Annotated in this window: 218 protein-coding genes and 2 tRNA genes (2 of these 220 cut by a window edge); 120 read left to right on the top strand and 100 right to left on the bottom strand. The window is 51.9% G+C overall.

Translation table 11 applies throughout. The features are described from left to right. The 17 genes from TALK_RS01865 to TALK_RS01785 form a co-directional block, all read right to left on the bottom strand. Positions 1–1254, bottom strand: partial view of an HlyD family type I secretion periplasmic adaptor subunit gene (locus TALK_RS01865; protein ID WP_139833691.1) — the 5' portion only. Its footprint begins 93 nt before the window's first position; 1254 of the gene's 1347 nt are visible here — the first part of the coding sequence; its start codon is at positions 1252–1254; its stop codon lies beyond the left edge, outside the window. Beyond that, positions 1251–2999, bottom strand: a complete 1749-nt coding sequence (locus tag TALK_RS01860; protein ID WP_245829630.1) for a type I secretion system permease/ATPase — start codon at positions 2997–2999, stop codon at positions 1251–1253. Before TALK_RS01860 ends, TALK_RS01865 begins: the two co-directional genes overlap by 4 nt. Before the next feature lie 116 nt (positions 3000–3115). Further along, complete coding sequence (locus TALK_RS01855) at positions 3116–3859, bottom strand: calcium-binding protein (RefSeq protein WP_085615243.1); 744 nt, start codon at positions 3857–3859, stop codon at positions 3116–3118. Positions 3860–4040: 181 nt separating this feature from the next. After that, positions 4041–6662: a TonB-dependent receptor gene (locus TALK_RS01850; RefSeq protein WP_169714914.1), complete on the bottom strand. Its 2622-nt coding sequence runs from the start codon at positions 6660–6662 to the stop codon at positions 4041–4043. 308 nt (positions 6663–6970) lie between these two features. Further along, positions 6971–7897, bottom strand: coding sequence for a FecR family protein (locus TALK_RS01845; protein ID WP_085615239.1), 927 nt, complete (start codon positions 7895–7897; stop codon positions 6971–6973). Positions 7898–8028: 131 nt separating this feature from the next. Next, complete coding sequence (locus TALK_RS01840; protein WP_281251272.1) at positions 8029–8538, bottom strand: RNA polymerase sigma factor; 510 nt, start codon at positions 8536–8538, stop codon at positions 8029–8031. A 237-nt stretch (positions 8539–8775) separates the two neighbouring features. Beyond that, the gene (gene trmB, locus TALK_RS01835; RefSeq protein WP_085615237.1) at positions 8776–9492 is read right to left on the bottom strand and encodes a tRNA (guanosine(46)-N7)-methyltransferase TrmB; all 717 of its coding nucleotides are present in this window, start codon (positions 9490–9492) and stop codon (positions 8776–8778) included. A 151-nt stretch (positions 9493–9643) separates the two neighbouring features. Beyond that, on the bottom strand, positions 9644–10816 hold the full coding sequence (gene metK, locus TALK_RS01830; RefSeq protein WP_085615235.1) for a methionine adenosyltransferase: 1173 nt from the start codon (positions 10814–10816) through the stop codon (positions 9644–9646). A gap of 311 nt (positions 10817–11127) precedes the next feature. Further along, complete coding sequence (locus tag TALK_RS01825) at positions 11128–11598, bottom strand: helix-turn-helix domain-containing protein (protein ID WP_085615723.1); 471 nt, start codon at positions 11596–11598, stop codon at positions 11128–11130. Positions 11599–11697: 99 nt separating this feature from the next. Further along, on the bottom strand, positions 11698–13278 hold the full coding sequence (gene lnt, locus TALK_RS01820; protein ID WP_085615234.1) for an apolipoprotein N-acyltransferase: 1581 nt from the start codon (positions 13276–13278) through the stop codon (positions 11698–11700). Continuing rightward, positions 13271–14209: a hemolysin family protein gene (locus TALK_RS01815; protein WP_085615721.1), complete on the bottom strand. Its 939-nt coding sequence runs from the start codon at positions 14207–14209 to the stop codon at positions 13271–13273. The genes lnt and TALK_RS01815 overlap by 8 nt, the downstream gene beginning before the upstream one ends. A 35-nt stretch (positions 14210–14244) precedes the next feature. Beyond that, entirely contained in the window at positions 14245–14847 is a 603-nt protein-coding gene (gene ybeY / locus TALK_RS01810; protein WP_245829629.1) for an rRNA maturation RNase YbeY, read from the bottom strand. Further along, positions 14831–15943: a PhoH family protein gene (locus TALK_RS01805; protein ID WP_085615232.1), complete on the bottom strand. Its 1113-nt coding sequence runs from the start codon at positions 15941–15943 to the stop codon at positions 14831–14833. The genes ybeY and TALK_RS01805 overlap by 17 nt, the downstream gene beginning before the upstream one ends. Continuing rightward, complete coding sequence (gene miaB, locus TALK_RS01800) at positions 15940–17331, bottom strand: tRNA (N6-isopentenyl adenosine(37)-C2)-methylthiotransferase MiaB (protein WP_085615230.1); 1392 nt, start codon at positions 17329–17331, stop codon at positions 15940–15942. The genes TALK_RS01805 and miaB overlap by 4 nt, the downstream gene beginning before the upstream one ends. A 137-nt stretch (positions 17332–17468) precedes the next feature. Next, complete coding sequence (locus TALK_RS01795) at positions 17469–18371, bottom strand: lysophospholipid acyltransferase family protein (RefSeq protein ID WP_085615229.1); 903 nt, start codon at positions 18369–18371, stop codon at positions 17469–17471. Beyond that, positions 18368–19159: a GNAT family N-acetyltransferase gene (locus tag TALK_RS01790; RefSeq protein WP_085615227.1), complete on the bottom strand. Its 792-nt coding sequence runs from the start codon at positions 19157–19159 to the stop codon at positions 18368–18370. The genes TALK_RS01795 and TALK_RS01790 overlap by 4 nt, the downstream gene beginning before the upstream one ends. A 164-nt stretch (positions 19160–19323) precedes the next feature. After that, positions 19324–19746, bottom strand: a complete 423-nt coding sequence (locus TALK_RS01785) for a Fur family transcriptional regulator (protein ID WP_085615225.1) — start codon at positions 19744–19746, stop codon at positions 19324–19326. 196 nt (positions 19747–19942) lie between these two features. On the opposite strand from TALK_RS01785, the gene TALK_RS01780 reads away from it, so the two are divergent. Further along, entirely contained in the window at positions 19943–20188 is a 246-nt protein-coding gene (locus TALK_RS01780) for a sulfurtransferase TusA family protein (RefSeq protein WP_085615223.1), read from the top strand. A gap of 102 nt (positions 20189–20290) precedes the next feature. Here TALK_RS01780 and TALK_RS01775 read toward each other — a convergent pair whose 3' ends face one another. Further along, complete coding sequence (locus tag TALK_RS01775) at positions 20291–20824, bottom strand: GNAT family N-acetyltransferase (protein ID WP_085615221.1); 534 nt, start codon at positions 20822–20824, stop codon at positions 20291–20293. Beyond that, positions 20821–21672 carry a tRNA (adenosine(37)-N6)-threonylcarbamoyltransferase complex dimerization subunit type 1 TsaB gene (gene tsaB / locus TALK_RS01770; RefSeq protein ID WP_085615219.1) on the bottom strand — a complete coding sequence of 284 codons (852 nt, stop codon included), beginning with the start codon at positions 21670–21672 and terminating at the stop codon, positions 20821–20823. The genes TALK_RS01775 and tsaB overlap by 4 nt, the downstream gene beginning before the upstream one ends. A 19-nt stretch (positions 21673–21691) precedes the next feature. Between tsaB and ddpX the strand changes: the two genes are divergently transcribed. Continuing rightward, a complete protein-coding gene (gene ddpX / locus TALK_RS01765; RefSeq protein ID WP_085615217.1) occupies positions 21692–22249 on the top strand; it encodes a D-alanyl-D-alanine dipeptidase in 558 nt (185 codons plus the stop codon). Between the two features lie 102 nt (positions 22250–22351). Here ddpX and TALK_RS01760 read toward each other — a convergent pair whose 3' ends face one another. From TALK_RS01760 to TALK_RS01745, 4 genes are all read right to left on the bottom strand, one after another. Continuing rightward, a complete protein-coding gene (locus TALK_RS01760; RefSeq protein WP_085615215.1) occupies positions 22352–23425 on the bottom strand; it encodes an ABC transporter ATP-binding protein in 1074 nt (357 codons plus the stop codon). A 6-nt stretch (positions 23426–23431) separates the two neighbouring features. After that, positions 23432–24286, bottom strand: a complete 855-nt coding sequence (locus tag TALK_RS01755) for a carbohydrate ABC transporter permease (protein ID WP_085615213.1) — start codon at positions 24284–24286, stop codon at positions 23432–23434. 2 nt (positions 24287–24288) lie between these two features. After that, the gene (locus TALK_RS01750) at positions 24289–25218 is read right to left on the bottom strand and encodes a carbohydrate ABC transporter permease (RefSeq protein WP_085615211.1); all 930 of its coding nucleotides are present in this window, start codon (positions 25216–25218) and stop codon (positions 24289–24291) included. A gap of 78 nt (positions 25219–25296) precedes the next feature. Next, a complete protein-coding gene (locus tag TALK_RS01745) occupies positions 25297–26541 on the bottom strand; it encodes an ABC transporter substrate-binding protein (RefSeq protein WP_085615209.1) in 1245 nt (414 codons plus the stop codon). Positions 26542–26770: 229 nt separating this feature from the next. On the opposite strand from TALK_RS01745, the gene TALK_RS01740 reads away from it, so the two are divergent. Further along, positions 26771–28102 carry a GH1 family beta-glucosidase gene (locus TALK_RS01740; RefSeq protein ID WP_085615208.1) on the top strand — a complete coding sequence of 444 codons (1332 nt, stop codon included), beginning with the start codon at positions 26771–26773 and terminating at the stop codon, positions 28100–28102. A gap of 84 nt (positions 28103–28186) precedes the next feature. Continuing rightward, on the top strand, positions 28187–29227 hold the full coding sequence (locus TALK_RS01735) for a LacI family DNA-binding transcriptional regulator (RefSeq protein WP_085615206.1): 1041 nt from the start codon (positions 28187–28189) through the stop codon (positions 29225–29227). Between the two features lie 39 nt (positions 29228–29266). Here the strand turns inward: TALK_RS01735 and TALK_RS01730 are convergent, their stop codons facing one another. Then, positions 29267–29806 carry an MgtC/SapB family protein gene (locus tag TALK_RS01730; protein ID WP_085615204.1) on the bottom strand — a complete coding sequence of 180 codons (540 nt, stop codon included), beginning with the start codon at positions 29804–29806 and terminating at the stop codon, positions 29267–29269. 117 nt (positions 29807–29923) lie between these two features. Next, the gene (locus TALK_RS01725) at positions 29924–30841 is read right to left on the bottom strand and encodes a LysR substrate-binding domain-containing protein (RefSeq protein WP_085615718.1); all 918 of its coding nucleotides are present in this window, start codon (positions 30839–30841) and stop codon (positions 29924–29926) included. Positions 30842–30922: 81 nt separating this feature from the next. Between TALK_RS01725 and TALK_RS01720 the strand changes: the two genes are divergently transcribed. Continuing rightward, a complete protein-coding gene (locus TALK_RS01720) occupies positions 30923–31690 on the top strand; it encodes a LysE family translocator (protein WP_085615202.1) in 768 nt (255 codons plus the stop codon). 169 nt (positions 31691–31859) lie between these two features. Here TALK_RS01720 and TALK_RS01715 read toward each other — a convergent pair whose 3' ends face one another. From TALK_RS01715 to TALK_RS01685, 7 genes are all read right to left on the bottom strand, one after another. Next, positions 31860–32303 carry a DsrE family protein gene (locus TALK_RS01715; protein WP_085615200.1) on the bottom strand — a complete coding sequence of 148 codons (444 nt, stop codon included), beginning with the start codon at positions 32301–32303 and terminating at the stop codon, positions 31860–31862. Further along, the gene (locus TALK_RS01710) at positions 32293–33096 is read right to left on the bottom strand and encodes a HesA/MoeB/ThiF family protein (RefSeq protein WP_085615198.1); all 804 of its coding nucleotides are present in this window, start codon (positions 33094–33096) and stop codon (positions 32293–32295) included. Before TALK_RS01710 ends, TALK_RS01715 begins: the two co-directional genes overlap by 11 nt. A 123-nt stretch (positions 33097–33219) precedes the next feature. After that, a complete protein-coding gene (cysK, locus tag TALK_RS01705; RefSeq protein ID WP_085615196.1) occupies positions 33220–34170 on the bottom strand; it encodes a cysteine synthase A in 951 nt (316 codons plus the stop codon). Positions 34171–34372: 202 nt separating this feature from the next. Next, on the bottom strand, positions 34373–34828 hold the full coding sequence (locus TALK_RS01700) for an RrF2 family transcriptional regulator (protein ID WP_007088455.1): 456 nt from the start codon (positions 34826–34828) through the stop codon (positions 34373–34375). 117 nt (positions 34829–34945) lie between these two features. Continuing rightward, positions 34946–35419, bottom strand: coding sequence for a dUTP diphosphatase (gene dut / locus TALK_RS01695; protein ID WP_085615195.1), 474 nt, complete (start codon positions 35417–35419; stop codon positions 34946–34948). A gap of 79 nt (positions 35420–35498) precedes the next feature. Next, positions 35499–36716 carry a bifunctional phosphopantothenoylcysteine decarboxylase/phosphopantothenate--cysteine ligase CoaBC gene (gene coaBC / locus TALK_RS01690; protein WP_085615716.1) on the bottom strand — a complete coding sequence of 406 codons (1218 nt, stop codon included), beginning with the start codon at positions 36714–36716 and terminating at the stop codon, positions 35499–35501. A gap of 146 nt (positions 36717–36862) precedes the next feature. Further along, entirely contained in the window at positions 36863–38092 is a 1230-nt protein-coding gene (locus TALK_RS01685; RefSeq protein ID WP_245829628.1) for a polysaccharide deacetylase family protein, read from the bottom strand. Between the two features lie 225 nt (positions 38093–38317). Here TALK_RS01685 and TALK_RS01680 point away from each other — a divergent pair, with 225 nt between their 5' ends. Further along, positions 38318–38899 (top strand): malonic semialdehyde reductase, encoded by a 582-nt coding sequence (locus TALK_RS01680; protein WP_085615193.1) that lies wholly within the window; start codon positions 38318–38320, stop codon positions 38897–38899. Positions 38900–39144: 245 nt separating this feature from the next. Further along, positions 39145–40554 carry an ATP-binding protein gene (locus tag TALK_RS01675; protein WP_085615191.1) on the top strand — a complete coding sequence of 470 codons (1410 nt, stop codon included), beginning with the start codon at positions 39145–39147 and terminating at the stop codon, positions 40552–40554. 76 nt (positions 40555–40630) lie between these two features. Here the strand turns inward: TALK_RS01675 and hslU are convergent, their stop codons facing one another. Next, the gene (hslU, locus tag TALK_RS01670; protein ID WP_085615189.1) at positions 40631–41941 is read right to left on the bottom strand and encodes an ATP-dependent protease ATPase subunit HslU; all 1311 of its coding nucleotides are present in this window, start codon (positions 41939–41941) and stop codon (positions 40631–40633) included. A 59-nt stretch (positions 41942–42000) separates the two neighbouring features. Beyond that, the gene (gene hslV / locus TALK_RS01665) at positions 42001–42561 is read right to left on the bottom strand and encodes an ATP-dependent protease subunit HslV (protein ID WP_085615187.1); all 561 of its coding nucleotides are present in this window, start codon (positions 42559–42561) and stop codon (positions 42001–42003) included. Between the two features lie 252 nt (positions 42562–42813). Here hslV and ade point away from each other — a divergent pair, with 252 nt between their 5' ends. The 10 genes from ade (at position 42814) to TALK_RS01615 (ending at position 49942) form a co-directional block, all read left to right on the top strand. After that, positions 42814–44544 carry an adenine deaminase gene (gene ade / locus TALK_RS01660; RefSeq protein WP_085615185.1) on the top strand — a complete coding sequence of 577 codons (1731 nt, stop codon included), beginning with the start codon at positions 42814–42816 and terminating at the stop codon, positions 44542–44544. 145 nt (positions 44545–44689) lie between these two features. Then, positions 44690–45289, top strand: a complete 600-nt coding sequence (hisB, locus tag TALK_RS01655) for an imidazoleglycerol-phosphate dehydratase HisB (protein ID WP_085615183.1) — start codon at positions 44690–44692, stop codon at positions 45287–45289. An 84-nt stretch (positions 45290–45373) separates the two neighbouring features. Beyond that, positions 45374–45826, top strand: a complete 453-nt coding sequence (locus TALK_RS01650; RefSeq protein WP_085615181.1) for a DUF2628 domain-containing protein — start codon at positions 45374–45376, stop codon at positions 45824–45826. Continuing rightward, complete coding sequence (gene hisH, locus TALK_RS01645; protein ID WP_085615178.1) at positions 45823–46473, top strand: imidazole glycerol phosphate synthase subunit HisH; 651 nt, start codon at positions 45823–45825, stop codon at positions 46471–46473. The genes TALK_RS01650 and hisH overlap by 4 nt, the downstream gene beginning before the upstream one ends. Then, positions 46470–47024 (top strand): GNAT family N-acetyltransferase, encoded by a 555-nt coding sequence (locus TALK_RS01640; protein WP_085615176.1) that lies wholly within the window; start codon positions 46470–46472, stop codon positions 47022–47024. Before hisH ends, TALK_RS01640 begins: the two co-directional genes overlap by 4 nt. Further along, the gene (hisA, locus tag TALK_RS01635; RefSeq protein WP_085615174.1) at positions 47021–47749 is read left to right on the top strand and encodes a 1-(5-phosphoribosyl)-5-[(5-phosphoribosylamino)methylideneamino]imidazole-4-carboxamide isomerase; all 729 of its coding nucleotides are present in this window, start codon (positions 47021–47023) and stop codon (positions 47747–47749) included. Before TALK_RS01640 ends, hisA begins: the two co-directional genes overlap by 4 nt. A 24-nt stretch (positions 47750–47773) precedes the next feature. Further along, positions 47774–48535 (top strand): imidazole glycerol phosphate synthase subunit HisF, encoded by a 762-nt coding sequence (gene hisF / locus TALK_RS01630; RefSeq protein ID WP_085615172.1) that lies wholly within the window; start codon positions 47774–47776, stop codon positions 48533–48535. Positions 48536–48545: 10 nt separating this feature from the next. Beyond that, positions 48546–48881 (top strand): phosphoribosyl-ATP diphosphatase, encoded by a 336-nt coding sequence (locus TALK_RS01625; protein WP_085615170.1) that lies wholly within the window; start codon positions 48546–48548, stop codon positions 48879–48881. Positions 48882–49023: 142 nt separating this feature from the next. Next, positions 49024–49395 carry a histidine triad nucleotide-binding protein gene (locus TALK_RS01620; protein ID WP_085615168.1) on the top strand — a complete coding sequence of 124 codons (372 nt, stop codon included), beginning with the start codon at positions 49024–49026 and terminating at the stop codon, positions 49393–49395. A gap of 73 nt (positions 49396–49468) precedes the next feature. Further along, positions 49469–49942: a DUF6314 family protein gene (locus TALK_RS01615; protein ID WP_245829627.1), complete on the top strand. Its 474-nt coding sequence runs from the start codon at positions 49469–49471 to the stop codon at positions 49940–49942. 150 nt (positions 49943–50092) lie between these two features. Here TALK_RS01615 and TALK_RS01610 read toward each other — a convergent pair whose 3' ends face one another. After that, the gene (locus tag TALK_RS01610; RefSeq protein WP_085615166.1) at positions 50093–51016 is read right to left on the bottom strand and encodes a LysR substrate-binding domain-containing protein; all 924 of its coding nucleotides are present in this window, start codon (positions 51014–51016) and stop codon (positions 50093–50095) included. Between the two features lie 133 nt (positions 51017–51149). Between TALK_RS01610 and TALK_RS01605 the strand changes: the two genes are divergently transcribed. Together TALK_RS01605 and TALK_RS01600 are read left to right on the top strand one after the other, a co-directional pair. Further along, positions 51150–51569 (top strand): VOC family protein, encoded by a 420-nt coding sequence (locus tag TALK_RS01605; protein ID WP_085615164.1) that lies wholly within the window; start codon positions 51150–51152, stop codon positions 51567–51569. Between the two features lie 199 nt (positions 51570–51768). After that, the gene (locus TALK_RS01600; RefSeq protein ID WP_139833690.1) at positions 51769–52731 is read left to right on the top strand and encodes a 2-hydroxyacid dehydrogenase; all 963 of its coding nucleotides are present in this window, start codon (positions 51769–51771) and stop codon (positions 52729–52731) included. A gap of 164 nt (positions 52732–52895) precedes the next feature. Here TALK_RS01600 and TALK_RS01595 read toward each other — a convergent pair whose 3' ends face one another. After that, a complete protein-coding gene (locus tag TALK_RS01595) occupies positions 52896–53813 on the bottom strand; it encodes a LysR family transcriptional regulator (RefSeq protein ID WP_085615160.1) in 918 nt (305 codons plus the stop codon). A 125-nt stretch (positions 53814–53938) separates the two neighbouring features. Between TALK_RS01595 and TALK_RS01590 the strand changes: the two genes are divergently transcribed. From TALK_RS01590 to TALK_RS01570, 5 genes are all read left to right on the top strand, one after another. After that, a complete protein-coding gene (locus TALK_RS01590) occupies positions 53939–54682 on the top strand; it encodes an SDR family oxidoreductase (protein ID WP_085615158.1) in 744 nt (247 codons plus the stop codon). Between the two features lie 241 nt (positions 54683–54923). After that, positions 54924–55415, top strand: coding sequence for a GNAT family N-acetyltransferase (locus TALK_RS01585; RefSeq protein ID WP_211274751.1), 492 nt, complete (start codon positions 54924–54926; stop codon positions 55413–55415). Between the two features lie 128 nt (positions 55416–55543). Then, positions 55544–55837, top strand: coding sequence for a phosphoribosylpyrophosphate synthetase (locus tag TALK_RS01580; RefSeq protein WP_085615157.1), 294 nt, complete (start codon positions 55544–55546; stop codon positions 55835–55837). 89 nt (positions 55838–55926) lie between these two features. After that, positions 55927–56220, top strand: a complete 294-nt coding sequence (locus TALK_RS01575) for a phosphoribosylpyrophosphate synthetase (RefSeq protein WP_085615155.1) — start codon at positions 55927–55929, stop codon at positions 56218–56220. A 131-nt stretch (positions 56221–56351) separates the two neighbouring features. Next, positions 56352–56915, top strand: a complete 564-nt coding sequence (locus tag TALK_RS01570) for a class I SAM-dependent methyltransferase (RefSeq protein ID WP_085615153.1) — start codon at positions 56352–56354, stop codon at positions 56913–56915. A gap of 28 nt (positions 56916–56943) precedes the next feature. Here TALK_RS01570 and TALK_RS01565 read toward each other — a convergent pair whose 3' ends face one another. Further along, positions 56944–58455, bottom strand: coding sequence for a YifB family Mg chelatase-like AAA ATPase (locus TALK_RS01565; RefSeq protein ID WP_085615151.1), 1512 nt, complete (start codon positions 58453–58455; stop codon positions 56944–56946). A gap of 276 nt (positions 58456–58731) precedes the next feature. Further along, a complete protein-coding gene (locus TALK_RS01560; RefSeq protein ID WP_245829626.1) occupies positions 58732–59022 on the bottom strand; it encodes a hypothetical protein in 291 nt (96 codons plus the stop codon). A gap of 285 nt (positions 59023–59307) precedes the next feature. Here TALK_RS01560 and TALK_RS01555 point away from each other — a divergent pair, with 285 nt between their 5' ends. After that, complete coding sequence (locus TALK_RS01555) at positions 59308–59604, top strand: cupin domain-containing protein (protein WP_085615149.1); 297 nt, start codon at positions 59308–59310, stop codon at positions 59602–59604. A gap of 80 nt (positions 59605–59684) precedes the next feature. Here the strand turns inward: TALK_RS01555 and gshB are convergent, their stop codons facing one another. Continuing rightward, the gene (gene gshB / locus TALK_RS01550; RefSeq protein WP_085615147.1) at positions 59685–60629 is read right to left on the bottom strand and encodes a glutathione synthase; all 945 of its coding nucleotides are present in this window, start codon (positions 60627–60629) and stop codon (positions 59685–59687) included. Positions 60630–60869: 240 nt separating this feature from the next. Between gshB and TALK_RS01545 the strand changes: the two genes are divergently transcribed. The 6 genes from TALK_RS01545 (at position 60870) to rlmN (ending at position 66464) form a co-directional block, all read left to right on the top strand. Next, positions 60870–61580 carry a LolA family protein gene (locus TALK_RS01545; RefSeq protein WP_085615145.1) on the top strand — a complete coding sequence of 237 codons (711 nt, stop codon included), beginning with the start codon at positions 60870–60872 and terminating at the stop codon, positions 61578–61580. A gap of 502 nt (positions 61581–62082) precedes the next feature. Next, positions 62083–62763 (top strand): EI24 domain-containing protein, encoded by a 681-nt coding sequence (locus TALK_RS01535; RefSeq protein ID WP_085615141.1) that lies wholly within the window; start codon positions 62083–62085, stop codon positions 62761–62763. A gap of 299 nt (positions 62764–63062) precedes the next feature. Continuing rightward, the gene (locus tag TALK_RS01530) at positions 63063–63560 is read left to right on the top strand and encodes a bactofilin family protein (protein ID WP_245829625.1); all 498 of its coding nucleotides are present in this window, start codon (positions 63063–63065) and stop codon (positions 63558–63560) included. Positions 63561–63563: 3 nt separating this feature from the next. Beyond that, positions 63564–64163 (top strand): hypothetical protein, encoded by a 600-nt coding sequence (locus TALK_RS01525; RefSeq protein ID WP_139833689.1) that lies wholly within the window; start codon positions 63564–63566, stop codon positions 64161–64163. Between the two features lie 216 nt (positions 64164–64379). Further along, positions 64380–64928, top strand: coding sequence for an invasion associated locus B family protein (locus TALK_RS01520; RefSeq protein WP_085615135.1), 549 nt, complete (start codon positions 64380–64382; stop codon positions 64926–64928). Positions 64929–65219: 291 nt separating this feature from the next. Then, complete coding sequence (gene rlmN / locus TALK_RS01515; RefSeq protein ID WP_085615133.1) at positions 65220–66464, top strand: dual-specificity RNA methyltransferase RlmN; 1245 nt, start codon at positions 65220–65222, stop codon at positions 66462–66464. Between the two features lie 171 nt (positions 66465–66635). Here rlmN and TALK_RS01510 read toward each other — a convergent pair whose 3' ends face one another. The 3 genes from TALK_RS01510 to TALK_RS01500 form a co-directional block, all read right to left on the bottom strand. Next, a complete protein-coding gene (locus tag TALK_RS01510) occupies positions 66636–67001 on the bottom strand; it encodes a Dabb family protein (RefSeq protein WP_085615131.1) in 366 nt (121 codons plus the stop codon). Continuing rightward, positions 67001–68254 (bottom strand): murein transglycosylase A, encoded by a 1254-nt coding sequence (gene mltA / locus TALK_RS01505; protein ID WP_245829624.1) that lies wholly within the window; start codon positions 68252–68254, stop codon positions 67001–67003. Before mltA ends, TALK_RS01510 begins: the two co-directional genes overlap by 1 nt. A 298-nt stretch (positions 68255–68552) precedes the next feature. Beyond that, positions 68553–69287, bottom strand: coding sequence for a Tim44/TimA family putative adaptor protein (locus TALK_RS01500; RefSeq protein ID WP_139833688.1), 735 nt, complete (start codon positions 69285–69287; stop codon positions 68553–68555). A gap of 383 nt (positions 69288–69670) precedes the next feature. On the opposite strand from TALK_RS01500, the gene TALK_RS01495 reads away from it, so the two are divergent. Both TALK_RS01495 and secB read left to right on the top strand, forming a co-directional pair. Next, positions 69671–70276 carry an FxsA family protein gene (locus TALK_RS01495; protein WP_085615127.1) on the top strand — a complete coding sequence of 202 codons (606 nt, stop codon included), beginning with the start codon at positions 69671–69673 and terminating at the stop codon, positions 70274–70276. 457 nt (positions 70277–70733) lie between these two features. Next, the gene (gene secB, locus TALK_RS01490) at positions 70734–71228 is read left to right on the top strand and encodes a protein-export chaperone SecB (protein WP_085615125.1); all 495 of its coding nucleotides are present in this window, start codon (positions 70734–70736) and stop codon (positions 71226–71228) included. Between the two features lie 100 nt (positions 71229–71328). Here the strand turns inward: secB and hemJ are convergent, their stop codons facing one another. The 3 genes from hemJ to hemE form a co-directional block, all read right to left on the bottom strand. Beyond that, positions 71329–71757 (bottom strand): protoporphyrinogen oxidase HemJ, encoded by a 429-nt coding sequence (gene hemJ, locus TALK_RS01485; RefSeq protein WP_085615123.1) that lies wholly within the window; start codon positions 71755–71757, stop codon positions 71329–71331. Positions 71758–71875: 118 nt separating this feature from the next. Next, positions 71876–72988, bottom strand: coding sequence for a ferrochelatase (gene hemH, locus TALK_RS01480; RefSeq protein ID WP_245829623.1), 1113 nt, complete (start codon positions 72986–72988; stop codon positions 71876–71878). A 175-nt stretch (positions 72989–73163) separates the two neighbouring features. Then, positions 73164–74201 carry a uroporphyrinogen decarboxylase gene (gene hemE / locus TALK_RS01475; protein WP_085615118.1) on the bottom strand — a complete coding sequence of 346 codons (1038 nt, stop codon included), beginning with the start codon at positions 74199–74201 and terminating at the stop codon, positions 73164–73166. A 612-nt stretch (positions 74202–74813) separates the two neighbouring features. Between hemE and TALK_RS01470 the strand changes: the two genes are divergently transcribed. The 13 genes from TALK_RS01470 to rho all read left to right on the top strand — a co-directional run bounded on the left by TALK_RS01470 (position 74814) and on the right by rho (position 87750). After that, the gene (locus tag TALK_RS01470) at positions 74814–75638 is read left to right on the top strand and encodes a pyruvate, water dikinase regulatory protein (protein WP_085615116.1); all 825 of its coding nucleotides are present in this window, start codon (positions 74814–74816) and stop codon (positions 75636–75638) included. Positions 75639–75706: 68 nt separating this feature from the next. Next, positions 75707–76303 carry a Maf family protein gene (locus TALK_RS01465; RefSeq protein ID WP_085615114.1) on the top strand — a complete coding sequence of 199 codons (597 nt, stop codon included), beginning with the start codon at positions 75707–75709 and terminating at the stop codon, positions 76301–76303. A gap of 31 nt (positions 76304–76334) precedes the next feature. Then, positions 76335–77201 carry a shikimate dehydrogenase gene (locus tag TALK_RS01460; RefSeq protein ID WP_085615112.1) on the top strand — a complete coding sequence of 289 codons (867 nt, stop codon included), beginning with the start codon at positions 76335–76337 and terminating at the stop codon, positions 77199–77201. A 31-nt stretch (positions 77202–77232) separates the two neighbouring features. Further along, positions 77233–77826 (top strand): dephospho-CoA kinase, encoded by a 594-nt coding sequence (coaE, locus tag TALK_RS01455; RefSeq protein WP_085615110.1) that lies wholly within the window; start codon positions 77233–77235, stop codon positions 77824–77826. 1 nt (position 77827) lies between these two features. Then, positions 77828–78526 (top strand): DNA polymerase III subunit epsilon, encoded by a 699-nt coding sequence (dnaQ, locus tag TALK_RS01450; RefSeq protein ID WP_085615706.1) that lies wholly within the window; start codon positions 77828–77830, stop codon positions 78524–78526. A gap of 118 nt (positions 78527–78644) precedes the next feature. Further along, a complete protein-coding gene (locus tag TALK_RS01445) occupies positions 78645–79517 on the top strand; it encodes a substrate-binding periplasmic protein (RefSeq protein ID WP_139833687.1) in 873 nt (290 codons plus the stop codon). Between the two features lie 224 nt (positions 79518–79741). Continuing rightward, positions 79742–80554, top strand: a complete 813-nt coding sequence (locus TALK_RS01440) for a (Fe-S)-binding protein (RefSeq protein WP_085615106.1) — start codon at positions 79742–79744, stop codon at positions 80552–80554. Then, complete coding sequence (locus tag TALK_RS01435) at positions 80551–81999, top strand: LutB/LldF family L-lactate oxidation iron-sulfur protein (protein ID WP_085615104.1); 1449 nt, start codon at positions 80551–80553, stop codon at positions 81997–81999. The genes TALK_RS01440 and TALK_RS01435 overlap by 4 nt, the downstream gene beginning before the upstream one ends. Continuing rightward, complete coding sequence (locus TALK_RS01430; RefSeq protein ID WP_085615102.1) at positions 81996–82697, top strand: LutC/YkgG family protein; 702 nt, start codon at positions 81996–81998, stop codon at positions 82695–82697. The genes TALK_RS01435 and TALK_RS01430 overlap by 4 nt, the downstream gene beginning before the upstream one ends. 194 nt (positions 82698–82891) lie before the next feature. Then, positions 82892–83542, top strand: coding sequence for a Smr/MutS family protein (locus tag TALK_RS01425; protein WP_085615101.1), 651 nt, complete (start codon positions 82892–82894; stop codon positions 83540–83542). Then, complete coding sequence (locus TALK_RS01420) at positions 83539–83898, top strand: helix-turn-helix domain-containing protein (protein WP_085615099.1); 360 nt, start codon at positions 83539–83541, stop codon at positions 83896–83898. Before TALK_RS01425 ends, TALK_RS01420 begins: the two co-directional genes overlap by 4 nt. 219 nt (positions 83899–84117) lie before the next feature. Beyond that, positions 84118–86175: a methyl-accepting chemotaxis protein gene (locus TALK_RS01415; protein ID WP_085615097.1), complete on the top strand. Its 2058-nt coding sequence runs from the start codon at positions 84118–84120 to the stop codon at positions 86173–86175. 312 nt (positions 86176–86487) lie between these two features. Beyond that, entirely contained in the window at positions 86488–87750 is a 1263-nt protein-coding gene (gene rho / locus TALK_RS01410; RefSeq protein WP_085615095.1) for a transcription termination factor Rho, read from the top strand. A gap of 81 nt (positions 87751–87831) precedes the next feature. On the opposite strand, the gene TALK_RS01405 is transcribed toward rho, so the two are convergent. Then, positions 87832–88347: a lactoylglutathione lyase family protein gene (locus tag TALK_RS01405; protein WP_085615093.1), complete on the bottom strand. Its 516-nt coding sequence runs from the start codon at positions 88345–88347 to the stop codon at positions 87832–87834. A gap of 94 nt (positions 88348–88441) precedes the next feature. On the opposite strand from TALK_RS01405, the gene TALK_RS01400 reads away from it, so the two are divergent. Together TALK_RS01400 and TALK_RS01395 are read left to right on the top strand one after the other, a co-directional pair. Continuing rightward, positions 88442–89326: a LysR family transcriptional regulator gene (locus tag TALK_RS01400; protein ID WP_211274750.1), complete on the top strand. Its 885-nt coding sequence runs from the start codon at positions 88442–88444 to the stop codon at positions 89324–89326. A gap of 104 nt (positions 89327–89430) precedes the next feature. Further along, positions 89431–90012, top strand: a complete 582-nt coding sequence (locus TALK_RS01395; protein ID WP_245829622.1) for an HD domain-containing protein — start codon at positions 89431–89433, stop codon at positions 90010–90012. Between the two features lie 44 nt (positions 90013–90056). Here the strand turns inward: TALK_RS01395 and TALK_RS01390 are convergent, their stop codons facing one another. From TALK_RS01390 to TALK_RS01380, 3 genes are all read right to left on the bottom strand, one after another. Then, positions 90057–91031, bottom strand: a complete 975-nt coding sequence (locus tag TALK_RS01390; RefSeq protein WP_085615091.1) for a quinone oxidoreductase family protein — start codon at positions 91029–91031, stop codon at positions 90057–90059. A 160-nt stretch (positions 91032–91191) separates the two neighbouring features. Then, a complete protein-coding gene (locus tag TALK_RS01385; RefSeq protein WP_085615089.1) occupies positions 91192–91677 on the bottom strand; it encodes a methylated-DNA--[protein]-cysteine S-methyltransferase in 486 nt (161 codons plus the stop codon). Between the two features lie 220 nt (positions 91678–91897). After that, positions 91898–93949 carry a thioredoxin domain-containing protein gene (locus TALK_RS01380; RefSeq protein ID WP_085615087.1) on the bottom strand — a complete coding sequence of 684 codons (2052 nt, stop codon included), beginning with the start codon at positions 93947–93949 and terminating at the stop codon, positions 91898–91900. Positions 93950–94231: 282 nt separating this feature from the next. Here TALK_RS01380 and TALK_RS01375 point away from each other — a divergent pair, with 282 nt between their 5' ends. From TALK_RS01375 to TALK_RS01345, 7 genes are all read left to right on the top strand, one after another. Further along, on the top strand, positions 94232–94486 hold the full coding sequence (locus TALK_RS01375) for a DUF6489 family protein (RefSeq protein ID WP_085615085.1): 255 nt from the start codon (positions 94232–94234) through the stop codon (positions 94484–94486). Positions 94487–94491: 5 nt separating this feature from the next. After that, positions 94492–94821 (top strand): (2Fe-2S) ferredoxin domain-containing protein, encoded by a 330-nt coding sequence (locus tag TALK_RS01370; RefSeq protein ID WP_085615083.1) that lies wholly within the window; start codon positions 94492–94494, stop codon positions 94819–94821. A gap of 451 nt (positions 94822–95272) precedes the next feature. Then, entirely contained in the window at positions 95273–96691 is a 1419-nt protein-coding gene (gene mnmE / locus TALK_RS01365; protein ID WP_085615081.1) for a tRNA uridine-5-carboxymethylaminomethyl(34) synthesis GTPase MnmE, read from the top strand. A 132-nt stretch (positions 96692–96823) separates the two neighbouring features. Beyond that, positions 96824–98719: a tRNA uridine-5-carboxymethylaminomethyl(34) synthesis enzyme MnmG gene (gene mnmG / locus TALK_RS01360; RefSeq protein ID WP_139833686.1), complete on the top strand. Its 1896-nt coding sequence runs from the start codon at positions 96824–96826 to the stop codon at positions 98717–98719. Between the two features lie 522 nt (positions 98720–99241). Beyond that, complete coding sequence (gene rsmG, locus TALK_RS01355) at positions 99242–99877, top strand: 16S rRNA (guanine(527)-N(7))-methyltransferase RsmG (protein ID WP_085615078.1); 636 nt, start codon at positions 99242–99244, stop codon at positions 99875–99877. Continuing rightward, a complete protein-coding gene (locus TALK_RS01350; RefSeq protein ID WP_085615076.1) occupies positions 99874–100698 on the top strand; it encodes a ParA family protein in 825 nt (274 codons plus the stop codon). Before rsmG ends, TALK_RS01350 begins: the two co-directional genes overlap by 4 nt. Then, entirely contained in the window at positions 100695–101951 is a 1257-nt protein-coding gene (locus TALK_RS01345; RefSeq protein ID WP_085615074.1) for a ParB/RepB/Spo0J family partition protein, read from the top strand. The genes TALK_RS01350 and TALK_RS01345 overlap by 4 nt, the downstream gene beginning before the upstream one ends. A 417-nt stretch (positions 101952–102368) precedes the next feature. Here the strand turns inward: TALK_RS01345 and holA are convergent, their stop codons facing one another. The 3 genes from holA to TALK_RS01325 form a co-directional block, all read right to left on the bottom strand. Continuing rightward, positions 102369–103400, bottom strand: coding sequence for a DNA polymerase III subunit delta (gene holA / locus TALK_RS01340; RefSeq protein WP_085615072.1), 1032 nt, complete (start codon positions 103398–103400; stop codon positions 102369–102371). Between the two features lie 12 nt (positions 103401–103412). Next, positions 103413–103922: an LPS assembly lipoprotein LptE gene (gene lptE / locus TALK_RS01335; protein ID WP_085615071.1), complete on the bottom strand. Its 510-nt coding sequence runs from the start codon at positions 103920–103922 to the stop codon at positions 103413–103415. 687 nt (positions 103923–104609) lie between these two features. After that, entirely contained in the window at positions 104610–105137 is a 528-nt protein-coding gene (locus TALK_RS01325) for a DUF3576 domain-containing protein (protein WP_245829621.1), read from the bottom strand. A gap of 293 nt (positions 105138–105430) precedes the next feature. Here TALK_RS01325 and TALK_RS01320 point away from each other — a divergent pair, with 293 nt between their 5' ends. From TALK_RS01320 to TALK_RS01310, 3 genes are all read left to right on the top strand, one after another. Then, complete coding sequence (locus TALK_RS01320; RefSeq protein WP_085615067.1) at positions 105431–106411, top strand: porin; 981 nt, start codon at positions 105431–105433, stop codon at positions 106409–106411. Between the two features lie 382 nt (positions 106412–106793). Further along, positions 106794–107804, top strand: coding sequence for a porin (locus tag TALK_RS01315; RefSeq protein ID WP_085615065.1), 1011 nt, complete (start codon positions 106794–106796; stop codon positions 107802–107804). A 549-nt stretch (positions 107805–108353) separates the two neighbouring features. Next, entirely contained in the window at positions 108354–109394 is a 1041-nt protein-coding gene (locus TALK_RS01310; RefSeq protein WP_085615063.1) for a porin, read from the top strand. A gap of 73 nt (positions 109395–109467) precedes the next feature. On the opposite strand, the gene TALK_RS01305 is transcribed toward TALK_RS01310, so the two are convergent. Both TALK_RS01305 and TALK_RS01300 read right to left on the bottom strand, forming a co-directional pair. Beyond that, positions 109468–110688, bottom strand: a complete 1221-nt coding sequence (locus TALK_RS01305; RefSeq protein ID WP_085615061.1) for a glycosyltransferase family 9 protein — start codon at positions 110686–110688, stop codon at positions 109468–109470. A 34-nt stretch (positions 110689–110722) separates the two neighbouring features. Beyond that, entirely contained in the window at positions 110723–111361 is a 639-nt protein-coding gene (locus TALK_RS01300) for a thiamine phosphate synthase (RefSeq protein WP_085615059.1), read from the bottom strand. 250 nt (positions 111362–111611) lie between these two features. Here TALK_RS01300 and TALK_RS01295 point away from each other — a divergent pair, with 250 nt between their 5' ends. Further along, complete coding sequence (locus TALK_RS01295; RefSeq protein WP_245829620.1) at positions 111612–112319, top strand: YggS family pyridoxal phosphate-dependent enzyme; 708 nt, start codon at positions 111612–111614, stop codon at positions 112317–112319. 313 nt (positions 112320–112632) lie between these two features. On the opposite strand, the gene TALK_RS01290 is transcribed toward TALK_RS01295, so the two are convergent. Further along, on the bottom strand, positions 112633–113322 hold the full coding sequence (locus tag TALK_RS01290; RefSeq protein WP_085615057.1) for a response regulator transcription factor: 690 nt from the start codon (positions 113320–113322) through the stop codon (positions 112633–112635). Positions 113323–113794: 472 nt separating this feature from the next. Here TALK_RS01290 and ribA point away from each other — a divergent pair, with 472 nt between their 5' ends. Further along, on the top strand, positions 113795–114955 hold the full coding sequence (gene ribA, locus TALK_RS01285; protein WP_085615056.1) for a GTP cyclohydrolase II: 1161 nt from the start codon (positions 113795–113797) through the stop codon (positions 114953–114955). A 155-nt stretch (positions 114956–115110) separates the two neighbouring features. Continuing rightward, the gene (locus TALK_RS01280; RefSeq protein ID WP_085615054.1) at positions 115111–116613 is read left to right on the top strand and encodes a hypothetical protein; all 1503 of its coding nucleotides are present in this window, start codon (positions 115111–115113) and stop codon (positions 116611–116613) included. Between the two features lie 88 nt (positions 116614–116701). Here TALK_RS01280 and trpS read toward each other — a convergent pair whose 3' ends face one another. The 4 genes from trpS to mutS all read right to left on the bottom strand — a co-directional run bounded on the left by trpS (position 116702) and on the right by mutS (position 125838). Further along, positions 116702–117700: a tryptophan--tRNA ligase gene (trpS, locus tag TALK_RS01275; RefSeq protein ID WP_085615696.1), complete on the bottom strand. Its 999-nt coding sequence runs from the start codon at positions 117698–117700 to the stop codon at positions 116702–116704. Between the two features lie 183 nt (positions 117701–117883). Continuing rightward, on the bottom strand, positions 117884–119434 hold the full coding sequence (gene murJ / locus TALK_RS01270; protein WP_085615053.1) for a murein biosynthesis integral membrane protein MurJ: 1551 nt from the start codon (positions 119432–119434) through the stop codon (positions 117884–117886). 686 nt (positions 119435–120120) lie between these two features. Next, on the bottom strand, positions 120121–122871 hold the full coding sequence (locus TALK_RS01265; protein WP_085615051.1) for a [protein-PII] uridylyltransferase: 2751 nt from the start codon (positions 122869–122871) through the stop codon (positions 120121–120123). 243 nt (positions 122872–123114) lie between these two features. After that, positions 123115–125838 (bottom strand): DNA mismatch repair protein MutS, encoded by a 2724-nt coding sequence (gene mutS, locus TALK_RS01260; RefSeq protein WP_085615050.1) that lies wholly within the window; start codon positions 125836–125838, stop codon positions 123115–123117. 184 nt (positions 125839–126022) lie between these two features. Here mutS and TALK_RS01255 point away from each other — a divergent pair, with 184 nt between their 5' ends. The 4 genes from TALK_RS01255 (at position 126023) to TALK_RS01240 (ending at position 130305) form a co-directional block, all read left to right on the top strand. Beyond that, entirely contained in the window at positions 126023–126520 is a 498-nt protein-coding gene (locus TALK_RS01255) for a hypothetical protein (RefSeq protein WP_085615048.1), read from the top strand. 384 nt (positions 126521–126904) lie between these two features. Then, on the top strand, positions 126905–129172 hold the full coding sequence (locus tag TALK_RS01250; protein WP_085615046.1) for an NADP-dependent malic enzyme: 2268 nt from the start codon (positions 126905–126907) through the stop codon (positions 129170–129172). Positions 129173–129280: 108 nt separating this feature from the next. Next, positions 129281–129733 carry a hypothetical protein gene (locus TALK_RS01245; RefSeq protein ID WP_085615044.1) on the top strand — a complete coding sequence of 151 codons (453 nt, stop codon included), beginning with the start codon at positions 129281–129283 and terminating at the stop codon, positions 129731–129733. Positions 129734–129843: 110 nt separating this feature from the next. Next, positions 129844–130305, top strand: a complete 462-nt coding sequence (locus TALK_RS01240; protein WP_085615043.1) for a hypothetical protein — start codon at positions 129844–129846, stop codon at positions 130303–130305. 137 nt (positions 130306–130442) lie between these two features. Here the strand turns inward: TALK_RS01240 and TALK_RS01235 are convergent, their stop codons facing one another. The 8 genes from TALK_RS01235 to TALK_RS01200 all read right to left on the bottom strand — a co-directional run bounded on the left by TALK_RS01235 (position 130443) and on the right by TALK_RS01200 (position 137251). Beyond that, positions 130443–131432, bottom strand: coding sequence for a glucosaminidase domain-containing protein (locus tag TALK_RS01235; protein WP_085615041.1), 990 nt, complete (start codon positions 131430–131432; stop codon positions 130443–130445). Between the two features lie 196 nt (positions 131433–131628). Next, positions 131629–132198 carry a NifU family protein gene (locus TALK_RS01230; protein WP_085615039.1) on the bottom strand — a complete coding sequence of 190 codons (570 nt, stop codon included), beginning with the start codon at positions 132196–132198 and terminating at the stop codon, positions 131629–131631. Positions 132199–132363: 165 nt separating this feature from the next. Then, the gene (locus TALK_RS01225) at positions 132364–133338 is read right to left on the bottom strand and encodes a DUF2333 family protein (RefSeq protein ID WP_085615038.1); all 975 of its coding nucleotides are present in this window, start codon (positions 133336–133338) and stop codon (positions 132364–132366) included. Positions 133339–133407: 69 nt separating this feature from the next. After that, on the bottom strand, positions 133408–133950 hold the full coding sequence (locus tag TALK_RS01220; protein WP_085615036.1) for a L,D-transpeptidase family protein: 543 nt from the start codon (positions 133948–133950) through the stop codon (positions 133408–133410). Positions 133951–133972: 22 nt separating this feature from the next. Then, a complete protein-coding gene (locus tag TALK_RS01215) occupies positions 133973–134539 on the bottom strand; it encodes an O-acetyl-ADP-ribose deacetylase (protein ID WP_425444015.1) in 567 nt (188 codons plus the stop codon). A gap of 125 nt (positions 134540–134664) precedes the next feature. Continuing rightward, positions 134665–135189: an inorganic diphosphatase gene (gene ppa / locus TALK_RS01210; RefSeq protein WP_085615034.1), complete on the bottom strand. Its 525-nt coding sequence runs from the start codon at positions 135187–135189 to the stop codon at positions 134665–134667. 162 nt (positions 135190–135351) lie between these two features. Further along, complete coding sequence (locus TALK_RS01205; RefSeq protein WP_085615032.1) at positions 135352–136212, bottom strand: glycosyltransferase; 861 nt, start codon at positions 136210–136212, stop codon at positions 135352–135354. A 100-nt stretch (positions 136213–136312) separates the two neighbouring features. Then, the gene (locus tag TALK_RS01200) at positions 136313–137251 is read right to left on the bottom strand and encodes a LysR family transcriptional regulator (RefSeq protein WP_085615030.1); all 939 of its coding nucleotides are present in this window, start codon (positions 137249–137251) and stop codon (positions 136313–136315) included. Positions 137252–137510: 259 nt separating this feature from the next. Between TALK_RS01200 and TALK_RS01195 the strand changes: the two genes are divergently transcribed. Beyond that, entirely contained in the window at positions 137511–138479 is a 969-nt protein-coding gene (locus TALK_RS01195; RefSeq protein WP_085615028.1) for a DMT family transporter, read from the top strand. A gap of 88 nt (positions 138480–138567) precedes the next feature. Here TALK_RS01195 and TALK_RS01190 read toward each other — a convergent pair whose 3' ends face one another. Beyond that, positions 138568–138951, bottom strand: a complete 384-nt coding sequence (locus TALK_RS01190; RefSeq protein WP_085615026.1) for an antibiotic biosynthesis monooxygenase family protein — start codon at positions 138949–138951, stop codon at positions 138568–138570. After that, positions 138948–139277, bottom strand: a complete 330-nt coding sequence (locus TALK_RS01185) for an NIPSNAP family protein (protein WP_085615024.1) — start codon at positions 139275–139277, stop codon at positions 138948–138950. The genes TALK_RS01190 and TALK_RS01185 overlap by 4 nt, the downstream gene beginning before the upstream one ends. A 95-nt stretch (positions 139278–139372) precedes the next feature. On the opposite strand from TALK_RS01185, the gene TALK_RS01180 reads away from it, so the two are divergent. Continuing rightward, positions 139373–140077: a metalloregulator ArsR/SmtB family transcription factor gene (locus TALK_RS01180; protein ID WP_085615022.1), complete on the top strand. Its 705-nt coding sequence runs from the start codon at positions 139373–139375 to the stop codon at positions 140075–140077. Here the strand turns inward: TALK_RS01180 and galE are convergent. From galE to hrcA, 4 genes are all read right to left on the bottom strand, one after another. Continuing rightward, positions 140061–141044 (bottom strand): UDP-glucose 4-epimerase GalE, encoded by a 984-nt coding sequence (gene galE / locus TALK_RS01175; RefSeq protein WP_085615020.1) that lies wholly within the window; start codon positions 141042–141044, stop codon positions 140061–140063. The two genes, TALK_RS01180 and galE, sit on opposite strands and share 17 nt — an antisense overlap. Before the next feature lie 95 nt (positions 141045–141139). Further along, positions 141140–141886: an NAD-dependent deacylase gene (locus tag TALK_RS01170; RefSeq protein WP_085615018.1), complete on the bottom strand. Its 747-nt coding sequence runs from the start codon at positions 141884–141886 to the stop codon at positions 141140–141142. Positions 141887–142027: 141 nt separating this feature from the next. Then, a complete protein-coding gene (gene grpE / locus TALK_RS01165; RefSeq protein WP_085615016.1) occupies positions 142028–142675 on the bottom strand; it encodes a nucleotide exchange factor GrpE in 648 nt (215 codons plus the stop codon). A gap of 49 nt (positions 142676–142724) precedes the next feature. After that, the gene (hrcA, locus tag TALK_RS01160) at positions 142725–143783 is read right to left on the bottom strand and encodes a heat-inducible transcriptional repressor HrcA (RefSeq protein WP_085615014.1); all 1059 of its coding nucleotides are present in this window, start codon (positions 143781–143783) and stop codon (positions 142725–142727) included. Positions 143784–144121: 338 nt separating this feature from the next. Here hrcA and rph point away from each other — a divergent pair, with 338 nt between their 5' ends. The 14 genes from rph (at position 144122) to ptsN (ending at position 156710) form a co-directional block, all read left to right on the top strand. Beyond that, positions 144122–144838, top strand: a complete 717-nt coding sequence (rph, locus tag TALK_RS01155; protein WP_085615012.1) for a ribonuclease PH — start codon at positions 144122–144124, stop codon at positions 144836–144838. 99 nt (positions 144839–144937) lie between these two features. Then, positions 144938–145540: an RdgB/HAM1 family non-canonical purine NTP pyrophosphatase gene (rdgB, locus tag TALK_RS01150; RefSeq protein ID WP_085615010.1), complete on the top strand. Its 603-nt coding sequence runs from the start codon at positions 144938–144940 to the stop codon at positions 145538–145540. A gap of 109 nt (positions 145541–145649) precedes the next feature. After that, positions 145650–146843, top strand: coding sequence for a radical SAM family heme chaperone HemW (gene hemW / locus TALK_RS01145; protein ID WP_085615008.1), 1194 nt, complete (start codon positions 145650–145652; stop codon positions 146841–146843). A 181-nt stretch (positions 146844–147024) separates the two neighbouring features. Then, a tRNA-Leu gene (locus tag TALK_RS01140) sits at positions 147025–147111 on the top strand. 115 nt (positions 147112–147226) lie between these two features. Further along, positions 147227–148177 carry a glycosyltransferase family 2 protein gene (locus TALK_RS01135; RefSeq protein ID WP_085615006.1) on the top strand — a complete coding sequence of 317 codons (951 nt, stop codon included), beginning with the start codon at positions 147227–147229 and terminating at the stop codon, positions 148175–148177. After that, on the top strand, positions 148174–149445 hold the full coding sequence (locus TALK_RS01130; protein WP_085615004.1) for an O-antigen ligase family protein: 1272 nt from the start codon (positions 148174–148176) through the stop codon (positions 149443–149445). Before TALK_RS01135 ends, TALK_RS01130 begins: the two co-directional genes overlap by 4 nt. A gap of 126 nt (positions 149446–149571) precedes the next feature. Continuing rightward, a complete protein-coding gene (locus tag TALK_RS01125) occupies positions 149572–150183 on the top strand; it encodes a ribonuclease D (protein ID WP_085615002.1) in 612 nt (203 codons plus the stop codon). A gap of 201 nt (positions 150184–150384) precedes the next feature. Then, a complete protein-coding gene (locus TALK_RS01120; protein ID WP_085615692.1) occupies positions 150385–151383 on the top strand; it encodes a KpsF/GutQ family sugar-phosphate isomerase in 999 nt (332 codons plus the stop codon). A 3-nt stretch (positions 151384–151386) separates the two neighbouring features. Further along, positions 151387–152094 (top strand): LPS export ABC transporter periplasmic protein LptC, encoded by a 708-nt coding sequence (gene lptC, locus TALK_RS01115; RefSeq protein WP_085615000.1) that lies wholly within the window; start codon positions 151387–151389, stop codon positions 152092–152094. Further along, positions 152091–152969, top strand: coding sequence for an LptA/OstA family protein (locus TALK_RS01110; RefSeq protein WP_085614998.1), 879 nt, complete (start codon positions 152091–152093; stop codon positions 152967–152969). Before lptC ends, TALK_RS01110 begins: the two co-directional genes overlap by 4 nt. Before the next feature lie 15 nt (positions 152970–152984). Continuing rightward, entirely contained in the window at positions 152985–153818 is an 834-nt protein-coding gene (gene lptB / locus TALK_RS01105) for an LPS export ABC transporter ATP-binding protein (RefSeq protein WP_085614996.1), read from the top strand. Positions 153819–153867: 49 nt separating this feature from the next. Continuing rightward, positions 153868–155445, top strand: a complete 1578-nt coding sequence (gene rpoN, locus TALK_RS01100) for an RNA polymerase factor sigma-54 (RefSeq protein ID WP_085614994.1) — start codon at positions 153868–153870, stop codon at positions 155443–155445. Between the two features lie 162 nt (positions 155446–155607). Further along, positions 155608–156204, top strand: a complete 597-nt coding sequence (gene hpf, locus TALK_RS01095) for a ribosome hibernation-promoting factor, HPF/YfiA family (RefSeq protein ID WP_085614992.1) — start codon at positions 155608–155610, stop codon at positions 156202–156204. A 41-nt stretch (positions 156205–156245) separates the two neighbouring features. After that, positions 156246–156710: a PTS IIA-like nitrogen regulatory protein PtsN gene (gene ptsN, locus TALK_RS01090; protein ID WP_085614990.1), complete on the top strand. Its 465-nt coding sequence runs from the start codon at positions 156246–156248 to the stop codon at positions 156708–156710. A 272-nt stretch (positions 156711–156982) separates the two neighbouring features. Here the strand turns inward: ptsN and TALK_RS01085 are convergent, their stop codons facing one another. The 6 genes from TALK_RS01085 to TALK_RS01060 all read right to left on the bottom strand — a co-directional run bounded on the left by TALK_RS01085 (position 156983) and on the right by TALK_RS01060 (position 165237). Further along, a complete protein-coding gene (locus TALK_RS01085) occupies positions 156983–158551 on the bottom strand; it encodes an AmpG family muropeptide MFS transporter (RefSeq protein ID WP_085614988.1) in 1569 nt (522 codons plus the stop codon). A gap of 179 nt (positions 158552–158730) precedes the next feature. After that, entirely contained in the window at positions 158731–160542 is a 1812-nt protein-coding gene (gene typA / locus TALK_RS01080) for a translational GTPase TypA (protein ID WP_085615690.1), read from the bottom strand. A gap of 426 nt (positions 160543–160968) precedes the next feature. Further along, a complete protein-coding gene (locus TALK_RS01075; RefSeq protein WP_085614986.1) occupies positions 160969–161958 on the bottom strand; it encodes an adenosine kinase in 990 nt (329 codons plus the stop codon). 613 nt (positions 161959–162571) lie between these two features. After that, complete coding sequence (locus TALK_RS01070; RefSeq protein ID WP_245829619.1) at positions 162572–163453, bottom strand: SirB1 family protein; 882 nt, start codon at positions 163451–163453, stop codon at positions 162572–162574. A 158-nt stretch (positions 163454–163611) separates the two neighbouring features. Further along, entirely contained in the window at positions 163612–164277 is a 666-nt protein-coding gene (locus TALK_RS01065; protein ID WP_085614982.1) for a BON domain-containing protein, read from the bottom strand. 96 nt (positions 164278–164373) lie between these two features. Then, positions 164374–165237, bottom strand: coding sequence for an AraC family transcriptional regulator (locus TALK_RS01060; protein WP_085614980.1), 864 nt, complete (start codon positions 165235–165237; stop codon positions 164374–164376). Positions 165238–165285: 48 nt separating this feature from the next. On the opposite strand from TALK_RS01060, the gene TALK_RS01055 reads away from it, so the two are divergent. Beyond that, the gene (locus tag TALK_RS01055; RefSeq protein ID WP_085614978.1) at positions 165286–165693 is read left to right on the top strand and encodes a DUF2000 family protein; all 408 of its coding nucleotides are present in this window, start codon (positions 165286–165288) and stop codon (positions 165691–165693) included. Between the two features lie 17 nt (positions 165694–165710). Here TALK_RS01055 and TALK_RS01050 read toward each other — a convergent pair whose 3' ends face one another. Both TALK_RS01050 and rsmI read right to left on the bottom strand, forming a co-directional pair. Beyond that, positions 165711–166109 (bottom strand): YraN family protein, encoded by a 399-nt coding sequence (locus tag TALK_RS01050; protein ID WP_085614976.1) that lies wholly within the window; start codon positions 166107–166109, stop codon positions 165711–165713. 5 nt (positions 166110–166114) lie between these two features. After that, positions 166115–167119, bottom strand: coding sequence for a 16S rRNA (cytidine(1402)-2'-O)-methyltransferase (rsmI, locus tag TALK_RS01045; protein ID WP_425444014.1), 1005 nt, complete (start codon positions 167117–167119; stop codon positions 166115–166117). Here rsmI and TALK_RS01040 point away from each other — a divergent pair. Beyond that, complete coding sequence (locus TALK_RS01040) at positions 167041–168486, top strand: penicillin-binding protein activator (protein ID WP_085614972.1); 1446 nt, start codon at positions 167041–167043, stop codon at positions 168484–168486. The genes rsmI and TALK_RS01040 overlap by 79 nt on opposite strands. A 44-nt stretch (positions 168487–168530) precedes the next feature. Here the strand turns inward: TALK_RS01040 and nth are convergent, their stop codons facing one another. Next, positions 168531–169172 carry an endonuclease III gene (gene nth, locus TALK_RS01035; RefSeq protein WP_085615689.1) on the bottom strand — a complete coding sequence of 214 codons (642 nt, stop codon included), beginning with the start codon at positions 169170–169172 and terminating at the stop codon, positions 168531–168533. A 226-nt stretch (positions 169173–169398) separates the two neighbouring features. On the opposite strand from nth, the gene TALK_RS01030 reads away from it, so the two are divergent. From TALK_RS01030 to dnaJ, 3 genes are all read left to right on the top strand, one after another. Continuing rightward, entirely contained in the window at positions 169399–169899 is a 501-nt protein-coding gene (locus TALK_RS01030) for a DUF2244 domain-containing protein (RefSeq protein WP_085614970.1), read from the top strand. A gap of 374 nt (positions 169900–170273) precedes the next feature. Continuing rightward, complete coding sequence (gene dnaK / locus TALK_RS01025) at positions 170274–172187, top strand: molecular chaperone DnaK (RefSeq protein WP_085614968.1); 1914 nt, start codon at positions 170274–170276, stop codon at positions 172185–172187. Between the two features lie 106 nt (positions 172188–172293). Further along, the gene (dnaJ, locus tag TALK_RS01020) at positions 172294–173433 is read left to right on the top strand and encodes a molecular chaperone DnaJ (protein ID WP_085614966.1); all 1140 of its coding nucleotides are present in this window, start codon (positions 172294–172296) and stop codon (positions 173431–173433) included. A gap of 55 nt (positions 173434–173488) precedes the next feature. On the opposite strand, the gene TALK_RS01015 is transcribed toward dnaJ, so the two are convergent. Continuing rightward, the gene (locus tag TALK_RS01015) at positions 173489–174427 is read right to left on the bottom strand and encodes a LysR family transcriptional regulator (RefSeq protein WP_085614964.1); all 939 of its coding nucleotides are present in this window, start codon (positions 174425–174427) and stop codon (positions 173489–173491) included. 109 nt (positions 174428–174536) lie between these two features. Here TALK_RS01015 and TALK_RS01010 point away from each other — a divergent pair, with 109 nt between their 5' ends. Together TALK_RS01010 and dapB are read left to right on the top strand one after the other, a co-directional pair. Continuing rightward, the gene (locus TALK_RS01010) at positions 174537–175415 is read left to right on the top strand and encodes an aldo/keto reductase family oxidoreductase (protein WP_085614962.1); all 879 of its coding nucleotides are present in this window, start codon (positions 174537–174539) and stop codon (positions 175413–175415) included. A 230-nt stretch (positions 175416–175645) separates the two neighbouring features. Further along, complete coding sequence (gene dapB / locus TALK_RS01005; RefSeq protein WP_085614960.1) at positions 175646–176446, top strand: 4-hydroxy-tetrahydrodipicolinate reductase; 801 nt, start codon at positions 175646–175648, stop codon at positions 176444–176446. 111 nt (positions 176447–176557) lie between these two features. Here dapB and polA read toward each other — a convergent pair whose 3' ends face one another. Continuing rightward, positions 176558–179392, bottom strand: a complete 2835-nt coding sequence (gene polA / locus TALK_RS01000) for a DNA polymerase I (RefSeq protein ID WP_085614958.1) — start codon at positions 179390–179392, stop codon at positions 176558–176560. 307 nt (positions 179393–179699) lie between these two features. Here polA and TALK_RS00995 point away from each other — a divergent pair, with 307 nt between their 5' ends. After that, on the top strand, positions 179700–180488 hold the full coding sequence (locus TALK_RS00995; protein ID WP_211274749.1) for a hypothetical protein: 789 nt from the start codon (positions 179700–179702) through the stop codon (positions 180486–180488). 126 nt (positions 180489–180614) lie between these two features. On the opposite strand, the gene TALK_RS00990 is transcribed toward TALK_RS00995, so the two are convergent. From TALK_RS00990 to TALK_RS00970, 5 genes are all read right to left on the bottom strand, one after another. Continuing rightward, positions 180615–181919 (bottom strand): bifunctional folylpolyglutamate synthase/dihydrofolate synthase, encoded by a 1305-nt coding sequence (locus tag TALK_RS00990; protein WP_085614956.1) that lies wholly within the window; start codon positions 181917–181919, stop codon positions 180615–180617. Next, positions 181900–182847, bottom strand: coding sequence for an acetyl-CoA carboxylase, carboxyltransferase subunit beta (gene accD, locus TALK_RS00985; protein WP_085614954.1), 948 nt, complete (start codon positions 182845–182847; stop codon positions 181900–181902). The genes TALK_RS00990 and accD overlap by 20 nt, the downstream gene beginning before the upstream one ends. 56 nt (positions 182848–182903) lie before the next feature. Beyond that, positions 182904–183752 carry a tryptophan synthase subunit alpha gene (trpA, locus tag TALK_RS00980; RefSeq protein ID WP_085614952.1) on the bottom strand — a complete coding sequence of 283 codons (849 nt, stop codon included), beginning with the start codon at positions 183750–183752 and terminating at the stop codon, positions 182904–182906. Next, on the bottom strand, positions 183749–184972 hold the full coding sequence (gene trpB / locus TALK_RS00975; RefSeq protein ID WP_085614950.1) for a tryptophan synthase subunit beta: 1224 nt from the start codon (positions 184970–184972) through the stop codon (positions 183749–183751). The genes trpA and trpB overlap by 4 nt, the downstream gene beginning before the upstream one ends. 142 nt (positions 184973–185114) lie before the next feature. Then, positions 185115–185294: a zinc-finger domain-containing protein gene (locus TALK_RS00970; RefSeq protein WP_085615685.1), complete on the bottom strand. Its 180-nt coding sequence runs from the start codon at positions 185292–185294 to the stop codon at positions 185115–185117. 206 nt (positions 185295–185500) lie between these two features. Between TALK_RS00970 and TALK_RS00965 the strand changes: the two genes are divergently transcribed. The 23 genes from TALK_RS00965 to TALK_RS00850 all read left to right on the top strand — a co-directional run bounded on the left by TALK_RS00965 (position 185501) and on the right by TALK_RS00850 (position 208275). Continuing rightward, complete coding sequence (locus tag TALK_RS00965; protein WP_139833685.1) at positions 185501–186463, top strand: ABC transporter ATP-binding protein; 963 nt, start codon at positions 185501–185503, stop codon at positions 186461–186463. 349 nt (positions 186464–186812) lie between these two features. Further along, positions 186813–188549 carry an adenylate/guanylate cyclase domain-containing protein gene (locus tag TALK_RS00955; protein WP_085614946.1) on the top strand — a complete coding sequence of 579 codons (1737 nt, stop codon included), beginning with the start codon at positions 186813–186815 and terminating at the stop codon, positions 188547–188549. Positions 188550–188693: 144 nt separating this feature from the next. Beyond that, positions 188694–188770, top strand: a tRNA-Arg gene (locus TALK_RS00950). A gap of 103 nt (positions 188771–188873) precedes the next feature. Continuing rightward, complete coding sequence (locus TALK_RS00945; protein ID WP_085614944.1) at positions 188874–189521, top strand: 5'-methylthioadenosine/S-adenosylhomocysteine nucleosidase; 648 nt, start codon at positions 188874–188876, stop codon at positions 189519–189521. Positions 189522–189824: 303 nt separating this feature from the next. Then, complete coding sequence (locus tag TALK_RS00940; protein WP_085614942.1) at positions 189825–191048, top strand: methyltransferase domain-containing protein; 1224 nt, start codon at positions 189825–189827, stop codon at positions 191046–191048. Then, positions 191038–191565, top strand: coding sequence for a WbuC family cupin fold metalloprotein (locus tag TALK_RS00935; RefSeq protein ID WP_169714912.1), 528 nt, complete (start codon positions 191038–191040; stop codon positions 191563–191565). The genes TALK_RS00940 and TALK_RS00935 overlap by 11 nt, the downstream gene beginning before the upstream one ends. A gap of 9 nt (positions 191566–191574) precedes the next feature. Beyond that, positions 191575–192450: a sugar nucleotide-binding protein gene (locus TALK_RS00930; RefSeq protein WP_085614938.1), complete on the top strand. Its 876-nt coding sequence runs from the start codon at positions 191575–191577 to the stop codon at positions 192448–192450. A gap of 10 nt (positions 192451–192460) precedes the next feature. Continuing rightward, on the top strand, positions 192461–193726 hold the full coding sequence (locus tag TALK_RS00925; protein ID WP_085614936.1) for a class I SAM-dependent methyltransferase: 1266 nt from the start codon (positions 192461–192463) through the stop codon (positions 193724–193726). Positions 193727–193749: 23 nt separating this feature from the next. After that, a complete protein-coding gene (locus tag TALK_RS00920) occupies positions 193750–194424 on the top strand; it encodes a class I SAM-dependent methyltransferase (RefSeq protein ID WP_085614934.1) in 675 nt (224 codons plus the stop codon). Between the two features lie 14 nt (positions 194425–194438). Continuing rightward, on the top strand, positions 194439–196289 hold the full coding sequence (locus TALK_RS00915) for a hypothetical protein (protein ID WP_085614932.1): 1851 nt from the start codon (positions 194439–194441) through the stop codon (positions 196287–196289). A 78-nt stretch (positions 196290–196367) separates the two neighbouring features. Continuing rightward, positions 196368–197216 carry an ABC transporter permease gene (locus TALK_RS00910; protein WP_085614930.1) on the top strand — a complete coding sequence of 283 codons (849 nt, stop codon included), beginning with the start codon at positions 196368–196370 and terminating at the stop codon, positions 197214–197216. A gap of 6 nt (positions 197217–197222) precedes the next feature. Then, complete coding sequence (locus TALK_RS00905) at positions 197223–197975, top strand: ABC transporter ATP-binding protein (RefSeq protein ID WP_085614928.1); 753 nt, start codon at positions 197223–197225, stop codon at positions 197973–197975. A gap of 286 nt (positions 197976–198261) precedes the next feature. Further along, positions 198262–199200 carry an NAD-dependent epimerase/dehydratase family protein gene (locus TALK_RS00900; RefSeq protein WP_085614926.1) on the top strand — a complete coding sequence of 313 codons (939 nt, stop codon included), beginning with the start codon at positions 198262–198264 and terminating at the stop codon, positions 199198–199200. Further along, on the top strand, positions 199200–199817 hold the full coding sequence (locus tag TALK_RS00895) for an SIS domain-containing protein (RefSeq protein ID WP_139833684.1): 618 nt from the start codon (positions 199200–199202) through the stop codon (positions 199815–199817). The genes TALK_RS00900 and TALK_RS00895 overlap by 1 nt, the downstream gene beginning before the upstream one ends. Before the next feature lie 23 nt (positions 199818–199840). Then, complete coding sequence (locus TALK_RS00890) at positions 199841–200839, top strand: GDP-mannose 4,6-dehydratase (RefSeq protein WP_085614922.1); 999 nt, start codon at positions 199841–199843, stop codon at positions 200837–200839. A gap of 29 nt (positions 200840–200868) precedes the next feature. Next, the gene (locus tag TALK_RS00885; protein WP_085614920.1) at positions 200869–201690 is read left to right on the top strand and encodes a transketolase; all 822 of its coding nucleotides are present in this window, start codon (positions 200869–200871) and stop codon (positions 201688–201690) included. Next, positions 201687–202625 (top strand): transketolase family protein, encoded by a 939-nt coding sequence (locus TALK_RS00880; protein ID WP_085614918.1) that lies wholly within the window; start codon positions 201687–201689, stop codon positions 202623–202625. The genes TALK_RS00885 and TALK_RS00880 overlap by 4 nt, the downstream gene beginning before the upstream one ends. Before the next feature lie 11 nt (positions 202626–202636). Continuing rightward, positions 202637–203239, top strand: a complete 603-nt coding sequence (locus TALK_RS00875) for an HAD family hydrolase (protein ID WP_085614917.1) — start codon at positions 202637–202639, stop codon at positions 203237–203239. Further along, entirely contained in the window at positions 203239–204297 is a 1059-nt protein-coding gene (locus TALK_RS00870) for a phosphotransferase (RefSeq protein WP_085614915.1), read from the top strand. Before TALK_RS00875 ends, TALK_RS00870 begins: the two co-directional genes overlap by 1 nt. Before the next feature lie 16 nt (positions 204298–204313). Further along, positions 204314–204982, top strand: coding sequence for a methyltransferase domain-containing protein (locus TALK_RS00865; RefSeq protein ID WP_085614913.1), 669 nt, complete (start codon positions 204314–204316; stop codon positions 204980–204982). An 11-nt stretch (positions 204983–204993) separates the two neighbouring features. Further along, on the top strand, positions 204994–206043 hold the full coding sequence (locus TALK_RS00860; RefSeq protein ID WP_085614911.1) for a zinc-binding dehydrogenase: 1050 nt from the start codon (positions 204994–204996) through the stop codon (positions 206041–206043). A 19-nt stretch (positions 206044–206062) separates the two neighbouring features. Beyond that, positions 206063–207541 (top strand): PfkB family carbohydrate kinase, encoded by a 1479-nt coding sequence (locus TALK_RS00855; protein ID WP_085614910.1) that lies wholly within the window; start codon positions 206063–206065, stop codon positions 207539–207541. After that, complete coding sequence (locus TALK_RS00850) at positions 207538–208275, top strand: nucleotidyltransferase family protein (protein ID WP_085614908.1); 738 nt, start codon at positions 207538–207540, stop codon at positions 208273–208275. The genes TALK_RS00855 and TALK_RS00850 overlap by 4 nt, the downstream gene beginning before the upstream one ends. A gap of 760 nt (positions 208276–209035) precedes the next feature. Here TALK_RS00850 and TALK_RS00845 read toward each other — a convergent pair. The 5 genes from TALK_RS00845 to TALK_RS00825 form a co-directional block, all read right to left on the bottom strand. Further along, positions 209036–210049 (bottom strand): hypothetical protein, encoded by a 1014-nt coding sequence (locus TALK_RS00845; RefSeq protein WP_139833683.1) that lies wholly within the window; start codon positions 210047–210049, stop codon positions 209036–209038. 334 nt (positions 210050–210383) lie between these two features. After that, positions 210384–212051: a thiamine pyrophosphate-binding protein gene (locus tag TALK_RS00840; protein ID WP_085614904.1), complete on the bottom strand. Its 1668-nt coding sequence runs from the start codon at positions 212049–212051 to the stop codon at positions 210384–210386. A gap of 226 nt (positions 212052–212277) precedes the next feature. Next, entirely contained in the window at positions 212278–212829 is a 552-nt protein-coding gene (locus TALK_RS00835; RefSeq protein WP_245829618.1) for a polysaccharide biosynthesis/export family protein, read from the bottom strand. Positions 212830–212833: 4 nt separating this feature from the next. Continuing rightward, the gene (locus tag TALK_RS00830; RefSeq protein WP_169714911.1) at positions 212834–214072 is read right to left on the bottom strand and encodes an outer membrane beta-barrel protein; all 1239 of its coding nucleotides are present in this window, start codon (positions 214070–214072) and stop codon (positions 212834–212836) included. A gap of 23 nt (positions 214073–214095) precedes the next feature. Continuing rightward, positions 214096–214791, bottom strand: a complete 696-nt coding sequence (locus TALK_RS00825) for a sugar transferase (RefSeq protein WP_169714910.1) — start codon at positions 214789–214791, stop codon at positions 214096–214098. 389 nt (positions 214792–215180) lie between these two features. Between TALK_RS00825 and TALK_RS00820 the strand changes: the two genes are divergently transcribed. The 7 genes from TALK_RS00820 (at position 215181) to TALK_RS00790 (ending at position 223324) form a co-directional block, all read left to right on the top strand. Next, a complete protein-coding gene (locus tag TALK_RS00820) occupies positions 215181–216374 on the top strand; it encodes a transporter substrate-binding domain-containing protein (protein ID WP_169714909.1) in 1194 nt (397 codons plus the stop codon). Next, positions 216371–217006 (top strand): ANTAR domain-containing response regulator, encoded by a 636-nt coding sequence (locus TALK_RS00815; protein ID WP_085614897.1) that lies wholly within the window; start codon positions 216371–216373, stop codon positions 217004–217006. Before TALK_RS00820 ends, TALK_RS00815 begins: the two co-directional genes overlap by 4 nt. Positions 217007–217020: 14 nt before the next feature. Further along, positions 217021–217869 carry an ABC transporter permease gene (locus tag TALK_RS00810; RefSeq protein WP_085614895.1) on the top strand — a complete coding sequence of 283 codons (849 nt, stop codon included), beginning with the start codon at positions 217021–217023 and terminating at the stop codon, positions 217867–217869. Beyond that, a complete protein-coding gene (locus TALK_RS00805) occupies positions 217869–218789 on the top strand; it encodes an ABC transporter permease (RefSeq protein WP_085614893.1) in 921 nt (306 codons plus the stop codon). Before TALK_RS00810 ends, TALK_RS00805 begins: the two co-directional genes overlap by 1 nt. 72 nt (positions 218790–218861) lie before the next feature. Beyond that, positions 218862–220490 carry an ABC transporter substrate-binding protein gene (locus tag TALK_RS00800; RefSeq protein ID WP_085614891.1) on the top strand — a complete coding sequence of 543 codons (1629 nt, stop codon included), beginning with the start codon at positions 218862–218864 and terminating at the stop codon, positions 220488–220490. A gap of 2 nt (positions 220491–220492) precedes the next feature. Beyond that, entirely contained in the window at positions 220493–221437 is a 945-nt protein-coding gene (locus tag TALK_RS00795) for an acetamidase/formamidase family protein (protein WP_085614889.1), read from the top strand. Between the two features lie 81 nt (positions 221438–221518). Next, positions 221519–223324, top strand: coding sequence for an ABC transporter ATP-binding protein (locus TALK_RS00790; protein ID WP_139833681.1), 1806 nt, complete (start codon positions 221519–221521; stop codon positions 223322–223324). Positions 223325–223374: 50 nt separating this feature from the next. Here the strand turns inward: TALK_RS00790 and TALK_RS00785 are convergent, their stop codons facing one another. From TALK_RS00785 to TALK_RS00760, 6 genes are all read right to left on the bottom strand, one after another. Further along, the gene (locus TALK_RS00785; protein ID WP_085614887.1) at positions 223375–224496 is read right to left on the bottom strand and encodes an AbrB family transcriptional regulator; all 1122 of its coding nucleotides are present in this window, start codon (positions 224494–224496) and stop codon (positions 223375–223377) included. Continuing rightward, positions 224496–226178 (bottom strand): methyl-accepting chemotaxis protein, encoded by a 1683-nt coding sequence (locus tag TALK_RS00780; RefSeq protein WP_085614885.1) that lies wholly within the window; start codon positions 226176–226178, stop codon positions 224496–224498. Before TALK_RS00780 ends, TALK_RS00785 begins: the two co-directional genes overlap by 1 nt. A gap of 36 nt (positions 226179–226214) precedes the next feature. Beyond that, positions 226215–227750, bottom strand: a complete 1536-nt coding sequence (locus TALK_RS00775) for a tripartite tricarboxylate transporter permease (protein WP_085614883.1) — start codon at positions 227748–227750, stop codon at positions 226215–226217. 10 nt (positions 227751–227760) lie between these two features. After that, the gene (locus TALK_RS00770; protein ID WP_085614881.1) at positions 227761–228234 is read right to left on the bottom strand and encodes a tripartite tricarboxylate transporter TctB family protein; all 474 of its coding nucleotides are present in this window, start codon (positions 228232–228234) and stop codon (positions 227761–227763) included. A 46-nt stretch (positions 228235–228280) separates the two neighbouring features. Next, entirely contained in the window at positions 228281–229279 is a 999-nt protein-coding gene (locus TALK_RS00765) for a tripartite tricarboxylate transporter substrate binding protein (RefSeq protein WP_085614879.1), read from the bottom strand. 327 nt (positions 229280–229606) lie between these two features. Further along, positions 229607–230287: an IclR family transcriptional regulator gene (locus TALK_RS00760; RefSeq protein WP_085614877.1), complete on the bottom strand. Its 681-nt coding sequence runs from the start codon at positions 230285–230287 to the stop codon at positions 229607–229609. A 119-nt stretch (positions 230288–230406) separates the two neighbouring features. Here TALK_RS00760 and TALK_RS00755 point away from each other — a divergent pair, with 119 nt between their 5' ends. Next, positions 230407–230686 carry the start of a CaiB/BaiF CoA transferase family protein gene (locus TALK_RS00755; protein WP_085614875.1) on the top strand. 938 nt of this gene lie beyond the right edge of the window, so only the first 280 of its 1218 coding nucleotides appear in the window; its start codon is at positions 230407–230409; the stop codon falls past the right edge of the window.

The following is a 230686-nucleotide window of genomic DNA, read 5'->3' as shown; positions in this document are numbered from 1 at the left end:
GACTGGCATGCCCGGAACCAGCCCCTGATCGCCAAGCTTCGCGACCTCGCCGGCTGTGATCCTGATCCGCACATTATAATATGTATCACCCGTTAGCTCATCACGTGACAGATCGGCCGCAACCAAAATGACATTGCCCGTAAGTTCGGGGGTGGTGCGCTGATTAAACGCGGTAAAGCGCAGCATGGCTATTTGGCCGGGATAAATTTGATCAATATCCTGCGGATTGATGCGGGCTTCGATCACCAATTCATCCTGATCAGGCACAATTCCCATAACCCGGTCCCCGGCAGCAACAACACCGCCAACCGTATGCACCGCCATCTGATAAACCGTCCCGTCATAGGGGGCGCGAATATCGATACGCCGCATCTGATCACGCAGGGCAATCTGTTTTTGCGACAACTCGGCCAATTGCTGATCAATGTCGCCCAATTCTGTCAGGACCTCGGTCTGGCGATCCCGATCAAGTTGCAGAATTGCCATTTCTGTTTCCGAGATTTGCATGCCAATTGCCGCGACTTCGGACAATAATTCCCCGTGCTTGCCCCCCAGACTGGCGCGTTCGCGCCGCAAGGCCGCAACCCGCGTAATCGCCACAAGTTGCTTTTCATAAAGCATCTCAAGCCCGTCCAGTTCGTCCTGAATATGAAGACTTTCTTCTTCATTGGCCGCTTTTTGCGCTTCAAGCCCGACAATCGTTTCAGCAAGCTGCATCAATTTCTGACGTAACTGGGCTTTTTCGCCTTCCAGACTTTGACGCCGTGCTTCAAACAGCTTTGTCTCGGCCGCAACCAAATCGGCAATCGCGCGATCGCCAAGACGCTGTGTCAACATATCAGGAATGACAAGCCTGTCGGCCTCATCACGTTCCGCGACCAAGCGCATTCGGCGCGCCCGATAGGCATCAATCTGACTATCCACAATACCCAGACTTGCCCGTGCCATCGTATCGTCCAGACGGATCAAAAGATCCCCAGCCCGCACACGATCCCCGTCACGGACATGAATTTCGCCAACAATGCCACCATCGGGATGCTGAACATCCTTTACATTGCTTTCGACCACCAATTTACCACTGGCAACCACCGCACCGGAAAGCTTTGCCAGCGCCATCCAGCTACCAAGACTGGCAAACAGCACCAAAACCGCTGTGACCCCAAAAAGAGTATGACGTCGCAGACTTTGCAATGCCGGGCTGGGGCTAGGATTGGGATTGGGATTAGTCATACGGGACAGATTTTTACCGGTCATGCGCTTTCTCCGACCTGACGCATGGTTTTGCGCAAGATGTCATCGCGCGCCCCCAATGCCACCTGTTGACCATCCTGAATGACCATTGCCAAGTTCACCGTCGCCAGCGCACCGGGACGATGTGCAATCATCACAACAATTGCGCCGCGCTGCCGGGCGGCCCGTACAGCTTCGATCAAGGCCTGCTCACCCGCACTATCAAGACTGGAATTCGGTTCATCCAGAACAATCAAAAACGGGTCGCCAAACAAGGCGCGCGCTAACCCGATTCGCTGGCGCTGCCCGCCGGAAAGAACAATGCCCCCCGCACCGACCCGGGTGTCATAACCATCGGGTAATGTCAGGATCATGTCATGCGCACCGGCAAATTGCGCGGCCCGAACAACATCCGTCGGATCGGGATTACGGCGCAGTCTTGCGATATTTTTAGCAACCGTATCGTCAAACAGTTCAACATCCTGCGGCAAATAGCCAACATGCATACCAAGCCTGTCGGGATCCCACTGATCAAGTTCGGCCCCATCAAGGCGAATGGCGCCATTCTGAATGGCCCCAATACCAACCAATGCCCGCCCAAATGTCGATTTTCCCGATCCGCTTGGCCCGATAATGCCAAGACCGTCGCCGGCCTTTAATGTGACATCACTCACCCGAAGCAACACCCGGCCAGGGGCCGCGGGTTTGCCGCCGCTCCGAAGGGCCGGGGCCCGAACCATAAGATTGGAAACCTGCAAGCTTTGACACGGTGCCGGAAGTTCAAGCCGATCCGTTGTTTTCTGTGCGTCGGCAAGACAACGGTCAAGACGATGGCGCGACTGACGTGCGGCCACAAAACCGCGCCAGTTGCCAATTGCCTGTTCAACCGGGGACAAGGCGCGCGCGGTCAGAATCGATGCCGCAATCATTGTGCCAGGGGTTACTTCCTGCCCGATGGCAAGATAGGCACCAAGCGCAAGAACGCCCGATTGCATGGCCAGACGGATAACTTTGATATAGGCCGAGAACGTTGAATTCACATCGCCAACCCCGGTATTGTCGCGCAAATAGCGGTCATTTAATCGCGCCCAATGTGCGGTAAATGTCGGCAACATGCCCATCGCCCGGATGGCTTCGGCATTCCGGCACCCGGCTTCGACCAAGTTGGCCCGTGATACCGCCTGTTTGTTCAGGCGCTCAACCTGGCGCCGGGTGGCAAACTCGCTGATCAGGGTCAGAACAACCAGAACCACACCACCGGTCAGGGCCAAAAAACCAAGCCAGGGGTGAAAGACAAAAACGATCCCCAGAAACAAAGGCATCCACGGCATATCGCAAACAGCAATCGGTCCGGCACCGCCCAAAAATTGTCTGATCTGATCCAAATCGTTCAGCGGACGGACTGTTGCATTGCCGTTGCGCAATGCCTGATCCAGCGTTGTCGACAATGCCATTGGGCCAAGTTGTTCATCCACACGCCACCCGATCCGGACCAACATGCGCGCGCGAAGGGCATCAACCGTGCCCAAAAACAAATACATCGCCAGCATCAAAACAACCATCGCCACAAGGGTTGGAATGCTGCCACTCGCCAGAACCCGGTCATAGACCTGCAACATAAAAAGCGGACCGGTCAGCATCAAAATATTCGATACCCCGCTCAGCGCCGCAACCGACAAAAAGGCACCGCGTACGGAAGCAAGAGCCTCCGCTAACGGCGATACCGCCGTCGAATACATTGAATGATGCGAACTGGCTTTATCAGACACGCTGTTTCCATTTCGGAAAATATGGGATTAGGATGGGATGGGCACCGCTTTTACGCGGTGCCCTGCATTGAAAGACCTTGCGCCCGTTCCGCTACTTGCGGGGCGGGCCGTCTTCGTTAAACGAAGTCGCTTGCGTCAAGGTCGGTGAAATCAACACCGGTCAGGGTCACCGTGCCATTGGCATGTGTGATCAACGCGTTGCCATCACCATCATCCGCAATCGTTACCGAGGCGAAATCGATATCAAGCACATCGGTGCCATCGTCGAAATCAGTAACGGTGTCATCACCAAACGATGCCGAAGTATCGAATTCAAAGGTATCGGCACCACCATTACCGGTCAGAACGTCATCACCGGCCCAGCCGCCGATGACATCAGCACCGGTGCTGCCGTTGATTTCGACACCTTCTGAATCAAAGACAGATTCCAGCGTATCCGTGCTACCGGTATAAATATCGACAAGAACACCATTGGTATCACTGTCGGAAAGATCCAGACCGGAAATATCAATCGACGAATCGGTAAACTCATGCGCAGTAAAGGTAGAGTTGTAACCAAGTGTCTCACCGAACGACAAGGCGTCAAGGTTGCCGGTAATAGTATGTGTCGCAAGGTCATAGGCGAAATTTGTATCGCCTGCAGAGGCCAGAACACCGCCGGTATATGAACTACTGCTATCCTGATCCTCCGCATAAAAATGCGTACCACCATAGGACGTCGTCGTGTCTGTAAGACCGGTGTAGAACGTGCCGTGATTCCCACTTCCGAGCGAGAAGTTGTTGTTGAAATCTTCAAGTGCACCGTGCAGGTCAACACCGTTGCCCGATGAGTCTGCGGTAAGATTAATCGAAATCGTCATTTTGGACTTCTCCTGTTAACTCGTCGCCCAACCATTGGGGTCGACAATATAATAATGACTCTCATTATCATTATGAGTCAACAAAAATAATTGTTTATAAACAATAGCTTATCTTAAATATAGCTCCGCCTTGGTCAGGTAAAAGACCTGACCAAGGTGAGGTTTCAAATTATCGGGCAGCTTAAAAATTGCCGCTAAAACTCAGGATGGCAGTACGCCCTGGCGCGGCAGAATAAGTCCCGCCAGAACCCTGGACATAGGCCTCGTCAAGCATGTTGTTCACGGCAAAACTTAGCGAAACATGATCATTGATTTGATAGGAACTGTAAAAATCAAACACACGGTACTTGAAGTACTGCCCAACGATGCTCGAAGCGTTCGAACTGCCGAAATTGTTTTGAGGGGTGACAAATGTTGCACGCATCCCCAAAACCAGATCCCGATCCCAAAAGCGAAGCCCCCCATCCAGGGTAATCTTCCGTCTGGGCATCGAATAAATGCCATAAAGCTGATCGGAAGCGCCATATATCGGAGCACCGATAGTTTCCTGCCCCAATGGAATGATGTTTGTATAAGTTTGGTTCGCATACTGAGAATATGCCGTATCAAGAACAAAGGGGTTATAGTTCCCCTCCAGATCCATATCGTTTAGCGTAAATGTTCCACCAAGATAATAACGGCCCGCATCATATGACAGTTCAAGTTCTGTGCCGTTGATATAAACCGGGTCGGTAAGATTGACGATTGCCGCTGCTGTTTTCGGTGAGGTATTGATCACAGGAGCCGTGGTTGTGCCACTTAGTGTCGGCTGAGGCACATAGGCAATAGTTGTATAGTTATCAATTACAGAACGGTAATAGGATACTTTTGCTCGAAAACCATCACCCTTGCGCAGAACATCGTTGAACTTGAAATTCACCCCGATTTCACTGGTTGTGGATTCTTCAGCTTTAAGGTTGGCGTTGGAATAGAATGGTACACCGACATTACCGATATGATCACCGCCGAGCAGGGCTTCCTGAACTGTCGGTGCCCTTAGGTTTTCACGGTAATTGGCATAAAACTGAATACCCTTGAACGGCGAGATGCTGGCCCCGAAGGATGGTGACACTTTGTTCTGGGACAAATCGACATCAAGCGGCGTCCCCCCGTCTTCGCACAAATTCCCTGATGACGCTTGGGTTTCACACCAAAACGTATCACCCGTCAGGCTATAACGATCCGCACGCAGGCCGCCATGGATCGTAAACAGATCATTCCAGCCATAGGTCGTGGTCAAATAAGCGCCATAAACATCACGCTGGCCACCCGGTGTTGATCCTTCGACCTGATATGCTGCACCATAGCCACCCTCATCCCCCAGCTCCGATGTTGTCTTGGCCTTATCCTCGAATAGCTCGGTTCCATAATCAAAACTCAACTCTGATGTTCCATCGAAGACCGGGTCCAATTCAAAGTTGCTTTTGTTGGCAATATCCGCACCGAACGTATCAAGCGTGTAATCATTATCAAAAGAACTCGTCGACACCGTACCAGAGGCTGTGTAACGCGCCGGGCGGAACTGGTGATTGTCCGTCCGCGTCCAGTACACCCCGGTATCAAGGTTGATCAATTCTGATTCCGGATCCCAATTGTGCTTTGCCGTCAGGGTGTGAACTTGCGTCTCGTTGAAATCGGCATACAAATTAGTAACGTCGTTCGTTTTCGCATAATCACTCATTGAACCGACGTAACCGAGATTAAGTTCCTGATCTTCACTCAGATATATATTTGCCTTCAACAACCCCGACGTCTGACGCAGGAATGTATATTCTGGACGGGAGCTGTCTCTGTCGTAGTACTTCCCGTTACCCGTGGTGAACAGTCCGGGGTTATTTGACCCCGGTCCATAATTTCCAATGGCTTTCCGGCTGACCGCAGCAGCGATATCTAACTTCGGCGAGATCCGGGCACCAACAGACGCATCACCCGCAAAGTCATAACTGTTGTTACCGTGGCTAATATTGATTTTACCGCCCCAATCTTCGCCATCATCAAGAATATCCTGCGTATTCAACGTACGCATTGTGACAATACCGGCAGAGCTACCTGCACCGCCATTTTGGGTCAGGTTGGATTTTTCAATCTCTACTTCTGCCAGCAAGGCCGGATCAATATAGACACGCGACGTTGTCCCGTGGGTCAGCTGATTATAGTTCTGGCGCGCACCATCGATATTAACGTTCACACGGCCCATTTCCTGCTGACCGCGAACGTTGACCGTCAAGCCGGGGTCACGTGCGTCATTGGAAATATCCACACCGGCAACTTGATTAAAAATTTCACGTGCTTCGCGAACGGGTGCCTTGCGCATACTTTCCTGCGTGATAACGGCAACAGAACCCGGCGTGTCATAGACCGAATCTGGCACTCCGTTATAACCAGCACTCTGCTGATGTGATGTTACAGTAACCGGAACCGTTACAGTCTCCTGCTCCAACATCGTATCAGACCGTATGATCGATACTGTGGTCGCATTAACCGCAACCCAGGATAGGCCACTTCCCGATAAAATCAGATTCAATGCAGACGCCGCTGTCATCTCCGCCGACAATGCGGTGCTCATCACACCTTCCGGCAGACTGCCATCAAAGACAACGTCAATCCCCGAAACCCTTGAATAGGCCAACAGTGCACCTGATAACGCCTGTGCGCCAATATCGAACTGAAACTGGCGATCACCAAGCGCAAAGCCATCATTTGGTGCCTGTGCTGTCTGCGTCGTTTGTTCAAGCTGAGACTGTGCAAAAGCAGCTATCGGCATAAAAAGCGTTCCAGTTAATGATGTCGCCACCAAAAGACGCGCAACAATGGACACCCCTGGTCGTGAGATTGTTGTGTAATTTGCGGTCTTTCGACCCACCTCATAAGAAAGCATTCTTTTTTATCTCCTGAGCCACGAATGCAATTATGAGATTACGTCGCATTCGCTATATTGTTACTCAGTCAGACGAGGCGCAAATACAGATATCTGAAATATAATGAATTTTTATGATATTAATTGTCATTATCATGAAATACAGACTGTCAAATGACCTTGATTCGGCAGTTTATTCATGTCGTGGAACTATTTCAGGCCGCCCGTAAAACGGTCAGATAGTCGGTAAAATGATGCACATTGATTGACATAACATTTGCCAGAACCGGCAAAACATCCTTTGACCGATCAAGATCGACCACAAGGGTAACCGGACGTGATTTTAGCTCTTCGCCAATAATCATGATCTTGCTGTTTTGCCAACGTTGCAGCACACGGACCACGTCTTCCAAAGGACGCCCCATGAACACAAGCTGTCCATTGCGCCAGGCAAGTTCCGTCGAAAGATCCACGCCATAGGGCCGTCCGATCTTTGCCCCGCGATAACGCATTGCATTGCCCGCAGGCAACGAAACTTCCCGGTCATCAATCCGCACCATCAACGGATTCTGTTCGGCAATCACCGTGACTTCATCGTCATAGACCGCGACATCAAGTCGCCCGCCACGCGACCAGCTTGCCCCATTGGCAGCCGCCACGAAAAAGGCCTGCTGTGTGGCAGAATGGTCAAACCAAGCCTCACCACGATGCAATTCGACACCATTTATACCCTGACGTGTGACATAGGACATGACCGTATCACTTGCCAATTCAGCCTTTACACCACCCGGCAGGGAAAACGCACCCCGTTCACCGGTTACAGTCCGCACATCGGCAAATGGATGGCGCGGGGCAAATGCCCAGCCCGCACTGATCACCGCAGCCGCAGCCGTTCCGGCCATGAATGCGCGCCGCCCAACTTTGGTACTTTGTGAGAGATCAAGAGTGGTGCTGCCACTCCAAAGACGTTCGACCTGGTGAAAGGCATCAAGATGCGCCGGGCTGGCATCAATCCAGCGTGCAAAAGCCCGGCGGTCTTCCTCGGTTTCGCTACCATCAAGTAACAGGGCGAACCAATAGACCGCCTGCTCGGACACAGTGTCGGGCAGGGTTGTAATATGATGCTCACCTGTCATGGTCATAAATACTGGGTTCCGGTCGCCGTGCTCTGATGGTGTGCTGATGTGGTCGTGATCAGATATCCTGTGGCCTTCCACGCCCAAAGGCTCCGGTTACTTTAACGATCCGGAGCACACGATTTCTGATCCATCGGTTACTTTTTTTCGAATTTTTCCATCGCATCCTTAACCAAGCTTAAGGCGCGGACCATGCGGCTAAAAGCGGTTTGCGTCGGAATACCCAGCTCAACCCCAATCTCGCCATAGGTTTTTCCTTCCAACCGGGCAAGAACAAAGACGTCGCGCAAGTTTTTTGGCAAGGCATTCAGCGATACCTGCAAACGGCGCAATTCCTGACGCGACCATGCAATCTGTTCCGGTGATGGGGCATCATCGGCGACGACCTCAAACACCTTGTCCGGGTCCTGAACAAAGGTCAGTATCCGCTCACGCCGGAAATGATCGATCACAAGATTCTGTGCCGTCCGATACAAATAGGACTGGGCAAACTGCTGATCGGGCAGGGACGGTGTGGTAACGACACGTAAAAAAGTATCCTGCACAATATCGTCGGCCAAATGCCATGATAATTTCCGCCGCTGCACATAATGAAGCAGTCGGGAACGATAAGTTCGGAACAGTGTGTTGACATCCCATTGCGTCACGGATCGAACCTTTGAAATTGCCGATTAAACTTTCCCTACCAGATATTTGGCAAAGGCTGTTTACGGCGATGTCATCAGAGGAATACCATACATATCGCACATGACAATCATTCGCAATTATAATTTCAACACATTGAAATAAAGGCACAATCCTTTGCCACAACAAAAAACCCGCCCGCCAAGGTTTCCCTTGCCGAGCGGGCATATTTTTTAAGATGGTGTCTTAGGATCAGAACCCTAATCACGATGCTTTCGACGGAACCGCAAATAGTTGCATTTCTTGCCCTGACGCAACGCCTTTTGCTCGTATCGGGTTTTAACCCAATCTTCCGGCGGATTGCGCCAGTCTTCCGGACTTTCGGCAAGCCATTCGAAATCAGGATGATTATGCAAATGTTGCAAGGTCCAGGAAATATATTGCATATCATCACTGGCAACCCGGAACTCGGCGCCGTCTTTCAAAAGACGCGCCAAAAGGGCCAAGTTCTTGGGCCCGATAAAACGACGTTCGGCATGACGTTTTTTCGGCCAGGGATCAGGAAACAGCAAGAACGCCCGGTCAAAGCAGGCATCGACCAATTTATACAGCAATGGCCGGGAATCGTCGGCAATCACCCGAACATTGGTCAGGCCGCGCTCGTCAATATGCCGCAGCAGGCTGCCAACCCCGTCCATGAACGGTTCCGCCCCGATAATGCCGGTCTGCGGATTGGCTTGCGCCTGACCAGCTAAATGTTCGCCCCCCCCAAATCCGATTTCAAGCCACAGCTGATCGGGCGTAAAATCAAAATAATCATGCGGAACAACGCCAGCCTGTTCAGGATAGGTGATCCCGATTTTTGGCAATAACGCGTCAACTAGTGCGCGCCGCGAATCCTTAAGCGGGCGGCTGCCACGACGGCCATAGAAATTCGGGCGATCAGGGGTAGGAATCGGACGGTTACTATTGCGCATTGTCTTATCTGTCAGAATTAGGGAAATCAGGATCAAGCCCTTAATCAAAAGGCTTAAAAATCAAACGGGCGGCCCCAAATTCCAATCAGGGCCGCCCGCGTCATATCATGTCACGCGTTTTTCGCAAATTGCGCTTTGACATTGCTGCCAATCAGGCACCGAATGCCGATTTCAATTCACCTGTCAGGTCGGTACGTTCCCACGAGAAACGACCGTCTTCCTCTGCCTTGCGGCCGAAATGGCCATAGGCAGAAGTCGGGACATAAATCGGACGGCAAAGCGAAAGATGTTCGCGGATGCCATGCGGGCTAAGATCCATCAACTGACGTAGAACACTGCCCAGCTTGATTTCATCCACATTGCCCGTACCGTGATTGTTCACATAAAGTGCTAGCGGCTTGGAAATACCGATCGCATAGGCAACCTGAATGGTGCAGCGTTCGGCAAGACCGGCCGCAACAACGTTTTTCGCAAGGTAACGCGCGGCATAGGCCGCCGAACGGTCAACCTTGGTCGGGTCTTTACCTGAAAACGCACCGCCACCATGTGGTGCAGCACCACCATAGGTATCAACAATGATCTTACGACCCGTCAGGCCCGCATCACCATCGGGACCACCAATAACAAAACGGCCCGTCGGGTTAATATAGATCTCGTCTTCCGACGGCATCCAACCTTCTGGCAGAACCGCTTCGACATACGGCAGTACAAGCGAACGAACGTCAGCCTGGCTCAGGCCATCAGCATGCTGGGTGGATACCACGACCGAGGTCGCGCCAACCGGCTTGCCATCAACATAACGAAGCGTAACCTGACTTTTTGCATCCGGGCCGAATTCGGCAGATTTACCAGAATGACGATCTTCGGCCATTTTGCGCAGGATGCGATGCGAGAACTGAATCGGTGCTGGCATCAGCTCGTCCGTCTCGTTGCAGGCATACCCAAACATGATGCCTTGATCGCCAGCACCTAGGTCTTTTTCGCCGGCAGAATCAACACCCTGGGCGATGTCCGCCGATTGCTCGTGAACGTGGCATTCGACTTCGGCAGTTTTCCAATGGAAACCTTCCTGTTCATAACCGATGGCACGAATAGCTTCGCGCGCTTTTTCGATCATGACATCCTTGGAAACGCTTTCTGGACCGCGTACTTCGCCAGCCAAAACCACGCGGTTGGTGGTGGCAAGGGTTTCGACAGCAACACGTGAATCTTCGTCGGCCGCCAAAAATGCGTCAACGATAGAATCGGAAATGCGGTCACAAACCTTGTCTGGATGACCTTCAGAAACGGATTCGCTGGTAAAAAGATATTCGGAAAGAGACATTCAAACCTTCTCCGGTGAAAAAGGAGTTCCAAAAACTGGACCGGAGGGCATCGATGCAAGCCTGCATCAATTGCGCCCACTTAGCCTTTTTTTGCGTGGTGGCAAGCGGTCCAAATCCGTCCACGTATCCTTACGAGCATATCACCCGAACAGAGGTTTTGCCCCAATGACATTTGGGGGTCAAGAAAGATCGACGCATAAACGTAACGCGCCAAGTGCATTTCAACCACCAATTAGCGCTAAAAATGAAAAAAGCGCACCCGGCCCAAGGTCACAGATGCGCTTTTTAACATTATAAATCAAAAGGCTTTCTATTTAGTGCCTTCGGCATTAGCAACAATAATGCCCATCGATTTAACCAATTCGAAAACACGTTTACGCTGGGTCGGATCAGTGATCCGATAATAAGCACGCACCAGTTCAAGTGTTTCGCGACGGTTCATCGGATCATTATCGAACGGATCCGGGCTTTCCGACATTTCGCGGCGTTCATGAACGGATTTCGATGAAATCTCGTCCGGCATATCGTCAAAGAAGAACGAAACCGGCACTTCCAAAACACGTGCCAAATCATACAGACGCGATGCGCCTACACGGTTTGCGCCGCGCTCATATTTCTGAACCTGCTGAAAGGTCAGACCAATAGCCTCGCCAAGCTTTTCCTGGCTCATACCCAAAAGGGTACGGCGCAGGCGAATACGTGCGCCAACGTGAATATCAACAGGGTTCGGCTTACCATTGGCGGTCCGGCCTCGACCTCTACCACGGGTATTTTTTACCATCGTGCTTTCATCCTTAGGCGACATTTTGTGTTGTCCTTCTCTCACTCCGACCTACCCGCTCTTTTTGTTGATGGGACAATCAGTGAGCGGTTTGGTGCTTCACACAGCCGCTTTAAGGGATTTGAAAAACCTACTATACCCCAAAACGAGAACGGCCAAGAAGGCTACAATACCGTAAAATAGAATATCACGCCACAAATAATATACTGTGGTATGGTTGTACACCTCCGAAAGGGGGTGAATTAGGACTCCCTCTCCACTTAAGGGGAGTGTAGCCAACACCCGCCCATAAGGATCGTACATTGCCGATACGCCAGTATAGGCCGCACGGACCATCGGGCGTCCTTCCTCGATGCTCCGAAATCTTGCCGCGGCCAAATGCTGATAGGGGCCGGCACTTTTGCCAAACCATCCATCATTGGTGATATTTAACAACCAGTCCGGCTGATGTGCGTCATCAATCACCGCACCCGGAAAAATCACTTCATAACAAATCAACGGTGAAAAGCTTGGTATGTTCCCGACATCAAGCGTTTTAGGACCGTCGCCAAAGGAAAAATCAGTCCGACCTGCGGTCAATTTGGGAAGGGATATCCAGTCACGGAACGGGACATATTCACCAAATGGCACCAGATGAAACTTGTCAAAGCTTGCTATGATCTTACCACTAGCGTCCAGAACCTGAACAGCGTTCCAGACCTTGAATTCATCGGTATCTCGTGGATAGGTCCTTGGCGCACCGGTGATCAGGATATCATCCGGTCCCAAAATCGATGCCATCTGCAATCGGCGCACCGGTTGTGCTTCGACAAAAAATGTCGCCGCCGTTTCCGGCCAGATCACAATGCGTTTTCGGGCAGGATCCATATCCCCCGGCCGGCGCGATAAGCGTAACAGCTTGGCAAAATGCTGATCCTGAAATTCCGGCAACCACTTTTCACGCTGGGGAATATTGGGTTGTACCACCTGCACAATTGGCAAATCATCGGCCAATGTTGCTTCAGCATCTAGCGGTCCAACCATGGCAAGGCGAATCGCACCGCCGCCCCACAACAAAACTGCAATAAGAATCCCCGCAATTGCGGTCATGCGTCCTGCTCGCCCGGCAATCACGGTTGCCGGTAACATTGCAAACAATCCGGTAACAACCGAAAGCCCATAAACCCCGACCACCGAGGCAAACTGCATTGGTGCCGGATCAATCGCCCAGACATGAGCCAGCAAATTCCACGGGAATCCGGTTAAAATATGCCCCCGCAGGAATTCCGCCACCGCCCAAAGGGTGGCCAGCATCACCGCACGACCGATAATCCCGTGCGTCAGGCGCCAACTTGCCCAGACGGCAACCATCGGAAAAATTGCCAGCCCCCCGCCAAGACCCAGCAAGGCAAATGGGATCATCCAGCCATAAACTTCCGGCTGAACCAAAAAGGCATGACTGATCCAATAAAATCCTGCGGCAAAATGCCCGGTACCAAACCACCAACCGGCGGAAAGTGCGCCCTTGTTGCATTTAACACCTTCAAGCGACCACAACAGCAGGGCAAAAGCCACGGGCAAGACAGGCAAAAAGAAGAAAGGCGGCAACGCCAATACCGCAACCGCCCCCGAAACCAGCCATAGAAAACGCCTGCGCCAGCCTGAAAGGCCGGCCAGATACGACGCCAGTCTATCAATCATCAGAAGATCCCTGTTTGGAACTTTCGTCACCGATCACGGCTGGTTCAGTCCGGACCAAATGAATACGCAAACGACGGATTCGGCGCGGATCAGCCTCAAGAACTTCGAACTGGATACCGGTCGGATGTTCGATTAGTTCGCCGCGCGCCGGAACACGCCCGGCCAACGAAAAGACCAATCCACCCAGGGTATCGATATCTTCGTCCTCATCCTCGTCAAGCAAGCTAAAGCCGAGCTTTTCTTCAAGGTCTTCAACCTCGTAACGAGCATCGGCAATATAACAACCATCCGAAAGCCGGATCAGTTTCGGGGTCTGATCAACGTCGTGCTCGTCATCGATTTCGCCAACGATTTCCTCGACCAGATCCTCGATTGTAATCAGACCATCAGTGCCGCCAAATTCATCGACCACCAGCGCCATATGTGTCCGCGACAAGCGCATTTCCGACAAAAGATCGAGAACACGGATCGCAGGTGACACAAACAAAACCCGGCGCAACAGTGACTTCAGACGGAATTCCTTGCCCGCAGCAACACAGCCCAACACGTCCTTGATATGGACCATCCCAGCAATTTCATCGAGCGATTCACCGTAAACCGGCAGGCGCGAATGGGCTTTTTTGACCATCACTTCGACAAGTTCATCAAGGGTGATGCTTTTTTCGACGGCGACAATATCCGCATGTGGGATCATAACATCTTCGGCGGTCATATCGCGCAATGCGATGATGTTTTCAAAAAGCGACCGTTCATGAAGCGAAACCGGCTCGTCGTCTTCCCCGCTACGTTCGGCAAGTTCTTCAAGCGTATCAGAAAGCGATGCTTCGCCGTTACGGACCTTGCGCCGCAGGCCCAATGCCTGCGCAACATTGCCCCACAGTGATCCGCTTTCCGAATCCTGACTATTCTCCCCGCCCAGGCGAGGGCGCATACTGTCGTGGTCGTCGTCGCGTTGACTATTCTCGGTCATTGTCCTGTTTCGACATCCTGGTCTTCGATCGGTTCATAGGGATCATCAATCCCCAGCCTGGCAAGAATTTGCCGTTCAAGTTCTTCCATCTCTTCGGCTTCATCATCAACCATATGATCATAGCCGACAAGATGTAGCGTGCCATGCACGGTCAGATGAACAAGATGATTTATCAACGCCTTGTTCTGCTCGGCAGCTTCACGGGCACATGTTTCACGTGCAACAATAATATCACCCAGCATCAGCGGCATATCAGGCGTCATCATGAAATCGGCTGCATCATCTGCACTTTCAAGGGCAGCAAAGGACAATACATTGGTTGGACTGTCCTTGCCGCGATAATCGCGATTCAACACACGCACCGATGCATCATCAGACAAACGCACGCCAACTTCGATCACCGGTGCAATGCTGAGCAATGACGCACCATCACCTTCATCAGGCGTGCCATCAGTCGGAACAGCATCATCTTCCCAAAGCGCACCATCAATGACAGCGCCGTCAAGGGCGGCGACTACCGCGTTTTCAATGGCATCAACCTCGGCCTTGGTCCAATCGCCCGCATCGATATCAAGGTCCAGATCAAGTGGTGCTGTCATCACCCTGATCCTCGTCCTTATTGCCGCGATAGCCCTTTTTCAATCGATCACGAAGGGCATCTGCCGCGTCATATGCCTGAACGATCTTGGTCACCAGCGCATGACGCACAATGTCGCGCTGATCAAATTTGATCGTCGCAACACCTTTGACATCCCCGATGGTTTCAAGCGCATCGCGCAAACCCGATTTTGTCCCGTCGGGCAAATCAACCTGGGTCATATCACCGGTCACCACCATGCGTGATCCCTCGCCCAGTCGGGTCAGGAACATCTTCATCTGCATCGCAGTGGTATTTTGCGCCTCGTCCAAAATGACAAAGGCATGGGCAAGTGTACGCCCGCGCATAAAGGCAAGCGGTGCAACCTCGATCTCGCCGCTTTCCATGTGTTTGATCACAACATCACCGGGCAAGGTATCATGCAGCGCGTCGTAAAGCGGGCGCAGATACGGATCAACCTTGTCCTTAAGATCCCCAGGCAGGAAGCCAAGCCGTTCGCCGGCCTCAACCGCCGGACGCGACAGAACAATACGGTCGACCTGCCCCTGAATCAGGGATTGAACCGCCATTGCCACCGCCAAATAGGTCTTGCCAGTACCGGCCGGACCAATACCAAACACCAGCTCGTTATCAAGCATGGCCTCGACATAGTCCTTTTGACGTTTGGAACGCGGCGAAATACGGCGCTTTTTAGTCTGGATGGTCAGGCGCGACCCACCAAACATATCTTTGGTTTGATCCTTGGTCTGACCATTCCACGGATCGGTTTCATCCGGTTCCGAAAGACGAATAGCACCGTCGACCGTTTCGAGATCGACATGATCTATTTCCTTGTCGCGCAGGCGTGCATAAAGCTGCCCCAGAACCTTTCTGGCCTGGGCAACCTTGGCAGCCTGACCGGCAAGGGTCACAATCGATCCACGACTGGAAACCTGAACCCCTGTGCCTTCGGAAAGGCGGGTCAGGTTTTCGGCCTGTGGCCCATATAAAAGCTGGGCCAATGCATTGTCTGAAAATTCGATCTGTTCTTTGTCTTTGGTCGATGGTTTGGCTTTTGCCGTTCTTTTTGCCTTGGCTGAGGCTGAGGTGGCGCTCACGCAACGTTCCTTTCAGAATCCCGCTTTTGAACCGGGGTATCGACCAGTTCTCCGCCCAAGGAATTAGGCAGGGCTTCGATAATTTTCAACCGCACAATCTGACCGAGTGCCGTTTCCGGCAGGCCACTGACGTGAACCGGCTGCATATAGGGGCTTTTGCCAACAAGCTGACCATCCAACTTGCCAAACCGTTCCAACAGAACATCCATCTCCCTGCCAAGGCAGTTACGGTTAAATTCAAGCTGTTGTTCCGCCAAAAGGGCCTGCAAGCGCATGATCCGTTCGGTTTTTACCGGTTCGGGAACCTGCAATTCCATCGCCGATGCCGGTGTGCCCGGACGGGGACTATATTTAAAACTGAACGCCTGAATAAAGGTGATGTCGCGCACCATCTGCATCGTGTCTTCGAAATCCTTGTCCGATTCCCCAGGGAAACCAACAATGAAATCCGACGACAGGGCAAGATCGGGACAGGCATCTTTAAGCTTGGCGACAATATCACGATAGCCTGCGCCATCATGTTTGCGGTTCATCGCCTGCAACACACGATCCGATCCCGCCTGCACCGGCAAATGAAGGAACGGCATCAGTTTCGGAAGGTCACGATGGGCCGCGATCAGGTCATCATCCACATCGCGCGGATGCGAAGTCGTGTAACGGATGCGATCAAGCCCATCAATATCGGACAATTCACGCAACAGCCGCCCCAGGCTCCATTCCCCGCCCGTCGGGCCTGCACCGTGATAAGCATTGACGTTCTGGCCCAAAAGCGTGATTTCGCGTGTTCCCTTGGCAACAAGCTGGCGGGCTTCATTGATCACATCCATGCCCGGTCGGGAATATTCCGCACCGCGGGTATAGGGCACCACACAGAAAGTACAAAACTTGTCGCAACCTTCCTGAATCGCCAGAAATGCTGAAAATCCCTGCCGGGAAACCTGTTCAGGCAGGTGATCAAATTTTTCCTCGGCCGGGAAATCGGTATCGATAATACGATCACGCCCGATCGCCCGATTGGCGCGCGCTACCATTTCCGGCAGACGGTGATAGGTTTGCGGACCAAATACCATGTCGACCATCGGTTCACGGCGCATCAATTCGGCACCTTCGGCCTGCGCAACACAGCCCGCCACCGCGACAATCATCCTGTCCTTGCCGTTGGCTTCCTTGGCTTTTTTATGTTTACGGATACGCCCCAGATCGGAAAAGACCTTTTCGGATGCTTTTTCACGAATATGGCAGGTATTAAGGATCACCATATCCGCACCTTTGGGGTCGTCGACCGGCTGATATCCCAGCGGCGCCAAAACGTCCTGCATGCGCTGGCTGTCGTAGACATTCATCTGACAGCCATAGGTTTTCACAAAAAGCTTCTTCGTCTCGCTCACTTTTGATCCCGTTTTCCGCTTATGAATACGCCGAAAAGCGGTGTGAAAGTTACACACCGCAAACCGGACATCTTCGATATCTGAAATTCCGGTTACATGAAACCCAATTCACGCAAACGGATTATACGGCAAAACGATCAAGAGCCGAACTGACGATCCGGTCCAAACAGACGAAAGTCTTCTGAAACGATGGCCAACGGCGAACAGCCGATCAGGTCACCCGGACGTCCATTGTCTATTAGCGGAACCGGAACCCCCCGATGCATGCCCGTTAATGCTGCGTGATGTCCGCGCGCAACAGCGGTTTCGCACATGCGGGAAAGTTCCTTGCGTGACCCGGCATCCGCCAAAGTCACAGGCGGATGAACAACCAGCTCAACCGTTACTTTGCCAAGCGCGAGAAACTGCCACAAATGCGGGGCCAAGTCCATATCGCCGTACCAGGAATAAAATGCCCGCAAGTCCCGGCCAATCGGCGCGCCGTCCAAACGGGTTGCCGCAATCGAAACCGGCTGGATTTTCACCGGCGACCCATCGGGCAGGGTCCGTTCGGCAACACCGAACAAAGTCGATTTAAACGGCAGCACGCGGTTGCCGTCATTACTGGTCCCTTCCGGGAACAGGATCAGCTTGTGCCCCGCCGCAAGGCGTTTAGAAAGCTGATCATTTTGATCACGTGCCCGAACAGGGCGACGTTCAACAAATGTGGATCGCTGCAATTTTGCCAGCGTCCCGAAGACCGGCCAACTGGCCACTTCGGTTTTGGCAATGAAACTGCCACGCACAAGCGCACCAAGCACGGGGATATCAAGATAGGACGCGTGATTGGCAACAATAATACCCGGACCATCCATCAATTCTGCACCTGAAACCCGCACTTCAAGATGCAGGATTTTCAGGCACAGCGCATGATAGAATCGCGGTAAGTCATCAGCCAGTTGCAGGCGAAACGCAATCGCCACCACCTGTACCGGCAACAAGATCAAAGTCAGCAAGGCATAAGCCAACAGCCGCATGGCTGCACACGCATAACAGTTCACGATACCCTCGCGGTCCGTTCATAATGCTTATAATAACGATCGGTTACCTTTTCCGTCGGTAACACGATACAGATGTCCGTGGTATTGAACTGATGATCAACCACCGCACCGTCACCAACAAAACCGCCCAATCGCAGATACCCTTTGATCAATGGCGGCAAGTCCCGAAGGGCCTGACGGGCATCAATCGTATCGATGGTTGTGCGGGCCATTGGTTCGTATCGATCTTCCACGGCACGCGGACGCATTTCTTCCGGTGCAAGATGGTTGTGATGCAGATAGGTCAGCACATCGCCAAACGCATCCGGATCGGTGCCATGGAACGATGCACAGCCAAACATCAGCTTGATATCGTATTTGAAAACATATGCCGCAATGCCCTGCCACAAAAGCTGAAGGGTCGGCATGGTGCGATAGGCTGCCTCGACGCAGGAACGCCCAAGCTCCATGATCTCGCCATTGCCCTGTACGGCATCAAGCATCGACTGAATATGATATTCATCGGCACTATAAAAGCCACCATTCTGATTGGCCACCGACTGACGTAGCAGACGATATGTGCCGACAACCCCGTCAGCACCCTGACCGCGATTGTGGTCGATCACCAGCAAATGGTCGCAAAGCGGATCATAATGATCAAAGTCGCGCTCGGCCTTGGCCATCTCGGCACTCGGCTTTGCACCGCGCTCATCATAGAACACCTTGTAACGAAGTTTCTGACTTGCGAGGAGTTCATCCTCGGTTTCGGCGAGGCGCACCTCAAGCCGCTGCTGTCGATCGTCGCTCATCGCAACTCCCTTTCGTTCATCTGCGCGGATTTTGCGCAAGATTTGCGTTAAGGGCGAGTGAAGGCTTTGTTAAGAACGCGTAACAGGAATATGAAAAGCCACCCGCTCGCGACGAACGGGTGGCTTAAATCTTGGTTTTTTGCAACCGTTCCGTCAGAAAACGGTTACTTTTCGTCCTTCGCGGGGACGCCGTAAAGTTCCAATCGGTGACCGACAAGCTTGAAACCAAGCTCGCGAGCGATCTCTTCCTGAAGCTTTTCGATTTTTTCGTTCGAAAACTCGATCACTTTACCAGACCGCATATCGATCAGGTGGTCGTGATGTTCCTCGGTCAATTCCTCGTAACGCGCACGGCCATCGCCGAAATCGTGTTTTTCAAGGATATTCGCCTCTTCAAAAAGACGAACGGTCCGATAAACGGTTGCAATCGAAATCTTCGGATCAATTTCCGTTGCCCGGCGATAAACCAGTTCCACATCGGGATGGTCTTCGGAGTCCGACAGGACCCGGGCAATCACCCGACGTTGGCCAGTCATTTTCAGACCCGCGTCGATGCACTTCTGCTCGATGGTTGATTCTGCAAGCATAGTCTTTTTCTCGTTTCCGGTTCCGCCTGTCCCCAACCCGGGGTGCTCCCCAGGCTTTTGCTCTCTCGTGGGCTAAATATCGAGAAAACTGACACATATCGCAAGGTACAATTCGCGATAATTTGTTCTCTCTGGCTTGCCTCCTGCCCAATGAAACGCTACTTCACGTTTTCGGGGCCCGTTCAGGAGACAACATATGGATGACATCACACCCGACTACAAGATCGACATTACAAACGATGTCTGTCCAATGACCTTTGTTCGCACCCGCCTGAAACTGGAAACCATGACACAGGGTCAAGTGCTTGAAGTCACACTGGGCGCTGGCGAACCGCTTAAAAACGTTCCGCGCTCTGTCACCGAAATGGGCGACACCATTATCGATCTTGTCGAACTTGCCAACACGCCAAACACATATCGGTTAACGATACAAAAAACCTGAAATCAGTTCGGCCTGTCATCATCGTGGCTTAGACTATAACAGCTTGATGCTCAAAACCACACATTTGATGTGGATATAAAAATTGAATGCGTCCAGCTTGCATCAACGATCCCATCCCAAAACACACAGGCCAAGATCGCGCTCCATAACAAGTGCATCGACAGAACGGCCGGATTTTCGACGGTAATATTGTTTACGTCGGCCAATTTCGACAAAACCGTTGTGCCGATAAAGCGCAATCGCCGATGTATTATCATCGGCAACTTCCAATAAAACCCGCCCGATCCCGGTTTCGCGCAACCGATCAAATGTCGCAGACAGCAACTTTCGGGCAACCCCGCATTTGCGGGCCTGTTTGGCAACGACAATGGTATTGATTTCGGCCTCGTCCAGAACCGTCTGCATCTGGATAAACCCAAGCGGTATATCAAGCTGGTTTTCCGCATCGTTCCCCGGCGCAAATGCCAAAAACCCAAAAGCACCGGGCACATCCAGCAAGGCGATCATCTCGTCCTCGGACCAGTGATCTTCGAAGCCGTCGGTATGAAGGACACTTGCCACCGCGCAAAATGCCGCCGTCAACGGAACGATTTCAATCTCGTTGGCAAATTTTGGAACGTGGGACTCGGAGCTCATTTGTTCTTGGCCGGAAGATTGTTTTTGGTAAATCTGGATTTTAGCGGTTTTTTCTTGGCTGGTCCCTGATCTTCGATCCGGCGCGCATCGGGTGCACGCAAATATAATGGTACTGGCGGCAGATTTTCATCCGTCCCCCAACGCCCGACCGCAATCCGCGCGACATTGCCCGCACGCGGCAATCCGGGTGCAGTGCAGTCATAAAACGCATCCGGGGCATGGGCAGCAGCCGTTAAAAGGCGCGCAGTCGCATCACCGGCCAAAACCGTATCACCGGGTGGCGCCATCATCAGCGCCTGACGCGGCGCAACGCATTCAGCCGTACTCAACGGGCGTTTTTTACTATCAAACGCCTGGGCGAAAATCTCGTTTCGTTTACTATCAAGTGCAACAAGGATGTTGCGCCCCTGCTGATCGCGTTCCGAAACACCATATGCCACTGCTTCTAACGAACTGACCCCAACCACCGGAATCTTCCGCGCAAGGCCAAGGCCGCGTGCGGTGGCAAGACCGATGCGCATACCGGTAAAAGCCCCCGGCCCAACCGTCACAGCGATCCCGTCAACCTCGTCAAAAGTAATCCCGGCCTGGCTCAGGCTTTCGGATATGAACCCCATCAGGTGTTCTGCCTGACCACGTTCCATATCTTCATAAAGCTCGCCCTTGACCTCGCCATTGATCAGCACTGCGGTTGAAAGCGCCGTTGACGCCGTATCAATGGCAAGCAGGGTCGGGCCGGTTTTTTCAACGACCCCGGATGACGTTTGCGATGCGGTCGGATCTGCGCTATGGGAATTGCCACGCAACTGACCGGTCAGCATTTTTTTGATGTAATCGGTAAACGACAAGAACAGGGGGCCTCCGGCAATGGCGCTGGTCGAAATTACGCCACAAGAATATGATGTCGACATCGATATCGTCTATGCCACGGATCGCAACTTCACCGGGGCACCAATTTATTCACGGCCTGCCTGCTATCTGCATCGCGATGCGGCGGACTGCCTGAAAAAGGCGATCGCCATGGCACGACGTCATGGAAAACGCATACGCGTTCTGGATGCTTTCCGTCCACAAGAAGCCCAGCGAGCTCTTTGGAACCATACACCCAATCCCGATTTCATCGCCAATCCCGATCTTGGATCGCCACATGGCCGTGGTGTCGCCATTGATCTAACGCTGTTGGACGCAAACGGCAAGGAACTGGATATGGGGGCAGGGTTTGATGAAATGCATACCCGGTCCAATCACGGGGCGGACGGACTTTCAAAAACCGCCGAAGCCAACCGTTTTCTGCTGCTGGCGATCATGGTCAGTGCCGGTTTTGAATATTACGATCATGAATGGTGGCACTATCAATTGCCCGATGCGCGCAAAAAATACCCGCTGTTTTCCGACAGCTCTTTACCGCAAAGCATGCTGAAATGATAACAGCAACACGGCATCTTTTAAACCCGATGCCGTGCTGCTGTTGAAGACGAAGCCTGTCTTGTATCTTGTTTCTAATGTCTTGTTTCCAATGCCTTGCGCCTAAAGCATTGCCCGCCCGCTTTGCGGATCAAACAGCGATACACGCGCCCCATCCACCATGATCCGGGCATCGCCGCCAGATTTAAACTGCTGTTCCGGTCCAGTGCGCGCGGTCACCTCGGTTCCGGCCACGGTCAGACGAACGTACTGATCCGGTCCGGTCGGCTCAGCCAGCAACACACGGGCATTGACCCCGGTATCATCAAACATCAGATGTTCGGGGCGCGCGCCCAGCGTAATCGATTGACCAATCAAATCCCTGGCCTTTGCCGGCAAACCTGCCATTGGCAACTGACCCATACCGCCGTCAAAGGCAATGCCATCGCCGTATTGAACCAGCTTCCCATCCATGAAATTCATCGTCGGGGCGCCAACAAAGCTTGCTACAAACCGGTTGGCCGGTCGGCGATAAACATTTTCCGGGGTATCGGCCTGTTGGATATGTCCCTTATCCAGAACCACAACACGGGTCGCCAGCGTCATGGCTTCGATCTGATCATGGGTAACATAGACAATTGTCCGGCCAAGCCGTTCATGCAGGCGCTTTAACTCAACCCGCATATCCGCACGCAGTTTGGCATCAAGGTTTGATAACGGTTCGTCAAACAGGAATACCGATGGTTCCCGTACCAAGGCACGGCCAATCGCCACACGCTGTTGCTGCCCGCCTGACAATTGCGATGGCTTGCGATCCAGCAACGGACTGATCTGCAAAAGTTCACCAATCTCACCAACGCGATTGTCGATATCGGCCTTTGGCATACCCCGCATCTTAAGACCAAAACCGATATTCCGGCGCACCGACATCGTCGGATAAAGCGCATAGGACTGAAACACCATCGCAATATCGCGTTCATCAGGTTCAAGTGCTGTTACATCGCGCCCGGCAATATGGATGGATCCATCCGTTACCGGTTCAAGCCCGGCAATCATGTTCAAAAGGGTCGATTTGCCACATCCCGATGGCCCCAACAGCACAAGAAAGGCACCGTCTTCGATTTCAAGATTGATGTTTTCCATCACCGTCAGGCCGGAATAGGCCTTGGTCACACCGCGCAATTCAACGCCATTCATGTCCTGCTATCCTTTCACTGCACCCGCGGCGATACCGCGCACAAACAACCGCCCCGACAACAGGTAAACCGCCAAGGTCGGCAGGGCCGTAAGCATGGTCGCAGCCATATTGACATTGTATTCCTTCTCGCCGAATTGCGATCCGACAAGGTTATTCAGTGCGACCGTCATCGGTTGCCCGGACCGCCCGCCAAACGTCAGACCCAGCAAGAAATCGTTCCAGATATAGGTAAATTGCAAAATCATCGCGACACCCAGAATCGGCAATGAAAGCGGCAACATCACATACCAGAACAACGGCCAGAAACCGGCCCCGTCAATCCGGGCAGCTTTCAGCAAATCTTGCGGTACTGTTTTGAAAAAGTTGCGAAACATCATGGTGGTAAAGGCAACACCCCAAATGACATGCACCAAAACAAGCCCCGGGATAGATCCAAATATCCCCAGCTCGCGCACCATAATAATCAACGGATAAAGGGTGACCTGCGGCGGGATGAACATGCCAACCAAAAGGGCGGCAAACATGATATTGGCGCCCTTCATCTTCCATACTGCCAGCGTATAACCGGTTACCGCCCCCAACCCGACTGACAGGAACAGGGCGGGAATAACGATTTTGACCGAGGTCAGAAACGATGAAGACAACCCACCGCATTTTTCACCCAGCGTCTTGGCGCAATCGCCAAACCATGCCTTGCCCCAAGCGCCAAACCCCGGATCAACCGGCAGGGTAAAAATGCTACCGTTGCGGATTTCATCCATTGATTTCAACGATGTCGAAACCATGATGAAAACCGGCGCTAAGATCAGGACGGCGGCGACGCAAAGCAAACCATAAAGGGCAATTTTATTATAGCGCATAATCAATGCCCCCGACCGCCGCGCTCTTTGCGCAGTTCAAAATGGATATAGGGCGAAATCACAGCAATCACGGTACATAGCAAAACAAACGCACCCGCCGCACCAAGGCCAAGTTCCTGACGGTTCAAAATATGATCGACAACAAACCGGGCTGGCAAATCAGATGAAAAGCCCGGCCCCCCGCCGGTCAGCGCGACAACAAGGTCAAAGGCCTTCATGACAATCGCGCTCATCAGGATAAACACCGTAAAGAACACGGTGCGCATCATCGGCGTGACGATATGGAAATAAACCCGCCAAACCGGAATGCCATCGACCCGGGATGCTTTCCAGATATTGGGATCAATATTGCGAAGCCCGGCTAAAAATAGCGCCATGCACAGCCCGACCTGCTGCCAGACCCCGGCAATTGCCAGCGTATAAATCGATCGGTCCTGACGCACGATCCAGTTGAACTCGAACGTGGTCCAACCCAGTTCACGGACCGCATCCTGCAAACCAAGCCCCGGATTCATCACCCATTGCCAGATCACCCCGGTCACGATGAATGACATCGACAGCGGTAACATGAAAATGGTGCGAAACATGCCTTCGGCCTTGATGCCGCGGTCAATCAGGATCGCCAGCAAATAGCCAAAAACAACACAGCCACCGATAAACAGGCATCCGTGAATTGCCAAATTCTGCATTGCCGTCCACCAGCGTTCATTGGCGAACAGGCGTATATATTGATCAAACCCGGTAAATTTATAGACCGGCAACAGACGCGACCGCGTCAGCGAGATCACAAAAGTCCAGATAATAAAGCCATAAAAACAAACGATGGTGATCGTCATCGCAGGGATCAACGCCATTTTGGCGGTCCATTGCGGACGCCAGCGCCGCCTGCCGTCATGCGAAGGTTTCAACGCACCTTGTGCCGGTTCGGCCATGAATATTCTCGCTTCTTTGGAAAAGCGCCGCTGCAATCAACAGCGGCGCACCTGCAAAGTCGTGTCTTTCCAACCGCCTTACTTGGCGTAGGAAATCGCCTGACGGAATTGTTCCTGACCCTCTTCCGGGCTCATGTCAGCACTGTTCCAGAAATTCGAGATGCTGTCATCAATTGCGCCGGAAACCGCACTTGGCACACCGAAAAGTCCGGTACTGACCAGATGGGTTTTCTTATCCTGAAGGGTGGCAATCGCCATTTGGGCACAGGCGTCAAAACTATCGGCCGGGACGTCGAGACGGGCAGGGATCGATCCTTTTTTCTTGTTAAAGGCGATCTGTACGTCCGGTTCAAGCATGACATGGGCCATTTTTTGCTGAGCAGCAATGGCATCGTCATCAGCAATGGCAGAAAATGCAAACGCATCCACCGTCATGATATAGGCGGTATCAATTGCCGGGGCAAAAGCACAACCCACCGTAGTACCCGGTTCGACTCCGCCAGCAATGATTTCACCCTTGGCCCAATCCCCCATGAACTGAAACGCCGCATCGCCACGAATGACCATATTGGTCGCCTCGTTCCAATTACGTCCGGGGCTTGATTCATCGACAAAGGGTTTCAATGCCGCAAAGGTTTCAAACACCTTGCGCATGGTATCGGACGCCAGCAAATCATCATCAAGCGTGCTGTAAATCTTGGCATAGAAATCACGTCCACCAACGCCAAGAAGGACGCTATTGAACATGATGCGTTCCTGCCATGGCTGTCCGCCAAGACCAATCGGTATCACCCCGGCATCGCCAAGCTTCTTGGCCGCCTCGATGAACTCGGGCCAGCTTTTTGGCACCTCGACACCGGCTTTTTCAAGCGCCGCCTTATTAAAGAACATCCAGTTTTCGCCGTGGATGTTGATCGGCGCGGCAATATAATCGCCATCATATTTCGCCGCCTTAACAATCAGCGGCGGCAATTTATTGTCCCAGTCTTCTTCCTCGGCCACGGCATTCACATTGGCCAAAAGGCCCTGATCGGCCAATTCGCGCAATTGCTGTCCGATAGAAAACTGGAAAACCGTGGCGGGATCCCCCCCCAACATGCGATTGACAGCCGCCGCGCGGGCATTACCGCCACCGGCAATTGGCGTATCGACCCATGTGCCGCCTTGCGCTTCAAACGCACTGCGAACTTCGGCCAATGCGGCCTGTTCACTGCCCGATGTCCACCAATGCAAAACTTCGGCGGTTTGGGCGTGAAGCGCACCGGCAGATACACTGGCACTCAGAAATGTCGCGAGTGCGGCGACCTTGGAAAATTTCTTCATAACGGATGTCCTCCCTAATGGATACGTTCGCGCCCGACTTCTTAAATGGCCGAAAATTCGTAACGTTTCGATTTTTTTGATAGGCGCTTTATTCGCTCTTGTCAATCAACAAAACCAGCCCATAATAAGGTGAAATCAATCCGGCATTATTTTTTTGCCGAAATTTCCGAAACGTTACGATTTTGGATTCACCAACGAACGCGATCCATGACAGGGCAAGGAAGCGAACATGACCAAACCTTTTCCCGACGATTTCCGCTGGGGTGTATCGACCTCAAGCTATCAGATCGAAGGCGGTGCCGCCGATGATGGCCGCGGCCCCAGCATCTGGGACACCTATTGTGCCACGCCGGGCCGGGTTGCCAATGGGGATGATGGCAGCATTGCCTGCGATCACTATCATCGCTGGGCTGAAGATCTCGACCTGATCAAGGGACTCGGCGCAAAGCATTACCGATTTTCGATCATGTGGCCGCGCGTCATGCCCGATGGCACCGGCAAAATCAACGAAACTGGCATCGCATTCTATGACCGTTTGATTGATGGCATGCTCGAACGTGGCCTTGATCCATGGCTATGCCTGTATCACTGGGATTTGCCACAGGCACTGCAGGACCGGGGCGGCTGGACCAACCGCGATATCGTTGACTGGTTTAGCGATTATACCCAATTGCTTGTCACGCGCTTTGGCGACCGGGTGAAATCATGGGTAACATTTAACGAACCCAATGTCATCGCCTGGGTCGGCCATGAAGAAGGCCGCCATGCACCGGGCATCACCGACCCACGTGCCGCCATGCGCGTCGCCCACCATCTGAATATGTGCCACGCCCGTGCAACCCGCGTCATCAAACAACATTACCCCGATGCGCCGGTCGGTTTTGTTTTACCGATGCACAAGGGCTATACCCTGCCACATCGCCGCGAACAGGACGCCCATCTGGTTGACCTGTTCGAAGCAAAATGGAATGGCGTATTCCTTGACCCGGTTTATCACGGTCGCTATCCCGATCTGATTCTGGACCGCATGGAACCCCACATTCAGAATGGCGATCTTGAAGCCATCAAAACCAAGGTCGATTTTCAAGGCCTGAACCAATATTTTCCAAGCTATGTCGAAGCCGCCGACGGTCGTGCATGGCCATTCAAACATGCTAAACCGCCGAAATATTTCCGCCGTACGGAAATGGGCTGGGCGATTGATGGCGATTGTTTTTATCGCACCATGAAAATCCTTCAGGATAACTATGGCAACCCGCCGACCTTTGTGACCGAAAATGGCGGCGCCTTTATCGACATTCCCGGCAATGATGGCCTAATTGATGATCAGGACCGCATCGCTTATTACACCGAATATCTTGGTGCAATCATTCGGGCCACCGGCGAAGGCGCAAATGTTCAAGGATATATGCCTTGGTCACTGCTTGATAATTTTGAATGGGCCTATGGCTATGAAAAACGGTTTGGGCTGGTGCATGTCGATTACACCACCCAAAAACGCACACCTAAGGCATCCTATGACTTCATGCGTCGCGTGATTGAAAGCAACGCACTACCTTAATCACACGCCGACAGTCAGAGCATGGTTCATATTTCACGAACCATGCTCTAGATTGTCCTGTCTCTAAAATAAACGGACCCCTGTATGTCAACTTCGCGCCCGAACCTACGCACTATCGCCGACCGCCTTGGCATATCCGTCACGACGGTATCGCGCGCATTAAAAGACGGGCCAGAGGTCAAACCCGACACCATCGCCAAGGTCAAGGCCGCCGCCAAGGAAATCGGTTATCAACCCGATGCGCGTGGTGTGATGTTGCGCACCGGCAAAACCATGCAGGTCTGCTCGATCCTGTATTCCCCCGAAGTCGGCGATTACGGCGATCCGGGCTTTCTGGCGCAGGTCGAAAGTCTTGCTCGCGGGCTGGAGGCTGATCGTTACTCGCTGGTCGTATTGGCACAAACCAGCACCGAAGACCCGCTTGAGCCCGTAAAACGTGTCCATACCCAACGCATGGCCGATGCGGTGGTATTTTCACGCACCACCCTTCAGGACAGCCGCGCCAAATACTGCCTGCAACATGACTTCCCCTTTGTCAGTTTTGGCCGAACCGAACTTTTGACCCCGCATGCCTTTGTCGATCATGATGATGAACAGGCGGCTTATGATGCTGTCAAACGCCTGATTGACGATGGCCATCGCATCATCGCGATGATCGATCCGCGCGATGATTTAACCTTTTTTGGCTATCGCAAACGTGGTGCAAAGCGCGCCATGGTCGATGCCGGACTAAACCCCGAAAGCCTGATCTGGATGAGTTCGGATGTTTCCGTGCGGGCAGCACGCGAAGCAACCACCCGCCTGTTCACCAATCGCCGCGATGCAACTGCGGTGGTGTGCGCCAGCCAGATGACCATGATCGGCGCGCTTGAGGCCTTAATGGAACTGGGTATGGATACAATTCGTGATGGTATCGGCGTTGTCGGGTTTGGCGGTATGCCGTTCCGCATGCTGTCCAAACAAAAACTGGCCTATTATTACCAGCCACAACGCAAGGTCGGCAAAGTCCTGTCAGAACATCTGCACAGCCTGATGACCGGCACCCCGGCAGAACAACTGCAAACGCTTTTGCCCTATCGCCGGATCGATGATCTTGCCGCCTTCCGCGAGGGCGAGGATTTCTAGGGACCCGCCGCTTAAATGCGCTTAAACCTGAATTTCCACCTAACCCCGGCCTTGGCTCTGCTGTTTCAGGTTTTCGGCCCGGTCCTTGCTGCTCAGAACACGCACCAACATCAATTCAACCGGTTTCAGGGCAATCAACACAACCAAGGTCAAAACCGTGGCGATCACCACGATATGCCAGGCCGCCAAGGCACAGGCAATACCAAGGGCCGCCGTGATCCAGACGGTTGCTGCTGTTGTCAAACCACTGACCGACATACTTTTTGGCTGATGTAAAATAACCCCGGCACCAATAAACCCGATACCGGTCAGAACCCCTTGTAAAATACCCTGAACAACACGCGACAGGGCATCTGGATGATCAATCAAATCCTGAAAATGCACCGCGACGACCGACACAACAGCGGCTCCCAATGCGACAAGGGCCAATGTGCGCATCCCGGTTGGCTTGCCATTCACATCGCGATTTAAACCAATCACCATGCCGATTACGGTCGCCGCACATAGCCGCAAAATCATATCGATCACACCAATATCGAAATAGCTTTCAACATTCGCAAAATAGGGAAGATCGGTCATGCCCAAATCCAATCTGCAGCTCAATCTGTTTCAGATACATTCCAAAACGCGCCGCATTCGCCCATTGTTCCGCCATCTGGCGCGACCACATCCGATCCGGCAAACCGGGTGCTTCGCTCAGACCGATGGCAGCATTCCGTCTTCCATCCCTTTGGCCTCGCCCATCAACCAGTCAAAGAATCGCAAAATACGCGGATCACGACCGGGGCGATCCAAGGTAATCAGGACATAATCATATCCGGTCGGGGCCATACCATGCGGCGCAATCAAACGCCCCACTGCCAGATCATCATAAACCAGCGGCAAAGGCCCGATCGCTGTTCCCAGCCGGTTGACCGCCGCCTGAAGTGCAAAGAAGAAATGATCGAAATATTGCTCGCTTGCCGGGTTGGCCTCACATCCGCTGGCGCGTTTCCAGACCTCCCAGGCATCGGGCCGGGTGCGACTATGCAGCCATCTGGCATTGGATAGATCGCATGCCAGAATGGTCTTCCAGCATTGTGGATCACAAACCGGCCCGGCAAATTCCGGCCACAAGCGGGTAACGTCGTAATCCTCGGCAATACCGAAATCAGCACGGCGAATTGCCACATCACATCCCTCGGCCAGTAAATCAACCGGGCCGCCTGCCGGTCGCAAATCGATATTCAGATCCGGATTGGCGTCGCGAAACGCCCCAAGCCGTGGCATCAGCCAACGCATTGCAAGGCTTGGCTCGCACGAAACTGATAAAATTGGTGATGTACCATCATGGCGATGGATTTCCTCAACCGCGCTATCAAGCCCGTCCAATGCCAACACCGTCGCCTTTAAAAGCCGTTCCCCCGCGGGCGTCAACCAAACCCGCCGATTACGCCGGACAAACAGATCAACACCCAACCGTTCCTCGATTTGTGCGACCGCGCGGCTGATCGCCCCATGGGTCAGATGCAATTCTTCCGCCGCACGTGAAAAACTTTGGTGCCGGGCGGCGGCCTCGAATGCGGGCAGGGCGGCAAGCGGTGGCAGGCTGCGTTTTCTGTGAATATTACTCACGAAATATCCCATTATTTTTCGATTTTCTGGCGATAGATCCAGTTTGATACTGAATCTCCTCACAGATCAAGGATCACAACCATGCCCGCCATTGCCGAGATGGAAATCATCGCCGTTGCCATCATCACCGTTCTTGCCGTCATAAGCCCCGGCCCCGATTTCGCCATGGTCACACGCATCGCACTTGCCCGTGGCCGTCGCGCCGGGGTGCTCTGCGCCATCGGGATCGGCAGTGGCGTTTCGGTTCATCTGGCCTATACCCTGATCGGGTTGGGCGTGGTGTTTGCCAGCAACATCTGGGTGCTGACATCATTGCGCTATCTTGGTGCGACCTATCTGATTTGGCTGGGATGCTCGGCTCTGTGGCCCGATATCAAAAAACTTGCAAAGGGCTGTGTCGGTCATGCGATTAAAAACAACGGGCACAACACGACACGACAAACAGCAAAAAAAGTGTCCGACGGGTCAGAAATCTTTGCGTCAGTCACCGTCTCTCACACAGCAGCGATCAATCAAAGCACCACACAAGGCATCATTGCCCCGAGCACCGATCAAAACCGAAACGGATCGGCGTTCTGGGTTGGATTTGCCTGCAATGCATTAAATCCCAAGACGATATTGTTCATCGTCTCGCTATTCAGTCAGGTGATTTCGCCCGATACCCCGGTATGGGTCGAGGTCGGATACGGTTTTTATATCGCTGCCTGTCACATGATCTGGTTCGCCCTGGTCGCCATCGCCCTGACCCTGCCAGCGGTGCAGGCACGCATTGCCGCAATCAAGGAATGGGTCGAACGGGGTGTCGGCATTTGTCTAGCGGGATTAGGCATCAGGATTTTGGCAGGCTGACAGATACAAAACCCGTATCACAGGTGCCATGCCCGCAAACACTGCGTAACCTGACCGAAACTCAAAGCAAAGTCATGGCCAAATCTGCAACCGCAACCGCGATCCTGAAAAAACACGGCACACCACAGCCAGTTCAGAAATTACGCTACCTTGAGCATAGTAGAATGCCTCAAATAAACAGCATTTCGCCGTTTTGCCGCGCATCGTTCAAAAAGGTCACAACCCCGCCGGTTTCAATGGCCAGCTCTTCACGTTTGGCATCATTTTCAAGACCAAGCGCCCGCAGGCCCATCTCGCAGACCATGAATTTAGCGTTCAATGCAACACAGGCCGACAGCAATTCCTCAAATGTGCCAATGCCACGCTGGGAATAACTTAGATCAATTGAGGTCGCCGTCGCCCCCTGAGCATCGGTACGCAAATGGCGCCAACCCGATGGTGCAAGAACCGCGCGGCAACCTTCCATTGTGAAAAACAGGGTCACTTCGCGCCCGGATGCGAGCGCTGCTGACGCCATTACGAGTGCGTAATGAACTTTTTCAAAGCTACCGGAAAACACCACCAGCGATAGTTTTCTGGGGCTTTCATTCTGATTGGCGATCTCAGTGCTCATGAATGGACAAATCCTTGATGCTGGCGTTTTCGGAACAAAGCGGGCAACCCGGGTCACGCGGAACTTTAATCTTGCGGAAAGATGCCCCAAGGGCGTCGACAATTACAAGCTTGCCAGACAGGCCATCCCCGATCCCCATCAATTCTTTCAGAATTTCAGTTGCTTGAATACCGCCGATCATGCCCACGACCGATCCCAAAACCCCGCCCTGCGCGCAGGATGGAATGGCATCTTCGGGCGGTGGCGCATGATAAATACAGCGATAACACGGATGCGGATCCCCCAAATGCGCCTTAAAGGTCGATACCTGACCATCAAAACGAAGGGCTGCGCCCGACACCAGCGTTTTGCCCGCAAAGTAACAGGCATCGTTTAGCAAAAACCGCGTTTCAAAATTATCCGATCCATCGGCAATCACGTCATAATCGGTAATCAAATCCATCACATTCGAGACATCAAGACGCTGATTATGGGTTTGCACGGTAATTTCGGGGTTCATATCGAGCATGGTTGATTTCGCACTTTCAACCTTGGGCCTGCCAAGGTCCTTCATGCCATGTGCAATCTGACGCTGCAGATTGGAAAGCTCGACAATATCAGCATCAACAATCCCGATGGTCCCGACCCCGGCCGCCGCCAGATACATCGCAAGCGGCGATCCAAGCCCGCCAGCCCCAACAATCAAAACACGCCCGCGTTTCAGCTGCATCTGGCCGGTGCCACCGACCTCTTTAAGGACAATGTGCCGGGCATAACGTTGCACTTCGTTTTCGCTGAAATCAAAATCACTCACGCGGGGGCTTCTTTCATCCGGATCGAAACAGGTCTGCTATTGCATATAGCGCGCATGGCACAGACAGGAAAGGCCCGGAAAATTCCGGGCCTTTCCAAATTACGTCCAACAACGAAACCCGAATTACTGCAAACCTTCGAACAACGGGGTCGAAAGATAACGTTCGGCAAAGCTCGGCACGATGATCACAATGCGTTTGCCTTCGTTTTCCGGAAGCTGGCCCAGCTCGATCCCGGCGGCAACAGCCGCACCTGACGAAATGCCGGTTGGCAGACCTTCGATGCTGGCCAATTTGCGGGCGGTGGCAAAGGCGGTTTCATTACCAATCGTCATGACCTTGTCGATCACATCAGTATGCAAATTGCCCGGAATGAAACCGGCACCAATACCCTGAATTTTATGCGGGCCGGGTGCACCACCGGAAATAACCGGGCTGTCTTCGGGTTCGACCGCAACAATCTGAATCTTCGGATTATGTATTTTCAGCGCTTCACCAACCCCGGTCAGGGTGCCACCCGTGCCAACACCGGCAACAAAGATATCGACCTTGCCTGCGGTATCCTTGATAATTTCCTGGGCTGTCGTCGTGCGATGAATTTCCGGGTTGGCCGGATTTTCAAACTGCTGAAGCATGATTGCGCCATCAATTTCGGCAACCAGTTCTTCGGCACGTGCGACCGCGCCCTTCATGCCTTTGGCCGCCGGGGTCAGATCAATCTTTGCCCCCAACAACATCAGCATTTTACGACGTTCCAACGACATGCTTTCCGGCATGGTCAGGATCAATTTGTAACCCTTGGCCGCAGCAACAAAGGCCAGAGCAATGCCGGTATTGCCCGACGTTGGCTCAATCAGGGTTGCTCCCGGTTTGATGCGCCCGGATTTCTCCGCATCATCAATCATTGCAAGACCGATACGATCCTTGACCGAGGCCAGCGGATTGAAAAATTCAAGCTTGCCAATCAGGTCGGCCTTCACACCTTCGGCCGCTGCCAGACGGGAAAGACGAACCAGAGGCGTCGCACCGATGGTGTCGATGATGCTGTCGTAAATCTTGCCGCGAAACTCAGTCATGTTTTCCTCGCAATTTTTGTAATTTAAAACCAATCACATTTGGAATTTGTATTTACCTTGTTTAACACCTAAATGAATTGGAGTTAAACAATTTTTACGCAAATTCTATTTTGGCTGGCTTCCAGATACTTGTGCATTAGGTGTGAACCGCAGCGGATTCTTGTTGTTTTACGATACAATAATCCGCGATCGGTTCAGACGATTAAATAATGAAATCCGGTGATTCCTCGATCCCACTGCGCAGGCCCGCATCACGGGCCCGATTGCACAGATCCTCAACCGTGATCCTGGTCAGCGCCACCATCATTTCATCCTGAAGTTCACGCCATAATGGCCGCACGACTTCTTTGCCCAGTGGCGAGCCAGCCGGATCCTCGATCGGGTCATCTGATGTTTCCATTGATCGGATGACCGACACAATATCGGCCAGCGTGATACGCCGACGTTCCCGCGCCAGACGATATCCGCCGCGCGGACCGCGTACACCCACCAAAATATCGGCACGCACCAGCTGTTGCAGAGTCTGCTCAAGATAGCGTTTCGGAATGCCCTGACGCGCGGTGATATCGCGGCTTTGCACCGGCTCACCCGCTGCGTTATAGGCAATATCCACCACCGCCTCGATGGCAAACAGCATCTTTTTTGACAGCTTTAACATCGTCTCTTTCATACTCCCCTTTCGGCCCCGGTGATCCCCCCGGAAACATTGGGACCCATCATTGTCAGAGTTAACAGAGCATCGAAAATTGCCAGTTCCCGACAAAAATTTCCAAAATCAGACGGTTTTACCTGACGGTGCCGCAACACCAGTCGATCCGAATCCGCCAGTACCGCGCGCCGTTTCATCAAGATCAGCAACCGCATTCCACGCCACTTGGGTCACCGGTGCGACCACAAGCTGGGCAATGCGCATACCGCGCTCAATCGTAAAGGCATCATCACCAAGATTAATCAGGATCACCTTGATCTCGCCACGGTAATCCGCATCAATTGTGCCCGGGCTATTCAATACCGTAATGCCATTTTTCGCCGCCAGTCCCGAACGCGGACGTACCTGTGCCTCGAACCCGGCCGGAAGGGCAATGGCAATGCCGGTTTCAATCATGGCGCGTTTGCCCGCTTCAATCACAAGCGTATCGTTAATCGCTGCCTGCAAATCAACGGCCGCCGATTGTTCGGTGGCATAATCAGGCAACGGAAAATCCGCACCATGGGGCAATTGTTTCAAGTTAACAGTCAAACGCGTCATCAAAGGTCCTTGTCTTCACTGTTCTGGGCCGTGCTTTGGCTTTGGCATTCGCCCGCACAAGCCAGTACATCATTCAATATCAGGGGAAATGCCGGATAATACGCTGCACAAGTGCACGCGCCACACCGGCCTTATCTTGACGCGGCCAGACTTCATCACTTGCAGCATTTTCACCGGAAATCAGGCAGATTTCATTTTCGTCACCGCCAAAAGTGCCGGTTCCCGGTGCCACATCATTGGCCAATATCCAGTCACATCCCTTACGCACCCGTTTAGCGCGCGCATGGGCGATAACATTTTCCGTTTCGGCAGCGAAACCAATAACCAGCCCCGGTCGGTTCGGCCCGACCTTGCTGATGGTTGCCAAAATATCGGAATTTTCCGAAAGCTTCAGATCCGGGATCCGTCCTGATCCGTCTTTCTTAAGCTTCTGCCCGGCTTCATCGGCCACACGCCAATCGGCAACGGCAGCCGCACAAACGGCGATATCCGCCGGCAGGGCGGCCTGCACGGCATCAAGCATCTGTTGCGCGGTTTCAATCCGCACCACATTCACACCCGCCGGATCGGGCAGGGCCACCGGCCCACTGATCAGTGTCACATCGGCACCCGCCGCGGTAAGGGCACTTGCAATCGCGTGGCCCTGCTTGCCCGATGATCGATTGGCGATATAGCGCACCGGATCAATCGGTTCATGCGTCGGGCCACTGGTGACCACAGCCTTTTTACCTGCCAAAGGCTTGCCAACCGGTTGACCTTCCAGAAAATCAATAACCGCGGCAATAATTTCGACAGGTTCGGCCAATCGGCCCGAACCGACTTCACCACAGGCCAAATCCCCGGCCGACGGGCCGATCCGCATCACACCACGGCTTTCAAGGGTCGCGATATTGGCCTGAGTCGCCGGGTGGTTCCACATTTCAACATTCATCGCCGGGGCAATCAGAACCCGCTTATTGGTCGCCAGCAAGGCGGTGGTTGCCAGATCACTGGCCTGACCGGTTGCCATTTTGGCCAAAATATCCGCACTTGCCGGGGCAACCAAAACAAGGTCAGCCTCGCGCGACAGGCGGATATGGCCCATTTCAGCCTCATCCGTCAGGGAAAAAAGATCCTGATAAACCTTGTTCTCGGTAAGGGCCGCCACAGATAACGGGGTTACAAACTCCGCCCCGCCCTTGGTCAGGATGGCGCGTATATTGATGTCACGGTCGCGCAGCCGCCGAATCACCTCAAGAACCTTATAGGCAGCAATACCGCCCGAGATGATCAAAAGGATATTTTTTCCAGCTAACACTGTGGTTACCAATTATTTACGTTGAACAAGTGTGGTTAACCTACCTTCTCCTATGATCCTGCGCAAGCGTCCAGAACAATCAGAAAAAAACGCCACGGAACCGTAAATCCCGCAGCGTCGTTTTATAATTTATTATCAAAGGCTTATTACGGAACGGTATACAACATCCCGAACCAGCGCCAACGCCCGTTTGGCCCCATCGAGGTACAGTTGATCCGCCAGCGCCCCGATGATACCGGGTTCTTCAGCCGGATCTCGACCCGTTCATCCCCCAGCCGGTTCATGGTTGATTCACCCTCGGACGGATAACAGGCAATATTGGCCACCGCTTCTTTAAGAGTAAAACCAAAAGCCGGTGGATTTCGTTCCAGCATATAATTGGACGGGGTTATATCGCTGACACGTAGTGGCAGGGATTCTGCCGCAAGAATAAAGCGTTCCAGCTCGCCGTAATTTTCATTCATGGCAAAACGCGGCAGATACATCATATCCGATTCCGCGTTCATCGCGCCGCTTTGCTGGCCAAAGGCCGCCTTGTACCCGGCTTCACGAACCAGCTTGATCACGTCGTCACTGGCTTCACCATACGGATAGGCAAAGATATCAGGCACAAAGCCAAGTTCCGCCTTAAACCGTTCTGCGGAATGGGCCAGTTCCGCTTTCGCATCTTCGATAGACAGGCTGGGCAAATGCGAATGATGCTGGGTATGACCGCCAATGGTAACCCCATCCTTCACCAGATCACGTAACATGTCCCAGGTCATGTAATTGGTATAACCGGCATCGATCTGTTCACTTGAAACAAACACCGTCATCGGCAAATTATGTTTTTTTAACGCGGGCCAAGCCACATCATAAACCGAACGATAGGCATCATCGACGGTAATCCCGACCGTATAATCGGGCAAACCCTTGCCATTCTGAAGGGCTGAAACAATTTCAGGCACGCCGATTACGGTATATTTGCTACTGGTCAGTTCATTGATATGGGCCTCGAATTGGGACTTGCGGATATTGGTTGACGGAAAGTCGATTTCGCCAAAGCGATGATACATAAACACAACAGCCGATGTCGCATCACCTGTTGGCACCTGTTTGAAACGGGCTGACGTGTCCGTACTTTCCATGGTAACAGGCGTTTTGGTGCCTTCACCGGTCTCGTCGGTATCTTTTGCCCCATCCACGGTCGGGGCTTGGTCATTTGCTGTCACGCTTGTATTGTCGGCATCCTGCGCCAGACTGAGCGATGGACCAAATGTTAGCCCAACGGCAAAAGCCGCGCCAAAAACCATACACTTAAACATGCCACGACCCTGCATCCGATGCAGGCGCGCCCCATTTTCAAAATAGCGCTGCCCATTGGTCTGTGATTGCATTGCCACATCCATCTCGTTTGCGACCCCACTCCTTGGTCACTGTAGCCCCAAAACCACAGCAATTATTTTTATCGTTTCTTTGGGATTACGTTTCCCTGAACCTATCAGCGAACCAGTTGTTTTTCCACAATTTCGTCATTGCGCTTGTGTATAGTCCCCCACATCCTAACTTTAGGACATTCTATTCAAGGCCCGACACAACCCCAGCTTTATCGGAGATTTAAAATGCTCAGCTCAGACGTGCTCGACACCCTTTTTTACAAAGCTCGTACCCATAATGGCTGGCAGGATCGCGATGTCGAAACAGCCCTGCTGCACAAGGCATGGGACCTTACGGTTATGGGCCCGACCAGTGCCAATTGCGAACCGATGCGCATTACATTCATCAAATCAGCCGAGGCCAAGCAACGCCTGAAACCGGCCCTGTCCGCAGGTAACCTTGAAAAAACCATGGCCGCCCCGGTAACGGCGATCATCGCACATGACATGGAATTCTATGAAAAGCTGCCGCAACTTTTCCCCCATGCCGATGCAAGATCATGGTTTGCAGGCAACGAAGCCGCAATTTCAGCCACCGCATTTCGCAATGGAACGCTACAGGCTGGCTATTTTATCATGGCACTGCGTGCGGTCGGTCTGGATTGCGGCGCCATGTCGGGCTTTGACAATGCCAAGGTCGATGCCGAATTCTTTGACGGCACTCCGATCAAAAGCAACTTCCTGCTCAATATCGGCTATGGCGATTCATCAAAATTGTTTGATCGCAGCCCGCGACTTGGCTTTGATGACGGGGCTGAAATCCTTTGATCCGATCCTAAAAATTGAAATCGACGCGGCGTGTTCAGCGTGACTCTTTGACAAAGTTTTGGACAAAATCGACCTATACACTTGTATGATCTCTTAGTTGGCGACGTATTTCTTCAAGCTTTTCCGTTGCTTGAAAACTGTCATCTAACTTTTATTTGATCTTTACCAGCGCATCATCATTTTAGTCCAAATTTTTAAAATAGGTTTACACGTCCCAAACCGGGTACCTGAAACAGGAGCGTCAATTGGGTTTCAGCCAGTTGTTAACAACTGCACTTGCGGTTGCATTGCCTGCGGCCATGATTTTCATCGTGCTTGCCGCAATGGAACTTCTTGGCTGGGGCACGGCAATCCTGTGCGCTGTTCTGGCATGGCTGGGCAGCACCACAGTTCTGCGCATCTATTTCGGCGATCTGCGCCGCGTTGCCCGCTATGCCGTTGCATTACGCGATAAATTCCGTGGCACCCCGCCACAACATCTGTCGTTTAGTGCCGCATCCGAACTTTCATCGCTTTATACCCAGATCGCCAATACGTTTCGGGAACGCATTACCGATCTTGAAACCCGCACCAGCACCGATGCCGAAATCCTTGATCACCTACCCAACCCTGTGGTTATGGTCAATCGGCAGCGCGTCATTACCGGTTTCAACCGGGCTGCTAAATCGCTGTTTCATAACCTTGAAACCGGTCACGACCTGACGCGTTTTATCCGCGACCCGATCCTGCTTGATGCCTTTGATGATGTCGCGGCTGAACGCGAACAGATGAAACATGCCGAATTTGTGCTGGCCAGTGACGCACATCATCATTTTGATGTGCTGACCGCGCGTCTTCCGGCGGCAACCGGGGACCGGAATTTTGTCCTGTCCTTCTCGGATTTGACCGAGCTTCGCAAACTGGAACAAATGCGGGCCGATTTCGCCACCGATGCCGGGCATGAATTGCGCACACCACTTTCGGTTTTGCTGGGCTTTATCGAAACGCTGGAAGGCCCGGCCAAAGACGATCCCGATGCACTGGGTCAATTCCTGCCGGTCATGCGCGATCAGGGTTTGCGCATGCAACACCTGATCGAAGACCTCCTATCACTTGCCCGGATCGAATTAAACGAACATACCCCGCCTTCTGATGATTGCGATGTCGGCAAAGTCATCGACAAGGTCGCCCAGACTCTGTTGATGAAGGCTGAGGCCAAAGGCATGGAAATCAAGATTTCCTGCAATCTCGACAACACCGACATTGTTGGCGAGGAAAAGGAAATGACCCAAGTCTTTGTCAATCTGGTCGAAAACGCCATAAAATACGGCCATGCCAAAACCAATATCGAAGTATCGATTACGCTGGCCAAAAACCCGCCCGGTGCCTTGGCCCGTTTCCGCCATGACCGAATTTTGGCCGTCGCCATCCGCGATCATTCCGACGGGATTGCACGCGAACATCTGCCGCGCCTGACCGAACGTTTCTATCGCATTGATACCGCGCGATCTCGCGCTGTTGGTGGCACTGGCCTTGGTCTTGCCATCGTCAAACATCTGGTCCAACGCCATCGCGGAACTATGGTGATTGAAAGCGAACAGGGGGTTGGGTCGGTCTTTACCGTCTATCTGCCCGCCAAGGCCAACGACAATATCCGTACCCTTCATCGGGCATAATCCGCGCGACGATCCAACGAAAAAGGCCAGCACCGAAATGCTGGCCTTGTATTACACCTGAAATCGATTATTTCGATTACAGAATAAACTTTGAAAGATCGGCATCCTTGGCAAGGCCATCAACCTGTTCACGGACGTAATCAGCATCAATCTTAATCGTTTCGCCCCCCCGGTCTGTCGCCGTAAAGCTGATTTCATCCAAAAGCTTTTCCAGAACCGTATGCAAACGACGTGCGCCGATATTTTCGACGGTTTCGTTCACACTGGCCGAAATACGCGCCAATTCCCCCACCGCATCATCGGTGAATTCCAGCGTCACGTCCTCGGTCCCCAGCAAGGCGATATATTGCTTGATCAGGGATGCTTCGGGTTCCAACAGAATACGACGGAAATCTTCCTCGGTCAGGGCCTTCAACTCGACCCGGATCGGCAGGCGCCCCTGTAATTCCGGTAAAAGGTCGGATGGTTTTGAAAGATGGAACGCGCCGGAACAAATGAACAGAATATGGTCGGTTTTAACCGTGCCATGCTTGGTCGAAACATTGGTTCCTTCGATCAGCGGCAGCAAATCACGCTGCACACCTTCGCGCGAGACATCACCACCACGTTCGGAACGCGCCGTGATCTTGTCGATCTCGTCAAGGAACACAATGCCGTTCTGTTCAACATTATCAATCGCCTCGGCGGTGACCTTGTCCATATCAAGCAATTTGTCGCCTTCTTCATCGATCAGGCGTTCAAACGCTTCGGCAACGGTCATGCGTTTCGGCTTGGTCTGTCCGCCGAATGCCTTGCCAAACACGTCGGACAGATTAAGCATCCCCATCTGCGCGCCGGGCATGCCGGGAATATCAATGGTCGGCATCGAGGACCCGCTGTTTTCCAAAACCTGGATTTCGATTTCCTTGTCCTGTAATTCACCTTCGCGCAGCATCTTGCGAAATTTCTGGCGGGTATCGGCCGATGCGTTTTCGCCGACCAAACTATCCAGAACACGTTCCTCGGCCTGCATTTCGGCCTTGGCGCGGACTTTTTTGTGCATCGCTTCACGCGTCAGATCCAGCGACACTTCCAAAAGGTCACGAACAATCTGTTCGACATCACGCCCGACATAACCGACTTCGGTAAATTTGGTGGCTTCGATCTTGATAAACGGTGCCTCGGCCAATTTGGCAAGGCGGCGCGCGATCTCGGTTTTACCAACACCGGTCGGGCCGATCATCAGGATATTTTTCGGCAGAACTTCATTACGCATGTCATCGTCAAGCTGCTGGCGGCGCCAGCGGTTACGCAATGCAATCGCGACGGCGCGCTTGGCATCTTTCTGACCGATGATATGGCGATCCAGTTCGGAAACAATCTCGCGCGGGCTGAAATGTTGGGTCATTTAAATTTTATCCGTTAATTCTTGCGACGGAAATGCGATGTCAGGCCCGAAAGGCACCTTTATTTCGCATCCTCGATTTTTTCCAAAGTTACATTGCCGTTGGTATAAACACAGATCTCACCGGCAATCGCCATCGCCTTGCGGGCGATTTCCTCGGCGCTCAGATCCAGATCAATCAGGGCCCGCGCCGCAGCAAGGGCATAATTACCACCCGAACCAATAGCGATAAGGCCGTCTTCAGGTTCCAGCACATCACCCTGACCGGTCAGCACCAGCGACACATCCTTGTCCGCCACCGCCATCATTGCTTCAAGCTTGCGCAGATAACGATCTGTGCGCCAATCCTTGGCCAATTCAACACAGGCACGCATGGTCTGGCCCGGATGACGTTCCAACTTGGCTTCAAGCCGTTCCAGCAGGGTAAAGGCATCCGCCGTCGCCCCGGCAAAACCAACAATAATCTCGCCTTTCTGGCCGATCCGGCGCACCTTGCGCGCATTGCCCTTGATCACGGTCTGGCCCAGCGACACCTGACCGTCACCGGCCACCACGACTTCATTGCCCTTGCGCACCGACAGGATCGTCGTGCCATGCCAGCTCGGCTGTGATTGTTCGCTCATGAAAAATCCTTGAAAATCATCTTATGCATTCGCTCAAGAGTTAGCACGCAGACAGCCGGGGTCAAGGGTGCGCATTACCAATGCAGTCCACCCACACGCCGCAACCGTACCCCGGATCACATCAGGCTGCGCCGCCTTCCCCCAATCCCAAACACAGTTTCAACGCAGAAAAGCATAAAAAGGCACGGCAATCCTTGCGCCATTGCGTTACTCTTGGACCATAAACGCATCAAAGAACAAAGGACCACGGTCATGAGCAACCCCGATCTTTCCCAAACCCATCTTGGCAAATGCATTCTTGCCGGTCAGGGCAAGGTTCGTGCTGATCTGGTCCTGCGCAATATCGGGATGCTTGATGTTATTACCGGGGCGATCACAACTACCGATATCGCCATCGTTGGCGACCGGATTGTCGGCACCCACGCCAAATATGACGGCGACACCGTGATTGACTGCACCGGGAAATTCGCCGTACCGGGCTTTATCGATACCCACCTTCATATCGAAAGCTCGCTTGTGACACCGCTGGAATTTGATCGCTGCGTCTTACCCCATGGCGTGACCACTGTTTTGTGTGATCCCCATGAAATTGCCAATGTTCTGGGTGCTGACGGGATCAGGTATTTCCTTGATTGTTCTGAACGGTCGATCATGGATATTCGGGTCAATCTGTCATCCTGTGTTCCGGCCACCGGGTTTGAAACATCGGGTGCAGAACTTGAAATCGAAGATTTGTTGCCATTTCGAAACCACCCCAAGGTCATCGGTTTGGCAGAAATGATGAACTATCCCGGTGTGCTGAACCTTGATCCCGGCATCATGGCCAAACTTGATGCGTTTCAGGATGGTCATATCGACGGCCATGCGCCGCTTTTGCGCGGCACCGCATTAAACGGTTATATGGCCGCAGGCATCCGTACCGATCACGAAGCAACTTCTGCAACCGAGGCCCGTGAAAAACTGGCCAAGGGCATGGCGATCCTGATCCGCGAGGGGTCGGTTTCCAAGGATTTGGAGGCTCTGGCCGAAATTCTCGATGAAAACACCTCAAGCTTCGTTGCCCTTTGCACCGATGATCGCAATCCGCTTGATATCGGCGAAGAAGGCCATCTTGATAGCCTGATCGAACGCCTGATCGGCCATCTTAAGGCCCGCAATTGCCCGATCCATCACGTTTATCGCGCCGCATCCCATTCGGCGGCCCGTATTTTTGGCCTGCGTGATCGCGGCCTGATCGGGCCGGGTTGGCGGGCGGATATCGCGATCCTTGATGATCTTGAAACCTGTGCCGTCAGTGACGTCATCGCAGCCGGTCGTCTGGTGACGTCGGCAATGTTTGACGCACGCGAAACCGTTGCCCCGATTGGCCTGACATCGATGAAGGCCAAACCGATCAGTGCCGATGCCTTTCGGGCTGAACCAAAACCGGGCCAGAACCAAACCCCGGTGATCAAGGTTAAACCGGGTCTAATCCTGACCTTCCGCGATGAAGCAACGCTTGAAATCGGCGAAAATGGCCTGAAACCCGATCTTGAAAACGATGTGATCAAGGTCGCCGTCGTCGAACGCCATGGTAAAAACGGCAATATCGGCCGCAGCTTTGTCCGCGGTTTTGGCCTGAAACGCGGGGCGATTGCATCCTCGGTCGGCCATGACAGCCACAATATCACCGTGGTCGGTGCCAATGACGCCGACATGGCCGCCGCAGTTAATCGACTAATTGAAATGGGCGGCGGCTTTGCCGTTGCCGATGGTGGCAAGGTCACGGCAGAATTGCCATTGCCGGTCGCCGGTCTCATGAGCCTTGAACCCTTTGAGGTGGTCGAAAAAGACCTGATCACGCTGCGCGCCGCCGCCAAAGACCTTGGCTGTGTTCTGCCCGAACCGTTCCTTCAGGTCGCCTTCCTTGCCCTGCCGGTCATCCCGCATCTTAAAATGACCGATCGCGGCCTGTTTGATGTCGATAAATTTGATTTTGTCTGATCAATTGGTTCAGGACATTGGCGGTTTACAAATGCGCGTTGCGTTTTGCGACCAATACCTGGCCGGTTAAACTGGCAATTTCGCCACTTTGTTGCTAAATAACCTCCCAACAGATGCATCGATACCTGCAGGAAAGGAGCTTTGCATGCGCAAGGCCCGCGTAGAGCGTAATACCAACGAAACACAGATCACGGTCGAGCTGAACCTTGACGGGACTGGCATTTATGATGTCGAGACCGGGGTTGGCTTCCTTGATCATATGCTCGAACAGCTTTCACGCCACAGCCTGATGGACCTTAAAGTCCGGGCCAAGGGCGACCTGCATATTGATTTTCATCACACCACCGAAGATACCGGTATCGCCATCGGTCAGGCCTTTTCACAGGCGTTGGGCGACAAAAAAGGCATCAATCGGTACGGCAGTTGCCTTTTGCCGATGGACGAGGCATTGACCCGTGTCGCGCTGGATTGCTCAAACCGTCCCTATCTGATCTGGAATGTCGAATTTACCCGCGACAAACTGGGCGATATGGATACCGAACTGTTTCGCGAATGGTTTCAGGGCTTTGCCCAGGCCGCAGGTCTGACACTGCATGTCGAAAACCTGTATGGCGATAACAATCACCATATTGTCGAAAGTGCCTTTAAGGCACTGGCACGGTCCCTGCGCACTGCAATCGAAATTGATCCGCGCAAATCCGATGCCATTCCCTCGACCAAGGGTGTTCTGGGCGGGTCGCTTTAACCCGCCAAATGCCCCTGATCTGATCCGAAAAACCGGGTAAAGATACCGCACAGGGTATCACCCGGAACAGGAAATCGGTGTTCGATGAAGGTTTACACAGTCCATACCCATCCCGGCGATGCCGATCCGATGGAAAACGCGATCCTGATCCATGAAGGCTTTAATTTCTGGGCCTTTATCCTAAGCGGCCTTTGGGCGCTGTATCATCGGTTATGGGCGGCTTTCTTTAGTCTTTTGGCTGTATCGCTGATTTGCAATCTGCTGACTTACCTTTTTGACGGCGGGCCAGAGATGGATTTTGCCCTCGCCCTTGCGACCGGTATCGGTTTCGGCCTGATTGCCAATGATCTTCGGCGTAAAAAACTAGCCGCTGAGGGCTGGAAGCTGGTTGAAATCGTCGCTGGCGCGGATGAAAACGCCGCCGAACATCGGTTATTTGATCGTTTGCGGGGTCATCACACCGCGCAAAACACCATCCAAAATACCCTGCAAAATGCTGTGCCCACCGCCTTACCCGGGAGCATCCCCACCCCATGACTGTTGCGATTATCGATTACGGTTCAGGCAACCTGCGTTCGGCTGCCAAAGCCTTTGAACGCGCGGCCCGCGAAACCGGTTTTTCCAATGATGTCATCGTCACCGATGATCCGGAAAAAGTCCGCAATGCCAGCCATATCGTCCTGCCCGGCGTTGGCGCCTATGCCGATTGCCGTGCCGGTCTTGATGCTGTCACCGGCATGGTTGATGTCCTGACCGAACAGGTGATCAAGGGCGGCAAACCGTTCTTTGGCATTTGCGTCGGGATGCAATTGATGTCATCGGTCGGGCGTGAATTCGCCACGACAACGGGCCTTGACTGGATCAAGGGCGAGGTCGTTGCGATCAAGCCAAACGATCCCGGCCTTAAAATTCCGCATATGGGCTGGAACGAGCTGGTGCTTGATCCGACGGGCAAGGCCCATCCGGTACTTTCAGGCATTGCGGATGGCGATCATGCCTATTTCGTCCACAGCTATCACATGCATGTGCAAAACCCCGATGAACGTCTGGCATCGGTTGAGTACGGCGGCGCATTAACCGCAATGATCGGGCGTGACAATATGGTCGGCACCCAGTTCCACCCGGAAAAAAGCCAAAAGACGGGATTAACCATCCTTGGCAACTTCCTGGGGTGGAAACCATGATTGCACCCAGCGACACCATCGGACCGGAAGTTTCCGCACAACACGTCACCGAACTGACCGCGGGCGAGCTTTCCGACATCGTCGATGCCTGTACCCAGGCCATTGTCGAAGGTGGCGGTTTTGGCTGGCTTTCCCCACCCGACCGTCCGGATATGGAAAAATACTGGCGCGGTGTTTTACTGATGCCGGGACGCCACCTGTTTGTCTCGCGCGTTGATGGTGTGATTTCCGGTGCAGCCCAGTTGCTTGAAACCCCGTCTAACCTTGAAGCACAGTGCCATTCAGCCCAGATTTCCAGCCATTTTGTCGCCCCTTGGGCGCGCGGGCGTGGCAATGGCAAAGCGATTGTGCGCAGTATCGAATATTATGCCCGTGAACATGGCTATTCTGTTTTAAAACTCGACCTTCGCGAAACTCAAACCGCCGCCATCGCACTTTATAACGGGCTGGGTTATGTCCGTTGGGGCATCAATCCCTATTATGCGATGATCGACGGCAAAATGGTCGAAGGTTATTACTACACCAAGAAAATACAGGACACTGACAAGTGAATCTCTATCCGGCAATCGACCTGAAAGATGGTGCCTGCGTTCGCCTTTTGCGCGGTGATATGGACAAGGCCACCGTGTTTAACAATGATCCCGGCGCACAGGCCGGTGAATTTGTGGCCGCGGGATGTCATTGGGTTCATATCGTCGATTTGAATGGCGCTTTTGCTGGGGAACCGGTCAATGGTGGTGCGGTCGATAGCATCCTTTCTGCTGTTGGTGACAAAGCCAAAACCCAGCTTGGCGGCGGTATCCGCACCATGAAAACGGTTGATTACTGGCTGAACAAAGGCATCACCCGCGTGATCCTTGGCACCGTTGCGCTGCGCAATCCCGATTTCGTCAAACAGGCCTGTGCCAAATGGCCGGGCCGGATTGCGGTTGGCATTGACGCGCGCGATGGCTATGTCGCGGTTGAAGGCTGGGCGGAAACATCCGAAGTCACCGCCCTTGAACTGGCGCAAAAGTTCGAAGATTGTGGCGTTACCGCCATCATATTTACCGATATCGACCGCGATGGCGCGATGGGTGGCCCAAACATTGAATCCACCGTCGCCCTTGCCAGTGCAATTTCTACCCCGGTCATCGTATCGGGCGGGGTTTCATCGCTTGATGATCTGATTGATGTTGCCAAACATACCGATGCCGGGATTGATGGCGCGATTTCCGGACGCGCGCTTTATGATGGCCGTATCGATCTTGCCGAAGCCATCAAAGCCTTGTCCTAAAAGGACCCACACAGGAAAACGACCATGCTGAAAACCCGTGTCATTCCCTGTCTTGACGTTAAGGACGGCCGCGTCGTCAAAGGCGTCAATTTCGTTGATCTGATCGATGCCGGTGATCCGGTCGAACAGGCCCGCATCTATGACGCCGAGGGTGCCGACGAGCTGTGCTTCCTTGATATCACCGCGTCCAGCGACAACCGCGATACCATTTTCGATGTCGTTGCCCGCACCGCCGAGGCCTGCTTTATGCCGGTCACCGTTGGCGGCGGTGTCCGCACACTTGATGACATCCGCAAATTACTGCTTGCCGGGGCGGACAAGGTTTCGATCAATACCGCCGCGGTTAAAAACCCCGATTTCGTCCGCCAGGCTGCGCGCAAGTTCGGGTCGCAATGCATTGTGGTGTCGATTGACGCCAAATCGACCGGCCCGGATAAATTCGAAATCTTTACCCATGGCGGGCGCGAACCAACCGGAATTGATGCCGTTTCGTTTGCAAAACAAATGGTCGAATACGGTGCCGGGGAACTTTTGGTGACCTCAATGGATCGTGATGGCACCAAATCGGGCTTTAACGTGCCCCTGACCCGCACCATCGCCGATAGTGTCCATGTACCGGTTATCGCATCGGGCGGGGTTGGCACACTTGATCACATGGTCGAAGGTGTCCGCGATGCCCATGCATCGGCGGTTTTGGCGGCATCGATCTTCCATTTCGGGACCTATCGCATCCGCGAGGTCAAAGACCACATGAAAGCCGCCGGTATTCCGGTCCGTGAAAGTTAAGGCAGCCATCATGACCAAAACACTTGAAGGTGACATTCTTGACCGGCTTTACACGGTCATCGCATCGCGCAAGGGAAGCGACCCCGAAGAAAGCTATACCGCCAAGCTGTTTAACAAGGGTACAGCCAAAATCGCCCAGAAAGTCGGCGAAGAAAGCGTTGAAACCGTGATTGCCGCCCTTGCCGAAGGCCCGGAAAACGTCGCATCCGAAAGTGCCGATCTGCTGTATCATCTAATGGTCCTGTGGGCCGATCGCGGGGTTGAACCAACCGATGTCTGGGCCGCGCTTGCCAAACGTCAGGGCATTTCCGGCAATGTGGAAAAAGCCGCCCGCAAAAACAAGTAAGCATTAAAAACACAGCAGATATGGTGGAATTTTGCCATATCTGCACGGACGGGGCGCATTGCCCAAAATGCAAATTGCGTCCGCGGCCAAGCCTGTCCAATATATCCGCCATACATCAAATATAGCGACCAGGAGCATCCCAATGGCCGTCCCAGCCTATGATCCGCAAAACATCTTTGCCAAAATCCTTCGCGGCGAAATCCCGTGTAGCAAGGTCTATGAGGACGACCACGTTCTGGCCTTTAACGATATCGCCCCGCAGGCCCCAACCCATATCCTTGTGATCCCAAAGGGCGCCTATACCAGCTATGACGACTTCGCCGTCAATGCCTCAGACGCCGAAATCATCGCCTATACCCGTGCGATTGGTAAAATTTCTGCCGAGGCCGGTGTCATTGAGAACGGTTACCGCCTGATTGCCAATACCCGCGATCACGGTCGTCAGGACGTCCCGCATCTGCATGTCCATATCATTGGCGGCAAGAAGCTCGGCCTGATGTTGCCAAAAGATTAGGCTTCGCACCCTAAACCAGATTTCAGGGGCAGGGCCGCCACGGTATCCCTGCCTTTTTAACTTTCGGAATGTCATGACCCGACCCATCCCGACCACCACCGAGATTTTCCAAAGCCTGCCGGGCAACTGGACACTTATGCGCGATCTCGGCCCGACTGGCCAATTCAAGGGTGATGTGACATTCAACCTGGCAGAACCCCAAAAGCCCGGTTTTCTGCGCTATCGCGAAGAAGGCATGCTGGAACGCGGTGATGGCAAACGCTTTGACGGCTACCGCGAATATGACTTCGTCCTGCGCGAAGACCCGCCCGCGATCGAGCTTCTGTTTCGCGATCCGCTCAGCTTTGGCAATCGCTATGTTCTGCTGCAATTTGGCGAGGATGCAACCGAAGGCTTTTGTGCGCGCGACATTCATCCCTGTGGCGAGGATTTCTATCACCACTGCATGATCTGGCATGATGCCAATCATTTCGAAACTAAAATAAAAATCACCGGCCCGAAAAAAGATCACCTGCTGCACAGCATTTATCGTCGCAAAATCAGCTAAACATGGTCGACTAGTATTTGGTTCTGGCATCACGCTGCCCGGTTCGAAAACCACCCCTCACATCCAGCCCAGCCGCAAAACGTGATCACTGCCCCAACACCAAAGACCGCAACCTGTTTGGCACGGGGCCTAAGCCCGATCACCTGCATTTTACGCTGCGCCAGATGCTGCCTGTTGCAGGATCCAATCGCGAAATACCGCGATTTCCGGGTCTTCGCCGCGTCCCTCGGTATAAATCAGGTGATAAGCCCCGCTGCTTTGCAGGCTGGCATCGGCAACGATTTCAAGCGATCCATCGGCCAGCGCCCCTTCGATCAAAACGCGCGGTAACAAGGCCAATCCCATGCCCGCCCTGACCGCTTCGATCAACATAAAGAAATGTTCAAACCCGGCACCGGGCGCACCGCCAATCGCAATATCATGCGCCGCCGCCCAATCATGCCATACCTTGGGCCGGGTGGTATGGATCAGGCGCGGCAAACTCGCAATTATCACTGCCGGATCAGCCCGCAGGACATCTGTCACCAATCCGGGTTTGGCGACAACCACCTGAATTTCATCAAGAATTTTATGCGATACCAATCCCGGCCAATCACCATCCCCAAAATAAAGTCCGACATCAATTTGGCGTCCGCCAAGGTCGGGGCTGCGGTCCGGGGTGGCAAAATTAAGCGACAGGGTTTCGATCACCGGCCGGATATCCGGGTATTCGTTTTGAAACCGATTTAATCGGGGGATCAACCATGAACTGGCCAGCGTATGCAGCGCCCCAATCACCAACCGTTTCTCGCCAACCCCATGGGTGACAAGGTCAAGCGTCGCGGCCTCGATCCCGTCCAAGGCGCGCCGCAAGGCCGGTAAATAGGCCCGTCCTGCATCCCGTAGTGACAGTTTCGGCCCCTGGCGATCAAACAGGGCGATGCCAAGGCTGGCCTCAAGATTGGCGACTTGCTGACTGATCGCGCCGGGTGTGACCGAAAGATCATCCGCCGCGCGGGCAAAACTGCCAAGGCGCGCGGCGGCTTCGAATGCGCGAAGGGCATTGAGCGGCGGAGTGGTCGGGCGCAACGCCATAACAATAGATTTCCTGATGCTAAAGGCAGAACTTCTGGTTTTTACTGCAGTATTCTTTTGTTTTAGACTGATTCCAGCATCAAAGCATTAGTTTTGCTTTTGAACCAGCTTAAACCCGCATAACAGGTGCCCCATGTCGCTTCCCCCCTTCCATCTGGCCTTTCCGATCAAATCCATTGCCGATACCCGCGCTTTTTATATTGATGTTCTTGGCTGTGACGAAGGTCGCTCGACCGAGGCATGGATTGATTTTGATTTCTTTGGTCATCAGCTGTCAGCCCATATTCGCCCTGATGGCGGGCAAAATGCCATGTCGGGCACGGTTGATGGCGATGCGGTGCCGATCCCGCATTTTGGCGCGGTTCTGGAATGGGAAAAATGGCATGATCTGGCGGATCGCCTGAAATCGGCCGGGGTCAAATTCCTGCTAGAGCCCAAAATCCGCTTTAAAGACGAACCTGGCGAACAGGGTACCTTCTTTGTCGAAGACCCGGCGGGAAATGGCCTTGAATTCAAGACGTTCCGCGATCCGGCGATGATTTTCGCTCATTGATACACCACATCAGGCAAAATACCCGGCAAACCACCGGCGGGTTTTGATCAAAATGCCGGAACGCTTTGCTCCACAACGCGTTATGTGATCATGTATAATGCAAGGATACCGGTTTTTACCGGTATCCTTGATAGACAGATATAATCAAAACACATCGCCCCATCACGCACCATTGCCCATCCCGTCAGGAGAACCGACCATGTCCGCCGCTACCGCCAAAACCACCAGCCCCCACCCGAAAATTCTGATCGCTGCGGCGGGCGAGGATGATATCTGGCAAAAGGCAATGGTCGCCCGCCTGCCAGATGCGGATATCGTCACCCAACACGAAAATTACGATCCCGCAACGATTGATTATGCCCTGTTATGGAAACAGCCCCAGGGAATGCTGAAAACCCTGAGCGGGCTTAAGGCAATCTTTTCACTGGGTGCCGGGGTCGATCATGTTTTATCCACGCCAAGCCTTCCGGCCGAGGTTCCAGTGCTTCGCCTTGAAGACGCCGGCATGGCGGATCAGATGGTGCAATATCACCTTTATGCAGCGCTTCATTTCCTGCGCGATTTCGATATCTATACCCGCCAGCAAGCCAAGGCCGACTGGACCCAGCATGACGTCGCGCGCATTTCAAAATACCGGGTCGGGGTGATGGGCTTGGGCGCGCTGGGGGCCGCTGTTGCCACCGCCATGACCCAGATTGGCTTTGCCGTATCAGGCTGGAGCCGAACGATGAAAGCGATTGACGGCATCACCACCTATGCCGGATCAGAAACCTTGACCGAGTTCCTTGGCCAGTCCGACATCCTGATTTGCATGTTGCCGCGAACCCCGGAAACCGAAGGCGTTCTAAACAGCAACACCTTATCGCAACTGCCCAAAAATGCCGCCATCATCAATGCCGCACGCGGTGCCATGATTGTCGAGGCCGATTTGCTGCGCCTGCTTGATACCGGGCATTTGCGTGGTGCGTTTCTGGATGTCGCGATAACCGAACCGCTACCTGAAAGCCATCCGTTCTGGGATCACCCAAAAATCCGCGTCACCCCGCATATCGCCGCCGCCACACGGATCGAAGAATCAGTTGATCAGATCGCCGAAAACATTGATCGCATCACCCGCGGCGAAACCCCGCGCGGGCTGGTTGATCGCAAAACAGGTTATTAAGGCATTTTCCCTAGCATCTCATCCCTCCGCCCTTACAGGCGAGGAGGATGAGTAACCGGGCAAGTCGATGACATAACCGCATCGGCGGCGGCAAGGGACGGCAAGGATACGAACGCGATTGCAAACACCGCATGGTTCCAACCGCCCGCGCCTTTAACCTTTCGCTAAAATTCCTTCATCAACCCATCAACCCCATTGGCAAAAAGCCGCCCCAGCCAATCGGTAAACACCCGCACACGCAGCGAAAGTTGCCGGTTTTGCGGATACAGCACCGAAACTGGCATCGGTTCAGGCGGATATTGCGGCATGATTTCCACCAGCCGCCCGGCGTTTAAATCAGCAAGCGCGCGATAACGCGGCACCTGAATAATACCAAGTCCGGCCAGTGTCGCGGCCATATATAAATCCGCCCCGGTCACCGAAACATCGGCGGGCAATTCAACATGGCGCACCAGACCATCAATGGTGAAATCAAGTGGCATCGGTTTGTCATCCGCCCCAGACAGGAAGCTGACAACCCGGTGCCCCTGACGTTCCAGATCGTCTATTTCCCGGGGCATACCATATTTTTCGATATAGGCCGGGCTTGCCACCGTCACCTCATTCATGGTCATCAGGCGGCGTCCAATCATCGACGAATCGACCAATTCCCCGCTGCGCAGCACACAATCATATCCCTCATGCACCAGATCGACATAGCGATCACCATCGCCGACCAAAAGCGTAATATCGGGATATTGCGCCATAAAATCGGGCAGGGCGGGGATAACAAACATCCGCGCCAGCGTGCCTTGAAGGTTGACCCGTAAAAGCCCCTTGGGCGCACAGCGCAGAAAAATACCATCGGCTTCTTCAAGCTCGGCCAAAATCCGCACACATCGTTTGTAATAAACCTCGCCATCCAGCGTCGGTTTGACCGTGCGTGTTGTACGGGCCAGCAACCGCGTGCCCAGCCGTTCTTCAAGCCGCTGGATCGCATTGGTCATGGTCGCACGCGGAATCTGAAGATCCGCTGCCGCCTTGGTAAAGCTGCTGCGTTCGACGATGCGAACGAAATTGCGCATTTCCTCGAACCGGTCCATCACCCGCCTGATTGTTATTTAAAACCGAATAGTATTGTCGATTATGCGGTAATTATCCGAAATGTCATCTGGTTCATACTGCACCCATCAAAACGCGGCATCACAGCCAAGCAGGAGACCTCAATATGACCACTCCAACAGAAACCAAAACCGCCATCATCACCGGTGCAGCCCGCGGTATCGGCGTTGCCCTTGCCAAACGTCTGGCGCAAGATGGCTTTGCCGTTGTCGTCAATTACGCCAACAGCGCAGCCAGTGCCGATGCCCTTGTCGAAGAACTAAGCGCAAGCGGCCATCAGGCCATGGCAATCAAGGCCGACATTACCAATGCCGATGCCGTCAAACAGATGTTTGATCATGCCGAAACCCGGTTTGGCGGTGTTGACGTCATTGTCAATAATGCCGGTGTCATGACAACACAGCCGATCTCGGAAATGAGTGACGCTGTCTATGACGCGATGATGGATACCAATGTGCGCGGCACGTTCAACATGCTGCGCGAAGGGGCCAAACGCCTGCGCAATAATGGCCGGGTGATTAATTTTTCAACCACCGCCCTGCATCTGAAATTGCCCGGCTATGCGATCTATAACGCCACCAAGGCTGCGGTCGAAGCCATGACCGGCGTCTATGCCAAGGAACTGCGCGGGCGTAATATCACCGTCAATGCCGTTGCCCCCGGTCCGGTGGCCACCGAATTGTTCCTGAGCGGCAAGACCGACGAACAAATCGCCCAGTTTTCCAAAATGCCGCCGATTGAACGTCTGGGCCAGCCCGATGACATCGCCGGTGTTGTCTCCTTCCTGGCCGGACCGGATTCCGCCTGGATCAATGGTCAGACATTACGCGCCAATGGCGGCCTTGCCTAAGCCCGACAATACAATCTGATGACCTTGCAGCGCATTCCCCCGATCGCACATAACAAGGTCATTAGCCAAAGGTGCCGTCCCGAAAAAAGGGGCGGCACCTTTGCTATATGGCGGGGGCTGCTTTACCCAAACAGGATTGGAAAAACAGCAAAATTTCCATCCGGAAATTTGGCAAAACCCCGGTTTTCCATCATGATAGGCATCAACTTTACCTTGCCTCGAACCGACCAAGGATGCCTTCATGACCGACGCCACCAATAATACCGGCACGATTAGCTTTCGCTATGCCAACCGCGATGACTTGCCCGCCATCGTTGCCCTTTTGGCCGATGACGAAAAGGGCAAAACCCGCGAGGATTTCTGCGATCCTTTACCGGAAGTCTATTACGCTGCCTTTGATGCCATGGAATCGCAAAGTACGACCGCCCTGCCCAATAAATACCTGCTGGCGTGCACGGATGAGGTCATTGTTGGCTGTCTGCAACTGACCCTGATTGCCGGATTGTCGCGCATGGGCCGTTTACGGGCGCAAATCGAAGGCGTCCGGATATCGTCAAACTGCCGCGGACAAAAAATCGGTGAAAAGCTGATTTCCGAATCCATTTCGATTTCGAAATTACTTGGCGCGTCACTTGTACAATTCACCACCGATAAAACGCGCAAAGATGCCCATCGGTTCTATGAACGGCTTGGCTTTATCGCCAGTCACGAGGGCATGAAAAAGGAAATCTAGGTTCTGGACCTGTCCCACAAGTCATCCCAAACAAACAACCTTTATCAACGATAGTCAGGGCATTCTTTCCCGCCCGATCATGTTATGATCCCACAAGACCCAAGCCTTACAGCATGCGGAGATACATCATGACACTTTCCGAATTACAGGAAATGGCCACCCTCAAAGGCTTTACCCATCATTTCAACGCCCATGGCAATCATGTGACCTGCGATGGCAAGGATATGAACTATCCGGCCGAAGACCTGACAATCATCGATAGCCGATCCGTCGATCAGGGCACCGATCCCGGCGATGACGCCACCCTTTACATGATCGAAGCCCGTGACGGCACACGCGGCACCCTGATTGTCCCCAGCAGCTTCTATACCGATCATGACAAGGCCGAACTGGTTGATCATTTACAACGCCAAAAACGCTAGGGCCTGAACTTCTCAAGACCAATATGGAACAGTCATGCTCCTTGCGCGTTTTATGGACCAAGACCCTAGAAACAACCAAGGAGATGACAATGAACCTCGCCGAATTACAAGAAAACGCCATTCGTCACGGTTTCTCGCATCACTTCATTTATGAACAAGGCGGGCTGCGATGCGATGGGAATGGCCCGGTTTATCCCCCGGCGGATTTGAAAATCGTCCACAGTAACAGCGTCGATCAGGGTACTGATCCGGGGGATGATGCCACGCTTTACATGATCGAGGCCAGCGACGGCACCAAAGGCATGATGATCATCCCGACAAGCTTCCATACCGACCCGGATAAAGCCCAATTGATCGACGAGTTGCGCCGAAATACGCAATAATATACAGCAGTCGCGCAATCACAAATTCATCTGCAAGCGCACAAAATGAACACAAACCCGCACGCTTGGCGACATGAAGAAAGACAAGTTTAATGTCGTTCTTCAATTCTGACCCTTAGGCGGATACCAAAATGTCGGACCTGTTGCCGTTTTTCAGGGCCTGGGTTGCCGATCCCCGGCGGGTTTGCGCTATTTCCCCGTCCGGCCCGGCACTGGCAGCCCTAATGACGTCCGAAATATCGCCTGCCATCAGCTCGGTTCTTGAACTTGGTGCCGGAACCGGGGTTTTTACCCGGGCGCTGATCGCACGCGGTCTGGATGAAGCCGACCTGACATTGATCGAAGCCGGGGCGGATTTCGCCCGATTGCTGTCAATGCGTTATCCCCGGGCGCGCATCCTGCATACCGATGCCACCCGTCTTGCCCAACGCGATCTTTACCCCGCCTTCAGTCTTGGCGCCGTCATCAGCGGCCTGCCATTGCTATCCATGAACTCGCGTCAGGTTATGGGGGTCCTAAACGGGGCATTTCGCTATATGCGGCCCGACGGTGCCTTTTATCAGTTCACCTATGGCCCGCGCTGCCCGGTGCCATCTGAGATCCTTGACCGCATGGGTCTTTGTTCAACCCGGATTGGCACAATCATGCGTAATGTCCCACCATCCTCGGTCTATCGGATTTCACGCATTCCCTAAATCGAAAAGCAACCAGATCCCGACTGACCTAACGCCGATACACCATATGCCGATAACCAAGCGCCTCGGCAATATGACCACGTTTAACGGCTTTGGCCCCGGCCAGATCGGCAATGGTGCGCGCAACCCGTAAAACCCGGTGATATCCGCGCGCTGAAAGCTTCATCTGGCGCGCCGCATCCTGCAAAAGCCCCCGGCTACCTTCATCAAGGCTAGCGGCGTTTTGCAGCACCTCGCCATCAGCCTCGGCATTGGTTAAAACATGGTCGTTTTTATATCGATATGATTGAATTTCCCGCGCCGCCAAAACCCGGTCACGCACCGCTTGCGTCTTCTCGCCGCTTGCCGGAAGGTCAAGTTCCTCTGGCCGAACAGCCGGAACATCAATCTGAATGTCGAAACGATCCAAAAGCGGCCCCGAAATCCGCGCCTGATAATCCTCGCCACAGCGCGGCGCACGGGTACATGCCAAATCATTATCGCCCAGATAACCACAACGGCACGGGTTCATCGCCGCCACCAATTGCACCCGTGCCGGATAGGTCACATGCGCATTGGCGCGCGCCACCGATACCTGCCCGGTTTCAAGTGGCTGACGCAGCGCATCAAGCACATTGCGCTGAAATTCCGGCAGTTCATCCAAAAACAGCACCCCATTATGCGCCAGCGAAATCTCGCCCGGGCGCACCCGATGCCCGCCCCCGACCAAGGCGGGCATGCTGGCACTGTGATGCGGGGTACGAAAGGGCCGGGTTCGGATTAACCCGCCTTCGGGAAGCATCCCGGATACTGAATGAATTACTGTGGTTTCAAGCGCCTGTCGGGCATCCAGATCGGGCAAAAGCCCCGGTAAACGTGCTGCCAACATCGACTTTCCCGATCCGGGCGGGCCACTCATCAATAAATTATGCCCCCCGGCGGCGGCGATTTCCAACGCCCGTTTGGCACTTTCCTGCCCCTTGATATCGCGCAAATCAGGCAAGGAAACCGGGCTTGGTATGACCTTTGGTGCAATTGGGCGCGATAAAATCTGCGTGCCTTTGAAATGATTGATCAACATGGTCAGGTTGGTCGGCGCAAGGATTTCAAGCGCGCCAGCCCAAAGCGCCTCTGCCCCGTTATCTACCGGGCAAATGATCCCGCGTTCCATGCCGCTTGCCTGCATGGCTGCGGGCAAAACCCCGCCAACCCCGGTCACACTACCATCAAGTCCCAATTCACCCAGAACAACAAAACCCGCCAGATCATCATGACCAATCACATCCATCTCGGCCAAAAGGCCCAACGCAATCGGCAAATCGAAATGCGACCCTTCCTTAAGCAAATCCGCCGGGGCCAGATTGATCGTGATGCGTTTGGGCGGCAATGCCAAGCCCATGGCCGATAATGCCGATCGCACCCGTTCCCGCGCCTCGGACACCGCCTTATCGGGCAGGCCAACAACCGTAAACGCCGGCAATCCGCTTGCCATCTGAACCTGAACATCGACCGGGATGGTGTTGATCCCGGAAAAGGCAACGGTTGTGACCCGTGCTGTCATGTGATGGCATTCCCCATAACCCATAGTTGCGCTACTTTGGCGGGAAACCGAGATCAAGGCAACAAGTCGTTAAATGCCAGTGGATTAGAACGGGGATTAGGGACAAGCAAGATCAGGAACGAACCCGCACGCCGGTGTCTTTTGCAAAAGATCGGATCAATCCGTGTTAAAGTGATATTTCTTCATCACCCGACCAAACAATCAAGACACGTCTAATCACCGTCATTCACGATTTGATACGTGACGAGATGTCAAATACGTCCAGAAAAACAAAGGTTATGCGTCTGCTTCCGGGGATTTTTCCGGTTCATCGGAAACGGCGTCATCCGCATTCCCCACGTCGCCCACCGCGGCTTCTTCATCACGCGGCGGCAGGAATTCCTTACGGCACGGCACAGCCGCACCGTCCACGACAGTCCAGCCGAAATTACGAAACTTGCCAAAGCTTTCTTTTTTCATCGTGATGCCGCTAGCGCGGTGTTTGCGCACATCGGCGGAATCCTCGCCCTGAATTTTTCCGGCCCTTGCCCAGGCACGTTCACGCATGGCTTTGGTAATTACGGTCATCTGGTTCCTTGAACTATCGAATAATCGCGGCATTGGGTTCTATCATATCCGATTGCGATCCATCGCGCATCAGACACGTAACGCCGCTCATACCTCAAACCCATCCATTTTGACAGATGAAGTCGAAATACATCACATGTCGGACGGACGAATCAGGTGGTATTCACCTTGCACGATGTCCAAATATTTCGCTCAATCAAGTGATTGCTCATATATTGCAATGCGATATGATGATGCGGTTCTACCTGTAAAACAGGTAGATTAAATTTGAATAGGAGAAAGTCATTGGTTTCACAGCGCCCCAAAGCCATTCCAACGGTTCAGGTCGATGACGACACCGTCAGGGTCACCGAATGGCATTTTCCGCCCGGTGCGGAAACTGGCGGCCATGTGCATGAAATGGATTATGTCGTCGTCCCGATGACCACCGGCGCCCTGACCATCGAAATGCATGATGGCAGTGTCGTCACATCAGAACTAACAGCTGGACAATCCTATGCCCGCAAAACCGGCGTTGCCCATAATGTCATTAATGACAACCCGTTTGCGTTCACTTTTGTTGAAGTTGAACTCAAACCATAAGCAAAAACCGGGCAGGTCCCACAATCGCACCTGCCCGATATTTCGGAAATCTTTCCTGATCTTTGTTTGATCAGAACCGATTATGATATCCGCGTTTCAATCGCATCCCAGATCAGGGATTCAAGTTTCGCGCCATCAAACCGGTTCACTTCCTGAAGCCCGGTCGGCGAGGTGACGTTAATTTCAGTCATATAATCGCCAATCACATCAATCCCGACAAAGATCAGATCGCGTTTTTTCAACTCTGGCCCGATGCGGTCGCAGATTTCGCGTTCACGCGGGGTCAGCATCGATTTTTCGGCAATCCCGCCGACATGCATGTTTGATCGTGCCTCGCCCTCGGCCGGGACACGGTTAATCGCACCGACCGGGACGCCATCAACCAAAATGATGCGTTTATCGCCTTTGCGTACATCGGGCAAATAGGCCTGTATCATCAAGGGTTCGCGCGATTGCGCGGCAAATAGTTCCAACAGTGAATTCAGGTTTTCATCGCCCGGTTTCAGGTGAAACACACCCGCACCGCCATTACCAAATAACGGTTTGACAATGATGTCTTTGTATTCTTCGCGAAATTCACGAATGCGCGCCGCCGATCGGGTGATCATGGTCGGCGGCATCAAATCGGGAAATTCGGTGACAAACACCTTTTCCGGCGCATTGCGCACATGACCCGGATGGTTGACCACAAAGGTTTCCGGATGAATCGCTTCCAACAAATGGGTCGCGGTGATGTAATTCATATCAAACGGCGGGTCTTGGCGCATCAGGATCACATCGGTTTCCTTTGCCAGATCAATAATCCTGGCCTCGCCGAAATCAAAATGATTGCCATGTTCATAGCGCAGCGTCAGCGGGCGAACCTCGGCCTTGATCCGGCCGCGGTCATAAAACATATCGTCGGGATGATAATGCAACAGTTCATAACCGCGCGATTGGGCCTCAAGCCCCATGACAAAGCTGGAATCGCCCTTGATATTGATTGTTTCAATCGGATCCATCTGGATGGCGACGATGCGGCTCATAGAACGCTTTCTCCTTTTACCGGGTCTGGCTCAGGGCAACGACGAACGCAAATGCGGCCAAAACCGGCCAATTGTGATCATTTGCAGGCGTGGCTTGACCCGGCTGGCCTTCACGGCCAAATGATGCGATATGTTGTTTCTATTGTGGTTGGTTACAATTTGGCTGAATTTTTACCATTCGCCATTCCTGTTTCGCAATCGTGATCAACGGATTTTTAAAATAGGCAAACAGGCGTTACGATGGGTTTCTTTAGAAAATTCGGCAAATTCGGCTTTAAACAGATGGGCTTGCGCTTTCACACCACGACGCTGGCGTCTGCTTGTGCTGCGGCCTTTATCTTTGCCGCACCTGTCGCCATCAACCTGTCACCCACCAGTGCCTTGGCGCAATCGGATGATAAATCCGCGGCCAAAATTGATCAGGAAACCATCGACAAGATCGAAAACTATCTTGGGGCCATCACCACATTAAGGGCCGATTTCGTTCAGATTTCGTCCGATGGCGGTGCCGCCGAGGGCAAGCTTTACATGCAGCGCCCGGGCAAAATGCGCTTTGAATATAATCCACCGGCGCAAATCCTGCTGGTCGCGACCGGTCATGATTTCATCTATTATGACAAGGAAATCAACGCACCGACCTATTTCGATATCGATGAAACCCCGGCCGGTCTGATCCTGGCCGAAGATGTTTCGCTGACCCGTGATGTCAAGGTTGTTGATTTCAAACGGACGGCCGAAACCATTCGGGTTGAACTGGTGCGCAAAACTGACCCGGGTGCCGGAAGTGTCACCTTGGTGTTTCAGGAAAACCCGATGCAATTGCGTCAGTGGATCGTCACCGACCCCACCGGGATCGAAACAACGGTCACCCTGTTTAACACCGAAGAAGGCATCTCGCTTGATCCGGAATTGTTCAAATTTGAACGCATCTGGCCAGGCCAACGCGGCTAATCACCAATTTTCACAGCAATTGCAAATTAAACCCGTTTGACTTTGCAACAAGATCAAAATGGTCTGATGGAACGGTTAAGCTTTCTGATTCAACCCTTTGCAAATATTATGGTTTCGCAACGATTAATCAAAGCGCAAAATTTTACAGCCATACCTAAAATTTATGGCTGATATGACGTTATGATCTATGGCAGACGGGGCTTGCACTTCCTATATGAAAAGCTGTCACAAGGTTCCTGAAATTTGATTTGGGAACCAAGTGTGAGGAACAGGTCTCCCCTACCTTTCCTCACGCTCCAGATCATCGGAGCGCTGGCGTCCGGTTCTCCCCCCTGGCCGGACGCCTTTTTTTTGCCCAATGCTTACGATATCCGACGCTTGGGATAAAAATCTTCCAAACACCATGTTGATTTCACCGCCTGTTAATTTTGATTGCCTAGTAATGTCTGGCATGATTGCTTTCATCTGACATTTTTATCCGCGTGCAGGACCAACAATCCCCATGATCAATGACTTTCTAAAATCCGTTTCCCAGTTTTCCGACCCGCGTTTTCGCAAGGTCGTCTTAATTGGTGTTGCCGGGGCATTGGCAACCATTGTCGGGCTTTGGTTGCTGATTGGTTTCGGACTGAATTCAATCACGTTTTTCACCGACGGCGGCTGGCTGGAAACAGCGGCTGACTGGTTGCTTGGCGTCGGTCTGGCTTTTCTGGTTTTGTTGATGTTCCCGGCTGCCACGGTCCTGATTTCAAGCCTGCTGCTTGATCAGATTGCCGATGCGGTCGAAGACAAATATTACCCAACACTTCCCGATACCCGCCCGCAACCCATCACCGAGGCATTGATCAGCGGCCTGAAATTTGCCTTAACAGCTTTGGCGCTTAACGTCCTGATACTGCCGCTTCTTTTGGCGGGTCCGGTCTATGTCATCGCGTTTTACGGAATGAATGGTTATCTGTTGTCACGCGAATATTTTGAACTGGTCGCTGCACGTCGCTATGATGTGCGCACGGTGAATGCCATTCGCAAAAACCATCAGACAAAACTTTGGATTGCCGGGGTCGGCCTGACATTCCTGATGACTGTGCCACTGATTAATCTTGTGGCACCGATCATAGCAACGGCCTTTATGGTGCATTACTCTGTTCGTTTGGGTGCGTTTGAAAACCGAATCACCACCTGACGCTTTTTTGGCGGATTCAGGTACAATTGCGAACAACCGAAACGAAACTGAAAGACAAGGATTTGGTTACGCCCATGTTCGGAAAGAAAAAAGCCAACAAAACAGTCGACAGCAGCTCGGCTTCGTCGGATACATCATCCAAATTAAATTCCGGCGGTCTTTCCGACAGCGCAGCTTCCTTGCCGATCAAACCGGTATCGGGTGAAAATGCAAGCGCCAGAAATGTTACCGCCACCAAAACAGAAAAACGCAGAGAGCCGCAGCTGTTCACCCAGCCGCGCACAAAGGAACAACCGCAAATGTCCAGCAAACCACATTCTACCAACTTCCGCCCGGAAATCCCGAAGCGCCCGCTTGAAATTCCGACCCGTGGCAGTGCTGGCCGCCCAAGTGCCACCGCCAGTAACGCCGAAGGCAAAAAACTGACTGTTGGCCGCGATATCCGCCTGGCCGGTGAAATTGGATCATGCGACGTTCTGGTCGTCGAAGGCCATGTCGAAGCACAGATCAAAGATTGCTCGCGTCTTGAAGTTTCCCAGGGTGGCACCTTTGTCGGCACCGCACAGGTTGACGAAGCCGAAATCAGCGGCACCTTCGAAGGTGACCTGACAGCACGGCGTGTCATCATTATTGGTTCGGCCGATATTAACGGCAAAATCACCTATGGTGCGCTTCAGATCGAAAACGGGGCCCGTATCAAAGGCGCATTGGAATATGTCGAAGGCAGTGACGACGGCACCAGCCGTACCGGTCACTCGGCCGCGATCACCATTCCGCGCAAAAGCGACGATAACTGATCCGTGACCGGTACAAACCGCACATCGTTTCAAATTACTTCGGTCCTGCCCCGGCGAAGCGCATTGCGCTCCGCCGGGATTATTTGCGCGATGGCGCTGATGGCGACATCGCTTGTGGCGTGTGGCGGCAATGCCGTCCTGCCCGGCGACACCAATCAGGCCTATGGGACCGCATCCAGCGGCACCCCAAGCATTACCCAAAACATTCCACCCAAAACCTCGGCCTCAGCCTCAACAACGACTTCTGCATCTACCCGCGTGACAACAACCACCAGATCGGCCAAACCGGGTTCAGCGCGCAAAACCGTTGCTATTCCGCCAAGGCCGATCAAATCGATCAAGGCCGAAACCCTGATGGGTCTTTCCGAAACCGCGGTTAAATCACAAATCGGCGCGCCGGAAATGATCCGCGGCGAAGGGCCAACACGTGTCTGGCAATACCGGTCTGATGAATGTTCCTTTGATGCGTTCTTTTTCCCGGGGACCGAGGGCGAAACCCGTAAAATGACCCATATGCTGGCCCGTCTTCGCAAAAGTGCCGACAAAATTTCAGTACAAGATTGCCTTGATCAGGTCCTTAAAAGCCGATCCGCCAACGGCTGATGACCTCAAAACGGTTGAGCCTGCCTAAATAACGTCTCGGAAAATGACATAAACCGCAATTTTTGCCGAATTTTCCGAACTGCTTCAATTCCTTGGTCGAATATTTACCTTTTCACGCCACCCTTGGGTAAAGTTCCTTTTAGATCTGCGTAGATCCGCCAAATCCGGCGGGTTTAACGTTTTCGTCCCGAAACTTCAGACACGATACGCGAGCCCATGAAAAAACACGCCCATCGTCTTGTCAGAAATTCGATGGCAGGTGCTGCTGCCATCATCGTTGCTTTGGTATCCCAGGCTGTGCTTGCGCAAAATGCGCCGCAGCTGATTGATGTCTATGGAAAATGGGAAGCCTATAGCTATACCGAAAAAGGCAAAAAAGTTTGCTATATCGGTAGTCAGCCAACCTCGGCCAAGGGTGATTACACCAAACGTGGCAAAATCTATGTCATGGTCACCCATCGCCCGGCGCTTAAACTGTTTAACGAAGTCAGCTTCATCACCGGTTATGTCTATCAAAAAGACAGTGATGTTGATCTTCGAATCGATTCCAAAAAGTTCAAGCTGTTCACCTATGAAGACTCAGCCTGGGCCGTAAATGGCGAAGAAGATCGCAAACTGGTTAGTGCGATGAAGTCGGGCAGCAACATGGTTGTGGTCGGAAGTTCATCGCGCGGGACGAAAACCACCGATACATATTCGCTTTCCGGGTTTACCTCGGCCTATAACGCGATATCAAAGGCTTGCGATACCAAACCGGTCAACTGATCGCGCTGGTATCCGATAAATTGCTGCTGCCAAAGGGGATTTGCGCATCTGCGTCAAGCCTGACAAATAGCAGCAATGTGAATTTTATCGTTTGTAAATTGCCCCGGCCCCGCTATATGCGGGGCCAAGGTTTATGCACGGCAAGCATTTTTCGGGAAATCTGTTATAGTTCCCGCCGGTGTTAAACCGTTCAGAACGGCCCAAAATGGCCGAAAATGATCAAATGCTGCAAAACGCATACAAACAGCAGACAAGACCGCATAATTGCCAGAACCAAAGAGAGAGCCCGGGATGACCGACGTCCTGTCCGAAAACGCGACCCAAAATACCGCCGCCGCATCAAGCCAAAGTGGCCCGAACCTGACCGATTTCGTTACGCGCGCCGCCAATGGGCAGGCTGCCGACGGACGTCGTGATCTGGTCGGTCTATCGCGGGATCAACTGACCGAACTTCTGGGCGATATGGGCGAAAGCAAGTTTCGCGTTAAACAGATGTGGAACTGGATCTATAACCGCGGTGTCCGTGATATAGAGGATATGACCAATATCTCCAGAAAGCTGCGGGATCGTCTATCACAGGATTATTATGTCGGCCGCCCGGTTTTAACCGCCGATCAGAAAAGCTCGGACGATACCCATAAATGGCTGATGAAATTCCACGACGGCAACGAAGCCGAAACCGTCTATATCCCCGATCGCAACGAAGATCGTGGTGCGGTATGTATTTCATCTCAGGTCGGTTGTACCCTGACGTGTAAATTCTGCCATACTGGCACCCAGCTTTTGGTGCGCAACCTGACCCCGGGCGAAATTGTTAGCCAGTTCATGGTCGCCCGTGACAGCTACAACGAATGGCCAACCCCGGCAAATGGCATCCGCCGTTTGTCGAACATCGTCATGATGGGCATGGGTGAACCGCTGTTTAACTATGAAAACGTCCGCGAAGCCCTGAAAATTGCCATGGATGGCGATGGTATTTCGATCTCGCGCCGCCGTGTCACACTATCGACATCCGGTGTGGTACCGGAAATAGTTCGTTGTGGTGAAGAGCTCGGTGTGGGTCTGGCAATTTCCTTGCATGCGCCTGATGATGATTTGCGCAATGAACTTATGCCGATCAACAAGAAATACCCGCTTAAAGAACTGATGAATGCCTGCCGCCATTATCCCGGCATGGCCAATTCACGCCCGATCACCATGGAATATGTCATGCTGAAAGGCGTGAATGACAAACCCGAACATGCGCGCGCATTGGCCAAACTGGTCAAAGGTGTTCATTGCAAATTCAACCTGATCCCGTTCAACAAATGGCCGGGTTCGGATTATGAATGCACACCGACCGCCGATATCAAAAGATTCGCCCATACCCTGCTTGAATGCGGCTACGAAGCCCCGATCCGCTGGCCGCGTGGCCGCGATATCCTGGCCGCCTGTGGTCAGTTAAAATCCGAAAGCCAGCGCCAGCGCAAATCACGTGCCGGTGGCTGTGCCAAAGCATCAGGCGATGATGCTGCGAATGTGGTTGCCGCCCAATAAGCCAGACCATAATTGGCAAAGTATTCCAAACGGGCAGGTTAACCTGCCCGTTTTCTTTTGTGCGCTTGATCACATAACCCGCAACACGACAAATTTCTGATTAGGATTTTTGACTATAAGAAAAGGGCAGTTATTTTGATATAAAATCATTTATATAATTCTATATTGAATTCAAACCCATTTCGCCTGAAGCTTCTTTGGTGGTATATCATCAGGAAATTTCATATCCGAGATATCGATATTCATCGCCAGAACACCGCCCAGCCCACCGACAGTCATTTCCGATATCCGCCGACCGACATCATCCTTGTCCAATCCGGACAAATAAGCATCGCGTGCGGTTTCATCGATAAAATCAATGGTAAGCGCATGGGTGAAACCCTGGCTCAGGCCACTTCCCTGGGTTTTGGCACCCCCGGCAAAGGCCACTATTCCCGGGATTTCAAAGGCAACTGCCGCTAATTCATCAATCAGGCTCACAATTTCCGCGGCCCCGACCTGATCACCAATCTGCAAAAGAACGATGTGACGCAACATCAGGATTTGACCTCCGCCAGTTTAATCGGATCGATTGATGCCGGTAACAGGATAAATTTCCGACCCTTGCGGTTCATATGCCCGGCATGAAGGGCCGCATCTTCGCCCGGCCCGAAAAAGATATCGCCGCGTACCGGGCCACGAATCGCACCACCGGTATCCTGTGCAACCATCAAATGGTGGAATCTGGCATCGACATTCATCGCATCATCGGTTTCAAGCCAGATTGGCACCCCCATCGCATGGAACCGTCGATCCACCGCCAATGACCGGCCCGGTTCCAACGCAACCCCCTGCGACCCCAGCGGCCCGGCATCGGGATCATTCGGATCGGTTGTAAGCGGATGGAAAAACACGAAGGATGCATTGGTATTCATCACGTCATCGGCCTGATCAGGATGATCGGATAACCATTGCCGGATGGTTTGCAGTGATACGGTTTCACGTGTCAGTTCACCGCGCGCAATCAATTCACGCCCGATGGCAAAATACGGGTGCCCGTTGGTTGCGGCATATCCGATGCGCAACACACTGCCATCTGGCAAAACAACCCGACCCGATCCCTGAATTTGCAGGAAAAACGCATCCACCGGATCATCAACCCAAACCATTTCAAGATCACGACCCGAAAGCGCGCCTTTTTCAATCAATGCCCGATCGTAATAGGGTTTTACCCTGTTGCCATCCAGCCGCCCGATCAGGGTGGTGCCTTTTAAATCTTCGCGAAATGCCCCCAGATCAATCGAAACCATATCATTGGGTTTTAAATAAATCGCGGTCTGAAAAGCACCTTCACGTGTCAAATTGCCGCGCAATTCTGGCTCGAAATAACCGGTAAACAAGCCTTCGGGATTATCGTTATTTCCCACCAAATACGGCTTGAATCCGCTTTGGAAAAAAGTTCGGGCGTCTTCTGATCGAATGGTCGCAACGTCAAGAGAAAGCGCAGTTTCACATAATGCGCGCCAGTCACCAATTGTCCCCATTCGTGCATCCGGCCCGATATCACGATCATCATCGCGCCGAACCATGGCTACACAGGATCGCTGAAATGCTTTTAAGCTGGCGCGCATGTCATCTGTGCGCCACCCGTCAAGCCGACTAAAATCGCTTGGTTCCAATGTCAACACATCAGCCGGTTTTTCCGGCACTTCACCAATGCCTACAAAAACGGCGATATCGGCCCAAAACATCCAGATCAGGGCGGCAAGCACCCCGACAAAGACCGACAAAAATGAAAGAAGGCGTGACAAAATCAAACGTCTTTTCAAGGTAAAACCTGTTATCTGCAAAATCGTGATCAAACCCTGACAGCATTTTTATCGGCATGCTGCTGGTTTGGATTATCTGGCGCGATTGTGCAAAAACATGTTTAACAAGCCGATAATCAAATCGTCTGAAATGCCCATAAACCAACAAAAAAAGGCGACCCGATTGGATCGCCTTTATCATATCTGTCTTGCAAAAATTCTGGCCGTTATAGCCGCGCCAAACAATGTCCGAAAATCCGGTCGGATGGCAATCTGGCGACTTTGCCTTAAAGCCGCTTGGTTATTTCGCGGCTTCTTCATCGGGGGTCTCGGTCGCAACCAGCAACCAGTTAGGATCGCGGCTTTCGATATTGCGTGCGAACGTCCAAAGGTCTTCGGCCTCGACCACCTTATTGGGATCACCCGAAATCACATCGCCATCATTATTGCGAATGACCGATACTTCCTCGGACACAAATTTGATGGTGATATAAGCCGTCCGGCCTTCAAAGCTGGCATCATCGATGGTGGCACTTTTAATACCAACCAGCGTGGTTTCTTCCTGTTCACCCTTTTCTGCGCGCGCATCAATCGCCGCTGCGAAATTCTTGTAAACCTCGGGTGATAAAAGCGGGTTCAGGCCATCCTTGTCGCCCTTGGCAAAATATTCGACAATCATCTCAAACGCCATCCGCGCCCCATTCAGGAAATCCTGCTGGGTGAAATCGGGATCGGTTTTCTGAATTTCCTGCAAAACACCGAACGCGCTGCTATCTGGGGCAACACCGCCCTGATCCTTACCCGTCGCCTTATCGGCATCGGGCAAGCGATAAACATTGTCTGATGGTTGCGGCGCGCCATTGGCAGCACCGGCACCATGGGCGGTGTCATTGCTGTCATCCTCGTGAGGACGACGGCCAAAGACATCCGTTGGGCCCTGTTTTTCTTCGCCATTACGACGGCCAAGGGTACTGCGCAAACGCAACACCAGAAAAACAGCGATCAATGCGAAAAGGATGATATCGAAATACTGCAAGCCCGAACTCTTGATCTGTAAGGTTTCAAAAAACGCCGATAACAACAAAACTACCGTTGTCGTGAAATGGTATGGACCGTCGCGAATGCAAGGGCAACTGTGGATCGCACAAAAAATGTGATCGGTTTCACCTTGCAGGTTTGGACACTTATAATACCGTCATGAACATGTTGGCAAACTGCCGCATTTTCGTCCAGTTATGCAGATAGTTTGCCGTCAAATTCCAAGAGAATTTCAGGTCAAATCAAAGCGAAATATCTGAAATCCAACATATTTATACAATACTGCGCTTTGCGGACCGGTCCTGTCAAAGTATGTTTCTTTAAAACGACATCGATCAAACACGATCAGGTCACCCAAACGCAAAGCCGAGCGGAGAAAAAATGGGTTTTTATTTTCTGGCTATATTCGTGGCTATGCCGATCATCGAAATCGCCGTCTTTATTCAGGCAGGCGAACTGATCGGGTTATGGCCAACCATTGCCATCGTCATTTTAACGGCTGTGATCGGAACATCTTTGATGCGTGCACAGGGCCTGCAAACCCTTGCCCGTGCACAAACACAGATGGATCAGGGCGAAATGCCAATCGGGGCAATGTTTGACGGCATCTGTATTCTGATTGCCGGTGTATTGTTACTAACCCCGGGTTTTGTTACCGATACCATGGGATTTTTGTTGTTGATCCCGCCCTTGCGCAAGGCCGTTGGCGCCGGTGTCATCATGAAACTGGTTAAATCAGGCAATATCCGCACCAATTTCTCGCGTCGGACCTATGGCAATCCGGGATCGTCAAATGGCCGGGCTTCACCCGGGAACAATTCGTCAACGGGTGGTCACCGTCCGGGCAGCGGCCCGATCATTGATGGGGATTTTGAAAATGTCGGACCGTCCCATGATCGTTCCAATGATAATGGCAATGCCACAGATGAAAATCCGGGCAATGACAATGATCCACGCAATTTGCCACCGCAAAACCCCCGGAAATAATTTTAAGGGGTGATTTTGACTGGTAACCGCAAAGACTGATTGCAAAACATATTTGTCATCCTGCTTTACGGCCTGTTGCTAAAACACGCATGCCTAGGGTCCTGATCCTAAAACGTCAAAAATCATCACAACAGGACCTTGGCCATGCCGGGTCCTGTTGTCGTTTCAATAGCCTGACGAACATCCTGTAACTAGACAATCATCTCGTCTGTGAAAACCAGGGGCAGGTGACCTGTGAAAATGCGCTGTTCTGCGCCGATGTTACGTCCCCGACATGCCATTATGACAAGCGTATATCATGTGGCGATTTTCTTGCCCGTGCCTAACAGACATGCTAGCCATCATAGAACCTGCCGCAGGGTTGCGGCGTCAGAAACAAGCATATCAGCCAGTTTCAGAAGGTTTTCTGAACGGCTTGTTTCTGATCAAGACCAAGATTTTAGGGAGTTAGACTTTAATGGCCGAAACCAATACCGGTGCAGCACAGGACGGCGAAGAACAGAAGCCGGCCGGCAACCCGATCACGATCCATACCCAGTACATCAAGGATCTTTCGTTTGAAAATCCAAATGCACCGGAAAGTGTCGCCCTGCAGCAGCAGCCAAAAATCAACATCGATGTCGATGTCGAGGCGCGCACCACTCAGGATCAAAAGCTTCATGAAGTAACCATCAAAATCAACGTCAAAGCCGATGTTGCCGACAAGGTTGCCTTCATCGCCGAACTTCAATATGGCGCCGTCGTGACCCTGAATGTTGAAGAACAGCATCGCCTGCCGGTTCTTCTGATCGAAGTCCCACGCATGTTGTTCCCCTATGTTCGTAAAATCATCTCTGATCTGACGGCCGATGGTGGCTTCCCGCCGCTTATGATGCAGCAGATTGATTTTGCTGAACTTTTCCGCAAAAAGTTTGCCAAACAGATGGAAGGCGAGCCTGCGGGCAACGCCTGATTTCCTATTTGATACGATACCAAAACAAAGGCCGCCAGTTTGGCGGCCTTTTTATTTTCAAATCGAAATGATTTAAAAAATATCCGAACACATCCCCTAATTAAAAGGGTCTGCCGATCACCATAAAGACAATCACAATCATCAAAATGGTCGGTCCCTCGTTCAAAATTCTAAAGAATTTCTGGGATTTGACGTTTCCATCGGATTCAAACATCCGGCGATAACGCGCCATCATCATATGCATGCCGGTCATCAAAACCACGCAAAGCAATTTAACGTGGAACCACCCTTCGGTCATTGCACCGCTGCCATGGATCATATAGCCACCAAAAATCCACGATGCGATCATCGCCGGATTCATAATCGCCCGCAGCAACCGACGTTCCATGATCTTGAACTTTTCGCTGGCTTCTGACCCCGGCGCAACTTCACAGTGATAAACAAAAAGCCGTGGTAAATACAAAAGACCAGCCATCCACGCAATGATGCTGATGACATGCAGGGATTTAATGACGCTATAGGTATCCATATCTCTCTCTTACGCTCGATCCGGGAAAATCGATTTTCTATCTGAAAATGGTATTACATCACAAAAGCCTGCACGCCAAACGACTTGCCCCTTTTGCGGGGCAAGTCTGACCACGAAATCAGGCGCGACCAGCACCTGACGGTTGTTTGGCTACCGCACAGCTATGATCGTCCGGGCACCACCAGCCCCGCGTTTCAAGGCTGTAATCGTCCGATCCGTTCTGATCAAGAACATCCTGGGTTTCTTTGACCACATCAACCAGCCCGGCAATAAAGCGCGGATGCGAACACACCGTGCGAACCCGTTCATAAATCGGAATTTTCAGGTGATCGGCAATTTCGCGATATTCGATATCAAGCTCGACCAGCGTTTCAGAATGCTCGGAAACAAAGGCAATCGGTACAATCACCAATGGTACGCCATCTTTACCGGCACGTTCAATTTCGTGCTCGGTCGAGGGTCCAATCCATTCCATTGGTCCGACCCGACTTTGATAACATACCAGCCAGTCCAAATCCGTGATCGCCATTTCATCCACCACCGCCTGGGCCGATTTTTCAATCTGCGACTGATAAGGATCACCGCGTTTGGTAATCACGACCTTTGGCACACCATGAGCTGAAAACAACAGACGCGGCTTGCCAACACCAAGCTCGGCGGCCTTTTTCAAGGCATTTTCATAACCGGCTTTAACCATTTCAGCCGTGGCTTGGACAAAGCCTGAATTGGTCGGATAACAGCATGCCGTTTTAATCAGTGTTTTTAATCCAACATCATGACAGGCCTGTTTCCAGTCCTTGACCGATGATCCGCTGGTCGTTGTTGAATATTGCGGATAAAGCGGCAGTAATATCTGTTCATCCGCGCCCCATGCCTTAACTGCGGCCGCGGTTTCAGCCGCAAACGGTTTCCAATACCGCATAGCAATGAAACAACGATTTTCATAACCGTCATCAAGCCCGTTTAGCGCAGTTTCAAGCGCATTAGCCTGTTCCCGCGTCAATTCCAAAAGCGGTGATTTTCCACCGATATGAGCATAAATCTCGCGTGCAATCGGGGCACGGCGGCTTGAAACCAGCTTGGCCAAAAAATAACGGAACGGATTGGGCAAGCTGATAATTGCCGGATCATTAAACAGGTTGAACAGGAATGGTTTTACCGCATCCGGTCCATCCGGTCCGCCCAGATTGAACAGAATAATTGCGCGTTTTTTACGCTTCGTCTCGGACATAGGCATATCCTTCATGGCGTCGTGACGACTGCGGGCAATCCCGAAGTCACGTCTGGATAACCCCGTTCCGCTTCACATGTTCCCGACCTCATAATGGCCGATCAGAATCGAAGCGCAACGGGTTTAAGCCATTTTATACATTGAATTTCTCAATCGATTTGATCGATTTCAATTATCAACGATAATTTCGGATAAATTCCACCAGCTTGCCGACATTTTCCGGCGAGGTTTCCGGCGTAATGCCATGTCCAAGGTTAAAGATGAACGGACCCTTGGCCAATGTATCAAGGATACGGCACGTTTCCGTGATCATCTCGTCCCCGCCGGTAATCAGATACATCGGATCAAGATTGCCCTGAACCGGACCAAGCGGCTGAAGGTTTTCCGCCACCCATTTTAGCGGCACACCACTATCAATCCCAACCGCATCAACCCCGGTCTGTTGCTTGAAATCAATCAAATGCAAACCGGCACCCCTTGGAAAGCCAATTACCGGCAAATCCGGATGTACCACCTTAAGATTTGCGACAATCTTTTTGGTTGGTTCAATCACCCAGCGTCTAAAGCCATTTTCCGACAAAACCCCGCCCCAGGTTTCAAACAACTGGATGCATTCTGCACCGGCCTCAACCTGTTTCAGAAGGTATTGCGTTGTGGCTTCGACCAGAATGGCAATCAGTTGATCAAACCCGGTCGGATCGCCATAGGCAAAGCGACGAATATTAGCAAAATCCTTGCTACCTTTTCCTTCAACCATATAGGTCGCCACCGTCCATGGTGATCCGGCAAAGCCGATCAGCGACGTATGGGACGGGATAGATACCGATAACTTGGAAACCGTTTCATAGATCGGACCAAGAATGTCATGAATGCCATTAACCTTAAGCCGACCAAGACCCGAAGCATCACGAATGGGATCAAGCTGTGGGCCTTCTCCTTGTTTGAAGGCCAAATGCTGTCCAAGTGCCTGCGGTATCACAAGAATGTCGGAGAACAATATTGCCGCATCGAAGTCATAGCGCCTAAGCGGCTGCAAGGTGACTTCGCAAGCAAGTTTCGGGTTATAACAAAGATCAAGAAACGATCCGGCTTCTGCCCGGGTTGCGCGATACTCTGGCAGATAACGACCCGCCTGGCGCATTAGCCATATGGGGGGTACGGGTAATGTTTCGCCGGTAAGGGCGCGCAAAAACGTTTTTGTAGGTTTGGGCATAGCGTTTCCTGTTTACGGATCAAAACAGCTCGTTTTAGGCAATATGCCCGAAAACGGTGGTTCTGATTGCTCTTGTCTGGTTCCCGATCTCTGACACGTGAATTTTGTCCTGAAGCCTTTCCAGATCGTTTTTCCACCGTGTCTCTAACAAAACCTTCTTAAATAAAAAAGGATGTTGTTTGTTAGTGGATGCCTGTGGATAACGGGGATTAAATTCGACGCACAGTTTATCCACATTGCGACTCGGGAAAAATGATTCATCTCAAGTCGATCTGGGGAAAACTGGGGACGACTCCGAACGACTCCCAGATGTAAGCTTGGGAAAAGCCGATTTTGAATAAGGTGAATAACGGGGATTAAATTGATTTTGGCTTTGTTATCCTTGTTCTCACATAAAGAATTTTCGGGTTTTCCACCGCGGGATAGATGGTTTGAGAAAATATGTATGACGGGGATGATAAAAACTGTGGAAAAGATTTGGCCGGAGTCGCCCCCGTTATTCACATTTATCCACAGGCGCGACTCCGTCGGTTTAATTTAGGGTTGGGGTTGCCGAGCTTATATGATTGAAGGTGATCAAAATTTCGAACAGGGACGTAATACATACCGGTTATGATTGACGACGATAATATCTTTCATCTTCATCTTGTGTCTGATTCGACCGGGGAAACCGTTGATGGGGTGGCGCGCGCCTGTATTGCGCAGTTCCCTGATGTTCGGGCCCATGAACATGTCTGGTCGCTGATCCGCACCGATGCTCAGCTTGCCCGTGTACTTGCCGATATTGAACGCAATCCGGGGATCGTTTTATATACCGTTTTTGATAGCGATATTCGTCGCAAGCTTGAAGAAGGCTGTCGTCGTTTGCAGATCCCGCACAGTCATGTGCTTGATAACACCATCACCATGATGGCCGGTTATTTGGGACAGCAATCGCGCGGCCGGACCGGTGCATTGCATAAAATGGACGAGGATTACTTTAACCGGATCGAGGCCATTGATTTCACTCTGTCCCATGATGACGGGCAATCAGCCTGGGATTTGGAAGAAGCCGATGTGGTGATTGTTGGCGTATCGCGGACATCAAAAACCCCGACCTCGGTCTATTTGGCCAATCGTGGCATTAAAACCGCCAATGTGCCGTTTGTTCCCGGCTGTCCGTTGCCGCCGGAACTGGATCAGTTGAAAAAGCCGTTGGTGGTTGGGTTGATCAAGGATGTTGATCAATTGGTTTCGATCCGTAAAAACCGCCTGCGCCAGATCGAACGCGGCGAGGGCGGTGATTATGTTGATCCGGTTGCCGTGCGTAACGAAGTCCATCAGGCCCGACGTTATTTTACCGATCGTGGTTGGAAGATTATCAATGTTACCAGACGATCCATCGAAGAAACCGCTGCGATGATTATGGCAACCATGTATGACCGTCGCGGACATTAGGTCCTGACCCGAAGGTTTGATTTTGATACCAACCTGATCCTGATTTAAGTGCATTAAGGATACTGACCATGACCCGGCTTATTCTGGCTTCAAGCAGCAAAGCCCGTTTCACCATGCTGAAAAATGCGGGTGTTGATTGTGAAGCCATTGCCTCGATGATTGACGAGGAAGGTTACAAGCAATCGATGAAGGCCGAAGGGGCCAAGGCTGCCGAAGCGGCCGAAACTCTGGCTGAAATGAAGGCGTTGCGTATGTATCGCCAACAGCCCGATGGCATTGTAATTGCTGCGGATCAGATGTTGGAATGCAATGGCATCTGGTTTGACAAGCCACGCGATCGTGACAACACCCGGGCTCAGCTTTTGGCCCTGCGGGGTAAGACCCATCAATTGGTTTCAGCCGCCGTGGTTTATAAAGAAGGATCGCGTATTTGGGGCAAGATCGATACCGCCCATCTGACCATGCGTAATTTTACCGAAGAATGGCTTGATGATTATCTAGATGCCTGTGGTGACGAGATTTATAATTGTGTCGGCGGTTATCAGCTTGAAGGTCTTGGTGCGCAGTTGTTTACCGAGGTGCGCGGGGATTTCTTTACTGTGCTGGGGTTACCGCTTTTGCCGTTGATTGGGTTTTTGCGTGATCACGGTATTCTTAAATCATAACAAAACCGATTTTCAGGCAGGAAATTTAACCATGACCTCTCGGATTCCCTATCAAACTTTGTCAGGTACATCACGCCTTGCCGGTGTGATGGGATGGCCGGTATCGCATTCAAAATCGCCGCGTTTGCAGGGTTATTGGCTGGCGAAATACGGGATCGACGGGTCTTATATGCCGCTGCCGGTCGAGCCCAAAAACTTTCAGGCCGCCCTTATTTCCCTGCGCAATCTGGGTTTTTCCGGGGTTAATGTCACCATTCCGCAAAAGGAAATGGCGATGCCTGAATGTGATGAATTGTCGGATCGGGCGCGGCGGATCGGGGCGGTAAATACCGTAACTTTTGCCAAGGATGGCCGGATACTAGGCGATAATACCGATGGGTTCGGTTTTATCGAAAACCTGCGTCAGGAAGCCCCGAATGCGGATTTTTGTGCTGGACCAGCGGTGGTTCTGGGGGCTGGCGGGGCATCGCGGGCGGTTTTATTCGCCCTGCTTGACGAAGGCAGCCCGGAAATCCGCATTGCCAATCGCACACGCAAACGCGCCGATGATCTGGCGGCTGAAATTAATGATCCGCGTATCAAGGTTGTTGATTGGCCGTTGGAACCGGCGGCATTGGCCGATATATCCTTGCTGGTTAATACAACAAGCCTTGGCATGGTTGGTCAGCCAAAGCTTGAAATTAATCTTGATGGTTTGCCGCAAACGGCTCTTGTCACCGATATTGTTTATGCGCCGCTTATCACTGATTTGCTGGCCCAGGCGCAAAAGCGCGGCAATTCGATTGTTGATGGCTTAGGCATGTTGCTCCATCAGGCACGACCGGGCTTTCATCGCTGGTTTGGAATTGATCCGGAAGTCACCGCGGAACTTCGTGATTTTGTTCTTTCACCTGATTAATCCGAATTAAGATCACAGGACGTTATTTAAAATGGTGATTTTGGGCCTTACCGGATCGATTGGCATGGGAAAATCCACTGCAGCGGGGATGTTTCGTTATCTCGGGGTGCCGGTTTATGATGCCGATGTTGTTGTCCATCAATTGATGGTGCCGGGCGGGGCGGCATTTGATCCGGTCATTGCCGCATTTCCCGATGCCCTGAAGAATGGTAAAATTGATCGTCAGCTTTTGGGGGCTCGGGTGTTTGGCGATCCTGTTGCTCTTTCCCGATTAGAAGCAATTTTGCATCCGCTTGTCCGGGTTCAGGAAACCAAATTCATCAAGCGTTATCGCAGGGCTGGAAGATCACTGGTTGTACTTGATATTCCGCTTTTGTTCGAAACCGATGGCGAAGAACGCTGTGATCATGTTGCGGTAGTGTCAGCACCCAGATTCATTCAACTTCAACGTGTTATGGCACGTTCGGGGATGACGAAAGCAAAATTTTCCGCCATTCTGAGTAAGCAAATGCCAGATCGTGAAAAACGCCGCAAAGCCGATTTTGTTATTCCAACAGGATTGGGTCGGGCGGTAACGTTTAATGCGATCCGAAACATTGTTGATCAACTTGGAAATCGGACCTGATATGCGTGAAATCGTGCTTGATACGGAAACCACCGGTCTTGACCCTTACTCAGACCATCGTCTGGTTGAAATCGGCTGTATCGAATTGATCAATCACATGCCGTCTGGTCGGCAATATCATCAATATATCAATCCCCAGCGCCCAATGCCCAAAGAGGCCTTTGACGTTCATGGTTTGGGCGATGATTTCCTGAAAGATCAGCCGCTTTTTGCCGAGATTGCCGATGATTTTATCGAATTTATCGGGAATGATTCCAAGCTTGTCATTCATAACGCTGCCTTTGATATGAAGTTCTTGAATGCGGAACTTGGCTGGTTGAACAAGCCCAAGATCGATATGGCACGTGCCATTGATACCGTTCAAATGGCGCGTAAAAAATTCCCCGGTTCCCCGGTCAGTCTTGATGCGTTGTGTCGCCGGTTTAAAATCGATAATTCAAATCGTACCCTGCATGGGGCGCTGCTTGACTCTGATCTTTTGGCGGTGGTCTATCTTGAATTGCTCGGCGGACGCCAACACGGGCTTTTGCTTGATCCCAATGCTAATAATCAAGGCGATGACCGTCGGATTTTGGGGCCAAAGGAAGGCCGCCTGGAACCGCGCCTGCATATTGTAAGCGACGATGAACTTGCCGCCCATCGCGCCTATATCGAAAAAAAGGTTGCGAACGCCCTTTGGTTCAAACAGGAAGAGGCGTGATGTGACAGGCATGTTTTCGCGATGTGCCACCTGTTCAAAACGCTTTGATTGCTACCAAAGGATCCGCTTAATCCATCTTTTATCTATGACCCGGCCAGGGTTTATCGGGCTTTCCAGAATGGTTGGTGTTCCCGGTATTCTGGGCATTGCCATGATTTTGGGTCTTTCGGGTATTTTGAACCTGTCTGCGATACCTGCCCGGGCGCATGGTATTGATGGTTATATTGATGGCACCGTGCCCTATACCATTCATCTGTCTGAAAATGGCGTCGAAGCCCTGCGTCCTGAACCGGGCTATTTTGATGAAATGGTTCTGTCGCTTTTTACAAAATCCGGGTTGTCACACATTGTTGCCAAACAGGTGCCGTGGAAGCGCGTCATGGAAGAAGCCCTTAAAGGGTCCCGGCATGTGATTTATCCCACCACCCGGACTATCGATCGTGAAAACAGCTTCAAATGGGTCGGCCCGGTCAGTCGGACAATTTGGAACCTGTATGGTTATGCCGATGCCAAATGGCAGAACATGGCATTTGATGACATCTTGAAAGGTGCCCGCATCGGGGTCTTGATGGGGTCGGCCCGCGAACCGTATTTGCGCGAACGCGGGGCGAAATATCTGGTCATGGTCCCACGCGAAGATCTTTTACTGCCGATGCTTCAGGCCGACCGGGTTGATCTGATTGCCATTGGCGGTTCGGTTTTGCGCCATTACCGCAATATTGTTGATCCGACCGTCCAGCACCGCGATATCGACGGGATTTTACCCTATCGAAGCTGCTTTCTGTATCTTGCCATCAGCAACGATGCGGCGCTTGACGACATCATAAAACTACAAATAACACTGGATAAGTATAAACAAAGTGGTCAATTTATGGAAAATCGTGGCAAACACGGTTTGTCGACCAACCAGAATAGTTCTTTTCTGAGAGCCATGCTTAACCTTGAAAACAACGGTGTTGGCTGTGTCGATATGTTTGGCCGCGATGATTGATGACAAGGTTTTGATCCCAGGCTAATCGGGATTTCTGCAGGGCCTTGATTTTATGGTTATGAATTTGCGTAGTTGTTGTGATCATCAAGTTCTGGACCGGCCTACCTAAAATTGGTAATACCAATTACATGACACCGCCGTGAAACGGGTCCCGCAACCCTGATCCGGTCGCCTATTGGCCGCAAAATTGGCCCCAGAGATTGGCATCAGAGAGAGGACCCGCCATGACGTCATCAACGCCTAATGCCGATATATCCGGGGCTGGCAAGCCACGTGTTGGCCTGTTTGTTACCTGTCTGGTCGATATGTTTCGGCCAACCGTGGGATTTTCAGCCGTAAAACTGCTTGAAGAAGCAGGTTGCGAGGTTGATGTACCGATGGATCAGACCTGTTGTGGCCAACCGGCATTTAATTCCGGCGATAAGGCATCGGCCAAAAAAGTTGCCCGGCCGTTGATCGATATGTTTGCCGATTATGATTATGTCGTCGCCCCCAGCGGGTCCTGTGCGGGCATGATCAAAAAGCATTTCCCCGAATTATTTGCCGATGAACCGGCCATGCTTGATCAGGTCAATGCACTGTCAGCCAAGACCCATGAATTGGTGTCGTTCCTGACCGATGTGATGAAGATCGATGCGGTGGCCGCCAGTTTCGAGGGCAAGGTTACCTATCATGATAGCTGTTCGGGCCTGCGCGAATTGGGTGTCAAACAACAACCACGCAAACTTTTGAACTCTGTCCAGGGTCTAGAGATTTCTGAACTGTCGGAACCGGAAAGTTGCTGTGGCTTTGGCGGGACGTTTTGCGTCAAATATCCCGAAATTTCCGGTAAGATGGTGGGCGAAAAAACCGACGATATCAAATCGACCGGCGCCAAAACGCTTTTGGCCGGGGATATGGGCTGTTTGATGAATATGGCCGGTAAACTGGCGCGTGAAGGGTCGGATATTGAAGTCCGCCATGTTGCCGAGGTCCTGGCCGATATGACCATGGAAGCCGCCCCGATTGCCGGTAAGAAAGGGGAACAGGCATCATGAATGTATCAACATCCCCGAAATTTAAGGAAAACGTCCACGGCGCGCTGCGCGATGAAAGCCTGCAACGGGCGCTGGGCCGTCTAAAAACCGGTTTTCGTGATAAACGCCTTGCCGCGATCAACAATCTGCCGGAATTCGAGGCGCTGCGCGATCAGGCGTGCGATATCAAGAACCACACCCTTGAAAACCTTGATCATTACCTTTTGAAATTTGAAGAAAACGTCAAGGCTAATGGGGGTCATGTCCATTGGTGTGCCGATGCCGCCGAAGCGCGTGAAACTGTTTTGCGCATTTGCCGCGATAAAGATGCCAAATCGGTTCTTAAAGGCAAATCGATGATTTCCGAGGAAATCGGCCTGAACGATTTCCTTGAAAAGGAAGACCTGAAAGTCGTTGAAACCGATCTGGGTGAATATATCATCCAGCTGCGCCATGAACCGCCAAGCCACATTATCGCGCCGGCGATCCATGTTCATAAAGAACAGGTCGCCGATAGTTTCCGCGAAACCCACAAAGGCCGCGATCCCAACCGGTCGCTGGCCGAGCCGCGTGAATTGCTTGATGAAGCCCGCGAAGTCATGCGCGAACATTTCTTTGCGGCCGATATCGGCATTACCGGCGCCAATTTCCTGATTGCTGAAACCGGCACCTCGGTGATTGTCACTAACGAAGGCAATGGTGATCTGACCCAAACCCTGTCACGGGTGCATATCGCGATTGCCAGTTTGGAAAAGGTCGTGCCGACGCTTGAAGATGCGTCCAGCATCCTGCGTGTTTTGGCACGTTCTGCCACGGGTCAGGAAATGTCATCCTATACGACGTTTTCAACCGGCCCGCGCCGCGAAGATGATCTGGATGGGCCACAGGAATATCACGTTATCCTGCTTGATAACGGCCGGTCGAACATGTTGGGTACTGAGTTTCAGGATATGTTGCGCTGTATCCGCTGTGCGGCCTGTATGAACCATTGCCCGGTTTATGGTGCGGTCGGGGGGCATGCTTATGGCTGGGTTTATCCCGGCCCGATGGGCTCGGTTTTGACCCCATCATTGATTGGGGTGGACGAAGCCGGTCATCTTCCCAATGCCTCGACTTTCTGTGGTAAATGCGAAGAAGTCTGTCCGATGCGTATTCCATTGCCAAAAATGATGCGGCATTGGCGCGAACGCGAATTTGAAAAACATCTTAGCCCGGCTTCAATGCGGTTTGGCATCAAAGCCTGGGCGTTTTTGGCATCAAGGCCAAGGCTTTATCGCACCGCGACCGGGCTTGCCGCCAAGGTCATGAATAAGATGGCTGGCGGCAGAGGTCGTTTGGCCAAATTGCCGCTGGCCGGGGGCTGGACCCAGATCCGCGATCTTCCGGCACCACAGGGTCAGAACGGCAAGACATTCAAGGAACTCTGGGCGGAAAAACAGGCCCAAAAAGCGCGAGGATCAAAATGAGAAATTCTGCAAAGGTTTCCTCCCGCGATGCGATTTTGGGTCGTATCCGTCAAAGTCTTGGCCGCGAAGCCGGTCAGTATGATGCACCAAAGGATGTGCTTGATCGTCTTTCGGCCCCCAAATCAAATGCGGTTGTTCCGGCACGCGCCCAGATTTCCCATGATCAGCAGGTCGCTTTGTTTGAACAAATGGCGATTGACGTTAATGCAACCGTGGTTCACACGGCCGGTTTCGAAGATATTCCGCGCGAAGTTGCCCGGTTCTTGGCCGAACATAATCTTCCGGCTCGGGTGAAAACATCCCCCGATGTTAATATTTCCGGCCTGCCTTGGTCAGAAACCGCGCTTGAAGTCACCGCCGGTGTCGCTGGTCCTGAAGATGCAGTTTCTGTGACCTCTAGCTTTGGCGGGGTTGCTGAAACCGGCAGCTTGATGCTCAGAAGTGGGGCGCAAACGCCCTATACGCTTAATATGCTGCCCGATACCCATATCGCGGTGGTCAAAGCCAGCGAGATCGTCGGCACCTATGAAGAAATATGGGCCCGGCTTCGCACCGAAGACGGGCAGGGTAATATGCCGCGAACCTTCCTTTGGGTGACCGGCCCGTCGCGCACCGGTGATATCGAACAGACGATACAGCTTGGGGCGCATGGGCCGCGTCGTTTGCATATCGTCATTGTCGATGATCAAGCCAGCTGATTGGCTTGTGGTGGAATTCTGTGTGTTCTGTAACGCCTGTTTGAATTAAAAATGTTCAAACAGGCGTGGTATCAATACGCGAAAGGCTTTATGCCTTTGCAAAATGATAACCGGTCTGGGCTATGCTGTGATGCAGATCCTTATGGCCTTGGCCAATTTTGTCGCAGAAAACATCGCATTTTCCACAAGACCTGATGACGCATAAAAAAACACATAAACGCCATCGCACTGTAAGCGATCAGGAAAAGGCCCTGTGGGAGGTCTTTACCCGCGATGTGAAACCCCTGCGCGCCAAAAAACCGCGTCCTGATGATGTGGGCGGTTTTTCCCCGGATGAAGGGGGTTCCAAAAGCGATACAGCCATATCGTTGCCCGATAATCTGTCGGGCAAAATTGCCAAGGCCGAGGAAAACCGCATGGCGCGCAATCTGCCATCTGCGCGCCATGCGGATCGTGGGCCACAGGTTAAAAACCGCGCCTTGGCGGATCTTGAACCGGGTGTGACCGACGGGATCGATAAATCAACCGCCAAAAAATTCCAAAAAGGCCAGATGTCGATTGATGGCCGGATTGATTTGCACGGCATGACCCAGGATGTTGCCCATCACGCCCTGAATGCCTTTATCGAAGATAGCTGGCGGGCCGGAAAACGCTGTGTGTTGGTGATTACTGGCAAGGGATCGCGCGCTGATGAATATGGGCGTACGGGTTTGTTGCGCCAACGCACCCCGCAATGGTTAAGTGCGCCGCGTCTGCGGACCCGGATTTTATCGATCAGCGAAGCCCGCATTCAGCATGGCGGATCGGGTGCCTTTTATGTTCTGCTGAAACGGAGACGCGCGTGACACCCTTTGGCAATCGCATTCGGGAATTGCGGGCAAAGCATAATGTTACCCTGACCGATATGGCCAATGCGCTGCAACTTTCGCCAGCCTATTTGTCGGCCCTTGAGCATGGCCATCGCGGGCGCCCCAGTCCCGGATTGGTGCAGCAGATTTGTGGCTATTTCAATCTGGTCTGGGACGAGGTCGACGAAATCAAACGTCTGGCACAGCTATCGCACCCCAAGGTCACGGTCGATACCGCCGGTCTTGAACCCGAAGCAACCGAATTGGCCAATCTTTTGTCCGAACGGGTTGCCGGTCTAAGTGACGATCAATTGCAGCGGATGCTGGCAATTATTGCCGAAAAATCCCGCTAACCGGTATTTTTGCGGTATTTGGTTTAATTTTGCAGTGCAGGACCTTGTCTTTTGCACTGCCGAACCAACATCAGATTCAATCAAAAAATCCAAAAATATTTTTTCCCAAAACATGATTGATTGACCGGGTCTTGATTGATGCGGGGTCAAAGGATTGTGATGTTCCACGGGGTGGGATAATCATCTGGCAAATTTCGTTATCATGGTTCGGGGACCGCGATGTTTGCTTTTCTTCATAATATTCGTATCGGGTCAAAAATGGCCCTGTCGCTGGTGCCGCTTGTTATCGGGTTGGTGGTTTTGTCGCTGGTGATTGTCAGTGGCCGTTATCAGCAGATGACGGAACTGGGTAAAATTCGTGGCCTGACCGAGGTGGCTGGTTCTATCGGCGCGACAGTCCATGAACTGCAAAAGGAACGTGGGGCATCCGCGGGCTTTATCGGATCCGGAGGAACGCAATTTGGCAGTCAGCTTGTTGCCCAGCGCAAGCTTTCTGATCAAAAGATTACCGCCCTTGGTGATGAGATCTCAAAAATTGATTACAGCCTTTATGATCCGAAGCTGAAAACGGATATTGCTGCCTTTTCATCGCTTTTGGCGCAGATATCTGAGTTGCGCACCAATGTGGATGGCATAAAGATCGTGTTGGGTGAAACGGTGGGATATTATTCCAACGTTATTTCCAGAATGCTATCTGTCGTTAATTTGATGGGCGGTCTTAGCGAAGATGCTGATATTTTACGGGTAATCGCATCCTATAATAATTTCATGCAAGCCAAGGAACGTGCCGGGCTTGAACGTGCGACAGGTGCGGGCGGATTTGGGATGGGTAAATTTGATCCGCTGCTTTATCGTCGTTTTGTTGAACTGATTACGATGCAAACGACTTATCTTGCGGTGTTTTCCGAATTTTCCAACCCGGAAACCCGCCAGTTTTATACCAAAACCGTTACCACATCTGCAATCCGGGCGGTTGATGCCATGCGTGAAGTGGCATTTGATTTTCCGGTATCTGGTACCACCGGGGATATTCGTGCGGAAGATTGGTTTGCGACGATTACGACTAAAATCAATCAGTTTAAAACGGTCGAGGATTATATTGCTGCGGAACTGGTTCATCAGGCCGATAGCAAATATAATAATGCCAGCTTGGTCTTTTATGCCACGCTGGGCGGGTTGATCGTCATCGTTCTGATTGCCAGTGCGTTTGTTTTGGTTGTGACTCGCAGTATCACGATCCCGATCAATGGTTTGACCCTGAGCATGACACATCTGGCTGATGGCAATGCCGATCTTGAAATTGTCGGTATGGACCGGGGTGATGAAATGGGTGAAATGTCGCGTGCGGTTGAAGTGTTTCGTGCCAATTTGGTGCAAAATCGCGAAATGAGCGCTCAGCGCGAAGCGGATCGCGTGGCCCGCGAAGCCCATGCTAATCGTATTGAACAGCTTGCTTCTGATTTTCGCGGCAATGTTGATGGGTTGCTGTCTGCTGTGGGGGATGCAACAGATAATCTGCGCAATACATCAACTGAAATGACCAATATCGTTGGCAGTACACGTCAACAGGCGGCAAGTGTTGCTTCCAGCGCCGAGGAAGCATCAGGTAATGTTGCGGCTGTTTCTGCTGCAACCGAAGAATTGGCCAATTCAATTCTTGAAATTTCACGCCAGATTGCGTCGGCATCGACCATTACATCCGATGCTGCTCAAGAAGCACGAAATGCCGATGGCATTGCTGAAAACCTTAAAGACGGGGCTACCAGGATTGGGGAAGTTATCGGTTTGATCGGTGATATTGCCAAACAGACAAACTTGCTTGCGCTTAATGCTACAATTGAGGCCGCCCGGGCGGGGGAAGCTGGCAAAGGATTTGCCGTGGTTGCCAATGAGGTCAAGAATCTTGCCACTCAAACCTCACGCGCAACGAATGAAATCACCGATCAGATTAGCGGCCTGCAAAATGCGACCGAACAGGCTGTGACGATCTTAAACCGCATTGGCAAACGGATTGAAGATATTGACGAAACATCTTCGTCATTGTCGGCTGCGGTGACAGAACAGCAGGCGGCAACATCGGAAATCGCCAGCAATGTTGAACGTGCATCTGTTGGCACATCCGAGGTGTCGCAAAATATCGCCGGGGTTAGTGATGCCACGGATCGGACCGGGCAGGCTGCGGACAAGGTTATGGTGGCATGTGAAAGCGTAACCGATGTGGCGGCCAATTTACGCCGCGAGGTTGAAGAATTTCTTGCATCGGTTCAGGCCCGATAGGGGGCTTTTATCATTGGTTTTGCAGGCTTTTGAAAACTGCCATTACAGGGGGGCATGGCAGTTTTGCAACAGGTGCAGGACTTATTACCCCCTATGGTGCGAAACACGGTTTGACTATTGGTTCAATCGGGGTTATCAATCTGTGGTGTTTCGATCCTGAAACATGAAATATCCTTGCCTGCTTCGCAACTATAAGGTTCTGCTCGGTCCGCAATCACACTGATCTGCCTGACCGTCAACCGCACTCCTTCTCGATATTTCCTCCTTTCAATTATCGCCCTTCCCGGCAATCACAGATCATCAAACGCACATATGCATCTCCAGGAACTCAAAAAGAAATCCCCGACCGAGCTGCTTGCTCTGTCCGAGGAACTCGAAATCGAAAATGCCAGCACACTCCGTAAACAGGAGTTGATGTTTACCATTCTCAAACAGTTGGCCGAGAACGACCACGCCATTTTTGGCCAGGGTGTTCTTGAAGTACTGTCGGATGGTTTCGGCTTTTTGCGTAGTCCCGAGGCAAATTATCTTGCCGGTCCGGACGATATCTATGTCTCGCCAAGCCAGGTGCGCCGCTTTGGTCTGCGCACGGGCGATACGGTTGAAGGCCAGATACGGTCGCCAAAAGAAGGCGAACGTTATTTCGCGCTACTCAAGGTCGACAAAGTCAACTTTGACGATCCGGACAAAGTCCGTCATCGCATCAATTTCGATAACCTGACCCCGCTTTACCCGGACGAGCCGCTTAAGATGGAGCGTCACGTTGATCAGGACGGCAACAGGGACACCACCAATCGGGTGATTGAACTTGTTGCCCCGCTTGGTAAAGGTCAGCGTGCTCTGATCGTCGCACCGCCGCGCACCGGTAAAACCGTGATGCTGCAAAACATTGCGCATGCGATCGAAGAAAACCATCCCGAAGCCTATCTGATTGTTCTTCTGATTGATGAACGTCCGGAAGAGGTGACTGATATGGACCGCTCGGTAAAGGGCGAGGTCATCAGTTCGACCTTCGACGAACCGGCACAGCGTCACGTTCAGGTCACTGAAATGGTTCTGGAAAAGGCTAAACGTCTGGTCGAGCACAAGCATGACGTTGTCATCCTGCTTGATTCCATTACCCGTCTGGCACGTGCCTATAACACCGTCGTGCCAAGCTCCGGCAAGGTTCTGACCGGTGGTGTTGATGCCAATGCGCTGCAGCGTCCGAAACGGTTCTTTGGTGCGGCACGTAACATCGAAGAAGGCGGCTCGCTGACCATTATCGCAACCGCCCTGATCGATACCGGTTCGCGCATGGACGAGGTCATCTTTGAAGAATTCAAAGGGACCGGTAACTCCGAGCTTATTCTGGATCGCAAACTGTCTGACAAGCGTATCTTCCCGGCGATTGATATCCTTAAATCGGGGACACGTAAGGAAGAATTGCTGGTCGAGAAGGCCGTGCTGTCCAAAATGTGGCTTTTGCGCCGTATCCTCAACCCGATGGGTCCGCAGGATGCGATGGAATTCTTGCTTGGCAAGCTCAAGTCCACCAAAAGCAACGACGATTTCTTCGATTCAATGAATGGCTGATTACGCTATTTACGGACGAATTAAATAAAAAACGGGGCCTGATTTTGGCCCCGTTTTTTTATGTCTTGTTTTCGGATCCGTTTAATAAGCGCCGGCTGAATAGGTCAGCTCGTAGCTATGGCTGTAAATCTCAAACACATTGCCGAACGGGTCTTCGACATAGACCATGCGATAGGGCTTTTCGCCGGGATAATAATGGCGGATCGGCATGCGTTGTTTGCCGCCCTGGGCGATGATTTTTTCCACCAGCCCTTCAACATCCGGGTCTTGAACACAGAAATGAAACGTTCCGGTTTTCCAGTATTCCAGATTGTTGTCGCGCGGTTCATTATTGGGAAATTCAAACAGTTCGACGCCAACCCGATCCCCGGTTGATAGATGGGCGATGCGAAAGGATCCCCAATTTTTCCCGAAAACATCGGTGCACATTTGGCCGATATGGCTGTCATCTTCGGTAATGCGGGTGGCGGTCATAATCACGTACCAGCCCAGTACCTCGGAATAAAATTTGATCGCTGCATCCAGATCCGGCACCGAAATGCCAATATGGGAAAAGGTCCGCGGGTAGGGGGTTGGATTAGGATTGTGATTGCTCATGGTGATGCCTCCGGCGTTGAAATTGCGTATGGCGACATCATTGCAAAGCTATGGCATAAGTAAAATAACGCTGAACTTATGATATTGATAAGATATGGTTATACTAAATCCGGTTTGGTTACGCAGTTTCAGGGCGGTTGTCGATCACGGTTCTTTCACCGGGGCGGCAGACGCGCTTGATCTGACACAGGCGGCTGTCAGTCAGCATATTCGACATATCGAAGATTTCACCGGTGAAGATATTTTTCTGCGACGCGGGCGAAAAATCGACCTGACCCCGGCGGGCAAGGCCGTTCTTGTCTATGCCGATGATGTTGATACTGCTGCCCGGCGTCTTGATGCGCGGCTTGAACAGGATGGCCCGCTTTGCGGTGATTTGCGGATTGCCACACCGGGCAGTTCCGGTTTGCGGATTTATAATGGTTTGCTTGACCTGCAACAGGCACAGCCGGATATCAAAATTCACCATCGTTTTGCCCCGACCGAAGATATCATTAAATCAATCATCGAAGACCGTGCCGAACTTGGGGTGATAACCCGTTTGCCCGATGATCCGCGGTTAACCGCCCTAAAACTGGCGACCGAACCGATTGAACTGGTGGTGCCTGCCAACGTCGATATTGGGGATTTTGATGATCTTCTTGCGCTTGGCTTTATTGATCATCCGGATGGGCGGGCGATGGCGACTCGCCTGTTGGGGCAGCGTTTTCGCGCATTTTCGGGCATGCGTAGCGTTGCCTGTCATGGCTTTTCCAATCAGATTACCCTGATCCTTGAACCGGTTGCACGCGGATTGGGTTTTACCGTCTTGCCGCGTTTTGCCTGTCAGGCGTTTCATAAACGCGATCAGATTAAAACCGTGGCATTTAGCGAACCGGTTCTTGATAGTCTTTACATGATCCATCGTTCTGAATGGTCGATATCCCCCTTGGCAAAATACATCACCGGCGAAATCCGACGGATGCTGAACGAAGGATAGGTTTCTGACCCAAAGACTGGTGATAAATGTTTCCCGTGAAACATTCCGTCGAACAATCGGTTTTGAAACAGGACTTGAAGTCGGTCCCAAGCCATGGGACCTTGATGGGATCGTCCACCACTGATCAAAGGCTGATGCAGCTTTTATTGAAATCTGTTGATTTTGCTGCTCGCGCGCACCGCGATCAGCGCCGCAAGGGACCGGCCAATGAACCCTATATCAATCACCCGGTCGAGGTTTCCCGACTGATCGTTGAATGCGAACCTGACACGGCGGAACACGTGCTTTGTGCGGCTGTTCTGCATGATGTGATCGAGGATTGCGGTGCAACGCGCGATGAAATTGCCACCTGTTTTAACGATATCGTCGCCGATATCGTGCTTGAGGTCAGCGACGACAAAGCCCTGCCACGTGATGACCGCAAGGCCCGTCAGATCGAAACCGCCCCGCATCTTAGCAATGATGCCAAACTGGTCCGTCTGGCCGATAAAATCGCCAATGTCGGCGCGATGTTGACCGATACACCGATTGGCTGGGACCGCGATCAGATTTTGGCCTATGTCGATTGGGCGGAAGCCGTGATTGCGCCCTGTCGCATCGTTAGTCCCCGCCTGTCAGACCGCTTTGATGCCATTTCGCGGGATGTGCGTGTTTGGCATACGGAAAAAGAAGAGGCAGGGGTTTAATCCTGCCTCTGTTCTGTATTTTGCTACGGAACCACATGATTTAATTACGGTTTCAGAATCACCGACCCGGTGGTTTTACGGCCTTCAAGGTCATCATGGGCCTGTTTGGCATCTGAAAGCGCATAAGTTGCGGCGATATCGATTTTTACCGCACCGGATTTCAGCACATCAAACAGCTCGTTCGCGGTTGCCAGCAATTCTTCGCGGGTTGCGGTATACTGAAAAACGCTGGGCCGGGTCAGGAAATAAGCGCCGGGTGCCAGTGCCTTAAGCGGAACGGGTGGAACTGCCCCCGATGACTGGCCGAAACTGACCATCATGCCAAGGCGTTTCAGGCAATTGAGCGAGTCATCAAAGGTGTCTTTACCCACCGAGTCGTAAACAACGTCAACGCCCTGACCATTGGTGATTTCCATGACGCGCTTGGAAACGGTTTCGTCGCGGTACAGGATCGGGTAATCGCATCCCTTGGATTTGGCGATTTCGGCCTTGTCCGCTGCTCCGACGGTGCCGATTACGGTCGCACCCAAGTGCTTGGCCCATTGGCAGACAATCTGGCCAACACCGCCTGCGGCAGCGTGGATCAGAATGGTATCACCGGCTTTGACGTGGTACGTCCGGCGCAAAAGATACTGTGCGGTCATGCCTTGCAACATAGCCGCTGCGGCCAGATCAAAACTGATCCCGTCGGGGATTTTAACCAATCCCTTGGCCGGCATCACCCGCGCCTCGGCATAGGCGCCAAGGGGCTGTGCGGCATAGGCCACCCGATCGCCCACAGCCAGATCGGTCACATCGTTCCCAACCGCTTCGATGACGCCAGAACCTTCAAGTCCAAGGCCCGATGGCAGGGACGGGGCCGGATAAACCCCAGACCGGAAATAGATATCGATATAATTAAGGCCAATGGCTTCGTGACGCAGGCGAACTTCACCGGCACCCGGTGCGCCAACGTCAACATCTTCAAAACGCAACACATCGCTGCCGCCGGTTTCGTAAAAACGAACTGCTTTGGTCATGACTGACCTCCCATGAATGCGCCGTTTTCGGCGCTTGTCTGATCAATAGGCCAAGTCTATGTCAGAAAACAATAATAGGCCACGTCAGAGCATTCGGATCAGCCGCTTGTACGCGTGCTGATACAGGGTATTTCGCCTGATGGAATGCCAGGCAATAGGTCTAGAACAAATCGCCCTGATCGTTGGGGATCACCAGATCGACGCCTTCGATTTTCAAAAGCGCGCGTTTGGTTTCAAGCCCGCCATCGCCGGAATAACCGCCCGGTTTTCCGCCTGCGGCCAGAACCCGGTGGCACGGGATGATGATCGGAATTGGATTAAGCCCGCAGGCGGTGCCAACGGCCTGAAAGGCGCTTGGCGTTCCGGCTGCAATCGCCATATCCTTATAGGTCGCGGTTTTGCCCAGCGGGATTTTGCACATCGCGTCCCAGACGGCTTTGTGGAAATCGGTGCCGTCGGGGGCCAGTGGCAGGTCAAACGTAGTCAATTGGCCGCTGAAATAGGCATTAAGCTGTGCCTTGGCCTCGTTCAAAATCGCACTTGGTTCCATATCTTCGACAAAGCCCCAGTCCAGCGCGACAATCTGATCATCGAACTCGAAAATGGTCACGGGACCGACCGGGGTATTTATCGAAATCTGGGGCATTCCGTAAAATCCTGTGCGTGAATAAGCCAAGCCCTGAAAGCAGGGCTATTTGATAGGGCAGGCCAAGAATGTTTCACATGAAACATTTTGGAGTCATTGTCCAGTGATCCGCGTCCAGTGCGTCTTGTGATCCGTGATAGGTCTCAGGCACAAACACCACCGGCGACCATTGGCCACTATCGGCCTACCACCAGTATTTATGCCTGAGACTTATGACGTCTTATGCCGTTTTGGTCGGTAAATCGGCCAGCAATTGGCCAAGGTCCTTGGCATTGGTGACCGGGGTCGAACAGACTGGCCCCTGACAGACATAGGCCGTTACCTTGCCATTGATCGCGGTTTTACCCTTGGCCGGGTGCAGATCGGGCAGGGTGGCGGTATCTGACAGGATGGTAATCGCCCGGTTGGGCAGACAGGCGGCAAAGATCGCACGGCGCATTTCCATGAAATCCTGGCTGCGTTCGTTTGAGATCAGCACGATTTGCAGAGGATTTTGCAGCATTTCCGCCGCCAAAAGCAGGCCGGGCATATTGGGGAATTGTTCGGTCAGACGCCCGGCAAAGGCGGCAATCGTGGTTTCGGCGCGATCGCGGTATTTGGTTTCCCCGGTCAGGGCATAAAGCCGCGCCAGATTTTGCGCCATGATCGAATTTCCGGCCGGAACCGCATTATCCATATGCGGTTTTTGGCGAATGACCAAATCGGTGGCATCCGATGCCGATTGGAAATAACCCCCCTTGGCATCGACAAACAAATCTTCGACCTTTTCGCACCAATCGATGGCTTCGCGCAGATAAGCATCCTCGCCAAAGCATTCATAAAGCCGAAGGGCGGCCCGGATCATATGGGCGTAGTCTTCAAGCATCCCGGCATGTTGTGCCTTGCCATCGCGATAACTGTGCAGAAAGCGACCATCCTGCATCAGGCTGCTAATTACGAAATTATAGGCAAGCTTGGCGTAATCCAGCCAGTCGGCGCGTTTAAACACCATGGCGGCTTCGGCCATTGCCGCAATCGTCATCGCGTTCCAATCGGTCAGGGCCTTGTCATCCCAACCCGGCCAGATGCGTTTGTTGCGCACTTCCAAAAGTTTGTCCCGCATTCCGGCCAATTTCTTTTCGGTTGCCGGATTGGCAAGGCCAAGCCCCGATTGGGTGCGGTTCAGGATGTTTTTATCTTCCCAATTCCCGGCTGCGCTGACGTCATAGAATTGTTTGAACAGTGCGGCATCGGACCCAAGAATTTCGTCAATCTCGGCCTCATCCCAGACATAGAACTTGCCTTCGACGCCTTCGCTGTCGGCATCCAGACTGGCGGCAAAGGCCCCGCCGGGAATGCGCATGTCGCGCAGAATCCAATCGATGGTTTCGGCAATCCGGGTTTCATACAGCGGGTTTTTGCCGCCATCGCCATTATCGCGCCAGACATCGCACATCAGATCGATCAGTTGGGCGTTGTCATAAAGCATCTTTTCGAAATGCGGCACCAGCCATTGATCATCCACCGCATAGCGGGCAAACCCGCCGCCAACATGATCATAAATTCCGCCTTGGCACATGCGATCAAGGCTGTGACGGGTAATGCGTTTAAGGTCCGCATCGCCGGTGCGGGTGCCTGTGCGCCACAAAAGTGCCAGCAGGCTGGGCTGCGGGAATTTGGGCGCGCCATTGGTGCCGCCATTTTCGCCGTCCATGATCTGCAAACAGCCATGGCCGCATTGATCAATCGTCGCAAGCGACGGCATTGATCCGGTTGCACCACTGTTCATTTTGATCAAGGCCTGCCCGATCTGGGCGACGTTATGGCGGATGTTATCTTGTTGATTGGTGTAAATTTCCGATACCGATTTCAGGACATCGCCAAATCCCGGCCGCCCATAGCGGGCTTCCTTGGGGAAATAGGTGCCGCCCCAAAACGGTTCTCCGTCCGGGGTCAGGAACATGGTCAACGGCCATCCGCCTTGCTGCCCCAGCAAGGCCAGCGCATTTTGATAGACGCTGTCAAGATCAGGCCGTTCTTCGCGGTCCAGCTTGATATTGATGAACATCTCGTTCATCAGGGCGGCAATGCCGTCATCCTCAAAGCTTTCATGGGCCATCACATGGCACCAGTGACACGCGGCATAGCCGACCGATAGCAGAACCGGCTTGTTGGCGGCCTTGGCGGCGGCAAGGATTTCGGGGCTCCAGGGCTGCCAATGCACAGGGTTGTCGTGATGTTGTAAAAGATAGGGGCTGGTTTCCGACCCGAGATTGTTCTGCGCGAGATCCATGTCTGTCCTGTACCCGTCTAAGATTGTGTTGTGGTCGCGGGCTTTATCGGGTTTCGGGAAAAGGCGGCGTGCCGATTGGTTTGCTTATATTGATGTAAGGGCTGGTTCATGAAATTGAAAGTCGATGAATTTAGTTTGTTTGTAAGCTTTTAACCGATTGCGATTACAGCAATATTAATAGGATCTGACCGTAATAGGACGATAATGTTTGAGAAAAGCATGATCAGGCGGTCATAATGGTCACAATAAAAACCAGAATATAAAACCAAGGAGATCAGGGCGATGAAAGTTTCCGTTGATATCGATTGCACCCCCGAAGAACTGCGCACCTTTTTTGGCCTTCCCGATGTCCAGCCAATGCAGCAGGCCTTGATGAAAGAAGTCGAGGAGCGCATGAAAGCCAACCTTGGCGCGATGGACCCTGAAACCATGATCAATACCTGGCTGCCACAAGGTATGCAGAATTGGGAACAGGTGCAAAAAGCATTCTGGAACCAGTTCAATGCATCGGGCAATGCTGCCGGTAAGAAGGACTGACCCGCTTGACGACCGATACACATTACTATCAGGCGCATGTTTTCGTCTGTCAGAACGAACGTCCCGCAGGGCACGAGCGCGGATGCTGTAATTCCAAGGGCGCGACCAAGCTGCGCAATTATATGAAAATTCGCGCCAAGGAACTCGGCTTGCCGATGACGCGCATCAATACCGCCGGATGCCTTGATCGTTGCGAATTGGGCCCGGTGATGGTGATCTATCCCGAAGGCACCTGGTATCGTTACGAGACGATGGATGACGTTGACGCCATCCTCAACGATCATCTGATCGGCGGGCAGGTGGTCGAACGGTTGCGGCTTTCCCCGGATCAATAAGCGTCTGACCTGCTGCAATTTCCGCAGGGACAGGCAAGGCACGTCTTGCCAACAACTTTTGTCACCTCTCCAACCTGTCACTCCCGCGAATGTGGGAGTCTATGGTGTTGCGGGGGCGATATCATCTGTTTATGGCTCGGCCTATCTGGATGTTCTTGCCTGCAGGGCTGGGGCGACTGCGCCATTGGCAAGGGTGTAGAAGAGATCGGACGAACTGGACGGGGATGATGGCCTCAAATATTTTTCCGGATCTGTTGGGCGCTTTCAGATCGCTGCCCTGCGGCCTTGTTCATGTTGCGCCGGGCTTCTTTCACGGTTTTAAAGCCCTGTTGGTAATTTCAGCTATATGTTGACCTTGGCGGTGGGCTGAACGATATGGACAGCCAGAGAGTTTTATAAAGCCGGACGGGCGAGATATTTGGTCTGTCGGGTTCTTCGGATGGCAGGGCGAATGACGATTAACGCAACCCCAAATACGATCTTGAACGTGAATACAGACACGATTTTCGCCCTTTCCAGCGGCGCCGGGCGGGCCGGGGTGGCGGTGATCCGGTTATCGGGTCCGATGGCCGGGGCAACGCTATGTGCGCTTTTGGGACGTGATACCTTGCCCAAGGCGCGTCATGCGGTCTATGCCCCGATCCGTGATCCGAAAACGGATGAACGGCTTGACGATGCGGTGGCGATTTATTTTGCCGGTCCGGCCAGTTTCACCGGCGAGGATGTGGTCGAGCTGCATGTTCATGGCGGCCGGGCGGTGATTGACGGCGTTTTGGAATGTCTGGCCGTCCAGCCGGGCCTGCGCATTGCTGAGCCGGGGGAATATACACGGCGGGCGTTTGAAAACGGCAAGATGGATTTGACCGCTGCCGAAGGCATTGCCGATCTGATTGATTGTGAAACCGCCGCCCAGCGCCGACAGGCCGTGCGCCAGATGGCGGGCGAGTTGGGTGCTCTATATGAAGACTGGCGCGCGCGGTTGATGAAGGCGCTGGCCTATATCGAGGCCGATATTGATTTCCCCGACGAAGATTTACCCGGCGGCATTGTGCCGGTGGTGCGCGGTGATCTGGCCTCGGTTTATGCGGAAATCGGCAAACATCTGGCCGATAATCGCCGGGGCGAACGGCTGCGCGAAGGATTTCAGATTGTTATTTTGGGTGCACCCAATGCCGGTAAATCCAGCTTGCTTAACAGGCTGGCGCAGCGCGATGCGGCGATTGTTTCCGAAATTGCCGGGACCACACGCGATATGATCGAGGTCCATCTTGATCTTGGCGGGTTCCCGGTCACCATGGTCGATACCGCCGGGCTTCGCGAAAGCCGCGATGTGATCGAAAGCGAAGGTGTGCGGCGGGCAACTGCGCGCGCCGAAGATGCCGACCTGCGCCTTGTGGTCGTGGATCGCAACGACTGGCCCGATATCGATGCCGAGGCCGCGCGCCTGATTGATGGAAATACGATCCTTTTGGTCAATAAGGTTGATGGTGCGGACGGAACGGGCAGCCTGTGCGACGACGTACCAACCCTTTGGTCGGGCACATCGGCGGCGGGAATGGCGCTAGAGCTTCCCGTTCTGCCTATATCGGCCATGACCGGGCAGGGGGTGGAAAGCCTCTTGCAACTGCTGGAGACTCGCGTAAAAGAAGGGCTTGATTTTGCGGGGCCAGTCCCCCTGACACGTCTGCGGCACCGCAAGGCACTTGAAGGTGCCAGTGATCATCTTGATCGCGGATTGCAGACCGATATTGCCGAACTGGCCGCCGAGGATGTTCGTCTGGCTGTGCGTGAAATCGGCAAGATCACCGGACGCGTCGATGTTGAAGATCTGCTTGATATTATCTTTGGCGACTTCTGTATCGGCAAATAAGATTATCAGAAATTGTTTCACGTGAAACATTGGCCCTGTCGATGATCATGTGATTGTGAATTAAGACCCAGCAAAGACGCGCGCTTTCTGACCTCATTTGATGTTACGAATTTCGCGCGAATGAGGAATTCGATGTCAGAAAACTGTTTTGATGTGATTGTTGTTGGTGGTGGTCATGCCGGGTGCGAGGCCGCTGCGGCTGCCGCACGCATGGGTGCCAAAACCGCGCTGGTCACACATCGTGCTGATCGTATCGGTGAAATGTCGTGCAATCCGGCGATTGGCGGTTTGGGCAAGGGCCATATGGTCCGCGAGGTTGATGCGCTTGATGGCGTAATGGGCCGTGCGATTGACCGGGCCGGCATTCAGTTTCGCATGTTGAACCGGTCCAAGGGCCCGGCGGTCCGCGGCCCGCGTGCGCAGGCAGATCGCAAGCTGTATCGGAATGCGGTACAGGGTATTCTGGCCAATCAGGAAAACCTGACGGTGATCGAAGGCGCAGTTCACGACCTTAAAATTGCCGATGGGACTGCGCGTGTTACCGGTGTGATTACCGAAGACGGGCGGGAATATGATGCGGGTGCGGTGGTTCTGACGACGGGGACATTCCTGCGCGGGCTTATTCACATTGGCGAAAAAACCACACCGGCGGGCCGCATCGGTGATGCTCCGGCGATGGGGCTTTCGGAAACGCTCGAAAAGTTCGGGTTCCGTTTGGGCCGTCTTAAAACCGGGACTCCGGCACGCCTTGATGGCCGGACGATTGATTGGGCCAGTTTACAGGAACAGCCCGGCGATACCCCGCCAGAGCCATTTTCGTTCCTGAGTTCCGAAATCACCGTACCGCAAATCCCGTGTCATATGACCTGGACGACCGAAGCGACGCATGAAATCATTCGGGCAAACCTGCATCGTGCGCCAATGTATAGCGGCCAGATCAACAGCAGCGGCCCGCGGTATTGCCCGTCCATCGAAGACAAAGTCGTCCGCTTTGCCGAGAAAAATCAGCACCAGATTTTCCTTGAACCCGAAGGGCTGGATGACCCGACGATCTATCCAAACGGGATTTCAACATCGCTTCCCGAAGATGTTCAGTTGGCCTTGCTGGCGACCATTCCCGGGCTTGAAAAGGTCGAGATTTTCCGCCCTGGCTATGCGGTGGAATATGATTTTGTCGATCCGCGCGAGCTACGCCATACGCTTGAAACCAAGAAAATTGGCGCGCTGTTCTTTGCCGGGCAGATCAATGGCACGACCGGCTACGAAGAAGCCGCCGGGCAGGGGCTTGTTGCCGGTGTTAATGCGGCACTGGTTGCGGGCAGCACAGCAGGCGCGGTTGATCGTGAGTTTATCCTGGATCGGGCGGATGCCTATATCGGGGTGATGATCGATGATCTGGTGACCTTGGGTACGCGCGAACCCTATCGTATGTTTACCTCCCGGGCGGAATATCGCTTGATGCTGCGCGCCGATAATGCCGATCAACGTTTGACGGATCGTGGCCTTGATATTGGTTGTGTCGCATCGCCGCGCCAACAGGTTTGGGGTGATAAGAAGCTGGCCCTTAATGCGGCCAAGCGCGTGGTTTCCGAATTGGCTGAAACGCCAAACGGGCTGGCCAAGCATGGCATCAAGATCAATCAGGATGGTGTGCGTCGTTCGGCCTATGACCTGCTGGCATATCCTCATATTGATTTTGATATCCTGACTAATGTCTGGCCGCAACTGTCAGAGATTACACCGGCAATCCGTGAACAGGTATCGATTGATGCACAATACAAAGGCTATCTTGAACGCCAGTCGGCCGATGTTGCGGCCTTCCGCCGGGACGAAGAATTGCGCCTGCCACGTGATCTTGACTTTGATCGGGTAGGTAGCCTGTCGTCTGAAATCCGGATCAAGCTAAAAGAAATTCAGCCCGAGACCATCGGCGCTGCATCTCGTATTCCGGGCATCACCCCGGCGGCGGTAACGGCTTTGCTGGGTCATATCAAAAGCCACAAGCACAAGATACCGCGCAGCGCGTAAGGGCGACTTGGCCCTCGTTGATCCGCGATGATGCTGTTCGCCGATGATCCTAGACAGGGCTAATCAGAGATCACCAAAACAAAGGCAGCGTATAATAACCAGTGCGCTGCTTTTTTGTTCTTCCGGTTTTCTGCCGGGAGATGAGCTTGCCTTGCAAGCCTATGTTGCTGCAAACATAACCAACCAATGTTTCACGTGAAACATTGAACAGCGATCCAATCATCGAAAATGTATTGATGATGATAGAGGTTGATGGTTCTGGATGCTTTAACTGATTGCATAAGAATGTCGAGTCGCTTGGGCGGTATCAGCCTGCCGACATCCCTTTAGGTCATCGTGTGGCAGCCGGGGAATAAATCGATCCAGCGTTATCGTCATCGCGATCAAAAATGGGTTTCATAATGTTTCACGTGAAACATTGGCGTGATTTTTGTTGGAAATTATCGAGTTCGGCGCAGGAAAACGTGTTTGTTTTAGAAAACAACTCTGGTGCGATTCGTAAACGCGGATTATAACTCGAATATGCAATCCATTTCCGAACCCGTAAAAACATGGTTTGAGACCGATTTGAATGTTTCACGTGAAACATTGGGCTGTCTCGGCCTTTATGCTGATCTTGTTGTCAAATGGCAACCGAGGATCAATATCGTTGGTGCCAGCACGGCTGATGACGTCTGGACTCGCCATTTGCAGGATTCTGCACAGCTTTGGCCGTATCTTAAAGATATTGCCAGCAGCGGAAAAATCGTTGATTTCGGTTCCGGGGCCGGGTTCCCCGGGATCGTATTGGCGGTTCTGGGTGCAAATGACGTTATCCTGATGGAATCAAACACCAAGAAAACCATATTTTTGGCCGAAGCAGCACGGGTTTGTGGTGTTTTGGGTCAGACGGAAATTGCCCGCGAGCGCATTGAAGCCGGCGTCCCGCGCAACGCTGATGTGATTACCGCCCGTGCTTTTGCGCCATTGCCAAAGCTTTTGGAACTGGGGCAGCGCCATCTGAAATCAGGTGGGCATTATGTATTGTTAAAGGGACGTGCCTTTGAAGATGAGCTGGCCGAAGCACGTGCGGCCGGTTGGACATTCACTGTAACCACCCATGCCAGTCTGGTTGACCCGGAAGGTGTGGTGATGATTTTGCAAGGAGTTGACCGGTGACCGACGTAATTGATCTGCCGCTTTCAGTACCTTCCGAGGCCGGGCATCGACCACGGATCATTGCCGTTGCCAATCAGAAGGGCGGGGTCGGCAAGACGACAACCACGATCAATCTGGCGACCGCATTGGCGGCTGTAAACCAGCGGGTTCTGATTGTTGATCTTGACCCGCAGGGCAATGCCAGCACCGGTTTGGGCCTGCGCCCGTCAGAGCGCGAGATCAGTTCCTATGACGTGCTCATCAATGGCAACAGCCTTGAAGAAGCGCGCAAGGATACCGCCATTCCGCGTTTGACCATTGTGCCGTCGGGCATGGATTTGACCGGTGCCGAGATCGAGCTGGTCGATTTTGACCACCGCGAAATGCAGCTTAAAGAATCTTTGGGCCGATTGCCGCAGGATGTTGATTACGTTCTGATCGATTGCCCGCCATCGTTGGGCCTTTTGACGCTAAATGCACTGGTGGCCAGTGATGCGGTTCTGGTGCCGTTGCAATGCGAGTTCTTTGCCCTTGAAGGTATCAGCCATTTGGTCCGCACGATTAAACGGGTGAAAAAGGCCTTTAATCCGGCCTTGGAAATTCAGGGCATCGTTTTAACGATGTATGACAAGCGTAATAATCTGTCGGCCCAGGTGGCCAATGATGTGCGCGATTATTTCGGTGATGTTGTGTACCGCACCGTAATCCCGCGCAATGTGCGCGTATCCGAGGCGCCAAGCCATGGCACGCCGGTGCTGGTCTATGACATGAAATGTCCGGGATCACGGGCATACCTTAACCTGGCAAGTGAAGTCCTGAAACGCGAAGGGGTGAAAGCATGAGTGACGTAAAGAAACGCGGTTTGGGACGGGGACTTTCGGCTTTGCTGGGCGAAGAAGATGAGGATGTTGGCGTTGCAGTTGCCGGTGGCAGCGAGGCGGTTGCGCATCCCGGGCCGGGCGGCACGACATTGCTGATTGCGATTAGCGATCTTAAGCCATCGCCATTTCAGCCGCGCGTCAATTTTGATGACGAGGCGATTGATGATTTGGCGGCGTCGATCCGTGAAAAGGGCATTATCCAGCCGATTTTGGTGCGGGCGTCTTCGACCGGTGAAACCACCTATGAAATTATCGCCGGTGAGCGACGCTGGCGCGCAGCACAGCGGGCCCAGTTGCACGAAGTCCCGGTTTTGGTGCGCGAATTCGATGATCGGGAAACCGCCGAGATTGCCCTGATTGAAAACCTGCAACGTCAGGACCTTTCACCGCTTGAGGAATCTGAGGGCTATAACCGTTTAATGGCGGATTTCGCCCATACGCAGGAGGCCTTGGCACAGGCATTGGGCAAAAGCCGCAGCCATATCGCCAATAGCCTGCGGTTGTTGTCGTTGCCATCGCCGATCAAACAAATGTTATCAGACAGGGTTATTAGTGCTGGTCATGCGCGCGCATTGCTGGGGGCCGATAATGCGGTTGAGTTGGCGACCCAGATTGTCAAAAAGGGTTTGAACGTTCGTCAGACCGAAAAACTGGTAAAAACCGACGGCGGCAAAGAAGCCCGGCCAAAGAAAGCATCTTCGGGGCGCTCGATTGAAAAAGACCCAGATACAGTGGCTTTGGAACGTGACCTTAGCAATATGTTGGGGTTGGCGGTCGATATTGACTTTGACGGGGCGGGTGGCAAGATTGCTATTCGCTATGAAACGCTGGAGCAGCTTGATGACATTCTTAAACGTCTGAGCCAGGGCGGTTTGGGCGAAACGGTTGCTGCATCGGACGACGATGACCTGTTGATGTCACAGGGGCGCGGTGATGCCGGGGACGGCAGTAACGAATTCGACTCGATGTTTATGGATGACGGTGAAACGGATCCGAATTTCCTGAACGAGGATGAGGATCCGTTGACGGACGAGCTTGAATCGATTGCCGATGCGACAGCGACGGAAATTGATTTTGAACCCAGCGACTCGGCTGAAATTGATGACTTGGAAATCGGCGAGCCAGAAGGCGACGAGCCGATCGAGCATGAAGAAATCGGTGACGACGTGCTTGAGGAGGTTGCCGAAAGCACCGGAAAAAAAGCCCAAGGGTAAGATCAGCATGAAAGATCTGGATCGCGATAAGATCAATCAGCTGGAAAAGCTTAAGAAAAAAGAGGCTCTAGAGCGTGCCGTTGCCGAGGGTCGTAATGTTGAGGTGAAGTAGATTCTTTAACCCATCTGCGCATTGAAAACAGATAGATCGTGAAGACGACAAAGGGCAGCTTTAAATAGGCTGCCCTTTTGGTTTTGGCATGGCCTGTGTTTTGTGGTTGGTTGCCAGGATATCCGCGCCAGCTTGAATAAACGGGGGGCGACGGGGCCGTTGGGAATAAAATAGGCAACACAATTAGATTTGCACGGTAAAGGTCATATGCTGATTTTCTTGCTTAGGTGACAGGGGATTGCCCGTCATCGCAATGCGTTGTAATAGCGTGTTTTTCCATGCGGATCGGTCAAGCGCGAAAGGGGTCAGCGTCGGGCCTGTTTCTGTCGGGCGACGGCGATCTTGATCATAGCGCGATGGGCGATGGTTTCGGGGATGCCCAGACCGCTTTTGCAGTCCTTTTCGGCTTCGAGCAGGATTTGCAGGGCGCGTTGCAGGTTGGCCAGTGCCCAATTGTGCAGATTGGCGCGGAATTGATCAGCAGCCTTGAAAAACAGCGGCGGTCGCAGGGCTTTCATGGCCTGTTCGGCATTGGTGCCCTGGGACATCTGGCCTTTGACCAGATGCAGTTTTTGAAAATAACCGATCATCATGCGCAGCGCACCGACCGGGTTAAGGCCTTCTTCGACCAGTCGGGTAAGTGCGGTATCAAGATTGGCGACATTACCTTGTGATACGGCCTGCACGATATCATCGTAATGACGGGCGGAACTATCCCCGACACAGGCCATGGCAGCGGCCAGCGTGACCTGAGGGTCTTTTAAAGCGTAAAGGGCAAGCTTTTCCAGTTCGCTTCGGGAAATCATGCGGTCCGAGCCGAGGTTGGCGACCAGATAGCGGATAGCATCGCGATCAATGCGCAGTTTGTGGTCTTCCATCACGGAATTGATCAGACCTTCAAGGTCACGGCCGCTATCGGCATAGCAGGGCAGCGCCATGCCATTGCCGGATTTCTCGACGGCTTGGCGTAGCTTGGATTTGGTGGCAAGACTTCCGGCTTCAATCACGATCAGGGCGTCACCGGCCGGATGAGACAGGAAATCGGCGATGATGGGGGCCTGTGCCTCGCCAATATCGCGGATTCGGATGACACGGCGCCCGCCGCCGAAACTGATCGCAGCGGCTTCATCACGCAGGCGTCCGGCGTCTTCCTTAAGCTGCGGGATGCCAAGCTCGATCACGCGAAACGGATCTTTAAGGTCCTCGATGACGGTTTGGGCAAGCTTGACGGCGCGTTCACGCACAAGCCCCTCATCCTCACCATAGATTAGGACCAGCTGCGCCTTGGCATCGGGGGCGCGAAGGAAGTTTTCGACCTGGGCTGCCTTAAGCTTCATGAACGGAGGGCCCTATTGTGCGTTGCGCAGGCCAACGGCCACCTGATTGGCAATCTGACGCGCCAGATTGCGGGCGGCATCGGATTTGGCGGCCGACTCGGCCTCAAGCGATGCAAAATCTGAATCGACAAGGTTGAATGTTGTACGGGCACGGAGGGTGCCTTCGCGAAGAAGCTGCTTATCCGAAATGCGTGATAGTTGATATTGAGCGGTTAGAATATAATCTGCGATTGTTGCCTCGTTATCCTTGGTGAAACCAAGTTCGGAAGTCGATTCGCTCAGGTTTACTGCTAAAATATATTCCGTATGCTTGATCTGCCCCCGCGGCGTCAGCGTTTCGACCAAGACATTGCGTGTGAGTTGCCCGACCCGGTCTTCCATCATTGAAATTTTGACTTTTGCCATGTCGGACGCGGTGCTTTGGCCGTCTTTATCCTCGGCATAAAGCGGGCGAAAGCCACATGCTGTCAGGCTGGTCAGGGCAAGCAGGGCGAAAATCGAAATCAGGGCGCGCAACGTCATTCCTCGCTGTCTTTGGGGTGATGGCCGGAACCACCTCGTGCGTAACCGTGACGGTACAATAGTTCCGTTCCGATAAAAGGGCAAAACAGAGTTAGGTCTTGCAGGAAAGAAAGTCGTACCGGGGATATTTTCGAGGTTTTTTCGGGCGGGGAAAAGGTCTGAAATTGCTGATGAAGGGTGGCGATTGCCGTGTGAAAGCGCCCGGTTTCGATGTGGTGCCTTGTGTCACTTATAATCTTGCCGGTGATATTGCCTGGCGGGGTTCTGGCTGGGGAGAGCGCTATATTGTTTGTGTCATGTGAGAAACAGGCCCAAACCTGCCGCAGCCAGCGCCAATGACCCACCAGGCTGTTATGGGTGATTCGGATCGGGCGGTGCAATGGGACATCGGCCAAAAGCGCCAGCCCGATAATATCGGTGCCGACCTGTGCGATTAAAACCTTTGGGTCGGGATCAATGCCGTCGGCCTTAACGGCACCTGATATAGCCGGCAGAGTATGATCGCTTTGAAGTGAGACATACGAATCGACAATTTCTTTGGCAAGATCAATGCGTGCGGATTGCAGATCTTGAGATCTGATAAGAGCAGGTCGCTTTTTTGCCAAGACAAACCCCCATTCACGATCAAGCGAATGGGGGTTGTATCGCTGTGACATATATAACGTCGCGTCTGTCATTTCCGCGATGCTATTTCTCTGCAGCCGCGCTGTCGATGCGCAGTTGGCGTGCACGGGTCAGGATGGCATCTTCCATTGCGGTGACGGTACCAGATTCGACAACGGCATCGGCCCATTGTTCCGGCCCAACACGGACTTGACGGAAAACAGAGACTTTGACGGCATCCGAACGAAGTGCGGTGTCAAGAATATAGCCCGTGACCTTGAAGCGCTCATTCGGGGTTTCAGGCGGGCTATACCAATCGGTAATGATTACTCCGCCAAACGGATCAGCAGAGTTAAGCGGCATGAAGGACAACGTATCAAGCGTAGCGCGCCACAAGAAGCTGTTGACGCCGATCCCGGTGCCACCGCCCTGATTCTTTTTGTCGTCACCGCCGAGGAAATTTAACCCGTCCTGTCCGAATAGGGTGCCTTCCTTTTTTACGTCAGCGGTTGTCGCCGCACGACCTTTTGTTCCTGCACGCTGATTTCCGGGTGCAGAACCAGGATAACTATCGTAATCAGACTGTGAACCAGCACATGCAGTGAGAAACATAGACATCACTGCGAAGGTAAGTGTTTTTACGAGAGGCAATCGCACGGTTTGTTCCTTGTTCAAGGCGGTTATATATAGTTTTAAGCACTATAGGGCCGCGATAGATTTCAGCAAACAAAAACATGTGTGTCAAATTTGCAACTTTGGTGTGTGAATGTCGCATTTAAATCACAGTGTTGTTGACGGGGGGGAGTTTTGGTGGCTCAATCCGCATCGAACCGAACGGCGAAAAGTCGTTCACCTAATTTTTGATTTGGCGGTTCGCCGCATTTTCAAAGACGTTGAGGGAAAAGATGAAAAAGATTCTGTTTGCTTCCAGCGCAATTGCTGCTGTTGCTTTCGCAGGCCAGGCTTCGGCTTCTGAGCCGATTAAACTGTCTGTTGGCGGTTATATGGAACAGTGGGTCGGCTTTGCTGATCAGGACATTGATGCAGCTGGTGGTCGTGTGAACGCTTTCCAGTCTGACACTGAAGTTTATTTCGATGGCCGTACCACTCTGGATAACGGCATTGAAGTCGGTGCGCACATCGAACTCGAAGGCGAAACTTCCACTGACCAAGTTGATGAGCAGTTCCTGTTCGTTAATGGTGGTTTTGGTCGTATCGAAATGGGCAAAAACGATAGCGTTGCTGACTCGATGGGCATCACCGCTCCTTCCGTTGGCCCGGTTAATCCGAGCGATGGCGGCACCGAAGATTGGGCAAATCTGACCAACGTTATTGACACTGTTCCGTCAAGCGGCGATCAGAATCGTTTCAGCTACTTCACCCCGACCATGGGTGGCTTCCGCGCTGGTGTTTCTTTTGCTGATGACAGCACCCAGAACGACACCGTTGGTTCTGGTGACAACATCGTTTCTGGTGCGGTTACTTTCAGCCATGACTTTGACGGCGTTACGCTCGGCGTTTCTGTTGAAGGTGAAAATCAGGCCGACGATAATTGGTATGGTGCTGGTGTGAATGTCGGTTTCGGCAACTTCACCGTTGGCGGTTCATACGGCAAAGTTGATCCGGATGTGGGTAAAGAAACCGATGCGTTTGACCTCGGTGTTACTTACGCCATGGATGCTGCTTCTGTTTCCTTGAGCTATGCATACCAGGACGATTCGCAAGACAATATCGAAAATCAGGGTCTTTCTGCTGGCCTCGTTTACACCCTTGGTGCAGGCGTTTCCTGGCAGTCTTCTGTTTTCTGGTTTGAAGAAGATAAAGCTGGCAGTGCATCTGATAACGACGGTTTCGGTGCTGTAACCGGTCTTCGTCTCGCATTCTAATTCTTTGAATTAGGCGCATAGAGAGGGGGTGGTTTTCCACCTCCTCTTTTTTAATGTCATTTTTCCTTTAGAAGTGCTTGGAGACTTGGACTAACTATTTTTTTGTTATAAAAGTGACTAGTGGTCAATAAAAATAATATTTTTGATATTATGAATTAATATGGATTTTATTTTATCAATGCACCAACCATTAGTCAGTAATTAATGTTTCTAATGAAAAGCTAGTGTGGCTCTAATGCAACACTAAATTTCTTAAGTGACTGATGATCACTTATCTCAATTGACCCGCGGTCACAAATATCGCTTTATCGTTTTCGAGCGGTTGGACGCAGTGGCCTTTTAGAGGTTCAGTCCGACTGAAATCAAAATTTACGAGGGTAAGATGAAAAAGATTCTTGTTGCTTCCAGCGCACTTGTTGCTATTGCGTTTGCCGGTCAGGCACAGGCTTCCGAACCAATCAAATTGTCGGTTGGCGGTTACATGGAACAGTGGGCTGGCTTCGCTGACGAAGACAACACTGCAACGGGCGGTCGTAAGAACGCATTCCAGTCTGACACCGAAGTTCACTTCAAAGGTTCAACCACCCTTGACAATGGCATCGAAGTTGGTGCGGTTATCGAACTCGAAGGCGAAACTTCAGGCGATCAGGTTGACGAACAGTACCTGTATATCAATGGCGGCTTTGGTCGTATCGAAATGGGTAAAAACGACAGTGCTGCTGATGCCATGGGTATTACTGCACCGGCCGTTGGCCCGGTTGGCGTTAACGATGGTGACATGGATCAGTGGACCAACGCGTATCTGATTGATACCGTTCGTTCGAGCGGTGATCAGAACCGTGCGACTTACTATACCCCGGTTATGGGTGGTTTCCGTGCGGGTGTATCGTTTGCTGATGACAGCAACCGTAACGGTGCTAGCAGTTACAACAACACTGATGGTTCTGGCGACAACATTATTTCTGCTGGTCTTGAGTTCAACCACGACTTCGGTGGTGTGACCCTTGGCCTGTCGGCTGTTGGCGAAAACCAGGGTGAAGGTAATTGGTATGGTTTCGGTTCGAATGTTGGCTTTGGCAACTTCACCGTTGGTGGTTCTTATGGCCACACCGAAGACGATTATGGGCTGAGCGATCGTGAAACCAAAAACCAGGATCTGGATGCATTCGATCTTGGTGTTTCCTACGCGATGGATGCGGCTTCTGTTTCTCTGACCTATGGTTATGAAGATTTCGGTACTGGTGACATCAGCGCAGTTGACCTTGGTCTGCGTTATGCTCTTGGTGCAGGTGTTTCTTGGCGTTCGTCGGTCTTCTGGTTCGATCAGGAGAATGATACCGCTGTTGACAATGACGGCTACGGCGTTGTTACCGGTCTGCGTCTGGACTTCTAATTCATCCTGAATTAGTACGGTTTGAAGGGGACGGTTTTCCGTCCCCTTCTTTCTTTCTGATCCCGTTACGTTGTAAAACGTTAAGCGGGATTTTTTTATGCCGGAATGATTGATGTTACATCGGTTATGATGCGCTATCCCTTAGGAATGTTCTTGCGGATATTAATCTACTCAGGATTGCCATAGCATATGGCAATAAAAAGTTCGCGCAGGCAGAGGGTATGCCTGCGCGATACTGTCATCATTGGCCATATGTGCTGGTTGACCTGTTTCCAGTGCTTGTTGCTTTGAGCACGGAAAATAAATGACCAATAGTCATATATAGAAAGATGATTGGAATTGCAAGATTTCTGACAAAGATGCCAAAATTCATGTACCGAAAGAGGTGTATGCATGAGGGTGTGTCGATTATGCAACATGTTTTAACATAACATCATCTGGTACATTATTTTAATTGACCGTGGGTCATTTAAGTCGTTTAACAGCGAGAGAGTTTGGGCATGTATCTTATAAAAATGCTCGGTTCACACGTAAAACCAAGAGGGTACGATGAAAAAGATATTGATCGCTTCCAGTGCACTTGTCGCTGTTACGTTTGCGGGTCAGGCTCAGGCGTCTGAACCGATTAAATTGTCGGTCGGTGGTTACATGAACCAGTGGGCTGGTTATGCCGATCAGGAAGTTGGTGATCGTAACAACGCTTTTCAGTCTGACACCGAAATCCATTTTAAAGGTTCAACAATCCTTGATAATGGCATCGAAGTTGGCGCGGTTGTCGAGCTTGAAGGTGAAACTTCCAGTGACCAGGTTGACGAACAGTATTTGTATATCAACGGCAACTTCGGTCGTATCGAAATGGGTAAAAACGACAGTGCAGCCGATTCAATGCAGATTGTTGCACCGGCAGTTGGCCCGGTTGGTATTAACGATGGTGACCTCGACATCTGGGTTAATGCATATTTGATCGATACCACCATTCCGACAGGTGATCAGAACCGCGTTACATACTTCACGCCGAGCCTTGGTGGTTTCCGCGCGGGTGTGTCCTTTGCTGATGATAGCAATCGCAACGGCGCAACCGAAGTTGGTGGAAGTACTTCCTATAACAACACAAACGGTTCTGGTGACAACATCGTTTCCGGTGCGCTTGAATATACCGGTGATTTCAACGGTATTTCCCTTGGCGTTTCCGCCATTGGCGAAAACTGGGGTGAAGGCAACCTTGTTGGGGGCGGCCTCAATGTTGGCTTCGGCAACTTCACTGTTGGTGGTTCCTATTCCCACACTGATGATGATTACGGCTTCAGTGAAGGCAGTAGCGATCCGGATGATACTGATCAGTTTGACATCGGTGTTTCCTATGAAATGGATGCCGCTGCTGTATCGCTGACCTATGGTTATGCTGAATATGGCAATGGCAGCCGTGGTGACGGTACCGGCGAAATCAGCACGGCTGATCTTGGCCTTGCCTATACCCTTGGTGCCGGAGTTGCCTGGAAATCTTCTGTCTTCTGGTTCGATGATGAAGTCGATGGTGCCGAAGACAATGACGGTTACGGTGTTGTCACAGGTTTTGCACTGACTTTCTAATTCTTAGGAATTGGCATGAATTGAAGGGGGCGGTTTTCGTCCCCTTCTTTTTTGTTCATATTTGAATTTGGCTTCAGATTTCGAGGTCTGCACACAGAAAGGCGAAAAATCGTTCTTTCTGGTGAACGAGGTCGGCAACACAGGGAACCGGGTTTTCGGTCACAAGTCGTTCGGCAAGGGCTTTGTCCGAATTATTCGGCAGATTATTCAGTTCGGATATCGGCACGCTGAGGCTGCCCATACAGCCAATCTTGCCCGAGGCGGTGGCGCGCAGTTTGGCAAGGCCACAGGGAGCTTCACAAAAATCGCCCTTATAGCTGCTTTGCCAGAGATGAAGGTTTTGATGGCGGCCCTGTAATATGCGTGCCGAGGCTGAAGTGTAGATACCAATACCCGGTGTTTGAAACAGCTTGGTGATATGGGCCGGGCCACTATCGGCCAGTACGACGTAATCCTGTTCCCGAATGAAGGACACCAGATTTCCGATGGTTTTGAAGCCGTCAATGATCCGGATATTCGGTGTTTTGAACGATCCGATCGTGTCCTTGTATTTCTTCATCACTCCCTGATAGGCGTTGAGAATCAGGGTGACCTCAAACCCGGTTTGCGCAAGAATTTCAGTGGTTTCTCGGACCAATGCGGGGGGCAGGGTACGAAGTGGTGAAGACGCCATGGGCAAGATGCCGATCTTCATGCCGGGTAATTGCTTCGACGAGCGCCCGGATGCAAGCGGGATCGGGGCAATGCCAAAGGCCTCGCACAAAGCTTCTTCCGGATTGACCGGCATGGTGGCGATATCTTTCCAGCCCACCATCTCGCTGAAATCAATCAGATAATCAAAAGTTCTCAGGCGTTTGGCCGAGATAAAAAGCTGAAAGACTGTAATATCGGGAAGGGTTGCAAAGATGTCCGATGCGCTGCCGCTGTTAAGTACCGCAATTTTTGCACCCGGATATTTCACCATAAAGGCGCGCAAAAACAGGACCATGCCGACACAATCACCAATCGCATCATCGGGGATCAGAAACAAAACCCGTTTGCGATCAAAACCGGTATCGGCCCATGCATCGCGTGTCAGGACATCAGGTTGCACAGTGTCGGATATGATTTTTACCGAGGGTGCATGGATCAGAACCTGTTGGCGCAAAAGTGAGGTTGTGCGCGTCAGGTAGGTTGGGCTGCCGTCTGAGGCCTGTGTCAGACCCGGGCTGACATTGGGAAGGCCGAACTGGAACGGCAGTTTTGACGAAAAACGGGTAAATTTCTTGCGGGATGGGTGGCGTTTTTCAGGCATTGGCGGGGTTCTCTCCGGTCACCTTTAATTGGTGCTATTTGGCAGAAAACCCGATCCCAGCCAAAGAAGCAACGGCTGATCTTTGCAGATTTTCAACATTGTTGGTTTTTATCCCGCCTAGGGCAATCGGCGCCAAGCCGATGCTTTGGCACAATGCGACACATTGCAAAAATAATTGAAAACTCATACCCGGTTGGCCGGGATGGCTTTGCGTTGGGAAAACCGGTGATATCAGCACCCCGTTTGGCAATTGCCATGGTGCCAGCATGGAAAGCCGCCGCAGCGTTTTTATGCTGTGACACGCCGACGTCACCAGCATCCCATCGGGCACCTGCCCAAAAATATGGGGTGTTTTTTGGATGCGGTATTCCGGGAAATGGACGCCATCAGCATCAAGTTTTAGCGCCAGCGCCAGATCGTTGGCGATTAGGCAGAGATGGTCGTGTTTGCGGCACAGGCGGCGCACATTATAGGCCAGTTTGGCACGGTCCGCCGTCCCAAGACCATAATGGCGGAAAATCACTATGCTGCGCCGTGGCAGGCCGGCAATGGCCGGGCGGGGATTGGGCAGGCGTTGATCATCGGTCATCAACACAATCGGCGGAATCGGGCAATTGGGGCCGCCGTTGCGCATATTAAGTTGGCGGGCCTGCTTTGCCAGTCTGGTATCCATGGTGAAAATTCCGTTTGGTCTGGGGGGGCGGGCTTGTTTGGTTCCGGGTGTTCGATTGATTAAGGCCGATATTGGGCTTAGGTCCGTCGCCTGGGGGCGTTTGTATTGTTTCCGGGCTTTCGGTGATGATCGAGTTAAAGTAGTCTGCGCCGGTTCGGGGATGGCTGTCTTTGGCGCCACCTGAGTCGAGTTGAACCAACCTTGAACCAAATTGCACCATAGCCTGTTAGAAATCCGGAGGCCATCATCGATGAGCGATCAAATCCTGTCATCTGGTATGTCATCTGATACTGTCGACATCGCTGCCAATTTGGCCGAGATTCAACAAAACATCGACAAGGCCTGTACCGCTGTCGGGCGCGAGCCTTCTGATGTGACGCTGATTTGTGTTAGCAAGAACCATGATGCGGATCATGTGCGCAATGCACTTGTCAATAGCCGTCGAGTGTTTGGTGAAAACCGGGTACAGGAAGCCGCGGGAAAATGGCCGGGGTTGCGCGAAGAATTCCCCGATGTCGAGTTGCATCTGATCGGGCCGCTTCAGACCAACAAGCTTAAAGATGCGGTTGCGCTGTTTGATGTGATCGAAACTGTGGATCGCCCGAAACTGGCCAATGCCTTGGCCAAACATCGTGACGCGACGGGGGATTGCCCCGATCTTTACATTCAGATCAATATTGGCGAGGAGCCGCAAAAGGCCGGGATCGCGCCAATGGATGCCGATGATTTTATTACCGATTGCATCACGCGCCTGAAATTGCCGATCAAGGGATTGATGTGTATTCCCCCGGTGGATGAAGAGCCCGCACCGCATTTTGCCTTGTTGGGCAAAATTGCCGATCGTCATGATTTGGCGATCCGCAGCATGGGGATGAGTAGCGATTACGAGGCTGCGATCCGTATTGGTGCGACACATATCCGGGTTGGCACAGCTATTTTTGGGTCCAGAGGCTATTAATTTTCCAAATAGCACCTTTTAAAGGGGCTTTAAAAGCAATTAGGATTAGATTTTCTGCAAAATCGTTATGAAATACGTTAAATTTGGTCATTTCATGGGTTTTAACGTGCAAATCTCGAAAATGAGCAGAAATTGTGGATAATCGGTCCAGACATATAAGACGTAGACGAAAACGGTTTGTGACAAAAAAGATCAGAAAAAAATCCCGCCAGCCTGGCGGGATTTTGTCTTTCGGATTATCCGTAGATATCAGCTCGGCAGAATTTCCGGCGACAGGTCTTGTGAACTCAATGCGCTGTAATGCGTTGTGACCTTATGGGACGAGTTTATAACCGCCCGGTTCGGTAACCAGGATCATCGCATTGGACGGGTCTTTTTCGATTTTTTGGCGCAGACGATAGACATGGGTTTCAAGTGTATGGGTGGTGACCCCGGCGTTATAGCCCCAGACCTCGTCCAGAAGGGTTTCGCGCGTGACCGGTTTGTCGCCCGCCCGGAACAGGAATTTCAGGATCGAGGTTTCCTTTTCCGTCAGGCGGACTTTTTTCTCGGTTGTGGTTTCGATCAATATCTTGGCGCTGGGCTGGAAGCTGTAGGGACCAATGACGAAAACCGCATCTTCGCTTTGTTCATGCTGGCGGATATGGGCGCGAATGCGGGCCAATAGAACGTTAAGTCGAAACGGCTTGGTGACATAGTCATTGGCACCGGATTCCAGACCAAGGATGGTGTCTGAATCGCTATCAGCACCGGTCAGCATGATGATCGGGGATTTAACCCCGGCGCGGCGCATCAGTTTGCAGACATCGCGCCCATCCATATCGGGCAACCCGACATCGAGCAGGATCATGTCGAAATAATTATCCTTGGCGGCTTCGAGTGCGGTCTGGCCGGAGTTGGCAACCACACATTCAAATTCTTCATGAAGCCGAAGCTGTTCGGTCAAAGACTGGCTCAGCGCGGCATCGTCTTCGACCACCAGAACCTGTTTACCTGTCGACATTCACCATCCCTTGCTGCTTGCTGCCCATCAAATCCCACCTATATTTTAAGTTTGTCATCTTGCGGGAATTCGTTCTTTGTGTGGCATCAGTTTTCCTGATCTTTAAAAATCAGGGTCTCATACTGCGTTTTCAAGAACAAACTGTTTTCGCTTTAACCCATTGACCGATGAAGGACCCGGGTTAATTAATACAATCGAACTGGCAACCGCGATGATAGTGCCATACAAGGAATTTGACGCAAAATGGTGCTATCATAGCGGTTGTCCTTCGGATCGGTCCGATTTGCACGGGCTGCTTTGTCGTAAAATCTTGAAAGATTTATATCTTCCTGCGATTTTGCGCCGCGCATCCGCACAAATCTGATCGGCCAGTGCGGTTATATTAATTAATCCGGGTCCTTATCCAGCCCCATACCAACCGGATCGCGATCTTGTGATCGTCTGTGTCTGACCCGAAACAAAAAAGACTGCAATGACCCAACTTTCTGCCGCGCCTGTCCAAACCAATATTCCCGCGACCGATCTTGTGACTGTATCGCGCGCTGTTGCCGATTTGCGGCGCGGTGAAATCGTTCTGGTACAGGGGCAGGTTAACGGGGCTGTCCATTGTGTGGCTGTCATTGCCGCCGAGCCGCTTTCCGATCATGGCCTTTCACGGTTGGGCGATATCGCCGGACCGGATGCAAACCCGGCGATTATTTTGCCGCGTGTGCGGGCAAAATCGTTGGGGCAGGCGTGCAAGGACGATCTTTTCATTGCCTTTGTTAGCGCTGAAAAATCCGGTGTTACGGCACAAAGCCTGGCCGAGATCGCCAATCCGTTGCTTGATCTTGAAGCCATGCCATCCGGGGTGCCTGCGGGGATTTGGCGACCGATTAATATGGCCGAAAATGCCGCCATCAGGCTTGCTAAGCTGGCGCGGCTGTTGCCCGCTGTGGTGACCGCCCCGGTAACGCCAGAGCAGCTTGAAACGCTGGCACGGGGGCAGAACCTTTTGGTGCTGCAATCTGAAAGCATCAATGGATACGAAAATGCATCGGCTGCAACCCTTCGCCCGGTCAGCGAAGCGCGTGTGCCGCTTGAAAATGCCGAAAATGCCAAGGTCATTGCGTTTCGCCCCGATGATGGCGGGCAGGAACATCTGGCAATTGTGATTGATGAACCGGCCAAGGATCAGCCGGTGTTGATCCGGTTGCATTCCGAATGCTTTACCGGGGATCTGATCGGGTCGTTGCGCTGTGATTGCGGGCCGCAATTGCGGGGCGCAATTGCCGAGATCGCCAAAAGCGGCAAAGGTGGCATTATTTTGTACCTGCGTCAGGAAGGGCGCGGCATTGGGCTTGTTAATAAGTTGCGGGCCTATGCGCTTCAGGATCGCGGGTTTGATACGCTTGATGCCAACGAAGAACTTGGCTTTGACGCCGATGAACGGGTTTATCGCCCGGCGGCCGAAATGTTGCGTCAGTTGGGATTTGGCAAGGTCCGGCTTTTGACCAATAACCCGGAAAAGCTTTCCGGGCTTGAAAGCTGGGGCGTGACCGTGAGTGAACGGGTGCCGCATAAATTTCCGTCCAATGGTCACAACGCCTTTTACCTTCAGACCAAAAAGGACCGCGCTGGTCATTTGTTTTGATTGGGTGGAATAATGGTTCCAGTGACCCGGCAGAAGATGCCGGGCGGAATCTCCGGCCCGATTGGGTTTTAATAAAAATCCATATTTTTCAATGATTTGAACCCGTGCCAGTTTGGCATCCTCGTTGCATTATCTGATGCAATAGGAGGACGAACATGTCGATTGGTGCAGATTGGCGGCAAATATCACCGGGCAGCGCAGAAGGTGTGGCAAATAATAAATTTGCCAGTTCCAATGCGGCTGGAAAGCTGGTGGATGGCGCAGAAGAAGGCCGGGGCTTTTCCGAATATATGTTCGGCAAGGATGGCTTTGAATTCACTGATTTCCTCGATGTGATCAATCCTTTGCAACATATTCCCGTTGTCGGGATGCTTTATCGTTCCATAACCGGTGATGAACTTGGCAATGGGGCGCGGGTTGTTGGCGGCGGGCTGTTTGGCGGTGTGTTTGGCCTTGCAGGCGCTGCTGTGGACGCGGTTGTTGATCTGGCGACCGGTGATGATACCGGCGAACATATCATGGCAATGTTTGATGGCGGTGATACCCCGGCGGATCAGCCAGTGATGGCCGATGCATCAGCAGGGGCTGCCAATAGCGGTGCAAGCGGTCTTGTTTTGCCATGGAATGTTGGTGACCGGTCGATGGCGGCAATGTCGGGTCAGCCGGTTAACCCGGCCGAGCAAGCAACGATTACCGATACAGCCCCGGTGACTGGCGTTGAAACGCTGGCGATGAATGCGCAGGCCGGTGCGGCGGGTATTACGGGCTATTATGACGCGGCGGGTCTTGTGATGCCGTGGGCGGCCAATCCGCAAACGGTGGCGCAGACGATGGCGTCGAATGTTGCTCCGTCTGCTGTTGCCCCGTCAATTGTGGCAACGACTCCACAGATGCCATTTTCCCAAACCGCCGAGAACCCGGCAATGCAAGCCGCACAGCGTCTTTTGGCCGAGGCCGGTGACGACGTTGCCAACCCGATGAATGCCAGCCTGACAAATCCAAATACACAGGATGCCGATCCGGCTGAATTGGCTGTGGCGATGGCGCGCGCCGGGCAGGCCGATCTTGCATCTAATATGACCATGCGCACGGCCGATGCCAGCGGCACTGGTCAACAGGCCACCATCCAGCAGGCATCTTTTAGCCGCGATAACGGTAATTCTGTTTGGTCGCGGGCGCAAAATTCCGGCCGGGTTAGCCGCGGAACTCCGCAATTTTCCATATCCCCGGAAATTGCCACCCGGGATGCGAAACTTGCCAAACTGAACCAGGCTGATGTTGCAAAATCAGATGTCTCGTCTGAGAAAACCGGTCAGACTCCGTTGAGTGCCGCAGAGATGGCCGCACGGTTTAATGCGGCATTGGGCAGTGAACGGGCACAGACCATGGCAAATGAAGCCGTGGCATCAACCAATGCGGTTGCGCAGGATAATGGCGGGGACAAACGCGAGGCAATGACGGATCAAAACCGTAATGTCGCACAAAATAATAGCGCCAGCGACGCCGAGACTGTTCATCCGTTGATGGAGCGGGCGCAAAGCCATGTTCAGGGTGATGCACCGGTCGGGCCTTGGTTTAGTCAGACCATGATGGATGGCCTTAAGAAATATCAGGCAATGCAGCAACAAAACCTGCATCCGTCGGGCAATTCGATCTGATTTTGATCACACGTTGATAAATGAAAATCCCGTCATTCATACGAATGACGGGATTTGTTTTGATTTAGCAATGACTTTTTAAGGGGCTTTAGCGGTTTAGGAAACCAACGATTTCCTTGACCTCGCGCAGGATCGGCTGGGCGATGGCATCAGCACGGTCTGCACCCTTTGCCAGAGTCGCATCGATATAGGCATTATCGGCCTTAAGTCGCGTCATTTCGCTGGTGATCGGGGCCAGTTTTTCAACAACCACATCGGTCAGGGCCTGTTTAAAGCCGGAAAACTGCGTGCCACCATGTTCTGCCAGAATATCGGCGACCGGTATGTCAGTCAGGGCAGCATAGATGGTGATCAGGTTTTTGGCTTCGGGGCGGCCTTCCAGACCGGCGGCCTCGCTTGGCAGCGGTTCCGCATCGGTTTTGGCCTTGCGGATTTTCTTGGCCAGCGTATCGGCATCATCGGTCATATTGATGCGTGACATGTCCGATGAATCGGATTTTGACATCTTTTTTGTCCCGTCACGCAGGGACATCACACGGGTTGCCGGGCCCAGGATCAGCGGTTCGGGCTGTGGGAAGAAGTCAACTTCGAAGTCATTGTTGAATTTCGCGGCAATATCGCGTGTCAGTTCAAGATGCTGTTTCTGGTCTTCGCCAACTGGCACATGGGTGGCCTTATAGGCCAGAATGTCGGCTGCCATCAAACTGGGATAGGCATAAAGGCCAAGCGATGCGTTTTCACGGTGCTTGCCAGCCTTTTCCTTGAACTGGGTCATACGGTTAAGCCAACCGAGGCGCGCGACACAGTTAAAAATCCACGCCAGTTCGGCATGGGCCGAGACCTGACTTTGATTGAACAGAACGTGTTTTTCCGGATCGACACCAGATGCAATCATGCTGGCCGCGAGTTCGCGGATGTTGGAACGCAGTTCTTGGGGGTTTTGCCAGACGGTGATGGCATGAAGATCAACGACGCAGAAAATGCATTCGAAGTCTTTTTGCAGCGTGACCCAGTTGCGGATCGCGCCAAGATAGTTGCCAAGATGAAGGTTACCGGTGGGCTGAGCACCCGAAAAAATACGTTCCATAACGCTATCGTCCATTTCAATAAATAAGGTGAGCGACCTGCAGGCTCCGCCAGGATGTGGACTCCCGCCGGCGGACGAGCTTGCAAATCTTCGGGGCGGAGTTAAGCCGCCGGACTGGATTTGGTCAAGCGGCTTGTCCCGAAATGATGGAAATAACCCGGAATTATCGAAAGACTAAGGCGTTCAGGCCGTTTTGCGGCGTTTGAGCGTTGTTTTGAGTTCTGCGAAACTGGTCGCCCCTAAAAGCTGTGCGGCAACCCCATAGATCAGCAACCCGCCACATACCAGACCGGCCATGGTGAAGATGCGCGTGATTGACAGCGCATCATTTTGCCAAAGCAGATCAATGGCAAACCACAGGGCCGCCCCCATCAGAACCGAACATAGCAAAATGCGTGGCATCCGGCGTTTAAGCCGGTCATCAAAGACAAGATCGCCACGCTTGTGCAGGATCCAGGCTAGTGCTCCGGCATTGATCCAGACCGAGGTCGAGGTGGCGGCTGCAATGCCAAGATGGCCAAATGTCGGCATCAAAGCCACGATCAGCACGATATTGATCATCATGGCGGTAATGCCGATGCGGACCGGGGTTTTGGTGTCTTCGCGGGCAAAGAAGCCTGGTGCCAAGACCTTGACCAGAACCGAGGCCGGCAGGCCAAAGGAAAAGATGGTTAATGCCATGCCGGTTTTAAGGGTTTCACTGGCGCCAAAGGCACCGCGTTCAAACAGCACATTGATGATCGGAACTCCCATCACCCCCAGCGCAATCGCCGAGGGCAGGGTCAGTAACAGGGCGATTTCAATGCCACGGTTCTGGCTATACATCGCGGTTTTGGGGTCCGATCCCTGTAATTGGCGCGACAGGGTCGGCAGTAATGTTGTGCCGATGGCAATGCCGATCACGCCAAGCGGCAATTGATGCACCCGGTCAGCGTAATAAAGCCAGGATACGGCCCCGTCGGCGACCAGCGAAGCCAGCATGGTATCGATCAGAAGGTTCAATTGATAAACGCCCGCGCCAATCATGCCCGGGATCATGCGTTTGCCCAGCAATTTGACCCGGTCATCAATGCGCGGCAATTGCCATTTGATGGCAAACCCGGCGCGTTTGCATGCAATCACCAGACAGATAAATTGCGCCACACCTGCCAATGCCACCCCCCATGACAGGGCATGGGCCGGAGTTTCGGTCATCGGTGTCAGGCCCAGCATGGCACCAATCAAACAGATATTAAGGATAATCGGTGCCCCGGCGGCGGCGGCATAGCGATGCAGGGTGTTGAGTACGCCCGACATCAGCGCCACAGCAGAAATTAACGCCAGATAGGGAAAGGTGATGCGCGATAATTCGACGGCAAGCGCGAATTTTTCCGGGTTTTCGGCAAAGCCCGGCGCAAAGACATGCATCGCCCAAGGCATGATGATTTCAATGATCGCGACCAGAAAAGCGGTAATCAGCACCAGCATCGACATGGCACGGGCGGCAAATTCGCGCGCCGCATCCATACCGCGTTTTTCGATGTCACCGGCCAGTAATGGCACGAAGGCGGCGTTAAATGCGCCTTCGCCAAACAGGCGACGGAACAGGTTGGGGAATTTGAACGCGACGAAAAAGGCATCGGCCATGCCGCCAGCACCGAGCATCCCGGCAATCATGATATCGCGGGTAAAGCCCAAAAGACGCGAGAGCAGGGTAAAGCCACTGACCGTGGCAATGGAACGTACGAGCGACATTCGCGATCAAATCCGAACAGGGTTGTGAACAAGAACATATTTATCAGGCAGATAAACGGCGCGGTGGCCGCATCATAGCTGCCATCATTTCATGAAATCTGCCAGCCGAAGGTGAATAACTGGTAATGACGGCGGAATGGCGGCGTGTTGAAGGGGAAATATCTTACCGAAATGGGGGAAACGCCGGGCCTTTACGGTGTTCTTCCTGTTTGGCCCCGTTGCGCGATCATCAGGAGCAAGGGCATCGGATCGTTGATCGGGTGGGGGCTTTTCCATTGAACTTTTGTGAAAGTCTTTGGATTTTTGTAAAAAAAGACAAGGGGTTGTGACCGTCATCACAGAAAATGCCTTTCAATCCTTATAAATTCCAACTCGCTGAGGATTCGTTGGGACGCGAGCCTTTGCTATTATGATCGGACGAGGGAATAAAAGGCGATCCACCTCAACCTGCTGCACTCCGAGGAAAGTGATGTTACGGGACAACAGGTCGTAACATCAGGTTCTGGATCAGCCCGGCCCTCGTCCGTTCACACTTCCCTGATTAAGAATCATAGAATTCGATCATGGTGCTTTGCGCCAATGAACACGGATCCCCGCCGGGGCGATTTGGCAGTTGTGCCAATCAACAGGGGCGGGGATTTTGTGTTTTGGGGCAAAGCTCACACATCGTGTGAAGCCGATAAGCCCTAGCTGTTTTGCAGGGCCTGGGTCAGGGTTTCCTTGACCTGCAGGAACTTGGTGCGGCTGTCGATCTTCAGACCGAAGACATCCTTGACATAAAAGACGTCAACCGCGCGTTCGCCAAAGGTGGAAATCCGCGCCGAAGCAATTTGCAATGACAGGTCGCGCAATGTCCGGGTGACATCGTAAAGCAGGCCCTGGCGGTCACGTGCGGTGATTTCAATTACCGTATGGGTGCGGCTTGCCTTGTTGTCGATGATGACGTTTGGTTCGACCTTAAAAACAGCGGTGCGGTGTTTGTTGTCCTTGATCTGGCGGCGTTCGAGTTCCTGACTGGGGCGGATGCGACCGGAAATGACCTGTTCCAAGGTTTCGCGCAGTTTTTCCAGTTTGGACTTATCGTTAAAGGCCTCGTCATTGGCGTCCTGAATAAAGAAGGTATCAAGCGCCATGCCATCGGCCAAGGTCAGGATTTTGGCATCGACAATATTGGCCCCGCATAGCGCCATCGCCCCGGCAATTTGGGAAAACAGGCCGGGATGGTCGGTGGTGTGAACGATGATTTCGGTCGCATCGATATCGGTTTCAATGCGGGTGTCGACCGTGATATCTGCTCCGTTTGCCTTGGCATCGCGGGTTAGATGGGCGTGCCGGACATGGGTTTCGGTATCGAAACTTAGCCAATAGGACGGATAACCGCGATCAATGAAATCTTCGATATCCTGTTCGGGCCAGTCGGCATCGCAATTGGCAAGGGCTTCGCGCAGGTCTTGCTGGGCGCGGGCCACACGCGAATCGTGGTTGTCGGCATTCAAACCACCCGACAGACGATCCTTGGTGGCATAGAACAATTCGCGTAGAAGCGTTGCTTTCCAGCCGTTCCAGACATTCGGACCTACCGCGCGGATATCGGCAACCGTTAAACACAGCAACAGGCGCAGACGTTCCTGTGACTGGACCAGATCGGCAAAGGCCTTGATCGTGGTTGGGTCGTTCAAATCGCGTTTGAAAGCTGTCAGGCTCATCCACAGATGGGCTTTGACCAGCCAAGCAACGGTTTCGGTATCGGCAGGCGACAGTCCCAGACGCGGGCAAAGTTTTTCGGCAACTTCGGCGCCCAGTTCGGAATGATCGCCCCCCCGGCCCTTGGCGATATCATGCAGCAATGCCGCGACATAAAGCACACGACGTGAAATCACCTTTCCCATGATGCGGGTGGCGACGGGGGCTTCTTCGGCCAGTTCGCCGCGTTCGATCTGGTTGAGGACACCAATCGCGCGGATGGTATGCTCATCCACGGTATAGGTGTGGTACATGTCGTATTGCATCTGGGCGACGACACGGCCGAAATCCGGGATGAAGCGGCCCAAAAGACCGGCTTCGTTCATTTTGCGCAGCACGATATCGGGTCTGTCGCGATGGGTCAGGATTTCGAGGAAAACCTCGTTCGCCGCCGGATCTTTTTGCAGCTTATGGTCAACCATTTTTAAGCTTTGGGTGACCCAGCGCAGCGTTTCGGGATGAATACCAACCCCGTTTTGATGGGCGACCAGAAACAGGCGCAGGATCTGGATCGGATCATTTTTCAGAACGTCGAGGCTTTCGACCGTCAGGCGATCATTGCGCAACTGAAAACCGTCAATTTCCTTGGTGCCAAAAAAGCGGGCCGGGAAACGGATCAGAGGTTTGCGTTGATGGCGTTCTTCAAGGGCGGCACAGAAAATCCGGGTTAAATTGCCGACATGTTTGACCATCAGATAATAGTGTTTCATGAACCGTTCGACGCCCGATGCCCCGGCATGATCGGTATAACCAAGGTGTTCGGCGATATCGCGCTGCATATCAAATGTCAGGCGGTCTTCTTCGCGATCCGACAGATAATGTAACCAGCAGCGCACCGACCACAGGAAGTTCTGTGCCTTAAGGAATCCTTGGGCTTCTTTGCGGGTCAGGACTTTTTGCTCGACCAGTTCCAGCGGATTGTTGACGCGATAAAGGTATTTGCCGATCCAGAACAGGGTATGAAGATCACGAAGGCCGCCTTTGCCGTCTTTGACATTGGGTTCGACGACATAGCGCGAATCGCCCATGCGGATATGGCGATCATCGCGTTCGCTTAATTTACCTTCGATGAATTCAAGGCCGGTGCCTTTGACCAGTTCATCCATGAACCGCGTGCGAAAGGTTTTATAGACTTCTTCGTCGGCCCAGACAAAGCGGCTTTCAAGCAGGTTGGTGCGGATTGTGATGTCCTGTTTGCCCATGCGCAGGCAATCATCAATGGATCGCGTTGCATGACCAACCTTAAGCCCCAAATCCCACAGCATATAAAGGATGTATTCGACAATCTGTTCGCCGTGTGCTGTTTGTTTGTAGGGAAACAGGAACAGAATATCGACATCGGAATGCGGGGCCATATCACCGCGCCCGTAACCGCCGACTGCAACAACGGCCATGCGTTGTTCGTTGGTTGGATTATGCAGCGGATAGACAAATTTCAGCGCAAAATCATGGATCAGGCGAATGATCTGATCGATCAGGAAGCTGTTGGAAAAAACGGCATCCTGGCCGGAATTGCTTTCTTCGAACCGGGCGCGGATGACATTGCGGCCATCTTCAAGCACAGCCTTGAGACGTTTTAAAATCTCGGCGCGCTGTTTGAAGGATTTCAGATCCGAGTTGGCAGCAATGGTTTCAAGCTCGCCAAAGATTTTGCGGCGGTCGATGATCTCGCGCTGTTTTTTGACTTTGTACATGGCTTGAAGCGTTTTCCCTGGATTAGGTCTTGGTTTGGCATGGTTGCCTTTGCGGGTTTCCCCAATGCATATGGCGTGCCGTCCTGATGGTGCCAGTTGTCGCCAGAAGTTTGGCCGGACATCATCAGTGTAGCATCAAAAAACAAACAGGCACCTGCCTGATATAAGGGCAAAGTGCCTGTTTTTAATGCGTTGGCCGATATTTATCGGGATTTATCACGCGACTATTTCTGTGTCGTCCGATCAGTCGCGCATCGCACGCAAACGATACAGCGTATCAAGGGCTTCGCGCGGGGTCAGATTATCGGGATCGATTTCCGTTACCGCATCAAGCAAAGCCTGTTGTTCTGGCGACAAGGCCGGGGTTTTGGATTTTTCTTCTTGTTTGACCTGTTCAATCGCGGCGGCAAAAAGTGGTAAATCATCGGCCAGTTTGGAAACCGCACCACCCTGTTGGCCCTTTTCAAGGGTTTTAAGCACCTGTTCGGCGCGCTTGATCACCGGTTTGGGCAGGCCCGCCAATTGGGCAACATGAATGCCATAGGACCGATCCGCACTGCCCGCACCAACTTCGTGCAAAAAGACAACCTCGCCCTGCCATTCCTTGATCAGCATTGTGTGACACGACAGATGGGCCAGTTTGGCGGCAAGGGCGGTCAGTTCGTGATAGTGGGTGGCGAAAAGGCCCCGGCATTTGTTGATTTCATGCAGGTTTTCAACCACCGCCCAGGCAATTGACAGACCATCAAAGGTCGCCGTGCCACGCCCGATTTCATCCAAAATCACCAGTGACCGGTTGGAGGCCTGATTAAGGATGGCGGCGGTTTCAACCATTTCGACCATAAAGGTCGATCGACCACGCGCCAGATCATCGGCCGCACCGACACGCGAAAATAGTCGGTCAATCACGCCGATATGGGCCGATTGCGCCGGAACAAACGCGCCGATCTGGGCCAGAACCGCAATCAGGGCATTCTGGCGCAGGAAGGTCGATTTACCGGCCATGTTCGGGCCGGTTATCAGCCACAGGCTTTGTTCGTCTTCGAGACGGCAATCATTGGCGACAAAGGGCGAACTGGCATTTTCGCGAAGGGCGGCTTCGACCACCGGATGACGCCCGGCGCGGATATCAAACGCCAGGCTTTCATCGATATTGGGGCGGACACATCCCTGATCACGGGCCAATTCGGCCAGGGCGGCGGAAACATCCAGCCCGGCAAGCGCCTGTGCGCAGCGCGCAATCGGATCGGCATGTTCAAGCACGCCTGTGACCAAGGTGTCGAACAGTTCAAGTTCAAGCGCCAGTGCCTGATCCCCGGCCTTGGAGACCTTGCTTTCAAGTTCGGACAATTCGACCGTGGTGAAACGCACCGCATTGGCCATGGTTTGACGATGAATAAACTCATCGACATCCATCATCTTGTCAGCTTGTTTGGCTGGAACTTCGATGAAATAGCCAAGTACGTTGTTATGTTTGACCTTAAGACTAGAAATCGCCGTTTGTTCGATATAGCGGGCTTGCAGATTGGCAATCAGCTTTTTGCTTTCGCTTGACAGCATACGCAGTTCATCAAGTGCCGGGTGATACCCCCCGGCGATGAACCCGCCATCACGCGCCATCAATGGCAGGCTTTCACCAAGGGCGCGGCGCAAAAGATCAACCAGATCGCCGTGATGGCCCATAGCGGTCAGATGGTCGGCCAAGGCGGGTGGTTGGGTCGTCAGGCCGTCATTGCCGCCATCGGGTTTGTGCAATAGGTTGCCAATCGCAAAGGCACAAGCCAGACCATCGCGCATCGCCGCCAAATCACGCGGGCCGCCGCGCCCAATCGACAGGCGCGAAAGGGCGCGTTCAATATCGGGGCATTCCGACAATGCCGCGCGCAGATCGGACCGCAAGCCATCGCGATCATGGAAATAACTGACCAGATCAAGACGTTTATTGATGTCACCAGCATTGGTGAGCGGGGCCGATAAACGTGCCGCCAATTGGCGCGCCCCGGCCCCGGTACGGGTACGGTCGATCACGGATAGCAACGATCCCTTGCGTTCGCCCGATTGGGTCTGGGTCAGTTCCAGACTGCGACGGGTGGCCGCATCGATTTCCATCGCGGCGCCCTGTGCCAGCCGTTGTGGTGGGGAAAGGCGCGGCATCTGGCCCTTTTGGGTCAGATCGACATAATCGATCAGCGCCCCGGCGGCGGATAATTCGGCAATTTCAAAGCCGCCAAATGCATCAAGGGCAGCAACTTCGTAAAGCTTTTTCAGGCGAAGCTGGGCGTTATCGGCATCAAAACGCGATGCGGGCTGCGGCGTGATGACGTCTTTATAATCAGTATAGATATCAAACATGTCTGAACGGTTCAGAAGCTTGTCCGATATCAGAAGTTCGCCCGGGTCAAGCCGGGCAAGGGCGGCGGATAATCCGCCCATGTCACTTGGCTGGACATAAAAATCACCGGTCGACATATCAAGCCAGGCCAGCCCGACCTTGCCACGTATTTCCGATACGGCGGCCAGATAGTTATGGCGCCGGGCATCCAGCAGGCTGTCTTCGGTCAGGGTGCCGGGCGTGATCAGGCGGACGACACCGCGTTTAACCACGGATTTGGCACCGCGTTTTTTGGCTTCGGCCGGGTCTTCCATCTGTTCACAGACGGCAACACGGAAACCCTTGCGGATCAGACGCTGAAGATAGTTTTCGTGGCTATGAACCGGAACACCGGCCATGGGAATTTCGGTGCCCTGATGCTTGCCCCGTTTTGTCAGCGCGATATCAAGGGCTTCGGCGGCCTTGACGGCATCGTCAAAAAACAATTCATAGAAATCGCCCATCCGATAAAATAGCAGGCAGTCCTGATACTGTTCCTTAATTTCAAGGAACTGCATCATCATCGGAGTCGCACCTTCGGTATCAAACGAAAGTGCGGTGGATTTGGTATTGGATGGATCGGCGATTTTGTTCATGACGAGTGTGATATCAAACCCTGAAGACATTGACGAGGAGATCAGACGGCCAAGCAATAGTTTTTGACCTATGCCATTGCAACGCCTGAATTTCCATAGAATATGTTAAAGTATAATGCGTTCGGTCAAGGGCCTATGATGGCCCGGATTGCGACGAAAAACCAGTGACCAAGGAGATAAGAAGATGGCAGCAGACCAAGCGACCCGTCAGGCACCGGAACTGGTTGGATTGTTCAATACCAAGGACGGCTTTGATGCCGCAATTCGCGAATTGCGCGACAGCGGATTTTCGCGCACGGATCTGTCGGTTTTAAGTTCGCACGAATCGATTGATGTTGCTGGATCAGACGGACGGTCTTGGTCCGATGTTCTGACCGCATTGGTTGGCGAAGCAAAATACGAGGTGCCGATTGTAGCATCAGGCGCCATTGCCCTGTTTGGCGGTGCGGCAACCGCCCCCGTGGCATTGGCCGTTGGTGCAGGGGTTGGTGCCGTGGCACTGCGTGAATTCATCGAAGAAGTCACATCGACCCCGCATACCGAAGATTTCGCCCGTGCGGTGGATGCCGGGTCTGTTATTCTGTGGGTGCGGATTGATCCGGAAACGGATGGGGCGGAAGCCAAGGCAACCGCGATCCTGAAAAAACACGGTGCGGAAAATATCCACCTGCATCAGGGCTGATATCGGGCCTGAAACCGGTTTGTTTTAAATTACCCTGCAAGCAAATGTTTGCAGGGTAATTTCTTTTTGGTGCGGCATTTCAGGTGGGCCATTTTTGTCATCAGCAGATTTTTTTGCAATGCCGCGGTTGAATGCTGCGTCGCAACATACGGAAAACGTTACGTAATTTTGCGGTTGCCGTTAACGTCGGCTTTGACCCCGGGCGCGAAGCCTGATTTATTGGGTGACCCGGCAAAGGCGGTCCCACACTGCGATTGTCGGGTTCAGGATTAGGGTCCAAACTTATTTACATGACTGTGCCGGTTGCCCGGATTTGTAAATAAATTTGGACCCTGGACTTACTCATCGCTTTTCAATCCACCACGCAAGCGTCAGTGAAAATACATGTCAGATAAAGAAATCAAAGTTCGTGACCGTGAAGCGCTGTTATTTCATTCAAGTGGCCGCCCCGGAAAAATCGAAATCACCCCATCCAAGCCGCTGACCACCCAGCGCGACCTTTCCCTTGCCTATTCCCCCGGTGTGGCGGTGCCATGCCTTGAGATCGCCAAGAACCCGGCTGCGGCCTATGACTATACGTCAAAGGGCAATATCGTTGCTGTAATTTCCAACGGTACAGCCGTTTTGGGTCTTGGCAATCTTGGTGCGCTGGCCTCCAAGCCGGTGATGGAGGGTAAGGCTGTTTTGTTCAAACGCTTTGCCGATGTTGACGGGTTTGATCTGGAAGTATCGACTGAGGATGTCGACGAGTTTGTCAATTGCGTGCGCTTTCTTGGCGCGTCCTTTGGCGGGATTAACCTTGAAGACATCAAGGCACCGGAATGTTTCATCATCGAGCAACGTCTGCGCGAAATTATGGATATTCCGGTTTTTCACGATGATCAGCACGGTACGGCGATTATTGCCGCATCGGGCCTGATCAATGCCTGTGATCTGACCGGGCGCAAGCTTTCAGAGATCAAGCTTGTGATCAATGGGGCCGGGGCGGCGGCGATTGCGTGCTGTGAGCTGGTTAAAAGCATGGGTGTGTCACCCGATAATGTCATCATGTGTGACACGCGCGGTGTGATTTACAAAGGCCGTGAAGACGGCATGAACCAGTGGAAATCAGCCCATGCTGCTGAAACTGACGCCCGGACGCTTGATGATGCCATGAATGGTGCGGATGCGTTCTTTGGTCTGTCGGCCAAAGGGGCGGTGACAGCGGCGATGGTCAAAAACATGGCCAAAAAGCCGATCATCTTTGCCATGGCCAACCCGGACCCGGAAATCAGCCCGGAAGAAGTGGCCGCGATCCGCAATGATGCGATCTGTGCGACGGGACGTTCGGATTATCCCAATCAGATCAATAATGTTCTGGGCTTCCCCTATATCTTCCGTGGGGCGCTTGACGTTCAGGCATCGACGATTAACGAAGATATGAAAATTGCGGCTGCCCATGCGGTGGCTTCACTGGCCCGTGAAGATGTCCCTGACGAGGTCGCAGCCGCCTATTCCGGGCGCCGCTTGCAATATGGTCCGGAATATATCATTCCGGCTCCGTTTGATCCGCGCCTGATTATTGCCATCCCCAAGGCCGTTGCCCAGGCGGCAATGGATAGTGGGGTTGCGCGCCGTCCGATCATTGATATGGCGGAATATGAAAACAAGTTGCGCAGTCGCCTTGATCCGACGGCGGCCCATTTGCAATTGATTTCCGATTATGTCCGCGCCCATCCGAAACGCATTGCCTTTGCCGAGGGCGAAGAGGAAACCGTTATTCGTGCGGCAGTGGCCTATCGCAATTCGGGCTATGGCACGCCGATCCTGATCGGTCGGGAAGACCGGATCGCGGAATCGGCCAAAGCATTGGGGATTGAAAACCTTGACGGGGTCGAGATCAGCAACGCTGCCCTGTCAGATAAGAACAAGGATTATGCCGAGTTCCTGTATGCTCGCCTGCAGCGCAAAGGTTTCCTGTGGCGCGATTGCCAGCGCATGGTTAATCAGAAACGTAACGTCTTTGCCGCCGTTATGGTGGCCAAAGGCGATGCGGATGGATTGATTACCGGCCTGACGCGGAACTTCCATCGCAGCTTTACGGATATCAGTTTGGTGATTGATGCCAAGCCGGGGCAAATCCCGATGGGGCTGTCGATTGCGATTGCCAAGGGCCGGACGGTGTTTATCGCCGATACCCGTGTTCATAACATGCCCGATGCCGAACAATTGGCCGAGATCGCCATCCAGGCGGCCGAGAAGGCCCGTCAGCTTGGCCATGAGCCCCGTGTGGCGATGGTTTCGCATTCGACGTTTGGCAACCCCTGGAACGAGGATACAGACCGTATCCGCGAAGCGGTTGGCATTCTTGAACGTAGTGATGTTGATTTCGAGTTTGATGGTGATATCGCGGTCGATGTCGCGCTTGATACCGAATTACTGAAACTGTATCCGTTCTGCCGTCTTTCCGGCCCGGCCAATGTTTTGGTGATGCCGGCCCTTCACGCGGCGACCACCGCATCCAAGTTACTGGATAAGTTGGGGGGGGGCACGGTTGTTGGTCCGGTAATGATCGGGCTTGAAAAACCGGCGCAAATCACCCAGATGGGCAGCACGGTCAATGACCTTGTCAATCTGGCGGCTCTTGCGGCGCATGAGGCTGAACACGGCTAAGTATCGGTAAAATACTATCTTTGAAATGGCGGAATTGCAGATGCAATCTCCGCCATTTTACTTTATGACCGCGTCATATAACTAAAAACAACCTGTGATGGTGGGGACGTGATTTCGGAATTTTCACGCAAATGGCGTGTCGGACTGGTTGCTATATTGCTTGTGCTGACAGCATGTAGCGAACCCGGTCCGAACGAGGCCGAGATTGCAGCCAGCCTGCATGAATTGCATGACGAGACCCTGTTGGGCCTGGTGTCGCATCTGGAAAACATTGTCAGTTCCGATGCCAGACGAAGTGCCGGGGGGCGTATTCGGGTTTCGATGCAATACGAGTTGGTGTTTGATACCGATTTTGCCGATGTTATTCAGATCGTTGCTGATCCGGGATCGGTATCTGAGACGGAACGTGCCCGGTTCAGCGGGTATATTGGTATTCTTGGCACGGTGGAACTGACCGGTATGACCGGGCGATACGGCGAATTTGAAAAGGGACAGCGTTTTGACGTGGCCCGTGATGTCGATTTCGCTAAGATAAAAGGCGCGTGGATCGCGCAACCCTGACATCATCGGGGTCTTGGATGATGGGCCTTTGGCCCGATTTCTGCCACATCGGGCTGCGATAGATCGCATATAATTCGACTTCAGGCATTTCACGCATAAGGAATTTATTGATGCGCCGGATCCGTCACTTTTTTGCATTTTTCCTGTTTCTGCCAGCCGTTGTAGTGTTATCCGCCTGCGAGGAAAATTCGGCCGAAGGACCAAGCGTTGATGAAATCACCACGGCAGTGATCGAACGTTTCCGGGATGATCCTTATGCCAAGGTCGGTCATGTTGAAAATGTCAGCAAGACCAATAGTATCAAGGAAGATGACGACGAAACCGTTGTGATGGTTCGCTACGAGCTGGTCTTTGACCGTTCGGTTGCTGATTTTGCCGATGATGTCACCCAAAAGGGTAAATCGGCTGGCGATCTTGATACGGTTGGCGACACAGTCAGTGATGCCATTGACCTTGTGAAGACCAAGATGCTTGCGCTTAAGGACGGCGCGTTCAGTACTGGTGACAGACGCAGTATTGAAAATGAAATCCGATTGGTCAAATCGGAAAGGGGCTGGATTTATCGCCCCTAGGCGCGGGACATGTTGATGGTCCTGATCGTTGATTTGGTGGATTATGGTCTGTGATTTTTAGGCTCTGATGATCAAAAATAGAAAAAGGGACCGAAAAATCCAGTCCCTTTTTCTGTGTCACGTGGTGTGATTGTGGATCAGTCGTCAAGCAGTGCCAGAACGCTTGGCGGAGAGGGCATTTCGCCATCGGCGAAGCTCATGCCGTCAAAAGCATCAAGCCCGTTTACCCGCATGATGGCATGAAGGGATTCGACATATTCCGTGCCGCGTTCCGAATATTTGGTTAGCGTATCCGCCAGATCCCAGCCCCGAACAACGTCACCACCTTCGCGCAGTTTGGCGCGTTCGGCACGCAATTCGGCATAGGCAGGATGTGAATTGATATTACGCGCATAGGCCCGGATACTGTCGATCAGGCTGTCGAATGATTTGATGACGTGGGTTTTGCCTTCTTCACGGTCTTCTGGAACAATACCGTCGTCCTCATCCCATGCCCATTGACCGAACAGGGCATTGCCCTTGCGGACAAAGCGTGATGTGCCCCAACCGCTTTCCTCGGCTGATTGGGCCAGGATCAAAGACGGGGGAATGATATCGATCCGTTCCAGCAGGGCCGTGATGCTGCCATCGGTCACACGATAACGTTTCATCATCTGATCAATCCATTCCTTTTCAGGCAGACTGATCGGATCACCGGAATATTTCTTGCTTTGGATCATCATCAAACGATCACGGCGCGCGGCAATTTCTTCGTTCAGGCGCAGCGCAAGCGGCAACATGATGCGCAGGAAAATCTGTTTGCGCTCGGTCACTGATGTCAGGTCGCGCAAGCCCTTTGGCACGCGCTTGATATAGATGCGTGGAATTTCTTCGACACTGGCAAGTTTATAGCCAATGCTTTTGTAATACTGATTAAGAGCGACGACTTCAGGATCACGGCGGTACAGCGGTTTGACGTTTTTCTTTTCGGGCGCAACAGTTGCTGCCACGGTTTCGTCAAAGCCCATACCCTTGGGTTCTGGTGAAATGTTCCATCCGCCAAGAATGCCAGTATACAGTAAACCCACCGCCCCAAATACTGAAGCAAGCGCAATTTTACGGTAACTGCCTTTTTCTGCGCTATTCATTTCGTTTCTCCAGGATCAGTAAACCTGTCCATCCCAAGCAAGCTGTTATCTATGCCTGCGTCCCGCCTTGTTCGCAACCGGCAATGTCATAAAGGTTAATTTTCCCTTAAATGCGTTTGCGTTCCGGGCGTAACAATAACGCCCGGCATCGCATTTTGTGCGCGCCGGGCGGAAAAAATCTTCGCGAATCGGGAAATTAGTCGGCCATGACCGATTCAACGGACTGAACTTCCGGCACGTAATAACGCAGCATATTTTCGATGCCCATTTTAAGCGTCGCTGTGCTGCTGGGGCAGCCTGCGCATGCGCCGTGCATTTCCAGAAAAACAACGCCGTCTTCAAATTTGTGGAAGACAATATCGCCGCCATCCTGGGCCACAGCCGGACGCACACGGGTATCAAGCAATTCCTTGATCTGGCTGACCAGTTCGTTGTCGCCTTCGGATGCGGTGCTGGTGCCGGTTGCGGCACCAGAGTTTTGTTCAAGAACCGGAAGGCCTGACGTGTAATGTTCCATGATGCCGCCAAGAATCTGCGGCTTCAAGGTTTGCCAGTCTTTGGCTTCATCCTTGGTGATGGTGATGAAATCACCGCCAAGGAACACACCGGTAATTCCGTCGATTTCAAACAGTTTACGTGCGAGCGGCGATTTCACATCTGCATCGGTTGATGTGAAATTGGCGGTGCCCTGACGGCCCATGACATCTTCGCCCGGTAGGAACTTCAGCGTCGCCGGATTCGGGGTCGGTTCGGTCTGAATGAACATTTTCGGCTTGTCCTCTCACTCTGGTCACCGGGGCAGAAAACGGCCCGCGCGGTGAACCTTACTGTATCTGGTTAGGCCCTAAATGGGGCAAAATCAGCAAAAGATCAAGTCTGAGTGCGCAACTCAGGTATTCATAATCGGACGGTGAAGCACGGCAACCTGATTTTATCGTTGCAGGATGGAGCTGATTTCACGCATCTGGGTGCGTGCGCGCAATAAATAAAAGCCCAAACCCGCCAGATGGTTGGGGAAAATAATGCCGTCTGCCGACCCGTTGACCACAACCAGTGGATCAAGGGCGCTTGCGGCCTGAAGCGAGCCGATCATTTCCGCCCAGGCCGGTGCGACTTGACGTTCATTTATTACTTGTTCGAAATCGGTGCCAAGGTCACGCAGGATCAGGCTATAGGCATAGAGACGGCCTTTGGTGGCATAAAATACATCATCAGCGGTGCGATCAAACAGAGATGGGGCATCGACCTTGTCATCAATCAGGGCCGATGCCGATCCCAGATCATTGGCAAAGCGGTTCAGTGTTTCCTGCAGATTATCCGTACGCCGTTCAAACACGGCCTGACCTTCGGCCAGACGCTGGTTATAACGTTCAAGTGCCGCGATGGCCTGACGATATTGTTGCTCCGAACTGACACCGGGCAGCAAAGATATACTGGGGTCAAACACCCATTTGTCGCCGCGGAATTTCAAAAGACCGGCGGCGTTATCAAGATCGGGATCGACCTGGCTTGAGCCGCGTGTTCGGCCGATTTGATCGGAAAGCTCGATCGCAAACCGTGACAGGGCATAAACAATGCCGGTCTGAAAGTTCGGCATATTGTCGAGTGCCGCACCTGGCAGGAAGAACGGATCATTTGCCGTCCAGCGGTTTTGATTGATCTCGCGGTTAATCAGTCCGATTGCGGTGCTTACGGAATGGCTGCCGCCCTGATAATCACCAGCGAAATTGGGATTGTCGTCGATTTTATGCACCAGTGCCATGCCGGCCGGATAATAGACAATGGCAATCAATACAAGAACGACAAGGCTGCGCAGCCAGAACTTGCCGGATCTGAAAATACCCGTCAGGCGAGATCCGATGCCAGCGATACCGTTCTTTTTGTAGAGATAATCGTCTTCAATCATGATCCGTCCCGGTCAATGGTGTATCATATGAAACTAGGGTCTCATTGGCTTTAGGACAAGCCTCTGATTTTACATATTGATCCGGATATAGCTTTCCGGGGTGCACATTGACAGTACCGTTTCAAGATCTGGTTCGGCAAGAGCGATGCAACCTTCGGTTCCTGAATAGTCGGGACGTGCGATATGCATGAAGACAGCCGACCCTTTGCCAGGGATTGGGGGATCGTCATTGTGACCCAGGACAACAATCAGGTCATAGATGCCGTCTTTGCGGCATAGTTTTTCGTGGCTGGCTGAAAATGGTAGCCTTACCGGGCGGTTGTAATCGGCATGAGCCGGGTCGTCGCACCAGCCATCGGAAAATGAAATGGTCGTGACCGGCAAATCGGTATGCGGGCTTGCCCGACGATCCGCCCGATACATCACATAGCGCAATCGCCATACCCCCGCCGGTGTTTTACCGTCGCCTTCGATTTTGGCATCGGCGTCAATGATACCGTTGCGGCCGAGCGCACAGCGAAATTCTCTGTCGTCAAAGCATAGCACGCCGTTAGGCGAGACAATCATCTCGACCGGTTCAGGTGCGGTATATGTTTGCAGGTTGCTTTGCATCGGGGGTTTGGTCTCTGTGTCCCTAGACTTCATGGGATTGAATTTTGCAGGCTTTTTCCAAACTTTGACGTGAGGAAATTGAGAAACAACAAAGGTAAATTTGTGGCGTTGCGGCGTCACTTGCAACATGTTCGCGTAAATTTGATACGGCGATATCGGCGGCAAGGTCGTCTGGATAGCCAAAAATACCGGTCGAAATGGCCGGAAAGGCGATGGATTTCAGGCCATGCAGGCGGGCAAGCTTGATGGAATTGCGATAACAGGAAGCCAGCAGATCGGGTTCGCCGTGATTTCCGCCATGCCAGACAGGTCCGACTGTATGAATGACGTAACGCGCGTGAAGGTTAAAACCGGGAGTAATGCGGGCCTCGCCGGTCGGGCAGGGGGCGAGAGCTTGGCAGGCATGGGCAAGCTCTGGTCCGGCAGCGTGATGAATGGCACCGCAAACCCCGCCACCGGGCAAAAGTGCCTCGTTCGCGGCATTGACGATGGCATCAACATCAAGGGTGGTGATGTCGGCCTCGATAATGACGATTGGGTCTTTGGGGGCAGGTACGGGGATGTTGCCACCGGGTACAGGCACAGACACGGAATGCTACCTTTGTCGATGTGGTTCCCCAACCATCTGAGATTATGTAGATTTTTTGTAAGATTGTCAAAAACAACGCCCTGCCAGATGACAGGGCGTTGTAAAATCATGTGATGCAGCTTGGCTTATTTGCCGAGGCGGGCAACGCCTTCTTCGATTAGTTTGGCGGCTTTCTCAGCGCCTTCCCAACCGGTAACTTTTACCCATTTGCCTTTTTCGAGGTCTTTGTAACGCTCAAAGAAGTGCTGAATCTGATCGCGCAGGATTTGCGGCAGATCTTCGTGGGATTTGATGTCGGTGTAATACGGATCGACTTTGTCATGCGGAACGCAGATCAGTTTTTCGTCCTGACCGGCTTCGTCTTCCATCATAAGCACACCAACCGGACGGGCACGGATGACCGAACCGGCAACGACCGGTTCGCGGAACATGACCATGGCATCGACCGGATCGCCGTCCAGACCAAGGGTGTTTGGAATGAAACCGTAATTGACCGGGTAATACATCGAGGTATGCAGGAAGCGGTCAACGAATACAGCGCCTGAGTCTTTGTCGACTTCGTATTTGACCGGTCCACCCTGCGGAATTTCGATTACGACATTAACGTCCCACGGAACATCTTTGCCAACGGCAATCTTGCTGAGATCCATTTGGGAAAATCCCTTTCGCTTTTTTCAGAATGCCCCGTGGTGTGCACGGGACGGCAATTGTCTGTTTCGAACGCGTTGATGCGCCGACAATGAATGATGCGGCCCTTTTATCGCGAAATTTCACGACTTCCAAGGCTTCGCATATGCACCATTGGTCGAAATTCAGGGAGCCGGTTGTGTGGCGGCTTTTTTGTCAGACCCCAAGAGCAGGCTTTCGTTAGGCAAAAAGCGGTTGGTTTCTGCGATCAGGGCATCAAATTTGGCCGGATTAAGATTGGCATTTTGATGTCGCTGCGGCAGGGATCGACCATGATATAAATGCAGCACGGGCGAGGTGTATTCGACGTTTTTACGCTTTAAACCCAACCTTAGAAGGCGAAGGATGAAATCAGAATCCTCAAGCCCGTGACCAATATAGCTTTCATCGAAACCGGCAACCGCATCGATATCCTTGCGGAAGGCCGCAATGTTGCAGCCTTGCGCTTTTTTCCAGCAGTCTTCATGTTGCCAAAGGCTGCTTTTGCTTTGCGGCAAAGGAATAAACTGAAACGGGCGATTGCATTGTGCCAGCAAGCCAAGCATGAACAAGACGCCGCGCGGCCATTTATGGAATGAAGGCTTGCGGTTCAGGATGAAATTCGTAAACCGGGATTTCAGAAAAACCCTTTTCCCCGTCACAAAGCAGCCCTGTTCGGCGACTTTTCTGTGTGACGCGATGAAATTGGGCATCAGGCAGCAATCGCCATCGGTAAAGATGACAAGTTCGCCTTCGGAGATATGAATGGCGCCGTTGCGTACCTGGGACAGGCGATAACCAACATCTTCTTGCCAAAAATGTTTAACCGTCAGGGATGTTTTGGCTTTGAACTGATCAATGGCGGTGCGGGTTTCGTCCCGCGAACCATCATCCGCAATGACAATCTCGAAATTACGATCTGTCTGATCTTCAAGCGAGACCAGAACACGTTCAAGTGCTTCGGGCCAGTTATAGGTAGATACGATAATTGAGATCAGACCGTTCATTAATTTCTTTCCTCGGAAATCCCAAGTGTTTGTTTGGCGTATCAATTGATCATTGCCTGTTTGTAACGTCCCGTATCACCGGGGGCAATGGACAAGGCTGTTACAGTGGTTTCTTGCGTGATAGCGACGCCGTATGGGGATTGATCAATTCGCGAATCCAATTGGCGGCTTCGATGACGACCGGGTCTTTTTCTCGCGCCGGGCGGATTAGCAGGCGATACCACCAGTGTGATACGAAATCGGGGAAATTAAGCGGCACGAGTTCGCCGCGATCAACAAAGTTGCGCGCCACCACATCGGTGCTGGCGACAATGCCCTGACCGGCACGTGCGGCTTCAAGTGCCCAGATATGGTGGCTAAAGGTCCAGCAATCATCGAGCGAGAAATGCGGGCTATCGAACCATTGGGCGATTTGCGAAAACTGTTCGCTGTCGCTGTCGATCAACAGAATATCGCGTGATCTGAGTGTTTTGACATCGATGTTACCGGCATCAAAGCCGCGTTCTGCCAGCCATTGCGGGGCGGCAAAGGCAGTATAAATTTCCGGGGTCAGAAGTTCGGTGACCCAGCCATCAAGTCCGGGCAAGTCCTTGGGGGCGATTTGAAGCGCCAGATCGATTTCCAGCGGATCAAGATCATCGTCAAATTCAATCTTGCGAAATTGCACCGGAATATCGGTGGGCAAACGACCGCGAAGATTGCCAAGTTCATAAAGCAGAACCGTTAGCGCCGGGGTGGCCAGCGCCCCGATGCGGATGGCCTTGCCCTTGTCCGGGCCGACTTCACCGGTGATATCGGCAATGCCATCCAGGGCTTCGGTCAGGCGGGGCAAAAGGCGGATTGCCGATTTGGTCAGGCTAAGCCCGCGACCCTTACGGACAAACAGGACTACGCCAAGGCTTTCTTCAAGCTGGCGGAGCTGGTGGCTGATCGCGCTTTGGGTGACATGCAGTTCTTCGGCAGCGATCTTGACGCTTTGATGGCGGGCGGTGGCTTCAAAGGCGACAAGCGCGCGTAATGGGGGCAGTTTCCGGCGCATCAAACGTTTCCGTGGGGCAAAGTATGGCGAGGACATGTTTTTCTGATTGGTTCCTGTGTATCAGGACTGCTGGCAGTTTGGGGCAAAAAATTCTCATCAATGGCTGAAAACTCCTCAGTCGTATTTTTCGATTTTTGCGGGCAGTATCGTCGTCAGAAAGGGTTTCCGGCCGACGTTAGATAGTCTCCTTGCGCCACCCGCAGTAGTCGACCCCCCGTAGTCGGAAACCCCCCTTTTTTCAAAGATCAGGACTTAAGTGATGACCGGGACGCTTTTGCGCCTCAGTGGCAATTTGCGTGGCGTTTTATGGATGACAGCCGCCATGGCATCGGGTGTTTTCGTCGATGTCTGTGCCAAGCTGGTTTCTCATGATGTGCCGACTGCACAAATTCTTGCCATGCGGGCGGTGACGACGGTCGTCGTATTTCTGGTCATTGTGATGTTCATCGGGACACGGCAGATTCGCACCAGACGGCCCTATGCACATCTGGCGCGGGGTGTGTTGTGGTACGGATCGCTGTTTTTCGTGTTCTTTGCGCTTCGGCAAATGAGTATCGCCGAGGTCAATGCCTATTTATTTATCGAGGCCTTGCTGACCGTGATGCTGGCGGTGGTGATTCTGGGTGAAAAGCTAACGGCGCGTAAATTGATCGCGACCGTGCTGGGCCTTGTCGGTGTCTGGGTGATGTGTGTGCCCAAGATGGATGGGTTCGGTGTGCCGCTGGGCGTTGCGGCGGCGTTAATTGGGGCGTTCTGTTTTTCGGCCCAGACGCTTTATGCCAAGATCATGACCCGGACCGAGACCAATTTTTCGATGCTGTTCTGGCCACAAATTGTTGCCTTTGTCATCTGGGTGCCAGTTGCGATTATCATGTGGCAGCCGGCCGCCCTTGCCGATTGGCTGTATTCAGCCAGCGCCGGTTTCTTTGCCATGTTGACCAATTACATGGTGTTGCGTGCGGTCCGGGTTGCCGATGCCAGCGTGATTTCACCCGCGGCTTATACAGCCCTGCCATTCTCGGTGGCGATGGATCTGATTTTCTTTGATATGTTGCCTGTGCCGGTCATTTTTATCGGGGCGGCGATTGTTGTTCTGGCCGTTTCCCTGCTCGATTACAAAGGCGGGGCAAAACCGGTGGCGATTGTTCCTGCCGATGGCGAGGGCGCAGATGACAATGACGTGGAAGATGAGATCGAGCCAGCAGGCAAGGCCGCAGCAGAGGCATAGCGCGTAAATATTACGCCTATGCCGTTATCTCTGCCTTTGTTCGACGGTATTATGGCTGTGTTTTAGTCACCGCTGGCTTTCCGCCGCCTTATTCATGACTTTCGTCGGTGTTTTCAGAAGACAGTACGCCGTCATGTTGATTGCGGGAATCGATTGGCGTTTCGGTGCGTTGATGCATTCCATAATCACGCAGCACATCGGCGACGCGCAGTCGGTAATCTTTGAAAATCTTGGTGCGGCCTTCGTGCTGGGCCATGCGGTGTTCGCCGATATTGCGCCAGGCCATGACGGCCTGTTCATCACGCCAGAACGACAGGGATAATACCTTGCCCGGTTCAGCCATGCTTTCGAACCGTTCGATTGAAATGAAACCGTCGATGGTTTCAAGGATCGGACGCAGGTCTTTGGCAATCGCAAAATAGGCGTCGCGATGCTGGGCATGGGGTAGAACTTCGAAAATGACAGCAATCATGGTGTTATGAGCTCCGCATGCGGGGTGGAAGCGATTTTGAAAAACTGGCGTTCTTCGCGCAGGATGAATTTTTCGCGCTGGGCGAATTGGTAATTTTCACGACCCAGCGGGTCTTGTGACAACCGGGCGCGATAGGCTTCGTAGGATGCCAGATCGGGCAGATGATAAACCCCGTATGCGGTTGAAATCGATCCTTCATGCGGGGCAAAATACCCGACCAGATCGGCCCCGCACCGCGGGATTGCTTCGCCCCAGTTACGGGCATATTCACCAAAGGCTTTCTTTTTATAGGGATCGATTTCATAGCGAATGAAACAGGTAATCATGGGGCATCCTTGTTAAGTCAGGGGGTGTCAGGAATGTGGTGACAGACCGCATTATCCTGATTGTTTCACTCGGATGCTTCGATTAACATCGAACTATGAAAGAAGGACCCGATATTGCCCGCGTAGCTGCATTGCTTGGCGATCCGGCACGCGCAAATATGTTGACTGCATTGGTGAGCGGCCGTGCCTTAACCGCGGCTGAACTGGCGCAAGAAGCCGGTGTAACCCCGCAAACCGCAAGTTCGCATTTGGCCAAACTTGAGGCCGGGCAGATCGTGACATTGCGTAGACAAGGGCGCCATCGTTACTTCACGCTGTCAGGTCCCGATATTGTCGAGGCCTTGGAAGTCTTGATGGGAATTGCCAATCGGGTGGGGCATAACCGGGTGCGGACGGGGCCAAAGGACCCGGCATTGCGAAAAGCACGTGTGTGTTATGACCATCTGGCGGGGGAAATGGGGGTTGCCCTGTTTTCCGGGCTTGCGGCCCGTAAACTGATCGTCAGTGACCATAATGGCGTGATGCTGAGTGATGCCGGGGTGAGTTTTGCCGATGAATTCGGGATTGATCTTGACGGGTTGCGACGTAATCGTCGGCCGCTTTGTCGGGAATGTCTGGATTGGAGTGCGCGGCAATCACATTTGGCCGGGGCATTCGGGGCGGCATTGCTGAGCCGGTTTTATGATCTGGGTTGGGCCAGACGCAGCAAGGATTCGCGGATTGTGACGTTTAGTCCGAAGGGGGAACAGTCTTTTAAATCGCTGTGCGACGCCCCGGAAACGATCAGTCGTTTTTTGTGAAATACGCCCATGCATGGGCGATGATATCGCGTGGATCGGTATATTTGGCCGTCCATCCAAGCACGGCCTTTGCCTTTGCCGGGTTGGCGATCAGGCGGGCAGGATCACCATCGCGGCGGTCTTCATTGGTGACAGCAAATTTGCGACCCGTGACGTCCTGACAGAGTTGCATGATGTCTTTTACCGAACAGCCATCGCCGGTGCCGATATTGATGCTGTCGAAATTCGGATCGGTTTGCCCGATTACATGATGCAGGGCGGCGATATGGGCATTTGCCAGATCATCAACATGAATATAGTCGCGAATACAGGTTCCGTCGGGCGTGTCATAATCGGTGCCAAAGATTTTCATCCCGTCACGAAGGCCTGCCGCCGCCTGAAGCGCGAGAGGAATAAGATGGGTTTCCGGATCGTGCCGTTCACCAGCGCGTCCGGCGGGGTCGGCACCGGCGGCGTTGAAATAGCGCAACGCCAGCGCATGAAAACCATAAATTGATGCGTAATCCGCCAGAATGGTTTCAACCATGGCCTTTGATTTGCCATAGGGGCTTTCCGGGCGGATTGGCAGGGTTTCGTCAAGATATTCAAGCCCGGCATTACCATAAACTGCGGCGGTCGAGGAAAACACGATCCGGTTGCAATCATGACGGCGCATTGCATCAAGCAGAACCATCGAACCATGGGTGTTTACGTCATAAAATCGGGCGGGTTCGCGCATGGAAACCCCGGCTTCGATCAGGGCGGCCATATGAATAACCGCATCCGGGTGATAGCGTTCAAAGACCAGATCCAGCGCTGTTTGATCACGGATATCGCCATCTATGACCGGAATATCGGCCGCAAGGGCATCGCGATGGCCATTGGAAAAGTTATCTAAAACAATGGGGTGAAATCCACCTGCCTGTAAATGCAGGCAGATATGAGAACCGATATATCCAGCGCCCCCTGTAACCAATATATTTTTCATAACTGTCTGTATCCGCTAAATAATTTGGGGCGTGGTCTATGTTGGAAAGCGATTAGTGCCATAAGTGTTTAACTGTCGCCAGCGCAAAGCCTTTATCAGGGGGTCAGCAACGCGTTGACAAAGGCCGGAACCAGTTCGGTTGCCGGGCCATATTGGCTGTGATCGAACAGGGTCGCGCCATTGCTGGGTTCGAGGTTGAGTTCGATGGTTTCGGTCCCAGCCTCGTCACGGGCTGTTTGGACAAACCCGGCAGCGGGATAGACATTGCCCGACGTGCCGATAGAAATAAAAAGGCCGCAATCGGCAAGGGCTGCATATATGCGTTCCATTTCAAGCGGCATTTCTCCGAACCAGACGACATGCGGGCGCAAGCCGCCGGATTTTCCACAGGCCGGACAGGGCGTTTCGCGGCCAAGCGGATCGGACCAGTGGGTCAGAAGATCACAGTGATTGCAGCGGATTTTAAGCAATTCACCATGCATATGGATCAGGTTTTTTGATCCGGCGCGGCCATGCAGATCATCAATATTTTGGGTGACGAGTAAAACATCACCGGGCCATTCGCGTTCAAGCCTGGCAAGCGCGCGATGGGCGGTGTTGGGTTGAATATCCGGGTCGATTAGGGCCGCGCGGCGGTCATTATAGAAATGATGGACCAGATCAGGATTGTTGATGAATGCGTCCGGGGTTGCGACCTCGGAAATATCGTAACGTGCCCAGATGCCATCGGGATCGCGAAAGGTATGCAGCCCGCTTTCCTTTGAGATACCGGCCCCGGTCAGAATGACAATCGGGGCGGCTTCGTCACGCAGGATGTTGATGATATCGCGGCCCAGCGGCATGAAGTTTCCAATCGAAGATATATGTTCCAGTCGGGCGAGTATAGCGTCGGTTGGCATAAAATAAAACGGCCCCGCCACGATGGTAGCAGGGCCGTATAGAACCCGATTCGCAAGAACCGGTTCCAAAACTATTACGTCGGATCAGGCAGAGGTATCGATATTGCCGCCCGGTTCATCGTTCTTGCTGCCATCCTGACCGGTCGGGTTTTTGGTCACCCCAACCATAGCTGGACGCAGAAGACGGTCCTTAAGCACGTAACCGGCCTGCATTACCTGGGCGACATGGCCATCTGGGTAAGCAGGATTGGGCATTTCAAACACGGCCTGATGCTGGTTCGGGTCAAGCTTTTCGCCAAGCGGTTCAAGCTTTTTGATGCCGTTTTGTTCCATCGCCTTCAACAGGGTTTTTTCGGTCATTTCAACGCCATCAATCAGCGTTTTCATTGCCGGATCGGCATCCGCATCATTGCCAGCGGCTTCCAGCGCACGGCGAAGATTGTCGCCAACATCAAGAAGGTCGCGGGCGAATTTGGTAATCGCATAATTTGCAGCGTCTTCAACGTCTTTTTTCGCCCGGCGACGGGTGTTTTCCACCTCGGCAGCGGCGCGCAGCAGACGGTCTTTGAGTTCGGCAACTTCGGCCTCAAGGGCGGCAACCGGATCATTGTTGGCCGCTGCGTCGTTGCTTTCGGCGTTCATCGCCTCTTCTACGATGTTTTCAACGATGGAGTCGTCTGCCGGCGTGTTGCCGTGCTGATCTTCCTGGTTGTTATTTGCGGTTTCCGACATGGCTAACCTGTACCTTCAGTTTGTGTGGCCTGACACGCAGCGCCAACGTTTATCCAATCAGTCGCCCGACCAACTTGGCGGTGTAATCGACCAGCGGAATGATCCGGGCATAATTGATCCGGGTCGGTCCGACAACCCCGATTGCACCCACAATGCTGCCTTCATCGTTCTGATAGGGTGAAATCACCATCGAAAGTCCCGATCCGCCGAACAATTTGTTCTCGGATCCGATGAAAATCTGTACCCCTTGGGCAATCGAGGTGACATCAAGCAATTCGATCATCTGGTCGCGAGCTTCGAGCACATTAAACAGCCGTCTGACAGTTTCAAGCTGTTCGATGGTGTCAATATTATCAAGCAATTGCGACTGGCCCTTGACGATCAGGGAGGAGCCCTTGACCCCACCAGCCCATGTTGCCAGACCGGCATCAATCAGTCCCGCCGACAATTCGTCGAGTTCCTGTTTGATGCGATCGCGTTCCAGACCCATCAATTGCCTTGCGTCATCAAGTGTCTTTCCGGCTAGCCGGGTATTTAGATAGTTCGACGCTTCTGTCAATGCCGAGGGCGGCAAATCAAGCGGAACATCAAGGATTCGGTTTTCAACATTGCCATTCTGGGACACCAGAACCGCAAGGACTTTGCCCGGTGAAAGGGCAACGAATTCAATCTGTTTTAAGCGGATTCCATCGGTTTTAGGGGCGACGACCAGCCCGGCACAACGCGACAGGCCCGATAACATGCTGGTGGCTTCACCCAGCATTTGATCCAGCGAATATCCGGCCTGTTCGCAGTTTTTGGTTAGTTGATCGCGTTCGGCATTGGGCAGATCGCCGACTTCCATCAGGGCATTGACGAAAAGACGCAGGCCCTTTTCGCTGGGCAATCGCCCAGCTGAAACATGCGGTGCGACCAAAAGACCCATTTCTTCAAGGTCGGACATCACATTGCGGATGGTTGCCGCCGAAAGGTTTTCCGACATGCGGCGCGCGATGGACCGTGATCCGATCGGTTCGCCGGTTTCGACATAGGCATCAACAATCTGGCGAAAGACTTCGCGTGATCGCGTATTCATGTCGCCTAATAATGTATCGTCCAAAAGCGCCATGCCAATCCTGATCAAAACCAGATGCGTTACATTGAATATTGTGAATTCCAGTCAGGCACAATTTAGGCAGACCAAGGGCGGGCGTCAATGAAGCTGGCTCAACGAATGGTGGCTTTGTTGGTTAAATGCTTGCACGGATCCGTAAATCAGGATGCAGACCACCGTAAATCGGGTTTGATCCTGTATTTTCAGGATGATTAAAATTGGCAGGTTTGCCGCGATTTTCGGGGAAATAGCTGGACCTTTAAGATTAGGATAAGTAGCTTTGGCCCTAATTTCAGCTATTAGAGATCGGCCATGAAGGCTGATCTGATCCAGAACAAAGAGGTTTAGACCCCATGCGTCCATCCGGCCGTACTTTCGATCAGCTTCGCGACGTTTCCATTGAAACCGGTGTTTCCAAATATGCCGAGGGTTCCTGCCTGATTAAATTTGGCGATACCCATGTGATTTGCACCGCGACGGTCGAGGACAAGGTGCCGGGCTGGATGCGTAATTCCGGCAAGGGTTGGATCACGGCAGAATATGGTATGTTACCGCGTGCCACTGATAGCCGCATGCAGCGCGAAGCCGCACGCGGTGGTCAGTCGGGCCGGACTCAGGAAATCCAGCGTTTGATTGGCCGGTCGATTCGTGCCGTGGCCGACCTTAAAGCCATGGGCGAAATGCAGATGCGCCTTGATTGTGATGTTATTCAGGCCGATGGCGGCACGCGTACCGCATCAATCACGGGTGCCTATATTGCCGCCCATTTGGCATTTCAGGGTGTGCGTCGTCTTGGCCTGATCAAGGAAATCCCGCTGACCCAGGCGGTTGCGGCAATTTCATGTGGGATTTATCAAGGCGAAGCGGTTCTTGATCTTGATTACGCCGAAGACAGCAATGCCGGTGCCGATGCCAATTTCGTTTTGGGGGGCAATGGTGGCATTGTTGAAGTTCAGGCAACTGCCGAAGATGTGCCGTTTGATCGCGCTGCTTATGACAAGATGTTCGATCTGGCGGAAAAAGGCTGCAAAGAGCTGTTTGCCAAACAGCGTGCGGCGATTGGCGTCTAAGAATTACGTCGGGCGGGTCGTTAAGCGGCCCGTCCGAAATTGCATTTGCGTTTCCCATCGGTCTTCGTCTTAACGACCCGAATATCTCTAGGCAGCATCATGGCCCGTCGCTTTACGGAAAAAAAACTTGTCATCGCCAGCCATAACAAAGGCAAGATCAAGGAAATTGCTGAATTACTTGATCCCTTTGGGATCGAAGTGATTTCAGCCGGGGATTTGAACCTTCCCGAACCCGAAGAAACCGAAAATAGCTTTATTGGTAATGCGCAGCTGAAATCGCTTGCCGCAACCAAGGCTGCTAATCTGCCCGCTTTGTCAGATGACAGCGGTATGGCTGTTTCTGCCCTTGATGGCGCACCGGGCATTTATTCGGCGCGCTGGGCTGGGCCGGACAAGGATTTTGATATGGCGATGGAGAAGGTTCAGAACGGCATTGGGGCTCATCCTGATCGTCGTGCAGCCTTTATCTGTGCCCTGTCACTTGCCTGGCCGGATGGCCATGTCGAGAATTTTGAAGGTCGGGTCGAAGGCGAAATCGTCTGGCCCAAACGCGGTCGGCACGGTTTTGGCTATGACCCTATTTTTTTGCCCAAAGGATATGATCAGACCTTTGGCGAAATGGACCCGGCAAAGAAACATGAAATGAGCCACCGGGCGGATGCGTTCCGCCAATTGGTCAAGGCCTGTTTTAAACAGGATTAGGAAATCAATCGCGGTATGCCCGCATTGAACCCATGCACGCATCGCTGATGAAACGATCAGCGGTGCGTGTTACGTTATATCTTTCCGTTAGTCGAAGATCGAGAACCGCGTGTCCCAGAACAGCGCCGAAGCCGCCCCGTTTGGTATCTATATTCATTGGCCGTTTTGCCTTTCGAAATGCCCGTATTGTGATTTCAACAGCCATGTCGCGGACAAGGTTGATCATGCACGCTGGCGGGCTGCATTGCGCGCCGAACTGGCTGTTGGGGCGGCTCGCCATCCCGGTCGCACGGTTGGGTCGATATTTTTTGGCGGTGGCACACCATCGCTGATGGACCCGGAAACCGCCGGGGCCTTAATCGCCGATATCAAGGCATTTTGGCCGGTGACCGATGACATCGAAATCACGCTTGAAGCCAATCCGGGCACGGTTGAAATCAACCGGTTTTCAGCTTTTGCAGCCAATGGTATCAATCGCGTGTCAATCGGTATTCAGGCGTTGAATGACCGTGACCTTAAGTTTTTGGGACGGGTGCATAATGCAAACGAGGCCATGCGCGCCCTTGATGTTGCGGCCAATGTCTTTGACCGGTTTTCGTTCGATCTGATTTACGCAAGACCCGAACATGATCCGGATGCTTGGCGGCGTGAACTGCGCGAGGCGCTTGATATCGCGCGCGGTCATATCTCGCTTTATCAGTTAACGATTGAGCCGGGTACGCAGTTTTATACTTTGCATCAGCGCGGTGACTTGGTGGTGCCTGACGAAGACTTGGCGACCGACCTTTATGAAATCACTCAGGAAGAAACTAAGGCGGCTGGCTATGGCTGTTACGAGGTTTCAAATCATGCTCGTCCGGGGCAGGAAAGCCGCCATAATCTGGTCTATTGGCGTTATGGTGATTATCTGGGCATTGGTCCGGGTGCGCATGGCCGCGAAGCCGTGATCCAGCCTGATGGCAGTACGAAACCAATGGCCGTACGCCGTCACCGGGCGCCGGAAATTTGGTTGGATCGGGTGGAAAAGCAAGGCCATGGCACGCAGGAAGAAACCGCCTTGGTTGCCGGTGAGCGGTTGATTGAAATGGTGATGATGGGCTTGCGCCTTAATGAAACCATCCCGACCGCCCGGTTCGAAAGGATTGTTGGCAAGGGGCCACGCGATGTCTTGGATCAGGAACGGCTTGAAACCTTGATTGTGTCGGGTGATTTGATCTGCGACCAAACCGGTTTGCGGACTACCGATCAGGGGCGGAACCGTTTGAACGGGGTTCTCAGATATCTGTTCGATACTTCGGCGTGATGTGGACTGGGCCATAATTCCCCTTAAACCTATAGAAATTCCGCGTGTTTTCGCAATGTAACCTGCTTTGACCGATCCGTTTTGCAAAACCGTCAAAAAGGATGTTGACACTTGGCTTTGGCAGCGTATATTGCGCCCCGTTCCGGCGGATAAAACCGGGACGAATACCACAAGCCCCTATGCCCAGGTGGCGGAATTGGTAGACGCGCTGGCTTCAGGTGCCAGTGATCGCAAGGTCGTGGAAGTTCGAGTCTTCTCCTGGGCACCATACCCCAGCACATTGATAATGTGCTGGGGTATTGTTGTTCAGGGCTGGTTTTTGCGTCGCAGGCATTGGGATGCTGTGCTAAGACGAAATTAAGTTTGCACGACAGAGAGCCACAATGACCCAATCCTGCCTTAACGGCGACGCGCCCGACGTCAGTTTTGTTTTACCGGTCTATAACAAGGCAGAAGCATTGCCTTGTTTTTTTGCCTCGCTTATGGCCCAGCAGGGTGACTTTTCGCGTGAGGTAATTTTTGTTGATGATGCTTCGACAGATGAGTCGCGTGCGGTGATTGAAAAATTTGCCAGCGTTCATGATTTTGTCCGTGTCATTGCCAATGATACCAATGCTGGCCCTGCCATTCGCCTTAATCAGGGGGTGGAACAGGCATGTGGCACATATCTGGCGCTGTTTGATTGTGATGAACTGCTGGCACCCGATACAATTTCGGTGATGTTGGGGATGGCGCGTGAACATGGTGCCGACATGGTGCATGGCAAGGGGCGCAAGACCGATGCCCTGATGGCGCAGGCAAAGGCAGATGCGATTGGTGTTGGCGTATCTGTTGCGGTATTTGAGGACGCGTTGGAACGCATTTTGGGTCGTGGCATAGTGCGGATGACCTGGCTGGTCGAACGTGCCTTGTTTGAAAAGGCCGGTGGGTGTGACACCGATGTGTTCATTCAAGATGAATCACTGCCATTGCGGTTGTCATTGCATGCGCGCCGCGTGGTTGATGCCGATATGGTTGTGACGGTTATTCCCGACGCGGGAAGCCATCTTTCGGGCAATAAGATGCAGCAGCATCATGACCGGTTTTTTGTTTATGCGCATTTTCTGGCAGCTCATCCCGAATTGGCGCCTGATAAATACCGTAAGGTATTTGGTAAATGTCTTTCAGCGGCGCGTAAGGCCAAACGTGATGGTGCGCCGTTCAATACCCTTGATCTTCAGTGTCGCTATCTGGCACATAAAATCCGCCTTGGCCGGAGCGATCTGGCAGAATTGAAACGTTTTGAATCTGTTTTTCAAAAACTTCCCGGCATCAGGAGGCCGATAAACCTGTGATTTCCGCCAATTTTTCAGGCGCGTTCGAGCGCCGGATGCATCTTGCCGCGACTTGTTTCCTGTGCTTGATCCCTGCGTTTCTTTTATTCGCGCGGGGTGCGGCGGATGGTGCGGTGGTGCTGATTGCGTTGCTATTTTTGGTGCGCAGTGCGGTTCATCGTGACTGGTCTTGGGTGCGTGAAGCCGATATTGCGGTTTTGCTGGTGATCTGGTTGATCATGAACCTTTTGGTGTCGCCCTTTGCCGAGTTTACAGGAAAAAGCTTTGGCCGTTCGGCGAGCTGGTTACGGTTTGTTGTTTTTTATGCCGCTGTGACGCGTTGGGTTCTGGCCGATCAAAAAGCAATCCGTGCGGTTTGCATGGCTTTTTTGGCAACGATCATGATTGCGGCTGCCGATGCGCTTTATCAGTTCTTTGCAGGCTATTCCCTGTTGGGCGGGCAGCATATGAATGGTCGCCTGACTGGCCCGCTTGATCGCCCCAATATCGGTATTTATCTGGCGAAAACCGGTTTTGCGACAATGACATTGGCTTTCGCCTTGTATGTTGCTGATATGAAACAGAAAGCGTTCCGTGTTGGCATTGTCGTTCTGGCGTTTGCGTTGATGATTGTCTTCCTGAGCGGTGAGCGTACAGCAAGTGTTCTGAGCCTGCTGGCGATTGGATGTGGCTTGGTTGGGTTGTTCCTTGTCGGGGGAAAAAGCCGATTGGCGGCGATGGGTGTCGCGGTGTTGGTTCTTGGAGGAGTTGGCACTCTTCTGACGGTCAGTGACCGTATCTTTGCGCGTGCCATGGCGATTGGAAATGTTGTTGGTGATTACAGTGGATCGATCTATGGCGAATTAAGCGCGCTTGGTTGGCGGCTGTTTACAGAACACCCTGTTACTGGGACAGGTATGGGAAATTTTGGCTTGGTCTGCCCTGATTATAGGGCGGAAGGCGTCATTAGAGAATGCCACCCCCATCCGCATAATTTTTATATTGAATGGCTGTCTGATACTGGCCTTGTTGGAACCTTGCCTTGGCTTGTTTTCGTGGCGATAATCGTTTGGGCAGGGGTGCGCCACATACGTAATGGGAGCCGACAAAGTCTTGTCGCCGGGCTTTATCTTGGTACCTTGGTTTTGTCGTTTTTCCCGATGGCAGCGACCCAAAGTGCATTTTCAAATTGGCCCGCCATTTTGGCATGGAATTCGATAGCTGTTGCTGTTGCGGCCTTGCGGTTGTCGCAGGGGCGGACTCGTTCGTCTGTCAACTCGTCAAGCTGAAGGTGCGTTTTTGTTATCTGTAAAGTGTGGGCGATGTAAAAACCCGCCAAATGGCGCGTCTTTTGCGTCGCGATGGCGGGAATGCTGTGTTAAGACAGGGCCAAACCAGCATTCTGGAGAATAGCGATGACCAATTTCCTCCATCACGGAGATTTGCCCGATGGGCTTGATCTTGGCAAAATCGTTGCCATTGACAGCGAAACCATGGGTCTTAATCCGCACCGTGATCGTTTGTGCGTTGTGCAGCTTTCAAGCGGCGATGGTGATGCCCATCTGGTTAAGTTTGATGGGGAAAATTACGAGGCGCCCAACCTTAAGAAGCTTTTGGCCGATTCATCGGTCTTAAAGCTGTTTCACTTTGGGCGTTTCGATATTGCGGTGATGGACAAATATCTGGGTGTGCGTTGCGCGCCGGTCTATTGCACCAAGATCGCTTCCAAGCTTGTCCGGACCTATACCGACCGCCACGGTCTAAAAGACCTGGTGCGTGAGTTGGCGGGTGTTAATCTGGATAAGCAGCAGCAAAGTTCCGATTGGGGTTCGGCCGATCTTTCTGAAGAACAGATCGCCTATGCCGCGTCCGATGTTTTGTATCTGCACAAAGCAATGGAAGAGCTGGATCGTCGTTTGGCGCGCGAAGGGCGTACCGAATTGGCACGTGCGTGTTTTGACTTCCTGCCGACACGGGCGACGCTTGATCTGGGCGGCTGGGACGATATCGATATTTTCTCGCATTAAGGTGCGCTTTTTTCGAACATCGTATTTTGCTTGGCAAGTCAGCATTGTTAATCCTGTGTCAATTGCCCCGGGCGTAAGGGTATGGGAATTGACGAAGCAAAAGCATAAGCCCCATATTGGCTTTTGCGGCTTGCCGGCACAGATGATCCCGCCCATCTTTTCCCTGTAATGGTTTTTGCCGGGAAACGCATAAAGAAACTGATGACAGTGACCCCAAAACTGCACAACACACCTAAACCGGCATCGGACAAGGACCTTGAAGTCGCCCGACGGGTTCTGGCAATTGAAGCCGATGCGCTTCGTGATCTTTCAGAATCGCTAAATGGCGATTTTTGCAAGGCGATTGACCTGATCGAAGGGCTTAAGGGCCGTCTGGTCGTGACCGGTATGGGTAAAAGCGGCCATATCGCCAAGAAAATCGCCGCGACCTTTGCCTCGACCGGGACGCCATCCTTTTTTGTTCATCCGGCCGAGGCCAGCCATGGTGACCTTGGCATGATCGGGCGCGATGATGCGGTTCTGGCCCTGTCAAATTCCGGCGAGACCCCGGAACTGTCCGACATTATTGCTTATACAAGGCGTTTTAACGTGCCATTGATCGGCATGACGCGTCGCCCGGAAAGCTCGCTTGCGACGCAATGCGATTATCCGCTGATTCTGCCGGCTAGTCCGGAAGCCTGTCCGAACAAACAAGCCCCGACAACATCGACAACCGCGATGCTGGCCTTTGCCGATGCGCTGGCCGTGACACTGATGGAGCGTCGTGGCTTTAGTGCCGATGATTTCCGGACTTTCCATCCCGGTGGCAAGTTGGGTCAGCGTTTGTTGCGTGTGCGCGACGTCATGCATGGCGTGAACGACATTCCGCTGATCGGCGAAGATGCCCTGATGTCTGAGGCATTGATGACGATGACCGGCAAATCGTTTGGCTGTGTCGGGGTTGTTGACGGCAAGGGTATCATGACCGGGATCGTGACCGATGGCGATTTGCGCCGTCACATGGCCGATAACCTGATTACAATGCGGGTTGGCGATGTGATGACATGCGGGCCCAAGGCGACCCAGGCAGATATTTTGGCGGTCGAGGCCTTGGCCGTGATGAATGATCGCAGCATCACCGCATTGTTTGTGGTTGATGATGCGGGCAAGCCGGTCGGGCTTGTGCATATTCATGATCTTTTGCGTCTGGGAGTCGCATAATCAATGGGCGAGGATCGGAAGGCAGAGGTCGAACGCGCCGCGCGGAATGCGCGCATGAACGACCGCCTTCCGTCCGGACGACGCAATGTGCGGATTAATCCGTTCCGCCGGTCCATTGTGACGATGTTGAAACTGATCCTGCCTTTGATTGCGGCGGCCCTGATGGCGCTTGTTGTGTTGTGGCCGCAAATCGAACAGGTGCAGGAAAGCGGTTTTCGCCTTGGCTTTTCGGCGACGCCGGATGATTTGATGGAAAATGTCGCCATGAGCAATCCGCGCTTTTTTGGCGTGGACAGCAACCGGCAGCCTTTTACCGTGACGGCAATGGAAGCCGTCGAAGAGCCCGAAAATGACGAACGTCCGGCGCATATGCATCTGGATACGCCACAGGCCGATATTACGCTTGAGGACGGGACATGGATTGCGCTGACGGCGGATGAAGGGTTCTATACTGAGACCGACGGGCTTCTTGATCTGGTCGGGACGGTCAATTTGTATCACGATCAGGGTTTTGAAATTCATACCCAGCAGGCCGAGATTGAAATGGACCTTGGCAATGCCAAGGGGCATGAGCCGGTCGATGGACAGGGGCCGTTTGGAACGATCAAATCCGATACCGGGTTCGAGCTTGAAGACAAGGGGGCGGTGATCCGCTTTTTGGGCAATGCCCGTCTGGTGATTTTCGATAGTGCATTGAAAGGGAAGTCATGATCGCGATTGCGCGCTTTGCGATGCGCCGTTTTTGGGCCGCAGCCGTTCTGGGTGGTGCGGTGCTGGCCCCATTGGTGATTATGGCACCGGTTTCAGTGCGGGCTGATCCGCTTGGTTTGGCGCAGAATGGTGCCGGCGGGCTTGAGGTTGAGTCTGATAACGGTATTGAATGGCGTCGCAACGAGCAGGTGCTGATTGCGCGTGGCAATGCGGTGGCCAAACGGGGTGGTTCGCGGGTTGATGCCGATGAATTGCGCGCCCTTTATCGGGATCGCAATGGCAATAGCGAGATTTACCGCATCATCGCGACCGGCAATGTTAAATTGTCATCGGCGACTGATGTCGCGACCGGTGATCAGGCCGTTTATGACATTGACGATGCGGTTGTGGTTTTGACGGGTGAAAACCTGCAATACAAGACCCCGACCGAAACATTGACCGCCGAGGAAAGCCTTGAATACTGGGAAGTTGAACGTATGGCGGTCGCCCGTGGCAATGCGGTTGCCGTTGCCCAAGATCGCACATTGCGCGGTGATGTTCTGACCGCGCGATTTGTGCCGGGCAAGAATGGCGAGAACGAGTTGAGCCGCATTGACGGCGACGGAAATGTGACCATCCGTACGCCGACCGACTTTGTGGTTGGCAATCAAGGGGTTTATGATGCGAAAACGGGTATCGCAACCCTTGTCGGATCGGTTAAGATCACGCGCGGCGAGAACCAGTTGAACGGGGATCGCGCTGTGGTCGACCTGAATACAGGGGTCAGCCGACTAACTTCCGATGGAAATGGCAGTGGCAAGAGCCGGGTTCGTGGGCTGCTTGTGCCGGAAAAAGATGAAAAAAAAGCCCCGGGTCAGCCCGGGAATGGCAACTGACGAAGGGTCGGGAATTTGTTCTGGTCGCGTAAAGGCGGTAAATCCGACAACACAGAGGTACAAACGGCGGATGCAGGAAACAATGCGTCTTCTGGTGCCGGGGCAGGCCCGCGGCTGATAAGTGCCAATAAGGGGCTGGTGGCGCATAATCTTGGCAAAAGTTTCAAGAAGCGCCCGGTTCTTAAAGATGTGTCGATGTCGGTACAGCGCGGCGAGGCAGTTGGCCTTTTGGGGCCGAACGGCGCGGGTAAGACCACTAGTTTTTATATCATTACCGGTCTTATTGCGGCGGATCGCGGATCAATTTCATTGGACGGGCGCGACATCACCATGATGCCGATGTACCAGCGTGCGCGCATGGGAATTGGTTATTTGCCGCAGGAAGCCTCGATTTTTCGCGGCATGACGGTGGAACAAAATATCATGGCCGTGCTTGAGGTGGTCGAGGATGATCGCCTGAAACGCGAACAGAACCTTGAAGACCTTTTGGCTGAATTTGCTATTGAGCATTTGCGTCGCACACCGGCCCTTGCCCTGTCGGGTGGGGAACGCCGCCGTTGCGAAATTGCGCGTGCGCTTGCGGCCCATCCGAATTTTGTTCTGCTTGATGAACCACTGGCCGGTATTGACCCGATTGCGGTCGGGGATATTCGCGATCTTGTACGTCATCTGAAAAATCGTGGCATTGGGGTCTTGATTACTGACCACAATGTGCGCGAGACTCTGGACATCATTGACCGGGCATATATCTTGCATGACGGTCGGGTTTTGATGGAAGGTGGTCCCGATGAAATCGTCAGGAATGACGATGTCAGAAGGGTTTATCTGGGCGATCGTTTCAGCCTTTGATCACACACCTTGTTCCTGGGGGATTTGGATTGACACGGGGTAGTGCATAATGGCCCTGAAGGCGCGGCTTGATCTTCGTCAGTCTCAGTCTCTTGTCATGACGCCTCAGTTGCAGCAGGCGATCAAACTGCTGCAATTTAACAATATTGAACTTTCCAGTTTCATTGATAGCGAGCTTCTGGAAAATCCGCTATTGGAGCGTGCCGATCCTGGCCAGACCTTTGCTGAATCCGGTGACGGGGCGGTTGGCAATGGTGAGCAAGGGATCGATTCGCGCACAAGCGATGATTTTTCCGACCGTGAAGACCGGTTTGGCACCGATCGCCTGACATCAAGTGAAACGCTTAGTACCGGTGATTCAAGTCCGCTCGATTGCGCACCCGACGCCCTTTATAACGGCGAAGGTGAAATCAGTGCTGATGGTGCCCCGGTTGCCGGAAGCCACGATTATACAGCACCCTATAGTGGTGGTGGAACAGGTGGCAGCGGCGGTGGTGGTGGCGAAGACCTGCCGGGGCTGGAACAAACCCTTGCTGATCAGGTCACCTTGCGCCAATCGCTTGATGATCAGCTGAATGTCGCATTTGTCGATGCAATATCGCGAATGATCGGCAGCTATCTGATTGATATGCTTGATGACAGCGGTTATGTCGCCGGGCCGCTTGAAGAAGTCGCCGAGGCGCTTGAATGCGATATGGCCGATGTTTTGCGGGTGCTTAAGGCCATGCAAGGGTTCGAGCCGGTCGGCATTTTCGCCCGTGGTCTTGCCGAATGCCTTGAATTGCAGCTTCGGGAACGCAACCGGTTTGATCCGGCGATGGCGGCCTTATTGGCCAATCTGGAACTTCTTGCGCGTCGTGAATTTGACCGTTTGCGCCGGATTTGTGGGGTAGATGCCGACGATCTTTCCGACATGATCAGTGAAATCAGAACCCTTGATCCGCGTCCGGGCCGAACAGCGGATGGGGAACCGGCAACCCCGGTGATCCCCGATGTGCTGATGCGTTCGGCCGGGAATGGCAATTGGCATCTGGAACTGAACAGCGAAGCCTTGCCGCGTGTCCTTGTAAACGAGGATTATGCCGTACAGATCGGTAAGGGTTTGCGCAATCGCGAAGAACGCAGTTTCTTGAGTGAGAAGCTGCAAAATGCCAATTGGCTGGTCAAGGCATTGCATCAGCGTGCGACCACGATCATGAAGGTCTCAAGCGAGATTGTTCGCCAGCAGGATGGATTTTTCAATCACGGTGTGTCGCATTTGCGCCCGTTGATCTTGCGCAACATTGCCGAAGCCATCGGTATGCATGAAAGTACGGTGTCACGCGTTACAAATGGCAAGTTCATGGCGACGCCGCGCGGCGTTTTCGAACTCAAATACTTCTTCACCACGGCAATTTCATCTTCAGATGGCGGTGATTCGTATTCTTCGGAATCAGTGCGCCATCGGATTAAGTTATTGATAGATGGGGAAGATCCGAAAAAGATTTTGTCTGATGACAAACTTGTCGAGCTGCTTGAGAAGGAAGGGATCGACATCGCCCGCCGAACAGTGGCAAAATATCGAGAGGCGATGAGAATTCCCTCGTCGGTCCAGCGACGGCGCGAAAAAAAAGCAGGTGTTTCCTAGAAGGTTTCACACTGGAAAATATACCTTAAGGTATTGTATTTTAACCATTAATACCCAAATGTTGACTTGGCAATGACGAGGGAATATGGTGCGCCTTCCTGACTGAGGGCCACCGAACATTCATATGTACCGGGTAGTCACTCAACTGGGGATAGGCAATCCATGCAAATTACGGTTATTGGTAAGCAACTCGACGTTGGTAATGCACTCCGTCAACATGTCATTGGGACATTGGAGACTGCGGTAGAGAAATATTTCGATCATGCGATCGAAGCCACGGTGACAATCACCAAACAGGCGCATCTCTATGTCGTGCAGATTTCGGTTCATTTTGGCAAGGGCATGTTGGTTCAAGCGAAAGCATCGGCGAATGAAGTATATCCCGCCTGTGATTTTGCCTGTGATCGTGTTGCCAAGCAGTTACGACGTTACAAGCGGCGTTTGCGCGACCACCATAGTAACCGTGACCAGTATGAGCAGGCCAGAATAGATGCGACACATTATGTGATCGCACAAGAAGACGAAGATCATTCAGATGACGAAAATGTCAGCGGCTTTGAGCCGGTGATCGTCGCTGAAACACCGGATCGTATCGATACGCTCTCTGTCGGAGAGGCTGTGATGCGGCTCGACTTGGGGGACATTCCGGCACTTATGTTCCGGAATGGCAAACATGGCGGATTGAATGTTGTGTATCGTCGTGCTGACGGCAATATCGGATGGCTTGATCCATCTGATAAGGAGGTCGGTACAGCGTGACGGATACAGCTTCTTCCGAGCCAAACAACACAACGCGAAAAATGGATATATCATCGATTCTATCCCCTTCAGGGGTAATACCGGCCTTGCGGTCTGGTGCGAAAAAGGCTGTGCTTGAGGAACTTGCCGAAAAAGCAGCTGGCGTTACCGGGCGTGAAGCGGGTGAGATTTTCTCAGTCCTGCTTGATCGCGAAAAACTTGGCAGTACCGGCGTAGGCGGTGGTGTGGCGATTCCGCATGGAAAATTGGCCGATCTCGACCGGTTGCACATGATCTTTGCGCGTGCCCAGAACCCGATCGAGTTCGATGCCGTGGATGAACATCCTGTCGATTTGTTCTGCATGCTGATCGCACCGGAAGAAGCCGGTGCCGACCATCTGAAAGCACTGGCGCGGATATCGCGTTTGCTGCGTAATCAGGGCATGTGTGACAAGCTGCGTGGTGCCGGTTCGGCGGATGCGATTTATGCATTGCTGACCCAGGACGAGGCCGAACAGGCCGCCTGAAAGCGTATTTGACGGGCAAAACCCGACAAACGACCAGATTTAGGAAACCGGACACCGTGATTGCGGTGTCCGGTTTTGTTTTATCTGTGATCTGGTTCCGGGGATGCCCCGGGCCGCAGGTTAGGTTGGCAGGGTTTGTGTGGTTGGAGCGGGTGCTGGTTATTTCGCGTCAACGGGTTTTGGCGCGTTGACGGTTCAGCATTGGTGTCTCTGTTTCTATTCCCATCTTCGTCCCTGTCTTCGTCCCATCCCCATCCCGGTTGATTTTGTCATTAAGTTTTGGTTTCGATTTCGGCTTGTTTGTCGGCGTTGATTTGCATCATGCGTCCTGCCAGAACGACCAGAAACAGGACCGGAATCCCGATGATGGCCGTGCCGATAAAGAACCAGCTATATCCCACCGAATCGACGACTGTGCCTGAAAACCCGGCAAGGATTTTGGGGAACAGGGTCATAATCGAACTGAAAATCGCATATTGCATGGCGGTGAAGGAAATGTTGGTCAGACCCGACAAATAGGCAATAAAGGCCGCCGTCGCCAAACCGCCCGACAGGTTATCGGCCGCAATCACCCCGGCAAACATCATCGTATTCGGACCAAGATGGGCCATGATGGCAAATAGGATATTGGTGATGGCCGATAAAAGCGCGCCCAGAAACAGGATGCGGACCACGCCATAACGCACCGATAACAATCCGCCCAGAAAGCTGCCGGCAATGGTCATGAACAGACCAAATGTCTTGGAAACCGTGGCAATTTCTTCCTTGGAAAATCCGAGGTCGGTATAGAACACATTGGCCATGACCCCCATGACGATATCGGCAATGCGATAAACCCCGATCAGGGTCAGGACAACAATCGCGGCCTTGCCATAGCGATCAATGAAATCTTTGACCGGCGCGATATAGGTTTCTTGCACCATGCCGGTCGGGGTGACGCCGACTTTGGTGGTCAACCAGGCTGTCAGGATCGCTGCTGCGACGGAGATCGCCAGTTTAAGCGTTCCGGCAATGAAGCCTGCCAGTTCGCTGATCATGCCCGCGTCGATCAGGCCGGATTTCAGCGGATTGGTCAGATTGGCGGTATAGATATTGGCGGCGATAAAGGCAATCACGGTCAGGGCGAACATCAAAAGGAAACGCACATAGTCCGATGTTTCGTGGAAATACTTGCTGTCTGTGCGGGTTACGGTCGGTTCGCCGATGATCAGGGTGGTAATCACCCCGATCCCCATGGCAAGCGCCATACAGCCATAAGCGACTGTCCAGGCCATTGGTTCGTAACTGCCTTCGGCCTCGAACAACCCGGCAATGGTTAGTGCCCCGGCCCCGGCGACAATCATGCCGATGCGATAGCCACCGATATAGGCCGAACTCATCATCGCCTGCAGATCGGCATCTGCGGCTTCGATGCGATAGGCGTCAATGACGATATCTTGCGTTGCCGAGGCAAAACCAAGGGCAACGGCGGCAAAGGCCATCATGGTCAGGTTCTGGGCTGGATCGGTAAAGCCCATCCACAAGATAGCACCGATGATGCCGGTCTGGGCGATGATCAGCCAGCTGCGGCGTCGTCCCAACAAACCGTACAACACAGGAAAAGGCAGACGGTCTATCAGCGGCGCCCAGACGAATTTGAACGAATAGCCAAGGGCGGCCCAACTGAAATAGGTGACGGTGGATCGTTCAACCCCGGCTTCACGCAGCCAGATCGACAGGGTTGAAAAGATCAGCAGGATCGGAATCCCGGCCGATAATCCCATGAACAGCATGGTAATCACGCGCGGATGGACAAAGGCGCGAAATGAGTCCCCCCAGCTTTGCAAGGCGGTGTTGTGCATGGATTTTCCCCGTCTGAATGCCATCTTGGCCGAAAGTATGTGAAACAGGTTAAAGAAAGCCGAAACCGCGTGGCATGACAGATTTCAGGTTAGAGCAGTTAAAAAGCAAAAGGCCGACCCGGATGGGTCGACCTTTTGTCGAAATGGTATGCTTTATCGATCCAAACCGATGACGCGGTTTAGGAGTCCGATTTGCGGCTTTCGCGTTTACGGATGTTCGGATCGAGGTGCAGCTTGCGAATACGAATGCTTTTCGGGGTTACTTCAACCAGCTCGTCGGTCTGGATGTAAGCCAAAGCTTCTTCCAGACTCATCCGGCGCGGCGGGGTCAGCGTGATGGCATCGTCCTTGCCCGAGGCACGAACGTTGGTCAGCTTCTTGCCTTTGAGGATGTTGACTTCAAGGTCGTTGCTACGGTTGTGTTCGCCAATGACCATGCCTTCATAGACGCGCGCACCCGGTTCGATGAACATCATGCCGCGGTCTTCAAGACCCCAAAGGGCATAGGCAACCGCATCGCCCTGATCGTTCGAAATCAGAACGCCGTTACGACGACCAGCAATTGCACCTTTGACCGGACCATAGGAATGGAACACACGGTTCATGACGCCGGTACCACGGGTATCGGTCAGGAATTCACCATGGTAACCAATCAGGCCACGTGACGGGGCGGTAAACAGGATACGGGTCTTGCCACCACCAGAAGCACGCATATCGGTCATTTCGGCTTTGCGCAGGCTCATCTTTTCAACGACGGAACCGGCAAATTCTTCATCAACGTCAACCTGGACTTCTTCGAACGGCTCGGACATTACGCCGTCGATTTCCTTGATCAGAACGCGCGGACGCGAGATCGACAATTCGAAGCCTTCGCGACGCATGGTTTCGATCAGAACGCCAAGCTGCAATTCACCACGACCGGCAACTTCGAACGCATCCTTGTCCGCGGTTTCGGTCAGCTGAATGGCGATGTTGCCTTCAACTTCACGTTCCAGACGGGCACGGATAATACGCGAGGTAACCTTGTCGCCTTCCTGACCGGCGAGCGGCGAGTTGTTGACCGAGAAGGTCATGGCAAGGGTCGGCGGATCAATCGGCTGGCTTTTGATTGCAATATTGACTTCTGGCGAGCAGATGGTGTCAGCCACGGTTGCATCGGTCAGACCAGCAATCGCGATGATGTCACCGGCCTGGGCTTCTTCCTGCGGCACACGGTCAAGACCGCGGAAACCCATCAGTTTCGACAAACGACCGGTTTCAACCGTGCCATCGCCGCGCAGAACCTTAACCGGCATGTTCAGTTTTGCTCGACCCTGTGCAACACGACCGGTCAGGATACGACCGAGGAAGTTATCGGCATGCAGCATGGTTGCGATCATCGCAAACGGTGCGTCGGCAACAGCAGACGGGGCCGGAACATAGCTGAGGATCAGCTCCATCAGCGGGGTCAGGTTTTCTTTCGGACCTTCCGGGGCTTCTGCTGCCCAGCCATCACGGCCGGATGCATAAAGAACCGGGAAGTCGAGTTGTGCTTCGTTGGCTTCAAGCGAGACGAATAGATCGAAAATTTCGTCGAGAACTTCTTCGGCGCGCTGATCGGGACGGTCAATCTTGTTGATGATCACGATCGGCTTCAGGCCAAGCTTCAAGGCTTTGCCGAGCACGAATTTGGTCTGTGGCATCGGGCCTTCGGCCGAGTCAACCAGCAAGACAACACCGTCAACCATGGACAGAATACGTTCGACTTCACCACCGAAATCGGCGTGGCCCGGGGTATCAACGATGTTGATACGGGTTTCGCCCCATTGAATGGCTGTCGGTTTCGCCATGATCGTGATACCGCGTTCGCGTTCCAGATCATTGCTGTCCATGGCGCGTTCATCAACGCGCTGGTTGTCACGGTAAACACCGGACTGACGGAACATCGAGTCAACCAGGGTTGTTTTCCCGTGGTCAACGTGGGCGATAATGGCGATATTGCGCAAATTCATTGGCGCGGACTCCAGAATAAAAATGCCGCGCGCCGGGGTGGACCCTTGCGCATCGGTCAGTAAAAGTTTCAAAGGCCAGTAGATATTCAGCCGCCTCGGGATTTTATCGCCCGGTCGGCAAGGTCAAATCCGCGCAATTTGCGCAGTACTGCACATGCTGAATGTTTACTGGCCCAAAAGATAAATTGCAGCCTGGCTCGAAAGCCGCCCTGTCATATCCAATGTCGAGGCGAAAGACCAGCCTCGTGCATGCCATGCGGGGTTGATTTTTATGCAATGTCGGGTTCTTGCGCTATTAACTGGACAAAGTCAATCTTTGTGTGCGTTGCAAAACCGCAGAATGCCGCGATTTGGTGCAAAACAAACGGGACAGCAAACAAATGTTGCTGTCCCGTGAAATTTATCGGTGATCTGTGGTTTAAGGATCTAGATCGTGTCTGCAACCAGTTCCTTGAGATCCGTATCCGGGCGCGCCCCCATATGCGAAATGACTTCGGCGGCACAGATTGACCCAAGACGACCACAAGTCGCAAGGTCATGTCCCTTGGTATAACCATACAGGAAGCCTGATGCGAACAGATCGCCGGCACCCGTGGTATCAACCACACGTGCAACCGGTTCGGCGTCAACAGTGATCACTTCGTTATCTGAAACGATGACCGAACCCTTTTCGCTGCGGGTCAGGGCCGCGACTTTGCAATGGTTGCGGACTTCGGCAAGAGCTTTTTCAAAGGTATCGACTTCGTAAAGCGATTTGATCTCGTCTTCGTTGGCAAACAGGACGTCGATATGATTGTGGACCAGATCGCGGAATGACTCGCGGTGACGATCAACACAGAAGGAATCAGACAGGCTGATTGATACCTGACGGCCAGCTTCGTGGGCGATCTTGGCGGCCTTGATAAAGGCTTCTTTGGCGTCGGGGCGATCCCAAAGATAACCTTCCATATAAATGATCTTGGCCGATGTGATCAGATCGGCATCGATATCGTCCGGGCCAAGTTCGGTACAGGCGCCCAAAAAGGTGTTCATGGTACGATGCCCGTCCGGGGTGACAAAGATCAGGCAGCGCGCGGTCGGGGCACCTGTTGTCGTCGGGGCAGAGTTAAAGGAAACACCAATGGCGCGCATATCGTGGCTGAAAACCTCGCCAAGCTGATCGTTGCGCACCTTGCCGATATAGGCACCCTTGCCGCCAAGAGCTGCAATGCCGGCCATCGTGTTGCCAGCCGAGCCACCAGACATTTCAAGGCCGGGGCCCATTTGCGCATACAGGCTGTCGGCGGTTTCCGCATCGATCAGGGTCATGGCGTTCTTAACAAGGTTCAGACGGGTAAGGTCTTCTTCCTTGCAGTGGGAAAGAACGTCGACAATGGCATTGCCGATACCGACGACATCGACTTTGGTGTCACTCATAGGCTTGGTTTTCCTGCGCTTTTTTCAGATATGGCCGGTCTGGCAAGATACGCATGTGTTTTGTAATGCGAGTTCGCGCCAGAAAGATCGAAATGCTTTGGTCGCGGAGTATAGACAATGAAAATCGGCACGCAAGCACTGCGACTGTTTCGAGTCCGGTCTTTTAACCGGGTGTTAAGACTATAAAAAACTGCGTTTGCAGTTTTTTGAGCCGAAAGACATCACGCTTTCGATCTGAACGACGGCAAATCGATGAGTGGTTTTTTACATTTGACCGGGGGTGCCTTGTGGAAGATTCCGTAAACCCCGGAAAACCGGGCTTTTGGCCCGAGAGGGGGATGATTGTGATCTGTTTTTACCTTCGGATGGCCCTATCTGATATTTGTGAATGTTTTTAGGCCTAAAATACGACTTAGATATTTTTAGATATGTTTAATGTTGTAAAATTGATGATTTTTAATGGGGGTGAATATCAGACAAACTGGTATGTCTTTGATTAGGGTTATTAAATATTATCAATTAATTCAATTCTAAGCAATATTCATTGATCGTATATCGCAAAATGCGTTATATCTACAAAGTCCGCAATATGGGGTGTTTAAGCCGAAAAACCCTAGGCCGGATCCTTTGAAGGGCCCGGTTTGGTGACGTCCCGTACTGGATTGGGAGCGTGATCAAGATCAGGATTTTTTGATCGGATCGGGTAAAGCTGGACCGGTGCGTTGTTGATTTGTGGATCAACCGGTTCTTTTGCCGTGATCAAGACCGGATGGCCAAGACGTTCGCGTAATTCATCGATCACAGCACTGATTCGGGCCTGATGCATCGGGTCTTTGCATAATTTGACGAATTGCGTGAAGGCATGCAGTGCCTTTTCATCTTCGTTCAGGCGGGCATAAAGCGCACCAAGCTGATGCCAAAGCCCATCATGATCCGGTGCGATCAGCAAGCTGTTGTCGATAATCCGCGCCGCAAGGGCCAATTCGCCCTGACGCAGGGCGCGGACTTTTATATTGTTTTGAAGTCGTAACAATATTGCAATGTCTGATGCTTCGCGATAGTGACTTGGCTGCAATTCGGCGTCCAGCCCGTGAAATGCCTTTAACAATTCACGGAGTTCGGCTGACTCCAGGGTGATGCCGCCATGAAAGGGGTCAATTATTTGGCGCGCCCCGCCTGATTGCAGCCGCAACAGGAAGTGACCGGGAAAATCAATGCCGGTGATTTCAATCTGGCAGCGTCGTGCTGCGTGGACATATATCAGGGCCAGTGCGACAGGCAATCCGCGTTTGCGGTCGATGACCGACATCAGGTCGGCATTGGCCATATTGTCGTAATTGTCGGCGTCCCCCTGGAAACCGTATGTGCCGGGGATTACGTCCTGCAGGACCTGAACAATGATATCGACGGGTGGATGACGGGGATCGGTAATTTCGATATCGGCCAGATGGGCGGCAATCTTGTTGCGGACGTCGTTGGAAAGGGCGTCAAGCAATTCGATATAGGGGGCGATGTCGCGACCGGGATCATTTAACCGGGCAAAGCGAAGGGCGGCTTCGGCGGCGGTTGCGTCGGGATGCTGACCTGTGCCGTAGTCGACAAGCCATTGGCGATCATTCGCAGGAATGTCTTTTTGCCGATCAATGATAATTTTCAGGTCCTCTGACGTTCTGGATCGTCTTTCATTCGAACATGACTGACGACGCGCCTGACATAACTGGTGCCTCGCGCATGGGCGACAACCAGATCGCGTTCGTGCTCGTTCTGGGCGATGCCCATGATATGCACGGTGCCATCAATGGTTTCGATACTGTAGTTAATCGCATAGATGTCGGTGTCAAACATCAGTGCGGTTTTAATCCGCGTGGTAATCAAAAGATCACTGGCACTGTCCATCAGGCTGGGACCAGTGCCGACTTCAACCTCGTTGATGACGCGATTGACGCCACCGACTTGCCAGGTCAGCTCGACGGCTTTTAGCTCGTCCCCGGTATTTTCGACCCGACCGGCAAGAAGAACTTCGCCTTCGAGCACTTCGATCTCGATCTGGCGGAACAGGTTTTCATCCTCGGACAGGAATTTTTGCCAAATTTCGGCCGTGATGGTTGTATCGCTTACCGCACCGCCAAACCCGCGCTCCTGCAAAGCCGCGACACCGGCTGTCGCACCGGCACCAATCGCCAGTGATGTGCAGCCTGACAGCGGAAAGATGGCCAAACTCGCCAGAATAGCAAGGGTCGGCCCCGTCTGTGCGCAATAATGTCTGACTTTAACGATACGGCCGGTTATCCGCCGTAAAACGCTTGATAGTGACGTCATTAATCGGTTTCTCGCCCCGAATTCCCTCAAACTTACCAGTTCCAATATGGGGGCTGTCTATTAAGGAGTTTTAAAACTGAAGCCGATTTGGGACGATTAATGACTTTTTTCGCATGTGAGTTCGGCCCAACGGCCCGGTGTAACACCAAAGGCCCGTTTGAAATGCCGGTTTAAGTGGCTTTGATCGGCAAAACCGGTATCCCCGGCAATATCGACCAGGGGATGATTTTGTGCGATCAGCACGCGGGCCTTTTGCAGGCGACGCATCATCAGATAGCGATAGGGTGTTGTGGCAAAGCAGGCCCGGAATTGCCGGATCAGGCGATAACGATCAAGTCCGGTAACGTCTTCAAGCTCGCGCGATTGTACGGGTCGGTCAAAATGGGCTTCCAGATATTGTCGCGCCCGTTCCATGCGATCTATTGCCAGTAATCCACTGGGTTTAACCGGGCCATTGGCATGACGGGCAAGGCCCTCGGCGATATCGGAAATGAACTGATCTAGCAGCAGCGGATCGACATTTTGATCAAGATGGGACAACACGGACGCAAGTGTTGCTGCAAGTTTGGGATCAGAAACCACCGGATTGGTTACAAAGGGAAGCGATGCCATATCGGAACCAAGCCCGCGCCGAAGCACGGCAGGTTCAAGATACAGCATGCGATAGCGCAGGCCGTCATCGGTACCAGCCCCGCCATCATGAAGTTCATCGGGATGAAGGACGATCACATTGCCCGGCTGGCTGACACGCGACGATCCGCGATAGTTAAAGGTTTGAATGCCTTGCAAGGTGATGCCAAGCGCATAGGTGTCGTGACGGTGCGGGGTAAACATATTGCCAAAAAAACTGGCTTCCATCCGTTCGATCCCCGGCAAGGAAGGGGCGGCAATAAACCGTTCACGCGGCTTGCACAAACGTTCAAGACCGTCGGCCGTGGTTTCGTTTAAAGCATTTGGCATCTTTGCTTATCCCCGATAACCCGACACCCATAACCAACGGATGCCCCGATGTTTGATACCAAAGTCGCCATTGTTTTGCGTAACGATCTTGAAAGCTGGCAATCCTTGAATGTGACCGCCTTTTTAATAAGCGGCATCGTCGCACAGTTCCCCGATATTATCGGCGAAACCTATATTGATCGCGACAAGAATATCTATAACCCGCTGTCGCGCCAACCAGCCATCGTATTGGCCGCCGATTCGGCAACAATGGGAAAAATCCACCGTCGTGCACTTGAGCGCGGTGTTACCGCTTCGCTTTATGTCGAAGAAATGTTTGCCACCGGCCATGATGCGGCCAATCGAGAGGTGTTTGGCCAGTTTTCCCCCGATGATGCCAAGGTTGTTGGAATTGCGCTTCGGGCGGAAAAACGTGTGGCGGACAAGATCACCAAGGGTGCCAAAATGCACCCATAGGATCATGTTCGTGGGGATTAGTTTCGGGCCATCCAGGCATTTTTCAGGTGATGAATACGGAAAATATTGCTGATGGCCATGATATCGAAACGCAGATCACCCTGATGATTAATCCGGGCGGCAAAGGATGCAAGGGCACGTGCGATACGCTGTTGCTGTTTGGGACGTAGTGCATGAAGGGCATCATGCAGATTACCGCGGTTTTTGACCTCGATCGCGGCAATCAGGGTGCCCTTTTTGGCGATGATATCGATTTCGCCAACCGGGCAGCGATAGCGCATTGCAAGAATTCGATAGCCACATAATCGCAGCCAAAGTGCGCAAATCCATTCCGCCCGGCGCCCGGCGCGTTCCGCCTTTTTGCGATCATTTTGCCGTGTGTTGCGGATTTTGACGATCTTGCGGGGGAATGCCATGGGTTTTATTCCCCGGTCTGTTTGGCCAGTTCCAGCGCCCGGTTATAAAGATCGCGCTTTTTAAGCCCGGTTTCCTTGGCAAGCTGATCGGCAGCTTCCTTGGTGCGCAGGGTTTTCAAAAGCTCGGTCAGGCGGGCATCGATATCATCGGCATCGGGTTCGGTATTATTTTCCGGCGCGGGCCCGACAATAACAACGACTTCGCCCTTGGGCGCACCTTGTTCGGCATAATGGGCGGCCAGATTGCCAAGGGTGTCGGTGCGGACTTCTTCAAACATCTTGGTCAGTTCACGGGTGACGGCGGCTTCGCGCGCATCGCCAAGCATTTCGGCCATATCGGCCAGACTGCTGGCCAGACGTTTGGGGCTTTCAAGGAAAATCAGGGTACCCGGAATCGGGGCAAAGCGTGCCAATTCCTTTTTGCGTGCTGATGTTTTAGGCGGTAAAAACCCGGCATAAAAGAAATGATCGCTAGGCAGGCCCGATAAGATCAGCGCAACAATGGGCGATGACGCCCCCGGGGCGGCGGTGACCATAAAGCCCTCGGCCTTGCAATCACGCACCAGTTTATAGCCGGGATCGTTGATCAGGGGGGTTCCGGCATCGGAAATCAGGGCAAGTCCCTGACCCTTGGCCAGACGATCCATGATTTCCGGGCGCATTTTCGCAGCATTATGTTCGTGATAGGCGATGCGCTTGGTCTTTACCCCATACCGCGACAGCAATTTGCCCGAGGTTCTTGTGTCTTCGCACAGAATAATATCGGCGCGCTTAAGGATATCGAGTGCCCGAAACGTAATATCGCCCAAATTACCGATTGGAGTAGCGACAAGATAAAGTCCCGATGAAAGCGGCAATAGCTTTTCATCTGGTTTACTTGCGCGCGGGCTCGCATTACCCTGCGTGCGAAACGAGTTATCGGGAGGTGAGATTGGGTTTTCCGACACGTCATCCGTTGCAGGATCAGGACGGGAGTTTGGCATGGTGCCGGGTCGCGCGCCGGACGGCATCTGTATTGGTCCTCTCAATAGGGCTGAGCGCATGTAATGCGACCACGAGTATCACGGACCTGTTTGGCATGCAACGGGACGGGGCGCCGGTTGAAACGGCGAATACCCCGGCAAATGACCCGACACGGGCCCCCGATCAGGGGCTTATACCCGATGCCAATCCGTGGCCAAGCACGAGCGCCCTGCCCGAGGGCGAAGGCCAGGAATTGCTGACGCTTTATAATGACGATGCGGCAATTAATGAAAAGCGGGTGGCCTTGTTGCTGCCGCTTTCGGGTCCGAACGAGGAACTTGGCCGGGCGATGCGCCATGCGGCTGAACTGGCAATGTTTGATATTGCCGGGGATGATTTCGTTTTGATGCCGATTGATACCGCCGGGACTTATCAAGGCGGGCAGGCGGCGGCTCGTCAGGCGGTTGATTCGGGTGCGAAAATGATCCTGGGTCCGCTTTTTGCCGAATCGGTCAGTGGTGCCAGCGAAGTGGCCAAAGCAGCCGGTGTGCCGGTGATTGCGTTTTCGAATAACCAACGCGTTGCAGAAGGCGGTGTGTGGGTGAACGGCTTTGTGCCCGAAGATCAGATTGCCCGTGCCGCGGGTTATGCCACGACACAGGGAAAGTATCGTTTTGCAGCGCTTTTGCCGCAAAATGATTATGGCCGACAGATTGCCGGATCACTGCAAAGTGTTGTGTCGCGCGTTGGCGGCAATCTTGGGCGGGTAGCATTTTATGCGCCGGGATCGGAAAACCTTGAAAAGACGATCCGCGAATTCGCCAATTACGATGCCCGCCGGGCAAATCTGCGGGCGCGCAAGCGCGAATTGGAAGCCGATGGATCGTCTGCATCCCAGCGTGCGCTAAAACGTCTTGAAGGGCTTGATACACTTGGTGAACTTGATTTCGACGCGCTGATCCTGCCCGCGACGGGCGGCGAGTTACGCCAGGTTTCTGCCCTTTTGTCGTATTTCGATGTTGATGCCGCACAGGTTCAGTTTATCGGAACCTTTGGCTGGAACGATCCGGGCCTGTTTGCTGAACCGGCTTTGAAAGGTGGAATTTTTGCTGCCCCTGATCCGGAAAACTGGAAACTGTTTTCTGATCGGTTCAAGCGGACCTTTGGCGAACAGCCACCGCGGATTTCAAGTTTGGCCTATGACAGTACCGCCCTTGCGGCACTATTGTCGCGTGATGGGGCTGATATGTCACGTGATGCGGTGACCAATCCAAACGGATTTGTTGGTGTGGACGGGATTTTCCGTCTGACCACACAGGGACGTTCGGAACGCGGCTATGCCGTGATGCAAATTCAGCCCGACGGGGCAAAGGTTGTTGCCCCGGCCCCGGCAGTGTTTGATCAGGTTTTCTAGTAACTGTCGAAATGCCGGAATAATGATATCAAACGCCCGCCGAGTTATGCTTCGGCGGGCGTTTTGTCTTTGAAATTGCACAGGTCATTAACGATGCAGTCGCCACAGCGCGGTTTGCGTGCCTTGCAAATATAGCGTCCATGCAGGATCAGCCAATGATGGGCGTGGGTCATGAAACGGGACGGGATTTTTTTCAGAAGCCCCTTTTCAACGGCCAGCACGTTCTTGCCGTTCGCCATACCCGTGCGGTTACCCAGCCGAAAGATATGGGTGTCAACCGCCATGGTATGTTCGCCCCAGGCAATGTTGCGCACCACATTGGCCGTTTTGCGCCCGACACCGGGCAGTTCTTCAAGCGCGTCCTGATCGTTGGGAACAACGCCGTTATGCTTTTCGACAAGGATTTTCGCTGCTGCCATGACGTTCTTGGCTTTGCCACGATACAGACCGATGGTCTTGATGTGACCAATCAGGGCCTCTTCACCAAGATCAAGCATATCCTGCGGGGTTTCAACGATCTGGAACAGTTTTTTGGTCGCCTTGTTCACCCCGACATCGGTCGCTTGCGCCGACAGGGCGACAGCGACCAAAAGCGTATAGGGATTGGTGTAGTCAAGTTCCCCTTTCGGTTCCGGATCGGCATCCGAAAGACGCTGAAAAAACTCTTCTACGGCGGCTTTGCTCATCGGGCGGGACATGGCTGAATACCTGGGATATTTGTCATTGCGTGGGTGCCGCATTTTGCGGTCAATTCCGGGATGCTGGCGTCCGCATTGCGGCCATCCCTGATGTGATCTTATATGCTTGGCATATATAAACTGCCAATCCGCAAAGGTCGAATTTTGATTGCGGCGGAACTGGAAGCGTTCCAGAATTGATTGATTGGAAACGCCTGCAAACCGGTCAATTGCCATGCCAGCCGTCCCAAGAGCCGAAAAACCGATATTTCGCATCGATTTGCATCCGCCGCGTTCGTTAAGCGGGCGGGCAGCGCGCAATATTGTTATTTTGCTGGCGTGTGCGACGTCGATCATCGGTTTGATTTTTTGGGCGGTGGGGGCTTGGCCGGTGGTCGGGTTCCTTGGTGTTGACGTGGTGCTGCTGGCGCTGGCGTTTTATTTTAGTTTTCGTGCTGCGCGGGCCGGGGAGCAGATCGAGCTTCGTCAGGGCAATTTGCGGGTTACCCGCATATCGGCGCATGGGGTCCGGCAGGAGTTCGATTTTCAGCCTTATTGGCTTCAGGTTGTGCTGGAACGTGGTGAAGATGATCAATGCCAACTTTATTTGCGCTCACATGGCAAACGTTTCGAGATCGGTGGTTTTTTGGGGGCGGATGAAAAAACCGATCTTGCCGGAAAGCTTGATCAACTGTTGCGCAAGGCACGTTGTTGCCCCGATCCGCAAACGGTGTGATTGTGATCCGATCCCGGTTTTGTGCCGATTTTTACCTGATTTCAGAGCGTTTTTCCGTATCGGCAACCCCGATATGCTTTGTGTGAATTCAATGGGGTTTCATCCCAAAAAGCATCTGGAAAGATACAAATTTTGCCGTGAAACCGGTTGCGGAAACGCTTCTGGACACCGATTTAGGCGTTTAACGGTGAAATTCACCCCTGATTCCTTATTTTCACCGCTTGCGAGTTTTTGATGACTTTCATATATAGGTGCGCGGGGCAGTTACCCCGTGAATTTTAAGATGACGACAACCATTGGTCCCAGGAGGTCCTGCGCAGCGCTTAGATCGTGAAGGCTGCGGGACGGACCGGCCGCTAAAAGAGGAACTTACTATGGGTAAGATTATTGGTATTGACCTTGGCACCACCAACTCCTGTGTCGCAGTCATGGACGGCAAAGAAGGCCGTGTGATTGAGAACAGCGAAGGTGCACGTACGACCCCGTCAATGGTCGCTTTCACCAGCGACGGTGAGCGTCTTGTTGGCCAGCCGGCAAAACGCCAGGCTGTGACCAACCCGGAAAACACCCTGTTTGCTATTAAACGTTTGATCGGTCGTCGTTACGGCGACGCCGAAGTCGAGAAGGATAAAGACCTCGTCCCGTATAAAATCATTTCCGGTGAAAACGGTGATGCATGGGTTGAAGTCAACGGCGAGAAAATGGCACCGAGCCAGATTGCCGCGATGGTTCTTCAGAAAATGAAAGAAACTGCCGAAGCCCATCTGGGCGAGCCGGTTACCGAAGCGGTGATCACGGTTCCGGCATACTTCAATGATAGCCAGCGTCAGGCAACCAAGGATGCCGGTAAAATTGCCGGTCTTGAAGTCAAACGCATCATCAACGAGCCGACGGCTGCTGCCTTGGCCTATGGCCTGGACAAGAAAGAAGCTGGCACCGTGGTCGTTTATGACCTTGGTGGCGGTACGTTTGACGTGTCGGTTCTTGAAATTGGCGACGGTGTTTTTGAAGTTAAATCGACCAATGGCGATACTTTCCTTGGCGGTGAAGACTTCGATAAAACCATCATCGATTACCTTGCTGACGAGTTCAAAAAAGAACAGCAGATTGATCTTCGCAAGGACCGTCTGGCCCTGCAGCGCCTGAAAGAAGCCGCTGAGAAAGCCAAGATCGAACTGTCGTCTTCGATGCAGACCGATGTCAACCTGCCGTTTATTACCGCAGATGCATCGGGTCCGAAGCACTTGAACATCAAATTGTCGCGCGCCAAACTTGAAGGTCTGGTTGGTGATTTGATCGAACGCACCATGATCCCGTGCAAAGCCGCATTGAAAGATGCTGGCATCACGGCGGGCGAGATCGATGACGTTATTCTGGTCGGCGGCATGACCCGTATGCCGAAGGTTCAGGAGCGCGTTAAAGAGTTCTTTGGTCGTGAGCCGCATAAGGGTGTGAACCCGGATGAAGTGGTTGCCCTTGGTGCTGCCATTCAGGGTGGTGTTCTTCAGGGTGACGTCAAAGACGTTCTGTTGCTTGATGTGACGCCACTGTCGCTGGGGATTGAAACCCTTGGCGGTGTGTTCACCCGACTGATCGACCGTAACACCACGATCCCGACTCGCAAGTCGCAGACGTTTTCGACCGCAGAAGACAACCAGACGGCTGTGACCATCCGTGTCTTCCAGGGCGAACGTGAAATGGCAGCGGACAACAAGATGCTGGGCCAGTTTGATTTGGTTGGTATCCCGCCGGCACCGCGCGGTGTTCCGCAGATCGAAGTAACCTTTGACATTGATGCCAACGGTATCGTCAACGTGTCGGCCAAAGATAAGGCGACCAACAAGGAACAGCAGATCCGTATTCAGGCATCTGGTGGTCTTGGCGATGACGAGATCGAAAAAATGGTCAAGGATGCCGAAGCCAATGCCGATGCTGATAAAAAGCGCAAGGCACTGGTCGAGGCCCGTAACCAGGCTGAAGCCGTCATTCATTCGACTGAGAAAAACCTTGCCGAGCATGGTGACAAGGTCGATGACGCGACAAAATCGATGATCGAAGACGCCTTGTCGGCAGTCAAAGAAGCCAAAGATGGTGAAGAGCCGGAAGCGATCACTGAAAAGGTCAACGAACTTCAGCAGGCTGCAATGAAACTTGGCGAAGCCATGTATCAGGCACAGCAGGAAGAAGCCGCTGGCGAAGGTGAAGCCGCTGACGCATCTGCACAGGCTGATGACGGTGTTGTTGATGCCGACTTCGAAGAAGTCGATGACAGCAAAAAAGACAAGTAAGACGACCGGTGCGGTCGTCTTGAACGCCGCCCTGTAAAACGGATACGGGCCGTTCCGAACGCATGTTTATTGCCGGAACGGCCCAGCCGTATTTTCGGAGTTACAGATGGCGAAAGAAGATTATTACGAGCTGTTGGGTGTTGGCAAAGATGCCGATGCTGCGACGCTCAAAAGTGCCTATCGCAAACAGGCGATGAAGTATCATCCTGATAAGAACCCGGGTGATGCCGAGGCCGAAGTTAAATTCAAGCAAGTCAACGAAGCCTATGAAGTCTTAAAAGACCAGGAAAAGCGTGCGGCCTATGACCGGTTCGGGCATGCTGCCTTTGAACAGGGCGGACCCGGCGGTGGTGGCGGTTTCGGTGGCGGCGGCTTTGGTGGCGGCGGTTTTTCTGATGTCTTTGACGAGATTTTTGGCGCCATGGGCGGTGGCCGTCGCGGCGGTGGTGGATCATCACGCGGTGCTGACCTGCGTTATAATATGGCGATCTCGCTTGAAGAAGCATTCGAAGGTAAAAAGGCCGAGCTTACAATTCCCGGGTCTGTTGCCTGTGATGAATGTCATGGCAGTGGGGCCGAAGCCGGATCACAGCCAGTTACCTGCCCGACCTGTAATGGCCATGGTAAAGTGCGCGCCCAGCAGGGCTTCTTTACGATTGAACGGACTTGTCCAAGCTGTCATGGCAAAGGCAAGATTATCAAGAATCCGTGCAAATCCTGTCATGGGGTTGGTCGTGTCGAACAGGAAAAGACCCTGTCGGTTACAATTCCGGCCGGGGTCGAGGACGGCACGCGCATTCGTTTGGCTGGTGAAGGCGAAGCGGGCGCAAATGGGGCGCCTGCGGGGGATCTGTATATCTTCCTTGATATCCAGAACCATCGCTTTTTCCAGCGCGATGGGGCGAACCTGTATTGCCGGATTCCGATCCCGATGAGCAAAGCGGCCCTTGGCGGTACCATCGAGGTGCCAACGATCGAGGGAACGCGCACCCGGATCAACATCCCCGAAGGCACGCAATCGGGTCAGCAATTGCGTCTGCGCAGCAAGGGCATGACCATTTTGCGGTCACAAGCGCGCGGTGACATGTTTGTTGAAATCAGTGTTGAAACCCCGGTCCGACTGACCGAACGGCAAAAAGAGCTGTTAGAGGAATTCGACGAGATTTCACGCAAGGAAGGCAGCAACCCGGAAAGTGAAGGGTTCTTTTCCAAGATGAAGGAAATCTGGAAAGACCTGACGGACTAGGCGTTCTGCCAAATTGTTCCTGTTTGGGAATATGACGATGTTTGACCCCGCTCCGTTACCCGGAGCGGGGTTTTTCATTGATGGGATTGTTTGGCCAAGGGTGGTTTTTGACAAAATCGATGAAGGCGCGCAATGGTGTGGGCACCAGACGGCGACCGGGGTAATAAAGCTTGGGACCTGAAAATTGCGGCCACCAATCCTTGAGAACCGGTATAAGTGCCCCGCTTTCAAAATAGGGTTGAAGCCAGTCTTCGAACAAATAGATGATGCCCGTGCCGGCACAGGCGGCATCAACGGCAAGATCGGTACCGCCGCCCGGGCGGATGATAAGCGGGCCGGTGGGATCGATTTCAAGGTTTTCATCACCGCGTTCGAATTCCCAAGCGTGCATTGCACCGCTGGCAAAGCGACCCCGCAGGCAGGCATGCGTCAGAAGGTCGCGGGGATGTTCGGGCATTTCATGTTCTGCCAGATATTGTGGCGACGCGGCCGCTGCAAAGCGTTGTGTCCGGGGGCCGATGGGAACGGCGATCATGTCCTGTTCAAGACGTTCGTCATAGCGGATGCCGGCATCGCAGCCTTCGGCCAGCACATCGACAAAGCTTTCTTCGGTGATTATTTCGACCCGGATATCGGGATAGGCGACAAGGAAAGGTGGAATGATACGGGGTAAGGCAAGGCGGGCAGCACTGACCGGCACGTTCAGTTTCAGGTTGCCTGCCGGACGATCGCGGAAGCTGTTGACCACATCAAGTGCCAGTTCCATTTCATCAAGGGCAGGCGAAAGCCGTTTTAGCAACCCATCCCCCGCCTCGGTCAGGGCCACACTGCGGGTGTTCCGGTTGAACAGCCGCACGCCGAGCCGCGCTTCAAGACGCCGGACCTGTTCGCTTAGGCGTGATGCGCTGCCGCCGCTCAGTCGGGCTCCTTCGCGGAAACCACCGGCGCGGGCCACGGTGACAAAGGCTGTGATATCGCCAAGATCAAGTTTCATTGTTCTGTATTCCGTACAGACTGTTCTAATTGTGCTGTATTGCCGATCAAACCAGTAGCGCCTAACTTCTGTTCACACAATGGATGCCACGCATTACAGGAGATTTCCCATGTCCAATATTGAACAGGCCGGTACATACACCCTTGGTGATTTTACGGTAAACCGCATGGGCTATGGCGCGATGCAGCTTGCCGGGCCGGGCGTGTTTGGCCCGCCGAAAGACCGTGACGGTGCAATTTCTGTTTTACGTGCTGTGATCGAGGCCGGGGTTAATCATATCGACACCAGCGATTTTTACGGTCCGCATATCACCAACCAGCTGATCCACGAGGCGCTTCATCCCTATAAGGATGATTTGGTTCTTGTGACCAAAATCAGCGCCCGGCGCGGTGATGATGGATCGTGGATTCCGGCGATGGCACCCGAAGAATTGACCCGTGCGGTGCATGATAATTTGCGTAATCTGGGTCTTGATGTGCTTGATGTCGTCAATTTCCGCTCTATGCATGGTCTTCATGGACCTGCTGAAGGATCGATTGAAGAACAGCTTTCGGTTCTGGCCGAATTGCAGCATCAGGGATTGATACGCCATATCGGGTTGTCCAATGTCACGCCAAGCCAGATCGCGGAAGGCCGCCGGATTTGCGATATTGTCTGTGTGCAAAATCAGTACAACCTTGCCCATCGTGCAGATGATGCACTGGTTGACGGCCTTGCCGCCGATGGAATTGCCTATGTGCCGTTTTTCCCGTTGGGCGGTTTTTCCCCGTTACAGTCCGAAACCCTTTCACAGGTCGCGAAGTGCCTTGATACAACGCCGATGCAGGTTGCTCTTGCCTGGCTGTTGCAGCGGTCCCCCAATATTTTACTGATACCGGGCACATCGTCATGTGATCATCTGACACAGAACTTGGCGGCGGCGGAGTTGATCCTGCCTGTTGATGCAATTGCCGAACTTGACGGGATTGCGACGCAACCGGTCACGTGATCTGACAGTCGATCTGATAGTTGATCAGGCAGTCTGATCCTTCATGCATCAAACTGTTAACCCCCCAATTCGGATTATCGGGTTTCGGGGGTTTTTCGGTTTGATTGGTATTGGCCGGAATGCCGGGCGTTGGACTGTATGCAATTGCGTGTTTCCAGTGATTTCATCACGGGGTGGCATGTGTTAAAGCAAGGATATGTTTGAAATTGCTTGCCCGTAGGAGACCGGAAATGAAGATCGGGATTGTTGGATGTGCCGGCCGTATGGGCCGTATGCTGGTGAATGAAACCGCCAAAACCGCCGGATGCGAGGTTGGTGGCGGTACTGATCTGGCCGGGAGTCCGTTTATTGGCAAGGATGTCACCCTGATTGCCGGTCTGGAAGAAAGCGGTGTTTTGGTCGGTGATGATCCACGCGCTTTGTTTGAAGCGGTTGATGCGGTTATCGACTTTACGGCCCCGGCGGCAACGATGAACCATGCCAAATTGGCGGCTGAAACCGGCAAGATCCATGTGATCGGGACAACCGGGCTGTCAAACGACCAAAAGGCGGAGCTGAAAGTTGCGGCAAAGACCGCGACCATCATCTTTGCCCCGAATATGAGCGTCGGTGTCAATCTGGCCTTTGCGTTGGTCGAAAAGGTCGCGGCGATCCTTGATAAGGATACCGCCGATATCGAAATCGTTGAAATGCATCACAAGCACAAGGTTGATGCGCCGTCAGGTACGGCACTTGGCCTTGGTGAAGCGGCGGCAAAAGGCCGTGGCGTTGATCTGGATGCGGTTTCGGTGCGATCACGCGACGGACATACCGGTGCGCGTGAAAACGGCACCATCGGCTTTGCAACGCTACGTGGTGGCGATGTGGTCGGCGATCATACGGTGGTGTTCGCCTGCGAGGGCGAGCGGATCGAAATTACCCATAAAGCATCCTCGCGCGAGGTCTTTGCCAAGGGTGCTGTGCGGGCGGCAAAATGGGCCGAGGGCAAAGCACCGGGCCTGTATTCCATGCGTGATGTGCTGGGGATTTGATTACGCCAAGCACATATTGAATTTAAAGGCCGGTACAGATGCACCGGCCTTTTTCATGCGCTGAATATGGGAAAGCCCAAAGGCCGTTCGTTTGGGTTTCCGGCTTGGCGGCTAGTGCGCGTCCGCCCAGCTATCGCCAATACCGGCGTCCGCAATCAGCGGAACGGAAAGATGTGCGGCATTTTCCATGACGTTGCGGATGGTTTCGATGGCTTTGTCGGCCTCGTCCACCGGGGCTTCAAAGATCAGTTCATCGTGAACTTGAAGCAGCATACGGGTTTTAAGCCCGGCATCGACAAGCGCACCGGGGACCGCGATCATGGCGCGTTTGATGATATCAGCAGCCCCGCCTTGAATCGGCGCGTTGATTGCCGCACGTTCGCCAAAGCTTCGGCGCATGCCGTTTTTATCATTGATCCCGTTAATATGGATGTGGCGACCAAACAGAGTACGGACAAAACCATGCTTTTTGGCAAAATCCTTGGCCTGTTCCATATAGTCGCGGATGCCGGGATAAATCTCGAAATAAGCTTCGATAAAGGCCTTGGCTTCTTTTTGTGGAATACCAAGCTGATTGGCCAGCCCAAAGGCCGAGATGCCATAGATAATGCCGAAATTAATCGCCTTGGCCTTGCGCCGAACCATCGGGTCCATGCCTTCAATCGGCACACCGAATACCTTGGATGCGGTGGCGGCGTGGATATCCTCGCCATTTTTAAATGCTTCGCGCAGGGCGCCGATTTCCGCGACATGGGCCAGCAGGCGTAATTCAATTTGCGAATAATCGGCAGAAATCAGCTTGCAACCCGGTTCCGCGATAAAGGCGGTGCGGATTTTGCGGCCTTCTTCGCTTCGGATTGGAATGTTTTGCAGGTTGGGATCGTTTGACGATAACCGTCCTGTATTCACATTGGTCTGGCCATAGCTTGTATGAACACGGCCAGTTTCCGGGTTAATGTGATTGGCAAGGGCATCGGTGTAAGTGCTTTTAAGTTTTGATAGTTGACGCCATTCCAAAAGCTTGACCGGCAGGTCATGCCCCTGTGCGGCAAGACCTTCAAGCACGTCGGCCCCGGTTTGCCAGGCACCAGTTTTGGTTTTTTTGCCACCCGGCAGGCTCATTTTTTCAAACAGGATTTCGCCAAGCTGTTTGGGGCTGCCAAGGTTAAAGGTTTCGCCGGCCATTTCGTGGATGGTTTCTTCGAGCGCGGCCATGCGTTTGGCAAAGTCATTTGACAGGGATTTTAGCTTTTCGGCATCGATCCTGACGCCCAGCCGTTCCATTTTTGCCAAAACAGGCACCAGCGGGCGATCTAGCGTTTCATAGACGCTGGTCATATGTTCCTGCGCGATGCGCGGCTTTAGCAATCGGTGCAAACGCAGCGTGATATCGGCATCCTCGGCTGCATAATCCACGGCCTTGTCGAGTGGCACCTGATCAAAGGTGATTTGGTTTTTGCCCGACCCGCAAACATCGGAAAATTTGATCGGTTTGTAATCCAGATGCAGGTCCGCCAGTTCGTCCATGCCATGACCGTGGCTGGTGCCATCCAGAACATAGGACAACACCATGGTGTCATCCATCGGGGACACATCAATGCCGTGGCGCGACAGAATGATCATATCGTATTTAAGGTTCTGACCGACTTTAAGGACGCCCCGATCCTGTAAAAGCGGTTTTAACAATGCAATGGCACGATCCAGCGGGATTTGTTTGGGAATATCGCGATCCGCGGGCGTTTCGGCCGTATCGCCGAAATCAAAGCCGCCTTGGGCTTCGCCGCTGCTTTGGTCCGGACCATGTCCAAGCGGGATATAACAACCATTTCCCGGTTCGGTCGAAAGCGAGACGCCGACCAGTTTCGCCTGATGGGCATTCAGTGACGTGGTTTCGGTGTCGACTGCGACGGTTCCGGCATATTCGGCCATTGCAATCCAGTGCTTTAGACGGTCTTCATCCTGCACCAGTTCATATTCGGCCTTTTCGACACTGATATCATTGACACCTGTTCCCGGTTCAACGATGCCGTCGGCATCAACAGAGCCACCGAACTTTGCCTTTAATTTAGAAATCAGTGATTTAAAGCCATGCGTTGATGCAAAACTTAAAAGAACATCCGGATCAGGTTCGCGTAGGCTAAAACCATCAATGGTTTCGACCACGGGTACATCGATTTTAAGGGTCACCAGATGGCGTGAAACACGTGCAAGTTCGGCATTTTCAAGCAGCTTTTCGCGACGTTTGGGTTGTTTGATTTCGCCCGCACGTTCCAGCAAACTGTCAAGATCACCATATTCATCAATCAGTTGTGCTGCTGTTTTAATGCCGATGCCCGGAACACCGGGTACGTTATCAACGGAATCGCCTGCAAGTGCCTGAACATCGATAACTTTGTTTGGCGCAACGCCGAATTTTTCCATGACTTCGGGGGCGCCAATGGTGCGATTCTTCATCGCATCAAACATTTGTACCCGATCGGTCACAAGCTGCATCAAGTCTTTGTCCGAAGACACGATAATAACATCAGAACCTTCGGCTTCGGCCTGACGGGCATAGGTCGCGATCAGATCATCGGCCTCATAGCCTTCAAGTTCGATTGACGGCAGGTTAAAGGCCCGCGTCGCATCGCGGATCAACCCAAATTGCGGGATCAGTTCTTCGGGGGGCGGCGGGCGATGGGCCTTGTAGTCGGGATAGAAATCGTTGCGGAATGTTTTGCCCTTGGTATCGAAGATCACCGCCATATGATCGGGCTTGGTATCTTCGCGCAGTTTCATCAGCATGGTACAAAAGCCATACACCGCATTAACCGGCGTGCCGTCCGGGCTTGTCATCGGCGGCAGGGCGTGGAAAGCCCGGAAAATAAAGCCGGACCCGTCAACCAGCACGACGCGGCGGCGGGGTTGGCCGGCGGATTGAGTGGTGGATGGCGCAGAATCTGTCATGCGTCTAATGCTCATTCATTCATGTGATTTGGTTGGCCGCAGAATGCCCGATCCGGCCAGTGAAGTCGAGTAGGGCGTGGGCGAAAGCGCGAATATATCGTCGATCTTGTCGCTATCTCCTGACAAGGATTTGTCAGGAGATGGTAGCTTTATACGGCATTATATCGATAATGTAACGATATGGCTAAGCAATGACCGAATTCTGACCTTTTATGCCACAGCGTCGCTTTGGACTTACCAGCAGGCGCGGGGGTTGCTATGGTCGATAGCGGTGCAACTTCGCACGCAGATATGGGAGACCCGGTCATTGTCGGCCAAGGAAGCAAAACCGGTTTTCAAGTTGCCAGGTGTCGGGATTGAAACCGTAGAACCGACGCGTGAGTTACATGACAACATGAAGCTCGCGTCTCGGAGTAAAAGGGATAAGAAAGCTGAACGTGTCGCGCGGTCCAATGGTGTTGGCTGGCGCAAGTTCTTTAGCGCGTCTTCCTGGATGCGATTTTTGATTACCTTTGGGGTTTTCGGACTTTTTCTGCACGGGTTGTTTGTGTTTTTCGGGGTTTATGACCGCAATCAGAATCTTCCGGCGGTCGAGCATTTTGTTCTTTTGATCAAGCTCGTGGTGTTTATCGCGTTGATGTATCTGTTTTACGCGATGCTGATGCACTACGGGCCGATTCGCGAAAAGGTGCGCGGGATATTTTTTCTGGCACTCGCACCGGTCGCGGCGGTTTGCATTTTCATGATTTACGGTGGCGGACGTATTTTTGGTAGTTTTCTGCCCGTTTTGCAGTTTCTGACCCTGACCATCGGTGTCGGTGGGTTTTTGCTGTATGTGGTTGGCTATACCTGGGTGGCTGGACGTCAGGTGAAACGTGATACAAACCGCCATGAGCGCACGGAAAAACTCAGAAGCCAGATTGCCGGAACGGCTGTTGGCAATGGCCTGTCATCACGGGCGCGCCCGGATCGTCGGAAAGTCCATAAGGCGGGTAGCCTGCGTTTGCGACACGATGATAACGGGTCGTTTAACGGGGAAACTGACCGTACCAGGCCCAATGTTGCCAGCCGCAAGGCCCGATTGCCCGAAATCTGAGACGGTTGGTTGAATATCGGTTCATGCGTGCATGAACCGTATTTGAGTTTTATTCTGGTCCAAGGGCGATATACGCCGGTCTGCAACCTTAATGTTTAAATTGAAAAACCCGGTAAAACCAGCTGATCAAGCGTGATTTTTCAGAACGACACCCGCCAGATAAAGCGATCCCAAAATTAAAATCCGTTTTGGATTGGCGTAACGCTGTTTTGCCGTTGCCAGTGCATCGTCAAGATCGTCACAGGCATTTGCATTGGCGATATCGGCCTTGATTGCGGCGTTGCGCAATGTTTGGGCGCTATGAACATCATGATCACCGGGAATTGGAATGCCGATGACGGATGCAATATGGGGCGCAAGTGGGTGCAGGAAGGCAACCGGATCGCGGTTATCAAGCATTCCCATGATGACAATCGTGTCGCCCGCCGGTTGGCGTGACAGCCAGTCGGCAATGGCTTCGGCGGCGGCGATGTTATGCCCGCCATCAAGGATCAGCTCGCAGCCATCGGGCAAGGCATCGCAAAGCGGGCCATTTGTCAGTTTTTGAAGCCGCGCGGGCCAGTTTGTCTGTGTAATGCCATTGGCAATGGTTGCCATGTCCGGGCCGGAAATATCAGTCATGCCGGGAATATTGGCATGGCGCACCGCGGTGATGGCGGTTGCGGCATTGATAAACTGATGACGGCCGGGCAGGGATGGTAACGGCAGATCGAATTCTTCGTCGCGGATGCGCAGCGTGAAACCGTTTTCGCGTTCGTTGGTGACGTCGAAACTTGTGATCAGGGGGGTGCCAATATCATTGGCATGACGGGCCAGTGTGTCAAAGGCCTCAAGAGTTTGCGGTGCCAGAACGCACGGCACACCGGGCTTCATGATCCCGGCCTTTTCAAAGGCGATTTTGGCGATGGTATCACCAAGGAAACCTTGATGATCCAGCGAGATCGGGGTGATGATGGTCAGGGCCGGTGTATCAATGACATTTGAGGCGTCAACCCGGCCACCAAGGCCGGTTTCCAGCAAAACAACATCAGCCGGAATGCGGGCATAGGCCAAAAAGGCCGCGGTTTGGGTGATTTCAAAGAAGGTGATTTGTTCACCGGCATTGACCGCTTCGACTTCTTCGAGAAGGTCACATAGCATGTCTTCGCTGATGAGGTCACCGGCCAGACGGATGCGTTCGTGAAAGCGGACAAGATGCGGAGAGGTTGAAGTATGAACGCGAAGATCCGCAGCCTCGTAGATGGCACGCAGATAGGCGAGTGTCGATCCCTTGCCATTGGTGCCAGCCAAATGAATGACCGGCGGCAATTTCAGGTGCGGATTACCCAGCTTGGCAAGCAAGCGGGTAATCCGACCCAATGAAAGATCGATCACTTTTGGATGAAGCTGACCCAGACGCGCGAGAATCGCGTCACTTCTTGGTGTTGGCACCTTCGGTCTCGGTCTTTTTTGCCGGTTTCGCGGCAGTTTTTTTCTGAGCATCCTTGATCGGAACAATCGCGGCACCCGGTTTGGTGCGACGGATCATGTCGATCAGGCGGCCAATGGTTTCATTTAGTTCGGTACGTGGCGTAACCATATCGACCATGCCGTGTGCCAAAAGGTATTCAGCGGTCTGAAAATCATCGGGCAGTTTTTCACGGATGGTGTTTTCGATCACGCGACGCCCGGCAAAACCGATCTGTGCGCCCGGCTCGGCAATTTGAATATCGCCCAGCATGGCAAAGGATGCCGAAACACCGCCGGTGGTCGGGTCGGTCAAAAGTACGAAATAGGGCAGGCCCTTTTCCTTGACCTTTTCGATCGCGGCCGTGGTGCGGGCCATCTGCATCAGGCTAAGGATGCCTTCTTGCATACGCGCACCGCCCGATGCCGGAACGATGATCAGGGCAGCGTCCTGAACACTTGCCAGTTCGGCGGCGGCAACAATGCCTTCGCCAACGGCGGTTCCCATCGATCCCCCCATAAAGGAGAAATCGAACACGGCAATGACAGTCGCATGGCCGCCGACTTCGCCATGGGCCACGGCCAGTGCATCCTTGTAGGTTGCCTTGGCCTGTGCCGTTTTCAGGCGGTCGATGTATTTTTTCTGGTCGCGGAATTTCAACGGATCGACCGGAACAGTCGGCAGTTCGATGGTCTGGTATTTACCCCCATCGAACAGGAGCTCAAGACGGTCCTTGGCTGAAATGCGCATATGATGACCACAATGCTGGCAAACATGACTGTTTTTTGCCAGATCACGGTGGAAGATCATCTGTTCGCACGACGGACACTTATGCCAGAGGTTTTCGGGCACATCGGTGCGGCGAACAAGTTTCTGAATCTTGGGACGGACGAATTCTGTCAGCCACGACATATCGGATACTGATCCTTGGTTTTACCTATATCGGTCATTTCACAACAACGCGAACATCATTTGCGCGCGTTGCGCACCCCATCTGCAAGTTCGCGAACAAGGCCTGTGACCATAGAGGCGGTCTTATCGGTGGCCTTGCCGTTTTCGTCAAGACTTTCGGCAATTTTTGATACGATTGCCGACCCGACCACAGCGGCATCCGCCTGTCGGGCAACTTCGGCGGCCTGCTCGGCACTTTTGATGCCAAAACCAACTGCAATCGGAAGGTCCGTATGGCGGCGCAGGCGCGCCATGGCTTCGACAATCTGATCATTGGTGGCCGAACCGGCACCGGTTACCCCGGCAACTGAAACATAATAGACAAATCCCGACGTGTTTTGCACAAGTTTCGTCAGGCGCTTGTCATCAGATGTCGGTGTGGTCAGGCGGATAAAGGACAAGCCCTTTTCCACGGTTGGCACGCAAAGTTCGGCGTCTTCTTCGGGGGGCAGATCAACAACGATCAGGCCATCAACCCCGGCATTGCGCGCATCTTCAAGGAATTCAGCAACCCCATAGATATAGATCGGGTTGTAATAGCCCATCAGAATGATTGGCGTATCGTGATCCTGATCGCGGAAACCGCGCACCAGTGACAGGGTTTTGCGCATATGCATGCCTGCGGCCAGTGCCCGGATCGATGCTTCTTGAATGGCCGGGCCATCTGCCATTGGATCGGTAAACGGCATGCCAAGTTCGATGACGTCGGCCCCGGCTTCGGGCAGGGCTTTCAGGATTTCAAACGATGCTTCCGGGTCCGGGTCGCCTGCGGTGATAAAGGTCACCAGACCCGCACGGCCTTCGGCTTTGAGCTTGGCGAAACGTTTGGCGATGCGGTCTTTGCCGCCGATGATTGCGTCGCTCACAGTTCTACTCCCAGTGCTTCGGCCACGGTAAAGATATCCTTGTCGCCCCGGCCGCTCAGACACATCAGGATGATTTTGTCCTTGCCCATTTTCGGGGCTTCTTTCATCACCTGCGCAATGGCGTGGCTGCATTCCAGTGCCGGAATGATGCCTTCAAGTTCCGAACAAAGTTTGAACGCCTCAAGTGCTTCTTTGTCGGTAATCGGCACGTAACGTGCCCGGCCGATATCTTTAAGCCAGCTATGTTCCGGGCCAATGCCCGGATAATCAAGACCGGCTGAAATGCTGTCGGCTTCTTTGATTTGGCCGTCATCATCCATCAACAGATAGGTACGGTTGCCATGCAGAACGCCGGGTTTTCCGGCCGTCAGGCTGGCGGCGTGTTTGCCGGTATGAACCCCGTGACCTGCGGCTTCGACGCCGACAACTTCGATTTCCTTGTCATCAAGGAACGGATGGAACAAACCGATTGCGTTTGACCCGCCCCCGACAGCGGCGATCACCTGATCAGGAAGGCGGCCTTCCTGTTCAAGAATTTGTTCTTTGGCTTCGTTGCCGATCACGCATTGGAAATCGCGGACCAGTTCCGGATAGGGATGTGGGCCAGCAGCCGTGCCAATGATGTAGAAGGTATCCTCGACATTGGTGACCCAATCGCGCAGTGCCTCGTTCATCGCATCTTTAAGCGAGCAGGAACCGGATACGACCGGTTTGACCTCGGCACCAAGAAGGCGCATGCGGAATACGTTGGATGACTGGCGTTTGATATCCTTGGAGCCCATGTAAACCGTGCAGGGCAGGCCAAAGCGCGCACAAACCGTCGCGGTCGCAACACCGTGCTGACCGGCACCGGTTTCGGCGATGATGCGGGTTTTGCCCATGCGTTTGGCCAAAAGGATCTGGCCGATGCAGTTATTGATCTTATGCGCGCCGGTATGGTTCAGGTCTTCGCGCTTGAAATAGATCTTGGCTCCGCCGAGGTGCTCGGTCAGGCGTTCGGCGTAATAAAGCGGGTTCGCGCGCCCGACATAGTGGCGCAGAAAGTAATCAAGTTCTTTCTGAAACGCGGGGTCGGCCTTGGCGTCTTTATAGGCCTGCTCAAGCTCGAGAATCAGCGGCATCAAAGTTTCGGCGACAAAGCGTCCGCCAAAATTGCCGAAATGTCCGTCCGGATCCGGAAGGGCACGATAGCTGTTAAGCGCGGTTGGTGCAGACGTCATAGGATTTCCCCGTGAATGGGCCGCGAACGATGCCGCGACGGCAAAGACATGCGACAGTCATTAATTCAGCGAAAAGCCGCCGGGCAAAAAAGGTTTGGCGGCTTCGTCATCGTTTCTTTTACCCGCTTGTGGGTGAAACGGATTAATGGGCTGCGTGCTCGGCCTGGGATTTGTCGAAAATATATTTCTTCGAGCAATACGGGCAGACCACCTCGCCCTTTTCCTCAAGATTGAGGTAAACGGTGGGGTGACCAAGATGGCCTTTGCCGCCGTCACAGGCAATATTCAGGCTGCCGACTTTGATTTCTTCGGTGATCTTCATATATCCAGTTTCCCAGTTTGCACAGGCATCGGTGTTTTCATCGGTGTTGCCATCGGTTGATCGTCGGCTCTGTCTCGGCCCCAAAGGTCCGTGAGCCATTGACCCCGGTTTCATCGGGATGATACCGATTGCGCATATTCAATCAACACTTCCGCATGGTCTTAGCGCAAACAAGCCACGCGGAAAAGAGCGGAGATCACGCATTCATGACTGCAATGCCCGACTACGCCATCGAAGTCGAGGGGCTGACCAAGCTCTATAAAGGCGCGAATGGTGAAAAACTGGCACTGGACAATGTGTCGCTTAAAATCCCGCGCGGTTCATTTTTCGCCCTGCTTGGCCCGAATGGTGCCGGAAAATCCACGTTTATCAATATTTTGGCAGGCCTTGTTACCAAAACAAGCGGGACGGCAAAAATCTGGGGCTACGATATCGAAACACAAATGCGTCCTGCACGCTGTTCGATTGGTATCGTGCCACAGGAATTGAATTTGGACGCATTTTTCTCTCCGCGTCAGGCAATGGAACTTCAGGCCGGGCTTTATGGTGTGCCCAAATCGGAACGCCGGACCGATGAAATTCTTGCCGCTCTTGGCTTGTCGGACAAGGCCGACTCGTATTCCCGGTCGCTTTCGGGCGGGATGCGTCGTCGTTTGCTGGTTGCCAAGGCGATGGTGCATAACCCGCCGGTTCTGGTTCTTGATGAACCGACCGCCGGTGTTGATATCGAATTGCGTCAACAGCTTTGGGCCTATGTCAAAGAACTGAACAAGGCAGGCGTGACCATCGTTTTGACCACGCATTATCTTGAAGAAGCCGAAGAACTGTGTGACGAAATCGCGATCATCAACAAGGGCAATGTGATTGCCCATGAAGACAAGCGCAGCCTGCTGCGCCGGATTGATCATAAGACATTGGTTTTAACGGTTAAGAATGACCTTAATGCGGTTCCAGATGTTCTTGCCCCTTGGGGGGCAGAACTTAAGGCGCCCAACCAGATTGCGTTGAATTATCGGCCCAGCAACACCCAGATGGCGGAAATCCTTAATGCCATTCAGGGCAGTGGCCTTGCGATTACGGATTTGTCGACCGAAGAAGGTGATCTTGAAGATATCTTCCTGATGTTGACCCGCGATAACGACAAGGCGCGCGCTGGCAAAGCCGCCTGATCTGATTGCTATCTAGGTTGATCTATATTTTCAGAACCCTGTAAGTTGCTTGCAGGGTTCTGTTTTTTTTGCCCTGATTTAACATTTGTATGAAGAATTTGGCGCGGGTTGATACCGTGGTGGTGGGGATTGTTCGGCAGATATGGCGCGTAAAAGTGTTGGCGGGGCGACGTCACGCGACTTTTCCTGTAGGGTCAAATGATTGCGTTTTGACCGCGGATGCCCGATCAGGTAGCATTTTTAAACAGTTGCAGATCGGTCCCATGGTTGTTACCCGGGGCGACCATCACGATATGGCAGCTATTGCATTTGCGTTTTCGAATGCGTTTTTCGGAGGATCAGGACCGGCATGCTAAGGACCGTTCAGGCAAAGTTCCTGGGTGTTGCTGCCTTTTTTGTCGTGTGGCTTGTTGTGGCCACCGGGTTCTCTGTTATTCAGTCGCTGGGGATCAATGGCGATCTTGAAGCGGTGTCGCGCTATATCACGCCGGTCAAAGATGCCCTTTCTGATATCCGTTCCCGCCAGCTTGAGCAGATTTCCCTGATCGATCGCTATATGCGCGTGGTCGAAAACGAAGGGTCACAGGCGTCTTTGCTGGGTGGGATCGAAATTGAAATCGATGCCAAGCAAACCCAGATTGAACAGGCTTTTCGCAAGGCATTTACATCCGCCGCCCTTGGCCGGGCGCAGGCCTCGAGCCATTTTGAACAGGGCGGGTTGCTAAACCTTGATGTTCGGATGCGTGAATTTGCTGATGTTGCAGCCCAGTTCAACCTTGGTGTTGAACGGCTTTTGGGGCGGGTTGGCGAAGGTGATCTTGATGATGCGCGCCGTCAGGAAAATTTGGTGCGCGGCATTCATCGCAATATCGTGCTTGATCTGCGCAGTGAAATTTTGCTGTTGGAAAAATATGCCAGCGAAATGGTCGAAAACGTATCCTCGCGCGAAGATTTTCTGATTCAGGCCGAATTCATCATGATGCTGGCCGCGGTTGTGATCGGTATTTCCTTTGCCTATTACCTTTCCCAGGCGGTGGTAAAGGCGGTTAGTGACACGACAAATGCCCTAAACAGCGTCCAATCGGGAAAGCTTGATACCAACCTTGATTTCAAGGGAAAGGGCGATTTTTCACGCTTGGCGGATGCTTTTAATCGCATGACTCGCGAATTGCGCGTGCGATTTAGGATGCGTGAACGGTTTGGCAAATATGTTGATCCAAAGGTTATCAATAACCTTTTGTCACAGGAAACAGCACTTGAAACCTCGCAAAAGCGCGTGATGACGGTCAGTGTTGTGAACCTGACCAATTTTGATTGGATGGCAGAACATATTTCGCCGGAAAAGCTTGTTGATTTTCTTAATGATTATCTGACGGCGATGACCGAACCGATTGCCAACCACAGCGGGATTATCGATAACTTTTTGGGCGACCGGGTGATTGGTTTTTGGGGGCCGCCGTTTTGCGGTGAAAAAGGCCATGCACAGCAAGCCAGCCTTGCCGCCCTTGAACAGGTTGCACGTTTTAATGCGCTTAAAACCAAATATGCCGATCTGATCGGTGACCACGGGCTTGATATACGGATTGGTGTTGCGACCGGTGAAGTGGTCGTCGGGTCAATCGGGACCGATAAATCGCGCGCCTATACCGTAGTTGGTGATTGCGTGAACTACGCCAACCGTCTTGAAAAGGCCAACCGCATTTACGGCACGCAAATTCTTGCCTCGCATGAAACCGCCAATATGGCGACGGGCGAGATTGAAATGCGTGATCTTGACCATGTTGTGCTTTTGGGTACTGAACACGAAGTTTACCTGTACGAAGTTCTTGCCCCGTCCGGCCAGCTTAGCGATGATCGCCGCGATTGGCGCAAGACCTATGAAACGGCGATTGCGCTTTATCGACAGGGTGAATTTGATCAGGCGCGGCCCTTGTTCGAAGAAGTACAGAACGGCATTGGCAATGATTTTGCCGCACAGTTGATGCTAAATCGTATGGAACGCCTGTCACGGCGTGAACAAGACCGGGAATGGGATGGCACATGGATCGTGCGTGACCCTTATGAACGGCGCGATGTTGAAAGCTGATTGTGGTGTGGCGGCACCAATTAAAACGTAACGGCGCGCCCCGATGATGGCCGCGTGCGACGGGTTCCAAAAATCCTTGCCCGCGACGCACAAAACCTGTATCACCCAAACCGCTCGGGCCGTACTGCCCGATGCCTATATTACGCACCCGTAGCTCAGCTGGATAGAGCGTTGCCCTCCGAAGGCAAAGGCCACTGGTTCGAATCCAGTCGGGTGCACCACTCCCCCTTAATATTTTTCTTTGATGGCCCCTTTTGGGGATGCCAACCTGCGTCTGGATCATTAGTCTGCAATTTGGTTAATTGCAGACGGATTGGATAACAGATGCGTGGATTTCTTCATGATTTTGCCGGGACCAACATCCTGTTTTCGATGGCGGCAAATCAGGAATATGGCCCGCATTTGGAAAAACGGTTCAAGCCGTTAATGATCGGGATTGGTCCGGTTGAGGCGGCGATTAATCTCAGCTCGGCGATGATGGATCTTAAGCTGGCGGGTGATTTGCCCGATCTTGTTGTCACGCTGGGATCTGCGGGATCGCGAACACTTGAACAGGCGGAAGTTTATCAGGCTTCCACGGTTTCTTATCGCGATATGGATTGTTCACCGTTGGGCTTTGAAAAGGGCATTACCCCTTATCTTGATTTGCCGATTGCGTTGGAAATGCCGCATCGTATTCCCGGTGTCGCCGAAGCCCGTTTATCGACCGGGGCCAATATTGTATCGGGTGCGGCCTATGACGCGATTGATGCCGATATGGTCGATATGGAAACCTTTGCGATCTTGCGCGTTTGTCACAAGTTTGATGTGCCGTTGATCGGGCTGCGCGGTATTTCCGATGGCAAGGAAGAGCTTAAGAAGCTGTCGGATTGGACGGCCTATTTGCATGTCATTGACGAGAAACTGGCCGAGGCCGTTGATAAATTGCATGCCGCACTGGAAGGCGGCGAGATCGACTTGTCAAAACGATAGTCGATCCCGCTGGGTCTTTGTGCGCAAAGATCAACTTCCTGTGCGGATTTGATCCAGTGTCTTGATCGGGGTTAGGGCCTGTGGGTCAACCTGGACCTTGATAATGGCTGGTTTTTCCAGAATTCATCACACGTTCAAAGGCTGGGCTGAAATCCTGTGAGTCGTCTCATTATTTGCAGAGCCTGAACGCGAGAATCTTAAAAATTAATATTTGTCCGACCCTTCAATTCTTAGGGGACACCCTTTCATTTATAGAGATGTCTTGATAGGTTCTGTTAGTTTTGTTTTTAGGTTTTAATCGATATGAAAAATAAATGTTTGTGTTGTGGAGGTTTCAGCGTTGGGGATCTCGTGGATTTTGGTCCACAGCCTCCAAGCAATCGCTTCAAAAAGTCGAGTACTGCAGAAACTGACACTCATCCTCTTTCTGTTGGTCAATGTTATGCATGTGGGATGATCCAGCTTGTTAACCCAATGCCAGCTGATATGGTCAGATCGGAGTTTGATTGGATAACATATAATGAACCCGAAGGGCATCTTGATGATGTGGTTCGTAGGTTATCTGAATTACCGAATTTAAATAAGGACTCAAGAATAATTGGTCTTACTTATAAGGATGATACAACTCTTAAGCGGTTAAATGATTTGGGATTCTGTAACGTTTATAGATATGACGCAGTTAATGATCTAGGTTTATTGTCTCCATATTCAGGGCTTGAAAGCATACAGGCCGCATTTAATTCACAAAATAATTTAAGACTAAAAGAGAAACATGGGTTAGCAGATCTTTTATCAGTGCGTCATATACTAGAGCACTCTCATAATCCACAGTTGTTCATTTCAGAAATTCGTAAATTAGTAAAGCCGAATGGGTATATTTGGTTTGAAATGCCGGATTCCTCAAAGTTTATCAAGGCAAGTGATTATGTATTTATTTGGGAGGAACATATCACATATTTTACATCATACATGATGGATGTTTTTGCTAAAAATTCTGATATTTATCTTAACGATATTATTATTTACCCATATCAGTTTGAAGACTCTTTAGTGGCCATAGCCGAGAATAGTCAGTGGGTTGAAAAAAAATGGCCGTTATTATTAGATGCGGACTTGGATCAGGCTTTGGCAGATGGGGATAAATTTGCAAAACAGTTCAGCGATTGTGCGCGCAGTGTTCGGGGAGTGCTGGAGCAGTGGAAGATTCAAGGTAAAAAGGTTGCTGTATTCGGAGCTGGTCATTTGGCGGCCAAATTTCTGAATATGTACTCAGTGGGTGAATTCGTAACGTGGGTCATAGATGACCACCCTTCGAAGCAGGGATTGCTGATGCCGGGATCGGGGGTGCCAATTATTGATTCTTCAGTTTTGACGGAGACGGATGTTTGTCTGTTATCTCTTAACTATGAAAGCGAGCGCAAAGTTCGCGCAAAAAACGAAGATTATATTAATCGCGGTGGTGAATTTATGTCCATCTTTGTGGATAATGAAGGGTCTATTATCTCAGAGGCGAGAAATGAATTTTAGGAAACTGAGCCCAGAAGTTTTTGTGGCAGATAGCACGATCGTGGCTGTTGGTGACAGCGATATTGACTTTCTAAAAGAATGTGCTCGCAAAAATCCTCGGAAAAGAGCACGCATTTGTGCACACATAAATAATGACGATAGCCTGCATGAAATGATCATAGCTATTACGTCAAATAGCTATATTCAACCTCATAAGCATAATGGTAAATCGGAATCTTTTCATGTAATTGATGGATATTTGGATGTTTTAATATTTGATGAATGTGGAGAGATAACTAACTTAATTGAGTTAGGTAATATTGGTAGTGGGAAATGTTCTTTTTATCGTTTATCGGAAAGTTTGTATCACACAATAATTATTCGATCGGAAACAGTTGTCTTTCATGAAGTCACAAATGGTCCTTTTTCTTCTGTTGACACTCAAAAAGCTCCATTTGCACCAGATGAAGAAAATTTAGATGATATTTTAATATATAAAAGTAAACTCATGGAAAAAATTGCAAATTTCAAAAGGTAAATAGACGATATGTCTGATAGTGCGCAGTACCTTGTAGTGGGTGGTGACAGTTTGGTTGGGGGGTATGTTTTTGATACTTTGAAATCAAAAGGATTAAAAGCCCTTTCAACAACTCGACGAGTGGATACAGCCGGACCAGATCGTATAGTATTTGATTTTGAATATGAGGCCACGTTTGCGGTTCCCAAAAGTATTTGTTGTGCTTTTGTTGTTGCGGCAGCTACAGACTATAACAGATGTGAAGTAGATCCGAATGCGTATAGAATAAATGTTGAATTAATACCTCGTGCAGTATTATCTTTAATTGAGCAAGGGGTGTTTGTTGTTTACATATCAACTAATTCTGTTTTCGGGGGAGATCAAAGTTGGCCAAGTGAATATGCTCGTCATTCTCCTGGTATAGCCTATGCCAAGCAAAAGTCACAATCAGAAGTCGCTATTGCAGCAATGGCTAATGAGGCCGGTTATGCAGAATGCTACAATGTTGTTCGGCTGACCAAGATTCTTGATGCTACAACGCCCCCGTTGCCAAGTTGGATCGCGAGCTGGAGAAATGGCAACATAGTAACGCCATTTTCTGATCTTATTTTTGCTCCTATGTCTCCACATTTTGTGAGTAATGCGCTGGTAAAATTGGGGGAAAAGAGAATTAGCGGTAACTTTCATTTATCAGGTTCTGAAAATGTTTCCTATGTTGATCTCGCATATGCTCTTGCTGAGAAAATAGGAATTTCTCGAAGTCTTATTGAGTCCACTACAGCAACAGAGAAGGGGGTTCATATCGCATTTAAGCCAAGGTATAGTGGGATTGGAATGGATCGCACTACGAAACTTTGCGGTATTCAACCGCAGTCTTTATCCAGTGTAATTGACGATATTTTCTAAGAGAAAGATCATGACCGCCAAGGTAACACATCGAAAAACTTGCCGACTATGTGACTCATCAAATGTGATTTGCGTTCTTGAGCTTAAGCCTATCCCTCTTTCTGAAAACTATTGCTCAAATCGGGCTTCTGGCAAGGATGCAGAACGGTATCCAATTGACCTTTTTATGTGCGTTGAATGTGGTCATGTGCAGCAGCTAGATGTAGTTGATTCAAAAAGTTTATGGGATAATTACTCATACTTTTCAAGTATGGCAAACGGTATGCTTGAGCACTTTGCGGATATTCGCGATATGCTCCTTGAGAAGTATCATCCAGCCAAAGGTTCTCTCGTTATCGATATTGGAAGTAATGATGGGTCTTTGCTTCGTGCATTTAAAGATAGTGGCTTTAACGTTCTTGGTATTGATCCCGCGATAGAAGTTGCACGGCAGGCGACAGAATCCGGAATACCTACTTTACCTGAATTGATGTCGTTAGATCTTGCTAGAAAAATTAAATTAGATCATGGTAAAGCAGATATTATATGTGCATTTAATGTATTTGCTCATGCTGACGATCTGGGAGGTATGGTTGATTCAATAAAAGAACTTCTTTCAGATGAAGGTATATTTGTTTTTGAAGCTCAATACCTTTTAGATATTTTAGATAAAAATATTATTGCTACTATCTTCCATGAGCATATTAGTCATCATTCGGTTAAGCCGATGGTTGGATTTATGGAAAGGCATGGAATGGAACTGATTTCTGTATCGCGCTCTCAAATCCAGCATGGTTCTCTGATTGGTGTGGTGCAGCATAAAGGTGGCAAGTATTCTATTGATGGTACTGTTGGGAAATTGTTGCAGATTGAGGAAAATAGACAGCTCGATAAAGTCCAAACCCTCTATGATTTTGCAGAGAGGGTTAAATACCAAAAGGCTCAAATGGAGGCTTTTGTCGAGAGATTAAAGGCTCAAGGAGCTTCTGTTGCTGGATATGGTGCGGCCCGAAGCGGACCAACTTTGATTTCGCAAATGGGACTGACTGATGTCATTGAATATATTGTTGATGATCATCCGCAAAAAATAGGCCTCTATTCATCTGGAGACGGGATCAAAATACTTCCGACTAGTGATCTATATGTCAAGATGCCCGACTATACTGTGATTTTAGCTTGGGTGCACGCACAGAAAATAATTGCTAATAATCGTCGATATCTTGAAGAAGGGGGTAAGTTTATTGTCTTATGCCCTAATATCAGCGTTGTTAGTCTTGATTCGACTGAAACTTTGTAAACGAAATTACTAAGAGGTCTTAAATGAAAAACTCTAAAGAGCCGCAGTATCAGGTATGTATCGAAAGTGCTGAGGAGTATGGGTTTGAGCGTCTGGGCTTAAGGAGTAGCGAAAGTTGGATAGGGGACCCTAAGCATCTGGTGTTTCGTCTTTCGCGATACAAATTCGCTTCTAAAATGCTTTCGGGTCGCGACCATGTTCTCGAAATAGGTTGTGGTGATGCTTTTGGAACTCGGATCGTTCAGGCCGAAGTGAAAAAACTCACGGCGATTGATTTTGATCCCATCTTTATTGATGATATCAAAGAGCATATGCATCCCTCATGGGGATTTGATGTGCATGTTCATGATATGCTTGATGGTCCTGTCAAAGGTGATTTCGACGCACTCTATTCTCTTGATGTGTTGGAACATATTGCAAAAAATGATGAACATATTTTTTTACAAAATGCTTTTGCGTCCTTGGTCGATAATGGTGTTGCCATTATTGGATTACCTTCTCTTGAAAGCCAAGAGCATGCGTCTAGCCAATCGAAAATTGGCCATGTTAACTGTAAATCGGCTCCACAATTAAAATCTTTAATGGAAGAGTACTTTCATAACGTTTTTATTTTCAGCATGAATGACGAAGTTGTTCATACAGGTTTTCATAAAATGGCTCATTATTTGTTCGCAGTTTGTGCCAATAGACGCTTATAGAAGGCAACGTCGAAATGACTTTGAGAATTAAGTGTCTTCTGTCTGTTTGGGGTCAAAAATATATTGATGAATTCCTTTCTCTTTCGGCACCGACAGTTCTGGCATCGGGAAATCTTCCGGCATTAACGCAAGGGGCAGATTTAGAATTCTTGGTGCTGACGACACGGGAAAGTGTGAAAGTATTCCAAGAGAGTGAAGTCTTCTCTGAAATTGAGCGTACTTGCCCTGTCAGGTTCATATTTATTGATGACCTTGTTCCAGGGCGAATGTACGGAGTAACGTTGACTCTTGCTTATGCACGTGGAATTGCAGACAGTGGAATACTGCAAACGGATACGCATTTTATCTTTATGAATGCAGACTTTGTATATGCGGATAATTCATTCTCAACGATTCTTACGAAAATTCAGCAAGGACACACCTGTATTGTTGCGCCTTCACTAAGGGTGGTTTCCGAGAATGTAGTTGAAGAAATAAATTCACATAAAAAAACCGGAGAAATGAAATTGTCTTTTTCTCCGCGGCAGTTGGTTCGAATATCTTTACGCAACCTTCATCCAACGGTTGTTGGTAAATTTATTAATTTTAATACAGGGTTCAACTGCAAAACTCACAATCAATTGTATTGGAAGATAGATAGAAATTCGATTTTAGCTCGGCACTATCTAATATTTATGATGATGATTAAGCCGGAAAAGGAGATTAGTGGTGTAAATTCATATTGTGATTATGGCTTTATTCCAGAATTGGTCCCGAACGCTAAAGTTGAAATATTAGCCGATTCCGATCAATTTTTTATGATGGAGCTTCAAGGTTTTAAACAAGAGTTAGATTTTGTTATTCCAAATAAATTAAATATAAAAGATATCGCATCGGAGCTTTCTAATTGGACTACTAAGGAGCATAGGGATGTTTCGCAGTATGACATAATTTTTCATAGTGAAGATATTACAGAAGAAGCAACTATTGTTGCCAGAGAAGCGAAAGATATTGTTCAATCAATTGAGCATTTGATGACTTCGCCCATTAACCATTGTTTCCATATGTATTGGGTGAAGGGAGTTATAAATTGGAAATCTAATAGGGGAGATTCTTCACTTCCTAGCGAAGTAAATGCTGATTTTGATATGAAGAAGTATAAATACTATAATTTTATGATTAATATACGAAAAATATTTTGTAGAGAAAAAAAAAGAGGTTCCTTTTTAAGAAGGGACTGGATTGATTATTATAATTTTAAAAAGTGGATAAGATCTTGTAAGAAGGAAAAAGGTTCTAATAATGTGGCAATTATTGGTACTGAAGATGAATTATTGAAGAGGATTTTAGATGATCAAGGAGTGAATTGGATTGATATGAGTTCTCTGTCATTGGTGGAGAGTATTTGCAATGTAGGGAGCCTTTCTGGTGAGGGGATGCATATATTTTTCGTTAATTGTACGTCAGGTGATATTTGTGCATTATTGTCAAATTTAGATAGAATAGAATATCGTATAAATATACAGGATGTGTCTATTTTTAATAAAGTCAATTACGACAATGATGGGTACAATGAGTTAATTCGTAGTGTCTTCGGGTTGGCAACGCAGTTAAGAGATCATTCCGGGCAGAAAATATATTTTAACGGAAGTATTATTAGATCGATTGTAAATAAGAAGTTTGATTATATCAGATTGATGTTTAGGTTACTTCCTAATACTGCGAAATATATAATCTTACCCTTTGCTGTTGTATTGATTTCTTTTCTTTTTATGGAAAGAATTATTGTGCATATGCTTTTATTGATGGGGTTAGGGGGGAGAGCTAGGGTAGGCTGCACAAGTGCTCTTTATACAGCGATTGAACCTTCGAATAAAAACCGGTAACTGTTTTTTCGGATTATTCTTATATTTTAGTTTTCCTTTTGGGAAAATACAAATTTCGAGAATTATGGAACTCATCTGATGAGAGAAAAGTCTTCGAATTCAATTCAAAAGAATGTTTTTAATAGCAATTATCTCCAAAGAGCAACATCGGCTTCGGGAGAGATATTTGGTGCTTTTAGAGCTTGGCCTGTCTGGATATATTTAAGTCTTAATGATATTCGCACAAAGTATAGACGAGCAGCATTGGGGCCACTTTGGCTGGTTTTTGGCATTGGAATTGCGTTAAGTGGCATGGCCTTGGCTTGGAGTGTTATTTTTGGCGTGTCGTGGAGGGAATATGTTCCTTATATGATTTCGGGAATGTTGGTATGGCAGTTAATTTCGGGGTACATTCTTCAGTCATGTGATATGTTTACTGGTGAATTCTCGGGTTTGATTAAGAGCCTTCCTGCACCACCAATCATTTATGCTCTGCGGTTTGTTATGCGTGGGTTGTGGTTGTTTTTACACTATTTACCGTTCTGGGTATGTGTGGCAGTTGCCACTGGAACATGGCCGACAGTTGAATCTATCCCTTATTTTGTTCTTGGTTTATTTATGACGCTTGTTACAGCCCTTAGTGTTTCCGTTATTGTAGGTATGATGGCTGCTCGTTTTCGTGATTTGTCGCCTGCAATAGGGGCCTTAATGACGCCGGCTATGATGGTAACGCCGGTTATGTGGAAGCCGGAAATGCTTGGAGAATACGGGGTTTATGCGAAAATGAATCCGCTAACGCATTATGTAGAAGTCCTCCGAGCACCACTTCTTGGTCATGCACCAGGGGAGGAATCATTGATTGCCGTGGGAGTAATGGCTGCATTCTTTTCTCTATTAGCGTTTATTTTGTATCGCCGCTACCGTTATACACTCGTTCTTTGGGTCTAAATTGTCATGGCAGAAGCAGTTCTACAGGTAAAAAACGTAAATCTTAAGTTTCCCCTTTACAGCGCAGAGAGCCGTTCTTTTCGAAATGCGATTAGGAATGTAGCGCTTGGTTCGCGCATAGGAGTAAACAGTGCAGGAAAAGGCGCTGTTGAAGCATTGAGAGATATAAATCTTTCATTATATGGTGGTGACCGATTGGGCCTCGTCGGTTCAAATGGGGCGGGCAAGACAACATTACTTAAGTTGCTTGCAGGTATTTATGCCCCTACGCAAGGGGGGGTATTGCGGAATGGAATTGTGACAACGCTTTTCGATATTGGGCTTGGGATGGATGGTGATGCCACCGGGCTGGAGAACATATATCTGGCAAGTTATCTCCGCGGAATGCAAAAGAGAAATATCAACGATATTACGGATGAGATTGTTGAATTTGCGGAATTGCACGAATTTATACATATGCCAGTTCGTACTTATTCAGCCGGGATGGCAACGCGTTTGGCTTTTTCGCTAGCGACGGCGTTTACTCCGGATATATTACTTGTAGACGAGGTTTTTGGTACCGGTGATGCCAAGTTTATAAAGAAATCTGAGAAACGCATGGCGGATCTTATGTCAAACGCACGGGTTCTTGTAATTGCATCTCATAATACTGAAATCATAAAGAAATTTTGTAATAAAGCGTTGCTGATGCGAAGTGGACAGCAGATTAAGTTGGGAGATGTTGATGATATTTTGAGTTTACATGCGAGTGAAGTATAATATTTTTATTTTGAATGTTAATTGTAAAATTATTGCAGGTTCATTTAAATCGCAAAAAAGATAATTCTATATTCTATTTTAATAGGTTAAGTATATCACAGGTTTGAGTTGATATTTTATCCTGAATAAATGGCCTCAATTATTTCTTGTTAAGTTACTTTCGCCGGGATCTGCCGTAAATTAGATTGGCGAGTAAGTTGTTACAAATATTGCGATCTGATTATAGAGTAAGATGAGTGCCCTTTGATAATTTCTATAGTGATGAATCGCCCTGAAAGGATTTCTAATGAAGATACTTGTAACCGGTGCTTGTGGATACAAAGGCACCGTTTTAGTGCCGAAGTTACTCGAATTAGGGCACAAAGTTATCGCCATAGATATAATGTGGTTTGGTAATTTTCTACCGGATCATCGAAACCTCGAGATACGTAAGATAGATGTTCGTAACACCAATGAGATAGATTTGTCTGGAGTTGATGCCATTATTCATTTGGCATCAATTGCTAACGATCCATGCGGTGACCTTGATCCAAAATTAACTTGGGAAGTAAGCGCCCTTGCTACAATGCAGCTGGCTGATAAGGCGAAGAGGGAAGGTGTCAAGCGATTTATCTATGCGTCTTCGGGTAGTGTATACGGTGTTAAGGATGAAGATCTAGTTACTGAAGATTTAAGTTTGGAGCCAATTTCGGAATATAACAAGACGAAGATGGTGGCAGAACGGGTTATATTGTCGTATGCCGATGATATGGTCGTTCAGATTGTTCGCCCTGCAACGGTTTGCGGGTTGTCAGACCGAATGCGTCTTGATGTATCTGTAAATATGTTGACGATGCAGGCAATTATATCTGGTGAAATTACGGTCTTTGGTGGTCAACAGACTCGGCCGAATATTCACATAGATGATATAACCGATCTGTATATCTTTTTATTGAATAATGCAGAGGTGACTGGCGTTTTCAATGCCGGTTTTGAAAACTTAACAATTCTTGATATTGCTGAGATGGTTGTGTCAAAAATTCCGGCAAAAATCAAAATTACAGAATCAAATGATCCTCGATCTTATCGTATCAATTCAGACAAATTGATTGAGGCGGGCTTTAAGCCGAAAAAGAAAGTCGGTGACGCAATTACCGAGATCATTGCTGCCTATCAGCGAGGTACCCTTAAAAATGAACCACATTTTCATAATTTAAAATGGATGCAGCAAAAGGTGGTAGTGTGATGCGGAACGTATTTCCATCTGTGACTTCTCTCGGCCAAAGCTATGTCCACCGGTTGCATACAAGTCTTGAGTGTGCCAATTGGCCTGCAATTGAAACTCTTGGTGACAGTCTTCTAGAATGCTGGAAGTCTGGGCGCCGTGTGTTTTTGTGTGGTAACGGCGGTAGTGCTGGGAATGCTGTGCATCTTGCTAATGATTTCGTTTACGGGGTTTCGAAAATATTTGGCTCTGGTTTGAATGTTCAGGCATTGCCTGCAAATGGTTCAGTAATAACTTGTCTGGCAAATGATGAAGGGTATGAGCATGTGTTTTCTTATCCTTTGGCCGTTCATGCGCAACACGGTGATGTGCTGATCGCACTTTCAGGAAGTGGAAATTCCCCAAACATCATTGAGGCTCTTAAGACAGCAAAGACACTTGGCCTTACTTCTTTTGCAATTCTTGGCTTCTCAGGTGGTAAAGCTAAAGACCTTGCCGATGTCCCAATTCATTTCGCAATAGATGATATGCAGGTTAGCGAGGATTTACAGATGATTGTTGGCCACATGGTGATGCAGTGGATGTATCAGAACCGTGAAGATGTGTTTGCAGTTCGACCCCCACTTTTGCGTGATTAAAGAGTAGATCGAGAAAGTTCGTTATGTCTTTTGAGAAAAAAGTTCTTGTGATTGGCAGCAACTCCTTTTCGGGAGCGTGTTTTTCTTCCTATGCCCTAAAGCAGGGCGCTCACGTGATTGGAATGAGTCGTTCTGACGAACCTAATAGAGTTTTCCTGCCATATCGCTGGATGGGAAAAGACGAGAGATTTAAATTTTATCCCTATGATATTAACCATCACCAAGATGAAATAATGAAGGTGGTTAATCGTGACAAGCCGTCCTTGATTGTAAACTTTGCGGCGCAAAGTATGGTGGGGCAAAGTTGGGAGCGTCCAGAAGACTGGTTTAGGACAAATGCTGTATCAACTGTAATGCTGCACAATAAACTGCGTTGGTGTGATTTTATTGATCGCTACGTGCACGTTACAACGCCTGAGGTATATGGCAGTACAGATGGTTTCATCGACGAAGAGACACCATTTAATCCGAGTACGCCATATGCGGTTTCGCGGGCAGCGGCTGATATGAGTTTAAAAACTTTTGTTGAAGCATATGGTTTTCCTGCTATTTCGACACGTGCTGCAAATGTATATGGTCCAGGTCAGCAGCTTTATCGTATTATTCCGCGAGCCATACTCTACTTCCGCCTTGGCAAAAGGTTACAGCTTCATGGAGGTGGATTGTCGTGTCGTTCGTTCATTCATATGGATGATGTATCGTCGGCGACTTGGAGTTTGATGGATGGAGGGCGAGTTGGAGAAACCTATCACATTTCTACTAACGAGGTCGTAACTATTAGGGAACTCGTTGAGCGTATTTGTCGGAAAATGGACTTGCGATTCGAGGATTGTGTCGAAGTCGTTGGAGACCGTTTAGGTAAGGACGCTGCCTATTTGCTAGATAGTTCAAAGATTCGCTCCGAGCTGGGCTGGAAAGATAGCATCAATTTGGATGTTGGTCTTGATCAGTGTATTTCCTGGGTTGACCAGAATTTGGACGTGTTGAAGGCTCAGTCATTCGACTATGTCCACAAATCTTAATGCAGATGTGCCAAATTTGGATTTAGACCATGATTAATAGTCTGGAAGAAACGGCCCGCAAACTGCGCAGACGTATCATTGAGTATTCTTACAAAACAAAAACCCCACATTTGGGATCTTGCCTGTCCTGTATAGATATACTCGTAGTTCTATATTTTGATATTGCGAATGTGAACCCAAATTCACCGAATGACCCTGATCGAGACAAGGTTATTCTTAGTAAAGGGCATGCCGCTCCTGCCCTTTTTCAGGTTTTGGCGCTTAAAGGGTTCTTTCCATATGAAAGCCTAATTAACAGCGATCATGTCAATGGCGGTTTGTTTGGTGAACATCCGCCAACTCCGAGCCATTTACCAGGGATTGAAGCGGCAACAGGTTCTCTTGGGCACGGCATGCCTATGGGCGTTGGTATGGCCTTGGCAAACCGTATTCAGGGAAGAGATGCTAGAGTTTTTGCGGTGCTTGGAGATGGTGAATGTAATGAAGGATCCATCTGGGAGGCCGCGATGTTTGCCGGAAGCCATAGATTGGATAATTTGACGGTTATTGTCGACTTTAACAAATGGCAGGCAACTGATCGAAGTTCCGACGTGCTCGCGATTAACCCATTTAAAGATAAATGGTCAGCATTTGGCTGGAATACTTTTGAGGTTGATGGCCACGACATTCCGTCAATGATTAAACTCCTTCAATCGGATTCAAATAAGTCTGGGCAGCCACTGGCTATAATTGCGCATACAGTAAAGGGTAAAGGTATTGACTTTATGGAAGATGACAATAATTGGCATTACCGAACTCCAAACGCAGTTGAATTTGCTATGGCGCTTGAGCAATTAGGATATGATCAATGAGAACAGCGTTTGCCGACGAAATCACAAAGTTAGGCGCAGAAGACTCGCGTGTCGTTCTTCTTTCTGGTGATATCGGGAACCGGATGTTCGATGATTTTAAAGATAAGAACAGTAATCGTTTCTATAACTGTGGCATTGCTGAGGCCAATATGATGAGTATGGCGTCGGGTATGGCATTAAGTGGCCTGCGGCCTGTAACATATACGATTACACCATTTACAACCACGCGGTGTCTTGAGCAAATTCGCGTTGGCGTTTGTTATCATAACGCGCCGGTCATCATTGTGGGAACTGGTTCTGGTCTTTCTTACTCTTCTCTTGGGCCAACTCATCATTCACTTGAAGATATTGCGATTTTGCGTGCATTACCTGGGATAGTAGTTTTTGCTCCTGGAGACAAAGCGGAGTTGCGAAGTGGTTTGAGAGCTGCACTTAAGCAAAACAAACCTGTCTATATCCGATTGGGAAAGAAAAATGAGCCGCAAGTTTATTCGGACGAATTCAATCATAGCCTGAGACTTGGAAAAGCAACTACGGTCATCGAAGGGAATGATATTTGTTTTATCGGAACGGGTAACATTTTACCGGAAGTAATGCAGGCTGCTAGTACGCTTAAAGCAACAGGGATCTCAGTTCAAGTCGAGAGTTTTCATACTATTAAACCATTAGACATCGAGAAGTTGTCCAAGTTATTCTCGAGATTTGACAATGTGGTGGTTGTCGAAGAGCATAGCTGTATTGGTGGTTTGAATAGTGCTATCGCTGAATGGATTATTTCACAGCGTGTAATGCCACGTGCACGGCTTTTGTCTATTGCAACAGATGATCGATTTTTACATGAAATTGGTGATCATGCGTTTGCGCGTCGTTATTTTGGGATTGATGCAAAGAGTATTGAGCTGCGCGCAATCGAGGCACTCTCAGAGCAGACGTGAGGCAAAAGTACATGAAAATAGGTCTGGACTTCGATAACACAATCGTCCGGTATGACGATGTTTTTTATAGAGTTGCGCTCGAGCAAGGGCTTATTCCGGCGAATACGCCAATAAGCAAAGTGTCTGTTCGTGATTACTTGCGCTCGGTTGGCAAGGAAGCCTATTGGACTGAGATGCAAGGGTATGTTTATGGTAGTCGTATGGATGACGTGCAACCATTCTCAAACGTTATTGAGACGTTGTCAGCGGCACGGGACGCGGGATGGGAACTTTTCATTGTAAGTCATAAAACGCGCCATCCATTTATGGGGCCAAAATATGATCTGCATGAAGCTGCGCGAAATTGGATTTTGACGCACTTGGTTGTCGACGGTGAGCCTTTGATTGGTAGTGACAGTATTAACTTCCGAGAGCAGAAGGACTCAAAAGTAGAGCGTGTTAACGAGCTTGGTTGTGATGTTTTTCTCGATGATTTGCCTGAGATATTAAATGCCACCAATTTTTCGGACTCAATACGTGGCGTTCTCTTTGATCCAGATGACCATCATACTGATTTCACATCGGCAAAACGTGTTCGTTCTTGGTTCGAATTTAAAGAGTTTTTGGAAATCTGATGACGGGACAATTCTCCCTTTCTTCGGGAAAGACCTTCCGTGCGCTGCTTGCTAAAGGTGGCATCACTGTTGACAAGTTAGAGGTTGTGCAAGGTGAGCAGGGTGGCAACAATCGGATTGATATAATTCAGGCTGATCGTGATCAGTATGTTGCGAAATGGTACTTTTCTAGCGATAGAGATCAGCGTGATCGTCTTGGATCTGAATGGTCATTTTTGTCATACGCTCAGTCGGCTGGACTCCGCTCCGTTCCAAGACCGCTTGCATCTCTTCCTGAGCAGCGTGTTGCACTTTATGAATACCTACCTGGTCGTAAGCTTTCGCAGAAGGAGATAGGCCTTAAGGAAGTATGCGAAGCTGCGCAGTTCCTTTCGGATCTTAACCATCCCTCATTATTGCGATATTCGGCTGGTTTACAAATGGCATCTGAAGCCTTTTGGTCAGCAGCAGGGCATATTGAGCACATAGATTCACGGTTAGCCCGTTTTAATGATGTTATTCTATCAGGTGAAATCGATGAGAGTTTCGCATCGCTGCGAAATGAATTGCAGAATCTCTGGCAGCAGATCAAGACGGCCCTACGAAATTTCGAAGCTAACTTTGCGTTTTCACTAGATGAGCCATTAGTAATCAACAAACGCATGATTTCCCCCTCGGATTTTGGATTCCATAATATCCTTTTCACGCCGCAGGATGGGCTTAAATTTATTGATTTTGAATACGCTGGTTGGGATGATCCAGCTAAATCCCTTTCGGATTTTTTCCTGCAACCGGCTTTGCCAGTCCCATTCGAGTATTTCGAAAGTTTTGTCGGAATAGCACTGCAAAACTTCTCTGAGAAAGAGAAGATTCTCGAGCGGGTCAAAATAATGTTACCTTTGTTTGCGCTTAAGTGGTGCTGCATTATACTTAATCCATTCGTTCCCGAATGGGCTGATCGAAGTAAGTTTGCAAATAATAGTTTGAACTTGGCCAATTTAAAGGCAGAGCGACTTGTTAAGGCAGAGGATATGTTGATCCGCAGCCGATATCTGTTGGGATTGTATCAAGATATTTAACAATGGAGATTATAAATTGTCTTACATAGATTTTATGTCGGTAATTCACAAAAGTACAACACGTGATTACTTGGCTCGCGTGAACGACCAAGAATTTCCAAAGGCTAAGGCCGCTGTGTTGGCTAAACAATGGGATTATGATTATTGGGATGGTGATCGACGCATTAATTATGGTGGCTATCGCTATATGGAGGGGCGTTGGGAAAAAGTTGCGAAAGCAATGGCTGATCATTATGGCTTGAAGTCTGGAGATCGAATACTTGATGTTGGGTGCGGTAAAGGTTATTTAATGTTTGACTTTACCAAGGTTGTTCCTGGTATAGAGGTGTACGGTCTCGATATTTCAAAGTATGCAATTAATGATGCCAAAGAAGAGATTAAAGACCGCATCATGTATGGGAATGCCAACGACCTTCCTTTTAAAGATAATGAATTTGATCTTGTTTACTCTTTGAATACTATTCACAATCTTCATTGCTATGATTTGAATAGATCATTGCGAGAAATTCAGCGCGTTGGAAAATCGAAATATATTTGTGTTGAGTCATATCGAAACGAAGTGGAAAAAGCAAATCTTATTTATTGGCAGGTAACCTGTGAAGCATTTAACACGCCTGATGAATGGAGTTGGTGGTTCCGTAATTGTGGATACACCGGTGATCATTCCTTTATATACTTCGAGTAGGGTTATTAATTATGTCTTTAGGTTCGAGATTTAAGGCCGCTATTCTTGTCGAGCAAAAGAAACCATTAGTTGTTGCCGAGCTAACTTTGCCAGAGACGCTGGAAATAGGTCAAGTTCTGGTTAAGATTCATTATAGTGGTATTTGTGGTTCTCAATTGGGAGAAATGGACGGTGCAAAAGGGCCTGATAGATGGTTGCCACATTTGCTTGGTCATGAGGGCGCTGGAACGGTTCTTGCTGTTGGGCCTGGGGTCCGTAAGATAAGGCCGGGCGATGCTGTTGTTTTGCATTGGCGTCCTGGGTCTGGGATAGAATCAGTTGCACCAAAATACCGTTGGGGTGATGAAACCGTGAATGCGGGTTGGGTAACCACATTCAATGAGATGGCCGTGGTTTCTGAAAATCGTATAACCAAGATTTCGGATGATTTTGATCTGAAGATTGCGACACTATTTGGTTGTGCTGTGACGACAGGGTTTGGAGCGGTTGTTAACAACGCAAAGCTTAAAATTGGCGAGTCTGTTGTTATCTTTGGCGCAGGAGGTGTCGGTTTGAGTATGGTTCAGGCGGCAGCGATGACGTCTGCCAATCCAATTATAGCGGTAGACGTTTTCGATGGCCGCCTTGAATTAGCAAAGAAAATGGGGGCGACACATGTAATTAATGCGCGCAATGTTAATGCTGATGAAGAAATATGTAATATTCTCAATGATCGATATTTAGATGTATTTTTAGAGAATACTGGAAAGCCAGAAAATATTGAGCTAGGCTATAAAATAACGGGAAATAAAGGGCGGGTAATACTCATTGGAGTTCCTCGGAAGGGAGATAATATTTCAATATATTCTCTTCCTATGCATTTTGGGAAGTTAATAACAGGATCTCACGGTGGGGAAACTATCCCAGACCAGGATATTCCCAAGTATATGAGATTATTCTCTGAAGGAAAACTCCATCTAAGTGAGTTGCTGACTGAGACATTTTCCTTGGATCATATTAATGAAGCTATTCTTGGTATGCGTGATGGCAGCATCAGCGGCCGTTGCTTGATCAAGATGTAATTCCAAAGAGTATGGTTTGATGAATTCTGCCAATACATTTCTCGTTCGCGAGATTAAAAAATTGTTTCCGAAAGAAAGTATTGCCTTTGTTTCAGGGAATTTTAACATTGTTCATCCTGGGCATTTGCGTTTATTCGATTTTGCCGCAGGTTGTGCAGATATTCTAGTTGTTGGCGTGCATCGGCAGCATAGTCACGATACTGTTATACCTGAAGAGTTTCGTCTTGAGGGTGTAAAGAAAATTACAGGGGTTGATTTTGCAGTTCTTCTACCTTGTGATCCAGAGGAGTTCGTTTCCGATTTGCAGCCTCAAGTGGTTGTTAAAGGGAAAGAACATGAAGACAAGTTCAATCCGGAATCAGAGGTACTTGAATCATATGGCGGCAAGTTGCTATTTTCTTCCGGTGAAGTTCGTTTTTCGTCGCTAGATTTATTAAGGCGAGAAATTGATGAAGAGGCTGATAGCGACTTAGTTTCTGTAGATGGTTATTTCGCTAGACATCAGCTTCATGTGTCAGGCCTCATGGAGATCATTGGCAAATTTAATACGCTTAAAATAGTGGTTATAGGTGATCTCATTATTGACGAGTATATTGCCTGTGAAGCATTGGGAATGTCTCAGGAAGATCCAACACTTGTTGTCTCGCCGTTGAAATATGATCGTTTTGTTGGGGGGGCAGGAATTGTTGCAGCTCATGCCAGAGGTTTGGGGGCCAGTGTCTCCTATTTTGGTGTTGTAGGCAAAGACGATGTCGCAGATTTTGCGCGTGAAAAATTGGTTGAATACGGCGTAAAGGAATGTCTTCTTGAGGATGATGGTCGGCCCACAACTTTAAAGCAGCGGTTCCGTGCGAGTGGAAAAACACTACTTAGAGTCAGCCATTTACGGCAGCATGACATAAGCGGAAAGTTGGTAGATACGATATACAGCAGGATTATTAAAGAGCTGGATGAGGCCGATTTACTTATTTTCTCCGATTTCAACTATGGATGTTTACCTCAACTCCTTGTCGATAGGATAACTGATTTTTGCAAGATTAGAAGAATCATGATGGTGGCGGACAGTCAAGCCTCATCTCAAATTGGAGATGTTTCAAGATTTCAGGGGATGAACCTTATTACGCCAACTGAACGCGAAGCCCGCCTTGCTTCTCACGACCACAATTCAGGTTTGGTTGTGCTGGCTGACCGTTTACGTGAAAAGTCACATATAGAGAATATTATTATTACTCTTGGTGCTGAAGGGATCCTCATTCACGCACCTCATACAACACGAGATAGTTTGATTACGGATCGTATTCCGGCGCTAAATTCAGCGCCACAAGACGTTGCTGGTGCGGGTGATTCTCTACTTACAGCAAGCTCTATGGCTTTGGCGGTAGGAGCTTCCATTTGGCAAGCATCTTATCTTGGTTCTTTGGCGGCCGCCTGCCAAGTACGGCGGATTGGAAATCATCCTTTGAAAGCTGAAAATATAATAAAGGAACTTTCATCGTGAGGGCATTGTTGCTGTCTGCAGGGTTGGGGACCAGATTGCGGCCTATTACCGAGACAACTCCCAAGTGCTTGGTCATGATTAATGGGAGGCCGTTGATTGATTACTGGCTAAACCTTTTGATGGGTAGCGGAATTGTGGATCGTATACTTGTTAATACGCATTATTTACCTGAAAAGGTACGGTCTCACATCGCGGAAAGTAAATGGTTTGATAGTATTGATCTTGTTCATGAGGAGAATTTACTTGGAACTGGTGGAACTTTATTGGAAAATTCGGGATTTATTGGCGACGAGAATTTCCTGGTTGCACATGCTGATAACTTGACGTGGTTTGATGTTGGGGAGTTTCGAGATTTTCATGTTAACCGTCCTAATCCGTTAGGAACAATTGCAACCATGATGACTTTTGATACCGATAATCCTTGTGAATGTGGTATCGTTGAAAGAGATCGTGCAGGATTGGTTGTTGGATTTCATGAAAAAGTTGCTGTTCCACCAGGGAGATGTGCCAATGGTGCTGTATATATCTTTGAGCCTGAAATATTGAATATCTTGAAGGGTCTTGAGAAGAAGATCATAGATCTCAGTAATGAAGTTCTTCCTCATTTGATGAAGAGAATCTATACTTATCATAATTCATGTTATCTTAGAGATATCGGGAATATTGAAAGTTTAAGGATTGCCAATGAAGATATTTTAAGAATACCAGAGCTATGTATTCTTAATGATCTGTAATTGTTCAATAGTCAATGGAAGAGGCAGGTCCCTCATGCGGGGATTTGTGACGGCGGGATTAAGGCGTTCTGATATTACTAAAATCAAAAGATATCTTATCCTAGATGGTCGATATCTGAATGGAAAGATAAGTAAGAAAAATAATCTCAAATTCTGTTCAATATAATGGGGGTGCGGCAAGATATAATTTGGTTATGAAGTTTTCAGCGTTTTGTCGTAGCGGGTGATAATGCATCGGAAATCCTTGAGGGAGTCAAATATTCATCCGATTAGGGCCCTTATACGAGGGTTCACGCCAATAGAATCTGCAATCTGATCGAAACAGGGCCGCTTACTTATGAATGAGGACAAGTAGGTAGGCATGATATTCGTCTTCTCGTTTTCAAATCATTAACCCTCAAATGTTTCAATGATTTGAAAACGAGAGCAGGAGTTTTCGGTCATGAATGGGCGTTTCTGGCTCTCTGATGAACAATAATAGGCGAAGATCAAACCTACTGTGCTGCAGGAAGGCGACGAAAAGATGGCCAGCGTATAATCAGCGGCATCATTCATATACTGCAATCAGGCTGCCGTTAGGCAGGATTGCCCTTCGGAATACGGTGCACCGGCCACAGTTTACAATTATTACAATCTTTGGTTTCAAAAGGGCATCTGGCAGTATTTGTTCACAGAACTGACGGCGCCACTGGCATCGTCGCCCGATGCACAGCTATCTACTGGCCGATAAGGCGTGTATAATGAGTCTCGACCGTTGACCCTAGCTGTTGTCGTTGATGGTCAGCAAGTCGCACATTTTTTTAAATTCCCGCTCAATAACGTCAATATTGTCGTCTTCCCAGACCCACTTTTGCCCAAGTTTGATAAATGTTGGTTGTTGACCGACTGTCAATCCAAGGCTCGTGAAATAGTCCTCGGTTGCGAGGAAGCAATTTTTATCTATTATTTTCAAGTAGATATAGCGGCAGTTCGGATTGAAATGGCACAGAGAAGCTGGTCCGTTATTTATCATCAAATTTATATGCGCGGCCTCGTAAATCGCCATGCGTAATTCTAGATTCCAAGCGGCTTCATTAAAGAAGGTAAATTTTTCAAGTTGTTTGGCTAAAGGATCGAATGCGCTTTGAGTGTCGGGGATAAAAACAGGCCAGTATTTTCTTTTGTCAATATTCTCCGCAAATTTTGCCCATGCATCCAAGTTGCTATTCCGGCTCGGCATGTAATTGTATTGACGTAAAGTGATAACGACGGGTTTAATCCCTTGTGGAATATTTGTTGATAACCATGTATCAACAAATATTCGTGCCTGAGATGATGCAGTAAAACCCTTGTATTCAGAGTATTTATTAAGTTGATTGTTTACATCAACATACCGAAACTCTACAGGAAAGGATACATTGTAGAACTCTGGATATACTGGATCATTGGAATGATTAGAGAGATAAGCGATTGCTTCGTCACGGGAGGTGAAAATCGTAAATCCGTCAGATTTGCAGAACATGTTAATTATTGGTAGTAATATCGCGTGAATACGCCAAAGACGTGAATCGCGATTAATGATTTTTTCGTACTCGCTGCGCTCGACCCGAACCTTATCACCTACGGCGGGAATAATTAGTAAGTGGACTTTTTGCTTATTAAGTTTTCGTCCAGCCATTTCCGCTCCCATCAGGAACCACACCAGATCGAAAGTGACGGGAGAAAGTTCAAGATCGTAACAGGCAAGCAATCTGTTGCCTTCTATGGTATTTTGGCTTTCTTGCTGCATACGCATGAAGACTTTTCTGAGAAAACGTCCAAGAGCGTGATGTGGGGCAAGAAGCTCCTGTATGGAACGTCGACAAAACCATCTAAAACCACGTAATCGCAGTTTGTTCGGCATTTCGAAAAGGATCTGTAACTTTGTTTGTAGGGGCATAAGTTATCTGCTGCTTGATCTTAAATTGTGGAATCGGTTAGCTTAAAAAGTTCTTGGGCGATGCGATCTCACCCAAGTGTAGTATCTATCTATGGGTAGTAACGCTCAGTAGATAGGGCGTCAACAGCATGATGAACCGCCGTTTTGAGATCAATCAATTGATCATCTCAACATATTCCGTAGTTAGTGATCAACTTCCTGCGCGGATTTGATCCAGTGTCTTGATCGGGGTTAGGGCCTGTGGGTCAACCTGGACCTCGATAATGGCCGGTTTTCCCGATGCGACGGCGCGTTCAAAGGCCGGGCCGAAATCCTCGGTCTTGGTGACGGTTTCACCATACCCGCCAAACACTTTGGCATAGCCCGCGAAATCGGGGTTATGGAGTTGGGTGCCCGAAATGCGGCCGGGATAGTTGCGTTCTTGATGCATGCGGATCGTGCCAAACATGCCGTTGTTGACCACGATCGTGATGATATTTACACCATACTGAACGGCGGTGGCGAATTCCTGACCGTGCATCAAAAAGCATCCATCCCCAGCAAGGCAAACTACGGTTCGGTCCGGGTGGGTTAACTTCGCCGCAACCGATGCCGGAAGACCATAACCCATGGAGCCCGATGTCGGGGCCAGTTCGGTGCGATATTTTCCATAGCGGAAGAAACGATGCAAAAACGCGGCATAGTTGCCAGCCCCGTTGGTCACAATTGCATCATCGGGCAGCATATCGCGAAGTTTTGCTACCACATGGGCCATTTTCACATCGCCGGGTGTATCAAGCGGGGTTGAGAATTTGAGGTATGACGCATGTGCGGTTTCAATTTGTTCCTCGCGCGCGCTGCCATCCACCGGTTCCATCATGGCAATGGCGCGGATGAATGATCGTTGCGAGGCATTGATCGCAATATCAGGGCGATAAACCCGGCCAAGTTCATCTGGTCCGGCATAAACATGGATCAGTTTTTGCTGCGGGCAGGGAATGTCCAGCAGACTATAGCCGCTGCTTGTCATCTCCCCCATGCGCGATCCGACGAGAATCACAAGGTCGCTGTTACGTATGAATTTCGCCAGATCGGGGTTAATCGCAATGCCAACATCACCAATGAAATGTGAATGGGTGTTGGGGATATAATCCTGACAGCGGAAGCTGGTCGCGATGGCGACATTGTTTCGTTTTGCAAACGATTTAAGGTTTTCAGTGGTTTCCCCGGTCCATCCGCCGCCGCCAACGATCATGATCGGCTGTTTTGCACCAGATAGGGCGTTGTGAAACCGTGCCACGTCTTCGGGGGCGGTTTTGGCCTCTATCGGGACATAGGGTTTGGCATCGGCAACCTTGGCCGCAGATGACAGCATGTCTTCGGGAAGGGCCAGCACGACCGGGCCGGGACGACCCGATGTCGCGATGTGATAGGCGTGGCTGATATATTCAGGGATACGGTTGATATCATCGATCTGTCCGACCCATTTGCACAATGGTTCGAACATCTTGCGGTAATCGACTTCCTGAAACGCTTCGCGGTCAACCATGTCGCGCCCGATCTGCCCGACCAAAAGGATCATCGGCGTGCTGTCTTGATGCGCGACATGTACCCCGGCCGAGGCATTGGTGGCCCCCGGTCCGCGGGTGACCATGCAAATACCAGGTTTTCCGGTTAGTTTGCCATGGGCCTCGGCCATGATCGCAGCCCCGCCTTCCTGACGGCAGATCACCGGATCAATATCGGGATGATCGACAAGGCCATCCAGCACGGCAAGGTAACTTTCGCCTGGGACAAGAAACACCCGTTCACAGCCGTGAAGGGCAAGTTGATCGACCAGAATACGTCCGCCGTGACGCATTTCAGCAGTTTCAGACATTTGGTGGCTCCCTGAAGATGGCGCATTATCGTGGTGGGGCGCTTTTGCGCGTGGCGCGGATTTCAGCATGGATGATGCCAGAGGTAAAGTCGCCCGGCGGGCCAAAAGGTGGTTTTTTCCTCAATTTTTCAAGATCCGGGGATACCGGCCGAATTGCACAGGGGAATGTGCTAAATTCCCCGGTTAAATCCAGACGAATATATTGAGGATTCGGGGCAAATAACGATCAGAAATACCGTTCAGTCACGCGGATGATATCCCCGGGCAAAACAATGCTGTTTGGCGCGGCGGGTAATTTGATGCGGTTGTCTTCGCGCCCGCGCAGGATCACGATATCGTCCTGATCAGCGCGATAGGTAAACCCGCCACCAAGTGCAACAGCATTCAAAATATTCATGCCCGATACATAGTCATACTGACCGGGGTCATTGACCTCGCCCAGAATATAAAACGGGCGGAAATGGATGACCTCAAGCGATACGACCGGATGACGTAAAAACCCTTGGGCAAGGGTATTGGTAATACGGTTCTGGGCGGCTTGGAGTGTCAGATCGCGAAGTTCTATCTTGCCCGCCAGTGGCAGGGTGATGGTCCCGTCCGATCCCACTGGAAAATCTCCTGTCAGGTCGTTTTCTTCAAAAACAGTGATGCGTAATTCATCGCCGCTATCGATTGTATAGATCGTTTGCGCATGCGCGATTGCCCCCGGGACAAGTAAAATCAGCAAAAGCCAAAGCGGCAAAAACATCCCGATTGCGGGTGAAAAACCATGTTTCATGACGTCACATCTTAAGCCTGAGGGTCAGCAGGGCCCGATTACGTTGATAATCATGACCGGTTTCGTCAGAATGGCGTTCATCAAAACGCCATGACGCATCAAGATCGGCAAACCGGTTCAGATCATATCGAAGCCCGGCGCCAAGGCGAAGGATTTGGTCTGTGCGCTTGGTGCCTTCGAAATGGTCCTGTTCATATCCGCCGTTAAACCGCAAACGCAGCCAGCGGCGAAGTTCGTGATCAACGCCAAAGTCAAACTCTTCGCTGATGATGCCGCTGGCACCTGTGACGGTGGTTTCGTCAATGTCGCGCCGGGCGCGGAAATCAAGTGTGGTCAAACGGGTGACATGCCAATTGACCGTTGCGCGAAGTGACAAGCCTTCGTTGGTTTGCAAAACGGGGTCTTCATAGATTTGCGTCATCCATCCGGCACCGATATCGGCATCGATCAGATTGGTAACATCAAAAGTCATTCCTGTATAAAAACGATAACCGGTTGAGTCGCGATAGATGCCCTGATCGTCGGGTAAATTGGTATATTCGCGTTGGTTAAACGCGGTTTCGCCAAAGACGGCCCGGCCCCGGCCCAACGGATAGGATGCCCGCATTACAATCCGGGTTTCCGTGCGGTCGCGGTCATCATTGTTGCCAATTGTTCCGCCTGCAAGGGTGCTATCATCGAAATCAAGGTTTCGGCGCGCCAGGACCGTGCGATAGCGTATATCGCCTGCGATGTAACGGATGGCGATTTCGCCGCTTTGTTCGGTGTAAAGGACCGGTTCTGTGGCACCTGTCGGAATGTCGTTGCCGCCGCGATCTTCGTGATGTTGCGCCAGATTAAGTTTGCCATCAATCGCAAGGGCCGGACCGATATCAAAGCCGCCCGAAATGCCGGTTTCACCGTCAAGATAATCATCATCATCTGATTGGGCATAAAATCCGGCTTCGCCAAGTGCGATCAGGCGCAAACGGGCGCGCTGCCAGTTTGATTGCAATGTCAGGGCAGGTGCAATGCGGCTGATTTGATCGGATTTTTTATGGCGGTCTGACAGGAAGATATTGTCACTGAATTCTTCGGATACCGATAGTGTTGGCCGCAAATCGAAAAGCCCGATCTGGATAATGGCATCACGATCATCCTTGTCATTGGGATGATCGTGATGCGGGTTCGGGGTTTGTGATTTTGCAGCAGTATCGGGGATCAGACTGCTTGCAAGGCTGCAAACAAAACAGCAAACATACAAAAATGTTTTGTGTCCTGCCCCGATCATCCGGCGCGACGATAGTTGGATGAAAACAAACCCGTATTTGAATTTTCGCACGGCCCGTCCAGCCAGCGCCGGGGCATGACGATCGTTTGAAACAGGATTATGATATCTGTGATGATTGACCGGTTTCGGACATATTGAATGTCCAGTGCAATGCGGCCCTGAAGGTTTGCGGTATTGCGAATGGTGCCGCGCCATCCGTTAAGCTGGGCCAGCCCGGTGATCCCGGGGCGGACCAGATGACGTTCGTCGTATTCAGAATAATCTGAAAAATGGCGGACGAAATTCTGATTGTCTTTGGGGGTGTGGGGCCGGGGTCCGACAAGTGACATATCGCCTCGGATCACATTGAAAAGTTGCGGTAACTCGTCAAATCCCCAGCGGCGCAAAAACTGGCAAAACGGCGTTATCGGCCGCAATGAGCCATTCGGGTCACAGGGGCAAAGCGTTTGAAATTTATAAATGACAAATAGCTGACCATGACGACCGGTACGGGTTTGACGAAACAGAACCGGGCGCGATGAAACCGGGCCGGGCATATCCCATTTGATAGCAAGGGCAATCACCAGAAAGGCCGGGATCAAAACCACGATCAAGGCGATGCTGACACTGATGTCAAAGACCCGTTTGCCAGAAGGCAGTCTGCCAGAAGGTTGGAAATCAGACGGTATTTTCCCCGAAAACACAAATCGCATTGCCGGTTTCCCCATCTATCCGGTTCTGTAAGTGGTGGTCGCGCAGAATGTGCAACGGGAAGATTACCGAATTAAGCAAAACCCGCCAAGAGATTATAACTAAAGGTTGTTTTTGCCGCAAAGGTCATGAAGGGCGGGGCTGTTTATATTCCGATGTGGAGGCGGCCGTTTTGCCCGATTCCTCTGCAACCGGACGCTGCATTGCAGCATATGGTTTTGAGAAATTCAAACTCCTGTTTGACAAGTTGGAAATTATTGTTACCGTAATAGTGTCCTTCGGGGCGGAATCTATAAAATAGCGGCAACAAATCGCCGCATGCCAATCAGGGCCTGCTGTTTCTTTGCACTGCGAAGAAGCGCGGGCTTTTTTTGTTTTAGGGGCTTTAATCTTGGGCGAGACGCACACCAATCCGGTTTACCGGGTCGGTTTCCTATATTCCGTAACCGGACCGTACCGGGCGATTGCGCAGGATCTTTATGATGGCGCGCGCATGGCCCTTGCCGAGGTTAATCAGGATGACCGGTTTGCCTTTCGTCTGGTGCCGGAATTTCGCGACCCGGCCGGTGTGCCGGAACGCTATACTGATTTTTGTGAAAGCCTGATCCGCCGTGATGGGTGCCGCCATATCATTGGCACGATCACATCACTGGCGCGCAAAGAAGTCCTGCCGACGGTTGAAAAATATGACGCGCTGCTTTGGTATCCATGCCCATACGAGGGTTTTGAATGCAGCGAGAATGTTATCTATACCGGGGCAAATCCCAATCAGCATATCCTGCCGCTATTTGAATATGTCATCCCGAAATTCGGGCGTCGGGTTTATCTGACCGGATCAAATTATATCTGGGGCTGGGAAACCAATCGCATCGGGCGCGAATTGATCCATGCCTGCGATGGCGAGGTTCTTGGCGAGAAGTATTTGGCAATCGACAGCGTCGATATTGATCACATTATCGAGGATATCAAGGCCAAGAAGCCGGACTTTATCCTGAATAACCTGATTGGCAATTCAAGTTATGCCTTTATCCGCGCCTATCAGAAACTGGGTGCCGAAGACCCCGAATTTGCGCCATCCAAACGCCCGATTGTCAGTTGTAATCTGACGGAATGTGAATTGTCGCAATTGGGGGCGGCGGGTGTTGGCCATCTTAGCACCGCAATCTATTTCGCCAATCAAACCGAAACCGATGCGGAAAACACCGCCTGGCTTGACCGGTTCCATGCCTTTGCCGGGCCGGATCGCATTCCGTCGGTCTTTGTTGCCCAAGGATATGCAACGGTTAAAATGCTGGCCGAATCCATTCGGCGCGGGGGGACGGATGATGTGCAATCGGTCCGCCATCATCTGATGCGCCAACCGGTGGAAACGCCGTTTGGCAATGTGCGTATTGATGCCAGCAACAATCACGCCGCCCTGACCCCGTTGATCGGACAGATCGGTGCTGGTGGCTGGTTTGATATTGTGTCGCGTGCAGATCATGCCATCGAACCCGATCCGTATCTGGTCCATTTTGATGCCGATGCGTTTCGCCGCAAGGTTGGACAGGCCGGGCATGGTAATTTGCGGGTGGTTGGCGGATGAAACGCGCAAACCGTATCCCGAACTTCAGAGGCTGGCATGCATGGGTCCTGCATCGTCCGAGTGCAGCAATTGATCCGCTGCCCCGTCAACTTGAACGTTTGGGCATGACGGTTGACCGTTATTGGCCAGATTTGCCCGATCAAAATGATGCCAGCGCCAATCTGAGCGTCAAACCGGTGGATATTCTGTTTTTTGATGCCGATATGGGCATGGATGAACAATTTCCCTGGCCGAGTGATGCCGCCCCGATGCCAACCGTTGCCCTGATCGGGTCCGAAGCGCCGGGACGTCTGGAATGGGTTCTGAGCCGTCAAAGCGGGGCACATCTGCAAAAGCCGGTATCCTCGGCCGGTGTGTTCAGTTCGGCGGTTTTGGCGGTTCATGCCTTTGAACAACAACAGAAATTGCGCGCTGAAATCAGTGAACTTCGCCGCCGGTTAAAGTTGCGACCGGTGGTCGCCAGGGTACTGATGACTGTGATGCGCAGCCATAATATCGACGAGCACGGCGCATTGCGTGCGATCCGTGCCGAAGCGATGAAAAAACAACAAACCATTGAAGACTATTGCGCGGCAATCGTTGCCTCGGGCCGGGGTGGCCCGGGGGATGCCACGACAATTGTCACGAACTAACAGACAGGGTGGGTATGCTTGTTCTTGCTGAACTGGTCAAAAGGAAACTCGCATTACTGGGACTGATCATCATTGTGATCATTGCCGGTTCGGCACTCCTTGCGCCATGGATCGCGCCATATGATCCGCAAAATCAGATGTTTGATGGGCTGACCATCGAAGGTGCACCAATGCCGCCCAGCATGCAGTTCCTGTTGGGGACGGATTTGCTGGGCCGTGATTTGCTGTCGCGTTTGATGTATGGCGCCCAGACATCGTTGATTATCGGTGTTGTAGCCAATGGTACGGCGGTGATGATCGGGGCTTTGGTCGGGGTGATTGCCGGATTTTTCCAAGGCTGGATCGGGACGATCCTGATGCGGGTGACGGATTTGATGATGGCGTTTCCGGCATTGCTTTTGGCGATTGTTCTGGCCGCCCTTTTCAAACCCAGCCTGTGGATCGTTGCCATGGTGATTGCCATGGTCAACTGGGTTCAGGTTGCGCGCGTGATCTATACCGAAACCAGATCGCTTTCCGAACGCGAGTTTATCGAGGCCGAATGGGCTATTGGTGCCAGCCGATTCCGCATTCTGTTCAAGCATATGCTGCCCCATCTTTTATCGACCATGGTGGTTTGGGCGACGCTTGGAATTGCAACCACGGTGCTGCTTGAAGCGACACTTTCCTATCTTGGTGTCGGGGTACAGCCGCCCACGCCAAGCTGGGGCAATATCATCTTTGAAAACCAGACCTATTTCACCTCGGCCCCCTGGCTGGTGTTTATCCCGGGCGTTGCCATCATTTTGTTAGCACTTGCATTCAACCTGGTCGGTGATGCGCTTCGCGATATCCTCGACCCGACCCAGAAAGGGCGCCACTGATGATTGCCTATATTCTGCGTCGTGTGTTGCAGGCAGCCCTGATCCTTTTAGGCGTCAGTGTGGTGACCTATGCGCTGCTTTATATGTTGCCCGCGGATCCGGCGCGTCAGATTGCCGGGCGCAGTGCCACGGCGGAAACGGTGGCCAATATTCGCGAACAGCTTGGCCTGAACCTGCCTTTTTACGAGCAGTATTTGCGGTATCTGGGCAATCTTTTGCAGGGCGATTTCGGTCGATCCTATTTGCAAAAGACCGAAGTGGGCGAACTGATTGCCGCCCGCCTTCCCGCCACGTTGTTGCTGATGGCCGGGGCCATTTTCTGCGAGCTTCTTTTGGGGCTGACTGCCGGGGCAATCGGCGCGATCAAACGTAATACGTCGGTTGATCGTACTTTGATGGTGGTGTCCTTTGTCGGGGTTTCGGCGCCGCAATTCGTGGTCGGTATTTTGATGCTGTATCTGTTTGCGGTGGTTCTGGGCTGGTTCCCGATTGGCGGATACGGAACATTTTCGCATCTGGTTTTGCCATCCGTTTCCATGGGGTTCCTTGGGGCGGGTTGGTATTCGCGGATGATGCGGTCCTCGATGCTGGATGTTTTGCGCCAGGATTATGTCCGGACGGCACGGGCCAAGGGTCTTGGCCGGGCGCGGGTGTTTTTTGTTCATGCCTTTCCCAATGCCTTGCTGCCGATCATCGCGATGATCGGCATCGATATCGGCATGTTCATGAGCGGCATCGTGGTTGTGGAATCGGTCTTTGGCTGGCCCGGCATTGGGCAACTGGCTTGGCAGGCAATCCAGCGCGTCGATATTCCGATCATCATGGGGGTGACGCTTGTTTCGGCCTGCGCAATCGTACTTGGAAATTTACTGGCGGATCTGGTCGTCCCGTTGATCGATCCGCGCATCAAGCTGCGCTGATGTAATACCAGAAAGATGCAGCAAATCAGGAGGAATCCATGTCGGATCAAATTCACAGGGAGATTTCAAATAATGTTTAGCAAAGCTTTGAAAGGTGTGGCACTTGCCGCATTGATAGCCGGTGCGGGCCTTGCCGGTACCGCAACATTGCCGACCCATGCCCATGCCGGGGAAGGCAGCATCACGGTTACCTACAAGGATGACGTTTCGACCCTTGATCCGGCAATCGGGTATGACTGGCAGAACTGGTCGATGATCAAAAGCCTGTTTGACGGCTTGATGGACTATAAGCCGGGCACGACCGAATTGGTGCCGGACCTTGCGACCGATTACACCGTTTCCGATGACGGCATGACCTATACCTTTATGCTGCGCAAAGGGGTCAAATTCCATAATGGTCGTGAATTCAAGGCATCTGACGTCAAATACACGCTTGATCGCGTTGTAAATCCGAAAACCCAAAGTCCGGGTGCTGGTTTCTTTGACACCATCAAGGGTTTTGATACGGCATCAGCCGGTGAAGCCGATGGTCTTGACGGGATTGAAGTTGTTGACGATTACACCGTCAAATTCACCTTAAAACAGCCCGATGCGGCGTTCCTGCACAAAATGGCACTGAACTTTGCCCATATCGTGCCCAAGGAAGCGGTTGATGAATGGGGGCAGGATTTTGGCAAGCACCCGGTTGGTACCGGTGCCTTTATGCTTGATGAATGGACCCTTGGTCAGCGTCTGGTTTTCAAGGCGAACCCGCAATACCATATTGCCGGTATTCCGAAACTTGACAGTATCGTTGTTGAAGTCGGTCAGGAACCGGTTGTTGCCCTGTTGCGTTTGCAGCGCGGCGAGGTTGATATTGCCGGTGACGGCATTCCGCCTGCCAAGTTTCTTGAGGTCATGAACGACCCGGAATACAAGGATTTGGTGGTTTCCGGCGAACAGCTTCATACTGGCTATGTTACCCTGAACACCAAAATTCCGCCGTTTGATAACGTCAAGGTTCGTCAGGCGGTCAATATGGCCGTAAACAAGGACCGTATTGTTCGCGTGATCAATGGGCGTGCGGTTCCCGCCAATCAGCCACTTCCACCTTTGATGCCGGGCTATAACACCGATTACAAGGGTTATGCCTTTGATCCGAACAAGGCCAAGGAGCTTCTGGCCGAAGCCGGTTATGAAGACGGTGTTGCAACGACCCTGTTTGTGGCCAATACCGATCCGCAGCCGCGTATCGCACAGGCCATTCAGCAGGATCTGGCATCGATTGGCATGAAGGTCGAAATCAAATCGCTGGCACAGGCAAACGTGATTGCCGCTGGTGGCGAGGCCGATCAGGCACCGATGATTTGGTCGGGTGGCATGGCATGGATTGCCGATTTCCCGGATCCGTCGAACTTCTATGGTCCGATCCTTGGCTGTGGCGGCGCGGTTCCGGGTGGTTGGAACTGGTCGTGGTACTGCAACGAAGAACTTGATGCCGAGGCTTCCAAAGCCGACGCAATGGCCGATCCGTCGCAGGCCGAAGCCCGCATTGATTTGTGGCGCGATATCTTTACCAAAGTCATGGACGACGCCCCGTGGGTGCCGGTGTTTAACGAACAGCGTTACACCATTCGCTCGCCGCGTCTTGTTGCCGAGGATGCGATCCTCGTCGATCCGGTCCATATCCCTGTTCATTATGATTACATTGCGGTGAAATAAACATGTGCAAATGTGCGGATTACACGATCCACTCCGCGCACCATCATCACGGGTGGGATCATTCGATCCCGCCCGTGCAGACGGTCGCGCCGGGAACCACCATTGAATTTGAATGTGTGGACAGTGCTGCTGGCCAGTTCAATTTTGACAGTACGGTTGCGGATGTGACCGCACTGGATTTCAGTAAAATCAATCCGGTTACCGGTCCTGTCTTTATTGATGGGGCGGAACCCGGTGATGCGGTCAAAATCACCATTGAAGGTTTCAAACCATCGGGTTTTGGCTGGACGGCGAATATTCCGGGTTTTGGTCTTTTGGCCGATCAGTTCAAAGACCCAGCCCTGCATATTTGGAAATATGATCCCCAAACCATGGCCCCGTCGCTGTTTTCAAAATACGGCAAAGTGCCGTTGAAACCGTTTGCCGGTACTATCGGGTTGGCTCCGGCGGAACCGGGCCTGCATTCGGTCGTACCGCCGCGCCGTGTCGGGGGTAACCTTGATATCCGTGATCTTGCTGCCGGGACGACCCTTTATTTACCGGTCGAGGTTGCCGGGGGGCTGTTTTCCATTGGTGATACCCATGCGGCACAGGGCGATGGCGAAGTCTGCGGGACGGCAATCGAAAGCCCGATGAACGCCACTGTCACCCTTGATCTGGTCAAACAGGCCAATCTTGAAACACCGCATTTCACCACACCCGGCCCGGTGACCAATCATCTGGACGTCAAAGGGTACGAAGTGACGACCGGTATTGGTACCGATCTTATGACCGGGGCACGCGATGCGGTCCGTCGCATGGTCGATTGGCTGGGCAAGACACAGGGCATGTCGGCCGTGGACGCCTATATGCTGTGTTCGGTTTGCGGTGATCTGCGCATTAGTGAAATCGTCGATCAGCCTAACTGGGTTGTGTCGTTCTATTTCCCGCGCATCGTGTTCGAATAATTTGTTGTGATGGGGCAGGCGCAAATACCGCACTGCCCCGCACATTTTTAATGACAAAACAATTCCGCAAGGGTTGGCAAGATGACCGAACAGGGTGCCGTGATGCCTGAAAAGATCCTCGAAGTGCGTGATCTGGTAACGCAGGTGGCAACATCAACCGGGCCAAAAACCGTGGTCGACGGGCTGAGTTTCGATCTGCATCGCGGTGAAACGCTATGTATTGCTGGCGAGTCTGGCAGCGGAAAATCCATGACGTCCCTGTCGATCATGGGCCTGTTGCCCCAGCCGATGGCAAAGGTTGCAGGCGGCAAAGTGTTGCTGCGCGGTGATGATCTTTTGAAATTGCCTGAACGTGCCATGCGTGACATTCGCGGCAACAAGATCGCCATGATTTTTCAGGAACCGATGACGTCCTTAAACCCGGTTCTGACAATCGGCCGCCAGTTGGGCGAGGCGATTTCGACCCATGATCCGATGCCCGGATCAAAGGTCCGTTCGCGTGCATTGGCTGTGTTAAAGCAGGTACGCATTTCCGAACCGGAAAAACGCCTTAAGCAATATCCACATGAACTTTCGGGCGGAATGCGCCAGCGCGTGATGATCGCGATGGCGCTGGCATGTAATCCCGATGTTCTGATCGCGGACGAGCCCACCACCGCCCTTGACGTTACCATTCAGGCACAGATTTTGGGCCTGATGCGTGATTTGCAACGTGATACCGGCACGGCCATTATTCTGATCACTCATGATATGGGGGTGGTTGCGGAAATGGCTGACCGCGTGATTGTGATGAATCAGGGCAAGGCAGTTGAAAGCGGATCGGTCACCGATGTGTTTGAAGCCCCGGCGGATCCCTATACACGCGGACTTTTGGCGGCTGTTCCGCGCCTTGGCGCGATGACTGGAATCGACGGCCCCGCCAGTACAAATGGAAATGCGCTTGTCCGTGGAATGGCGCGACCCTTGGTGACGGTGCGCGATCTGACCGTCCGGTTTGATATTCGGGGTGGACTTTTGCAGCGCGTCCAGAAACGGGTGCATGCGGTGGAAAACGTCAGTTTTGATATTTTCCCGGGCGAGACATTATCGATTGTTGGCGAAAGTGGCTGTGGCAAATCGACTACTGGCCGGGCATTGATGAACTTGCTGCCCTGGCAGGGGGAAGTCGTGATTGATGGCAAGGAAATTGACGCCCAATCGCGCCTTCAGACAAAATCCGTGCGCCGCAATGTTCAGATGATTTTTCAGGATCCTTATGCGTCGCTTGATCCGCGTATGACGGTTGGTGAATTGGTGGCCGAGCCATTGGTCATTCATGGGTTGGCACATGGCAGCGAATTGCAGGATCGGGTTGAATATCTGTTTAATCGGGTCGGGCTTCCGGTCGATGCGGCAAAACGTCATCCGCATGAATTTTCCGGTGGTCAGCGCCAGCGCGTGTGTATTGCGCGTGCGCTCAGCCTTTCACCCAAGGTGATTATTGCCGATGAATCGGTTTCGGCACTTGATGTATCGGTGCAGGCACAGGTTCTGGAATTGTTGGGGGAATTGCAGGCCGAAAGCGGGATTTCATATCTGTTTATCTCGCATGACATGGCGGTTGTTGAACAGATAAGCCATCGGGTCGCGGTGATGTATATGGGGCAGGTGGTCGAGATCGGTCCGCGCCGTGCGGTATTTGAAAACCCGCAACATCCCTATACCAAAAAGTTGATGTCGGCGGTTCCGATCCCCGATCCGCGCAAACGCCGCGAACATTTCAGCCTGATTACTGGCGAAATTCCAAGCCCGGTTCATGGTCTGGATTATCAGCCTGATTATGCCGATCTGACACAGATTGGTGCGCAACACTTTGTGGCGCGTTCAGCCATCAAAAGTGCGGCATAGATAGGATCAGCAGGTCTTTGTCTTGCAGTAAATGATGAATGGGCGGGCCGTTAATCTGGCGCGCTCATTTTACGTTGGCGATAGCGTTCGAACCATTTCGCCATCAATGGCGCCAGCATCACGATTTCAAAGATGCGGACGATATGGTGAAACGCGACAAAGCTGGGTTCGACATTAAGCGCCAGCGCGATCAGTGACATTTCCGCCACCCCGCCCGGCGCAAAGGCCAGAAGAACTGCGATGTAATCCAGATCAAGCCAATCTGAAACAAACCAGGCCACAACGCCGGTAAAGGCAAGGATCAGGAGGGTGGCAAAGATCGAATACCCGGCAAGACGGATCAGGAATGAAAGTTTGACCCCGGCAAAGCGGCTGCCAATGGCCGCACCAAGGATCAAAAGGCTTCCGGCCAGAAGCCATTCGGGAAGATTGCCTTCGACGACACCGGTGACATGCAAAAGCATGCTGGCCATCATCGCACCGGTCATCTCGGATGCCGGGACGCCGATCTTGCGGAAAATGACGACTGTGGAAATGGCGCAAAACGCGGTGATCAAGCCATCGGACAGGGTCATCTGCATGGCTTCGCTGTTGCCATGGCCATTGGCAACCACACCGGTAATCAGAAGTGCAATCAGCGGCGCTGACATGACAAGCAGCAAGACGCGAAGCCCCTGCGTCACAGCGATTTCCTGCTCATTGCCACCCGCCGCCGCCCCCAGAACCACCATCGGGGTCAAACCGCCCGGTGTTGCCGAAAATAATGCTGTGGCCGGGTCAAGCTTGGCGACCTTGCTGTAAAACCAGGTCACGACAATGGTGATGATCGGGACATAAAGCAGAACTGCGATCATACTGATTGGCCAGCGCGCCGCCTGATCAAGGGTGTCGGGGGTAAAGGATGCGCCAAGGAATACACCGATCACACCCAGTATGATCGAGCGAAAGCGCATCGGGATGCCCATTTTCACGCGCAGCAGGCTTGCGACAAAGGTCGCCAGCATCGGCCCCATCATCCAGGCCAGCGGCATGGCGATGCCATGTGCAATCAGGCCACCGATCAACCCGATGCCAAGGGCGGTAAACAGGTTTTTGAAGAATGTCGGGGTCAGGCTGCCGGAAAGGCGATTGATCCAATTATCGTCTTGGGGCTTTTCCGGCAGTGTCGTCATTATGCATCGGCCTTGTTTTTATTGATCTGGCTCAGGAAGCCGTCAATTGCGTTACGCAGGCGGGTTGCTTCGGTATTTAGCGTATTTGTTGCACGTGAAACGTTTTCCGATCCATTGTGAACCCGCGCGGTTTCCGTATCAAGTGCGCCAACTGCATCGGCAACGGTACGCATGCCGCCATTGGCATCATGGATGCTGGCGGAAATGCCATTGGTCGATGCCTGTTGTTCTTCGACTGCGGCCGCGATGGCGGCGGCTGATTGGTCAACTTCACCGATAACGTTGGCCACGGATTCAAGCGCGCTGACCACGTTATTGGTCAGGCCACGGATTTCTTCGACTTGGGCTGAAATATCCTCGGTCGCGCGGGCGGTCTGGGATGCAAGGTTTTTAACCTCGCCCGCAACCACGGCAAAGCCTTTGCCGGCATCGCCCGCACGTGCGGCCTCAATCGTGGCGTTCAGGGCCAGAAGATTGGTCTGGCTGGCAATGTCTTCGATCAGGGTGACGATATCGCCGATCCGCTGGGTGGCTTCGGTCAATTGGTCAAACAGCGCACGAGACTGTTCGCTTTCATTACGCGCACGACCGGCAACCTCGGCGGAACGCTGGGCCTGTTGGCCGATTTCACCGATGGCTTCGGAAAGGCTGGCGGTGGTTTGCGATACCGCTTCGATATGGTGCAGAACGGTTTCGGAATGGTGATTGGCGTCTGCGGCGCGTGCGTTTGCTGATGTTGCGATCTGTTCCATCTCGCCCGCCGATCCGTTCAGCGAGCTGAATTCACGGTCAAATCCGCCAAGGGCTTCTTGGACAGCGCGCTGGAAATTATCGGTTGCGGTAACCAGTTCAAGCTGACGTTCACGTTCGATTTCGCGGATGCGTTCGCGTTCGTGGCGCAGGTTTTCGGCTTCTTTTGACTGGTCGCGCAGGACGGTAACGGAACGTGCAACCACCCCGATTTCATCGCGGCGCTGAACCCCCCGGATTTCAACATCAAGGTCACCCTTGGAAATCTGTTCGATCAGTTCTGCCAAATCGGTCATCGGGTGCGAAATGCGGCGCGACACAAAAACCGAAACGATGGCGCCAACGAAAATCACGATAACCGCCACAATCACAAACACCTGTTGCAATGTTTCGGCCTGAGCCAATGCATTGCCAAATGAAATGGTTGCCACTTCCTGGGATTGCAGGAGGATGTTGTTAAGCGGTGGTTGAAGGGCACTGAAAGCTTCATCGGCGCGGGCAATGACTTCAAGTGCGCCATAGATGTTCATGTTGCTTTCAATCAGGAACTGATCAACCTCGGCCATATAGGTGTTATAGGCGTTGGTGAATTCATCCCCGCCAACCTCGGCCAGCCGTTCTGCAAGCGGGGCGAGTTCGGCTGAAAGCTGGCCGACTTTTTCATGCAGTTCCGGAACGGCCGCGGCATTAAGCCCGTTTGAATCCCAAGTTAAAATCCGAAACAGTGATCCATGGGCTTCGTTCAGTGCGCCACTCAGTGTCAGCGCATCCGAACGACGTTCATAAGCTTCGACGCGAAGGTTGTTCAACGTGTCTTTTTCGCTTTCAAGCGTCAGGACCGTCGTGATCCCCATCGCAATGATCACGATCATCAGAAATACGGGGACCAAGAGGGTCTTGGGACCAATCGCAAGATTATCAAGAAAACGCATTACGTTCGCATCCTTCGCATCGAAGACTTTCAGGTCTTACATTTCACCGTCATTGGGCAGGGCCTTGCGATTGCGCAGCCATTCACGAGTATTCCCAAGAAGCGGCGCAATCAGGAAGATCATGCTGATGATCAAAATAACCAGAGTAATCGGACGTTCCCACAGGAAAGAAAGCGATCCGTCGCTGATCATAAGCGCACGACGCAGGTTTTCTTCCATCATACTGCCAAGGATAAAGCCAAGCAGCATTGGCGCCATCGGATAATTCAACAGACGCAGGCCAATGGCGATTGCCGCGGCTAGCACCATCATATGGATATCCATGGTGTTGAATGTAACCAGATAGACCCCGATCAACGAGAAGAACAGAACGAACGGCACCAGCAATTGCTGTGGCAGGGCCAGAAGGCGTGCAATATACGGGATCAGCGGCAGGTTCAGGACCAAAAGCACGATATTGCCGATATACATCGAAATGATCACGGACCAGAACACTTCGGGCTGTTCAACAAACAGGCGCGGACCGGGCTGAACGCCATAGGAAATCAGCGCGCCCATCATGACGGCCGTTGTTCCAGACCCCGGAATGCCAAGTGTCAAAAGTGGAACAAACGAACCAGAACACGCTGCGTTGTTGGCGGTTTCCGGTGCTGTCAGACCCCGGATGGATCCTTTGCCGAACTGAAGCTTTTCCTTGGCAGAGGCAATATTGCGTTCCATGCCATAGGCAAGGAAGGATGCAATGGTCGCACCAGCACCCGGCAGAACGCCGGTAAAGAAGCCCAAAATGGATGACCGGCCAATAACCGGGATCATGATTTTGACTTCTTCCTTGGACAGCTTCATCGAGCCAAGGCTTTTCAGCGCTTTCTGTTCGTCGGTGCGGGTATCTTTGGTCGGGCGCAAAATCTGCAACAGGGCTTCTGACAGGGCAAAGGTCGACATCGCCAGCAACAGGAAGCTGATACCGTCAATAAGATCCATGCTGCCAAAGGTAAAGCGTGCAACGCCCGCGGCCGGATCGGTGCCGATGGTCGACAGCATAATACCAAACAGCGTCATAGTGATTGCCTTAAGCACCTGACCCTTGCCGGCAAAGGCCGAAACCGCCGTCAGACCCAGAACCATCAGGGCAAAATAGTCACCTGACTGGAACGATAGTGAAACCGATGCCAGTGCCGGTGCTGCCACCAGCAGGAAGATCGCGGCAATCGTACCACCCGAGAAAGATGAATAGGCCGCAATGGCAAGTGCTTTGCCTGCCTGACCTTTTTGGGCCATCGGATAACCGTCAAAGGCGGTGGCCACGGTCCCGGCAACGCCCGGGGCGTTGATCAGGATTGACGAGGTCGAACCGCCAAAGATGGCACCATAATACACACCGGCCATCAGGATCAGGCCGGTTGAAGGATCAAAGCCGTAGGTGATCGGGATCATCAGCGCAATGGCGGTGATCGGACCGAGACCCGGCAACATGCCGATAAAGGTACCGGCAAAGCAGCCGATGACAACCATCATCAGGTTGATCGGCATGACTGCGGTCGAAAGACCGGAGAGAATTCCGTCTAGCATTTTTGTCGCCCTAACCCAGCATTTCGAAAAAGTCACCCGGTGCCAGATAGATGCCCATCAGCTGGGACAGCAGGAACCAGAAAACAAAAACCACAGGAACGGCAGCACCAACCAGAACCTTGATGCGACGTTCGCCAAGAACAGCGAAGCCGCCGATCAGGAAAATGGTGGTCGAGATCAGGAAGCCGAAATAGCGGATGGTCAGGCCATAGAAGATCATCAATGCGCCAAGCATTAAGACCGGTTTCCATTTCATGCCGCTAAAGGCACGAAGGAGACTACCGGCCTCGCGATTGGCCGGCAGTACCAGTTGGGCAAAGGAAACCACGCCCAGAATCCAGGCCAGGGCATTCGGAAGGGTTCTGGCATTGAATGGGGCATCTTCGTCGCCGAACAAAAGCGGGATGTCGTCGACATAGAAGCCATAAATCAGCGCAAGGCATAGAAAGAGCATCGCGCCGAATTTGTCACGATTGATGGACATGGCGTGGTTTCCTTAAAAGTCTTTTTTATTCAGGTTTCGGAATGGCTTATTTCAGGAAGCCAAGTTCGCGCATGAGGTCGCCAACAACCTTTTCCTGATTCTCCATGAACGAAGAGAATTCAGCGCCGCCTTTGTAGATTTTTTCCCAGCCATTGCGCTTGCGAACGGTTTCCCATTCTTCGGTTGCCTGAACGTCTTTCAGCAGTTTCGCATAGGCTTCAGCCTTGTCTGCCGAAAGGGCCGGGGAACCGAAATAACCACGCCAGTTGACGAATTCAGCATCAATGCCCTGTTCGCCGAGCGACGGAACGTCCGGAGCAGCTTCGATACGTTCTTTCGAGGTCACGGCAAGAATACGGATCTGACCTGCTTTATGCAGTTCAAGCAGCTCACCAAGGCCGGTCGACAGGATGTCGGTTTCGCCCGACAGAAGACCGGCAATTGCTTTGCCGCCGGCATCATACGGGATGTATTTAACGGTTTTGGCATCGCCACCGCCCTGCTGAACGGCATAGGCAGCAACGATATGGTCCATACCGCCACGGACCGAACCGCCACCAAATTTCACCGAGCTCGGATCTGCCTTGATGGCAGCAATAACGTCGGCAAAGGATTTATACGGGCTGTCAGCCGGAACACCAAAAGCAGCATATTCGGCAACGACAGCTGCGATCGGGGTCAGGTCACGGAACGACTGCGGGAACACACCGGTCAGCGACCGAATGATGATCGGGGTCGAGTTGACCATAAGGGTGTTGTCAAGGCGGTCTGCCGCCTCGATCATATAAGCGATGGCTTTGCCACCGCCGCCACCCGACATGTTTTCGTAAGAAGCGGTGCCGACAAGACCAGATTTGGTCAGGGCTTCGCCGGTACCACGTGCCGTACCATCCCAGCCGCCGCCTGCGCCGCCCGGAATAATAAAGTGGATATCATCCATTTCCGCAGCTTTGGCGTCAAACGCACCGAAAGCAGCAGTTGAAACGGCAACAGCAGTTGCTGCAGCCAGGAATCCGCGACGCGAGAACATCGTCAGCTTGGTCATATTGTCGTCTCCTCCAGACAAAAACCTAATCCTGAACCGCCAAAAATGGCGGCAGGCCGATCAGACCAGGAATGGATATCTGCAACGAAGGTCTGGCTGCGCTTGCATTCCGGCGACATGCCGGTACCCCATGACAACAAACAGCTGAAGGCCTCCCTTGCCGATGATCCTTTTTGATTCTCCTGAGTCAGGTCATGCGACCTGACGGACCGGCAGTGCGGCGACGGTAACAGGCAAACCTGTCACCAACCTGTCATTGCGCTAAACAGGGTGAAAAAAATTCATAGCATTTATGCGCAGCGGGCAAAGGTCGGTGAAATCAGCCGATCAGGCCGAAAGAGCACGCCCGCAATCAATGGCATGCTGACGCAGGAAAACAAGGGCCACGTTTCGGTGTTCAAGGCCGAATCGGCTGCGCGGTCCTGACAGGTTCAATGCCCCCAGAAGTCGGGATTGCCGATCCAGTACCGGAACGGCAATCGCGGAAATATCGGGATCGCGTTCGCCGTCGCTTTGGGCAAAACCGGTATTAAGAACCTCGATTGCGAGATCATCTACCCCGTTGCCCCATGCCCGGATGACATGCCCTGCCGCCCCGCGATCACATGGAAGGATCGCACCTTCTTCCAGATGGTGGCGCAAGCTTTTCGGCGAATTTTCGCGAAATAGGCAAAGCCGGTTTTCGCCTTCGGGCACGTAAAAGGATGCGGTTTCACCGCTTGCCGTGACAAGAGCCGCCAGATGCGGGCGGACAACATCATCCATGCGAAATGACCGGCGATAGATTGATCCCAATCGCCATAATGCCGGGCCCAGTCGATATCGCCCGCGCCCCGATATCGCCAGAAACCCGCGCGACTCCAACGTTCCGGCTAGCCGGGTGATGGTGCTTTTATACATGCCGGTGCGTTCCGACAGGTCCTTAAGCGATAAATCGGCATCCTGGTCGGTAAAGGCATCAAGGATGATCAGGGCACGTTCAACCGCGCTAACATTTTGGTCTGACATGATAAATCTGAAATTCTCGTGATGGTTTCGCGGGCGGCAATGCTGTTGGGTATTTTGCTTTCGGCTTAAATTCTATATAATAGAACATAATTCTACTAGACAGAATTTAAGGAAATGTCATGGACACCACCAAACCACTTGCCGGAATAACGGTTTTGGATCTGACCAATGTGTTGGCCGGACCGTTTTGTTGCCATCAACTGGCCCATTTGGGTGCGGATGTCATCAAGGTCGAAGCACCGGGGCGTGGCGATCTGGCCCGTCAACTGGGCGCAGATCAGGAATTGAATGAAAAACTGATGGGGGTTTCATTCATGGCGCAAAATGCCGGAAAACGGTCTGTGACGTTGAATTTGAAAGACCCGCGTGGCAAGGAAATCCTGAAAAAGTTGGTTGCGA

This window comes from Thalassospira alkalitolerans (assembly GCF_002115745.1).
Taxonomy (GTDB): domain Bacteria; phylum Pseudomonadota; class Alphaproteobacteria; order Rhodospirillales; family Thalassospiraceae; genus Thalassospira; species Thalassospira alkalitolerans.
This window is presented reverse-complemented; position numbering and strand designations above follow the sequence as displayed.

Coding starts and splice junctions, on each gene's coding strand:
- TALK_RS01855 (WP_085615243.1), bottom strand. CDS start 3,859: ATGACGATTTCGATTAATCTTACCGCAGACTCATCGGGCAACGGTGTT.
- TALK_RS01850 (WP_169714914.1), bottom strand. CDS start 6,662: ATGCCGATAGCTGCTTTTGCACAGTCTCAGCTTGAACAAACGACGCAG.
- TALK_RS01845 (WP_085615239.1), bottom strand. CDS start 7,897: ATGACCATGACAGGTGAGCATCATATTACAACCCTGCCCGACACTGTG.
- trmB (WP_085615237.1), bottom strand. CDS start 9,492: ATGCGCAATAGTAACCGTCCGATTCCTACCCCTGATCGCCCGAATTTC.
- metK (WP_085615235.1), bottom strand. CDS start 10,816: ATGTCTCTTTCCGAATATCTTTTTACCAGCGAATCCGTTTCTGAAGGT.
- TALK_RS01825 (WP_085615723.1), bottom strand. CDS start 11,598: ATGGTAAAAAATACCCGTGGTAGAGGTCGAGGCCGGACCGCCAATGGT.
- lnt (WP_085615234.1), bottom strand. CDS start 13,278: ATGATTGATAGACTGGCGTCGTATCTGGCCGGCCTTTCAGGCTGGCGC.
- TALK_RS01815 (WP_085615721.1), bottom strand. CDS start 14,209: ATGCGCCCTCGCCTGGGCGGGGAGAATAGTCAGGATTCGGAAAGCGGA.
- ybeY (WP_245829629.1), bottom strand. CDS start 14,847: ATGACAGCACCACTTGATCTGGACCTTGATATCGATGCGGGCGATTGG.
- TALK_RS01790 (WP_085615227.1), bottom strand. CDS start 19,159: ATGAGCGACGATCGACAGCAGCGGCTTGAGGTGCGCCTCGCCGAAACC.
- TALK_RS01785 (WP_085615225.1), bottom strand. CDS start 19,746: ATGCTTGCAGAATCAACCATCGAGCAGAAGTGCATCGACGCGGGTCTG.
- TALK_RS01780 (WP_085615223.1), top strand. CDS start 19,943: ATGGATGACATCACACCCGACTACAAGATCGACATTACAAACGATGTC.
- TALK_RS01775 (WP_085615221.1), bottom strand. CDS start 20,824: ATGAGCTCCGAGTCCCACGTTCCAAAATTTGCCAACGAGATTGAAATC.
- ddpX (WP_085615217.1), top strand. CDS start 21,692: ATGGCGCTGGTCGAAATTACGCCACAAGAATATGATGTCGACATCGAT.
- TALK_RS01760 (WP_085615215.1), bottom strand. CDS start 23,425: ATGAATGGCGTTGAATTGCGCGGTGTGACCAAGGCCTATTCCGGCCTG.
- TALK_RS01755 (WP_085615213.1), bottom strand. CDS start 24,286: ATGCGCTATAATAAAATTGCCCTTTATGGTTTGCTTTGCGTCGCCGCC.
- TALK_RS01750 (WP_085615211.1), bottom strand. CDS start 25,218: ATGGCCGAACCGGCACAAGGTGCGTTGAAACCTTCGCATGACGGCAGG.
- TALK_RS01745 (WP_085615209.1), bottom strand. CDS start 26,541: ATGAAGAAATTTTCCAAGGTCGCCGCACTCGCGACATTTCTGAGTGCC.
- TALK_RS01740 (WP_085615208.1), top strand. CDS start 26,771: ATGACCAAACCTTTTCCCGACGATTTCCGCTGGGGTGTATCGACCTCA.
- TALK_RS01735 (WP_085615206.1), top strand. CDS start 28,187: ATGTCAACTTCGCGCCCGAACCTACGCACTATCGCCGACCGCCTTGGC.
- TALK_RS01730 (WP_085615204.1), bottom strand. CDS start 29,806: ATGACCGATCTTCCCTATTTTGCGAATGTTGAAAGCTATTTCGATATT.
- TALK_RS01720 (WP_085615202.1), top strand. CDS start 30,923: ATGCCCGCCATTGCCGAGATGGAAATCATCGCCGTTGCCATCATCACC.
- TALK_RS01715 (WP_085615200.1), bottom strand. CDS start 32,303: ATGAGCACTGAGATCGCCAATCAGAATGAAAGCCCCAGAAAACTATCG.
- cysK (WP_085615196.1), bottom strand. CDS start 34,170: ATGACTGAGTTTCGCGGCAAGATTTACGACAGCATCATCGACACCATC.
- TALK_RS01700 (WP_007088455.1), bottom strand. CDS start 34,828: ATGTTAAAGCTGTCAAAAAAGATGCTGTTTGCCATCGAGGCGGTGGTG.
- dut (WP_085615195.1), bottom strand. CDS start 35,419: ATGACGCGTTTGACTGTTAACTTGAAACAATTGCCCCATGGTGCGGAT.
- TALK_RS01685 (WP_245829628.1), bottom strand. CDS start 38,092: ATGCAATCACAGACCAATGGGCAGCGCTATTTTGAAAATGGGGCGCGC.
- TALK_RS01680 (WP_085615193.1), top strand. CDS start 38,318: ATGCTCAGCTCAGACGTGCTCGACACCCTTTTTTACAAAGCTCGTACC.
- hslU (WP_085615189.1), bottom strand. CDS start 41,941: ATGACCCAACATTTCAGCCCGCGCGAGATTGTTTCCGAACTGGATCGC.
- hslV (WP_085615187.1), bottom strand. CDS start 42,561: ATGAGCGAACAATCACAGCCGAGCTGGCATGGCACGACGATCCTGTCG.
- ade (WP_085615185.1), top strand. CDS start 42,814: ATGAGCAACCCCGATCTTTCCCAAACCCATCTTGGCAAATGCATTCTT.
- hisB (WP_085615183.1), top strand. CDS start 44,690: ATGCGCAAGGCCCGCGTAGAGCGTAATACCAACGAAACACAGATCACG.
- TALK_RS01650 (WP_085615181.1), top strand. CDS start 45,374: ATGAAGGTTTACACAGTCCATACCCATCCCGGCGATGCCGATCCGATG.
- hisH (WP_085615178.1), top strand. CDS start 45,823: ATGACTGTTGCGATTATCGATTACGGTTCAGGCAACCTGCGTTCGGCT.
- TALK_RS01640 (WP_085615176.1), top strand. CDS start 46,470: ATGATTGCACCCAGCGACACCATCGGACCGGAAGTTTCCGCACAACAC.
- hisF (WP_085615172.1), top strand. CDS start 47,774: ATGCTGAAAACCCGTGTCATTCCCTGTCTTGACGTTAAGGACGGCCGC.
- TALK_RS01625 (WP_085615170.1), top strand. CDS start 48,546: ATGACCAAAACACTTGAAGGTGACATTCTTGACCGGCTTTACACGGTC.
- TALK_RS01620 (WP_085615168.1), top strand. CDS start 49,024: ATGGCCGTCCCAGCCTATGATCCGCAAAACATCTTTGCCAAAATCCTT.
- TALK_RS01615 (WP_245829627.1), top strand. CDS start 49,469: ATGACCCGACCCATCCCGACCACCACCGAGATTTTCCAAAGCCTGCCG.
- TALK_RS01610 (WP_085615166.1), bottom strand. CDS start 51,016: ATGGCGTTGCGCCCGACCACTCCGCCGCTCAATGCCCTTCGCGCATTC.
- TALK_RS01605 (WP_085615164.1), top strand. CDS start 51,150: ATGTCGCTTCCCCCCTTCCATCTGGCCTTTCCGATCAAATCCATTGCC.
- TALK_RS01600 (WP_139833690.1), top strand. CDS start 51,769: ATGTCCGCCGCTACCGCCAAAACCACCAGCCCCCACCCGAAAATTCTG.
- TALK_RS01595 (WP_085615160.1), bottom strand. CDS start 53,813: ATGGACCGGTTCGAGGAAATGCGCAATTTCGTTCGCATCGTCGAACGC.
- TALK_RS01590 (WP_085615158.1), top strand. CDS start 53,939: ATGACCACTCCAACAGAAACCAAAACCGCCATCATCACCGGTGCAGCC.
- TALK_RS01585 (WP_211274751.1), top strand. CDS start 54,924: ATGACCGACGCCACCAATAATACCGGCACGATTAGCTTTCGCTATGCC.
- TALK_RS01580 (WP_085615157.1), top strand. CDS start 55,544: ATGACACTTTCCGAATTACAGGAAATGGCCACCCTCAAAGGCTTTACC.
- TALK_RS01575 (WP_085615155.1), top strand. CDS start 55,927: ATGAACCTCGCCGAATTACAAGAAAACGCCATTCGTCACGGTTTCTCG.
- TALK_RS01570 (WP_085615153.1), top strand. CDS start 56,352: ATGTCGGACCTGTTGCCGTTTTTCAGGGCCTGGGTTGCCGATCCCCGG.
- TALK_RS01565 (WP_085615151.1), bottom strand. CDS start 58,455: ATGACAGCACGGGTCACAACCGTTGCCTTTTCCGGGATCAACACCATC.
- TALK_RS01560 (WP_245829626.1), bottom strand. CDS start 59,022: ATGACCGTAATTACCAAAGCCATGCGTGAACGTGCCTGGGCAAGGGCC.
- gshB (WP_085615147.1), bottom strand. CDS start 60,629: ATGAGCCGCATCGTCGCCATCCAGATGGATCCGATTGAAACAATCAAT.
- TALK_RS01545 (WP_085615145.1), top strand. CDS start 60,870: ATGGGTTTCTTTAGAAAATTCGGCAAATTCGGCTTTAAACAGATGGGC.
- TALK_RS01535 (WP_085615141.1), top strand. CDS start 62,083: ATGATCAATGACTTTCTAAAATCCGTTTCCCAGTTTTCCGACCCGCGT.
- TALK_RS01530 (WP_245829625.1), top strand. CDS start 63,063: ATGTCCAGCAAACCACATTCTACCAACTTCCGCCCGGAAATCCCGAAG.
- TALK_RS01520 (WP_085615135.1), top strand. CDS start 64,380: ATGAAAAAACACGCCCATCGTCTTGTCAGAAATTCGATGGCAGGTGCT.
- rlmN (WP_085615133.1), top strand. CDS start 65,220: ATGACCGACGTCCTGTCCGAAAACGCGACCCAAAATACCGCCGCCGCA.
- TALK_RS01510 (WP_085615131.1), bottom strand. CDS start 67,001: ATGTTGCGTCACATCGTTCTTTTGCAGATTGGTGATCAGGTCGGGGCC.
- TALK_RS01495 (WP_085615127.1), top strand. CDS start 69,671: ATGGGTTTTTATTTTCTGGCTATATTCGTGGCTATGCCGATCATCGAA.
- secB (WP_085615125.1), top strand. CDS start 70,734: ATGGCCGAAACCAATACCGGTGCAGCACAGGACGGCGAAGAACAGAAG.
- hemJ (WP_085615123.1), bottom strand. CDS start 71,757: ATGGATACCTATAGCGTCATTAAATCCCTGCATGTCATCAGCATCATT.
- hemH (WP_245829623.1), bottom strand. CDS start 72,988: ATGTCCGAGACGAAGCGTAAAAAACGCGCAATTATTCTGTTCAATCTG.
- hemE (WP_085615118.1), bottom strand. CDS start 74,201: ATGCCCAAACCTACAAAAACGTTTTTGCGCGCCCTTACCGGCGAAACA.
- TALK_RS01470 (WP_085615116.1), top strand. CDS start 74,814: ATGATTGACGACGATAATATCTTTCATCTTCATCTTGTGTCTGATTCG.
- TALK_RS01465 (WP_085615114.1), top strand. CDS start 75,707: ATGACCCGGCTTATTCTGGCTTCAAGCAGCAAAGCCCGTTTCACCATG.
- TALK_RS01460 (WP_085615112.1), top strand. CDS start 76,335: ATGACCTCTCGGATTCCCTATCAAACTTTGTCAGGTACATCACGCCTT.
- coaE (WP_085615110.1), top strand. CDS start 77,233: ATGGTGATTTTGGGCCTTACCGGATCGATTGGCATGGGAAAATCCACT.
- dnaQ (WP_085615706.1), top strand. CDS start 77,828: ATGCGTGAAATCGTGCTTGATACGGAAACCACCGGTCTTGACCCTTAC.
- TALK_RS01445 (WP_139833687.1), top strand. CDS start 78,645: ATGGTTGGTGTTCCCGGTATTCTGGGCATTGCCATGATTTTGGGTCTT.
- TALK_RS01440 (WP_085615106.1), top strand. CDS start 79,742: ATGACGTCATCAACGCCTAATGCCGATATATCCGGGGCTGGCAAGCCA.
- TALK_RS01435 (WP_085615104.1), top strand. CDS start 80,551: ATGAATGTATCAACATCCCCGAAATTTAAGGAAAACGTCCACGGCGCG.
- TALK_RS01430 (WP_085615102.1), top strand. CDS start 81,996: ATGAGAAATTCTGCAAAGGTTTCCTCCCGCGATGCGATTTTGGGTCGT.
- TALK_RS01425 (WP_085615101.1), top strand. CDS start 82,892: ATGACGCATAAAAAAACACATAAACGCCATCGCACTGTAAGCGATCAG.
- TALK_RS01415 (WP_085615097.1), top strand. CDS start 84,118: ATGTTTGCTTTTCTTCATAATATTCGTATCGGGTCAAAAATGGCCCTG.
- rho (WP_085615095.1), top strand. CDS start 86,488: ATGCATCTCCAGGAACTCAAAAAGAAATCCCCGACCGAGCTGCTTGCT.
- TALK_RS01405 (WP_085615093.1), bottom strand. CDS start 88,347: ATGAGCAATCACAATCCTAATCCAACCCCCTACCCGCGGACCTTTTCC.
- TALK_RS01400 (WP_211274750.1), top strand. CDS start 88,442: ATGGTTATACTAAATCCGGTTTGGTTACGCAGTTTCAGGGCGGTTGTC.
- TALK_RS01395 (WP_245829622.1), top strand. CDS start 89,431: ATGGGATCGTCCACCACTGATCAAAGGCTGATGCAGCTTTTATTGAAA.
- TALK_RS01390 (WP_085615091.1), bottom strand. CDS start 91,031: ATGACCAAAGCAGTTCGTTTTTACGAAACCGGCGGCAGCGATGTGTTG.
- TALK_RS01385 (WP_085615089.1), bottom strand. CDS start 91,677: ATGCCCCAGATTTCGATAAATACCCCGGTCGGTCCCGTGACCATTTTC.
- TALK_RS01380 (WP_085615087.1), bottom strand. CDS start 93,949: ATGGATCTCGCGCAGAACAATCTCGGGTCGGAAACCAGCCCCTATCTT.
- TALK_RS01375 (WP_085615085.1), top strand. CDS start 94,232: ATGAAAGTTTCCGTTGATATCGATTGCACCCCCGAAGAACTGCGCACC.
- mnmE (WP_085615081.1), top strand. CDS start 95,273: ATGACGATTAACGCAACCCCAAATACGATCTTGAACGTGAATACAGAC.
- mnmG (WP_139833686.1), top strand. CDS start 96,824: ATGTCAGAAAACTGTTTTGATGTGATTGTTGTTGGTGGTGGTCATGCC.
- rsmG (WP_085615078.1), top strand. CDS start 99,242: ATGCAATCCATTTCCGAACCCGTAAAAACATGGTTTGAGACCGATTTG.
- TALK_RS01345 (WP_085615074.1), top strand. CDS start 100,695: ATGAGTGACGTAAAGAAACGCGGTTTGGGACGGGGACTTTCGGCTTTG.
- holA (WP_085615072.1), bottom strand. CDS start 103,400: ATGAAGCTTAAGGCAGCCCAGGTCGAAAACTTCCTTCGCGCCCCCGAT.
- lptE (WP_085615071.1), bottom strand. CDS start 103,922: ATGACGTTGCGCGCCCTGATTTCGATTTTCGCCCTGCTTGCCCTGACC.
- TALK_RS01325 (WP_245829621.1), bottom strand. CDS start 105,137: ATGTTTCTCACTGCATGTGCTGGTTCACAGTCTGATTACGATAGTTAT.
- TALK_RS01320 (WP_085615067.1), top strand. CDS start 105,431: ATGAAAAAGATTCTGTTTGCTTCCAGCGCAATTGCTGCTGTTGCTTTC.
- TALK_RS01315 (WP_085615065.1), top strand. CDS start 106,794: ATGAAAAAGATTCTTGTTGCTTCCAGCGCACTTGTTGCTATTGCGTTT.
- TALK_RS01310 (WP_085615063.1), top strand. CDS start 108,354: ATGAAAAAGATATTGATCGCTTCCAGTGCACTTGTCGCTGTTACGTTT.
- TALK_RS01305 (WP_085615061.1), bottom strand. CDS start 110,688: ATGCCTGAAAAACGCCACCCATCCCGCAAGAAATTTACCCGTTTTTCG.
- TALK_RS01300 (WP_085615059.1), bottom strand. CDS start 111,361: ATGGATACCAGACTGGCAAAGCAGGCCCGCCAACTTAATATGCGCAAC.
- TALK_RS01295 (WP_245829620.1), top strand. CDS start 111,612: ATGAGCGATCAAATCCTGTCATCTGGTATGTCATCTGATACTGTCGAC.
- TALK_RS01290 (WP_085615057.1), bottom strand. CDS start 113,322: ATGTCGACAGGTAAACAGGTTCTGGTGGTCGAAGACGATGCCGCGCTG.
- ribA (WP_085615056.1), top strand. CDS start 113,795: ATGACCCAACTTTCTGCCGCGCCTGTCCAAACCAATATTCCCGCGACC.
- TALK_RS01280 (WP_085615054.1), top strand. CDS start 115,111: ATGTCGATTGGTGCAGATTGGCGGCAAATATCACCGGGCAGCGCAGAA.
- trpS (WP_085615696.1), bottom strand. CDS start 117,700: ATGGAACGTATTTTTTCGGGTGCTCAGCCCACCGGTAACCTTCATCTT.
- murJ (WP_085615053.1), bottom strand. CDS start 119,434: ATGTCGCTCGTACGTTCCATTGCCACGGTCAGTGGCTTTACCCTGCTC.
- TALK_RS01265 (WP_085615051.1), bottom strand. CDS start 122,871: ATGTACAAAGTCAAAAAACAGCGCGAGATCATCGACCGCCGCAAAATC.
- mutS (WP_085615050.1), bottom strand. CDS start 125,838: ATGAACAAAATCGCCGATCCATCCAATACCAAATCCACCGCACTTTCG.
- TALK_RS01255 (WP_085615048.1), top strand. CDS start 126,023: ATGGCAGCAGACCAAGCGACCCGTCAGGCACCGGAACTGGTTGGATTG.
- TALK_RS01250 (WP_085615046.1), top strand. CDS start 126,905: ATGTCAGATAAAGAAATCAAAGTTCGTGACCGTGAAGCGCTGTTATTT.
- TALK_RS01240 (WP_085615043.1), top strand. CDS start 129,844: ATGCGCCGGATCCGTCACTTTTTTGCATTTTTCCTGTTTCTGCCAGCC.
- TALK_RS01235 (WP_085615041.1), bottom strand. CDS start 131,432: ATGAATAGCGCAGAAAAAGGCAGTTACCGTAAAATTGCGCTTGCTTCA.
- TALK_RS01230 (WP_085615039.1), bottom strand. CDS start 132,198: ATGTTCATTCAGACCGAACCGACCCCGAATCCGGCGACGCTGAAGTTC.
- TALK_RS01225 (WP_085615038.1), bottom strand. CDS start 133,338: ATGATTGAAGACGATTATCTCTACAAAAAGAACGGTATCGCTGGCATC.
- TALK_RS01220 (WP_085615036.1), bottom strand. CDS start 133,950: ATGCAAAGCAACCTGCAAACATATACCGCACCTGAACCGGTCGAGATG.
- ppa (WP_085615034.1), bottom strand. CDS start 135,189: ATGGATCTCAGCAAGATTGCCGTTGGCAAAGATGTTCCGTGGGACGTT.
- TALK_RS01205 (WP_085615032.1), bottom strand. CDS start 136,212: ATGAACGGTCTGATCTCAATTATCGTATCTACCTATAACTGGCCCGAA.
- TALK_RS01200 (WP_085615030.1), bottom strand. CDS start 137,251: ATGCGCCGGAAACTGCCCCCATTACGCGCGCTTGTCGCCTTTGAAGCC.
- TALK_RS01195 (WP_085615028.1), top strand. CDS start 137,511: ATGACCGGGACGCTTTTGCGCCTCAGTGGCAATTTGCGTGGCGTTTTA.
- TALK_RS01190 (WP_085615026.1), bottom strand. CDS start 138,951: ATGATTGCTGTCATTTTCGAAGTTCTACCCCATGCCCAGCATCGCGAC.
- TALK_RS01185 (WP_085615024.1), bottom strand. CDS start 139,277: ATGATTACCTGTTTCATTCGCTATGAAATCGATCCCTATAAAAAGAAA.
- TALK_RS01180 (WP_085615022.1), top strand. CDS start 139,373: ATGAAAGAAGGACCCGATATTGCCCGCGTAGCTGCATTGCTTGGCGAT.
- galE (WP_085615020.1), bottom strand. CDS start 141,044: ATGAAAAATATATTGGTTACAGGGGGCGCTGGATATATCGGTTCTCAT.
- TALK_RS01170 (WP_085615018.1), bottom strand. CDS start 141,886: ATGCCGCTGGGCCGCGATATCATCAACATCCTGCGTGACGAAGCCGCC.
- grpE (WP_085615016.1), bottom strand. CDS start 142,675: ATGTCGGAAACCGCAAATAACAACCAGGAAGATCAGCACGGCAACACG.
- hrcA (WP_085615014.1), bottom strand. CDS start 143,783: ATGGCGCTTTTGGACGATACATTATTAGGCGACATGAATACGCGATCA.
- rph (WP_085615012.1), top strand. CDS start 144,122: ATGCGTCCATCCGGCCGTACTTTCGATCAGCTTCGCGACGTTTCCATT.
- rdgB (WP_085615010.1), top strand. CDS start 144,938: ATGGCCCGTCGCTTTACGGAAAAAAAACTTGTCATCGCCAGCCATAAC.
- TALK_RS01135 (WP_085615006.1), top strand. CDS start 147,227: ATGACCCAATCCTGCCTTAACGGCGACGCGCCCGACGTCAGTTTTGTT.
- TALK_RS01125 (WP_085615002.1), top strand. CDS start 149,572: ATGACCAATTTCCTCCATCACGGAGATTTGCCCGATGGGCTTGATCTT.
- TALK_RS01120 (WP_085615692.1), top strand. CDS start 150,385: ATGACAGTGACCCCAAAACTGCACAACACACCTAAACCGGCATCGGAC.
- lptC (WP_085615000.1), top strand. CDS start 151,387: ATGGGCGAGGATCGGAAGGCAGAGGTCGAACGCGCCGCGCGGAATGCG.
- TALK_RS01110 (WP_085614998.1), top strand. CDS start 152,091: ATGATCGCGATTGCGCGCTTTGCGATGCGCCGTTTTTGGGCCGCAGCC.
- rpoN (WP_085614994.1), top strand. CDS start 153,868: ATGGCCCTGAAGGCGCGGCTTGATCTTCGTCAGTCTCAGTCTCTTGTC.
- hpf (WP_085614992.1), top strand. CDS start 155,608: ATGCAAATTACGGTTATTGGTAAGCAACTCGACGTTGGTAATGCACTC.
- ptsN (WP_085614990.1), top strand. CDS start 156,246: ATGGATATATCATCGATTCTATCCCCTTCAGGGGTAATACCGGCCTTG.
- TALK_RS01085 (WP_085614988.1), bottom strand. CDS start 158,551: ATGCACAACACCGCCTTGCAAAGCTGGGGGGACTCATTTCGCGCCTTT.
- typA (WP_085615690.1), bottom strand. CDS start 160,542: ATGAATTTGCGCAATATCGCCATTATCGCCCACGTTGACCACGGGAAA.
- TALK_RS01075 (WP_085614986.1), bottom strand. CDS start 161,958: ATGAGTGACACCAAAGTCGATGTCGTCGGTATCGGCAATGCCATTGTC.
- TALK_RS01065 (WP_085614982.1), bottom strand. CDS start 164,277: ATGACGTCACTATCAAGCGTTTTACGGCGGATAACCGGCCGTATCGTT.
- TALK_RS01060 (WP_085614980.1), bottom strand. CDS start 165,237: ATGCCAAATGCTTTAAACGAAACCACGGCCGACGGTCTTGAACGTTTG.
- TALK_RS01055 (WP_085614978.1), top strand. CDS start 165,286: ATGTTTGATACCAAAGTCGCCATTGTTTTGCGTAACGATCTTGAAAGC.
- TALK_RS01050 (WP_085614976.1), bottom strand. CDS start 166,109: ATGGCATTCCCCCGCAAGATCGTCAAAATCCGCAACACACGGCAAAAT.
- rsmI (WP_425444014.1), bottom strand. CDS start 167,119: ATGCCGTCCGGCGCGCGACCCGGCACCATGCCAAACTCCCGTCCTGAT.
- nth (WP_085615689.1), bottom strand. CDS start 169,172: ATGAGCAAAGCCGCCGTAGAAGAGTTTTTTCAGCGTCTTTCGGATGCC.
- TALK_RS01030 (WP_085614970.1), top strand. CDS start 169,399: ATGCCAGCCGTCCCAAGAGCCGAAAAACCGATATTTCGCATCGATTTG.
- dnaK (WP_085614968.1), top strand. CDS start 170,274: ATGGGTAAGATTATTGGTATTGACCTTGGCACCACCAACTCCTGTGTC.
- dnaJ (WP_085614966.1), top strand. CDS start 172,294: ATGGCGAAAGAAGATTATTACGAGCTGTTGGGTGTTGGCAAAGATGCC.
- TALK_RS01015 (WP_085614964.1), bottom strand. CDS start 174,427: ATGAAACTTGATCTTGGCGATATCACAGCCTTTGTCACCGTGGCCCGC.
- TALK_RS01010 (WP_085614962.1), top strand. CDS start 174,537: ATGTCCAATATTGAACAGGCCGGTACATACACCCTTGGTGATTTTACG.
- dapB (WP_085614960.1), top strand. CDS start 175,646: ATGAAGATCGGGATTGTTGGATGTGCCGGCCGTATGGGCCGTATGCTG.
- polA (WP_085614958.1), bottom strand. CDS start 179,392: ATGACAGATTCTGCGCCATCCACCACTCAATCCGCCGGCCAACCCCGC.
- accD (WP_085614954.1), bottom strand. CDS start 182,847: ATGTCGTGGCTGACAGAATTCGTCCGTCCCAAGATTCAGAAACTTGTT.
- trpB (WP_085614950.1), bottom strand. CDS start 184,972: ATGACGTCTGCACCAACCGCGCTTAACAGCTATCGTGCCCTTCCGGAT.
- TALK_RS00970 (WP_085615685.1), bottom strand. CDS start 185,294: ATGAAGATCACCGAAGAAATCAAAGTCGGCAGCCTGAATATTGCCTGT.
- TALK_RS00965 (WP_139833685.1), top strand. CDS start 185,501: ATGACTGCAATGCCCGACTACGCCATCGAAGTCGAGGGGCTGACCAAG.
- TALK_RS00955 (WP_085614946.1), top strand. CDS start 186,813: ATGCTAAGGACCGTTCAGGCAAAGTTCCTGGGTGTTGCTGCCTTTTTT.
- TALK_RS00945 (WP_085614944.1), top strand. CDS start 188,874: ATGCGTGGATTTCTTCATGATTTTGCCGGGACCAACATCCTGTTTTCG.
- TALK_RS00940 (WP_085614942.1), top strand. CDS start 189,825: ATGAAAAATAAATGTTTGTGTTGTGGAGGTTTCAGCGTTGGGGATCTC.
- TALK_RS00935 (WP_169714912.1), top strand. CDS start 191,038: ATGAATTTTAGGAAACTGAGCCCAGAAGTTTTTGTGGCAGATAGCACG.
- TALK_RS00930 (WP_085614938.1), top strand. CDS start 191,575: ATGTCTGATAGTGCGCAGTACCTTGTAGTGGGTGGTGACAGTTTGGTT.
- TALK_RS00925 (WP_085614936.1), top strand. CDS start 192,461: ATGACCGCCAAGGTAACACATCGAAAAACTTGCCGACTATGTGACTCA.
- TALK_RS00920 (WP_085614934.1), top strand. CDS start 193,750: ATGAAAAACTCTAAAGAGCCGCAGTATCAGGTATGTATCGAAAGTGCT.
- TALK_RS00915 (WP_085614932.1), top strand. CDS start 194,439: ATGACTTTGAGAATTAAGTGTCTTCTGTCTGTTTGGGGTCAAAAATAT.
- TALK_RS00910 (WP_085614930.1), top strand. CDS start 196,368: ATGAGAGAAAAGTCTTCGAATTCAATTCAAAAGAATGTTTTTAATAGC.
- TALK_RS00905 (WP_085614928.1), top strand. CDS start 197,223: ATGGCAGAAGCAGTTCTACAGGTAAAAAACGTAAATCTTAAGTTTCCC.
- TALK_RS00900 (WP_085614926.1), top strand. CDS start 198,262: ATGAAGATACTTGTAACCGGTGCTTGTGGATACAAAGGCACCGTTTTA.
- TALK_RS00895 (WP_139833684.1), top strand. CDS start 199,200: ATGCGGAACGTATTTCCATCTGTGACTTCTCTCGGCCAAAGCTATGTC.
- TALK_RS00890 (WP_085614922.1), top strand. CDS start 199,841: ATGTCTTTTGAGAAAAAAGTTCTTGTGATTGGCAGCAACTCCTTTTCG.
- TALK_RS00885 (WP_085614920.1), top strand. CDS start 200,869: ATGATTAATAGTCTGGAAGAAACGGCCCGCAAACTGCGCAGACGTATC.
- TALK_RS00880 (WP_085614918.1), top strand. CDS start 201,687: ATGAGAACAGCGTTTGCCGACGAAATCACAAAGTTAGGCGCAGAAGAC.
- TALK_RS00875 (WP_085614917.1), top strand. CDS start 202,637: ATGAAAATAGGTCTGGACTTCGATAACACAATCGTCCGGTATGACGAT.
- TALK_RS00870 (WP_085614915.1), top strand. CDS start 203,239: ATGACGGGACAATTCTCCCTTTCTTCGGGAAAGACCTTCCGTGCGCTG.
- TALK_RS00860 (WP_085614911.1), top strand. CDS start 204,994: ATGTCTTTAGGTTCGAGATTTAAGGCCGCTATTCTTGTCGAGCAAAAG.
- TALK_RS00855 (WP_085614910.1), top strand. CDS start 206,063: ATGAATTCTGCCAATACATTTCTCGTTCGCGAGATTAAAAAATTGTTT.
- TALK_RS00845 (WP_139833683.1), bottom strand. CDS start 210,049: ATGCGTATGCAGCAAGAAAGCCAAAATACCATAGAAGGCAACAGATTG.
- TALK_RS00840 (WP_085614904.1), bottom strand. CDS start 212,051: ATGTCTGAAACTGCTGAAATGCGTCACGGCGGACGTATTCTGGTCGAT.
- TALK_RS00835 (WP_245829618.1), bottom strand. CDS start 212,829: ATGAAACATGGTTTTTCACCCGCAATCGGGATGTTTTTGCCGCTTTGG.
- TALK_RS00825 (WP_169714910.1), bottom strand. CDS start 214,791: ATGCGATTTGTGTTTTCGGGGAAAATACCGTCTGATTTCCAACCTTCT.
- TALK_RS00815 (WP_085614897.1), top strand. CDS start 216,371: ATGAAACGCGCAAACCGTATCCCGAACTTCAGAGGCTGGCATGCATGG.
- TALK_RS00810 (WP_085614895.1), top strand. CDS start 217,021: ATGCTTGTTCTTGCTGAACTGGTCAAAAGGAAACTCGCATTACTGGGA.
- TALK_RS00805 (WP_085614893.1), top strand. CDS start 217,869: ATGATTGCCTATATTCTGCGTCGTGTGTTGCAGGCAGCCCTGATCCTT.
- TALK_RS00800 (WP_085614891.1), top strand. CDS start 218,862: ATGTTTAGCAAAGCTTTGAAAGGTGTGGCACTTGCCGCATTGATAGCC.
- TALK_RS00795 (WP_085614889.1), top strand. CDS start 220,493: ATGTGCAAATGTGCGGATTACACGATCCACTCCGCGCACCATCATCAC.
- TALK_RS00790 (WP_139833681.1), top strand. CDS start 221,519: ATGACCGAACAGGGTGCCGTGATGCCTGAAAAGATCCTCGAAGTGCGT.
- TALK_RS00785 (WP_085614887.1), bottom strand. CDS start 224,496: ATGACGACACTGCCGGAAAAGCCCCAAGACGATAATTGGATCAATCGC.
- TALK_RS00780 (WP_085614885.1), bottom strand. CDS start 226,178: ATGCGTTTTCTTGATAATCTTGCGATTGGTCCCAAGACCCTCTTGGTC.
- TALK_RS00775 (WP_085614883.1), bottom strand. CDS start 227,750: ATGCTAGACGGAATTCTCTCCGGTCTTTCGACCGCAGTCATGCCGATC.
- TALK_RS00770 (WP_085614881.1), bottom strand. CDS start 228,234: ATGTCCATCAATCGTGACAAATTCGGCGCGATGCTCTTTCTATGCCTT.
- TALK_RS00765 (WP_085614879.1), bottom strand. CDS start 229,279: ATGACCAAGCTGACGATGTTCTCGCGTCGCGGATTCCTGGCTGCAGCA.
- TALK_RS00760 (WP_085614877.1), bottom strand. CDS start 230,287: ATGTCAGACCAAAATGTTAGCGCGGTTGAACGTGCCCTGATCATCCTT.